The sequence below is a fragment of the Streptomyces shaanxiensis genome (assembly GCF_039537145.1).
GTDB lineage: Bacteria > Actinomycetota > Actinomycetes > Streptomycetales > Streptomycetaceae > Streptomyces > Streptomyces shaanxiensis.
The window spans coordinates 1-184,996 of sequence record NZ_BAAAZY010000013.1; the positions used below are offsets into that span (position 1 = coordinate 1).

Genomic DNA, 184,996 nt, shown 5'->3' on the forward strand with positions numbered 1-184,996 from the left:
GTGAGCAACTGCACGAACTGGTCGCGTTCGGGCGGGCTCAGCGGTGCGAGCAGTTCGTCGTGCAGGCCGTCGAGGACCTTGTCGAGGCGGCGTAGGTGGCGGCGGCCTCGGGGCGAGATGGTGATGACGTTGCGGCGCCGGTCGGCGGGATCCGGCGCCCGCTCGACGAGGTCGCGCTCGGCCAGTTCGTTGAGCACGGCGACCATGTCGCTGCGGTAGATGCCGGAGCGCCTGCTCAGCTCCGCCTGACTGCCGGGCCCGTACTCCTGCAGCGAGGCGAGTACGGCGTAGTGCCACTGGCGGGCATCGGCCCGGGCCAGCCCCTCGGTGATCAGCCGGTCCGACCGCATGGTCAGCTGCGACAACAGTCGGCTCGCCCGCCGACGCAGCCTGCCGGGGGTCTTGGGTACGCCGGCGTCGGGCCCGTCCGCGGCCTCGGCTCTGATCATGGCACCCACCCTACCGTTGCGTTAGTCCGACTAACGATATACGTTCACTCGCGCCGATAACGTTAGTGCCACTAACACAAGTTGAGTGAACCCCGAGGAAGGAAGATCTTGCCCACCAAGTCAGTGCGGATTCCCACCACGGACGGCCAGGCCGACGCCTTCGCCGCTTTCCCCGACGGCGGCGGGCGCCACCCGGGGGTGCTGATGTACGCGGACGGCTTCGGCATCCGGCCCGTACTGCGGGAGATGGCCCGCCAACTGGCCGGGCACGGGTACTACGTGCTCGTCCCCAACTTCTTCTACCGGCACGGCCCGGCACCGGTGATCGAACTTCCCGAGCACATCGGAGAAGAGGTCCGTCCTGCGGTCTTCGCCCAGCTGATGCCCTTGATCGAGGCGCACACCGCCGCACGCGTCCTGAGCGACGCCGACGCCTACCTCGGGTTCCTCACCACCCAGCCCGAGGTCGGCGCCGGACCGGTCGCGGTGACCGGCTACTGCATAGGCGGCCTCCTGGCGATGCGCACCGCCGTGGCCCACCCCGGCCAGGTGGCCGCCCTCGCCGCATTCCACGGCCCCGTGGGCGCCGACGGGCCCGACACTCTCGCCGAGCTCACCGCCCAGGTCCACTTCGGCCACGCCGAAAGCGACCTGACGCCCGAGGCCCTGGGCGAGCTCAACCAGGCCCTGGACACCGCGGGGGTCGACTACACCTCCGAGATCTACCCCGGCACCGTCCACGGCTTCACCATGTCCGACACCGACGCCTTCAACCCCGCCGCATTGCAACGCCACTGGGACCACCTGCTCCCCCTCCTCGACCGCACCCTGACCAACCCCTGAGACCCCGGCCCGCCGAGCCACTCCCGAAGCGCACGGCTCCACAGCCCGCAGTTGCACGCCCGCCGCATCACGGACGCGGCGGCCGGGACCTGGTGACCGTGGTCGGCTGGACACCTCCCCGGCCACAAGAGGCGCCGCCTGATCGCCCGCCCGGCGCCTCTGACCGGGCGTCAAGGACAGGCGCAGCACCGCCGGTGCCCCTCGCTCACGGGGCGGCTGGTGCGTGCTCGCGGTTCCCGGTGAAGGTGCTGTGTCGGTGGAAGGAGTACGCCTTGGCGGCTGCCTGGAGGATGTTGGCAAGGGTGAGAGCCGTCCACAGGGCGGCAAGGCCCCCGGCCGCTGCGACCGGGGCGGCGATGGCGGCCAGGGCTCCGTAAGCGATGAAGGTCGCCACGAAACTCGGCACCGTGCGCTTGAGGCCGATCAGGCCGAACCCGACGACCGCCTGCAGCGCGTCGGTGACGACAACGGCCGCCACCAGCGGCAGCAGGTCCGTGACCTGCGCCCGTACAACGGCATCCTCGGTGAACAGCGCACCGACCCACGACCCCAGGGCGATCAACGCTGCCACGATGAGCCCCACCACGGCCAGCGCCAGCCACGTCCCCGCCCGAACACTGCGACGGATGCTCACGCTGTCGCGCTCGTGCGCATAGCCGGCCACCAGCGGGACAGTGGCCTGGCCGACCGCCACCGCAGCCGTGAAGACAAGGTTGACCAGCGAGATCCCGACACTGTGCACCGCGGCGCTGTCCGTCCCGATCCGCGCCGCGGCGAAGGTCAGCACGCCCAGGACGGCGAACTTGACCAATACCGTGCCGGCCAGCGGAATCCCCACCGCGCCCAGCTTCCACATCTGCCTCACATCCGGCCTGCCCGGCCACAAGGAGCGGCCCGCCAGCACGGTGGAGCGGCCGAGGGCCACCTGGCTGACGCACGCGCTGATCACACTGGAGGCGAGCATGGCGACGCCCGCCCCGGCCAGGCCGTAACCCGGCAGCGGGCCAGGGCCGCCCACGAGGAGGACCGACAGCGCGGCAGAGGCGGCTGTGCCGAGCAGTCCGGCCCGCATCACCAGCTTCGAGTGGCCCAGTGCGACCAGGACGGACGTGGCCGACGAGCCGACCGCGACAGCGAGCACACTGCCGGCCAGCAACAACGGGAAAACCCCCAGCTCGTCCAGAGCGGCGCCCGGAACCCCGGCCACCCGGCCGATCACAGGAACCGACGCAACCGCCGCCGCGGCCACGGCACCCACGGTGATCGCGAGCCACATCCCGCCGCGCACCACCGGTAGCAGACCGTCAGGATCCTCGCTGCGCGGCGCAACGAACGGCATCACCCCGCGCAACGCACCCGCCACCACGGCCGCGGCCGGACTGAACACCGCCATGGTCACCGCGAACGCGGCGAGCACAGTGGTGGCGTGATTGCCCAGCAGCGCGGTATCAACCAGAGCACCCGCCGACGCGGCGATCATCGTCAGATACAGCGGAAACGCCGCCGCCGCTATCGCCCTCCATGTACTGCCCCCGGCCCGTCCACTCCCCTTGCCGATCATGCGTCCGATCATCACACCACGGAAGCCCGCACATCAGCAGAAGTGGCCAACGACCCGGGCGGCTTACGCGAAGCAGCAGGCGACCCGACCGCAGACCATCGGCTACTCGCTCGTCGACTCACCGGTCGGGCTTCTTGCCTGGATCCTCGACAAGTTCGCCGAGTGGTCAGACACCGAAGACAGCCCGTTCGAGGCGTTTTCCAGAGACAGGGTTCTCGACGACGTCACCCAGTACTGGCTGACGCGGACCGGCGCATCGTCAGCCCGCATTTACTACGAAAGCCACAACTCGCTGGACCCCGCACTTCGGGTCGACGTCCCGTCAGCAATCACTATGTATCCCCGCGACGTCGAGAAGTGTCCGCGCCCCTGGGCACAGGAGCGGTACCGACAAATCGTCCGATGGGGGTCGCCCGAAATCGGGGGACATTTCCCGTCGCTGGAGGTTCCCGAGTATTTCGTCAAAGATCTGCAAGAGGGCCTCGCGGCAGTGCTGGCCGCTAATCGATGAACGCGGCTCGGCGACCCGGGCCTCGATCACCGCCTGTTCCGGCTCAAGGCGTTGCCCAACGGCTTCCAGACCGATGTGGTCCGTCCTACTCGCCTTCGCCAGGCGGTAGTTCACGCCGCTTCGCGCAGGTCACCTCGCTGAGGAACGTCACTGGTCGGCCCACTCTTCCCAGGCGCGGCGGACGAACCGGCTAACGCGCCACGCGGTGGTGGAGGTAGACGACTTTCGAGCTGAAGGTGCGGGTCTCGACGAGTTCGAGATCCACCCGGCGCTCGTGTCGGGGAAAGAACGGAATGCCACCGCCGACCAGCACCGGGTAGACCATGGCCCGGTACTCGTCGATGAGACCCGACGCGGCCGCCTCGGCGGCGAGTGTCGCGCCGCCGATCGCGATCTCGCCCTCCCCCGGCTCGGCCCGCAACCGCTCGATCTCCTCCGCCAACCCGCCGGAGACCAGGCGGGCATTGCCCTCCACCGACGACAGCGTGGTGGAGAACACCACCTTCGGGAGCGGATTCCAGAGCGCGGCCCACTCGAGCCCAGCGTCGTCGAGCGATGGATCCTGGTCGGCGGTCTCCCAGTACAGCATCGTCTCGTACAGCCGTCGTCCCAACAAATGGACGCCGACCCCTCGAATCTCGTCGATCCAGAAGCGAAAGACCTCCTCGTCGGGCCCCGTCCAATCGAAGCTGCCGTCCGGCCCGACGATGTAGCCGTCCAGTGAGACGTTCATCGAATAGGTCACGCTGCGCATCAGAAGTCCTCCTCGGGAACGGGTTCCACAGTACGACCGCCGGGCGCCGCAGAACTCATCGCGACTCGCGGATCCCCTGGGCCGAGTCACCTCACGAGATCATTTTCGTTGGGAAAACTTCAGCGACATGGCCAAGGCTCCTGCCACCGGCTGGCACAGGGCTCGGCGCCCCGATTCAGATCTGTAATTGATCTAGCGAGTTCCGAGAGCCTATCCGCCGAGCGTGCCGTTGATAGCTGCCGTGCCGGCCTCATGCAGCCACTGACTGGTCATTGACTCTGGGGCCCTCCCCAGCGTGCCCATGACGGCGTCGTATGCACGGCGCAGTGCTGTTGGGTTCGGCTGCTGAGCCGACGCTTCATCGCGTAGCGCTGAGGCTTCTTCAACGAGCTCGGCCTCAGCACGTTCGTCAAGGCCGAGATCAGCAACCTTCGTCAGCACATCCTTCGCGAACTGCAGCAGCGCGTTCGGGTCCAGGCCCCACGTGTTGTTCATGGTGTTCTGACGTCCTACTTGCGTGCCTTGAGCTCCGGCTTGGACCGTCGTTCTCAAGCTCCAGTGGAATTCCTTCGAACGACGCGTCGAGAGATCTCATGAAGGCATTGCAGGCAGGCGTACGGTTACCGTGCTGGGACTGCTGATGCACCCAGTGCAGGAGAGCATTGCGGGTGTAGACGGCCCGGGCAGTCGCATTCTGAGCCGCGCGGGCAACACGCAGCGCCTCACGTTCTTCCGCTTCCTGGCGTTTCTCCGCAGCCCGCCTCGCCCTGTCGGCCGCAGATGGGGCAGCCGCTGTGGCCGCCGCCATCAACTTACGGCCGATTCCGTTGAGGCCCCGGCGCAGTCCGGTCGGTTGCTCGCTGGAAATATCTCGATCCAACAGGCCCGCCCTCCCCCTCCGACACACCCATACGGCTTCCGGGAACAGGACGCAACCAAGTTCCCGCAGCAAGTGCCCCGGCACCGACCAAACAAGCGATGCGGACAGAGACGGTCAGGAATCGACGCCCGCAGTCACCTATGAACAACTCCCCGAGGCCATGATGTGGTCAGGCCGCTTGGTCGTCACCGGCGAGGAGCGGTCGGCTCGTGCTCGCGCAGCATGGCCAAGTCGACGTCGGGCTTCGTCTCGTACGTTGGACTCAACTCGGCGGGGTCATGCCCGCCGCAGGAGGTCTGTTCGCGCTAGTCAGCTCCTGGTCCAGGGCCGGGCCCTTCAGCCTCGTTCGTTCCCGTATTCACCCCGTCGTCTGAACCGCCGTGGACGGATCCGGACGGTGGTGAATGAGGCGGAAACTGAAACGGAGCCAGCCTCCCTCACCACGTAGGCTCAGGGTAGACAGGTCGTAGTACAACATCGCGCTCCGGCATCCACTGATGCCGGAGCGCGATGGTTGGTCTGCGGCTTTGGCTACCACCAGTCCGTGCACTGCACCGCCTGGCCGCCCCCGCCGCCGCAGGCGCGGAACCGGTAGTTCGGGCTGTTGTCCGTCACTTTCGCGGCGCTGGTCAGCGGATGGCCGTCGCGGCTTGCCTTAAAGGGTCCGCACTGGACGTGGACATCCCTGCCGTTCAGCGTCCAGTCCATCCAGACCTCGTCTCCTGCACGCGGGACCGAGAGCGCGGCGAACCCGTGAACCTGACCGTCGATCCTGGCAGCTCGCAGACTGATGCGCCCAACGAGCCCTTGCGGGTCGGAGGGGCGCAGCATTTTGTCCTCCGGGCCGGCAGGGACACCAACCAGACTGTCGGAGATGTCGCGGAAGCCGTTGACTCCACGCTCGCAATCAGACCGGGCCGCCAGTGCCGTACCCGGCATAGCGACGGTAACTCCGCCTGCCAGCAGTACGCCGGCAGCGGCAGTGCAGGCTACTTTGGCAATTGCACGTCTGGTCATGACGATGCCTTCCCCTTGGGTGACGAACAGCGAGTACAGCTCAAGCTGCGGGCACCGCGTGCCGAACCCTGGCGGCGCCGCTGTAAGGCAACCATGGGGGACGGGAACCATGGTCCTGACACTTGTCAGGGTGTGCTGAAGCGATGGGTGTGAATGCCCTCCAGACTTGATGGGATGGTGCCTCTCGTCGTGGTGTACGGATCAACTGGCGGGCAAGTTGGTGGTGTTGGGTAGCGCCGGGGCGCCTGCGGGGAGTTCACGGTAGAGCTCGTCCCTGCTGCCTTCGGGGAAGTAGCGGCGGGGGAAGGCGATCCATTCGTCGGGCATCTCGAAGTGCACGGCTGTGACCAGCCGCAGCACCAGTGCCTCGGCGGGAAGTCCGCGAACGCGGTCAGGTCCTCCTTCGCGTCCAGCAGCATGACCCTGCCCTTGGGTAACTGGGTACCGAGCATGTGGGCGACGGTGTCCAGCTGGGTGCGCACGAGCTCCGCGGTGGGCTGGAAGTACGCGGTAGCCCCCGTGTTCAGGGAGCGGTACTCACCCGTGGAAGTGCGCCCCAGGCAGACGCCCGCGCACTCTCAGCCGCTGATCCCGTACACCACGACGAGGGACACCATCCTCGGCGGCCCCTACATGAACGAGGACCGCCTCCTCCATACGTCCTCCCGGAGACAGCCGACACAGACCGTGACATACACAACTAGCCGGGCATCGCCCGTTGCAGCCGCAACTGGCCTGTCGGCTCGCCGCCTTGAGGCTCCCGGAATCTGCGAACCCTCTGGATTCTCGAGGTCCGATGCCGATGCGTACATCGAATCCGTGACGGGCGACGAACCGCAAACGCAGGATCGCCCCCAGACGACGGCCGTCGGCGCCGTGGTCACGCAACGCGCCATCTTGGGCGGAGTTCGCTGTCTCAAAGCGGCACGTCTCGCTGGTGCAACGTCACCCGTACATGTACTGCTGACTGCCGTTGCCTCCCGTTCAGCCCGGGTCACTGTCGCCGAGGCCGATCAGGTCACTGGCCTGTGGCCCGCTTCGTCCACCAGCGCCGTCCACCGGATGTCGAGTCCTCCCATCACGGGCGCGGAGGGCAGCAGCCGATTGGTGCAGGGACAGCCAGTGCCCTCCACCAGCGGGGGCCCCTATGCGGTTCGTCAAGGAAATCGGGCTGCATCAGGGACGTGCACTCGGGCAGCATGGCGGTGTGTCTGATCTGCTGTGGGACGACGTCCAGTACTTCTTCGACCTTGACGAGATGGGGACGCTGCCGGATGTGCGCGTCCCTGATACCTCGGTGGAGGACTGGCAGGCGGTTCTCGACCTCATCAGCGCGAGTGGCTGGAAGCGCCAGTATTCCGAGGGCGAGGTCGTGATGCCGGTGCCCCGGGCGGAGGCAGTGCTGTCCCGCCCGGCTGACGCCGAGTGCCCGGACCTGCGGGTCTGGCCGACAGCAGACGTGCTGGCGATCTTCCGCTTTCACGCGCCGGAGGAGATCGACTTCGATGTTGATCTGCGTGAGCTGCAGGGCCAAGAGCGACTCGATGTGTTCTGTGGCTTCCTGCGGGCGATCGGGCGACGGCTGGGCAAGTCGGTGCTGATGGATCCAGAGGGTGACTACGGGCATCCGGTTCTCGGGTTCGATGTTGAAGCCGATCGGGTCGTTCTCCTGGCTGAGCCGCCGGTCAGCTGACCGCTGATGCCGGCTGCGGTTCGTAGAAGGTTCCGTCTCGGAGCATCGCCCAGAGCACGTCGGCCCGGCGGCGGGACCTACGGCAGGTGACCGCTTCCGACGGAAGCATCCGCGCGCGCTGCGGCCGACGCCGGCGGGATGCTTGGAAGTGAATCGGACGTGGCCGACGTGGTGTCACGGCCGGGGAATCGGCCCGCGGCATTCACCGGCTTCGTCGGCGGGCAGCGCAAGGTTCGCCGAGATCAGCGGTCTCTGCTGGGAACGGGCAGTTGGTGACGCTCACCAAAGCGGGCGCCATCGGGGGCATCGGCAAGACCCGGCTCGGCACCGAAAGTCGCCGCTGAGGTCGAGATGGCCTCCTGTCGCAGTCCTCAGCTCGTCGCCGTCGACCGCGCCGGCTCACCTCTGCCTCGATGATTCGGTCGGCACCAGGGATCGAGAGGGAGATTCGGCACCAGTCAGGCGCAGTCAGCGCGATGCCGACGCACGCCACCAGACCAACGACCCCACCATTCTCCCAACACGACCTTCTGACGGGGCCGTCAGCCGCCGCTCAGCCCTGGTGGATGCCTCGCGCGATCTGGCCGACGACCTCCGCGGCCCGATCCGGACGCTCCTCGAACCAGTTGCCGAGGTGCTCCCGGACGGCCTCCCCCACACAGGCGCGCACGTCGGCGTTGCCCAGCAGCCCGTGCGTGGCGCCGAGGAATTCGGGACGGTCAAGCTTCACCGACACTACTGCTGTGAGGCCCTCGCCGATCCGATCGAAGCCGGGATCAGGGTCCGCCGCCGCCAGCAGCCCCCTTTCCCGCGCGTACGCGGTGACCGCGGCCGCCACACCGTCGCGGAAGCCGTCCACGTGCGTGCCGCCCTGGGCAGTGGCCCGGCTGTTGACGAAGCTGCGCACCCGCTCCTCGCCGGAGCCGCTCCACAGCAGGGCCACCTCCATCGTCCCCGCCATCCGCGGATCCTCCCGCTCGAACCCGGTGACGTCCCGGTGGAGAGCCGCCCCCGCCTCCGCGTCCAAGGCGGCCACGAAGTCCCGCACCCCCTCCGGAAACCGGAACAGCACCGCCCGGGACCCTCCCGCAGGGCGTTCGTCGGTCAGCGACATCCGCAGGCCCCGGTTGAGGAAGGCCAACTGCCGGAAACGCTCCGCCAGCACAGCGAACGAGCACCGCGTCGTCTCGAAGATCTCGGTGTCGGGCCAGAAGGCGATGGAAGTACCGCTTCCGCTCGTGGGCCCCACAGCTGCGGGCGGGGCGAGAGCGACACCGCGCGCGTACTCCTGAACCCGGCGGACCTCCTCGAACCGCACCTCGGCCGTCAGCCGGCTCGACAGGGCATTGGTGACGAAGAGCCCAGCACCGAAATGGGCCACTTCCGCGATGTACCGGCTACTGGGCTCGGAGCTGGCGCAGAAGCTGGTCAGCAGCGCTTCGAGGCCCGGGCCGCCAGTGTCCCCGGCGGCCTCGAAGGGACCACCCGGCCCGTCGTCGGCGACCCTGACGCCGCCGTCGGGCGTGAGCGTGACATCGACCGAGCCGCCGTGTCCGGCCAGGACCTGGTTCACCGCCCGGCCCACCACCTCGAACACCAGATGATGCAGACCACGTTCACCGATCGAACCGACCCACATCCCGGGCCGCTTGCGAACGGCTTCGCGCCCCTCCAGGACCTCGATCCGGGCAGCGTCGTACCCCGTGCCTTCCCCACTCACAAGACCCCTCCCATGGCGTCCGGCAGACCTCCCCAGCCTAGCCAGAATGCAGGAAAACACCAGGTCAAAGCCGGTTCGCTGAGGCTGTGGACGGGCGGGTGAGGGCGTTACTGGGAAGCGGTCCGCCCAGGAGCGGGCACCGCGCCCGGAACGTGTCCCAGGGCCTGCCGAAGGCGCGTACGGCCCCGTTCCGGGCGTCCCTGAGGACCTCAATTCCGGTAGCTGGCACCGGGGTCTTCCGTTGCCGACTCTGAAGGGCGGGCAGTGCCACACTGGCGCCATGGGAAAAACCGCAGACGATCGATGAGTACATCGAGGGCTTCGCGGGGCAGGCCCGCGAGGTGCTCGAGCAGGTACGGGCGCTGGCCCTCGAGGCGGTCCCTGCAGCGAGTGAGGCGATCAAGTGGGGCCATCCCGCGTGGGTTCACCCGTCCGGGACGATCCTGTTCATGCTCAGCGGCCACGCGAAGCACGCCAACGTCGTGTTCACACCCAGCACCCGCGAGGCGTTCGACGCCAACCTCGCCGACTTCACCACCGGCAAGGGCTCGGTCCAGCTCCCGTACGGCCGGCCCGTGCCGGGCGACCTGCTGCGCCAGATGATCGCGTTCCGCGTGCGCGAGCACGAGGACGACGGCGTGCTGTGGATGTGACGGCCGCGGAGGCGAAGCGAGACCTCTGACTCAGCCCCAGGCCCAAGCCGTGGATGCGGACCCCGATTCCCGCCGGTTCTCTTGCGATGGCAAGATGCCTGATCATGGACGAGCGCGCGGGAGACCCCATGAACGATCAAGGCACCCGTGGCTCGGCAGAAGGCTTCAGCGTCTTCGCCGTCGACGCCAACTGGCCGGAATCACGGCAGGTCACGGGTCACGGCCACAACCGAGCCACCGGCGACATTCATGTGTACCTGTGGTTTGGCTCTCCGTACTTCGACCCCCAGGTCGAGCACGTCACGGTCTTCAGCGCCTCGTCCGGAAATGCAGAGGCCGGCGAGGCCCTGGAACGGGCCTTCGAGACCTACTACCACCCCGGCGAGGAACCCCCGGCCAGCCTGCCTGCCTCCGAACCCGTCACCATCACCACAGACGGGAAACCCATGACCTTCGAACTCTGGCGCAACATCAGCGACCGTTGCTGGGTCGCACGGGGATGCGTCGACAACACCGAAGTCGTCCTGTCCGGCTCCGAGATCGAACCCAGCGAGCTCCGCCTGGTCCGCGTGAGCGACCTGACCTCGTTCTCGAACCCCTTCGCGCCCCTCGGGTAACTGGACTGCGATCGGCTCATCGCAGCCTGGTTCCGAACTCATGAGCCAGCCCAGGCCGTGGCTGGCATGCTCCGCGTTGGCCCACTGCTGGGTGACAAGTCCCTCGCTGTAGTGGCAGCGGTCTCGCGTATTTCGCCGCCCCAGACGGGCTCTCGATGGGGCGACCCAGGAGTTCGCCGAGCATGGGATCGCCGGCGCGCGCGTCGAGCGGATCGTGGCCGCGGCACGCGCCAACTAGGCCCAGCTCTACGCCTACTTCGGCAGCAAGGAAGAGCTCTTCGACGTCATCTTCTTCGGCTCGCTGGAGCGGATTGTGAATGTCGCCCCGATCGACGCCACCGACCTCGCGGACTGGGCCGTACGCCTCTACGACGAGTATCTCCGCCGTCCCGACCTCATCCGGCCGGCCACATGGGCACGCCTGGAGCGACGCCCGGCCGGCCACCTGCTCGACGACCCCGAACGCATTGAAGACCACAAGCTGAGCGCCATCGCCGAATCCCAGGCCGCCGGCCAGGTACGCCGGGGAGACGCGTTCGACGTGATGGCCATGGTGATCGCCATGTCCGGGGCGTGGTCACCGGTCAGCATGTTTACGCAGCGACCCGCACAGGAGCCCCCCGAGCTGCACCAGCAGCGTCGCTCCCTGCTCCGCGAGAGCGTCCGCCGCGCTATGACAGCGGACCAGTGGAATCTCTGCCCCCTCCAGCCAAATGCGTGCCAGCCGTGCGCGTTCGCCACCGCGCGTTCCCGGCTGACCAGCCGGTTCGCTCGCTTCTCGGCCGCGGTCAGCGGCTTGCTCCGGGACACCTGCGCTACCGCGCACCCCGGTCGACCGTGCCGCCGAGGGACGGTCAGCGCGAGGTAAGAAAGGTTTCGGACTCGACACGGGTGAGCTTTTCGGGGTTGCGGACGTAGTAGAGGCCGGTGACGCGGGCGTTCTCCACGCGAGGGGCCAGCACCCCGTCGATCACGCCGTCCAGGCGTAGGACGAGTGCGGGGTTGCCGTTGACCGTCGTGGGCTCACCTGTGAGGGTGCCGCCGGCCTTGTTGATACTGCCTGCCATGTAACGGAGGGCCTTGTCGGCGCCGAAGACCGGCTGCAGGGCCGCCAGCCTGAGGCCGCCGCCGTCGCTGACGAAAACAACGTCCGGGGCGAGTACGTCGAGCAGCCCCTGCAAGTCCCCTGTCACGAGCGCGCGTTGAAACGAACTCAACGCCTCCCGGGCTTCTTCCGGGGAAGCCGGTGTGCGCGGCCGGCGGGCGTCGACGTGTTGGCGGGCGCGGTGGGCGATCTGGCGTGCGGCGGCGGGGCTCTTGTCGATCGCGGCCGCGATGTCGTCGTAGCCGAAGTCGAAGACCTCGCGCAGGACGAAGACGGCGCGTTCGGTGGGTGAGAGGGTTTCGAGGATGAACATGAGTGCCAGCGACAGGTTCTCGGACAGTTCGACGTCCTCGGCCACGTCCGGTGCGGTGAGCAGGGGCTCGGGCAGCCAGGGGCCGACGTAGGCCTCCTTGCGCCGTTTGAGGGTGCGTAGCCGGTTGAGTGCTTGCCTGGTCGTGATCCGTACCAGGTAGGCCCGCTGGTCCTGCACCTGCGCCAGGTCGACCTTGACCCACCGCAGCCAGGCCTCCTGGAGGACGTCCTCGGCGTCCGTCGCCGATCCCAGCATCTCGTAGGCGACGGTGAACAGCAGGTCGCGGTGGCCGACGAAGGCCTCCGTCGCGGGGTCGGTGACGTGGTCGTTCATGTCGTGCGCTTCGCTCTCTCGTGGCTCCGGATCGGTCCTCCGTGGGCCGGACCGGTCAGTCCGGCCCAAGAAGGGGACTTGGCGGCTGAGCGGCGCATCAGGTGCTGGACGGCGTCGTGCGGTGTTCCGGCTGAGGCGATTCCAGGCGGTCCGTGCTGTCTCCGTGGGATGCGCGGGAGCTGGCCTTGCGTGCCCCGGACACCAACTTGTTGAGGGTGAACCGGCAGGCGATCTCCTTGACGCCGGCGCCGGACCGCCCGCTGATGTGGAGCGCGTTCACCTTGTCGTTCGGGTAGGAGAACTGGGTGACGCCCTCGTTCCGGCCGAGGCTGAGGCACTGCCCGGCGAAGAACATCCGGACGGGAGCGGGTGCTTTCCCCGCGATCCGGCGCAGGATCGTGGCGGCGGCTGCCGGGCCCAGCTGCACGGCGGCCTGGCAGCTCATCCGGAACGGCCGGTCCGTCATCACCGCCGCGTCCCCAGCGGCGACGATGCGCACGTCGCCCAGACTGGTCAGTGTCGCGTCGGTGACCAGACGGCCTTCGGTGTCTGTGCGCAGCCCGCTGCGAGCGGCCAGGTCCGGGACACGGAATCCCGCGGTCCAGATCGTCACCGCGCTGGGCAGCTCGCGGCCGTCGTCGAGCCGTACGGCGCCTTGTGTCACTTCCGTCACCCGCGCACGGGGACCTTCGAGGACGGACACACCCAGCCTGGCGAGCCGGCGGGCGACCGGGCGGCGGCCCCGGGCATGCAGGGAGGAGCCGAGCACGTCGCCGCAGACCAGGGTGACCTCGCGCCCCGCTTCCGCCAGCTCGGCGGCGGTCTCCAGGCCGGTCGGGCCGGCCCCGACCACGGTCACCGGAGCCGACTCAGGCGTCGCGGCCAGCGCCGACCGCAGTCGTTCCGCGCCCTCGAGGTCCGACACCGAATGAGCGAACTCCGCCGCTCCGGGCACGCCGGGATCGGAGGCGCCGCTGCCCACCGCGTACACGAGGTAGTCGTACGAGAGCGTGCCACCGCTCGCCAGCGACACCTGGCGCTCGGCGGCGTCGATCCGGGTCGCGGTGTCGACCACCAGGCGCACGTTTCCGCCCAGAACCTCACCGAAGCCCTCGACCGCGTCATCGGAGCCGGTCACCAGCTGGTGCAGGCGGATCCGCTCGACGAAGGTGGGACGCGGATTGACCAGGGTCACCGACACGCCATCGCGTCGAGCCAGGCTGTTGGCCGCCGTCACACCCCCGTACCCGCCGCCGACGACGACCACCTCGACGTTCCCGTTCATCATGTCTCCCTCGCGTTGTGGACTCGGCATGGAGACACCTGACGCCCGCCCGGTGTGACAGCCTGCGGATGAGACGTAGCGCACATCGGACGCGGCGGAAACGCCGCCCCCTTCCGCCGCGAGTGGCATAACGCTGCCCTGACCAGGTCGGTCAAGGCCAGGGAGTCTCGTGGTAGCGGGCGAGGGGAGCCCAGTCGGCTGTGTTCGGTCTGACACGGCTCGGTGGTGGCTGCGCGGGCGAGATCCATGGAGCCGAGGGGTACGACGGGTGCCGGCGCCGTTCCTTCAGCTTGAGCCGGAAGGCGGTGCTACGGCCGTGACCGGCATCGGCATCGGCATCGGCATCGGCATCGGCCACGCTCGCCTGGCCGGCAGCCTCCCCTGCGGGGTCGTGTCAGGCAGCGTCTCATTGATCACCCGGATCACATGGATCACATGCCATTCGGGTGGTCAGGACCACTTGTTGTCGGCATTGCGATGAGTTTCGGAAGCGTGCCGGGTCTATGGGTGCGACGGTCGCCGAAGCCCACCCAGAGAAGCTCGCCAGTCTGTACCCACATCGATCAACCGCGCTCGAGGAGAACGACATGTCCGCTACCTACACCTTCGACGTCTTTTCCAGCCTCGACGGCTACGGCGCCGCCGGCGGCGACTGGACCGGCTACTGGGGCAAGCAAGGCCCCGAGCTCCTCGACCACCGCCTCGCCCTGTACCGCGAGGAGCAGCGGATGGTCTTCGGGGCCAACACCTATCGGGCGTTCGCGCGGATGCTGGCCTCGAGCACCGCGGAGTCCGAAGTGCGCGACCCCTGGGTCACACGGATGAGGAGCCTGCCGGCAACGGTGGTGTCGACCACGCTGGAAGGGCCCCTCGACTGGCCGGACGCGACCGTCGTGAGCGGGGACGCCGTCGACGTCGTCGCCCGGCTCAAGGAGGAGTCCGACGTACCGTTGCGCTCGCACGGCAGCCTGTCCATGAACCGGGCTCTGATGGCCGCGGGTCTGGTCGACCGCGTCCAGGTGACGCTCTTCCCTGTCATCACCGGTCAGACCGGGCTGGACCCGATCTTCCAGGGTGCGGCCGACTTCGACCTCGAGCTGATCGAGCACAGGACTCTCGACGGCCACATCCAAGAGCTCGTCTACCGACCCACTCTCCATTGACCTGCAGCAGTCGGACGAAGTCGTATGCGTGCCGGCGGCACGCTCGCTGGGCGGCGGGGTGAGCGGCTGGACTGATCAGGGGCCGGCCGAGGCTTACAGGGGCCAAGGCAACGAGGCGGACGGCCGGCGCGGCCCACGGCGGGTCGGGGCCATCATCGAGTGTCTTGCTCAGGTGGCCGCGGTCGTAGGACCAGGGGCATGGCGGATGGGCAGCGCCCCGTCTGTAGGGGGTGGCTGTGTCGTCTTCTTCGTTCTCCGCCTTTCCCTCGGAAGGAGCGGCTGACCATAGGCACGGTCCGCCAGCAGTGAGCGCAACTGCGTGCGCCCCCGGTGCAGTCGGGACAGCACCGTGCCGACGGGGGTCTGCATGATGTCGGCGATCTCCCGGACGGTGAAGCCCTCGACATAGGCGAGGTACACAGCGATCCGGAACGCCTCCGGAAGTGCCCGCAGCGCCGCTTCGACATCCCCGTCGGCGAGGCGGTCGAGTACCTCCGACTCCGCGGAGCGCAGACCAGTGGACGTATGCGACTCGGCGCGGGCGAGCTGCCAGTCTTCTATCTCCACCGTGCCGTCACGCTGCGGGCGGCGCTGTTGTGCGCGGCAGGAGTTGAGGAACGTGGTGGTGAGGATGCGGTAGAGCCACGCCCTGAGATTCGTGCCCTCGCGGAACTGGTGGAACGAGGCGTAGGCCCTGGCGTACGTCTCCTGCACCAGATCCTCGGCGTCGGCCGGATGGCGGGTCATCCGCAAGGCGGCCGAGTAGAGCCGGTCGAGGAGCGCCAGGGCCGGTTCGAACCGGACATGACGCTGTGCCTCGGACTCCGTTCGGTCCGGCCGCCCACTCTCGGCACTCTCCACGACTGTGCTCATAACGCCTCCTGCACGGCGGCCTGGTTTCCCCGCTCGCGGGGCGGTGGGCTCAAGCGTCGACAACCGGAGTGGCCGCCGAGGCGCTCTCGGTGAATCGCGGCAGCGCGGCGGCGCCGACCGCGAGCAGGGCGACGATGCCCATCTGCACGTACTCCACGCCGGCGAAAGCATGAGCGGCGTCGTGCGGAGCCAGGGTCAGGTAGAGGGTGCCGAGGGTGGCCACGCCGAGGGCAAGTCCGCTCTGCTGCAGGGTGATCAGTACGCCGCTGCCGATCCCGCCGAGGTGGGTGGGGACGTCGGCGAGCACGCTGCGGAACAGCCCGGCGAACAGCATCGACTGCCCGGCGCCCACCAGGGCGAGCGGCCCGGCCATGGCCCAGAGACTGACCTGCGGCCAGTTCTCGACCAGAACCGTCACCAGTGAGGCCAGGCCGACGAGTTGGACGATGGCCCCGGCGGACAGCGCGGTCCTGCCGTATCGGCCGATGACGCGAGGCGCGAGCAGGGAACCGGCGAAGAACAGCAGGGCCATGGGCAGTACGGCCAGGCCGCCGTGCAGGGCATCGGCGTGCAGGCCGTTCTGGACGGTGAGGGCGAAGACGAACATGAACGCGCCGAAGCCGATGCTGAAGGCGAACACCATCACCAGGCCGCGCGACATCGACGGCAGGCGCAGCACGGACGGCGGCAGCAGCGGCACCTCGCCACGCTGCTCGGCGCGCTTCTCGACGACGTACGTGGCGGCGCCGAGGACGACCGCGAGGGCGAGCAACAGCCAGGTCCACCAAGGCCAGCCCAGCGAGTGTCCCTCGGTCAGCGGAACCAGCAGGGCGGTCAGCGTGGCGGCGAACAGCACGGTGCCGGGCAGGTCGATGCCGACCGGATGGTGCGAGCGGGTGTCGGGCACGATCCGGGCCGCCACGATCAGCACCAGCACACCGATGGGTACGTTGACCAGGAAGATCGGCCGCCAGGAGGTGCCGGCGATGTCGGCGCTGACCAGCAGCCCACCCACCAACTGCCCGGCCACGGCGGCGATTCCTGAGGTGGCGCCGTACAACGCGACGGCGCGGGCCCTGCGTTCCCCTTCCAGGACGTGATGGAAGGTGGCCAGTACCTGCGGAATGAGCAGGGCGGCGGTGGCGCCCTGGACGATGCGGGCCCCGATCAGCACGCCCACATCCGGAGCGACACCGCAGGCCAGTGAGGCCAGGACGAAGCCCACCAATGCGCCGAGGAAGAGGCGACGGCGGCCGTAGCGGTCCCCCAACCGACCCCCGAGAACCAGCAACGTGGCGTACGCGACGCCGTACCCGGCGATCACCAGCTCAAGCGACGATGCCGAAGCATGCAGCGAGGCGTCGATGCTGGGCAGCGCCACATTGGTGATGAAGAAGTCCATGATCGGCAGGAAGGCGCCGGCCAGCAGGATGAACACCCCGGCCGGATGCAGCCCGCCTCCGCGGGCCGTGGCATGGGGCGAGAGCCTGCTCGCCCTGGCATGCCGGGAGGAAGTGATCGTCGTCATGACAGCCTCCAGAAGACAGAGAGATTATGAGGTCATAACTACATACCTCGGAATGAGTATGGGGTCATAACCACTTCCGGGCAACCCCGTACCCTGGAGCCGTGACGCAGGAGCAGACACACCCAACGGGCTCGATGACCGCGCCGAACGATGAGAAACGGTGGGCCGAGCTGGCCGACCTCATCCTGATCATCAGCCGGGAGATCCAGTTCCGCGGCTACACCGACGAGCGGGCCGTCCCCCTCTCCCCGTCCGAGGGCATGGTGATGCGCTACCTGCAGCACGAGCCCGCCGCCCCGCCCAGCCGCATCGCGACGGCGACCGGACTGCAGCGCACCAACCTCTCCACCGTCCTGCGCGGACTGGAGCAGAAGGGCCTCATCGAGCGACGCGCCGACCCGGGCGACCGCCGCGGCGTCACCGTCCACGTCACGGAACACGGACGCGCCAACTACGCCCTCGTCCGCCGAGAATGGGCCGCGGCCGTCTCAGCAGCGGCCGACCACGACTCCGCACATCTCGACGCCGCCCTCACCCTGCTCGGCGCCATGGAGACCGGCCTGGCCAAGTCACGGCCACGGCCCCGCGCCACGCATCCGGCGACGGAGTCATGACCTCCTGACGGGGCACCACACGCCGCGACACGTGCTGCGGACCTGGCTCCGGGCGAGCGGGACGCCTATGACGACGTCCGGGCGACGGCATCGGCCGGGCTCCGAGTTCGGCACCTGCAATCTTGATCAAGATCGGACCGGACCGCCGCCCCTCGATCCCGACAGCCAGGAGCAGGTTGTCGGGACCCAGGTCTGTCCGTGTCGGGTCACTTCACGAAGCGGTACTTCAGGTGGGTGGCGAGGGGCGTGTCCACCACCCTCACCGGCTCCAGGTCCCGCCGCCCGGCGCCCAGCCCCTCGAAGAGCCGCAGCCCCTCCCCGAGAAGCGCCGGCACCACGTGCAGCTGCAGCTCGTCGACGAGCCCCTCCCGGAGGTACTGCTGCACCGTGCTCGCCCCGCCCGCGACGTCGACGTTCCTGTCCCCGGCGGCGGCCCTCGCCTGGTCGAGGGCACTGTGGATCCCGTCGGTGACGAAGGTGAAGGTGGTACCGCCCTCCTTGACGAGCGTGGGCCGGGGGCGATGGGTGAGCACGAAGACCGGGGCCTTGAACGGCGGGTTGTCGCCCCAGAACTCCTCACCCGTGTCGTACATCATCCGGCCCATGACCACCGCTCCGGTGGCATCGAACCATTCGCGCATCAGCTCGGAGTCGCGGTTCTCCTCCCCGCCGGTCATGCCCTGGCGCTGCCGCCAGCTCGCCAGGTTGTGGATCCACTCGAAGAGCGGTTCGGCGCCGTCGCCTCCCGGGTTGTCGATGGTGATGCCGGTGCCGGCGATGTAGCCGTCGAGGGAGATGGCCAGGTCCGCGGTTACGGTCACTTGAGGGCTCCTGAAGTCCTGGGATGTGCTGCCTTCACTCTCACGTCGATCGGCAACCGGCCACTTCGACATTCCCAGCGAAAGACAGCTGACGTCTGCCGGGCCTGACGCCGCGAGCAGCCCACCGGTCGGCCGTTCTCCACCGGACGGCGGCGAAACAGTCCGCCCAGGTGGCCGGCGCCGGCTTCCGCATGAAGGATGAGGACGAGCCGGCGACTCCCCGTGGCTCAATCCCCATCATTCCCATGATCCCCCTAGGGACTGACGCAGAGGACCTCCCGTGGATGTCAGCGCTTCGGCGCGTCTGGCGAAGTCGAGGACTGCCCCGTGACCGATACCTCCACCGCCCAGGCGCCCGCTCCGAAGCCATCAGTCGCGCCGGAACAGCGTCATGGGTGCCTCTCCCCCGGCGTACGTCCGGTCACCGTCGACGCGAACGGCATCACGCTCTCCGGCCTGCTGAGCAAGCCCTCGCACGGCTCGCCGCGTGCGCTCGTCGTCGCCCTGCACGGCGGCGGCATGAGCGCCGGATACTTCGACGGCCAGGCCCACCCGGACGTCTCCCTGCTCTCCTTGGGGGCGCGCCTGGGCTACGCCGTGCTGGCGCTGGACCGTCCGGGCTACGGGGCGTCCGCGGTACGCCTGCCCCGGGGGCAGAGACTGACGGCTCAGGCCGCCACCGTACGAGCCGCTGTCGCGGAGTTCACCGCACGCCACACGCCAGGGGCCAGGACGATTGTGCTGGCGCACTCCCTCGGAGCCAAGGTCGCTTTGGTCGCCGCGGCGGGCTGGGACGAGACCGACCTCTTGGGGGTGGATGTCTCGGGGTGCGGAAGCAGGCTGGCCGTCAGCCCCGGCCTGGTCGGCCGTGAAGGCGGCATGGGCGGCCGGAGGCTGAACTGGGGTCCGCTGAACCTGTATCCGCCGGACACGTTCCGCCTGGCCCAGACGGTGGTGGCGCCCATGCCCGCACTCGAGGTCGGCACGGTGGCCGCCTGGGCGCGGCTGTCAGAGGCGGTTCTGCCTCGCGTCAGCGTCCCGGTCCGGATCACGTTCGCCCAGTACGAAGCCTGGTGGAGCCACGACGACGACGATCTCGCCGACCTGACCGCACGCCTGTCCTCAGCTCCACGGGTCGTCATCGACCGCCTCCCCCACGCCGGCCACAACATCAGCCTCGGCTGGGCCGCACGCGCCTACCACCTCAAAGCCCTCGCATTTGCTGAGGAATGCTTGAGTTCCAGCCCAGAACCACGGTGACCCGGTCGAGAGCGGCCCACAGGACTGAACCGCACCAGTACGTGGTCCGTCAGAACAGTCTGCGCGTCAGCCGTGTGGCCGCTGTGCCGTATGCCACGCCGAACACCAGCGAGGCCGCGAGGGCGAGTAGCGGGGAGTCGTCCCGCAGGTAGGGGTAGACGTGGAAGTGTGTCAGGTAGATGTACAGCGAGCTGCCCGCCAGGATGCCCGCGAGGCGGTTGAGCGGGTCCACGCTCGGCAGGGCCGGGATCCACAGCAGCAGGATGAGGCCGCCCACGACGATCGAGGTCCGGAGGGGCTGCCCGCCGGGGAACAGCCCCGGCACGGTCAGCAACACGACGGCGGTCAGCAGCAGCCGATGTCCCGTCGTGCGGGCCCGCGCCGCGGCCCAGCCCAGTGCGAACAGGAAGAAGACGACGGTCGGGCTGAGGTGGTGGCGGATGTGCGCGAGGCCCCAGGGGTCGTAGCGCCCGACAAGTCCCAGGGCGACCAGTGCCAGGGCGAACCCGAAGGGGCTGTGCCGCTCCGCACGGTCGAGCAACGGCATCGCCAGCAGCACCGTCAGTCCGGTCAGGAAGTAGACCAGCGCCTCGACGAACCAGTACCGCCACTCCGGGTCGGAGTTGTCCTGTGCGAAGAGGCTGTTGGCCAACACGACGTTGGCCAGGTCGTATTCACGGGTCAGCAGCAGCGCGAAGGTGATCCACACGATGCTCGGTACGGCGATGCGCGCGATGCTGCGCCGCATCCGCCGCAGGCGCTCCTGGCGCTCGTGTGCGGTGAGGTGGAAGCGGGCGAAGTTGAAGCCGGCGACACCAAGCAGTACATGGGCACCGCCCTGGACGTTGAAGACGGGGATGTGCGAACCCACGACCAGGACGATGCCCACCGCGCGCAGCGCGATGCCGGTCTCCAGGGTGCGCCGTAGCGGGCGCCTCGGACCGGTACTGCCGTCCTTGCGGCGTGCGGCGTGCGGGTCGCGGAGGTCCCTGATCGGTGTGGTGTGCCAGTCGGTGGGCAGCTCGCCCAGCGTCTCTTCCAGCCGCAGCGACATCTCGACGTAGGACAGCGAGTCGCCGCCCAGGCTCACGAAGCTGCTGTCCTCGGTGACGTCGGTGCGGTCGAGTATCTCGGCGTAGAGAGCGCAGAGGTCGTCCGTGTGGGGACCGTGCCGGGTGGGCGGTGTTTCCGGTTCGCGCGCCATCCGTCGTACGGCCTCGTAGTCGGGCTTGCCCGAGGCGAGCCGCGGGAGTTCGGGCACCGTCCGCGCCTGTATCGCGCGGGGCGGCAGACCACAGCTGTCGGCCACCAGGCGCCGGATGCGTGCCGCGTCGACGCCGTCGGCGGGGATCGTGACCACGGCCAGCGCGTCGTCGTCGCCCGCGCAGAAGGCCTGGATGCCGTGCTCCTCCAGGATGGCCTCGACGCGCTGCGGGTCTATGCGCAGCCCCAGGATCTTGGTGAACCGGGTCCGGCGTCCCACGATCTCGTACAGCCCGTCGGGGGCGCGCCGGGCGATGTCGCCGGTGCGCAGTTCCTCGACGGTGCGTCCCAGGGCGAGGTCCGCCGGGGTCTCGGCGTAGCCGAGCATGACGTTCGGGCCGGAGTAGACCAGTTCGCCGGTGTCCGGCTCGTCGATGCCGTCCACCGGTCGGAGCCGGAAGGAGCCACCGGGGATGGGAATGCCGACGGCCTGCGGTCGCTCGGCCGCACGGGCCGGAGGCAGGTACGCCATGCGGGCCGTCGCCTCGGTCTGCCCGTACATCACGAACAGCTCCCAGCCCGCGCGGCGGCCCAACTCGGCGTAGTGGCCGACCCGTTCGGGTGCCAGGCGTCCGCCGGCCTGGGTGATGTACCGCAGGTGGGGCAGTCGCATCTGCTCGAAGCCGACCCGGTCGAGCAGGTCGAAGGTGTACGGCACTCCGGCGAGCGAGGTGCCGCGGGTGGCGCGGAACTCCTCCCAGAACTCGGCGTCGGCCACCGACCGGTCGGTGAGGAGCAACCCGGCGCCGCGCAGCAGGTGGCTGTGGATGACGGACAGGCCGTAGCAGTAGTGCATGGGCAGGGTCGTGGCCGCGCGGTCGGTGTCGCGGATGCCCAGGTAGGTGGCGATGGACTCGGCGTTGGCCTGGAGGTTCTCGGCGGAGAGCCGGACCAGCTTCGGTGAGCCGGTCGAACCGGAGGTGGACAGCAGCAACGCCAGATCCGGGTGGAGGGTGTGGGCGCTCTCGGACCGCCGTTCGTCGAGCACCCAAGCGCCGTGGCCGTCCGGCCGCGCGACCACATCCGGGTCGTACGCGGCGGTCAGCGCGTCCATGGTGCCGGCGCTGTCGCCGGGGACGAGCAGGACGGGGTGCCCGGCGGCCAGGGCCGCGAGGTGGACGACCAGGGCTTCGGCGCTATTCGCCCCGGCCAGCAGGACCAGGCGGCGTGCGGGGCCGAGGCGTTCGGCGGTGGCGGCGACCCGCTCCGCCAGCGAGCGATAGCTGACCTCACCCGATGGCGTGATCAACGCGGTGCGGTCGCCGTATGCCGCGAGGTGACGTGCGAACGGCACCCCTCGCCGCCGTACGGGCGGTTGCGGGAACGCAATGGGGGCGATGCGCGGTATCGGCGCTGTGAACGAGGCCGAGAGAAGTCTGGACGGGTCTAGCACGGGCGCGCGACCTTTCTGCGGCAGCGTCCGCAATTAACACAGATCCCTTGACGGTTAGGCAAGCTTTACCTTATTCATAGCATGTTCACAGTTGGCTGGAAAGCTTCGATTCGCCGCTCGCTGACCGACGACGCGACCACGGCGTTACGGCGAGCCACGCAGGAAGGCACACCACATGCGACGCCCCTCGGCTCGCCGGATCACCGCGCTCCTCGCGGCCGGCCTGCTTCTCCCCGCCCTCGCCGCCTGCGGCTCCGACAAGGGCGGCTCGGCGGACGGCGGCGACTCCGCCCTCGTCATCTACTCCGGGCGCAACGAGAAGCTGGTCAAGCCGATCCTCGACAAGCTGGAGAAGGCCGTCGGCAGCGAGGTCGAGGTGCGCTACGGCGACAGCGCCGAACTGGCCGCGCAGATCCTGGAGGAGGGCGACCGCACCAAGGCCGGGCTGTTCTTCTCGCAGGACGCGGGCGCGCTCGGCGCCCTGTCCAAGGAGGGCATGCTGGCGAAGCTGCCGCAGTCCAGCCTCGACGCGGTGGACCCGGCCTACCGGGGCAACGCCGGCGACTGGGTGGGACTGTCGGGCCGCGTCCGCGTCATCGCCTACAACCCGGACAAGGTCGCCGAGGACAAGGTCCCGGACAGCGTCCACGATGTCGTGAAGCCCGAGTGGAAGGGCAAGGTCGGCTTCGCCCCCACCAACGCCTCCTTCCAGGCGTTCGTCACCGGCATGCGGGTCCTGGAGGGCGACGACGCCACACGCGAGTGGCTCAAGGGCCTGAAGGCCAACGGCACGACGTACACCAACAACCTGGCCACGCTCGACGCCGTCGAGGCCGGCGAGGTCGAGCTCGGCCTCGTGAACCACTACTACTGGTACGAGCGGGTCGCCGAGAAGGGCGAGGACAAGGTCAACGCCAAGCTCCACTTCCTGCCCGGTGAGGACCCCGGCGCGCTGATCAACGTGGCCGGAGTCGGCATCCTGAAGGACAGCGGCCAGACCGAGACGGCGCAGAAGGCCGTCGACTACCTGCTGTCCAAGGAGGCGCAGACCTACTTCGCCGACACGACGAAGGAGTACCCGCTGGCCGCGGGCGTCACCAGCAACGTCGAGGGGTTGCCGGCGTTCGACTCGCTCGAGTCCCCCGACATCGACCTCGGCAAGCTGGAGTCCCTCCAGGAGACGCTGGCCATGCTCCAGGACATCGGGCTGGTCTGACGATCGTGAGCCCCACGGAAACCGCGAGCACAGCGGAGTCCGCGGAGCGTCCGGCCGGGGCACCTGCTCCGGCCGGGCGCCGGCGCGTGCGTACGACCGCCCGCAGGGTCGACGCCGGCTCCGGCCGCAGACCCCCGCTGATCCTGCTCGTCCCCGCCTGTGTCGCCGCCCTGTTCGCCCTGCTGCCGCTCGGCTACCTCGCCGTCCGCGCACTCGAACGCGGGCCCGGCTACGCCTGGGACATCGTCGCCGACGAACGCACCCTCCACCTCCTGGGCCGCAGCCTCGGCCTGACGGTCGTCGTCGTGGCGGCCTGCCTGGTACTCGGCGTCTCCCTGGCCTGGCTGACCGTGCGCACCGCCCTGCCAGGGGCGCGCGCCTGGTCGGTGCTGGCCACCCTGCCGCTCGCCGTGCCCAGTTATGTGGCCGCCTTCGCCTGGCTGGCCGCCGTGCCCGAGACCGCGGGGTTCGCGGGGGCCGCGCTCGCGCTGACCCTGGTGAGCTTCCCGTACGTCCACCTGCCCGTCGCCGCGGCACTGCGCGGCATCGACCCCGCGCAGGAGGAGGCCGCCCGCTCCCTGGGCCATGGACCCGTGCGCACCTTCGTCCGGGTCACCCTCCCCCAACTCCGCCCGGCCGCCGCGGGCGGGGCGCTGCTCGTCGCCCTGTACGTGCTCTCCGACTTCGGCGCCGTCTCGCTGATGCGGTACGACACGTTCACCCGCGCCATCCACACCTCCTACCGCGCCTCCTTCGACCGCACCCCGGCCGCCGCGCTCAGCGTCGTACTGGTCGTGCTGACGGTGGCGCTGGTCGCCGCCGAGGCCCGCACCCGGGGCCGCGCGGGCCATGCCAGGACCGGCGGCGGGACGGCACGCCCGGCCATCCCGGTGCCGCTGGGGCACTGGCGGATCCCCGCCCTCGCCTGGTGCACGGCGGTGGCGGCCGCCGCGGTCGCCTTCCCCCTCGGCACCCTCGGCTACTGGCTCGCCGTCGGCACCTCCGCGACCTGGGACCTCGGCGCCCTCGCAGAGGCCGCCTCGGCCACCCTCGGTGTCGCCGCCGCCGGAGCCGCCCTCACGACCCTGCTCGCGCTGCCCGTCGGAGTGATCGCCGCACGGCACCGGGGACGCGGCGCCCGGCTGCTGGAGCAGGCCGCCTACGCGGGGCACGCACTGCCCGGCATCACGGTCGCGCTCTCCCTGGTGTTCTTCGCGGTGCGCTACGCCTATCCGCTCTACCAGCAGCTCCCGCTGCTGGTCTGCGCGTACGCGGTCCTCTTCCTGCCGGTCGCGGTGGCCGCCACCCGGGCCGCCGTCCTGCAGGCGCCGCCCGTGCTGGAGGACGTGGCCCGCTCGCTCGGCCGGTCGCCCCTACGGGTGCTGCGCGAGGTGACCGTGCCGCTGGCCGCGCCGGGCGTGGCGGCCGGTGCCGCCCTCACCTTCGTCGTCTGCATGAAGGAACTGCCCGCCACGCTGCTGCTGCGCCCGACCGGCATGGACACCCTGGCCACCCGTCTGTGGACCGAGACCGGAGCCGGGTCCTTCGCGGCCGCCGCGCCCTACGCCGCAGCCCTCATCCTGCTCGCCGCCGTCCCCTCCTACCTCCTGGGCAGGTCCCGCACATGAACGACCTCCACATCGAGCAACTCACCAAGTCCTACGGTGCCGAGGCCCCCGTCCTCCACGGGCTGGACCTCTCGGTGCCGGGCGGGTCGCTGGCCGCCGTGCTCGGGCCCTCCGGCTGCGGCAAGACCACCCTGCTGCGCATCGTCGCGGGGTTCCTGCGCGCCGACGCGGGCACGGTCACCGTCGGCGGGCGCACCCTGGCCGGCCCCGGCGTCCATCTGCCGCCGGAGCGGCGTCGTATCGGCATCGTCCCGCAGGAGGGCGCGCTCTTTCCCCATCTGAGCGTGGCGCGCAATGTGGCCTTCGGCCTGACCGGGCTCGATCGCGGGGAGCGGCGCCGCCGTATGGAGGAGATGCTCGACCTGGTCGGCCTCGCCGGGTACGGCGACCGGATGCCGCACGAGCTGTCCGGGGGACAGCAGCAGCGCATCGCCCTGGCCAGGGCGCTCGCCCCACGCCCGGCGCTCGTCCTGCTCGACGAGCCGTTCAACGCCCTCGACAGCGCGCTGCGCACCGGCGTCCGGGCTGATGTGCGGGCCGCTCTGCGTGCGACCGGGGCCACGGCGCTGCTGGTCACCCACGACCAGCAGGAGGCCCTCTCCACGGCCGACCTGGTGGCCGTCGTGCGGCAGGGCCGGATCGCCCAGTGCGACAACCCGCAGGACCTCTACCGGCGACCCGCCGACCCATGGGTCGCCGGTTTCGTGGGCGACGCCGTACTCCTCCAGGGCACGGTCGGCAACAGCGGCGCCATGGCCACCACACCGCTCGGGACTGTGGCGTTGGCCGCACGACCGACGGACCGGCCCACCGGCACGGTCGTACTGCGCCCCGAACAGCTGCGACTGACCGACGCGGACACGGCGGGGGCGGTGCGGGGCACGGTGACCGACGTGTGTTTCTACGGCCACGACGCCAAGGTGACCGTCTCCGTACAGGGCCTCGACGCCACGGTCGACGTCCGTGTGGCGGGCCCGCTGTCGGTCGGCCCCGGCCAGGAGACCGGCATCCACGTGACGGGCGAGGCCACGCTCCACGCGTAGGCAGTCAGTTCTGCAGCCCCCCGGCGAGGCGAACCAGCCGACTGTCCGCCGCCGGCCGCGGACATCACCTGACACATGGCCAGCAGTCGCACGTCATCCGTCAGCCAGTGCTGCTGGGAATCACGCAGTTCTTCGGCTGTTCCCGGCCGGTGGGCCAGCCCAGTCCGACGAACCTCAGCTTGCCGTGGCCCTCCCGGCCCGGGTCCAACTCGACGACCGCGACCGGCTTGTCGTACGCGTTCCCGCCGCTGGTCAGGCATATCAGTCCGCTCGTGCCCCGCACCCGGTGGCGGGACTGCAGCAGCGACCACTGCCTGCCCACGTCCTCAAGGCCCGGCACCGCCTGGGCGCCACCGCTCTGTGCCTGGTGCAGTGCCTTGCCGATGGTGACGAGGCCGTCGTACACGAGCATCGTCCGGGAGTCCTCCAGGTTCGGGACGGAGCCGAGCTCCGTCTCCTCGCTGCGCGTGGTCTCGATCCACTTCTTCAAGGTGTCCAGGGCCGTCTTCGGCTCGGTGAGGTACTGGGGGAGCTCCTGCGGCGTGGGCTCGCGGTCGTGGTCCGCTGCCCACTCCCTGTTCCAGCCGGCCAGCTCGGCGTCCCAGGCGTCCGGGTGCGCGGGGGCGGCGTACTGCACCGTCACCTTGGCCTTGCCGTCCTCACCGCGCAGCTGTGCCCAGTCCTTCTCCGACATGGCCTGCCGCAGCGAGGCGGCGTCGGAACCGCTGACGACGGTGTAGTGGCGGTCCTTGCAGCCCACCTGAGCCAGCTTGAGGGCGAAGATCCGCAGGTGCAGCGTGCGCCCCGCGAAGTAGACGGTGTCGGCCTCGGAGTCGCAGATGTTGTTGGCGATCTGGGTGAACTGGTTGCCGGTCGAGCCCGGCTCGTCGATGGCCGGGGACTCGAAGGACATCGCGGCGGGACCGGGCGGGCCCTTCTCCTCGATCCCGCTGAACGCCTGCGCCAGCGAGTCGGTGTAGCTGTCGACGCGCTTGTCGTAGACGAGCACCGTCTTGAGGTTCTCCCGGCCCCGTTCACCGTTGAACTTGGCCAGCGCCTGGGCCGCGTCGTGGTTGGTGGGGATGATCCGGGCCAGGCCGGGGAACTTCAGCTTCGCCATCCCGTCCGCCCCGTCCTTGTTCGCGATCCCGTCCCCACTGATCCGCGAGGCGAGCACCGGGACCTCGTGCTCCGTCAGCCGCGCGACGGCTTCCTCCGTGGCATCGAGGCTGAGGTTGAAGCCGGTCACCGCCCGCAGCCGCTCCTTGTCCGAGGCGGCCATCCGCAGCAGGGTGTCCACGACCTCGGTCTGCTGCTCGTAGTTCCGCCCGGGGTTGGCGAGCACCAGCCGGATCTTCGGCGGTTCCCCCTCGCCCTCGTTGGCCTGCCGCTGCCCCAAGTACGCGCCCTGGAGGTCGCTGCGCATCTGCCGGCGCAGCGCCGCCTTGTCCGACTGGAGCGGCAGCATCATCGCCACCGTGACATGCGGCTGGCCCTCGATCCTGGCGTTCTCCTCTGCGATGGCCCGGGCCACGTCGCGGATCTCCGGCGTGCCGAAGTCGTAGCCGTCGCCGTTGACGCCGATGCACTCGCCGTCGATCCGCTCGATCCCATCGGTGCAGGTGTCCGGTTCCCGGGCGATGGACCAGACGAGCCAGGCGCACACCGTGACCGCCCCCACGGTCAGCAGCGTGTAGAGGAACTTCTTCCACCTGGGCATCCCCGTTACCTCCTTCGCCCGAGCTGACCGGTACAGGTGCAGCGCAGCAACGGCTGCTCGTTCTCCGCCAGGCCGCTCCACTCGGTAGCCGTCTTGTCGAGCTCTCCCGCGCCGTCGAAGTCCATGATCGAGAGCCGCTCCAGCAACTTGGCGAGCGTGCCGGCCGTCTCCTTTCCGGTCGGCCTGGTCCGCTCCTCGCACAGCCACACCGCGTGCAGCAACTGGTCGACGCTGCGCCGCAGCGCCGGTCCGTCCACGGTCACCAGGCCCTGGGCACGCTCGCGCCGGGCGTCCGCCCCGCCGGGATACGGCGCCTGGGCGATCTCCAGAAGCTCCGCGCACCACTCCTCGGAGCGACCGGGCAGCGTGGCCGCCAGATGGCCGACCACGTCGTCCACGCCTCCGGAGACCAGGTGGTGGTTCATCCGGTGCGCCGTGACCGTGCGGAACGCCCCGCCGACCGGCGCCCCTTCGCCGGCCGCGCGTCCCGCGTAGTGGTCCCGCAGCAGGTGGTGGTCGGCGTACCAGGCGCCGCCGCCGGGACGCAGCCCGTACAGCCGGTGCACCAGCAGCTGACGCAGCCCGAAGTCGCCGATGAAGTGCCGTTCGCAGCCGGGCCATCCGGTGTCGATGAGCAGCTGCGATATCTGATGCGCGGTCAAGTGGTGGACCCGGCCCGACTGATGATGGCGGAGCAGGACGTTCGCGCACTCCTCGTCGTGCGCCACCGACAGATGGGTGAGCAGGTCGAGCCACTGGTCACGGTGTACGTCCGGCAGCCGAACCGGCAGCTGATCGAGGATCAGCTCCTCCAGCAGTACGTCCGCCACCGGCCGTTCGAGGCCGCCGTTGCCGGGGAGTCGTAACGGGGCATCGAGTATGTCCCGGTCATTGGAGTCCGCCGGCATGCGGAACGCGGCTGCAGCGGCCGCCAGCCGGATCACCGTATGGGGCCGACCGCCGCTCAGCCGTGCCACGGCGGCGTCGATACGGCGGCGATTCGCGCCGCCTTCCGGCTCCGCGCGCTGCTGTCTGCGCTGGGTCTCCCGGCGGAGCTGGTCGCCGGTGAGAAGAGGCATACGCAGCAAGAGCACCCCGTCGGCCAGCGGCGCCTGGTCCGCTCCCGCGCCTGTGCGCCGCGACCAATCGGGAGGGCCGCCGTCGGCGGGCCGGAACTCCGCCGGTGAGACCACCTGCTGCTGCGGCAGGCCGCCGTGCAGAAAGACTCCCCCGTCCGCCCGGCGCGCCGTACCCACGATCACCACGCGGTCGCGCTGCCCACCCCGGCGGTCGGTGAGCACAGCGCGCAGCAACCGCTCCCCCAGCGGCGACTCGGCGTGGCCCAGCAGCAGCCCCGGGCGGCCCACCCTGCGCAGCCAGCCGACCGGAGAGGCGTACGCCGCCTCGAGGTCCTCGCGCAGCGCCCGGAAGAGGAAGCTCTCCGCCAGCTCCCGGTCCTCACCACCAGCCTGGAAGTCGGCGGCGAGATTACGCAGGCCGTCGCCGGGCTGACCGGCCGCGCCGGGATACGCGCCGTAGATCCGCTCCAGTTCCGCCCTGCCCCGGGGCGCCAAGCGGTCGAAAATAGCGCCCAGCAGCGCGTTGCTCACCGCCGCCGAGTACGGGCCGAGCACTTGCCCGGACAGGGTCGCCAGCAGGTTCTGGATGGTTCCGCCGAGCACGCCCCGCCAGAAGTCACCCGCTCCCAGGCCGCGGAAACGCTGCCGCTGGGGCAGCATCTCGTACCGTTCGATCTCCGTCGCGACCGCGCTGGGGCTGCCGTCCCCGACGCCGGTCGCGATCATCGCGAGGCCCGTGAAGAGGCGGGGGAAGGCGAACGAGCCTCCCGTCCCCTGCCAGGTGGACAGCCGCCGGGCGGCCTCGACCAGGGCCTCTGTCGCGGCCGAGCGGGCGCCCGGCTCCGGCTCCGCCCGGTCCTCGTACAACGGCGAGCCGCAGTCCAGATAGATCACCGGCACCTTGGTGGCGAAACCGTCCCGCACCGCGCGCAGCAACCGCGCCTTGCCCATGCCCGGTCCACCGGTGAGCAGCACCACGGGAAGATCGGGGCCGTACAGCGGCTCCCGGCCGGCACCCGACGGTGACCGCGCGAACAGACGCGCGAAGAAGCCCTCCTCGCCGAGGAGTTTCTCGAACCCCAGGTCTTCACACACGGACCCCCCATGAAGAGCTCGCCCGCTCGGGAGCGGATGACCGGTGACCGATGTGCCGGAAAACAATCAGTGGAACACGAGTCCTTCCGTCGGACAACGATGCCTGCATGGAAAAGCAACGGAGCATACGTGGAAGGGGAGTTGAGGTGAGGTGAACGCGGGTCCCGGAAGTGACGCGGTGATGGGCTCGGGCAGGCGGGCCGGTGTCGCCGACCGGCGTTTCCTACGCCGCGGCCAAACTGCAGCTGCACTTCCTGTGGCGCGTCACTGCCGCCGAATGGCAGTAATCACCCATAGATTGGACATGGGATGTCCAGACGTACGGATAAAATGAAGGGCCATCTATGTCGCCGAGACTTCGCGTACGCCCGAGAGCCGACCTCGCCGTATGCGTCGCCATGGCGACCGCGGCAATTCTTCCCGGCCCCGCGCACGCCCTACCCGCCAAGGCCGTGCCGCAGTTCGAGCAGCGGGTCATCTTCAGAGCGTCCCAGGATCCCGGCTACGCGTGCTTCCGGATTCCGGCGATCGTGCAGACCACCCGAGGCACGCTCCTGGCGTTCGCCGAGGGCCGCGTGCGCACCTGCGGTGACGCGGGGGACATCGACATCGTGCTGAAACGCTCGACCGACGGCGGCCGCACCTGGGGACCGCTCCAGGTCGTCAGCGAGGGCGCCGGCGACACCCACGGCAACCCGGCCCCGATCGTGGACCGCAGAACCGGCCGCATCCTGCTCCCACAGACACACAACCCGGCAAGTGCGGACGGCACGAGCTGTGCCGTCCCGTGCGCCCGCCGCCCCCATCTGCAGTACAGCGACGACGACGGCAGCACCTGGACCCGGCCGCGCGACCTGAGCGCGCAGATCATGCCCCCGCACTGGAACTCCTGGTACGCCACCGGCCCCGTCCACGGCATCCAGCTCACCCGCGGCAGCCACCCGGGCCGGCTGGTCTTCGGCGTCAACACCGAGACCTGGAACGGCAGCCGGGTCACCGCCAATCACGCGGCCCTCATCAGCAGCGACGACGGCGGCAACACCTGGCAACGTCGCGCCACCGACTCCTGGCTCGTCGCCACCGACGGAACGTTCCGCCAGAAGCCGTCCGAGATCACCCTCACCGAGCACACCGACGGCACCATCCTGGTCAGCGGTCGCGAGCAGGACGGCACCGATCTGGGCCACCGCGCCCAGACCTTCAGCCGCGACGGCGGCGACACCTTCACCACCCGGTTCCGATCCCTCCCGGACCTCTACACGCCGCAGGTTCAGGGGTCCACGCTGTAGCTGGGCAACCGCATCCTGCTGTCCAGCCCCGGCGATCCCGACCGCCGCCGGACCATGATGATCCGCTCCTCCTACGATGGCGGCGCCACCTGGGAGAGCGTGGACCGCGGCACCGTCGTGACCCAAGACTGGTCGGGCTACTCCGACATGGTGCACATCGGCGACGACGTGGTGGGACTGATGTATGAAGGCGGCACCGTCGACGCCCGCGACGAGATCCGCTTCGCCCGCTTCAACGAGGAATGGCTCACGCCACGCCGCGGCCCTGACCCGACCACGGCCGACAACGCCCCGAACGCCCAGCGCGCAACCGTGCTCGGCGGGGCCTCGCCCACGGCCGGCGTATTCGGCGGGGCCCTGGCTTTCGACGGCACCGACGACGCGGTGCGCCTGCCGTTCCGCACCCAACTGCCGCTCGGCACCCAGAACTTCACCGCATCCCTGTGGTTCCGCTACACCAGTCGCACCGGCGAGCAGCCACTGCTGTGGATGGGCGGCATCGGCGGCAGCCAGCCCCAGGTCTGGCTGCGCGGCGAACCTGCGAGCAACCGGGTGCGCGCTCTGATGACGGTGCGCAGCGGCGCGACGGGCGTACGGTCGGCGTCCGTCAGCACCACGGCCGCGCACAACGACGGCCGGTGGCACCACCTCGCCCTGCGCCGCGGCGGCGGACGCTTCACCCTGTTCATCGACGGCAGCCCCATCAGCACAGCGGACGTGGCCGGATCCGTCAGTCGCAACTCGCCGTTCGGCGTGCACATCGGCCAGCGCATGGACAGCCGGGCCTTCTTCACCGGCGCCATCGACGAGGTCCGCGTCTGGAACCGGGCCCTCACCGACGCGGAGCTCACCCGCGTACGCCAGACGAACACCGGCCCGTCCTCAAACACCGTGCTGTGGCTGCCCATGAGCCAGGTGACCGCAGGCGGCTGACATCCCGGAGTCGCGCGCCAGACACCTGCTGTTTGCTCGTCGTCGAATGTGAGCAACAATGCCCGCACGGATCACAAGGGGGCGGCGTGGATCGGGATGTCACGAAGGCGTGGTGGGTAGGACTCGTAACCTCCTTGGCTGTCGCCGTGCTGGCGTCGGCCGCTCTCTCACTCCTGACCTCGATTCTTCTCATGGGTCTGCCTCACGGCTGGGAGACAGCAACGTCCTGGGCCGACATCCGGCTGCGCTTTTCATGGATCGCCGGCGTCCTTGTCCCGGTCGCCGTGGGCACATACCTCATGATCCGGCTCTCTCACCGTGGCCGGACCCCGACGCAGGGTACCGACCGACCCCGCCCCACTCCGGGTGCCGACCGACCCCGCCCCTCTCCGCGTGGAGGCCGGCATCGTTGACCCTGTCGACGAACAGGGTCAAGCGTGGACTCCCCTTCCGCTCCGCCAAATTCCCTGTCCTCGCGGCCGATCGCGTGGTCAACTGTGGCCGTACACCACCCCATTGACCGCACCGGAGCTGCCTTGCCCATCCGCATCACCGCCCTCACCGATCCCGACCGCACCGCGTCTGGCTATCGCCTCGCATGGCTGGCGAGTCAGGAGGACGGGGAACCCCTCGGGTCCGCGTTTCTACGGATGTTCACCCGGGAGGGCCAGGAACACCTGGCCGAGCTGCAGTTGAATGTGCACACGGCGGAGCGGCGCAGGCGGGTCGGGTCGCGGCTCCTCGAGACGGCGGTGGCTGCCGCGCGGGCGGAGGGTCGGCGGTCGGTGATCGCGCAGGCCGACGCGGGCACGCCCGGCGATCACTTCCTTGCCGCACGCGGCTTCCGCAGGGTGCTCACACTGACGTATGCCCGGCTTGCGCTGGACGAGTTGGACAACAGCAAAGTCGACGAGATCAACGCGATCGTCGAGCAGCCGCACCCTGGCTACCGTCTCGCGTCATGGCGCGGCCCCGTCCCCGAGGACCTGGCCAAGACCTTCGCCGACTCGCGCCGCGCGATGGACGACATGCCGATGGACGACACCGACTACGGAGTCGTGGCCTGGGACGTCGAGCGGGTCCTGGCCGCTGCCAAGGCCATCGCCGACCGCGGTGAGCTGCTCACCACGGTCGTCGCCGTCGACGAGTCGGACAGCTCGATCGCCGGCTTCTCGGAACTCGTCGTGCCAGGTGACGGCAAGGGCGAGGGGCAGCACTACGGCACCGGCGTACTCCCCGAGCACCGCGGCCACGGCCTCGGCCGCTGGATGAAGGCCGAGATGATCCGCGTCGCCCGCGCCAACCACCCCGAACTCGCCGGCCTGATCACCGATACGGCGGACAGCAACACACACATGCGGCGCATCAATGACGCACTGGGGTACGTCCCCACGCACCAGGCCCTGGAGTACCAGCTCAACCTTTGAGGCCATGCTGCCGGGGGCCTACAGCCGCGATGCCCGTAGGGCAACGGAACGGTGCCCATGAACTCACCGATCATGAGCGGGAGTTGCTCTCCTCGCTCGGTCTTGAGCGGAGCGGCCGGCCGACTCCAGGGGGCAGGAGACACTCCCGGAGCCGGCCGGCCTGACTGTCGGTGGGTCAGAACCAGCCGGTGCATTCGATGGCGCCGCCCGGACCGTTGGTGCCGCAGGCTCGCATGACGAGGCCGGCGTCGTTCCACTGGGTGGTGTACGCGTCGTTGCCCGACGTGATGGTGGTGAAGCCGAGCATCGGAGACCATGTCGTGCCCCCGTCGGCGCTGCGGTCGACCCAGATCTCGTCGCCGGGCGCGCCGCCGGTGATGCGACCCCAGGCGCACTGGGTGGTGCTGTTGTAGCGCAGTTCCACGGTGCGGCCGAAGACGGTGGTCGACTTGGCCGTCCACGCGCCCGCGGAATTGGGTTCCGTACCGTCGCCGCAGGACGTGTTGTTCTCCGCGCCTGCCAGTGTGCCGCCGATCTCCGGGAAGTCACCGCAGGACGGCACATCCTTGAGCACGGCCGGGCCCTGGACGAAGAGGTTGCTGATCCAGCTGTGGTAGTCCGGCAGGAACGACCAGACGTTGTTCACCATGCCGTCGAGCGTGGCCCGCTCGCCCACCCGCTGGCACAGCACCCGCACCTTTACGGAGATGCCGTTGCCGTTGGTGAAGTTGATGCGGCTGCTCGTGTTCGAGTCCTGCCGCAGGTTGGGCTGGCCCCAGGTCTTGTGGAAGGAGCCGCGGCCGTCCCAGGACCAGACTCCCGGCGTGACGTCGGCGTGCGGGCGGAACGCGCCCTGGTAGCGCTCCCAGCGGGCACTGATGGTGTTGACCTGGATCTTCATGCCCGACTCCGGTGCCTCGACCATCATGCCGTTGCCGAGGTAGAGCGCGACATGCGTCGGGCCGAAGCCCTCACGGCCGAAGTACATGATGTCGCCGGGCAGCAGGACGCCCGATCCCTGCGACTTCAGGAACTTGGTGTGCGCGTACCCCGGCGCCGCGAAGGTCGCCTGTGTCGTGCGCTCGGTGATGAGGTCGCGGCCGGTCGCCTTGTACCAGGCCCAGCGCACCAGACCTATGCAGTCGAAGCTCCACAGCTCCGGGTCCGCGTACGATTCGGGGGACGTGCGGTCGATCTGGCCCTGACTCGGACCGGGCACGCCCTGTGCGTGACCACCACCCCAGGCGTATTGCTGACCGACGTACCGGCACGCGACCTCGACGGCCGCCTGCGCCGCCGCGCTCGCACCGGACTGGAGCGGCGCGCATCCCGTGGCAGCGGCCGCCGGAGTGGCCGAGACGGCCGGCAGGCCGAGACTCACCACCGTCACGAGCGCGGCCACGAGCAGCCGCACCCGGCGACCCCATGACCACTCCCCCCATCCTGCTCTCCCGGACCCTGTTCTCCCGTACCCCGTTCGTCCGGCTCCTCGGATTCTGCGAACTCCGTCGATCACGGCACTCCCCCCTGGTCTCGGTGGTCTCCCGCGAACGTACGGACCCCGCCCACCCGCCGGTCCCTGACATCCGTCAGGATGCGACCCGCCCGCCCGCTCCCTACGGTTCCCAGCGACCGGACATACGCCCACAGGAGAGGGAGAAACCCATATGCGCAGCATGTTGAGGCGCGCCGCCGCACTGGCCTTCGCGACCGTCACCGCGGCCGTACTCGCAACAGGCACCGCTCAAGCCAAGCCGGCCGATGAGTGGGCCGGTTGCCCGTACGGCGCGGTCTGTGTCTACCCGCAGAACCAGAACCCGGCCGTGTCGCCGAGCCACATCTACTGGACCTACGGCGCGCACAACCTGAGCAACCAGTACGGCAACCACTGGGTGTTGAACAACCAGTACGACAGCGCGGTTGTCGAGCTGTGCCTCAGCTACAACGCGAACGACTGCACGTCCTCGATCGCGGCGGGACACGGCGAGTACCGGGACCTGGGGCCCATCAACTCGCTCCACCTGAGGCCGCATTACAACTAGGGTCCGTCTTCGGTGTGACTGACCTTACCCAACGCGGGAAAGAGGAAAGTGGGACCGCTGCTTCGCAAGAAGTGGCGGTCCTGTCGTATCCGGTGGCGATGCCGCCGGGGCAAGGAACTCCGGGAAGCACCGCTCCCTCAAACGCTACTTCGCACGCAAGGTCTGTCGAAACCAACCAGGCTGCACGTGAGCGTCAGGAATTCATGCTCGCCCGGTCGGAATCGCTGCGCAGAACGCAGAATTCGTTGCCCTCGGGATCAGCAAGGATTACCCAGCCTGAACCATCGGGATTGCGGTGATCGGTGACAAAGGCGGCACCGAGGTCCAGCAGTCGGTCCACCTCCTGATCGCGCGAGGTCTCAGGGCGCAGACACAGATGGATCCGGTTCTTGATCGTCTTGGCCTCGGGCACCTGGTTGAAGTACAGCACTGGGCCCTCCGCCAACAGCACCTGTGTCTCCCGGTCACCCGGTCTGGCCTCCGGATCGAGCGGACGGCCGGTCACACTGCTCCAGAACCGAGCCAGCTCGTAGGCATCCGCACAGTCAATCGCCACGTTCTGCAATACCGAGACCATGCGCACGAGCCTTCCTGATCTCCACGCCAAACGCCACCGAGTTGCGCCGTAGTCGGCCTCGTCGTAGCTGCCCTCGGGGACCAGGCCGTACACGGACATTCAGGAGGCATGGCGATCTCTTGTGCCGGGGATCCATAGAAGCACGTCTGGGGGAGCATACGGGGGGATATGTCATGGTGCCGGAATTCGCCGCGCCCGCGGCCACTGACGGCGGCGGTTTCTGGGAGGGTTTCTGGGAACAGAGCGGCGGCACAGCCGTGTGGGTGCTCGGCATCTTCGCGGTCATCGTGGTCATCGTCGCCGTACGCCTGGGGTCCGGGCTGCTACTGCGGCACCGGAGCAACCGGCTGCTGCCGGTGGTGGTGTGCGAGGACCGCGGTCTTCTTGGCAGTCAGGGCAACGGGCACCGGGGCAACGGCAACGGGCCTGGTGGCGCGGACCACGGCCACCAGTCCGCGCGCACCGGGGAACTGGCCGCCCACATCACGGAGCACATGGCCGCCGACGGGCTCGGCCCGCGCGTCCTGACCCCCGGAAGCGGCACCACCACCGGCCCCGACCCGGTCCCGGAGACCGCCTCCTCCCCGCACGGCTGGGTGGACGTGATGAAGCGCCTCGCCTTATTCCAGCCCCGGGCGTACCACGTGATGCTGCACTGCCTGTCGGCCGACAGGGCGCACCCCCGCTTCTCCGTACGGATTCTGTACATGCCCAAGAACATCGTGGTGGCCGCCGCCATCGTGGAAGGCGAGCCCATCAGGCGCCGGGCGACGAACGAGGAGAGGCGCCAACGCGACAAGAGGCTGTACGAGCGGATCGCCTGCTATTGCACCGTCAAGATTCTCGGCGACCCGCGCTCGCAGGACCGCATCCCCCGCTGGGAGAGCTGGGGCGACGACCTCGACTCCTACCGCTTCTACCGCATGGGCATCAAGGCCCAGGAGAAGGCGCTGGCCGCGAAGAAGCGCAACGACCCCGCTCAGGAGCGTGCCCACTACCGGCACGCCCTCAAGCACTACGACGATGCCGCGGCATTGGTCCCCGGCAACCTCACGGTTCGGCTGCAGCAGGCCGGTGTCCGGGAACTCATCGGCCAGGACCACGGCGCGCAGGAGCCCGCCGCTCACATCCAGCGCGCCATCGAGATCTACGAAGACTGCGTCCAACTGTGGCCCGAACACGTCGAGACCGCCTATCGGCTCTCCATCGCCTGCGCCGAGCAGAACCGGGACCGAGACCGGGACCGGGACCGAGACCGGGACCGGGACCGGGACCTGGGAAACCACTCGCCGGCCGACTACGAACGCGCTTCGCGCGAGCATCTGAAGCTGCTCCTGAGGCGCCTGTCCTGGCCGGTCATGGTCCGCCGCTACGCCCGCACCTGGCTTCCGGGCCGTCGCAATCTCGGCGAACGCCGGTACTGGCGACAGTGGTTCAGCTTCGAGCGGCCCCACCCCTCGCTGCGCACCCGCCGCCGTTCCTTCCTCGCCGCCGTGCGGATCGCCGAGGCGGCCGAGGAACTGCGGATGAACCGCCCGCCGGAGCCCGAGAAGTTGCGAGAGGCTTTCAACCAGGTGGCCAAGGAGGTGACCGGCGGCGTGTGGGCGCGCTGGGGTTGGCTCTGGGGCGGCCCGGACTGGGGGATACGCCGTCTGCTCCACGCCGACCACCGACGCGGCAACGGCCACGCGGGGCAAGACTCCCCCGCGCCGACGGGATGGCACCGGGGAGCGCGTGCACGTACCCACGCCGAGGCGCTGATCGCCGGGCCGGCACCGCGGCACCGCGTGCCCACCCGCGCCTCGACGGGATACCTCGTCTACTACAACGCGGCCTGCTTCCTCAGTCTGGCCCTGCGTGTGGAGCCCCCTGCGGGCTCCGTGACCTGGTCCGGCGACGAGTGGCGCGAGGACTGCGCCAGGGCCGCCGTGGCCCACCTCAACAGCAGCCTGCGGGTCACCCGCAGCCAGTTCTCCGCGGCCTGGGCCGAACGTGACACCGACCTGCGGCCGCTGTTCACCGGCCGGCTGCGTGACGAGCCTGCGGCCGACCCGCAGCGCTGGGGCCGGATCGGGCGCAACTGGGCCGGTTTCGCGGGGATCGACGGCACGAACTGACGGGTTCGGCACCCGAGCCTGCGGGGCCGGCAGTCCCTGTCCGGGAGCGGCAGCAACCGTGGCAGACCGGGCACGTGTGTGCGGTGTGAGTGCGCCGCCGCGTCGCCGTGCCGGGCGTTCGCCCCTCCCCCGGCCCGCGCCCGTAGCACGGAGGAGCCGAGCCCCGCAGGTGGCTGGATCCGCATCATTTCCGGCCCGGTGCTCGGATCCGGCCGGCAAAACAGGCAGCGAATGGGCACGTCCAGCGGACAAGCGGGCAGCGATCTTCTGCACCCCGGGGCCCTCCAGCGCATTATCCAGGGGCTCCGCATTCCGGAATACGGGCACATTCGGTCATGAACTGCTCTACGACGAACCTGGTCAGTATGCGCAATCGCCCTATAGAAATTTGGCCACCAGAGCCCGAACGGGCCGGGCTCCGGGAAAACAGCCGGCGCGGGCACGCCGCGCAGAGCCGTGAAACGGAGGTGTCGCCGTGGACGCCGAGGAACGAAGACGCGGAATTCTGGAAACGGCCCGCCGTTCCGGATCCGTGGACGTAGGAAGGCTCGCCGCCGACCTCGGGGTCTCCAAGGAGACCGTGAGGCGCGATCTGAATTTGCTGGAGGGGCACGGGCTCGTCCGACGTACCCACGGCGGTGCCCATCCCGTGGAGAGCGCCGGCTTCGAGACCACGCTCGCCTTCCGTACCACCATGCACGTCCCCGAGAAATCCCGGATCGCGGCCGCCGCGGCCGAACTGCTCGGGGACGCCGAGACCGTCTTCATCGACGAGGGCTACACCCCGCAGCTCATCGCCGCCGCCCTTCCCCGCGACCGACCACTGACCGTGGTCACCTCCTCGCTGGTCACGGCAGGTGCCCTGACCTCCGCCGAGAGCATCACCGTGCTGCTGCTCGGCGGCCGGGTGCGTGGCGGGACGCTGGCCACGGTCGACCACTGGGCGACCCGCATGCTGTCCGGCTTCGTCATCGACCTGGCGTACGTCGGCGCGAACGGCATCTCCCGCGAGTACGGACTCACCACCCCCGATCCCGCGGTCAGTGAGATCAAGTCCCAGGTACTCCGCAACGCAAGGCGCCGTGTCTTCTCCGGAGTCCACACGAAATTCGGTGCCGTGAGCTTCTGCCGCTTCGCGGACGTCACCCAGTTCGAGGCGATCGTCACCGACGCCGGGCTGCCCGCCTCCGAGGCACACCGCTATTCGCTGCTGGGCCCCGAGGTCATCCGGGTCTAGAGCCGCGGTTCGCCTCCCTTTCCACTCGCTTTCCGATCCCTTTCCAACCCTCGCAAGCCGGGGGCCTGGTTCCCCACGCCCTCGAACATCCCCTGGAGTCAGTCATGCGTACACGAAGAATGACCCATGTCCTCGTCACGGCCACGGCCGCGGGCTCGTTGTTGGTCGCCTGTAGTGGGGCAGGCGGTTCCTCGAGCTCCGGTGGCGACGGCAAGAGCATCAATGTGCTGATGGTCGGCAATCCGCAGATGGAGGACATCGCGAAACTCACCAAGGACACCTTCACCAAGGACACCGGTATCAAGGTGAACTTCACGGTCCTTCCCGAGAACGAGCTGCGCGACAAGGTGACCCAGGACGTCGCCACCCAGGCCGGCCAGTACGACGTCGCCACCATCGGTGCCTACGAGGTCCCGATCTGGGAGAAGAACGGTTGGCTGCACGAGCTCAGCTCCTACGCCGACAAGGACGCGAGCTTCGACAAGGCCGACCTGCTCAAGCCGATGGTCACGTCCCTGTCCGGCTCCGACGGCAAGCTCTACGCCCTGCCGTTCTACGGCGAGTCCTCGTTCCTCATGTACAACAAGGACGTCATGAAGGCGAAGGGCATCACGGTGCCGGAGCGCCCGACCTGGCAGCAGATAGCCGACATCGCGGCCGAGGTGGACGGCGCGGAGCCCGGAATGCGGGGCATCTGCCTGCGCGGTCTGGCGGGTTGGGGCGAGCTGGGGGCGCCGCTGACCACCATGGTCAACACCTTCGGCGGCACCTGGTTCACCAAGGACTGGAAGGCCCAGGTCAACAGCCCGGAGTTCAAGAAGGCGACGAACTTCTACGTCGACCTGGTCAGGGAGCACGGAGAGGCGGGCGCGGCGCAGGCCGGCTTCACCGAGTGCCTGAACGCCATGAGCCAGAAGAAGGTCGCGATGTGGTACGACGCGACCAGTGCGGCCGGGTCGCTGGAGGACGCCAGCTCCAGCAAGATCGCCGGTCATGTCGGGTACGCGTACGCTCCGACCGTCGAGACCAAGAGCAGCGGCTGGCTGTGGAGTTGGGCGTGGGCGATGCCCAAGACCACGAAGAACGCCGACGCCGCCTCGCAGTTCATGCTGTGGGCCTCCAGCAAGGAGTACGAGAAGCTGGTCGGAGAGAAGCTCGGCTGGTCACGTGTCCCGGCCGGTAAGCGGGCCAGCACCTACGAGCTCCCGCAGTACCAGAAGGCGGCCGCATCGTTCGGTGACATCACGCTGAAGTCCATCGAGGGCGCCGACCCGGCCAACCCCGGCACCCAGTCCAGGCCGACCGTGGGCGTTCAGTACGTGGCCGTCCCCGAGTTCCAGGACCTGGGCACCAAGGTCACCCAGGAGATCTCCGCCGCCATCGCCGGCAAGACCAGCGTGGACAAGGCCCTCGACGACGGCCAGAAGCTCGCCGAGGACGTCGCCAAGAACTACCAGTGACCGTCACCGCCCGGCCGGCCTCGGCGCCGGCCGGGCACCGCTTCCCACCCTGGCCGTCACCGGCAGAGGAAACTCCATGACCACGCTCACCGCTCCCCCCAAGACCGCATCACCGCCCAGCCGCCCGCGCCCAACCGCAGGCGCCGGCAAGTGGCGCCGCCGTATCCCGCTGCTGCCGGCGCTGGTCTTCACCATCGTCGTCACCCAACTGCCCTTCGTGGCCACGCTCATGATCTCCACGTTCCAGTGGAACATCCTGCGGCCGGGCGAGCGGCACTTCGTCGGACTGTCCAACTTCACGTTCGTCTTCACCGACGAGCGGCTGCGCACGGCGGTGCTCAACACCGTCGTGCTCACCGCCTCGGTGGTGCTCATCAGCGTGCTCCTCGGCCTCGGCCTGGCGATGCTGCTCGACCGCCGGTTCATCGGCCGAGGGCTTGCGCGGACGATGCTCATCGCCCCGTTCCTCGTGATGCCGGTCGCGGCGGCGCTGCTGTGGAAGCACGCCATCTACAACCCCGACTACGGCCTGCTCAACGGCACCCTCAACGCCGTGTACCGCTTCTTCGGCGCGGACAACGGCCCCACGATCGACTGGGTTTCCTCCTTCCCGATGCCCGCCGTCGTGGTGTCGCTGGTGTGGCAGTGGACGCCGTTCATGATGCTGATCCTGCTGGCCGGTCTGCAGGCGCAGCCCGGTGATGTCCTGGAGGCGGCCCGCATGGACGGGGCGTCGGCGATGGCGACCTTCCGCTTCATCACGCTGCCGCATCTGCGCCAGTACATCGAGCTGGGCATCCTGCTCGGCACGATCTACGTCGTGCAGACCTTCGACGCGGTCTACAGCATCACCCAGGGCGGCCCCGGCTCCCAGACCACCAACCTGCCCTACGAGATCTACCTGACCATGTTCCGCAAGTACGAGTACGGCCAGGCGGCCGCCGCCGGCGTGGTCGTCGTACTCGGCTCGATCGTGATCGCGACCTTCGCGCTGCGCACCATCGCGTCACTGTTCCGCGAGGAGGTGTCCCGATGACTCACGCAGCAGTCGCCGCGCCCGGGGCGAGACTCAAGAAGCTGATCCGCCGCAACGACGACCACGCCGGTACGCCGCGCCTGTCCCCCCTGTGGACCTTCGTCGCCTGGCTCGCCACGCTGGCGTTCTTCGCACCGGTGGCCTGGATGGTGCTCACCTCCTTCCACCAGGAGGCGGACGCGGCCACCAACCCGCCCACCCCCTTCGCGCCGGTCACTTTCGACCAGTACAAGCTGCTGTTCAGCCGGGACATCACCCCGTTCCTCCTCAACTCGGCGATGGCCAGCGTCATTTCGACGGTCCTGGTGCTCGCCCTCGCGGTGCCGACGGCCTACGCGCTGTCCATCAAGCCGGTCCAGAAGTGGACCGACGTGATGTTCTTCTTCCTGTCCACCAAGTTCCTGCCGGCCATCGCGGCCCTGCTGCCGGTGTACCTGATCGTCAAGGACGCCGGGATGCTGGACAACGTATGGACCTTGATCATCCTCTACACCGCCATGAACCTCCCGATCGCGGTGTGGATGATGCGCTCGTTCCTCGCCGAGGTGCCCAAGGAGATCCTGGAGGCGGCCGAGGTCGACGGCGCTGGCCTGCTCACCGTGCTGTGGCGGGTCGTCGCGCCGGTCGCCATGCCGGGACTCGCCGCCACCTCGCTGATCTGCTTCATCTTCAGCTGGAACGAGTTCATGTTCGCGGTCAACCTCACCGCGACCAACGCCTCGACGGCGCCGGTCTTCCTCGTCGGGTTCATCACCAGCGAGGGCCTCTTCCTAGCCCGGCTCTGCGCCGCCGCCACCTTGGTCTCCCTGCCGGTCCTCATCGCCGGTTTCGCCGCCCAGGACAAACTGGTCCGCGGCCTGTCCCTAGGAGCAGTCAAGTGAAAGCCGCTGTCATCGAAGCTCCCGGCAAGGTCACCGTCACCACGGTGCCCGACCCCACTCCCGGGCCGCGCGAGGTCGTGGTCGACGTAGCGGCCTGCGGGCTGTGCGGAACCGATCTGCACATCCTCCAGGGCGAGTTCGCCCCGAAACTGCCCATCGTCCCCGGCCACGAGTTCGCCGGGGAGGTGGTGGGCCTCGGCAGCGAGGTCACCGAACTCGCGATCGGCGACCGGGTCGCCGTGGACCCCTCGCTGTACTGCCACGAGTGCCGCTACTGCCGGACCGGACACAACAACCTCTGCGACCGGTGGCAGGCGATCGGAGTGACCGTGGCCGGTGGCGCCGCCGAATACGCCGTGGCACCCGTCGCCAACTGCGTACGGCTGCCGGACCACGTGGACGTCCAGGACGCGGCGCTGATCGAGCCGCTCTCCTGCGCCGTGCGCGGCTACGACGTCCTCAACAGCAGGCTCGGCTCCCACGTCCTCATCTACGGCAGCGGGACGATGGGCCTGATGATGCTGGAGCTGGCCAAGCGCACCGGGGCCGCCTCGGTGGATGTCGTCGACGTCAACCCGGAGCGCCTGGCGACGGCCGAGAAGCTCGGCTGCTCACAGGCGGCGCTCTCGGCCGACGAGTTGGGGCGAACGGCCGGCTGGGACGTGGTGGTCGACGCGACCGGCAACGCCGCCGCCATCCAGGACGGCCTGGACCGAGTCGCCAAGGCCGGCACCTTCCTGCAGTTCGGGGTCTCCGACTACGCGACGACGGCCACCATTTCGCCGTACCGCATCTACAACCAGGAGATCACCATCACCGGCTCCATGGCGGTGCTCCACAGCTACGAGCGCGCGGCGGAACTGTTCGCCACCGGGGTGCTCGATCCGCAGCTGTTCATCAGTCACCGGTTGCCGCTGACGGAGTACCCGCAGGCACTGGACCGGTTCGTAGCCGGCCAGGGACGCAAGATCGTCGTTCTGCCCTGATCTACATGCCGGGCGCGGTCGACGACCGCGCCCGGCCGGCCAGGTCGCAGCCCGAGGCACGCAGTCACCGGCCGCAGCGTCACCGAGATCGCCTTCGCGCACGGCTTCACCAACACCTCCCACTTCAGCCGCACCTTCGCTGATGAGCGCCATGACTCACTGACACCTCAACCGGCCATTGGACCGTCCCGGAGGATGGCGCGAACGGTGCCGGCAAAGGCGCAGATGCAAGTGTGGCCGGCAGCCGGTCGACGAAGCGTTCGACGAAGACGAACTCGCGCTTCACCCCGAGTCCCACAGCCCGCCGCCGCGGCCTACGCAGGTCCGCAAGCATCTCCTTGAGTAAGGGAGATGGTGCGCGCCGCCGGAATCACGAAGCCATCCGAGTGGTGACGTAGAACCACACCCAGACGGACAGGAGGAGCAGCTCGGCCACGCCACCGGCTCGCCGCTTGTTACCGACTTCTGGAGTGTCGCTCGGGCTGCTGCGACGTGCGGCGATGAGGTCTGTCATCATCTGCCGGCCGAGGCGCCCGACAGGCCAGCCCGCGTAGGCGTCCAGTCGGACCGTAGGACCGCTGTGCAGGGTGAGTCGGGGCCCCTGGCCAGGTAGCCACGTCACGTCGGCGATGTCGCTGAACGGGACGTGCCATCTGGAGAAGCGGTTCCTCACCGTCAGCGCGGTCGGGCTTGCCTTGAGGTGAGCGCACAGGCCGAAACGCCACACGTAGTAGACCCCCATCGCCGCAAGCGTGCAGAAGGCGACGCGGCGCCAGGCTTCCAGGTGCCAGACTCCACGGAGCAGGTCGGCGCACAACACCAGCCACAGGACCAGCACGATCACCCAGCAGACCGTCTTGCCCACCCTCCTGGACGCCACCTCCATGCGCCGGCCGCTGGCCACCACCTGCGTCATATGCCCTCCCCACAACCCCACGCGGATGAGGATCCTAGCGGGCAGCGATGTCGGCGCCCTGAGCAGCGCAACGTATCGCCGGCGTATGCAAGGAAATCTGCAACGACGTCTGCACACCGGACACGCGACTCAGCCTGCCGGTGCCGGCGCGGGGCGAGGCTGGTCCGATGGCGCTTCCGCCGTGGTGTGCCACCAGCGACGCGACGCCAGCGCGGCCAGTACGGCGCCGGCGGCGTTGACCAGTACGTCGTCCACAGAGGACACCCGGTCAAGCTGCAGGACGTACTGCGCGGTTTCGACCAGGACCGAGCAGCCCGCCCCGAGCGCCAAGATCCGCGGCGCGGACGCCAGCGCCGCGAACCGCATCGGGGCGAAGGACCCCAGCGACGCGAAGACCAGCAGGTTGCCGGCGATGCCGAGCGGGCCCATCGTGACCAGGTCCCGCAGCGGTATCAGGCTCACCCGTGCGGGGACGATGCCCGCCCCGGCGCCCGGCATCATGGTCAGCCATACGAACGGCACCGTTCCGTGGACCATGCCCACTTCGGCCAGCGACGTCCGCCACGCCGATGAACGTGTCGAAGCAGCCGTGCCACCGCCCTGCCATGCACATCGGAGCGGACATCATGAGCGGCCGCCGCAGGACGAACACGGCGCTCGCCAGGCCGAGGATCACCAGGCCGAGGAGCACGATCCCGCGCGTGCGGCGGGGCGCTGCTGACAGGGATGCGTTGTGGGTCATTACCCCATTGGAGACGGAGGGCCGTTGCGGTGACGTATGCGATTTTCGATACGCCCGCGATATACGGAGTCAGGTTCCGGAATCAAGGAACTGGCGCAATACGGCAGTGAGATGGTCCCGGCGCCGGCGATCGCGCCGGCCCAGCTCCTGCAGGTGCTGGACGACTCGTCCGTGACCATCGCACGTCGAGAGCGGCGACCGCGACCAGGGCGGGCGGGCCTTGCTCGCGAGGGTGCACGACATCAGCCCTCGTAGTCCTCCACCTCATCGTCGATGGCGAGCAGGCGGCGTAGCGCGTTCAGCGGGTCGACGATGGTCCCCCTCGCCAGCAGCAAAGCCCTCCTGTGGGGCGCCGACCGGTCAAGGCCAGGATCACGGTAGATCCCGTGCCACCAGCCGGCCGGCTACGACCTCGAAGGTCCGCGATCAGCCGTGGGTATCAAAGCCGTTGCGATCGAGTGCTGCTCGGATCTGGCTGAGCCACTCAGTGCCCAACTGGCGCCCGTTGGGGAGTTGGTCGTCTCGATCCCAGCGCCACGCTGTGATCATCGCCAGCACCAGGACCCGGCACTCGCGCAGCAAGTCTTGATTGACACCCGGATAGTGCTCGCTGACTTCTTCGGGAGCATGGGCGAGGTCGAATTCGACGGGCCCACGGCAACACGTCTCAAAGTCTATGAACAGCAACCCGTTCTTCGTGGTGAGCACGTTGCCCGGGTGCGGCTCGCCGTGCAGCAACTGCTCAGCGCCTCCGCGCTGGCCGATCACTCGCCTCAGACTTCGTAACGTGTCCCCGAGCAGCTCCCGGTCCGCGTCGGCGAGCGCCGGAGTGCGGTCGCGGTTCGTCACGAGTTGCTGAGCCTGCTCCACTCGATCCGTGAACTGCGGCGTCGGGACATCGAGCTTGCGCATGCCGGCATGCAGCCGCTCCAGCGCATTGGCGTAGTCGGCTGGTGAGACCTCTCGAGGTGTCACGGGTTCGTAGTAGGTCCATAGCGTGACCGCAAAGCCATCACGCTCATACACGCGTGGCTCGACTCGAGGCTCGAGAGCCGCCACAGGGCACCCGGATTCGGCGAGCCGCTGAGCAAGCTCGACTTCGAACTGTGCGACCTGATGCGCTACAGGTGCCACCCGGGCCAGGACGTCACAAGGCAACAGACGCAGAGTGAGCTTGTTCGAGTCATGAAGAACGATCGCGTCGTCCACTGCCAGGCCCAGTGACGAGGCGGTCGACATGGCCGCGGCCACCGCACGCGGGAACTCTGACGCCTGCATCGTCGCCTGGCCCCTCTCCTTGAGCGCTGCCACAACTCTCCAAGCGGTGAACCTGCGCAACCTACCAAGTCGTCGATGGAGAAGCCGTGGTGGCTCGACGGGCAGGGCGCGACTGAATCGGCTGTCCTGGTCTGACGGAGCTGCCCGTCAAAGGCAGTCGGCCGACACGCCGCAGTCTGGTCCAGGGTGGCCTGGCGAGCCGGGTATCGAGCCGCCGCCTCAGGAAGACTGGCTGCTCCTCTCCCAAAGCGTGGTGTACGTCAGGCGCCTGACGCAGCAGTTCGACTCACCCTGCCGACGTCGTGGTCACCCGGGCGGGATCAGAAGATTCCCTGGCCGGGACCAGAATCCCCCGTGGGTCGTATGTGCGCTTGGCCAACTCCAGTCGCGGCCAGGCCGAGCCGAAGTGGGTTCGCCAGTCCGCGCGGGTGAAGGGGATGCTGCCGACCGGATAGTGAGTGCCGTCCGCCGCCGCGGCCCTGAAGGAGGCAGGCCTCTGGTCGTACGCCCACTCCTGGCTCAACCTGCTGCTCCCCGGCCGATCCACGGCCACCGTCACACGCGAGGCACTGGACGCTCCGACCCCGAACGACGATCCCAATTCCAGTTCATTCTGGGGGAGTTGAGACCGTTCGGGAGATGTTCACCGGTGTCCTGGCACCCCGGGCGGGTCACGGCACGGCCGCCCCGTACAGCCCGGCCCTGCTGCGGGGGAAGGCGACGGTGATGTCGAGCCCGCCCTCCGGGCCTTGTTCGGTGACGATCCGGGCCCGGTGGGCGCTGGCGATCGCCGCGACGATCGACAGTCCGAGGCCGTGGCCGTCGGCGCGCGCGGAGCGGTGGCCCAGGCGTTGGAAGGGCTGGTACAGCGACGGGATGGCCTCGCGTGGGACCACCGGTCCGCTGTTGACAACGCGGACCGTGGGCGCCCCGTCCTGGAGGCCGGTGGTGACCCGGATCCAGCCACCGTGGGGGGTGTAGCGCTGGGCGTTGGCGACCAGGTTGGTCACCAGCCGTTCCACGAGGCCGGCGTTGCCCTCGGCCGCGGCGGCGGTGAGACCGACGTCCAGGGCGACGTCCTCGGGGCGGGTGGGCGCGAGGTTGTCGAGCACGTCGGTGACGATCTCGGCGAGGTCAAGCGGCTCGGTCCGGAAGACCCCGCTCTGGCTGCTCGCCAGCGTCAACAGGGCCTCGATCAGCCGCTCCTGGTCCTCGCCGACGGCCAGGGCCCGCTCGCACACCGCCCGCAGGGCCTTCACGTCCGGATCCGGTTTGCTGAGCGCGACCTCGATCACCGTACGCTGCAGGGTCAGCGGGGTGCGCAGCTCGTGCGAGGCGTTGGCGACGAAGCGTCTCTGTGCGTCGAACGCGGCGTCCAGACGGGCGAGCAGCCCGTCGAAGGTGTCGCCGAGGTTCTTCAGCTCGTCGTCGGCGGGCCCGGGCATCGCGAGCCGCTCGTGCAGATTGTGCGCCGAGATGCGCCGGGCCCGTTCCGTCATCACGCGTACGGGCCGCAGCACCCGCCCGGCCACCAGCCAGCCCAGCCCGCCGGAGACGCCGGTCATGACACCGAGCGCGATCCCGGACCGGGTGAGCAGCGTGCGCTGTGCCTCTTCGCGCTGGCGGTCGGCGACGTACGAGATCTGTGCCGAGATCTCCTGCACCGCCGGGTTGCGCGAGGCGTTCATGGTGGTGATCTTGGTGCCTTTGGAGGCCGGGCTCTGCAGGACCAGAAGGTAGGTGACGGCGAGCAGGGTGGCGCCCGAGACGAAGAACAGCGTCCCGTAGAGGAGGGTGAGCCGGAGCCGGGCCGACCAGCGGATGCGGAACCGGCCGGCCGGCTCAGATGCGGTAGCCGACATGCGGCACCGTCTCGATCACGGGCGGTTCGCCGAGCTTGCGGCGCAGCCGGCTGATGGTCACCTTCACGGTGTTGGTGAACGGGTCGGTGGCGTCGTCCCAGGCCCGTTCGAGTAGTTCCTCCGCGGACACCACCGCGCCCCGCGCGGCCAGCAGCAGCTCCAGTACGGCCATCTCCTTGGGGGACAGGTCGAGTTGGCGTCCGCCGCGCCAGGCGGTGTGCTCGGCCGGCGACAGCGACAGATCGTCGTGGGTGAGCACCGGGGGCACGGCGGGGTGCGCGCGCCGGGCGAGGGCGCGGATCCGCGCAACCAGCTCGGCGAAGGCGAACGGCTTGGTCAGATAGTCGTCGGCCCCCAGGCTCAGTCCGTCGACCCGGTCGGCGATGGTGGCGGAGGCCGTGAGCATGAGGATGCGGGCCCGGCAACCGTGCTTGATCAGCGCGCGGCAGACCTCGTCGCCGTGCATCAGCGGCAGGTCCCGGTCGAGCACGATCACGTGGTAGTCGTACACGGTGGCCTGCTCCAGCGCCTGCTGGCCGTCCAGTGCCAGGTCGATGGCCATGCCTTCCTGCCGCAGTCCGGCGGCGATCGTCTCGGCGAGCTCGAGGTGGTCGTCGACAATCAGCACTCTCATGCGGGTCAGGATGCCCTGGGACCCATAACAGGGGAATAACGCCTGGGGAGGGCGAAAGTGGCCGACGACGTTGTTCCCCGCGTGTAACCGCACCCGGCGTACAACTCCGTTCATGTTCTCAACACACCGTCGCGCCCGGATCGGGCGCATGCTTCTTCCCGTATCCCTGCTGCTCACAGGCGCGCTGATCAGCGGCTGTTCCGGCGACTCCAGCGCGGCCTCCGACGGCGAGGCGACCTCGGACTCCTCCGGCTCGGCGAACGGCGCGTTCGACCAGGCCCTGGAATTCGCCGAGTGCATGCGCGCGGAGGGCGTCCCCGAATTCCCCGACCCCCAGCAGGCCGACGGCGGTATCCGCATGGACGCGGGCGGCGTCGACACCAATTCGGCCGAGTTCCAGGGCGCCATGGAGGCCTGCCGCGACAAGGCCCCGCAGGGCCAGGGCCAGGGCGGGGGCGGCGAGCCGCTCGATCCGACCAAGGTCGCCGCCTGGGCGGAGTGCATTCGCGAGAACGGCGTGCCGAAGTTCCCGGACCCCGAGATCAACGGCGGCCAGATGGCTCTTGACTTCGCCGGCGCCGGCCTCAGCATGGCCGACCCCGCCTTCCAGAAGGCCCGGTCCGCGTGCCAGGACAAGTGGCCCGGCGGCGGCATGATGATTCAGGGCGGCGGAGGCCAGTGACCACGCAGGACGAAACGGAACACCTACCGGCCGTCGTGGAACCCGGCGGGGCCCCGGCGGTCGCGAACGAGGCGGAGCGGACACCGGCTGTCGCGGAGGATGCGGGACGGACACCGGCCGTCGCCGAGGAGACGGCGAAGCCGGCCGTGGCCGAGGAGGCCGACCGGCCGCCGAGGGACCGGCGCAAGCGCCGCACCCGCCGTACGGCCTTCATCGTGGTGATCGCGATAGCCGTGGCCGCCGCCGCGGGACTCGCCGCCACCGGCGCGTTCAGTGGTGACGACGCAACCGCGTCGCCGGCCGCCCCCGACCGGCCGGTCGCGACGACGAAGGTCCAGCGGATCACGCTGACCAGTACCGAGACCGTGGACGGCACCCTGGGCCACGGCGAACCGACCGCCGTCACCGACGCCTCCGCATCCGGCCAGAGCGGGCAGACCGGCCAGAGCGGGCAGGGCGGCGGCAGCCAGGCCGGCGCCGACGGCGAGTTCGTCACCTGGGTGCCCGGCGAGGGCGACACGCTCGAACGCGGCGACACCGTCTACCGGGTCAACGAGCGCAAGGTGCCCCTGCTGTACGGGTCGATCCCCTTCTACCGCACGCTGGAGCCCGGCAGCGAGGGCGCCGACGTGCGGATGCTGGAGCGCAACCTCGCCGATCTGGGCTACGACGGCTTCGACGTGGACGACGAGTACACCTCGGGCACCGCCCAGGCGGTCGAGGAGTGGCAGGACGACCTGGGCGCCGAGGAGACCGGGACCGTACGGCCCGGGGACGCGGTGGTCGCACCCGGGGCGCGTCGGGTCGCGGAGCTGAAGACCTCGCCCGGCGCGGTCCTCGGCGGCGAGGTGCTGACCTGGACCGGTACCGAGCGCATCGTCTCCATGGACCTGGACCCGCAGCACGAGGACCTGGTGAAGGAGGGTTCCAAGGCCACGGTCCGGCTTCCGGACGGCAGCACCGTGGTGGGCGAGGTCACCGACATCGGCACCGCGGGCAACGACGCGGCCGGTTCCGGGACCGGGGCCGGCGGCGAGGGCCAGGGCGCGGACGAGGCGACCCTTCCGGTCCAGCTGAAGATCAAGGACCAGAAGAAGCTGGGCCGCTATCAGGCCGCGTCCGTCGACGTGATCCTGGAGGCCGACAGCCGCCGGGACGTGCTCGCGGTACCGGTCAACGCGCTGATGGCACGGCCGGGCGGCGGCTACGCCCTGGAGGTCCCGACGGCCGGCGACGGCAGCGGCAGCGAGCTGGTCCCGGTGGAGCTGGGGATGTTCGCGAACGGCCTGGTCGAGGTGAAGGGCTCGGGCATCAAGGAGGGCATGAACGTGGGGGTGCCCAAGTGACGCCTCACGTCATCGAGTTGACGGGAGTCTCCCAGCAGTACGGGGAGGTCGTCGCGCTGGCCGACGCGAATCTGGTGATCGGACGCGGTGAACTGGTCGGGATCGTCGGTCCGTCCGGGTCCGGGAAGTCGACCATGCTCAACATCATGGGGACGCTGAGCCGCCCGACCTCCGGGCACGTCCGGGTCGACGGCCACGCGGTCGAGGAGCTCAGCGACCGCGAGTTGTCGGCGCTGCGTGCCGGCACGATCGGGTTCGTGTTCCAGCAGTTCCATCTCACCTCGGGCATCCCTGTGCTGGACAGCGTGGCCGACGGGCTGCTCTACAGCGGCACCCCGCGCGCCAAGAGGCGCCGACTCGCCGAGGCGGCACTGCGCCGCGTGGGGCTCGGGCACCGGCTGTACCACGAGCCCCACCAGCTCTCCGGCGGTGAGAAGCAACGCGTCGCGATCGCCCGTGCGGTGCTGGGCGATCCCCCGCTGCTGCTGGCCGACGAGCCGACCGGCGCACTCGACTCCCGGTCCGGCGCGACCGTGCTGGAGCTGCTGCACGAGCTCAACGAGGCCGGCACCACGGTCGTCGTCATCACGCACGACCGGGACGTCGCCGCGTCCCTGCCACGCGAGGTACGGCTCAAGGACGGGCGGATCGAGCATGACTCGGCCGCAGGCCGAGAGATGGCAGCCGCCGTCGGCCGTGAGATGGCGGCCGTCGCCTCCGGGGCGGAGCGGTGACGGGGTCCAGCCGGCGCGCGGCCGGCTCCCGGCCCCGTCCGGCCCGGATGAGCCCCGCCGACGTACTGCGGGTGGGCGGCTACGGGCTGCGGGCCCGGCCCATGCGGGTGTTCCTGTCCGCGCTGGGCATCGCCATCGGCATCGCGGCCATGGTGGGCGTGGTGGGCATCTCCACATCCAGCACAGAGGACCTGGACCGACGGCTCAGCGCCCTGGGCACCAATCTGCTGTCCGTCACACCGGGGCCGTCGCTCAGCGGTGACGCCTCCCATCTGCCGAGCGAGTCGGTGGAGATGGTGGGCAACATCCCGGACGTGGAGTCGGTGACGGCGCTCGGCAAGGTCGACGCCAAGGTCTACCGCAACGACCACATCCCCGAGGCGGAGACCAGCGGTATCGCCGTCTACGCGGCGAAGACCAATCTGCCCGACACGACCGGCGCGAAGCTCACCGACGGCCGCTGGCTGAACGAGGCCAACGACCGCTATCCGTCCGTCGTGCTCGGCCCACGCGCCGCCGAACAACTTGGCGTGCACCGGGCCGGATCCGACGTCCAGGTGTGGCTCGGCGACCGCTGGTTCACCGTGATCGGACTGCTCGCGCCGAACGAACTGACCCCGGAGCTGGACACCCAGGCACTGGTCGGCTGGCCCTACGCGGAGGAGAACCTCGGCTTCGACGGCTACCCGACGGTGATACACGTACGCGCCGTGGAGGAGCACGTCTCCGAGGTGCAGGGCATCCTCGGGGCCACCGCCAACCCGGAGAAGCCCGACGAAGCGGCCGTCTCCCGGCCCTCCGACGCGCTCGCCGCGAAGGAGGCCACGGACGACACCCTGAGCGGACTGCTCCTCGGGCTCGGCGCGGTGGCGCTGCTGGTCGGCGGGGTCGGGGTGGCCAACACCATGGTCATCTCCGTGCTGGAGCGCCGCTCCGAGATCGGTCTGCGCCGCTCGCTGGGGGCCACCCGCGGCCAGATCCGCAACCAGTTCCTGTGCGAGTCGCAACTGCTGTCCGCGCTCGGCGGCGTCGGCGGGGTGACCCTGGGGATCGCGGTGACCATCGGCTACGCCTCCTACCAGGGCTGGCCATCGGTCGTCCCGGCCTGGGCCATGGCCGGCGGCATCGGCTCGACGCTGCTCATCGGCGCGCTGGCGGGCTTCTATCCGGCGGTGCGCGCGGCCCGGCTGCCTCCGACGGAGGCCCTGGCTACGCCCTGATCAGCGGTGCCCCTCGACAATCCCCCGCCAGGGGCACCGCGCCCGGTCCGGAACTGAACCGGACCCGTACCCTTCCCGGCCACCAGGTCGGGAAGGGTACGGGCGTGTCGCGGGTGAAGTGGAGGTGCCGGATGCCAACGGGGGTTTGGTGAGCGGGTGTTGCGTCACACGGGGAACCCGACCAGAGCGAGCTCGGGCTCGTCCCGGACGTCGTCCTCCCGTACGTCATCCTCGTGCACGCCGTCCTCGTGGACGACGTCCCAGCCCGCCGAGGCCAGCTTCTCCGCCAGGGTGTCCGCATCGTCCGCAGCGAGCTCGAAGCGGATGACCAGCGGTCCGTCCGGGCCCTGCGGAAAGACGGGCGCGGCGACGGTGTCAGGGCCGGCGCCGCTTCCGGCGGCGATGTCGAGGAGCCGGGCGAGTTCGCCGGGGCGTTCGGCGATGGTGACGTCGACATGGGCGGTGTCGGCGGCGAGCGGGCCGGACGCCGGTGCGGGCAGTGCCTCCAGCGCGGCGATACCGCGTTCCAGCAGGCCGGTGAGGTTCCGCCGGCTCCGCGCCCGGTGCCGAGGATCCCGAACCGACAACTCCCCCACCGCCGTGAGCAGTTCGGTGAGATCGGTCTGCAGGGCGCTGAGGACGCCGGCGACCTCGGCGGCGTTGGTCTCGATGATGTCGGTCCACAGCCGGGCCTCGCCGCGGGCGATCCGGGTCGCGTCCCGGAACCCCTGGCCGACGAGGAGCGCGGTGACCGGAGACCGGCCGCCGAGCCGGGCCGCGATCAGGCTGGCCATGAGGTGCGGGGCATGGGAGGTGAGTGCCACGGTCTCGTCGTGGGCCCCGCTCTGCATGACCGTGGGCACGCCTCCGCACAGGGCGATCAGGTCCAGTGCCCGGTCGAAGGTGGGCTTGGAGGTGAGCCGGGAGGGGGTGAGCACCCAGACCCGGTCCTGAAAGAGGTCGGGGCGCGCGGCGAGCGGCCCGGAGCGCTCACGGCCTGCCAGCGGGTGGCCGCCGACGAAGTGTGTGGGCCGCGCGGCGCGGGCCAGCACCTCGCGCTCCGGGCCGGCCTTGACGCTGGCCACGTCCGTGTAGCTGCGTGCCAGGCCCCGCGCCTGCTGGTCCGAGAGCACGTCGGCGACCTTGCTCGGGGGTACGGCGAGCACCGCGAGGTCGACCGGTTCCTCGGGCGGCTTCGCGGTGCCCGCACCGAGCAGTTCGGCGGTGCGGACCGCGGACGCATTGGCGTCGAGGAGGTGCACGGTGACGCCGCGCCGGGCGGCGGCGAGCGCCACCGACGTGCCGATCAGCCCGGTGCCTACGACGGCCAGGGTGCGGATCACGAGACCGCCCCGGTGGCGGTGCCGACGGTGGCGTCGGCCGTGGTGCCGCCGGGCAGGCGTGAGGTGATGGCGGCGGCGAGCCGGTCGAGCCCCTCCTCGATGCGCTCCGGGGTCAAGGTGCTGATCGACAGCCGCAGTTGGCGGGACTCGGTTCCCGCGCCGAAGAAATGGTGCATGGGCGTGAACAGCACGCCGTGCTCGCGCGCCGCGTGCTCCAGGAAGGCGTCGTCCACGGTGAACGGCACGGTGACGACCACGAAGAACCCGCCGTCGGGTTCGTTCCAGGTCACGTCGTCGCAGTCCCGGAACCGCTTGGCGAGCCCTTCCAGCACCTGGGTCAGATTGCTCTGGTACACGGCGGTTTCCCTGGTGTTGGCGGCCACCAGGCTGAAGTCGTTGGCGATCAGCTTGCCGCCGATGACGGCCTGGGCGATCGGTGAGGTGTTCACCGTCAGCATGCTCTTGATCTTCGACAGCTCGTCGGCGAGCAGTCCGCCGCCCACCGGCTGGTCGGCTACGGCGAAGCCGACCCGCGCGCCCGCGACGCCGCTCTTGGCGAAGGAGCCGAGGTAGACGACCCGGCCGTCGGTGTCGAGGGACTTCAGCGTGGGCGGGCGTCGGTCCGGGGTGCGGTGGAAGAGTCCGTAGGGGTTGTCCTCCAGCAGCAGGAGGCCTTCCGAGGCGGCGATCTCCAGCAGCCGGTGCCGGTCGGCGACGGTCATGCTGATGCCGACGGGGTTGGCGAAGTCCGGCGTGACGTAGCAGGCGCGCACGCGGCGGCCGGCGTCGCGCGCGGCGCGCAGCAGGCGCACCAACTCCCCCAGGTCGAGCCCGTGTTTTCCGGAGGGCACCGGCAGCACTGGCAGATCGGTGAGCAGGGCGGCGCCGCTGAGACCGACGTAGGTGGGAGACGGGGCGAGCAGCGCGTCGCGGTCATCGGCGCGCAGGGCGCGCAGCACCAGGAACAGCGCTTCCTGGAAGCCGACCGTGACGACGACGGAGCGTGGGTCGGCGTCGATGCCCTCGTCCACGGCGAGGTTGCGGGCGATCAGCTCGGCGATGACGCCCTTGGTGTCGCCGTATTGGAGGAGGGTGCGGGAGACCTGCTGTTCCGTCATTCCCCGCTCACAGCGCAGATAGCCCGTGAACACCTTCAGGTATTCATGGAGCTGATCGGTGTCGAAGAATCCCTCGTAGGGCCGTCCGGCCGCGAACGACACTGCCTCGGGATAGGTCCCGGCAATATTGTTCAGCAGATTCATCGACTCCATGGACGCAGCGGTGAGCGAGGCGTGCAGCGGCTCCGAACTCAATTCCGCGAGATTTTCCCGGATCTGCATGGGGGCAGTATCACGTACTGCGCCAATGGCGACAACGCCGCTTCTTTGACACCCGCGAGACGTCCCTGACCAGCATCTTCAGGTGTCCGCCTTTGACAAGTGCGGCATTCACCAATCGAGTTGTACGGTTGCGCCGCAAATCCGATCCTTCTTCGACTCAGGGACCGTCATGAATGATCGAGCGAGCGTGCATCAGCCCATCAGTCACTACATGATCGACTACGTCGAGTTGTACGTAAAGGACCTGGAGACGGCGGCCCGCGGCTGGCAGGAAACATACGGCTTTGCAGTGGCCGGGGAGAGCACTTCCGCCGATCACCACGGCGTCGCGCTCCGGCACGGCGGGATCACCCTTGTCCTGACGACCCCGCTGAGCGACCGGCACCCCGCGTCCGCGTATCTCCCGGCCCACGGCGACGGAGTCGCCGACATCGCGCTGCGCACCCGGGACGCGGGCGCCGCGTTCGCCGCCGCCGAGGCCGCGGGGGCCCGTGCGCTGCGCAAGCCGGAGCGGCACTCCGGGGACGGACCGCGCGCGAGCGCGCTCATCGGCGGCTTCGGGGACGTCGTCCACACGCTGGTGGAGCGCGAGCCCGGGGCACCGGGCGGGCTCCCGGCCGGGTTCACGCCCGTCGCCGGTGAACAGCCGTCCTGGTCCGAGGAGGTGGGGCTGCTGGACATCGACCACTTCGCGGTCTGCCTCCCCGCGGGGGATCTCGACGCGACCGTGCGGTTCTACCGCAACGCCCTCGGCTTCAACGAGATCTTCGAGGAGCGGATCGTCGTCGGCGCGCAGGCGATGGAGTCGAAGGTGGTGCAGAGCCCGAACGGCGCGGTGACCCTCACCCTCATCGAGCCCGACACCAAGGCGGAGCCGGGGCAGATCGACGACTTCCTGAAGAACCACGACGGGGCCGGCATCCAGCACATCGCCTTCTCCAGCGACGACGCCGTGCGCTCGGTCCGCGCGCTGCGCGACCGCGGGGTCCGCTTCCTGAAGACACCGGACGCCTACTACGACCTGCTCGACGGCCGTATCGAGCCGGCGACGCACTCCATCGACACGCTGCGCGAGACGCAGCTGCTCGCGGACGAGGACCACGGCGGTCAGCTGTTCCAGATATTCACCGCCTCCGCGCACCCGAAGCGCACGCTGTTCTTCGAGATCATCGAGCGGCAGGGCGCGGGCACGTTCGGCAGCGCCAACATCAAGGCGCTGTACGAGGCGGTGGAGCTGGAGAAGGCCGGGCAGCATGGCCTGCGGTGACTCCGGCGGGGACGCGGCGGCTCCGCTCGACATGGACGACGTCGAGCGGGCCGCCGCCATGGCCCTGCCGCCCGACGTGTGGGACTTCATCGCCGGGGGCAGCGGCCGGGAGCTGTCGCTCGCGGCCAACCGAGCGGCGTTCGACGGTGTCTTCGTACGCCCCCGGATCCTCAACGACGTGTCCGCGTGCGGCGCGGAGGCGACGTTGCTGGGGCGGGCGGCGCGGATGCCGGTGGCGATCGGACCGGTGGCGTACCACCGACTGGTGTGCCCCGAGGGCGAGTTGGCGACGGCGCGGGCCGCGAAGGCGGCGGGTGTGCCGTTCACCGTGGCGACGCTGAGCAGTGTCCCGGTGGAGGAGGTCACGGCGGTCGGCGGCTCGGTGTGGTTCCAGTTGTACTGGCTGCGTGACACCGGGCGGACGCTGGATCTGGTCCGCAGGGCGGAGGACGCCGGCTGCGAGGCGATCGTGCTCACCGTCGACGTGCCGTGGATGGGCCGCCGACTGCGCGACGTCCGCAACGGGTTCGCGCTGCCGGACGACGTGCGCGCGGTACACCTGGGCGCAGGGCCCTCTACGGCGCACCGCGGCGGCGACGGCGCTTCGGCGGTGGCCGTGCACACGGCGGAGATCTTCTCCCGCTCCCTGACCTGGGCGTCCGTGGAGCGGCTGCGCGAGTCCACCCGGCTGCCTGTCGTGCTCAAGGGCGTGCTGGCCCCCGAGGACGCGCGGCGCGCGGTGGAGCACGGCGTCGACGCCCTGGTGGTCTCCAACCACGGTGGCCGCCAACTCGACGGCGCGATGACCGCCGTGGCCGCGCTGCCCGATGTGGTCGAGGCCGTCGGCGGCGCCTGCGAGATCCTCCTGGACGGCGGTGTGCGCAGCGGCACGGACGTCCTCAAGGCCCTCGCGCTCGGTGCGTCGGGCGTACTGGTGGGCCGCGCGCCGATCTGGGGCCTGGCCGCCGACGGCGAGGACGGGGTCCGACAGGTGCTGGAGCTCCTGCACGAGGAACTGACGGACGCGCTGGGGCTGGCGGGGTGCGCGGGGGTCGCCGACGCGCGACGGCTGGAGACGCTGGTGGTGTAGCGCGGGGCGAACGTGCGGGAGGGGGCCGGGTCACCCGGCCCCCTCCCCTTCCATTCCGCCTTCCGGTCAGGCCCCGTCCTCCTGTTCCTGGTCGTGGACCGTGATGGCGTGCCCCGGGCAGCGCCAGACGACCGACCGCACGGCCGCGGCAAGTTCCGCAGCCGGTGCGGCGTTGTCGACGACGCCCATGCCCTCGTCGTCCTGGTCGAAGACCTGGGGCGCGAACATCGCGCAGACGCCGCCGCTCACACACTTGTCGCGGTCGATCCGGATCTCCATCGGTCTGCCGTCTCCTTTCCGCCGGTCACCAGACGACCGGCAGCCGGTGCACTCCGTGGGCCAGCGCGCGGTTGTAGAAGCGCACCTCCTCGGCGGGCACGGCGAGCCGCAGCTCCGGGAAGCGACGCCACAACGCCTTGTAGGCGATGCGCAGTTCGGTGCGGGCCAGCGCGGCGCCCAGGCAGTGGTGGACGCCGTGTCCGAAGGCGACGTGCGCGACGGGCTCGCGGCCGAGGTCGAGGCGGTCGGGTCCGTCGGTGAGGGCCGGGTCGCGGTTGGCCATGGTGAGCGAGCAGATGACGGTCTCGCCCGACTTGATCAGGTGCTCGCCGATGCGCACGTCGTTCACGGCGGTGCGCGGGGTGGGCGCGTTCGCCACCGACATGTAGCGGATCAGCTCGTCCAGGGCGCGGTCGGAGGCGAGCCGGCCGCCGTCGCCCCGGCCCGGACCCCTGTCCGACCCCGAGCCGTTGCCCGCCCCCGAGGCCCTGCCCCGGCCGTCGCGTTCGCCGAGCAGCAGCGGCAGCTGGTCCGGGTGCTCCAGCATCGCCAGGACACCGAGGCCGATCATGCCCTCGATGTTGTCGATGCCGGCGAGGATCAGCAGGACGCACACGCCGCGCATCTCGTCGTCGGTGAAGTTCTCGCCGTGCTCGCGCACCAGCGCGCCGATGAACCCGTCGTCGGGGTCCTTGCGCTGCCGCGCCACCATCGAGACGAGATAGCGGGAGAACGCGGCGCCGTCGGCCGCCCGCACCTTGCGGCTGCGGGAGAAGTCCAGATGCCGGTGGCAGTGGCGCAGGAACTCGGGCCGGTCGTCGCGCGGCACGCCGATCAGCTCGCACAGCACCTCGCCCGGCACGGGCTGGGCGAACAGCGGCATCAGATCGGCACCCGGTCCGGCGGCCTCGACGGTGTCCAGGTGCTCCTCGACGATCGCCTCGATGTTCGGCTCCAGCCGGCGCAGCCGCCGTACCGTGAACTCGGGGGTGAGCATCTGGCGCAGTCGGGTGTGTTCCGGCGGGTCGTAGTCCATCAGATGGCCCACCAGCTCCGGCGGGCGCCAGTCGGGTCCTTCGGCGCCCCACCGGCGGCGGGTGCTGAAGTTGGTGTGGTCGCCGAGGATCTGGCGGACCTCGGTGTAGCCGGTGGCGAGCCAGACCCATTCGTCGGACTCGTTGGGGCCGATGACGTACCTGCTCAGGGGCTCCGCGGCCCGCAGGTCGTCGGCCGGGTCGAACCGGGTGCGCCGGGTGTAGAGCAGTTCGGGGTACGCCTGCTGGGCCCGCGGTGCCTGCTGCGGGGCCTGCGGCTGGGTTTGCTGCGGCATGAGCGTTGTCCTCCTACCAGGCCACCGGCAGCGCGTCCACGGAGTACACCCGCGAGGACGGCGTCCGGAACCGGATCTGCTCGTGCGGGACGGCGAGCCGCAGCTCCGGGAAGCGACGCCACAACGCCAGGTAGGCGGTGCGCAGTTGCATCCTGGCCAGCGGGGCGCCGAGACAGTGGTGAACGCCGTGCCCGAACGCCATGTGCGGGGCGGGTTCACGGGTGATGTCGAACCCGTCCTCAGGATCGCCGCCGGGGGTCGCGATCCGGTTCACCGCGAAGGCTGAGCAGATGACCCGCTCCCCCTTCGGCACCACGTGCCCGCCGAGCGGCACGTCCTCGAGCGCGGTGCGCGGCGAGAGGGTCGGGATCACCGAGACGTAGCGCAGCAGTTCCTCCACCGCGCGGTCGATCAACTCGGGGTTCTCCTTCAACTTGGCCAGCTGGTCAGGGTGTTCGAGCAGCAGAAGGGTTCCGAGCCCCAGCATGCTGGCGACGTTCTCGATGCCGGCGGAGGTCAGCGACGCGGCCAGGCCCTCCAGTTCCTCGTCGGTGATCTCGTCGCCGTACTCGCGCACCAGCATGCCCAGCAGTTCGTCGCCGGGGTCCCGGCGCTGCCGTGCGGTGAGCTGCTGGAAGTAGGCGCGGAAGGCCCGGCCGGCCGCCATCTGGCGGGTCCGGCCGCGGCCGTCGTCGCGGGTGATGTCGAGGTGGCGGGACAGCTCCGCCCGGTCGTCGCGGGGCACGCCCAGCAGTTCGCAGGCGGTCTGGCCCGGTATCTGCCAGGCGAAGTGGTGCATCAGGTCGGCGGGCGCCCCGGCCTGCTCCATCGCGTCGAGGCACTCCTCGACGACGGCCTCGATACGCGGCTGGAGCCGCCGCAGGCGCCGCATGGTGAACTCGGGGTTGAGCATCTTGCGCAGCCGGGTGTGCTCCGGCGGGTCGTAGTGCAGGAGGTTGCCGATGTTCTGCAGCCTTCGGGACTGGGCCTCGGTGTCGGCGGGCGGCAGCATGGTGAACCGGTGCTGGTCGCTGAGCACCTCGCGGGACTCCTCGATGCCGGTGACCAGCCAGCCCACGACCTGGCTGGAGGGCCCACCGTGCAGTTCGGTGCGCAGCACCGGGCACTCGGTGCGCAGCGCGACCAGCTCCGGGACCGGGTCGAACCGGTCCCGGCGGTTGTACACGGGGACGTCACGGGACGCCATTGTCGGGGCTCGCCTCCCTCAGGCGGTGGTGGACGGCAGCCAGTACAGGCCGTCCGCGGAGGAGACCAGACCGCCGGGGAACATGGGCGCCTCGGGTTCGGCGTCCTCGCCGAGCAGTGCCCGCATCTGCACCTGGCCCGCCTCCTGCATGGCGTTGCGCACGACGGAGGAGCTGAACAGGGGCACCGAGCTGCCGTCGTCGTTCGCGGCGTACTTCTCCACGGCGGTGGCGAACTCCTCGGAGTTCTCCGCGAGCCGCTCGCCGAGCGCCTCGGCGTTCATCAGGCCCTGCTCACCGGAGGAGACACCGCCGATCAGCTCGACGAACGCCTGCAGTTCCGGCTCGGTGTTGGCGGTGACCTTCTTGGCCTGCCAGAAGTAGGAGTTCTCGTCGCGGTGCATCTCGTAGAAGGAGACGAGGAACTCGTAGAAGACGCCGTACTCGCGCCGGTAGCGGGCCTCGAACTCCCGCATCGCGGCGTCCTCGTCGACCTTGCCCTCCAGGACGCTGTTGAGGGAGCGGGCGGCGAGCAGCGAGCTGTAGGTGGCCAGGTGCACGCCGGAGGAGAAGACCGGGTCGACGAAGCAGGCGGCGTCGCCCACGAGCATCATGCCGGGCCGGGTGAAGGTGGTCTGGTGGTACGAGTAGTCCTTGCGGACCCGGATCTCGCCGTACTGGCCCTCGGTGACGCGGGTGGCGTCGGAGAGGTAGTCGGCGATCATCGGGCACTCGTCGATCAGCGCCCGCAGCGCCTTCTCCGGATCGCCCTGGATCTTGTCGGCCATCTCCCGCCTGACGACGGCGCCGACGCTGGTCAGGGTGTCGCTGAGCGGGATGTACCAGAACCATCCGCTCTCGAAGGCCACGCAGAGGATGTTGAAGCGGTTGGGCTCGGGCATCCGCTTGCCGTTCTCGAAGTAGCCGAAGAGGGCGAGGCTGCGGAAGAAGTCGGAGTACTCGCGGGTCCCGCCGACCTTGTTGTAGATCCGGCTCTTGTTGCCGGAGGCGTCGACGACGTACTTCGCGCGGATCTCGCGCTCGCTTCCGTCGGCGCCTGCGTAGGTGAGCCCGCGGACCCGCTCGCCCTCCTCGATCAGCCCGCGCACCGAGCAGCCCTCGCGGACGTCCGCGCCTTGCTTGCGGGCGTTCTTCAGCAGGATGTCGTCGAACTTGGAACGCTCGACCTGGTAGGCCACCGAGGTCGGGCCCGCCATGCGGGGCGAGACGGAGAAGGCGAAGGTCCAGGGCTCGGGCCGGGCGCCCCAGCGGAAGGTGCCGCCGCGCTTGAGCGGGAAGCCCGCCTCGGCGAGGTCGTCCGCGGCGCCGGAGAGCCGGCAGACACCGTGAATGGTGGACGGCAGCAGCGATTCGCCGATCTGGTAGCGCGGGAAGTTCTCCTTTTCGAGTACGACGACCCGGTGCCCTTGTTTGGCGACGAGTGCGGCGAGGGTGGAACCGGCGGGTCCGCCGCCGACGACGGCCACGTCGAATTCTTCGGTCTTTGCTGCCACAGCCAACTCCCTGTCCGTGTCTGCGTTCCTATTGAGCCTGAATTTGTCCGGCGGGCTCGTCAACTCGTCCAATTTCCTTTTCTGGACGGTCTTTTCGCCCGATCAGGGTGAGCAGCGGGCCGGTCATGAAGGTGGTGATGAGCGCCATCAGGACCAGCACCGTGAACAGGCCGGGACCGATCACTCCGGCTTCGAGCGCCACGTTGAGCACGATGAGTTCGGTGAGCCCGCGGGTGTTCACCAGCGCGGCCACCCGTGCCGACTGATGGGGGTCGAGGCCGGTGAACCGGCAGGCCGCGTACGCCGGGCCGAGTTTGCCGACGACGGCGATGGCGAGGATCAGCGCCAGCAGCGCGAGTCCGTCGCCGTCGAGCGTGCCGACGTCGAACTTCAGCCCGGTGGTGACGAAGAACAGCGGCAGCAGCAGGCCCGCGGTCTGCTCCATGGGCTGGAGCACCTCGGCGTCCGGGACCTCGTTGCGACGCGGCATGACCAGTCCGGCGAGGAAGCCGCCGAACACCGGGTGCAGTCCGAGCATGGAGGTCACCCAGGCGCTGCCCATCGCGAGCCCGAACGCCAGCGGCACCTGCCCGAGCATCCGTGACTCCGAGCGCCGCAGCAGCCAGTCGAGCGCGGGCCTGACGAGGAGGAACATGACCGCGCTGAACAGCACGATCAGCACCAGCGCCGCCAGCCACGACGGTCCCGAGGAGTGCCCGGTGCCGGCGAACGCGGCGGCCAGCACCAGCCAGGCGACCACGTCCATGACCCCGGCCGCGGTGGTGGCGACCGTGCCGGTGGCGGTGCCCGCCAGACCGCGCTCGCGGACGATCGCCACCAGCACCGGCAGCGCGGTCACCGAGCAGGCCACGGCCATGAACATCACGAACGTCCGCCCGCCGGCGTCCGGTTCGACCGCGCTGAACATTCCCTCCAGCAGGGTCACCGCGCCGGTGCTGAGTCCCGCCGGGACCAGCAGCGCGAGCGCCGCCACGGCCAGCACGGACCGGCCGCCGCCGCGCAGTTGCCGGTAGTTGATCTCGTATCCGGCGAGGAACATGAAGATCACGACGGCGACCTGCGAGAGCACCGTCAGGAACGGCAGCACCTCCGCCGGGAACAGCGTCTTCGTGGGATCACCGGGCAGCCGGCCGAGCAGGGTGGGGCCGAGGGCGATACCGGCCACGATCTGCCCGATCACGGTGGGCTGTCCGAGCCGGCGGGCGAGCGCGCCCATCAGCCAGGAGGCGACGACTATCAGCGCGACGTCGCCGATGACCAGGGCGGTCACCTGTTCGGAGTTCACGCCTCTCCCTTCTTCTCACTGCCTCGGTTCTGCACACTGCCTCGGTTCTTCTCGCTGCCTGGTTCTTCTCGCTGCCTCGGTGGGCCGCCACTCAGGCGGTGGAGGCGCCTTCCGTGCGGGCGATGAGGCTCTTGGGCCGCATGTCGGTCCAGTGCTGCTCGACGAATTCCAGGCATTCGGCCCGGCTCGCCTCGCCGAAAGCGGTGGTCCAGCCCTGCGGAATCTCCGCGAAAACCGGCCAGAGCGAGTGCTGGCCCTCGTCGTTGACGAGCACCAGGAAAGTGCCGTTCTCGTTGTCGAAGGGGTTCGTCATGGTGTCATTCGCTTTCTGTTCGGGAGCGGTTGGCGGATTCTTCGTTCGGCCGGGAAGCGGTCAGTTTCTGGGTGAGGACGCGGCCGACCGGTGGGAGATTTCCGGGGTGGAGCATCCGGTAGTGGTCGATCGGGATCTCGTGTGCCTCGACGGCGCCGCCGGTGTACGGCGCCCAACTGGCCCTCGCCTCGGTGGCGGGCAGTTCCTCGGGGCGGTCGTGGGCGGCGATGAACAGCAGCACGTCACCGCCGAAGCGGCGCGGGGTGTGGCCGGGCGCGAACCGGGCCATGTTGCCCAGCACTTCCTGCATCCGCGACAGCACCCGGTCGCCCAGGTTGCCGCGCGCGTCGACGCCGGCCGATACCTCGATCTCCTGCTCCATCAGTGTCGACGCCTGCTCCTCGCGGGAGACCCCGCGGTCCCGCGAGATCGACTTCCCGGCGCTGCTGGGGTAGGCGTCGAGCAGCGCCAACAGCGCGACCTCCTCCCCCAGTTCCTCCAACCGGCAGGCGATCGCCTGGGCGATCATGCCACCGAAGGACCAGCCGAGCAGGTGGTAGGGGCCCTCTGGCTGCAGCGTGCGGATCTCGTCGGCGTAGTCGGCGGCCATCTCCTCGATGCTGTGCGGGAGTTCCTCGGGCCCGGCGAGCCCGCGCGCCTGCACGCCGTACACCGGGAGGTCGGCCGGCAGATACGGCAGCAGCGCCGCGTACGACCAGCTCAGGCCCATGCTCGGGTGCAGGCAGAACAGCGGCTTCCGGCTGCCCTCGGGACGCAGCGGCAGCAGCACGTCCAGTTCGCTGCCGGCGCGGCCCGCCGGCCTGGTTGTCGGCGTGACCCGCCGGTCGCGCAGCGACAGCACGCCCTCGCCGTCGCGTCGGGCCCGCTTACCGGTCCGCAGCATCCGGCCGCCGGTGCGGTACGGGTCGGCGACGAACAGCTCCGCCGTCAGGGCGGGCCGGCCCGCGTAGCCGCGCGCCAGGGTGCCGCCCGCCACGTACAGGTCCCCCTCGACGCCGGTGGGGACCGGGCGCAGCCGGTCGTCCAGGACGTAGGCGAGCGTGTGCGGGAGCGGCCGTCCGGCCGGGAGCCCGGAGACGGGCGGGTGCGTGCCGGCGCCGAGCCGCGTGTCCATCCAGGTGCCGCCGGTCTCGGGGGTGGCGTGACCGGTGACCCGGGTGGTGACGGCGGGCGTCCCGTGCGCCTCCTCGTCGGCGACGAGAATCTCCGCGTACGACGGTGCCACCGCGGTCCGTTCGGCGAGCAGGGCGCCGGTGGTGACCACGAGGTCGGCGCCCGGCCCGTCGGCTGCGGGGGTGCCGAAGCGCACGGTGCCGCCCGCGGTCAGCGTGGCGAGCAGCGGGGTGATCAGTGACTCGACCGGGACGCGTGGGTCCAGCAGGGTCACCCCGGCGACGGGCGAGGTCTGCGCGCGGTGCGCGGCGCGGGCAGCGAGGGTGCGGTGCTCGACGACTGCGTGCGCGCCGTCCCGGGCCGGGAGGAGCAGGGCGGGGTGGCCGGGGAGCGGGGGTTGCGGTGCGGTGTCCTTGGCGCTGGGAGCGACGGTGGCGGGTTCACCGGTCACCAGCTCGACCGTGGCGGGGCCGCCGGTGACGGAATCGCCCATCCCGGGGCTGCCGGTGACGGGTCCACCCGTCACGGGTCCGCCAGCCTCGCGTTCGCCCCTGGCAGGTCCGCCCACCTCAGAGCCTCCGACCTCGGGTTCACCCGTGGCAGGTCCGCCGAGGACCGGCCCACCGGTCACAGGTCCGTCCACCCCAAAGCCGCCGGTGACAGGTCCGCCGGTGTCAGTGACCAGCACCGGGATGCCTTCGACGGACGCCCAAGACCCGGCGCCCGCCGCAGTGGTGACCACGGCGGCTGGCCGGAGCTCCCCGAGGTCGGTGTCGGAGCCGGGCACCAGACGGAACGCGGCGCCGGATTTCAGGACCCCGGCCACCGCGCCGACCAGTCCGGCGCCCACGGTCTGGTCGACGGCGACGACGTCCTCGGGGCGGACGCCCCGCGCCGTGAGGCGCCGTGCCAGTGTCTTTGCCGCCGCGTCGAGTTGGGCGTACGTGAGAGACCCGGCGGCGTCCGCCACGGCGATCGCGTCGGGGCCGGCCTCCGCCTGCGCGGCCAGCGCCTCGACGATCGTGGTCTCGGGCGGTTCGGCGGCGGTGTCGTTGCCGAAGGCGAGGGCTGTCCGCCGCTCGGTGTCGTCCAGCAGCAGGTCGACGTCCGCGACCCGCAGTTCCGGGTCGTCGGCGACCTGCTCCAGGACCCGGACCAGCCGCGCGGCGAACGTGACGGCCGTGTCCCGGTCGAACAGGTCGGTGGCGTAGCGCAGTTCGCCCGTGAGGCCACCGGGGGCGCCGTCGAAGTCCTCGGTCTCGTCGAGGTGCAGGGACAGGTCGAACTCCATGGCGTCCGTACCGAGGTCGACTCGGCTGATGTTCAGGCCCGGCAGTTGCCAGGCATCCCACGGGTCCTCTCCCTCGTCGCGGACGTCGAGGGCGACCTGGAAGACGGGGTGGCGGTCGGGGGTGGGTGGCAGGTCGAGGGCCTCCAGCAGCCGGGCGAAGGGTACGTCCTGGCGCCGGCGGGCCTCACGGGCTGTCTCATGCGTCCGGCCGAGCAGTTCGCTGAACGTGGGGTCGCCGGAGAGGTCCGTGCGCAGTGCGAGGGGGCGTGCGAAGGCGCCGATCAGCCCTTCCAGCTCGACCTCGTCGTCGCTGCGCGGCAGCACGGTGCCGACGGTGACGTCGTCGGCGGCGCCGAGCCTGCCGAGCAGCAGGGCGAGGGCCGCCTGGACCACGGTGAACGCGGAGGCGCCGGAGGGTTCTGCCGCACGGGCGAGCCGGGCGTGTGCCTCGGCGGCGAGTTCGACCGGCACGGATCCGGCGCGGCGGGTGGGCAGCGCCGGGCGGGCACGGTCCGCGGGCAGGTCCAGCGCCTGCGGGGCGCCTTCGAGAGCACCACGCCAGTACTGGATCTCGTCCCAGGCGAGGGTCTCACGGTCCTGCTCGCCGCTGAGCAGCTCCCGCTCCCACAGCGCGTAGTCGGCGAACTGCAGTGGCAGCGGGGCCCGTTCGGGGGCACGGCCCCGGCGCCGCGCGCCGTAGGCCGCGGCCAGGTCGCGCATCAGCACACCGGTCGACTGCGCGTCGGCGGCCATGCGGTGCACCAGCAAGTGCAGTACGTGGTCGGTGTCGGAGAGGGCGAACAGGGTGTGGGTCCAGGGCACGTCGCGGGTGAGGTCGAAGGTGTGGGCCGTCGCCCGTTCCAGCAGCGCGGGCAGTTCTTCCTCGCGGGCCTCGGTGAGCCGCAGCGCGGGCCGTCCGGCCGCCGGTTCCAGGACCTGCTGGCGTACCGAGCGGCCGGTGCCGGGGAAGGTGGTGCGCAGGATCTCGTGCCGGTCGGCGACATCGCCCAGCGCCGCCGTCAGAGCGTCCCGGTCGAGGGCGCCGTGGATGCGCAGGGCCAGCGCGTGATGCGCGGGCGAGGCGTGGTCGTCGCCGGCGAGTCGGTCCAGCAGCCAGGTGCGCAGCTGGCCGGCGGTGACGGGCAACGGGTCCGGGCGGTTCTCGATCTGCCGGAGCACGGGCCGGACCTTGGCGGCGAGCGCCCGCGCCACGCCCGCGGGGGTGGGCGCGGAGAACAGTTGCCGGATGGGCAGGTCGACGTCGAGTTCCTCGCGGATCCGGCGCGCGAGGCGCATCCCCAGGCCGGAGTCGCCGCCGAGTTCGAAGAAGTTGTCCTCGGCGCCGACCTCGTCGAGGGCGAGGACCTCGGCGAACAGCGTGCACATCAGTTGCTCGGTCTCGCTCTGCGGGGCGCGTCCGGCGGACCGCGAGACGAAGTCGGGGGCGGGCAGCGCCTTGCGGTCGATCTTGCCGTTGGCGGTCACCGGCAGGGTGACCATGGCCATCACCATCGCCGGGACCATGTACTCCGGCAGCACCTGCGCGACCTGTTCGCGGACCCGTTCGGGGTCGAGGTCCTGTCCGTCGGCGACCACATAGCCGATCAGCCGTTTCTCTCCGGGCCCGTCGTCACGGGCGGCGACCACGGCCTGCCGGACGCCGGGCTGCGCGGCCAGCGCGGACTCCACCTCGCCGAGTTCCACCCGGAAGCCGCGGACCTTGACCTGGACGTCGGCCCGCCCCACGAAGACCAGTTCGCCGTCGTCGGTCCAGCGCACCAGGTCCCCGGTGCGGTACATCCGCCGGCCCTGTGCGTACGGTTCGGGCACGAACCGCTCGGCGGTCAGGGCGGCCCGCCCGGCGTACCCGTGAGCGACGCCCTCACCGGCGATGTACAGCTCGCCGGGGACCCCGGCCGGCACCGGCTGGAGGAAGGCGTCCAGGACGAAGACCCGGCGGCCCGCCAGCGGCCGTCCGATCGGCAGCGTGCCGGTGCCGGGTGAGCCGGGTTCGACGAGGTGCCAAGTGGCGCACAGCGTGGTCTCGGTCGGCCCGTACAGATGCCGGATCCGCAGGCCCGGGCAGACCTGCCGTACCCGCTCCACGGCCTGCGGCGGGACGACGTCGCCGCCGGTCAGGACCTCGCGCAGCCCGCTGAAGCACTCCGGTGCCTCCTCGGCGAGCACCCTGAAGGTGCCGGCGGTCAGATGCAGGACGGTCACCCCGGCGGCGACCTCCTCGCGGATCCGCAGCGCGTCGACCACGCCCGGCTCCGCGACCACCACGCGGGCCCCGGACACCAGCGGCACCCAGATCTCGAACAGCGTGGCGTCGAAGGCGTGCGGGGCGTGCAGCAGGACCGCGTCGTCGGGGCGCACGTCCCAGCCCGCGTCCCCGGCGAGCGCGGCGACGGCGCCGTGCGGCACGGCCACGCCCTTGGGCGTTCCGGTCGAGCCGGAGGTGTACATCACGTACGCGATGTCGTCGGCGGTCAGCGGTACGACCGGCGGCTCGCCCGGGTCGGCGGCGAGGTCGTCGAGGACGAGCGGCGCCACCGGGGTGTCCTCGGGCACGGAGCCGCGCGTCGAGCGGGTGCACAGCACGGCGGCCGGCGCGGAGTCCTTCAGCAGGAACGTGATCCGCTCGGCCGGGTCGGTCACGTCGACGGGCACGTACGCGGCGCCGGTCCGCCAGATCGCGAGCAGCGCGGTCGGCAGATCGGCCGAGCGTTCCATGAGGACGGCGACCCGGTCTCCGCGTCCCACGCCCCGCCGCGCCAGTGAGCTCGCCAGCCGGGCCGCGCCGGCGTCCAGCTCGGCGTAGGTCAGGGTCCGCTTGCCGTCGACGAGGGCGACGGCGTCCGGGGTGCGGGCGGCCTGCCGGGCGATCAGCTCGGGCACCGAACCGCTGGGCACGGTCGCCTCGGTGGCGTTCCACTCGCGCAGCACCCGCTCGCGCTCGGGCCCGCCGACCGCGGCGAGCCGGCCGACGGGCACGGCCGGGTCGGCGACGAGCTGTTCCAGCACACGGATCAGCCGGCCGAGCACCGACTCGGTGGTGGCGCGGTCGAACAGCTCCAGCTGGTGGTCGAGTTTGATGTGGAGTCGGTCACCGGGGGCGACGACCAGCGTGAACGGGTAGTGGGCGGTGTCGCGGGAGAGTTTCGCCGGGCGCATGGTGAGGCCCTGGGAACCGGGCTTGCCGGGCGCGTGCGGGAAGTTCTCGTAGACGACGAGGGTGTCGAAGAGGGCTCCGGGGCCGCCGAGGCGCTGCACCTCGGGCAGTCCGAGGTGCTGATGGGCGATCAGGCCGGCCTGGCGCTCCTGGAGGGCGGTGAGCATCTCGACGGCGGGCTGCCGCCCGTCCAGGGGCACCCGCACCGGCAGGGTGTTGATCAGCAGGCCCACCATGGACTCCACGCCGGGCAGTTCGGCCGGGCGGCCGGACACGGTCGCGCCGAACACCACGTCGGTACGCCCGGCGAGCTGGGCCAGCACGACCGCCCAGGCGCCCTGCACGACCGTGTTGAGCGTCAGCCCGTGACCGCGGGCCAGGCTCACCAGGCCCGCCGTCAGCTCCTCGGAGAGGTCGGTGAGCACGAAGCCGGAGTCGGGCAGCCGGGTGAGGTCGGCGGGTGCGACCAGCGTCGGGTCGTCGAGACCGGCCAGCTCGGCCCGCCACACGTCCCGTGCCCGATGCTTGTCCTGCCGGTTCAGCCAGGCGAGGTAGTCGCGGTAGGAGGCGGTGGGCGGCAGCCCGGAGGCGTCGCCGCCGGCCGCGTACAGGGCGGACAGCTCGCTCATCACGACCGGCATCGACCAGCCGTCCATCAGCACGTGGTGGCTGGTGAGGACCATCCAGTGCCGGTCCTCGGCGAGTTTCACCAGGGCGATCCGCAGCAGCGGGGCCGCCGCCAGGTCGAAGCGCCGGCCCAGTTCCTCGCCGGCCACCCGGTCGGCGACGGCGGTCGCCTCGGCCTCCGGCAGGTCGCTGACGTCCTCCTCGCGCCACGGCAGGGTCACCTCGCGGGCGATGACCTGCACCATCTGGGCGCCGCTGACATGGCGGAAGCAGGCGCGCAGGGCCGCGTGCCGGGCCACCAGCGCCTCCCAGGCGGCGCGCAGCCGGGCGCCGTCCACCGGTCCGTCGAGCGCGAGCACGGCCTGCACGGTGTAGACGTCGGGGCCGCCGCGGTCGTCCAGGGCGGCGTGGAACAGCAGACCCTCCTGGAGCGGGGACAGCGGCCACACGTCTTCGACAAGGGATCGGGGCATCGCGTTACTCCTCACAAAGGCTTGCGGTCGTCTGTCACTTGTCGTCGGCGAGTCCCGCTTCCAGCTCCTCGATCTGGCTCTGCGCGAGGTCCAGGAGGGAGAAGTCGGAGGGGGTGTGGCCGCCGGCAGCGGGGTCGTCCGTGTGGGCCGCGAGGCCGCCGAGCAGCTCGTGCCAGGCCTGGCCGAGGCGGTCGAGCGCCCCGTGGCCGAGAGCGTCGGCCCGGCCGCGCAGTTCGAGGGTCAGTTCGGGGCCGTTCGGTGTGTCCCGCAGCTCGGCGGTGGCGCGCACCGCGTGGGCCGGGGGTCGGGTGGCGACAGTCCGGCCGAGGGGCCGCCACGGCGCTGAGGTGTCCGGGGCATGGCCGTGGTAGCCGAACGCCAGCGTGGGCGGGGCGAGCGCGGCGAGCCGGGGCACGGTGTCGGGGTTGAGGTGACGCAGCAGCCCGTACCCCAGGCCGTCGCCCGGCACCGCCCGCGCCTGCTCCTTGACCGCCTTCAGCAGTTCCCCGGCCGCCGCGCCACCGGCCCGTGCCGAGCCGAGGTCGAGTCCGTCGAGATCGATGCGTACGGGAATGTGGTGGGCGAAGCGGCCGACCGTACGGGCCGGGTCCACCCCGTCGAAGGGCTGCCTGCCGGAGAGCTCCAGGTCGAACAGTGCTCCGGAGGCGGTTCCGTTCTCCACGACGGCGCCCGCGAGGGCGGCGAGGACCACTTCGGACGGTGCGCAGTGGAAGGTCTGTGTGGTGCGCTCGGTGAGTACGGCCGTGACCTCGGGTGTCAGTGACCAGGTGGCGCGGGCCTCGGCGCCGGCGGCGGCGACCCGCTCGCCGGGCGCCAACAGGGCCGCCCAGCCGTCGAGTTCCCCGATCCGTTCCTCGGCCGTGGCCTGTGCGGCGAGCAGCCGCGCCCAGTGCCGGTAGGAGGTGCCCTCCTGCTCCAGCACGGGCTCCTGCCCGGCCGCCGCGGACTCGTACGCCGTCCGCAGGTCGGTGACCAGGATCCGCCACGACTCCTCGTCCACGACCAGTTCGTGGGCGACGACCACCAGTCGGCTCTCCCGGCCCGAGTCCGCCCACACCAGCCGGACGAGCACGCCCTCGGCCGGGTCGAGCCGGGACGCGGCATGGGCGACGGCGTCGTCGAGCCGCCCGTCGGCCTCGACCCGGTCGATCAGCCGGGCCGCGTCCGGCGCTCCGGGCTCGGCGACGACCAGCTCCTCGCCGATACGGCAGCGCAGCATCGGATGGGTGTCGAGCACGGCCCGCAGCGCACGGACCAGGGCCTCCTCGTCGAGGTCTTCGGGCGTGGCGAGGGCCACCCACTGGGCGGGGCCGGTCCCGTCGGCCGGCACCGCCCGCATGGCCGGTGTCCACGGCATCTCGCCCGTGGCCGCCTCCTCGGCCGCGGCCGCCTCGACGAGCAGGGCGAGCCGTTCGGGTGTCTTCTCGGCGAAGACCTGCCGAGGGGTGAGCGCGATCCCCTCGCGGCGGGCCCGTGAGGCGAGCTGCATCGAGGTGATCGAGTCGCCGCCGAGCGCGAAGAAGTTGTCGTCGGCGCCCACTCGTTCCAGGCCCAGCACCTCCGCGAAGAGGCGGCACAGCAGCGTCTCGGCCGGGGTGCGGGGGTCGCGTCCGCCCGCACGGCCGGCGAAGTCGGGGGCGGGCAGCGCGCGCCGGTCCAGCTTGCCGTTGGGGGTGAGTGGCAGCCGGTCCATCGGAACGAAGGCGGTGGGGACCATGTAGGCGGGCAGCCGCCGTTCGAGATGCTCGCGGAGTTCGGCCAGCAGGGCGCCGGTGCCGCGGGCGGCGGCGGGGTCGTTGGTGACGGCCGAAGGCGGTACCGGGGCGGGTGTGTAGACGTCCACCACGGTCGTCGACGCGGTCAGCCCGGCGCGGACGAACACGGCGTCCACCTCGTCCGCGGCGGTCGCCGACCAAGTGACGCCCACCCAGTAGCCGAGCCGGTCGCCGAGGTCGTACAGCTCCTCGACGTCCGGTCCGGTCGCGGTCTGCTCGGGCACGGGCGGGACGCCCTCGTGGAGGGCGCGGGCCAGCGCGACCTCGTGTGCCACACGGGAGTTGGGTACGCCGGTCAGCCGCAGCCGGTCGGGCTGTGCGGACTCCAGGTGGCGGGCCAGCCCGGCGAGGCCGCCCGTCCCGGTCCAGGGCAGCAGGGGCGCGTCGGCGGCGGTCAGGGTGGCCGCGCCCGTCCTGCGCAGCACCACGTCGTAGCGGTGCCGGCTCAGCTCGTTGTGGTGGCGGGCCCGCTTGAGGCGGATGTCGGCGCCCGCCGCGTCGGGCAGTTCGGCGCCGAGCGCGGCGAAGAACTCGGGGTCGACCAGCAGTTCCTTCTCGAGGGTGAGGTTCTGCTCGACGGCCCGGCGCAGGGCGGGGACGTCCTGGCCGTCGGCGCGCGCGGACTCCACGGCGGTCGCGAACGGCCGCAGCAGCCGGTGGTTGCGGACATCGCCGACGAACACAGCGCCACCGGGCACCACCAGCCGCAGTGCCCACTCCAGCACGCCCCGCAGATAGTCCGCGTTGGGGAAGTACTGCACCACGGAGTTGAGCACCACGGTGTCGAAGTGGTCCTCGGGCAGACCGTCGGTCTCGTCCGCGGCCTGCACCCGAAGCCGCACCGTCGCGGCCAGCTCCGGATCCCGCTCGACCTGGCGGCGCAGCTCTTCGATCACGGGGGCGGAGAAGTCGGTGCCCCAGTACTCCTCGCAGTCCCCGGCCAGTTGGGACAGCAGCAGTCCGGTGCCGACGCCGATCTCCAGTACCCGGCGGGGCCGCAGCGCGCGGATCCGGTCCACGGTGCGCTCCCGCCACTCGCGCATCTCGGCGAGCGGGATGGGCCGGCCGTCGTAACTGCTGTTCCATCCGGCGAAGTTCTGGCCGAACGCTGCGTCGGTGGGCTCGGCGTGCACGGAGTCGTACAGCACCTGCCACTCGCCGACCTGGTCGCGCGCGATCCGCTCGTCACGGCCGCGGTCGGCGTCGTCGGGCACGACGTACCCGATCAGGCGCCGTTCCCCGGGTGTGTCCTCGCGGGCGACGACCGCGGCCTGTGCCACGCCGGGATGTCCGGCGAGCACGGCCTCGACCTCGCCCGGCTCGATGCGGTGGCCGCGCACCTTGACCTGGGCATCGGCACGGCCGGCGAAGACCAGCAGTCCGTCGGGGGTCCAGCGGGCCAAGTCGCCGGTGCGGTACATCCGCCCGCCGGGGGTGAACGGGGCGGCCACGAACCGGGCGGAGGTCAGCCCGGCCCGGCCCAGATAGCCGCGGGCCAGGCCGGCGCCGGCGACGTACAGCTCGCCGGTGACGCCGGGTGGGACCGGCTTCAGAAAGGCGTCGAGGAGGTAGGTGCGCCCGTTGGCGATGGGCCTGCCGATCGGGACGACGTCGGCGCCCGGTGCCAGTGGCGGGCTCATCGACGCGCAGACGGTGGTCTCGGTCGGGCCGTACGCGTTGATCATCCGGCGGCTGCCGGCCCAGCGGTCGGCCAGGGCGGGCGGGCACGCCTCGCCGGCGACCACCAGGGTCCGCAGTCCGTCGGGGAGTTCGTCGGCGGTGGCCAGCGCGCTCGGCGGCACGGTGACGTGGGTGACGTCCCAGTGGCGCAGCGCCTCGGCCAGCGACACCTGCGGGGGCAGGGTCTCGGCGGGCGCGACGATCGCGGCGGCGCCGGACAGCAGCGCCATCAGTAGTTCGGAGACCGCCGCGTCGAAGCCGAGGGAGGCCAGTTGCAGCACGCGCGCGTCCGGGCCGACGGCGAAGTGGTCGATCTGCGCGGCGGCCAGGTTGCCGAGTCCGGCGTGCGGGACCACGACGCCCTTCGGGGTGCCGGTGGAGCCAGAGGTGTAGATGACGTACGCGGCCTGTTCCGGCGGTACCGGCACCGCGTCGAGCGGCCGCGCGGGCAGGGTCACCTCGTCGAGGACGACGACGCGGCCCGGATGTCCGGCGGGTACGGCGGCCCGGGTCCCGGCGGTGCACAGGAGCAGCTGGGGTGCCGCGTCGCCGAGCAGATACGTGATGCGGTCGGTGGGGTGCGAGGGGTCTATCGGCACGAAGGTGCCGCCTGCCCGTGCGACCGCGAGCAGCGCCACGACCATCTCCACCGAGCGTGGCACCAGTAGCGCCACCCGGGTCTCGGCGGTCACGCCGAGGTCGCGCAGATGGCGGGCCAGCCGCCCTGACTCGCGTTCCAGCTCGGCGTAGGTCAGCTCACGGTCGGCCCCGACCAGGGCCGTGTTGCCGGGCGTGCGCGCGGCCTGGGCCGCGAACAGCTCCGGAAGGGCGGCCCGCGGCCGGATCGGCGTGGCGGTGTCGTCGCGGCCGTGGTCGGCCGAGCCCGTCGCCCACTCCCCCAGCACCAGCTCCCGCTGGGCGGCGCCGGTCACCTCCAGCCGCCCGACCTGGACGGACGGGTCGGCCACCAGCTGCTCCAACACCCGCACCAGATCGGCGAGCAGTTCCTCCACGTCCGCGCGCTCGAAGGCGTCCGGCCGGTAGACGAGGTCTCCGCGCACCCGCTCGTTCTCCAGGACCGCGACGAGGGTGAGCGGGTAGTGGCCGGCGTCCTCCGGTGTCCCGGCGGGCCGGATGGACAGCGCGTCGGGGTCGTCGGAACCCAGCGGCGGGCGTGGGTAGTTCTCGTAGACGACGAGGGTGTCGAAGGTGGCGGCGGGTCCGGCCAGCCGTTGGATCTCGGTGAGCCCCAGGTGCTGGTGGGACATCAGCGCGACCTGGCGTTCCTGGAGGTCGGTGAGCATCTCCAGCAGCGGCTGCGCGCCGTCGAGCCCTACCCGCACCGGCAGGGTGTTGATGAACAGGCCGATCATCGACTCGACGCCCGGCAGTTCCGTGGGGCGTCCGGCGACCGTGGTGCCGAACACCACGTCGGTGCGGCCGGTGAGCCGGGCCAGCAGGATCGCCCAGACGCCCTGGAGCAGGGTGTTGAGCGTCAGACTGCGCCCGCGGCCGAGGGCGACCAGCTTGCGGCCGAGCTCCTCGTCCAGCTCGTACGTCACCCGCTGCGGCTCGGCGGGCGCGGTGACCCGGTCCGCCGGGACCACCAGGGTCGGCTCGTCCAGCGGGGCCAGTTCCGCCCGCCAGGCGGCGCGGGCGGCCGCCTTGTCCTGCCGCGCCAGCCACTCCAGGTAGGCGCGGTAGGAGGTGGCGGGCGGCAGGGCACGGGGGTTGCCGCCCGCCTCGTAGAGCCGGGCGACCTCGCTGACCATCACGGGCAGCGACCAGCCGTCGGAGGCGATGTGATGGCTGGTGAACGCCAGCCGGTGCCGCCGCTCGGTGATCCGCACCAGCAGCACCCGCAACAGGGGTGCGCCGGCGATGTCGAAGCGGTGCTCCTGGTCCTCGGCGGCCAGCCGCTCGAACGCCGCCAGCGCCTCCGCCTCGGGCAGGCCGGAGACGTCCTCGGCGCGCCACGGGATCTCGACCTCGCGGGCGACGGTCTGCACGAACCGCCCGGACTCCAGCTGACGGAACCCGGCCCGCAGCGTGGCGTGCCGGGCCACCACGGCCTGCCAGGCGGCCCGCAGCCGTGCCACGTCCAGCGGCCCGGTCAGCTCCAGCCAGCGCTGGCCCTCGTAGACGTCGGGGCCCTGCTCGTCGTACGCGGCATGGAAGAGGAGCCCTTCCTGGAGCGGCGAGAGCGGCCATACGTCGGCGAGCGACGGCACCGCCGCGTCAATCTCGGCGACCTCCTGCTGGGTGAGGTCGAGCAGCGGGAAGTCGGACGGGGTGTGGCCGCCGGCGGCCGGGTCGGTGACGTGGGCGGCGAGACCGGTCAGCATCGCCAGCCAGGCCCGCCCGAGCGCCTCGGCGTCCGTGGCGTCGAGCACGTCGCCGGCCCAGCTCAGGCTCAGCGTCAGCTCCGGGCCGTGCGCCGTGTCCCGGACTGCGGCGCCCGCCTCGATCACGTGCTTCACCGGTGTGGCGGGGTCGACGGATCCGCCGATGCCGGCCGTGGCCTGCCAGTGCTCGACGACCGACGCGGCGGCGGGGGCGACGGACCTCCCGAGGTAGTTGAACCCGATCTGCGGGACGGGCAGCGCGGCGAGTGCGGGCGCGGTGTCCGGGTTGAGGTGCCGTAGCAGTTCGAAGCCCAGCCCGTCGCCCGGCAGGGAACGCGCCTGCTCCTTCACGGCCTTCAGCAGTTCCCCCGCCGCAGGACCGCCGGCCTGCGCGTCGGCGAGGTCGACCCCGGCGGCGTCCAGGCGTACCGGCTTGACACTGGTGAACCACCCGACCGTGCGGGACAGATCGACACCTTCGAGCGCCTCTCGGCCGTGGCCCTCGATGTCGACGAGAACGGCGGTCGCGGCCTCCTCGGCGGCCCGCTCCCGCCAGTGCGCGACGCCTCCGGCGAGGGTGGCGAGCAGCACCTCGTGGACGCCGCAGTGGAAGGCGTTGGGGGCGCGGTTGACCAGGTCCCCGGCCTGCGCGGGCGGCAGGGTCCAGGTGGCGCGGCGCACGGTGGCGGCGGTGTCGCGGGCGGGGTCGAGCGGCCTGCCGCCGATCGGGGCGTCGCCCTCGCCCAGCAGGGCGGTCCAGGCGGGCAGTTCGGCGGTCCGGGTGTCCTTGCGGGCCTCGGCGGCCAGCTTCTCGGCCCAGCGCCGGAAGGAGATCCCGGCGGGCACCGGCTCCGGCTCTCGTCCGGCGGCCGCGGCCTCGCACGCCGCGCGCAGATCGGCGAGCAGCACCGGCCAGGACACGGCGTCGACGGCCAGGTGGTGCACGGCCAGCACCAGGCGTCCGGTCTCCCGGCCGGCGTCGATCCACACGGCCTGCGTCATGACGCCGGAGGTGGGGTCGAGCCGGGCCACGGCGTCCCGGGCGACACGGTCGGCGAGCACGTCGAGGCCCTCGGCGGTGCCGGTGCTCGCGTCGGTGCGGGTGACCAGCGTGGCGGCGTCCACGGTGCCGCGCCCCGCCACGAACAGCCTTGGCTCCGCACCGGGTTCGACGCGGGCGCGCAGCATGTCGTGCGTGTCGAGCACGGCACGCAGACCGGCGGCCAGCTGCTCACCGAGGCCGGGCGGGGCCGCGACCACCGCCCACTGGGCGAGGCCCCCGGTCTCCACGGCACGCGGGGCACGGTCGCGCAGGGCCCGCATCACCGGCGTCCACGGCACCTCACCACCGGAGTCGGCCTCGGCGGTCTCCGGCCCGCTCGTGTCGTCCGCGAGCCGGGCCACGGCGGCGATGGCGGCCGGGGTCTCGTTCTCGAAGACGTCCTGGGCGCTGAAGACGATGCCCTTGCGGTTGCCGCGGGCTGCGAGCTGCATCGACATGATGGAGTCGCCGCCCAGCTCGAAGAAGCTGTCCTCCACACCGACCTGCTCCAAAGAGAGGACGTCGGCGAAGAGTTCGCACATCAGCTTCTCCGCCGCAGTGCGCGGCTCGCGGCCCCCGGGGGCGGTGAACTCCGGCGCGGGCAGCGCCTTGTGGTCCACCTTGCCATTGACGGTCAGCGGCAAGGCGTCGAGCACGACAAGCGCGGCCGGAACCATGTAGTCGGGCAGGGTCCGCGCGAGCCGCGTACGCAGCTGGTCCGGATCGGCGTGACCCCCGTCGGGGACGAGGTATCCGACGAGCCGTTTCTCGCCGGGCCGGTCCTCGCGGGCGACCACGATCGCCTGGGCGACACCGGGCAGCGCGGCCAACGCGGCCTCGACCTCGCCGAGTTCGACACGGAAGCCCCGGATCTTCACCTGCGCGTCCGCACGACCCGCGAAGACGAGGTCACCGTCGTCCGTCCAACGGGCCAGGTCGCCGGTGCGGTACATCCGCTCCCCGACGGCGAACGGCGAGGCCACGAACCGCTCCGCCGACAGAGCGGCCCGCCCCAGATAGCCGCGCGCCAGCCCGGCGCCGGCGACATACAACTCGCCCGCCACGCCTGGCGGCACCGGCTGGAGGAAGGCGTCGAGAACATACGCCTGACGGTTTGTCAGCGGATGCCCGACCGGCAGCACTCGGCCGGTGTACTGGCCCGGCTCCAGAAGGTGCCAGGTCGCGCACAGGGAGGCCTCGGTGGGACCGTACAGATGCCGGACGCGGACGCCGGGGCAGGCCGCGCGCACCCGCTCCACCGCGTCCAGGGGTACGACATCACCACCGGTGAGGACTTCCCGTGCGCCGATGAAACAGTCGGGCGCCTCCTCGGCCAGCACCCGGAACAGCCCTGCGGTGATGTGCACATGGGTCACCCCGGCGGCGATGTGCTCCCGTACGGCCGCCGCGTCCACCGCCACACCCGGCTCGGCGACCACCACCCGAGCCCCACTCGCCAACGGCACCCACACCTCGAACAACGAGATGTCGAAGGCATGCGGGGCATGGAACAGGACCGCGTCACCGGGGCCCACACCCCAGCCCGACTCCCCCACCAGCGCCGTGACGCTCCCGTGCGGCACGGCGACACCTTTCGGCGTGCCGGTCGAGCCGGACGTGTACATCACATACGCGAGATCGTCCCCGGCGACCGCAACGGCGGGAGCCTCGCCCTCGCCCTCGACGACAGCGTCGATCGTCACGGACGGGGCCGAGTCCTCCAGCACGAACGCGACGCGCTCCGCCGGATAGGCGCTGTCCACCGGAACGTAGGCGGCTCCCGTCTTCCAGACCCCCAGCAGCGCCCCGATCAGCTCGATCGACCGCTCAAGACGCACGGCCACCCGATCACCCCGGCCGACCCCACGCTCCCGCAGATGCGCCGCCACCCGATCCGAAGCCTCGTCCAACTCCCCGTACGACACCCGCCGTTCGCCGTCGACGACGGCCACCGCGTCCGGCGCCTGCGCCACCCTCGCCCGGAACATCTCCAGCACCGAGGAACCCGGCGGAACCTCCCCGGCGGTGGCGTTCCAGCCCTCCACCACCAGCCCGCGCTCCAGGGCGCCCACGACGTCGACCCGTCCGACCGGCGCGGACGGATCCGCGACGACCTGTTCAAGGACTCGTTCGACCTGCCGGGCCACGTGGAGAGCCTCGTCGCGGTCGAAGAGATCGGGCCGGTAGGTGACGTGCACCCGTATCCGGTCGCCGGGCATGACCCCGACCGCCAGCGGATAGCTGGTGCTGGCACGGGTGTTGACGCGGGCGACGGTGATCTCGTCGTCCTGGGCGGTGAGTCCGGACGGGTCACCGGGATAGTTCTCGAACATCAGCATGGTGTCGAACACGGCGCCCGCGCCGCACAGCGACTGGATCTCCGCGAGACCGACGTGCTGGTGGGCGAGCAGCGCCGACTGGCGGGCCTGGAGGCGGGTCAGCATCGCCAGCACACTCTCGTCGCCCTCGAGCCGCACCCGTGCGGGCACCGTGTTGAGGAACATCCCCACCATCGACTCCGCCCCTGCCAGCTCCGGCGGGCGGCCCGCGACCGATATGCCGAAGACGACGTCGGTACGTCGGGCGAGCCGGCTCAGCACCATCGCCCAGGCGCCTTGCGCGAGGGTGTTGAGGGTGAGGCCGTGGGCGCGGACCATGGTGGTCAGGGCGCGGGTCAGCTCTTCGGAGAGCAGCAGCGAGTCGCCTTCCGTGGCCGCCGGTTGCCGGCCCGCGGTGGTGGGCGCGATCAGGGTGGGCTCGTCGGCGTCCGCCAGTTCGGTGCGCCACGCCTCGCGGGCAGCCTCCTTGTCCTGCCGGGACAGCCAGGCCAGATGATCGCGGAAGGAGGGCGCCGGGCCGAGCCCGGAGGCGTCGCCGCCGGCGGCGTAGATACGGGACGCCTCGTCGAGGACGATCGGCGTGGACCAGCCGTCCAGCAGGATGTGGTGGGAGGTCATGACGAGGCGGTGGCGGCGCTCGCCGAGCCGGACGAGGAGCAGCCGCAGCAGCGGGGCACGCGTCAGGTCGAAGCGTTCGGTGCGCTCCGCTTCCGCCAGCGCCTCGGCCTCGGCGAGCGCCTCCGTCTCCGGTCGCCCGGAGAGGTCGACCTCGCGCCAGAGGGGCTCGGCCGCGCCGGTGACGGCCTGGACGCTGCGGCCGTCGGCCAGTTCGTGGAAGCTCACCCGAAGCATGTCGTGCCGGGCGACCAGGGCGTTCCAGGACCGGTGCAGCCGGTCGGCGTCCAGCGGGCCGGTGAGGTCGAGCACGCGCTGGGTCTCGTAGACGTCGGGGCCCCGGTCGCCGTAGGCCGTGTGGAAGAGGAGTCCTTCCTGGAGCGGGGAGAGCGGCCAGACGTCGGTCAGACCGGGGAGCGTGGACTCCAGTTCTTCCACGTCGGAGCGGGTGAGGGTGAGGAGGGGGAAGTCGGACGGGGTGTGGCCGCCGGCCGCCGGGTCCGCGAGGTGCGCGGCGAGGCCGGTGAGGAGGGCGAGCCAGGTGCTGCCGAGCTCCTCCGCGTCGGCGGCGTCCATGATGTTCCCGGCCCAGTTCAGGGTGATGGTCAGCGCCGGGCCGTCCGGGGTGTCGCGGACCACGGCTGCGGCCTCGATCATGTGCAGCAGCGGTGTGTCGGGGGCGACGGTGCCGCCGAGGGCGGACGGTCCGGCCGGCTGCCAGGCTTCCGGCTCAGGTGCGGAGGCGAGGAAGCGGCCGAGGTAGTTGAAGCCCACCTGGGGGGTGGGGAGTTGGGCCAGTACCGGTGCGGTGTCGGCGTTCAGGTGGCGCAGCAGTCCGTAGCCGAGCCCGTCGCCGGGCACGGCTCGTATCTGCTCCTTGGCCGCCTTCAGTAGGGCTCCTGCCGCCGGTCCGCCGGCCAGTGCGTCCGTGAGGTCGATGCCTGCGGTGTCCAGCCGTACGGGGTGGGTGTCCGCGAACCAGCCGACGGTGCGGGAGAGATCGACGTCGGCGAGCGGCTCGCGGCCGTGGCCCTCGACATCGACCAGGAGGACGGTGTCGGTGGCGCCGGAGCGCGCGCCGGCGACCGCGCCCGCCAGCGTGGCCAGCAGTACCTCGTGGACACCGCAGTGGAAGGCGGCGGCGACACGGGCGACGAGGTCGTGGGCCGGAGTGCCGGTCAGGGTCCAGGAGCGGTGCCGGAGGGTGGCGGCGGTGTCGCGCGCGGGGTCCAGGGCCCGCCCGCCGATCAACGCGTCACCGTCACCGAGCAGTTCGCGCCAGCGGTCCAGCTCCGCGACCCGGCTCTCGTGCCGCGCCTGGGACGCCAGCAGCCGCGCCCAGTGCCGGAACGAGGTCCCCACCGGAGCGGGTTCGGCGGGCCGCCCCGCCACGGCCGCCTCGCACGCGACCCGCAGGTCCGGCAGCAGGATCCGCCACGAAACTCCGTCGACCACCAGGTGGTGCGCGACGAGGACCAGCCTTCCCGTGCGCTCCGGCCCGGCGTCCACCCAGACCAGCCGCACCATCGCGCCGGCCGCCGGGTCCAGCCTGTCCGCGGCGTCGCGTGCCGCCCGCTCCGCGGCCCGGTCGAGGTCCTCGCCGGTGCGGGGCTCGACGCGCGCCACGAGTCGGGCGGGGTCCACGGAGCCGCGCTCCGCGACCACCAGGGCCTCGGTGCCTTCCGCCGCTCGGGCGCGCAGCATGTCGTGGGTGTCCAGCAGGGTGCCGAGGGCGGCGGCCAGAGTCCGCTCGCCCACCGCCGGCGGCGCCGCGACGACCGCCCACTGCGCGAATCCGGGACGGGCGGCGGCCGTTCCGAGGGCACGCATGACGGGGGTCCACGGCAGTGTGCCGACGGCGTCGCCGGTCACGGCCGGGGTACTCGCCTCGGCCGGGCGGGCGGCGAGGGCGAGCCGCTCGGGTGTGCGCAGATCAAAGACCTGACGTGGGGTCAGCACCAGGTCGGCCCGGCGGGCGCGGGCGACGACCTGCATCGAGGTGATCGAGTCGCCGCCCAGGTGGAAGAAGTCGTCCTCGACGCCGACGCGTTCCAGGCCCAGCACCGCCGCCACGATCTCGCACAGCGTCCGCTCGGAGTCGGTGCGGGGCGCACGGCCCGTCGCCCGGCCCGCGAAGTCGGGTGCGGGCAGCGCCTTGCGGTCGACCTTGCCGTTGACGGTCAGCGGCAGCGCGTCGAGCACAATCAGGGCGGCCGGGACCATGTACTCGGGCAGCACCTTCGCCAGGTGCTCGCGCAGCAGCTCGGCGTCCAGGTCCTCGCCGTCCGGGACGACGTACCCGATCAGCCGCTTCTCGCCGGGGCGGTCCTCGCGGGCGGTGACGACGGCCTGACCGACGCCGGGCCGCGCGGTCAGCGCGGCCTCCACCTCGCCGAGTTCCACCCGGAAGCCGCGAACCTTCACCTGGGCGTCGGCTCGCCCCACGAAGACCAGTTCGCCGTCGTCGGTCCAGCGCACCAGGTCCCCGGTGCGGTACATCCGCTCCCCGTCCGTGAACGGACAGGCCACGAACCGCTCGGCGGTCGGCGCGGCCCGGCCCGCGTAGCCACGAGCGAGCCCGGCACCGGCGATGTACAGCTCGCCCGTCACGCCGGGGGCGACGGGATGCAGAAAGGCGTCGAGGACATACACCTGACGGTTCGTCAGCGGCCGTCCGACCGGCAGCACTCGGGGAGTGTCCTCGCCCGGCTCCAGCACATGCCAGGTCGCGCACAGCGACACCTCGGTGGGCCCGTACAGATGCCGTACCCGCACCTCGGGGCAGGCCGCGCGCATCCGCTCCACGGCCCGTACGGGCACCAGGTCTCCGCCGGTGAGCACCTCCCGCGCTCCCGCGAAGCACTCCGGCGCCTCCTCGGCCAGCACGCGGAACAGCCCTGCGGTGATGTGCACATGGGTCACCCCGGCGGCGATGTGCTCCCGTACGGCCGCCGCGTCCACCGCCACACCCGGCTCGGCGACGACGACCCGAGCCCCACTCGCCAGCGGCACCCACACCTCGAACAACGAGATGTCGAAGGCATGCGGGGCATGGAACAGCACCGCGTCACAAGGCCCCACACCCCAGCCCGACTCCCCCACCAGCGCCGCGACGCTCCGGTGCGGGACGGCGACGCCCTTGGGCGTCCCGGTCGAGCCGGACGTGTACATCACGTACGCGATGTCGTCCCCGGCGACCGGGACCGACGGAGCGTCGCCCTCGGCGGCGAGGACCGAGGACTCGTCGAGCGACACCAGGCGGACCGGGACGTCGTCGGGCACGAGGGCGCGCGTCCGCCCGTCGCACACCACCGCCGCCGGGTCGCAGTCCGTCAGCAGGAACGTGATCCGCTCCGCCGGGTACGCGGTGTCCACGGGGACGTACGCGGCCCCGGACTTGCCGACCGCAAGCAGCGTGATCAGCAGCTCCGCCGAGCGCTCCAGCACCACGGCGACCCGGTCACCGGCGCGCACTCCCCGGTCGGCCAGATGGCGGGCCAGCCGGTCGGAGGAGGCGTCCAGCTGGGCGTACGTCAGCTCCCGCTCACCGTCGCGGACGGCCACGGCTTGCGGCGCCCGCTCGGTCTGCCGGGCGAACAGTTCCAGGACGGACTCGCCTGGCGGCTCGGCCGCGGTGGCGTTCCAGTGGTCGACGACGCGCGTCCGCTCGGTCGTCCGTATCGCGTCGACGCGCCCCACCGGCTGCCGCGGGTCGGCCGCCAGTTGCTCCAGCACCCGGACCAGCCGGCCGAAAATCGCCTGGGCTGCCTCGCGGTCGAAGAGGTCGGGCCGGTAGTCGAGCTTGAACAGCATCCGGTCCTTGGGGACGGCGACGAGGGTCAGCGGGTAGTGGGCCGTCTCCTGGCCGGCGGCGAAGCGCAGGGTGAAGGCGTCGGGGGCAGCGGGCTCCTCGGGCGGGCGGGGGTAGTTCTCGAAGACGACGAGGGTGTCGAAGACCGCGCCCGCGCCGCCGAGCCGCTGGATCTCGGCGAGGCCGAGGTGCTGATGGGCGATCAGCGCGGACTGGCGGGTCTGGAGTTCCTTCAGCACCTCCACCGAGGGCCGCTCGGCGTCGAGTTCCACGCGTACGGGCAGGGTGTTGATGAACATGCCGATCATCGACTCGACGCCGTCGAGACCGGCGGGGCGCCCGGCGACCGTGGCGCCGAAGACGACGTCCGTACGGCCGGCCAGCCGGGCCAGGACCATGGCCCAGGCGCCCTGGATCAGGGTGTTGACGGTGAGACCGTGCTGCCGGGCGAGGCCGACCAACTCGCCGGTCAGCCGCTCGGGGATGTCGGCGATGAGGCTCTCGGGCAGAACGGGCCCGCGACCGGGGTCGGCGGCCACGACGAGCGTGGATTCGTCGGCGCCGAGGAGTTCGGCCCGCCACGCCTCGCGGGCCGCGTCCTTGTCCTGGCGGGCCAGCCAGGCGAGGTAGTCGCGGTAGGAGCTGGGCTCGGGGAGTTTCGCGGCGTCGCCGCCGGCCGCGTACACCTCGGTCAGCTCGTGCAGCAGGACCGGCATGGACCAGCCGTCCATGATGATGTGGTGACTGGTGACGATCAGCCGGTGCCGGTTGTCGGCCAGCCGCACCAGGAGCAGGCGGAGCAGGGGCGGGGTGACCAGGTTGAAGCGCTTCGCCCGGTCCTCGGCGGCCAGTTCCGCCAACCGGGCCACCGCCGTCTCCTCGTCCAGCCCCGAGAGGTCCTCCATCCGCCACGGCAGGTCCGCCTCGCGCGCGATGACCTGCACGGCCTCGCCCGACTTGCGGCGCCTGAAGCCCGCCCGCAGCACCGGGTGCCGGGCCACCAGCGCCTCCCACGACGCCCGCAGCCGGTCGGCGTCGACGGGGCCGTCCAGGTCCAGGAGCCGCTGCCCTTGGTAGACGTCCGGCCCGTCGCTGTCGAAGGCCGCGTGGAACAGCAGGCCCTCCTGCAGCGGCGACAGCGGCCAGACGTCCTCGACCTGGGATCGGGTCATCGCGTAACTCCTCAGAGACAAGCGTGTGCCGGGCGGATGGCCGCCCGCAGGCCGGTTTGGGGGGCGGGTGACTACGGGTGCTCGTCGGCGAACTCTGCTTCGAGTTCGTCGACTTCGTCCTGATCGAGGTCGAGGAGGGAGAAGTCGGAGGCGGTGTGGCCGCCGGCCGCAGGATCCCCGGTGTGCGCGGCCAGGCCGTCCAGCAGCCGCAGCCAGATCCGGCCGAGCCGTTCGACGGAGGCGGTGTCGAGCGGGCCGGAGGGGTGGCTCAGCAGCAGGGTGAGTTCGGGGCCTTCGGCGCCGTCGCGGATCACCGCTCCCGCGCCGAGGGCGTGCTTGACGGGCATGTCCGGGTCGTTCGAGCCGCCGAGGGCGGACGGTCCGGCGGGCTGCCAGGCGGCCACGTCCGCCGTGGGGGCGGGGAAGCGGCCGAGGTAGTTGAAACCGACCTGGGGGGTGGGGAGCGCGGCCAGCAGCGGCCCCGTCTCCGGGTTGAGGTGGCGCAGCAGTCCGTGGCCGAGTCCGTCGCCGGGCACGGCCCGGACCTGGTCCTTCACCGCCTTCAGCAGCGCTCCCGCGGCCGGTCCGCCGTCGCCCGCCTCCTCGAGGTCGACGTCCGTCAGATCGATCCGGACGGGGTGGACGCTGGTGAACCAGCCGACCGTGCGGGACAGGTCCGCGCCGGACACCGCCGTACGGCCATGGCCTTCGACATCGACCAGAACGTCATGGTTCGTACCGGGGCGCCACTCTACGACGGCTGCGGCGAGCGTGGCGAGGAGCACCTCGTGGACACCGCAGTGGAAGACACCGGGGGTGCGTCCGACGATCACCCGTGCCTGCGCCGTCGGCACGGTCCAGGTATGACGTTCGAGGGTGGCGGCGGTATCCCGGGTCGGGTCGAGCGCCCGTGCGCCGATGGGCGCGTCCGAGGCGCCGAGCACCTTCCGCCAGCCGTCCAGCTCCGCGAGCCGGTCCTCGTGCCGTGCCTCGGACTCCAGCAGTGCCGCCCAACGCCGGAACGAGGTGCCCACCGCGACCGGTTCCGCCGCGCGGCCCCGCGCCGCCGCCTCGCACGCGGCCCGCAGATCCGGCAGCAGGATCCGCCAGGACACCCCGTCGACGACGAGGTGGTGCGCGACGAGGGCCAGCCGCCCCACGTGGTCGGGGCCGGCGTCCACCCAGACCAGCCGCACCATCACGCCGGCCCTCGGGTCCAGCCGCCCCACCGCAGCACGCGCGGCCCGCTCCACGGCCCCGTCCAGCTCGCCGGGGTCGGTCACCCGCAGCACGGAGATCAGCCCCGACGGTTCGACACCGCCCCGCTCCCCCACCACGAGCTGCGGCCCGTCCGCCAGCCGGGCCCGCAGCATGTCGTGCGTGTCGAGCAGGACGCCCAGCCCGGCGGCGAGCGTCTCGACGCCCAGCGCGGGCGGTGCGCCGACCACCGTCCACTGGGCGAATCCGGGACGGGCGGCGGTGGCGCCGGCGGCCACGAGGGCGGGCGTCGGCGGGACGGGCCCGGTCTCGACGTCCTGGGTGGCCTCGTCGTCGGTCTCCAGCCGGGCCACGGCGGCGATGGCGGCCGGCGTCTCGTTCTCGAAGACGTCCTGGGCGCTGAACACCACGCCGCGGCGGGTGCCGCGCGCGGCGAGCTGCATCGACATGATGGAGTCGCCGCCCAGCGCGAAGAAACTGTCCTCCACACCGACCCGCTCCCGGCCGAGCACCTCGGCGAACAGCTCGATCAGGAGCTCCTCGGCGGGGCTGCGCGGCTCCCGGCTCGCGGAGGCGGCGAACTCCGGCGCGGGCAGCGCCTTGTGGTCCACCTTGCCGTTGACGGTCAGCGGCAACGCGTCGAGCACGACCAGGGCAGCCGGGACCATGTACTCGGGCAGTCGGCCGGCCAGTTGTGCGCGGACGGCCTCGGTGTCCAGGTCCGCGCCGCTCGGCACGAGATAGCCGATGAGCCGTTTCTCGCCGGGCCGGTCCTCGCGGGCGACCACGATCGCCTGGGCGACACCGGGCAGCGCGCCCAACGCGGCCTCGACCTCGCCGAGTTCGACACGGAAACCCCGGATCTTCACCTGCGCGTCGGCCCGGCCGACGAAGACCAGCTCGACGCCGGTGGTCCAGCGCACCAGGTCGCCGGTGCGGTACATCCGCTCCCCGGCGGCGAACGGCGAGGCCACGAACCGCTCCGCCGACAGAGCGGCCCGCCCCAGATAGCCGCGCGCCAGCCCGGCACCGGCGACGTACAGCTCACCGGTCACTCCGGGCGGCACCGGCTGGAGGAAGGGGTCGAGGACATAGACCTGACGGTTGTTGAGCGGCCGGCCCAGCGGCAGGACGTCGCCCTGCTCCTCGCCGGGCTCGAACAGATGCCAGGTCGCGCACAGGGAGACCTCGGTGGGACCGTACAGATGCCGGACGCGGACGCCCGGGCAGGCCGCGCGCACCCGCTCCACCGCCTCCAGGGGTACGACATCGCCGCCGGTGAGGACTTCATGGACGCCGTCGAAGCAGTCGGGCGCCTCCTCGGCCAGCACCCGGAACAGCCCGGCGGTGACGTGCACATGAGTCACCCCGGCAGTGACGTGCCGCCGCACGGCTGCCGCGTCCACCGCCACACCCGGCTCGGCGACCACCACCCGAGCCCCACTCGCCAACGGCACCCACACCTCGAACAACGAGATGTCGAAGGCATGCGGGGCATGGAACAGGACCGCGTCACCGGGGCCCACACCCCAGCCCGACTCCCCCACCAGCGCCGCCGCACTCGCATGCGGCACGGCGACACCCTTCGGCGTCCCGGTCGAACCGGACGTGTACATCACGTACGCGATGTCCTCTTCGGCCGTCGCCACCACAGGGGGCTCGCCCTCGGAGGTGAGGGCCGAGGGGTCGTCAAGGGTCACGACGGGCGCGGAGTCCTTCACCACGAACGCGACGCGCTCCGCCGGATACGCACTGTCCACCGGGACGTACGCCGCCCCCGCCTTCCACACCCCCAGCAGCGAGCCGATCAGGTCAATCGACCGCTCAAGACGCACGGCCACCCGATCGCCCCGGCCGACCCCACGCTCCCGCAGACGCGCCGCCACCCGATCCGAAGCCTCGTCCAACTCCCCGTACGACACCAGTCGTTCACCTTCGACCACAGCCACCGCGTCCGGCGCCTGCGCCACCCGCGCGCGGAACATCTCCAGCACCGAGGAACCCGGCGGAACCTCCCCGGCGGTGGCGTTCCAGCCCTCCACCACCAGCCCGCGCTCCAACCGCCCCACCAGGCCGACCCTGCCCACCAACACGGACGGGTCGGAGACCAGCTGCTCCAGCACCCACTGCAGCCGGCCCAGCAGGTCCCGGGCCACGTCGGTGTCGATGGCGTCGGGCCGGTAGGTCACATGGACCTTCATGGGCCGTCCCGGCATCACGCCGAGGGTCAGCGCGTAGTGGGTCGCCTGGTGGCCCTCGACGTGGGTGAAGGCGAGCGCTCCGGGCGCCGACGCCGCCTCGGGCGGCAGGGGGTAGTTCTCGAACATGAGCATGGTGTCGAAGACCGCGCCCGGTCCGCCCACCCGCTGGATCTCGGGCAGGCTGAGGTGCTGGTGGGCGAGGAGCGCCGACTGGCGGGCCTGAAGCTCGGTCAGCAGCCGCAGCACGGGCTGGTCGGCGTCCAGCCGGACCCGTACGGGCACGCTGTTGATGAACAGGCCCACCATCGCCTCGACGCCGGGCAGTTCGGCGGGGCGGCCGGCGACGGTCGCGCCGAAGACGACGTCCGTGCGGCCGGTCAGCCGGGCCAGAAGCATCGCCCAGGCGCCCTGCATCACGGTGTTGACGGTCAGTCCGTGGCGGCGGGCGAGGGTGACCAGGGCGTCGGAGAGTTCGGCGGAGAGGGGCAGCTCCTGCTTCTCGGGCAGCACGGGTGCGCGGTCCGGGTCGGCGGGGGCGACCAGGGTGGGGCCGTCGGCGTCCGCGAGTTCGGTCCGCCACGCCTCGCGGGCAGCCGCCTTGTCCTGCCGGGACAGCCAGGCCAGATGATCGCGGAAGGAAGGCGCCGGGCCGAGCCCGGAGGCGTCGCCGCCGGCCGCGTAGACGGCGGCGAGTTCGGTGAGCATGACCGGCATCGACCAGCCGTCCAGCAGGATGTGATGGGAGGTCATCACGGTCCAGTGCCGTTCGGGGCTCAGCCGGACGAGCAGCAGCCGCAGCAGGGGCGCCTTGGCGAGGTCGAAACGCTCCGCCCGCTCCTCGGCGGCCAGCCGCCGCACCTCGGCGAGGGCCTCCGCCTCGGTCAGGTCCGGGTCCGACAGATCGACCTCGCGCCAGCGCAGGGCGACCTCGCGCGGGATGAGCTGCACGGTCCGGCCCGACTTGCGGCGGTGGAAGCTGGCCCGCAGGGCGGAGTGCCGGTGCAGCAGGGCGCGCCAGGAGGCGCGCAGCCGGCCGGCGTCGATGGGTCCGTTCAGCAGGTCGGTGCGCTGGATGGTGTAGAGGTCGGGACCCTGCCCGCCGTACTCGGCGTGAAAGAGCAGACCTTCCTGCAACGGGGACAGGGGCCAGACCTCGGCGAGCGCCGAGCCGTGGACCGGGGGTGTGGACGTCACCGGGAGAGTCCTCCTTCGAGGTCCGCCGCTATCGCTTCGAGTTGCTCGACCTCGTCCTGGTCCAGGTCCAGCAGGGGGAAGTCGGACGGTGTGTGGCCGCCGACCGCCGGGTGGTCGCAGTGGGCCGCCAGTCCGCGCAGCAGTGCCAGCCAGATGCGGCCGAGGGAGTGGGCGGCCTCGTCGGCGAGGACCCGGACCGGGCGGCTGAGGGTGAGGGTCAGTTCGGGGCCGTGGCGGGTGTCGCGGATGACGGCGCCCGCGTCCAGGGCGTGCGGCACGGGCATGCGCGGGTCGTCCGAGCTGTACAGGGCACGCGCGGTGGCCGGCTCCCAGGGCACGGCCGTGCGGGATCCGCCGGGGCCGCCGGCGCGGGCGTCGAACCGGCCCAGGTAGTTGAAGCCGACCTGCGGGACGGGCAGTTCGGCCAGGACCGGCGCGGTCTCGGCGTTGAGGTACCGCAGCAGCCCGTAGCCCAGCCCGTCGCGGGGCACCGCCCGGCTCTGCTCCTTGACGGTCTTCAGCAGCCGCCCCGCCGCGGCCTCGCCGGCCAGCGCCCCGTGCAGGTCGACGCCGCCGACGTCGAGTCGTACCGGGTGGGCGCTGGTGAACCAGCCGACGGTACGGGACAGGTCGGCGCCGTCCAGCGGTGTACGGCCGTGGCCCTCGACGTTCACCAGGACCGGCGCGTACGGGTCCTGCCGCCAGTGGGCGACGGCTCCCGCCAGCGTGGCCAGCAGGATGTCGTGGATGCCGCAGTGGAACAGCGCGGCCGTCCGGCCGACGAGGGTGGCGGTGTCGTTGTTGCGCAGGGTCCAGGAGTCGTGGCGTAGGGTCGCCGCCGTGTCCCGGTCCGGGTCGAGGGGCGGCACACCGGGCAGCGGGGTGGCGTCCCGCAGCAGCGCGGCCCAGGCGGGGAGTTCGGCGACGCGCCGGTCGCGGTGGGCCTCCGCCGCCAGCCGCCGGGTCCAGCTCCGGTAGGAGGTGGCGACCGGGGCGGGACGGGGGGTGCGTCCGGCGGCCGCGGCCTCGTACGCCTCCTTGAGGTCCGGCACCAGGATCCGCCACGACACCCCGTCGACGACGAGATGGTGTACGGCGACGACCAGCCGCCCGGCCCGCTCGGGTCCGGCGTCCAGCCATACGGCGCGGACCATGGCCCCGGCCGCCGGGTCGAGCCGCGCCACGGCCTCGCGGGCGGCCTGGTCGGCGGCGTCGGCGAGTTCGGCCGGGGTCGCGGTCCCGGTCGCGTCCGTGCGGGCGAGGAGACCGGCGGTGCTCGCGCGGTCTGCGGCGCCGGCGAGCAGCCGCGGCCCCGCGCCGTCGTCCGTCACGCGGGCGCGGAGCATGGCGTGGGTGTCGACCAGGGCGGCGAGGGCGGCGGCGAGGGCGTTCTGGCGCAGCCCGGGCGGTGCCGTCAGGATCGTCCACTGTGCGAAGGCGCTGCCCGCGACCCGCTCGCCGAGGAAGTGCGCCGCGGGCGTCCAGGGCACCTCGCCCACACCGTCGTCGGCGTCGGCTGCCCGGTTCCCGGTGCCGACGGGCTCGGCGACGACCGCGAGCCGCTCGGGGGTCTTCTCGTCGAAGATCTGCCGGGGCGTGACGACGAGTCCGCCCTGCCGGGCCCGGGTGACGAGTTGCAGCGAGGTGATGGAGTCGCCGCCGAGCGCGAAGAAGCTGTCGTCGGCGCCGACCCGGTCGAGCCCGAACATCTCGGCGATGGCGGTGCAGAAGACCTCCTCGGCGGGGGTCCTCGGCGCCCTGCCCACGGCTCCGGCGCCGAATTCGGGCGCGGGCAGAACCTCGCGGTCCAGCTTTCCGTTCGGGGTCAGGGGCAGCTCGTCGAGGACCATCACGGCCGCCGGGACCATGTAGTCGGGGAGCGTGCGCGAGGCATGGGCGCGTACGGCCGAGGGGTCCGGCGCGCGCCCGTCCGCGGGCACGGCGTAGCCGATCAGCCGGGCGTCGTGGATCGCCGCGACCGCCTGCTCGACGTCCGGGTGGTCGGCGAGCGCGGCCTCGACCTCGCCCAGCTCGATCCGGTGCCCGCGCAGCTTGACCTGTTCGTCGACCCGTCCGGCGAACACCAGCTCGCCGCCGGGGGTCCGGCGGACCAGGTCACCGGTGCGGTACATCCGTCCGCCGCGGGTGCGCGGGTCGGCGACGAACCGCTCGGCGGTGAGCGCCGGCCGGTGGAGATAGCCGCGGGCCAGCCCGGCGCCGGTCACATACAACTCGCCCGTCACGCCCGGCGGCACGGGACGCAGGAAGCCGTCCAGGACGTGCACGCCCGCGCGCGCGATCGGGCCGCCGATCGTCAGCGGGCCCGTCTCGTCCAGGGGGGCGGTGACGGTGGAGACGACAGCCGCCTCGGTGACGCCGTACTCGTTGTGGAGTTCGCAGCGGGTTGCCCAACGCCTGCGGGTGTCCGCCGGGAGGGCGTCGCCGCCGCTCACCAGCACGCGCAGTGCCGGCAGTTCACGGTCCGGGAGGTGGGTGAGCTGGACGGCGGGCATCACGGCGTGGGTGATGCGGTGGTCGGACAGCAGGTCGCCGAGCTCGTCGCCGGTGGTGTGCCCGCCGGGCGGGGCCAGCACCAGCCGCCCGCCCGCGCACAGCGTCGGCCAGATGTCCGCCATCGACACGTCGAAGCTGGGCGAGACCAGCTGCACGAGACGCGTGTCCGTGCCGATGGCGTACCGCTCGATCCGGTCGGCGACCAGATTCCGCAGCCCGCCCCAGGTGACGGCGGCGCCCTTGGGGGTGCCGGTGGAACCGGAGGTATGGATGACGTACGCGGTGTGGTCGGCGTCGGGGGCCACGAGGACCCGCCCGTCGGGGGCCACCGCCGGTGGTTCCTCGTCCAGGATCACCACCGGGCCCGCGAACCGCTCCGGCACCATCGCCCGGGTCCGCGCCGTGCACAGCACCGCGTCGGGCGCGGCGTCGGCGAGCACGAAGGCGATGCGGTCCGCGGGGTGGCCCGGGTCGACGGGGACGTACGCGCCGCCCGCGAGCGCGATACCCAGCAGGGCGGTGATCAGCTCCACCGAGCGGGGCGCCAGGACGGCCACGCGGGAATCGGGGCCGACGCCGTACGCGGACAGGTGGTGCGCCAGGCGCTCGGCGTCATGGGCGAGTTCGGCGTACGTCAGCTCGCGGTCGGCCGCGACGAGGGCGATGCCCTCGGGGGTGCGGGCTGCCTGGTCGGTGAAGCGGCGAGGCGGAAGCGGGGAGGCGTCCGGGTGCTCTTCGGGGGCGTCCGGCGACGGGGTGGGATCGGCGGCGACGCCGGGCACCGCCAGCCGTCCCACCGGCACCGACGGGTCGGCGACCACCTGTTCCAGCACCCGTGTCAGGGCGTGCGCCAGTCCTTCGGCGTCCGCGTCCGAGAAGCGGGCGCGACGGTGGGCGAGGCGGAGCTGGAGGCGGTCGCCGAGGACGACGCCCAGCGTCAGCGGGTAGTGGGTGCCCTCCACAGTGGAGACGTGGTCCGTCCGCAGGGCGTCGGAGGACTGCGGGGAGCCGACCGCGCGGGGGTAGTTCTCGAAGACGAGGACCGAGTCGAAGGCGGAGCGGGACCCGGTGAGCTTGTGCAGTTCCGACAGTCCCAGGTGGTGGGAGCCGATCAGCGCGGACTGGCGGCCCTGCAGCGCGGTCAGCATCTCCAGCACCGACTGGCCGCCGTCGAGCCGAACCCGGACGGGCACGGTGTTCATGAACACCCCGACCATCCCCTCGACGCCCGGGAGTTCGGTGGGACGGGCGGCGACCGGGGCGCCGAACACCACGTCGGTGCGGCCCGTGAGCCGCGACAGCACCAGCGCCCAGGCTCCTTGCAGCAGTGTGTTGACCGTCAGCCCACGGCCGCGCGCGAAGGCGACCAGCCGGGCGGTGAACTCCTCCGGGAACTCGCGGGTCGGACAGCCGGCGTCGGCCGAGTCCTTCGCCCGTTCCAGGGGATCGACGAGGGTCGGCTCGTCCACCCCGGCCAGCTCGGCCCGCCACGCCGCACGCGCGGCCTCCTTGTCCTGCCGGGCGAGCCACGCCAGATGGTCCCGGAAAGACGGTGCCGGCCCGAGCGCCGCGGCATCGCCGCCGGACGCGTACAGCGCGGAGACCTCATCGAGGACGACGGACATGGACCAGCCGTCGAAGAGGATGTGGTGCGTGACCGCGACGAGCCGGTGACGCGTGTCGGAGAGCCGGACGAGGACGAGTCGCAGCAGCGGGGGCCGGGCCGGGTCGAATCGTTCCGCCTGCTCACGCGCGGCCGTCTCGGCGAGCCGCGCCTCGGTCTCCCGCGCACCGAGCCCGCAGAGATCGACCTCCCGCCAGGGGATCCGTACGTCCCCCACGACGGCCTGGACCAGCCGCCCCGAGGCGAGCCGGTGGAAGCCGGCCCGCAGGGTCGCGTGCCGGGCCGCCACGCCCTGCCAGGCCGCCCGCAGCCGGCCGACGTCGAGCCGCCCGCTCAGTTCCAGCACCCACTGGCCCTCGTAGACATCGGGGCCCTGCTCGTCGTAGGCGGCGTGAAAGAGCAGTCCTTCCTGCAGCGGGGTGAGCGGCCAGATCTCGGCGAGGCCGGGAACCTTGGCCTCCAGCTCGGCGGACTCGTCCGCGGTGAGGTCCAGGAGGGGGACGTCGGCCTGTGCAGCCGCCGCATCGTGGGTGACTTCGAGCTGTGCCACGGCGGCGAGAGCGGCGGGCGTTTCACGCTCGAAGACGTCCTGAGCGCTGAAGACGATGCCCTTGCGGTTGCCGCGCGCGGCGAGCTGCATCGACATGATGGAGTCGCCGCCCAGCTCGAAGAAGCTGTCCTCCACGCCGACCCGCTCGTGGCCGAGGACGTCCGCGAAGAGCTCGCAGAGGAGTGTCTCCGCCGGGGTCCGCGGCTCACGGCTCGTCGTCGCCGTGAACTCCGGTGCGGGAAGGGCGTTGTGGTCGACCTTGCCGTGGACGGTCAGGGGCAGGGCGTCCAGGACGATCAGGGCGGCCGGGACCATGTAGTCGGGCAGGACCCTCGCCAGGCGGTCGCGCAGGAGGTCGGGGTCCGTGGTGTCGCCGTCGGGGACGAGGTATCCGGTGAGCCGCTTCTCGCCGGGCCGGTCCTCACGGGCGACGACGACGGCCTCGGCGACACCGGGCTGGGCGGTCAACGCGGCTTCCACCTCGCCGAGTTCGACACGGAAGCCCCGGATCTTCACCTGGGAGTCCGCGCGGCCCGCGAAGACCAACCCGCCGTCCTCCGTCCGGCGGGCCAGGTCGCCGGTGCGGTACATCCGCTCCCCGTCCGCGAACGGGGAGGGCACGAACCGCTCGGCGGTCAGCGCGGCCCTGCCCAGATACCCACGCGCCAGGCCGGCACCGGCTATGTACAGCTCGCCCGTCACGCCGGGGGCGACGCACCGGAGCGAGTCGTCGAGAACATGGACCTGACGGTTGCTGAGCGGGTGGCCTATCGGCAGTTCCCGAGCGGTGTCGTCGCCCGGCTCGATGAGGTGCCAAGTGGCGCACAGGGTCGATTCCGTGGGGCCGTACAGGTGGCGCACGCGCACCTCCGGGCAGGCTTCGCGGACCCGCTCCACGGACTCCAGCGGTACGACGTCACCACCGGTGAGGACTTCCCGTGCGCCGGTGAAGCAGTCGGGCGCCTCCGTTGCCAGCACCCGGAAGAGCCCCGCGGTGACGTGCACGTGCGTGACACCGGCGGCGATGTGACGCCGTACGGCCGCCGCGTCGACCGCCACACCGGGCTCCGCCACGACGATGCGCGCACCCGTCGCCAACGGCACCCACACCTCGAACAGCGAGATGTCGAAGGCGTGCGGGGCGTGGAACAGCACCGCGTCGCCCGGTCCCACGGCCCAGCCGTTGTCGGAGACCAGAGCCGCGACGCCGCCGTGCGGCACGGCGACACCCTTCGGCGCACCGGTCGAACCGGACGTGTACATCACGTACGCGAGATCGTCCCCGGCCACGGCCACGGCGACGGACGGAGCTTCGCCCTCGTCCGTGGCGACTTCGTCGATCGTCACGGTCGGCGCGGAGTCCTCCAGCACGAACGCGACCCGCTCCGCCGGATACGCACTGTCCACCGGCACATAGGCCGCCCCCGCCTTCCACACGCCCAGCAACGCGCCGACCAGGTCGGCGGAACGTTCCAGCCGGACCGCCACCCGGTCTCCGCGACGGACGCCGCGCCCGCGCAGATGCGCCGCCATGCGGTCGGAGGCCGCGTCAAGTTCCTCGTACGACATCACCCGCTCACCGGCGAGCACCGCCACCGCGTCCGGCGCCTGCGCCACGCGGGCACGGAACAACTCCAGCACCGAGACGGGCGCTGCCACCGACGTGCCGTTCATCTCTCCCCCTTCGACGGACGACTGCTTCTGCGGGCTGCTGGTGCCGATCAGGAGGAGCCGTCGCCCCGCACCCGTGGGCCGCGCAGACCGCCGCCGCCCATACCGGGGCCGCCCATTCCGCCGCCCGGCATGCCACCTGCCATTCCTCCGCCGGGCATTCCGCCGCCGCGCGTCCGGATCTTCGGGGCCGGCGGACCCTGCGGCGGGACGTGCTCACGGTGGCCGTTGCCGGGGGGCGGGGGCTGCGTCTCGGACTTGCGGAACTGGGTGTTGTACAGGTGGGTGTACAGGCCGCCGGCGGCGAGGAGTTCCTCGTGGGTGCCCCGTTCGCGGACCTTGCCGTCGTCGATGACGAGGATCTGGTCGGCCTCGCGGACGGTGGAGAGCCGGTGCGCGATGACCAGGGAGGTGCGGTTGCTCAGGGCCGTCTTCAGGGCGCGTTGGACGGCGGCCTCCGATGCGGAGTCCAGGTGGGCGGTGGCCTCGTCGAGCACGACGATCGCCGGTGCCTTCAACAGGAGCCGGGCCACGGCCAGTCGCTGCTTCTCGCCGCCGGAGAGCCGGAAGCCCCGGTCGCCGACGACCGTGTCGAGCCCGTCGGGCAGGGAGCCGATCAGGTCCCAGATGCGGGCCCGCACGCACGCCTCGATCAGCTCCTCCTCGGTGGCCTCGGGGCGGGCGTAGGCGAGGTTCGCGCGGATGGTGTCGTGGAAGAGATACGCGTCCTGGGCGACGACGCCGACCGTGGAGCGCAGCGAGTCGAACGTGAGGTCGCGGACGTCCTTGCCGTCGATGCGGACGGCTCCCGAGGTCACGTCGTACAGCCTGGACACCAGGTGGGTGAGTGTGGTCTTGCCGGCACCGGACGGGCCGACCAGTGCCGTGAGCGTGCCGGGGGCGACAGTGAAGTCCAGTCCGTGCAGGACCTCCGGCACTGCCCTGCCGCGCTCGTCGCCCGAGGCCGGGTGGGTCTCCAGGGAGGCCAGGGAGACCTCCTCGGGCCGGGGGTAGGCGAAGGACACCTGCTCGAAGCGGATCTCCGGGGCCGAGCCGCTGCTGGGCGCGGGGAGCGCGACGGCGTCCGGGCGCTCCTCGATGAGCGGTTTGATGTCGAGCAGTTCGAAGATCCGGTCGAAACTGACCATGACCGTCAGGGCGTTGGCCTGCATGCTGGAGAGCTGCGTGATGGGGCCGAACAACCGACCCAGCAGGGTGGCCAGGGCCACCAGGGTGCCGAGCCCGATGACCTCGTCGAGGACGAGTCCACCGCCGACGCCGTACACGAGGGCGGTGGTGAGCGCGGTGAGCAGGGCCATGAGGATGAACGCGAGGCGACTGAAGATCGTCAGCCGTACGCCGACCTCCCGCACCTTCTCCGCCTCGCCCTGGTACTTCGCCAGTTCCTCCACCGGGCGGCCGAACAGTTTGGCGAGCATGGCGCCTTGCACATTGAAACGCTCGTGAATCGTTCCGCTCAGGTTGGCGTGCAATTCCATTTGCTTCCTGGAATGCGCCTGAAGTCGCCGGCCGATGTACATCCAGGGCAGGAAGAACACCGGCAGCAGCACGAGTGCGATCAGACTGACGAGCCAGGAGAGATAGAACATCTCGGCGAGTACCAGCACCACGGTGAGGGTGCCGGTCGCCGACAGCAGCAAGGTGGTGAGGGCCTGCTGGGCCATGACCACGTCGGTGTTGAGCCGGCTGGAGAGGGCGCCGGTCTGGGTGCGGGTGAAGAAGGCCAGGGGCAAGCGCTGCACATGGCGGAACGCCTGGACCCGCAGGTCGTAGCTGACTCCCTGGCCGATACGGCCGGAAAGCGCGCTCTGCGCGAGCTGGGTCACGGAGCCGACCAGGGCGAGCCCGGCCACGAGCAGGGCCAGGCCGACGACGACGCCGGCGTCGTCCTTCAGGATCCCGCTGTCGACGATCTCCTTCAGCACCAGAGGAGTCGCGACGATGACGAGGGAATCGACGAGCGTCACGAGAATGAGGGCGAGCACCGTCCCGCGATGCGGTTGGACAAAGGCGAGTACCCGCCGCGATGTTCCCGGCCTGATCTTTGAGGGCTCCGAATCATCGCCGCCCTTCATCATCACCCCACCGGGGGTCTGAGTGACCAGCATGTCGAGGAGGACCTCCTGCTGTAGGGATTGGGCGAAGCAGCGAACGTGAATGGGCGGAGAGTCTCTCGGGTGCATTCCTGCACCGCGATCCGGGAGGCGACGATACCTGTCTGAATTCTGGCCAACCACGCACTCCCGCTGGGCTTTTGGGCGTTCCTGGCCTGCCTGAGGGACAGCCGAACACATCGTGCACATGACAGAAATGCGGGAGTGCTGCGCACGTGGAAGTACGGGAAGCACATCGGGCCGGCCATTCGGCATACCGTTCCGGCCGAGCGGCGTCAGACAATGCCGCCCGGCCGGAAGGCTTCCGCTCGCCGCGAGAGGGGTAAGCGGCGTCCGCGTCCAACTGCTCGCACAACACAGTTGGACAAGCCGGTTGGACGGGCCGGTGAAATCACACGGTCGGACAGGCCGACGAATCCGCCGGGGAAGCCGATGAATCATTGCCCTGGGCGGTATTCTTCTCGACCCGGGCGGCGACCTCTTCCCATATATGCGCGCACTCGCGGGCCAGATGGGCCACGGTGCCGCTCCAGTACGGCGGGACGGTGTCGACGATTCCCTCCCACTCGTCCGGCGGAAGCATGTGCACACTGAGGAGTCGCAGCAATTGCCGCCCCGTCTCGTTGAGCCGGAGAGCGGGGTCCGCCTTGAGCCGGTTCACCGCCGAGAGCCCTTCCGTGAAGGCGGACCCGGCGGCCGTGTCGTGCCGGTCCTCGCCGTAGCCGGTCCGCGGCACGACCTTCAGGATTTCCTCACGCGGACGGGGCCGGACGCCCCGTGGCCTTGGGGGGAGCAGCGGCTCCTCCCCTCGGCCGAGGCGATTGCGCACGTCCCGCGCGGTCTCCGGGGAAATGCCGGCGGCCCTGGCGATCTGACGTAGTGACAGATTCGGGTTCTCGGTGATCAGTTCACCCGCCCGCCTGCGCCCCTCGGCGATGTCGACGGGACGGACCCGCCCGTCCCGGCCGATCCTCGCGACGTCCCCGGGTGCGCCGACCGTCGCCGACCGGCGGACATCGGCGACCGTGCCGGGGGCGATACCCGTCACGGAGGCGATCTTCCGGTCCGACCACTGCGGATGCGTGGCGATGATCCGCGCGGCGGCCCGTTTGCGGTCCGGCAGTGACAGGGGCAGTCCATGTCGCACGTTCGACTCGACGGCGAGCACGAAAGCGTCCGCCTCGGTGCCGTCGTAGAAGGTCACCGCGATGGTGCTGTGGCCGCGCAGTTGGGCGGCACGCAGCCGGTGCAGTCCGTCGATCACCCGCATCGATGCGCGGTGCACGATGATGGGTGGCAGTGGACCGTCCAATTCCGCGAGAGCCGCCACATGGTCCGGGTCCTCGCCGTCGTTTCTCGGTGATCCTTCCGCGGATAATGATCGAATATCGATGTCGACGATCCCGTCATTGGTACTCCCCCGTCGCACCCACATCTCCGTTCGCTCGATCAACGCCTTCCCCATGCGTCGCACCTTCGGGCGACGCATTCCGGCACACCCGATTCCACTGCCACGAGTGGATCAATCGATCCTCGTCGCAATTGACCGGGGTGACGTTCACCGACATCACGCGCTCATATCGTGGCGACCGGGTCATCGATGCCGGCACTGTACGGCTGCGTCACCACTGCGCCCGCCGCAGTCAGGTCGTGGGGCACTTCGATTCTCAGACCTGTGGAGTCCGCTCGAGCGAGGAGCCGAACTGTGACGCACCCGCTTTTCGAACGAGCCTCCAGGTGAACAAGAGTCCTTTTCCCTGGCGCGTTCACTCTAACAGCAGCGCACAGTCCAGAGGGCGGGCCAGTGACGCCATCCAGCACTTGAGACGGCCTGTCAATTCCGCTGAACAGGAACCCTTACACGGCGGCACGGAAGCCGGAACGAGCCATTCTCCTTTTCGTTCCGGTAATTCCTCACCCATTCAACCACCGGCCGACCGCTCGGTCGGGCCAGGGGAAAACTCGACGCCATAAGTCGGTGGCCGTTCCAGGGCGCGCCGAAGACCCCGGAAGCGGAATTTCCTCCCTCCCGCAGAGCCGCCAATCCAGGACGCGCAACCCGACAGCCGATCAAAGCCGTTTCACCATGGATCTGCGCAGCCCTGACTTCACCGCCGGCGCCCGATGCTCTCACCGAGGGGGTTTCAGCGACGTAACAGCCGTCCGGCCTGCACCATCGCGACCGCATCGCATATCCCGGGTTGCAGCGGGGTAACGGCAGGCGTTCCGGCGCGGTAACCATCGCCGCGCTCTACTGAGCAACGGATCGCGATGACCCCCCACTCCGACCCGGGAGGCTCCATGAGCAACGCCACCAGTCTCTGCGCCACATGCGGCATCGAGCTCGTCCCGACGCCCCGTCGCCGGGACCGCCCCGACTCACGCTTCTGCACCGCCACATGCCGTGCACTCTGGGAGCGGACGCATGGCACGCGGATCGCCCCCGGCCCGCCTACGGCCGAACCGGCGGGCACGGGCGAGGCAGTTGAGGCGGTCAAGGTGCTCGGGGCGGCCGGGGCCGACGCCGGCCACTCGGTGCCGTTGCCGCCGCTGGGGACGGAACACTCCTGCCCCCACTGCGGGCACCAGCTCACGATCGTCAACTTCGTGCTACCGAGCCTGGATTCGGCCGGTGCCGTGGACGCGACCGACGAGGGGGACGTGGGCAGCCGCTACTCCGCGGGGTGAGCGGTGCCATTACGCGGCCGGCTCCGCGGCACATCCCCGGCCGGCGAGCCGGCTTGCCCGGCAGCCCGCAGAGGGCCGGCCTAGAATCGTTTCGCCCGTGCTCGCCCCGCCCGGTACGGTCGCGAGACTGTCTTCACTGCTGGGAGCCCGTGAGGTACGCGTGTGGCCCCACGGCAGTTCCCAGGCCGAGAGAGGGTTTCGTCAATGGCATGTCGTATCAGTGAGCTCGTGCTCGGTTGCCGCGACCCTGAGGTGCTCGCGCGGTTCTGGTGCGAGGTCCTGGACTTCGTGGTGCTCGATCGCGAAGGGGACGACTGCATCGAGATCGGGCCACGCGAAGGGTTCGGCGGCCCGCAGCCGACGATCATCCTCAGCCGCAGGGACGAGCCGGAGCCGGGGAAAACCCGGCTGCACATCGACGTCAACCCCACCGACCGCGATCAGGACGCCGAACTCGAACGCCTTCTGAAGCTCGGGGCGCGACCGGCCGACATCGGCCAGACCGGCGAGGAGCAGTGGCACGTCCTGGCCGACCCCGAAGGCAATGAGTTCTGCCTGCTCAAGGCCCGCCTCAACCCGCTCTGAGTCCGCTGTGACAGGCGTGTCGTGATCGTGGAGCAAGTGAGGTCTCCGGTACAGGGCTCGTCGACCAGGACGAACCTCAACACCGGAGACCTGGCAGCGTGCTCAGACGGTGCCGTCGGGGCGGCGGAGAAGCGGGCGCAGGGTTTCGATGACGCTCGGGTCGTCCACCGTGGACGGGACGGGTTCGTCGAGGCCGTCGGCGATACCGCGCATCGTCTTGCGCAGGATCTTCCCCGAGCGCGTCTTGGGCAGGGCGGCCACGACGGCGACCTCCTTGAGGGAGGCGACGGCGCCGATGCGCTCGCGTACGAGTTGGACCAGTTCGGCCTCGACCTCCCCCGGGTCGCGGGCGGTGCCCGCCTTCAGAACGACGAAGCCGCGGGGGACCTGTCCCTTGAGGTCGTCCGCGACGCCGATCACGGCGCACTCGGCGACATCGGGGTGTGCGGCCAGGGCCTCTTCCATGCTGCCGGTGGACAGCCGGTGTCCGGCGACGTTGATGACGTCGTCGGTGCGGCCCATGACGTACACGTAGCCGTCCTCGTCGAGGTGCCCGCTGTCGCCGGTGAGGTAGTAGCCGTCGTAGGCGGAGAGGTAGGAGGCGACGAAGCGGGCGTCGTCGTTCCAGAGGGTGGGCAGCGAACCGGGCGGTAGGGGCAGCTTCACGACGATCGCGCCGTCGACGCCGACCGGCACGGGCTGCCCCGAGGGGTCGAGGACGCGGACGTCCCAGCCCGGCAGTGGACGGGTGGGCGAGCCGGGTTTGACGGGGGCGGCCTCGATGCCGACCGGGTTGGCGACGATCGGCCAGCCGGTCTCCGTCTGCCACCAGTGGTCGATCACCGGGATGTCCAGGAGGGCGCTCGCCCAGTGGTAGGTCTCGGGGTCGAGGCGCTCACCGGCGAGGAAGAGGTAGCGCAGCCGGGACAGGTCGTAGTCCGCGGTGAGGGCGCCCTTCGGGTCCTCCTTCCTGATGGCGCGGAAGGCGGTGGGCGCCGTGAACATGGTCTTGACGGCGTGATCGGCGGCGACCCGCCAGAACTGGCCCGCGTCCGGGGTGCCGACCGGCTTGCCCTCGTACAGCACCGTCGTGGCGCCGGCCAGCAGCGGCCCGTAGACGATGTACGAGTGCCCGACGACCCAGCCGACATCGGACCCGGTGAACATCGTCTCGCCCGGGCCGATGTCGTACACGGCACCCATCGACCAGTGCAGCGCCACCGCGCAACCGCCGCAGTCGCGGACAACTCCCTTGGGCTTTCCGGTCGTTCCGGACGTGTACAGGATGTAGAGGGGGTCGGTCGCGGCCACGGGAACACAGGCGGCCGGCGGCGCGTCGGCGACCAGGCCGGCCCAGTCGAGGTCGTCCGGCCCCAACTCGGCCCGCTCCTGGGGCCGTTGCAGGATGATCCGCTTCTGCGGCTTGTGCCCGGCGAGTTCGATCGCGCGGTCCAGCAGCGGCTTGTACGGGATGACGCGCTTGCCCTCGATACCGCAGGAGGCGGAGACGATCACCTTGGGAGTAGCGTCGTCGATGCGGACCGCGAGTTCGGGTGGGGCGAACCCGCCGAAGACCACCGAGTGGACGGCGCCGATGCGTGCGCAGGCCAGCATCGCGATGGCGGCCTCGGGGACCATCGGCATGTAGATGACCACCCGGTCGCCGTGCCCCACACCGAGCCCGGCGAGCGCCCCGGCGAAGGCCGCCACCTCGTCCCTCAGCTGGGTGTAGGTGTAGGTGCGCCCGGTGCCGGTCACCGGGGAGTCGTAGACGAGCGCGGGCTGTTCGCCCCGGCCGGCTTCGACATGCCGGTCCACCGCGTTGAAGCAGACGTTGAGCCGGCCGTCCGGGAACCAGCGGTAGAAGGGCGCGCCCGAGGAGTCCAGGGCACGGGACGGCGCCACCTCCCAGTCGACGCCCTGCGCCGCCCGCAGCCAGAAGCTCTCCGGGTCTTCGAGGCTGGTGCGGAAGACGTCGTCGTACATTCCCATCGCGCTCTCCTTGACCAGAGTCGTGGTGGCCTGCCTGCAACCATGTCACATGTTGATCACGTGGCAGGCCAAGCTGTGGACAGCCTTCACGAGCGGTCTTCCAGGATCTCGTCGGCTTTGCGCGCCGCGTCGTCGTTCCAGCGGCGCTGTGCCTCCAATTTCGCCCGGTGCCGGGCGATGAGTTGATTCTGGATGCGTACGTCGATGGCGTGCACGGTGCGGACGTAGCCGGTCTGCTGCTTGCATCGGGCGTCGGCGGTCGCGGTCCGCTTCTCGAGGTCGGAGGGCTCGTCGGGGTCGCGGGACGCCCCGTTCAGCCTCGCCTCCAACTCCTGGTGTCGACGGTCCTCGCCGAGTTCGGCGTCCCTGGGGCTTGCGTAGTGGTAGCCCGCCTTGCGCATGCAGGCCGACCATTGCTTGTCCGCCTGCTGCCACGCCGGGGCCAGCCTGCCCTGCTGAATGCTCTTGGTCTCCAGGTCCAAGACCGGATCCTTCCGGTCCTGCGGATGCGTGCCGTAGATCGCGCGGTCCGCCTCCCCGAGACAGCCGCGCTTCGGGATGCGGTGGCCGTGCACGCTCGTCGGATCCTCCCCGACGAACTGGCCGGTGAGCGCGAGGTATTCGGACAGGGTCCAGTTCTTGCCCCGGTAGCGCCGCTCGTAGTCGGCCCGCGCCGCCTGATAGCCGTGTCGCGCGGCCTGCTCGGGGTCCTGGATGCCGTAGCGGAGGTCGTCGGAGGCGTAAAGGGAAAGCTGCACGACCCCCGTGCCCGCGGGGCGTCGGGGCCAGGCGGGGAGGGGGTCGATGTCGAGGTTCTTCAGGTCCTGGAAACCGAGGCGGACCATGCACTCCTTGGCGAGCGTCCACCGCGCCCTGCCGACCGTACGGCCGTCGTCGTCGGGCATGTCATAGGCGGCAAGCGGCTGGAAGCGCGGGTCGTTCGAGGAGGTGGGGCTCGCGTGGGATGCGGGCGGGCCGGGTCGCTGCCCGCATCCTGCGAGGGCCAGGGCCAAGGCGAGGACCGGTAAGAGGGGGGCGGCTGTGCGCATGGGGCCACCTCATCAGGGCCCGGGAAAAGCGGACCGTGGTGGAGGCCACACTTCCGGGTCACAGCCGCATCACAGGTCCGGCGCCGGTCAGCCGTTCGCGAGCAGCTCCAGCGTGTCGATCACGCGGTTGGAGAAGCCCCACTCGTTGTCGTACCAGGCGACCACCTTGACGTGGCGGCCTTCGACGCGGGTGAGGGCCGAGTCGAAGATCGACGAGGCGGGGTTGCCGGTGATGTCGGAGGAGACGAGGGGGTCGTCGGAGTACTCGAGGACGCCGGCCAACGGGCCCTCCGCCGCGGTGCGGTAGGCCGCCAGTACGTCCTCGCGGGTGACGTCCCGCGCGACAGTGGTGTTGAGCTCCACGATCGAGCCGACCGGAACCGGTACGCGGATGGAGTCGCCCGACAGCTTGCCGTCGAGGCCCGGCAGCACGAGGCCGATCGCCTTGGCGGCGCCCGTCGTGGTCGGCACGATGTTGACCCCGGCGGCACGCGCCCGGCGGGCGTCGCGGTGCGGGCCGTCCTGCAGGTTCTGCTCCTGCGTGTAGGCGTGCACCGTGGTCATGAATCCGTGCTCGATGCCGGCGAGTTCGTCGAGGACGGCGGCCAGCGGCGCGAGCGCGTTGGTCGTGCACGAGGCGTTCGAGACGATCGTGTGCAGGGCCGGGTCGTAGGCGTCGGTGTTGACTCCGTAGGCGAGCGTGACGTCCGCGCCGTCGGACGGCGCGCTGACGAGGACCTTCTTGGCGCCCGCGTCGAGGTGGGCGCGGGCGGCCTTGGCGGAGGTGAAACGGCCGGTGGCCTCCAGCACGACGTCGACGCCGAGCTCGGCCCACGGCAGCTGCGCCGGCTCCCGCTCGGCGAGGACCTTGATGCGGCGGCCGTCGACGACGAGGGTGTCTCCGTCCACGGTCACAGGGCGGCCGAGCCGGCCGGACGTGGAGTCGAAGGCGAGGAGCCGCGCGAGGGCAGTGGGCTCGGTGAGGTCGTTGACGGCGACGATCTCGAGGTCGCTGTCGCGTTCGAGCAGCGCGCGCAGCACGTTGCGCCCGATGCGGCCGAATCCGTTGATGGCGATACGAGTCATGGATGCCTCTTGGTGTCTCTTGATGTCCCTACGGTTCGTCACCACCAGCCTCCTGTGCGGGATCCGGCCGTGGCAGTGGCGAGAGCGCCATGGTTCGCAAGGATCGCGCCAAGCGACGGTACGGCGGGCTACTCGCCCCTGGTGAAGGTGCGCCGGTACTCGCTCGGCGTGGTGCCGAGGATGCGCTGGAAGTGCATGCGCAGATTCGCGCCGGTGCCCAGACCCACGTCGGCCGCGATCTGCTCGACGCTCCGCTGCGACCGCTCCAGCAACTCACGGGCCAGGTCGATACGGGCACGCATGACCCATTGCATCGGCGTGTATCCGGTGTCCTCGACGAAGCGCCGCGAGAAGGTGCGCGGTGAGACTGCCGCGTGCTCGGCGAGGGCTTCCAGGCTGAGAGGTTCGTCGAGCCGATGCAGGGCCCACTCGCGGGTTGCGGCGAACCGTTCGCCGAGCGGCTCGGGCACGCTGCGTGGTACGTACTGCGCCTGGCCGCCGCTGCGGTAGGGGGCCGCGACCAGGCGCCGGGCCGCGTGGTTGGAGGCGGCCACGCCGAGGTCACCGCGCAGGATGTGCAGGCACAGGTCGATGCCCGAGGCGGCACCGGCCGACGTCAGCACGCTGCCCTCGTCGACGAACAGGACGTTCTCGTCGACCCGGACGAGGGGGTGCTTCTCGGCCAGCGCCCGTGTGTAGTGCCAGTGCGTGGTGGCGCGCTTGCCGTCGAGCAGGCCCGTGGCGGCAAGCGCGAAGGCTCCCGTCGAGATGGCGGCGAGGCGGGCGCCCCGGCCGTGGGCGGCGGTCAGCGCGTCGACGACGGCCCGCGGCGGGTCCTCGCGGTCCGGGAACCGGTAGCCGGGCACGAAGACGATGTCGGCCCAGGCGAGCGCGTCGAGACCGTCGGCGACGTGGTACGCCAGACCGTCCCCGCCGGTCACCAGCCCGGGCGCCGCGCCGCACACCCGCACCTCGTACGGCATGCTCGCGCGCGTCGTGAACACCTGAGCCGGGATGCCGACATCGAGCGGTTTGGCACCTTCGAGCACGAGAACGGCGACACGGTGCAGGCGGGAGGGGGGCACGGGACCAGGGTACGAGCGGTCGAGGCCGCCGCGATCATCCGCACAGGCGCCGTCGGCCTGGCCGGCCTGGGCTGAACCGCGCCCATGAGGCGCACCTCGCAGCGGGCTCCCTCTTGTCCCGAACGGCACACGCCCCGTACGCTCACCCTCCGTACCGACCAGCCGGTATGGAACGTGGAGGCGTCGGTGCATGACGACGGCGGCCTCCCGGCCGTACCGGCCCGACGCGACCGTCGAAGGAGCCGCCGGAGATGAGCAGGATCAACCGCCAGGTGCGTCTGGCCGCACGTCCCGTGGGAGAGCCGCGGCCCACCGACTGGGAGCACGTCGAGGAGCCGGCCGGGCAGCCGGGCGACGGGGAGTTCCTGGTGCAGGTGCTCTGTCTGTCGATCGACCCGGCGATGCGCGGCTGGATGAACGCGGGCAGGTCCTACATCCGCCCGGTGGAGCTCGGCGAGGTGATGCGGGCCGGTGCGGTGGGAAGGGTGATCGCCTCCCGGCACTCCGGCTTCGCGGTCGGCGACCACGTGTCGGGCTCGTTCGGCGTGCAGGAGTACTGCGTGTCGGACGGGCGCGACGTGACCAAGGTCGACCCGGCGGCCGCTCCCCTGCCGACCTATCTCGGCACGCTCGGCATGTCGGGCCTGACGGCCTACTTCGGCCTGATCGACATCGGACGTCCCGAGCCGGGCCAGACCGTCGTGGTCTCCGGGGCGGCCGGGGCCGTCGGCAGCGTCGTTGGGCAGATCGCCAAGATCCTCGGCTGCCGGGTCATCGGCATCGCCGGCGGTGCGGCCAAGTGCCGGATGGTGGTGGACGAGTTCGGGTTCGACGCCGCGATCGACTACCAGAACGAGGACATCCGCAAGGCGCTGCGCGAGCACGCCCCCGACGGCGTCGACGTGTACTTCGACAACGTGGGCGGCGACGTTCTGGACGCCGTGCTGCTGCGGCTGGCGCGCGGTGCCCGCATCGTCGTCTGCGGCGCGATCTCCCAGTACAACAGCACCAAGCCGCAAGGCCCCGCCAACTACCTGTCGCTGCTGGTGAACCGCGCCTCCATGACGGGCTTGGTGGTCTTCGACTACGCCGAACGGTACGCCGAGGGCATCGCTCACATGGCCACGTGGCGGGCGGAGGGCCGACTGAAGTCCCTGGAGGACGTGGTGTCCGGCTCGGTCGCGGACTTCCCCGAAACCCTGATGCGGCTCTTCCGTGGTGACAACCACGGCAAGCTCGTGCTGAAGATCGCGGACTGACCGGCCTGAGGGGAGGGCGAAATCCGATGAAGGCACTGACCTACCACGGCCGTCACGACATCCGCTACGGCGATGTCCCCGACCCGGCCGTCACCAGCCCCACCGACGCGGTGGTGCAGGTGACCGCGGCCGGCATCTGCGGCAGCGACCTGCACATCTACGGCGGCAACCCGTTCAGCCCGGAACTCGGCTACACGCCGGGACACGAATGCGTCGGCGTGGTCGCCGAGACCGGCGGCCAGGTCACCCGCTTCAAGCCCGGCGACCGGGTTCTGGTGCCCGCCTCTGTCGGCTGTGCGCACTGCCGGTCGTGCGCGGCCGGGTTCACCGCCCGGTGCGAGCGCGCCAAGTCGAGCACGGAGCTCTGCTACGGAGTGAGCCCGCAGCTTCCGGGCAGCCAGGCCCAGGCCCTGGCGGTGCCCTACGCCGACGTCAATCTGGTGCCGTTGCCCGAGGGCGTCTCCGACGAGGCCGCCATCGTCCTGACGGACAACGCGCCCACGGCCTGGTACGGCTGCCGCCGCGCCCGGATCCAGCCCGGCGAGACCGTCCTGGTCGTCGGCCTCGGCCCGGTCGGCCTCATGGCCGCGCAGTCCGCCTTCGCGATGGGCGCCGCGCGGGTGCTGGGCGCGGACCTGGTCGCGGAGCGCCGCGCCTTCGCCGCCACCCTGGGTGTCGAGCCGGTCGAGGGCGACGATGCGCGGGCGGCCGTACGGGAGTTGACCGGCGGACGCGGGCCGGACGCCGTGGTGGAGGCCGTGGGCTCGGACGCCACCATCGAACTCGCCCTCAAGGCCGTCCGGCAGGCCGGCCGGGTGAGTGTCATCGGGGTCAGCCAGAACAAGGCGTTCCCCTTCCACATGGGCCTGGCGCAGATCAAGGAACTGGAGTTCGCCATCGGGCTGTGCTCGGTGCACTACGAACTCCCGCCCCTGATCGCCCTCACCCAGGCCGGCCGGATCAAGCCCGAGGTCGTGGTCTCCCACCGCTTCGCCCTCTCCGAGGGTCCGGCGGCGTACGAACTGTTCGCGGGCCGCGCCGACGGCGTCCGCAAGATCCTTCTCGACCCCACCCGCTGACGCTCCTCCGACGGCCGATGGACAGGGCTGCGGGCCGCCGTGCGGCGTCCGGGCGGTCCGCAGCCGCGCCCACGCAGCCCTCAGGAGGTGTCGCTGCCTGCGAGTACGCGGCGCTCGAAGGCGGCCCGGGCGGCCGGGTGGGGCTTGTCCCTGCTCAGCACGGAGCCGAGCCATCCGAGCACAAAACCCAGGGGGATGGAGACGATGCTCGGATACTTCAGGGGGAACACGGCGAAGTCCATGTCGGGGAACAACGCCGTCGGAGTTCCGGAGACGGCGGGAGAGAGCACGGCCAGGGCCACCGAGCAGATCAGGCCCCCGTAGATGCTCCACACCGCTCCGGTGGTGGTGAAGCCCCGCCAGTACAGGCCGTACAGCAGCGCCGGGAGGACGGCTGACGCGGCGACGGCGAAGGCCAGTCCGGCGGCGAAGGAGACGTTGACGCGTGAGGCCCACAGGGCGAGGGCCGTCGCCGCGGAGCCGATCAGCACCGCGGACACCCGCGCCACCAGCACTTCCTGGGACTCGGTGGCGCGCCCCTTTCGGATGACCACTCCGTAGATGTCGTGCGCCATCGAGGTCGCCGCCGCGAGGGCGACGCCCGCCACGACGGCCAGGATCGTGGCGAACGCGACACAGGACATCACGGTGAGCAGCACCGACCCGCCGAGGGAGTCACTCAGCAGGAGGGTGGCCGTGTTCCCCGAAGTGTTCCCGTTCATGACCTCCGCGGGGCCGAGCACGGCCGCTGCGCCGAACCCCAGTACCCCGGCCGTCACACAGAAGACACATGTCAGGACGGCCGTCCATTGGACGGACCTGCGGGCGGCTCGCGCGGTGGGCACCGCGCCCAGACGCAGCAGGAGGTGCGGAAGGCCTGCGGCTCCGAGCACCGCTGCCAGTTGCAGGCTCAGCCCGTCCAGCTTGTCGGCGGTGCCGCCCTGGGACCGTGCTCCGGGCGCCAGGAAGCGCTCGCCCACGCCGCTGCGGTCGGCCGCGGCGCCGAGCAGGTCACTGGGGTTCCAACCGAACCTCGCCAGCACGAGCAGGGCGAGGAACGCGCTGGCGACGAGCAGGAAGGCGGCCTTGAAGCACTGCACCAGCGTCGCGCCGTGCATACCGCTGATGGCGACGTAGATGATCATCAGGACGCCGAGGAACAGCATCAGGAAGTTCTGGGCGACGACCCCGGAAATGCCGAGCAACGGGGCAGCGAGGGCACCGGCCCCGACCAGTTGGGCCGTCAGATAGAGCAGGGAGATCACCAACGTGGCGAGCCCCAGGGCCATGTGGACGGGACGTGGGCGCAGGTGGTGCGCAAGCACATCGCCGACCGTGTAACGGCCCGTGTTGTGAAACGGCTCGGCGATCAGCAGGAGGATCACTGCCCAGGCGACTATGGGGCCCAGCAGGTAGGGGATGCCGTCGAACCCGGCCAGGGCGATCAGCCCGGGGGTGCCCAGCAGCGTCGCGGCGGAGATGAAGTCGCCGAACAGGGCGATGCCGTTGCGCGCGGAGGACAGTCGGCGACCGCTGACGAAGAAGCGGCGGGGTGTGTCCGTCTCGGAGGCGTCCAGCAGGGAGATGAGCAGCAGACCTACGACGAAGACCGCGAAGAAGGTGATGACGACTCCGGCGTGGTTCCCCTGTGCGAGGACGGAGGCGGCGTTCAACGCTGCTCCCCTCGGGCCCCGAGGCCCGCACGGGCCCTCTCGGCAAGCGGATCCAGGGTGGTGCTCGCATAGCGCGCGTACCACCGGCAGACCGCCAGCGTGGTGCCGCACTGCAACAGCGCCAACCCCAGCCCGACATTCAGATGGCCGACCACTCTGATCGCCATCACGTCCCGCGCCGTGCTCACGAGGAGGGCGTTGAGCAGGTACAGGCCGAGCACGGCGGTGGCGACGGGAAAGACCCGGGAACGACGCGCGGCGCGCAGCTCCACGAGGGCGGTCATCGCCTCGGGCGTGGCGCTCCCTTCCGCGGGATGCCGGCCGGCGTACGCCGCCGGTCTGCTGCGTGGCGGAGGGAACCCATGGGGCGGTTCGTGGAACCCGAGGGGCGGCTCGTGCGACCCGTACACGACATCAACTCCTGAGTGCGAGCGATGGCGTCAGGCTGTACCAGTGCCGAGATCACCCGGCGGGGACTAACCGAACGCCGTTCGGTTCGGGGAGCTTAGGGTGGACCACGGCGCGGGACAAGGCGTCGGCGGCAAGTCGGCGCACGGGAAGGCACCCGGCGGCAGCGGGCGCGCCGGAGTCGCGGTTCGGCGCTTCGGATGCGGATCAGCGGCTTCGGCTCGGCCGCGGATCAGTTGCCCTGATGTGGAGTCCGCTCCTGGTCGTCGCGGGACGCGACGCGCTCGTGGAGGCGGCCGAGGCCGTCGAGGAACATCTCCAGGGCCAGTTCGAAGCTGTCCCGGTCGATGGTGTCGGCGTGGTCGGGCAGGCGGTGGGCATCCGCCAGGGACGCATACCGCTCGACGTAGACCTGTACGTCGTCGTCGAACCCGCGGGCGAAGGAGGTCATCGCCGATCCGATGACCAGGTACTTGGTCGAGGCCCCGATCATCGTGGCGTAGCGCGGGGGCCATCCGGCCGCGACCAGGCCGCCGTGCACGGCGTCGGCTCGCCGCAGCGAGGCCTCTCGGCGGGCCGGACCGTAGGCGAGGAACGGCACGATGTGGGGGTGGGCGGCGAGTGCCGCGCGGTAGGACCGGGCCCAGGAGGCCACGCCGTGCCGCCAGTCGCCGGCCTCGAAGCCGGAGACGTCCACGCCCTCCATGATCGCGTTGGCGACTTCATGGAGGACGTCGTCCTTGGTCTTGACGTGCTCGTAGAGCGAGGAGACCTGGACGCCGAGCTCCCGGGCGAGCTTGCGCATCGACAACTCGTCGAGCCCGTCACGGTCCACGATGTCCAGCGCCGTGGCGCAGATGCGCGCCCGACTGAGGATCGGTCTGGTCGGTCGGGCCATTGCTCCACCCCCGTATCGCTGCGCGCTCCGCCCTTGGTAGCGCCGTGACTCCGGCACTTACGGTACCCGTAGTCCGATAAACCGAACGACGTTCGGAAGGGGAGGCAATCGATCCGTCGAGGAGTTCGCTTGCTAAGCGTTCAGCCAGTCTCCTAGGGTGAGCCTCCGGACGTTGGAGGTCGCCATGTCACAGCGCCACGAAGCCGCCCAACAGGCCCGCCCGCGGCTGATGCCGCTCCCCGAAGAGCAGTGGGACGCACGGACCCGGAAACTGCTGGCCACCGCGGCCCTCGACCCCGGGGGCCGGATCCCGAACATCTTCACCACGCTCGTGCGCCATCCCGACCTCTACGAGCAGTTCCTGCCCTTCGGAGGCCAGTTGCTCCGCAGGGGGCGACTGCCTGAGCGGCACCGCGAGCTGCTGATCCTGCGCACCGCCTGGAACACCGGCGCCCGGTACGAGTGGGGACGGCACCTCCCCCTGGCCAAGGCCGCGGGCGTCACGGACACGGACATCGACCGCATCACCGAGGGACCGGACGCGCCCGGCTGGACGGACCTGCAGAGGCACTTGATCCTTGCGGCGGACGAGTTGAACCGCGATGCACGGATGTCCGACGCCACCTGGGAGGGCCTGGCCGAGCACTTCGGCGACGCCGAACTCATCGAGATCACCATGCTCGTGGGGCAGTACCACATGGTGGCCTTCTTCCTGAACTCCACCGGTGTGGAACTGGACCCCGGTTTCGACGGCACCGGCTTCGCGGAGGGGGACCGGACCCATGGGTGAGGGACACCTGGAGGAACCGGCCCGTCGCCTGACCGGCCGCAAAGTACTCGTGGTCGGCGCGGGCACCCGCCCCGACGACGACCCACGCGCACCTGTCGGCAACGGCCGGGCGATCGCCGTCCTCGCCGCCCGGGAGGGCGCCGACGTGGCCTGCGCCGACGTGGCCGCACCGGCCGCGGCGGCGACCGCCGAACTCGTCGGCCTCGAGGGGAGGTTGGGCGTCACCGTGGTGGGTGACGCCACGCAGGCCGAGCAGTCGGCCGCCATGGTCGCCGAGGCGGTTCACGGGCTGGGCGGGCTGGATGCGCTCGTGGTCAACGTGGGCGTGGGTCTCGGCACCGGGCTGGAGGGCTCGTCACCGGATGACTGGGACCAGGTGCTCTCCCTGAATCTGCGCGCCCCCTTTCTGGCCGCCAAGCACGCTCTTCCGGCGTTGGCCGACGGGGGCGCCGTCGTCTTCGTCGGGTCCGTCGCAGGATTGCGCGCCGCCACGAATTCGCCGGCCTACGACAGTTCCAAGGCCGGCCTGTTCGGACTCACCCGCCATGTCGCCAAGGAGGGAGGGGCTCGCCGCATCCGCGCCAACCTGGTCGTGCCCGGCCTGATCGACACACCCATGGGACGGCAGGCCTCGGCCGGGCGGGCGTCCCGGACGGCATCGTTCGAGCGGATCCCCCTGGGCCGCCAGGGCACCGCATGGGAGGTCGCGGAGGCCGTCACGTTTCTGCTCTCCGACCGCGCCTCCTACATCACCGGCCAGAGCCTGGTGGTGGACGGCGGGCTCACTGCCGTATGACGCGAGGCATCCCGGTCCCCGATCGGCCCCAGGGCCGAAAGCGGGCGGCGGCGGGCGCCGCCGGGTGACCGGAAGCTCAGGCGCCGCCCCGCGTCGAGGTGAGCCCGAGCACCAGCATCTCGTGGGCGGCCCGGCCGATGTCCGCCAGGCGGGTGCGGGCGGAGTCCAGTTGATACTGCAGGAGCACACCGCGCGCGATGCTCTCCACCAGGAACGCCTGCGCGACCGTATCCAGGTCCGGGCGGATGCTTCCGTCCGCGATCCCGCGCCGGATGTCCTCCTCGACGCCGGTCCGCACCAGACTGAGATGCTCGGCCATCAAGCCCTTGATCCCGTCGGCACTGCCGATCGCCTCGACGAGGAGCACCAACAACGCGCGCGCCCGTAGCCCCGGTTCAGGCTCTGCCAGCCGGGCGAAGAACTGGTCGAGCTTGGCCAGTACCGCTTCCAGCCCGCTCATCCGCGCGTAGCCGGGGCGCGCCCGCAGCACGTCGATGAACGTCTCGCGGATATCGGCGACCACGGCTTCGACGAGCCCGGCTTTGGAGGTGAAGTGGTAGTTCACCATGCCTCGGCTGACTCCGGCACGCTCGCCGACCTTCTTCACCGTCAGCCCGAGGTAGCCCTCCTCCGCGAGGATCTCCACCGCCGCGTTCAAGAGCCTGCGCCGGGAGGCCTCTCGCTGCTCATCGCGCTTGGTCGTGGGGCGTCCGGCTGCCGCGGTTGGTTCGCTCATCGGACCAGAAGTATGCCATCGACGGTGCGGCTCCCCGGCCCTGTGGCGGCCACCCGCCTCGACGTGCCCCGCCGACGCCTCCGCAGGCCGCAAGCGCCTCAGCCTCTCGTCGCGACCAACACCCATGGCGCTCAAGCGGCTCCTTCTCCCTCGGGTCACGACATCCCCATTCAGCCATTCCGTCGTCCGCCGATGGACGCAGGACAGTCTGAATGGAACGCTCGCTACAGACTGGGCGGTATGGAGGCGCGGCCCCGTGGCTGCGCCGACGCCATTCCCCGTACGAGCCGCCGCGCATCGCTCACCGGCACGAAGTCCTCGCAGCAGCCGAGTCCTGCCACGCCCGGATTCCTGACCCGAGAGGGGTTCACCGCATGAAGTCCTTGGCCGTCACGGCCGCAACTGCCGCCGTCCTCCTTGCCACCGGGGTGCAGCCCGTCGCCCACGCCGCCGCTCCTCCGGCCGCCGACCCTGCGGAGTTCACCGTGGACACCACGTCCGACGCGGTCGACGCCGACGCCTCGGACGGCCGGTGTCTCACCGACTCAGGCGCGTGCAGCCTGCGTGCCGCGGTGATGGCCGCCAACGCCCGGCCGGGCAGCACGATCACGCTGCCTCCCGGCCGCTACCGGTTGACGATCCCGCCCGACCCGCGGCTGATCAACGGCGACAATCCCGACCCCACCACGGGCGACCTGAACGTCGCCGCCCCCATCACGATCAAGGGCGCCGGGGCACGGACCACTGTCGTCGATGCCAACCGCCTGGACCGAGCCTTCCGTATGCAGGCGGACTCCCGGCTGTCCGATCTGACGATCACCGGAGGGGTGACCAGGCAACGCGAACTGCCCATCACCGACACCGGCGGTGGCGCGATCGCCAACGGACATCACATGACGCTGCGCCGGGTCACCGTGAGCGGCAACTCCGCCGGTTACGGCGGCGGCATCTTCAACGTCCCGGACTCCCACCTCGATCTGATCGACAGCACCGTCAGCGGGAACGTCGCGGGAGAGGCCGGAGGCATCAGGTTCGACGACACCGGCACCGTGACCAACTCGACGATCGCGGACAACCGGGTGACGAACCCCGGCGACCGCCCCGGCAGCCTCGCCGGTTACGGCGGAGGCATCGACATCCGCGGGAGGGGACCCGTGGAGATCCTCAACTCGACCATCACCGGGAACCGTTCCAGCGATGGCGGCGGTGGGATCAACATCGCCCCCGCCTACCTCGACAGCCTGCCCTCCCCGATCCCCGACATCATCGACCTGCCCCTGGGGCGCATGATGCTGCGCAACTCCATCATCGCGGGCAACACCGTCGACGGCGCACCAGCCGACTGCAAGAAGGCTTTCGCCACCATCGCGTCGCAGGGCAACAACCTCGACGGCGACGGCAGTTGCCGACTCACCGGGGCAGGCGATCTGCCCAGCCGCGCCCCGCTGATCGGACCGCTCGCGGACAACGGCGGCCCCACCGACACCGTGGCGCTGCTGCCCGGCAGCCCCGCTCTGGACGCGGCCGACGGCTGCCCGGCCACCGATCAGCGCGGCGTCGCGCGCCCCCAGGGCGCCGCCTGCGACATCGGCGCCTACGAGCGAACGCCATGACGCTCACCCCCGCCCCCACACACCGGCACCTGGAGCGACGGATGAGACCCCTGAGCCTGCGGCACCCCACGCTTGCCCGCGCCACAGCCGCCTTCGCGGCCCTGCTCCTGTCACTGACCGTTCTCCCGCTAACCGCCCGCGCCCATTCCGGCGCCGACTCCTTGCTCGTGCGCACCGACCGGGGCTGGGTGCGCGGCACGGCCGCCCGCGACGGCGGGCGGGTCTTCCACGGGATCCCGTTCGCCGCCCCGCCGACCGGTGAGCTGCGCTGGCGTCCGCCGCGATCCGCGCCGCGGTGGTCCGGCGTACGGGACACCACCGCACCGGCCCACCCCTGCCCCCAGTTACCGCTGACGCTGCTCCCCGACGGCGGCCCCGTCCTGCCCGGCGAGTCCAACCGCACCGGCAGCACGGTGGAGGACTGCCTGTACCTCAATGTCCGGACACCCGCCCGCACCGACGGCCGGCCTCTCCCGGTGCTGGTGTGGCTGCACGGCGGAGGCAACACGTACGGCGCGGGCAGCGACTACGACAGTGCCGCGCTGGCCGCGCGGGGTGTGGTCGTGGTGACGGTCAACTACCGCCTCGGCGCACTGGGGTTCATGGCCCACCCCGCCCTGTCGGCCGAGAGCACGGAGCACGCCTCCGGCGACTACGGCCTGATGGACCAGCAGGCCGCGCTGCACTGGGTACGGCGCAACATCGGCGCCTTCGGCGGCGACCGGAACCGGGTGACGCTCGGCGGCCAGTCCGCCGGATCGGCGGACACCTGCCTCCACATCGCCTCGCCGACCGCGAAAGGCCTGTTCCACCGGGCGATCCAGCAGAGCGGATCCTGCGCCGCGGACGGCGCTCTGACGCCGCTCACACTCGCCGCGGCCGAGCGGAAGGGAAGCGACTTCGCGACCTCGGTCGGCTGCACCGACCCGACGACCGCGGCGAGCTGCCTGCGCGCCGTCCCCACCACCGACCTCATCCGCGCCACGGGGACAGGGACCGCCTCCCTGTGGACCCCGAACACCGGTCCCCGTGTCCTCCCCCGCCCTCCGCGCACGGCCTGGGCCGAGGGACGAGTGAACGCGGTCCCGACGCTGAGCGGCAGCACTCATGACGAATACCGCTACTTCACCGCGCTGTACGTGGATCTGCTCGGCGGCGGCCCACTGACCCCCGAGTCGTACGCCGCCCTCATCAGGCTCCAGCACGGCAACCGAGCGGCCGCGGTCCTGGACACGTACCCTGCCTCGGCGTATCCGTCCCCCAACCTGGCCTACTCCGCCGTCGGCACCGACCAGCGGTTCGCCTGCCCGGCACGGGCCGACAGCCGGCTCTACGACAGCCGGGTGCCCGTCTACGCCTACGAGTTCCACGACGCCCAGGCACCCCCGTTCATCCCGGCACCGCACACACCGCAGGGCGCCTTCCACGCCTCCGAACTGGCCTATCTCTTCCCCACGAACGCGCTGGCGCCCCTGACGCCCGCCCAGCGGCGGCTGTCCGCCACGATGACCGCCTACTGGGCCCGCTTCGTGGCCACCGGCGACCCCAACACGCCTGGGGCTCCGCCCTGGCCGCGCTACACGGCCGCCGGGGACCGTATCCAAGTGCTGGCACCGGACCAGGTCGGACCCACCACCGGGTTCGCAGCCGACCACCACTGCCCGTTCTGGCAGCCCGCCCCGGATTTCCGAGGAGCCGTGCGATGAGGCCGCGCGGCGGCTACCGGGGCGTCATTCCCCGGTCGTGACGGGGTCGGAGGGGGCGTCCTCGCCAGGGACGCCCCGCACCGGAACACCGTGGTGGGTCGCCAGCGCCAGCAACGCCACGCGCAACGGTCCGGTCTCCAGGACGGTGTCCGGATCGAACCAACGGGCCACCGCGGTTCCGCTCGCCATCCTCAGGGTGAAGCGTGCCAACTCGTCCGCCACCTCGGGGCGGTCACGCAGTGCGAAGACGGAACTCACCGAATCCCGGGCCCAGGCCAGCAGCGCGTCGCGGTACTGATACACCTCGGCCGCGGCCGCCGCACTGGCGTCCTGCTGCACCATGCCCAGCCCCAACAGCAGCTTCACACCTCGCGGATGGCGCCGGAACGCGTCCTCGACCTGAGTGAGAAAGGTGTCCAGACGCTGCGCGACGCCGGCGCCGGGCACCTCGGCCGGGGGCAGGGCCGCCAGCAGCGCGGTCCTGGCGCGTTCCAGCACCGCGACGTAGATCCCGTCCTTGCTGCGGAAGTGCCAGTAGATGGAGCTGACCGGCAGACCGCATGCGGCGGAGATCATCGAGATGGAGGTGGCGGCGTAGCCGTGACGCGACATCAGGTCGCCGGCGGTGTCGAGTATCGCGTCGCGGGACCGCGCGCCGCGGTCCAGGGCCGGTGCCTCCGTCATGGGGCCGACTCTAAGGGAAGCCCAGGCCTACGGTGCCTCGGACCCATGGGTCAGAAGGCGGAGTTGGCGAACCAGTCGGCCAGCAGGTGCTCGTCCCCGTCGTGAGCGAAGGCTTCTGCCGCGTAGGGCAGGCGGCCGTAAACGAGCAGGAGCAGGTCGGCCGCGGTTCCCCGGACGGTGGCATCAGCGGTGTCCGTGGCCGGGTGGGCGGTGTCCAGTCCGAAGCCGTCGGGCCGCAGGCGAACGAGCCAGGCGTCGTCTCCGTCGGTCGTGTGGAAGCGGATGGTCTTGTCGGGGCCGCACAGGTTGGCCACCTTGGGGGCGAAGAAGGTGGCGAAGGGCAGGTTGACGAGGAACTCGTCGATCCCGTCGACGGCGAGCGGGCGGTCGATGACGGGCCGCAGGCCCAGTGCGAGCTCGGCGTCGGCCCGGTGCAGCAGGGTCTCGAAGAGCATGCGGCGTGCCCAGAAGCGGGCGTGCTGGTCGACGCCCCACGCCCACATCGGCAGGTCGGGATCGGTGGCTGCGAAGGCGTCGGCGGCCACGGTCGCGCTCTCGGCCAGCCAGTCGGCGTATCCGTCCTCCTGCCCCGGCAGCCGCAGATCCACCTCCCGCTTGCGCGGGGGTTCCTGGATGCGCGCCCGCAGCAGGGACGAGAACCAGCGCTGGACACTGCCCGTGTGCTTGACCAGGTCGGCGAGCGTCCAGTCGGGGCAGCTGGGCACCGCGGTGGCCAGGTCGGCGTCCTTGACCACTGCGACGAACCGGGCCGTCTCCGACGCGACGGCCGTGCGGTGGTCGACCGGCGTGAGAACGGATGCGTGGCCGGTGTGGTCGTACGTGTTCATCGTGACGGGCCTTTCGGAGAAGCTGCGGGGTCAGCCGGACGGACGGGCCATACGAGGCGCATCCGCCGGCGAGTGAGCCCTCGACGAACTACTTGCGAACGTCGAAGCTTGATAACTTCAAGCAACGGCGAGACCGTAGCCTCCGATATTTGAGGTAGTCAAGTTTTCGGGCGCCGGGTGACGTGCATGGCGCTCCCCAGCGTTCAGGGGCGGGGGCGGTTCCAGGGGACTGGGCATCGACCGGGACCGCCCCCGCCGGCTCACTTGGTCGGCGCGCCGAACTCCTTGCGGGTGTCCACCGGCTCGCCGAACAGCTGCCACCGCTCGCCCTTGAACTGCATGAGCTGCATCGTCTCGAGCGGGAAGGCGTCGTCGGACCCCGTGGAGAGGGTGACTCCGGGCAGCAGCATGTCCACCTTGACGTCCTTCAGGTTGCGCACCGCGTCCCGCAACCCTTCCCTGGTCGGGCACCTCATCGCGTCCAGGGCCTTGTGCAGGCTGGAGGCGACGGCCCAGCCGTAGGCGTTGAGCTGGTTGGCCGGGTCGGAGTCGGGCGCGTACTTGTGCAGCGCTTCCTTGTACGTCTTCATCTCGGCGTCCTCGGCCCACTGCGGGTCGGCGGGGTCCTTGAAGTAGGTCGCCGAGACCACGTCCTGGACGTTCTTGAACCCGACGGGCTTGAGCACGGTGGTGGACGCGGACACGGCGTTGACGATGTGCAGCGGGTTCCACTTGGTGTTCTTGGCGTCGGCGGCGAGGGCCTGGCTGCCGAACTTCGGCGTGGTGATGTCGAGCAGTACATTCGCCTTGGAGCGGGCGAGACTTGTCATCTGGGCCGAGACGGAGGGGTCCGTGACCTCGTAGCTCTCCTCGGCCACCACCTTGATGCCGCTGTCGGCGACGGCCTCCTTGAACCCGCCGAGCAGGTCCTTGCCGAAGTCGTCGTTCTGGTACAGGACGGCGACCTTGGCCTTCGGCTTCTCCTCCTTCAGGTACTTCGCGTAGACCCGCGCCTCGGCCACGTAGTTGGGCTGCCAGCCGGTGGTCCAGGGGTGCTTGTCGTCCGTACCCCAGACGGAGGCGCCGGTGGCGACGAAGGGCTGGGGCACCTTCCGCTTGTTGAGGTAGTCCCACACCGCTGCCGTGGAGGGGGTGCCCAGGGTCTGGAAGACGGCGAAGACCTTCTCCTGCTCGACGAGTCTGCGCGCCTCCTCGACCGCCTTGGGCGGCTGGTAGCCGTCGTCGCGGACGACGAACTCCACGGTGCGGCCGTCGATGCCGCCCTTGCCGTTGACGTGCTTGAAGTAGGTGCTCACGCCGTCGCTGATCGCACCGTACGCGGAGGCCGGTCCCGAGAGCGGGTAGATGCCGCCCAGCTTGATGGTCTTGTCGGTGATGCCGGTGGTCTGCTGGCCCCGGCAGGCGCCGTCGGCGGCGGCTTCCTTGTCGTCCTGCCCGCGCTGGCTGTTGCAGGCGGTGGCGAGGAGCAGGGCGGCGGACGCGGCCGCGGTCGCCCGCAGAACGGTCGTCTTGCGCATGTGAATCATTCCTTTTCCGTGCGGGGCGGTGCGCCCACGGGTTCGGCATCGACAGGTGCGGGATCCGCCGGGGTGGGGGGCGCGGAGGAAGGGTCGGATTCGGAGGTCCGCACGGCGGCGGGGGGTCTGGTGCGGGTGAGGAGACGGGTGACCACGCCCCGGACGCGGCGGCCCACCAGACCGGCCAGTCCCGTCGGGGCCACGAACATCACCGCGATGATCAGCAGGCCGAACACCACACCGGGCGCCGCGTCACTGATGTCCTGGGCCACGCTCGGCACGTACATCACGAACGCCGCCCCGAGCAGCGGTCCGTACAGCGAGGCGAGTCCTCCGACCACCAGGCCGGCCAGCAGCGTGATCGACAGGACGAAACTGAAGGAGTCGGGCGAGACGAAGCCGATCACCCAGGTGTACACGCACCCGGCGACACCCGCGAACATCGCGCTCCAGGCGAAGGCGAGGGTCTTGTGCAGGGACAGCCGCACGCCCATGACCTCGGCGGCGCTCTCGTTGTCCCGCACGGCGAGCAGTGCCCGGCCGACCCGGGAGCGCAGCAGGTTGCGGGCGAGCAGCAGCGCCACCGCGGTGACGGCGAGGACGACGAAGTACATCCACTGGTCCTCGGCCAGCCCGCTCCACGCGGGTGGCTGCAGCTTGTCCACGGTCAGGCCCATGGAGCCGCCGGTGACCGGTTCGAGCCGCTTGAGCAGCGGCGGCAGGAACACCGCGAACGAGAGGGTGACCAGAGCCAGGTACAGCCCGCGCAGCCGCAGAGCGGGCACACCGAACCCGAGGCCCAGAAGGAAGCATCCGGCGGCCGCGACGGGCAGCGTGGTCAGGTGGCCGGTGTCGTACCGGTCGAGCATGACCGCCGCCGTGTAGGCGCCCGCCGCGAAGAAGGCGCCGTGCCCGAGCGAGATCTGCCCGCCGAAGCCGACCAGCAGGTTCAGTCCGGCCAGCGCCACGGCGTACAGCAGCACCATGGTGAGCTGGAAGACCTGGAAGGGGGCGAAGTAGAACGGTGCGCCGACGACGGCGGCCGCCGCGAGCAGCGCGGTGAGCGCGGCCCGCAGGCGCCGGGCGCGGTCGGTGCCGAGTGTTGCGACGATCGTGCTCATGCGCGCTCCACCGCCGCCCGTCCGAACAGACCCTGGGGCCGCACCAGCAGCACCGCCAGGATGATCACCAGAGGTACGCCCACCTTGAGATCGGCCCCGATCACATCCACGTAAGCCCCGGCCAGCGTCTCGGCGACGCCCACGAGCAGGCCGCCGACAACGGCGCCGACCGGGCTGTCGAAGCCTCCGAGGGTGGCCGCGGCGAACGCGTAGATCAGCACTCCGCCCATCATGTTGGGCTCCAGGAACAGCACCGGGGCGACGAGCACGCCCGACACCGCGCCGACCGTCGCGGCCAGCCCCCAGCCGAGCATCAGCACCCGGCCCACCCGGATGCCCGACAGCCGGGCGGAGGCGGGGTTGCAGGCGACCGCCCGCATCACCAGGCCGATGGAGGTGTGCTGGAACAGCAGGTACAGCAGGCCCATCACGACGGCCACCACCCCGATGATCCCGAGCGTCGACCAGTCCACCCGCACCCCGGCCAGGTCGATCCCGCCGTCGGGGAACTGCTGCGGGAAGTCCTTCACGGTGAACGACCAGATCAGACCGGCCGTCGCGTTGACGAAGATGAACAGTCCGACCGTGACGATGACCGTCGTCAGCTCTGGGGCGGCCTGCACGGGACGGATGACGATCCGTTCGATGAGCATGCCGCCGGCGAACGACACCGCCAGGGTGACCGGCAGCGCCAGCCAGAACGGCATCCCGGACGCCACGAGCTGCCAGGCCACATAGGTGGAGATCATGGCGAGCTCGCCCTGGGCGAAGTTCACGATCCCGGTGAACCGGTGGATCAGCACCAGGGCCAGCGCCAGGCTGGCGTAGACGGCGCCGGAGCCGACCCCTTCCACCACTTGCTGGAGCACTTCGATCACGGCGCTCACCCGCCCGTCCCCGCGCGGACGGAGACACCGAGGTACACCTCGGCGACCTGACCGTCCTCGCGGATCTGTGCGGCAGGCCCGGACAGCACCAGGCGGCCCGCCTCCAGGACGTGGGCCCGGTGCGCGACATCCAGCGCGAGTTGGGCGTTCTGCTCGACGACGATCACGGTGGTGCGTTCCTCCTCGTTCACGGCACGGACGATCTCGAACAGCTCGCGCGTGACCAGCGGAGCGAGCCCCAGCGACGGCTCGTCGAGAAGGAGCAGCGAGGGCCGCAGCATCAGCGCCCTGCCGATGGCGAGCATCTGCTGCTCGCCGCCGCTGAGACTGCCGGCGGCCTGACGGGACCGGTCGCGCAGCTTGGGGAAGTAGCCGTAGATGCGTTCCAGGTCGGCCGCCACGGCCGCGCGCTCGGCGCGGCCCCGCCGCCAGTGGCTGGTATGCAGGTGGGCGCCGATGCGCAGGTTCTCCTCGACGGTCAGGTCGTTGAAGGTGCCCCGGCCCTCGGGCACGTGCGCCACGCCGAGCCGGGCGGCCTGCTCGGGTGACCGGCCCAGGAGCTCCGTACCGTTGAAGGTCACCGAGCCGCGCCCGCGGACCATGCCGCACAGGGCCCGCAGGGTTGTCGTCTTGCCCGCGCCGTTGGGTCCGAGGACCGCACACACTTCGCCGCGTGCCACGGTGAAGTCCAGGCCCTGCAGCACGCGGGCCTGGCCGTAGCCGGCGTGCAGGTCGGACACCTTCAGGAAGTCCGGCTCCGCCGGCGTTTCCCCGGCCTCGGTGGGGTCGGTGGTCGGCTGCTCGCTCATGCGGCCACCCCCAGGTACGCCTCGATGACCGCAGGGTCGCGCTGGATCTCCTCCGGCGGTCCCTCGGCGATCTTGCGCCCGAAGTCGAGGCACACCACCTTGTCGCACAGGCCCATCACGAACCCCATGTGGTGTTCGACCACGACGAGCGTCAGATCGAAGTCCTCGCGCACCGCCCGGACCAGATCCGCGAATTCGTCGACCTCGCCGTGGCTGAGACCGTTGACGGGTTCGTCGAGCAGCAGCAGCCGGGGGCGTACCGCGAGCGCCCGGGCGAGTTCGACGCGTTTGAGGGTCCCGAACGGCAGCCCCGAGGCGGGGTGGTCGGCGACGTCCGCCAGGCCGAGCCGCCGCAGGATGTCGTCCGCCTGGTCACGCAGTTCCCTCTCCTCCCGCCGGACGTGGGGCAGCCGGAGCGCCGCGGCGAAGTGTCCGGCGCGCCCCCGGTGGTGGGCGCCGACCATGACGTTCTCCCGGACCGTGAGCCGCGGGAACAGACCCAGGTTCTGGAAGGTGCGGGCGATGCCACGCCCGGCCACGGAGTGCGGCGCGAGGGCGAGCAGATCCTTGTCCTCGAACCGGACCGTCCCCGCATCGGGGGTGCAGCGCCTGGTGAGGCAGTTGAACAACGTGGTCTTGCCGGCTCCGTTCGGTCCGATGAGCCCCACGGCGGTGCCCGGCTCGACGGTGAACGCGACACCGTCCAGTGCCGTGATCCCGCCGAAACGCACGCTGATACCGTCGACCGCGAGCATGAGTGACGCCCCTTCCGATGTGCTGGGGGGTGAGCGAGCGTCACAGTAGGTGGGGGCCTTCCAGGCGCACATTGGGTGCGAGCACCCAACTTCACGGCCACTGACTTGTGCGCCGCGCCCAATGCCCCGGACATCTCCCCCGCCGGACCTGTTGACGTGACACGAGGCGGCGAGCGACGATCTGCGCCATGCCTGACGGTCCCGCCCTGGGCGCCTCCGCACTCTCCGAACCGCTCAGCCGGGAGCGGCACCGGATCCTGCACGCCGTGCAGGACCGGCTCGAGGAGATCGCGAAGACCACCGTCGCGGTGATGCGCACGGAGATCCCGTCGTACGCCCTGCAGGACGAGCGGTTCTTCGACGACGTACGGGACCAGGTGCTCACGCACTACCGGATGCAGCTGGCGGCGCTGGCCGGCGACCGCGACATCGCCCCCGAGGACCTGGTCTTCAGCCGCGCCGCGGCCATGCGCAGGGCACGCGCGGGGTTCGCCCTGGAGGACTGGATCAGCGCCTTCCGGGTGGGCCGCCAGGTGCTGTGGGACGCGCTGCTGGACTGCGCGGGCCCGTCCGCCGAGGCACAACAGGCCGCGCTGTCACTCGTCACACCGCTGATGCGGTACGTCGACTACGCCAGCACCCATGCCGCGCAGGCCTATGTCGAGTACAAACAGCACGTGGTCGCGGACGCCGACCGCGAGCGCCGGGACCTTTTGGACCAGCTCCTGTCCGGCGGGGCACCGACGCACGGCCCCCTCTTCGCCGCGGCACAGGCGTACGGCATCGGGCCGCACTCGCCGATGATGGCGGTCGTGGCCGTGTGCGTCGACGACACCCTCAGCGGCGACCCCACCTCCGCCGAGCACGGCTACGCGACCAGCGCCTCCATCAGCATCGCCGGGCCCTGGGCCGGCCGAACCCTGGTCGTCGTCCGCCACGGCGAGGTGGTGGCCGTACCCGTGGTCCGCACCGGCATGGACGCGGACGACATCTGCGCTCACTTCGAGGCCGTGCAGCGGCGGCTCGCACGAGAGGGAACCAAGCTCGCCATGGGCATCAGCACCGTGGCCCAGGGCGCCGGTGAACTGCCGCGCGCCTACGAGGAGGCCCGGGCCGCCCTCGACCTGGTGTCGCACGAAGGCGGGGTGGCGGCGCTGCCACGTCTGTCTCCCTTCGACTACCTGGCGCTGCGCGCCGACGACCTCGCCCGCCAGCTGGTCGATCACCGAGTGCGTGCACTGCTCGAAGAGGACCGAAGACGGGGCGACCCGCTGGCGGCCACCATCCGGGCCTTCGCCGAAGCGGATCTCAACCTGCGGCTGGCCGCCGACCGGCTGCGGGTGCACCACAACACGGCGCACTACCGGTTGCGCCGGATCGAGGAACGCACCGGGCGCAATCCGCGCCGGATCGCCGACCTCCTGGAACTGCTGGTCGCCCTCGCCATCCGCGACGGCGCCGGGGAAGACGGAGATCACCAGTGAGCGGAATCCTGGAGCCGGCCGAGGCGCAGACGCCGCATCAGCAGCATGACGGGAAGGCGAGGACGCGCCCGCCGGAAGCGCCCGCCGGTCGGGACGGCACCGTCCGGCATGCCCTGCTGAACGCCGCGCTGGAGGTGTTCATCGAGCGCGGTTACACCGAGGCCGGCCTCAACGAGATCGCGACCCGCTCCCGCATCCCGCTGGGCAGCCTCTTCCAGCACTACGGCGGAAAGCGCGGCCTGTACCTCGCCCTCTGGGAGGAGTTCCGGGAGGAGCAGGAGCGCCGGACCGCGGCCACGCTGGCCGCCGAGCGTGACCGTGGCGTGGACGATCCCATCGCCCTCTTCGTCGCGGGAGCCAGGGCCTACCTGGAGGGTGCCTGGGACAACCGGCGCCTCGCCGTGCTCCTCGTGGAGGACGACGGCCCCGCCGGCATCGATGCGCTTCGCCGCCAGTGGGACCGCGCGTGGGTACGGCGCAACGCCCGGCTCCTGGAGGTGGACGAGAAGCGACGTGTCGGCCGGGTTCGGGTGAGAGTGCTGACCACCGTGATCGGCGGGGCGGCGCGCGAGCTGGGCGACTGCGAGGACGAGCGGGAGGCCCGGGAGATCGTGGACGAGGTGTGCGGCATCCTCACCCACCTGTCGGCTCCGCCCGACGCACGCCCCGCCACCTCGCCATAGACCACCACCGTGATGGCCGGAGGCGGTCGGGCCGACAAGGCCCGCGGCGAAGTGATCGGCCTGGTGACCCTCCTGGAGGGAGGAGGTGGCAGCCCGGCTGTACCTAAACCCACGCACTGTCGACCATCACCTGCGTCGCGTCTTCGAGCGCCTGGGCATCACTTCGCGTGCCGACCTGATCCGCCGGTGCGCAGCCGACAGCGGTTCCGGCACGTGAGCGTCTGGTGCCGCAGGTCGGCTCGGCGAAATCGCCTGCAGCGTCCGTCTTCCGGAGCGCGGCGGCGCACTAGCGTCGCGTCTCATCGGGAAGGCGATAGGCGGCGAGAGCGGCGATGTCGTCATCGAGGCTCCCGCCGCTGTAGGCGAGCAGGTCCTGGTGCAGGTGGTCGAGGAGCTCGCGGGGAGGGAGGGTGGCCCACGAGCGGATGCGCTCGGTGAGTGGGTAGAAGCATCCGGCGCCGTCGCGTGTCTCGGTCACGCCGTCGGTGTAGAGCAGCAGCTGGTCGCCGGGGTGGAAGGCCTCGACATCCACGCGATAGTCGGCGCCGAGCAGAACACCGAGGTTGATGGGGAGTGCCGGATCGGCCGAGTCCAGCTCTGTGATCCCGTCGGGGCCCAACCGCAGGGGTGGCGGGTGGCCGCAGTTGACGATGCGGACCACGGGTTCGTGGTCGGGAACCTCGGCGAACACCGCGGTGACGAAGCGCTCCGCCACTTCGCTGCCCGGCAGCTCGGCGGCTCTGCGGCTCATGCTCCTCTCGACGCGGTGCGCGACACCGGCCAGATCGGGCTCGTCGTGGGCAGCCTCACGGAAGGCGCCGAGCATCGTCGCGGCCGTTTCCACCGCCTGCAGGCCCTTGCCCCGGACATCACCGATCAGCAACCGGATTCCGTGTGCGGTGGGCACCGCCTCGTACAGATCACCACCGATGCGTGCCTCGGCGGCGGCGGACAGATAGAGGGCTTCCATCGAGACGTGGCCGAGGCGGCGGGGCACCGGGCGCAGCAGCACACGCTGCGCTGTCTCGGCCACCGAGCGCACGGTCGCGAGGGTACGCTCCCGGCGCGTTCGGTGGGCAGCGAGCAGCGTGCCGAGGACGCCGACCAGGGCGGTGCAGACGTAGGCGCCCACATAGTGGCGGTCCCACAGGTAACCCACCATGCGCCCCGCGCAACACGGAGTGCCGGCCAGGACCCCTTCCAACACGACGGCGAACACCGCGACGGCCGCGACACCGGCAGGACGGTGGGCGTAGGCGGCGACCACCGGGAGCGCGATGAGCAGGAAGCTCACCGGCCACTGCACCGGGGTGATCGGCTCGAGCAGCAGGACGCCCGCGACGTAGAAGGCCGGCAGCCAGCGCATCCATGCGGGCGGGGCAGGCACCTGCGGGCCGGTATCGCTTGCCCGCGCCGCACGGCGGCCCTCGGCTCTACGACGGCCGGGCCACCTCACGGCTCACTCCGGTCGCCGCGGATCCACCCACGCGTGCTGTGCAAGAGAACTCCCGGCAGGGCTTGATCACCATCAACAGGATCTTCATCGTAATTGCATGACATTCCCTACTTGTGATGAATACGGGCCTCCGTCGGCCACGGTTGGCTTTCGGACGTGGTCAGCGACGAGGTATCCGACCCTTGCTCCACATCGCCGTACGCACCCGTTGCTCGGCCAGGGCGCGGCCGGCCGCATGTGGGGTGGCAGCTCGGCGCTCGGCTTCTTCGAGGACGGTGATCGTGTTGGCGCGCAGTCTGGTCGAGATGGTCTCGAAGATGGCGGTGGTGTCGGGGCGGAAACCGGAGTAGCGGGCCTCCATCGCGAAGGCGGCGGCGACGACGCCTCCCGCGTTGGCGACGAAGTCGGGGAGCACGGTGATGCCGCGCCGGGCGAGGACGGCCTGGGCGTCCACGGACGTGGGCAGGTTGGCGCCCTCCACGACGAGCTTGGCCTTGATCTCGTGCGCGGTGGCGTGGTCGATGACGTCAAGGCGTGGCATCCGGGCGGCCAGGCGGGACGTCGAGGAGGCCCTTGCAGCCACCCTCGAGGCGTTCCTCACCTGGCGCACCACACCGGCTCCCCGACGCGGCGAACTCATCCGCCGCCTGGGTGAGTTGCTGCGCGAGAACAAGAGGGACCTCGCCGACCTCATCACCATCTAGGCGGGCAAGATCCGCTCGGAGGCGCTCGGCGAGGTCCAGGAGATGATCGACATCTGCGACTTCGCGGTCGGCCTGTCCCGCCAGCTCTACGGGCGCACCATCGCCTCCGAGCGCCCCGGCCACCGCCTCGCCGAGACCTGGCACCCGCTCGGGGTCGTCGGCGTCGTCTCCGCGTTCAACTTCCCCGCCGCCGTGTGGTCGTGGAACACGGCCGTGGCCCTGGCCTGCGGCGACACGGTGATCTGGAAGCCGTCGGAACTCACCCCGCTGATCTCCCAGGCCTGCGACCGGCTGCTGGACCGGGCCGCCGAAGAGGTGGGCGCCCCCCGTGACGTACATCGTCTCCTCCTCGGCGACCGCGCCATCGGCGAGCGGCTCGTGGACGACCCGCGCGTCGCGCTCGTCACTGCCACCGGCTCCACCCGCATGGGCCGCGAGGTCGGCCCCCGGGTCGCAGCGCGTTTCGGGCGCAGTCTGCTGGAGCTCGGCGGCAACAACGCCGCCGTCGTCGCCCCCTCGGCCGACCTCGACCTCGCCGTCCAGGGCATCGTCTTCGCCGCCGCCGGTACGGCAGGCCAGCGATGCACCACCCTGCGGCGCCTCATCGTCCACCGCGACATCGCGGACACGCTTGTCGCCCGTCTGACGTCCGCGTACGCCAAACTCCCCATCGGCGACCCGTTCGACGAGGGCACCCTGGTCGGCCCTCTCATCTCCACCACCGCTCTCGACACCATGCGGGACGCGGTCGCCCGCGCGCAGGCGCAGGGCGGCAAGGTTCTCGTGGGCGGCGGCCGCCGCCTGACCGACACGGCGCCCCGGGCCGCCTACGCCGAGCCGGTCATCGTCCGCGTCGACGAGCAGACCGACGTCGTACGGGAGGAGACCTTCGCCCCCATCCTCTATGTCCTCACCTACGACACCTTCGAGGAAGCCATCGCGTTGCACAACGACGTCCCGCAGGGCCTGTCCTCCAGCATCTTCACCCGCGACCAGCAGGAGGCCGAGCGCTTCCTCTCCTCCGAGGGCTCCGACTGCGGCATCGCCAACGTCAACATCGGCACCTCCGGAGCGGAGATCGGCGGCGCCTTCGGCGGTGAGAAGGAGACCGGCGGCGGCCGCGAGTCCGGCTCCGACGCCTGGCGCGCGTACATGCGCCCGGCGACCAACACCATCAACTACTCCAGCCGCCTCGCTCTCGCCCGGAACGTCAGCTTCCTGTAGCCGACGCCGCACGAACGAAGAGCGCCCACAGGCCGGTTCGGCCCGGCTTGCGCGGCAGGTCGAGATCCTCCCTCAGTGGTCGGTGTCAGCGTCCGTCCCGACGGTGTACAGGTCCTTGACCTTCACCTCGGTGACGCCGCGGCCCTCGGCGAACACCGCCCGCCAGTCGCCGATCACGTGCAGCTCGTCGGTGCCCATCGCACGGACGACCATCAGGCCCTGGTCGTAGGCGCGGTAGGCCTTGAGCCACAGGTTCACGAAGGCCTGGCTGCGGATGAGGTGCATCCAGTCGGTGCGGTAGATCTCGCGGTTGTAGTTGGACTCGCCCAGAGTGGAGACGAACTTGGAGTACATCGCCTTCACATACGCGAGTGTCACCTCGTCGTCCTCGGCGATCGCCTTGTCCCGGGCGTCCTTCATCGCCACGCGGAACTTCTCCAGCAGGCCCTCCGTGGCTCCGGAGGTCCACGACTCGTGGATCTCCGGCGGGTCGCACAGGCCGTACTTCGGTCCGGACAGGCGCAGCAGCAGGCGCAGGGTGGGTTCGGTGACCCACAGGGGGCCCGGCTCGTCGCGGCTGCCGATCGGGTTGGGCAGTACGGCGTCGTGGTCCCACTCGGGTGGGGTGATCAGGTGGACGCCGGCGCGGCGGCGGTCGTGGTGGTTGCCGGTGGAGTGGTTCAGCTGGCCGAGCGGCAGCCACGTCTTGAGCGCGCTCAGGTAGGCGCCGTTGGTGTCGAGCGCGGCCACCTCGTGCTCGCCCGGGGGTAGTTCGGGCCTCGTCCACTTGGGGCGCGCCTCCCAGATCTGGTCGGCCCCGCGGGCGCTCTGCTTGCGCAGGATGTCGGGCAGCCACGGGTGGGCGACGATCTCGTACCGCCCGCCGATGCGGGTGGTGTCCAGCAGCGCCATCGCGTCCGGGATCGCCCGCTTGACCAGCGCCGCTGTGGCCTTCTCGACGTCACCGGCGTGCTTGGCGAGCGCCTCGGACACGGCCTGACCGATCAGGTCGGGCATGGCGTCGGCCGACTGTGCCCGGCGCCCGACCGGCATGATCTTGACACCCGGGCCGGTGTCGGCGGGGCGCGGCCTGGTCGGGGGCGCCTGTCGTTGTTCCCGGCCCGCAGGCTGGGCCTCTGGTTCCGGTGCGATGGCGGCGGATTCGGCAGGGGTACCGGCAGCAGCCGCGCATTCTGCTGGGTCGAGGTGCTGGGGAAACCCCGCGACCTGGTGGCGAGCAAGTGCCCCGCACAGCACACACGGCTGAGCTACCGGAAGGGCCTCGACCTCGTCCGCTCCGACGTCCCCGTCCGGGACCTCGGCCTGTGTCTCGTCGCCGTCGGATGGGACGTCCGTGTCCTCGGCGTCGGGGGCTGCATCCTGTGCCTGGGCCTGCAGTTTGGCGTGTGCCTTGTCGAGGAAGTACGCGTATTTCTCCCGGAGTTCGCCGCTCGGGTCCCGGCCGGACTCCCAGCCGCCGACCGTGGACGTGCTCACCCCTAGGGCGTGTGCCACCTGGGCCCGGGACACGTTCAGGCCCTCGCGCAGGCGGCGCCTTTCGTCTGCGGGAGGCAGCGGGACCTGCTGGCGGGCGCCGTCCACGAGTGCGTCGATGGAGTCGAAGTCAGTCACGCGTTCTCCCGGACGGCGGGGTCGGCTTTCAGATAGGCGATCGGGCCGCCCGAGACGGCGGTGTGCACGCGGGCGCCGAGCAGTCGGCGCGTCAGGTCCGCCACCGCCCTGTCCGTGGCCAGGACCCGGAAAGTCTCGGAGCTGTCGAGGGCTCCGACCCGGCCGGCGACGGTGGCGGCGAAGGAGTGCCGCACCTCACCGTGCCCCAGATGCCATGTGTCGTCTCTCCCATGGACAGCGAGTACGCCGGTCACCCACCCGCCAACGGCCACCGGCAGCACCCCCGCCCGCACGATCGCCTCCGGCTCGCATCGCCACCACCGGCGCGAGGCCTCGCAAAACTGCTCGTCCGTCAGGTCGGGCGAGTCGCCGATGAAGTCGCGGTCGTCATCCTGGTGGGCGGGAGGCGCGGCCGCCGCGGTGCGCAGCACCGGGAGTATGCCCTCGACGACGCTCACGTGCGGCGCACGGGCCAGGGCAAGCACCCGAGTCGCCTGCAGATCCCGAAGGAACTTGCTGTCGAGCAGCTTGGTGACGGTGTTGGGCGACACGCCCAGGGCGTTCGCCGCCTGACTGCGGGTGAGCACCTCGTCGGTGGAGTCCTCGGATTCCACAAGTTCGATGGACGGCAGCAACGATCGACCTCACTTGGCGGGTGGCGCTTCCGCTTCTGTGGGAGCACGGCAACGACTGCATTGCATCAATACACAGTGCGTTGCGTCAACGCATGATCGACTGAGGTCGGCTGACCCACGCCGACCCCGGCGGCGGGGCTGATGCCGGGGCCCGTGGCCGGGGCCGCCTGCAGTGCGCCTCAGATGCGGAGCGTCCCGGGGGAACGCCCCGTGGCCGACGCCCGGCTCGGTGAGGGCCAGCCAGCCGTGGCCGCGTACCTCGGTGTCCGGGCCGACCTCGCCGGGGTCGACCGAGAGGTACCCGCAGGCGGACCGGGCGCCCGTGGTCCCCGCGTTGGACGGGGCCTCGTCGTATTCGGGGTCGAAGTCCGGGTCGTCGGCCGCGAGGGTCTCCCACGGCAGCGGGTCGCCCTCCCATTCGGGGTCGCTCTCGGCGGCGTACCGACGGATCACCCGGCCGTTCTCGGCGACCATCCACACGTCGGAGCCGCCGGCGTCGTCCAGGAAGAAGAGCTGGGCCTGGCCGCAGTGGACGCTGACCCGCTCGACCGTCTCGATCATCCCGTCCCAGGGGTCGCCGACGACCAGCAGGTCGAAGGGACCGAAGACCAGGCGCCAGCCGTCCAACTCCGGGGTGACGAAGGCCCGCCCCACGGTGCGGCCACCGCCGTCCGGCCCGGGTACCCGGATCTCCCGGCCCTCCGCCGCCTGAATGCCGGCGGCGACCGTGACGGGCCGCCGGTCATGCAGGCCCAGGGCCTCGAAGACCCCCTCGTACGACGCCCCGGGCACGGCCATCCACCACCCGCTGAGGGTCGACGACGGAAGGCTCGGGATCTCGTCGAGGATCTTCACCCGTATCAGCCGCTCGACCGCCGCCCGGTCGCGATCGTCCAGTGCGTCGGCACCGCCGCCCGCCACCAGCGCCGCCATCGCGCCCCGCCGGGTCCTCGGGGACTCGGCCGGGTCGCGGCGCAGGGAGCGCAGCCGGGGTCGGAAGGAGTCGTGGAGCAGGCGGGCGTAGTCCGATGCCTTGTAGGGGACGAGGCCGCCTCGGGCGAAGCAGCCCACCAGGGCCCGCAGTCCGGCCTCGGAGTCCGTCCGCAGCCTGACGAGCCCCCGGAAGCCGTTGCCCGACTTCCCATAGTTCGGATCGGCTGCCAGGGCCGCGTACTGGCCGGCGGAGCGCTCGTCGAACACCCCGAGGAACTGGCCCACCTGCCAGTCCGCCACCTCCTTCCGGCGCCAGGCCGCCAGGAGGGCGTCGAAGGCCGGCGGCCCGATGCGCCTCAACACCCGCATGACCGGCTCCAGTTCAGCGGACCGCCGCACATCGGCCAGCCCCTGCAGCAGCGTCGGCACCACGCTGTCGGCCTGCTCCGCCAACCGTGCGGCGGCGACCTCCACACGCGCGGCGTCGTCGCTGTCCAGGTCCTCGAGAAGGGATTCGATCTTCATATGGCAGCACAGTAGCTGCGGCCACCGACCGCGCCCTGCGGGGGCCGTGCAGCCGGGGCGGCTCACGTCGTGAACGGGGGAAGCACTCCGCGGCTGCGCCTGGCTCAGACCCCAGGGGGCCTCGGGCATTCCGTTCGCCCCTCGATGCCGGCGACGGGCTGCGGGCTCTTCACTTGCGGGCGTCCAGGAAGGCGGGGACGTCATCGCGGGTCGGGTAGTTCGGCACTGGTGCCGGCCCGGCCTGAAGGAACGCGTCGATGACGGCGGCTGCTCGGTCGTTGTTGTCGTCCAGACCGTTCCACATACGGTGGCCGACGCCGGGCATGTACTGCGTGCGCTGAATGGCGGGGTCGTCGGCAAGGATTGCGGTCGCCCATTGACGGACCTGGGAGGAGCACTCAGCGATCATCAGCATCGCGGGGGTCCGGGAGCGTCCCAGTTCCGGGGAGATGGAAGGCGAGTCCTTCACCGTCTGCTGCACGCGGAGGCTGGCGGCAGGGCTGAAGGAGAAGTTCTGTGCGGTGTCCTCGGTCGGAATGCGGTGTGCGTCGCGCGCGCAGTAGGCGGATGCGGTGTCACTGCCGAGGTCTGCGGCGGTGAATGCGTTGTCGCCCTCGGCCTGTCCGATCAGCCCGGTGTCGGGGGTGAGGAGCCCGAGCCGCATGAGGCCGAACGCGACGGCGTAGCGGGGGACGTGCGTCGAGCGCGGCCCTGTCATCGCCGGCGCGAGGCCGCGCGCGGACGGCCGGCCCTTGTGCCCGGCGATCCGTGCGGTCGGGCCGTCCATCGGGCCGGGCTCGGCGATGATCGCCCGATGCAGGCGTGCGGCGACGCGCGTGTCTGCGAGGGCTCGCGTGAGTACGACCCCGCCTCCGGAGAATCCGAGGATGTCGACCCGGCCCTTGTCCAGACGGTCGACGAAGGCCGCGAGGTCGCGGACCGACCTGGAGATCGTGTACTGGTCCATGGGAAGCAGGTCGCTTCGTCCGCCGCCGGCCTGCTCATAGGTGTAGACGTCGTAGCCCTGTCGTGCCAGGAGTTGCAGGAACCGGTGGTCGAGCATCGAGATGCCGCGAACCGGTCCGCCGTTGAGGTACACGAGCGGAACGGGGCGTCGGGCGCCGGTGTTCGCGGGCGGGTAGTGATACACCGCGACCCGGCTGCCTGTGGCCAGGCTCCAGTGCTGCGTGGCCACGAACGGCAGGTCAGGCGGGTACTGGCGGGCCGTGGGCGCGGTCGGGACGCAGACCGACGCCGTCAACGCCGCCGCGACGACCACGGGCAGGAACGGCACGAGCCGCGCCGCCCGGATACGACGCCGGCCCCGCCACAGTGCGGCGACAGTCCCGATTCCAAGGGCCGTCAACCATGCGGCGAGTCCCGAGCCTGCCCCGTCCGTGAGGACGATCGCAGCGAGGAAGACGACGATCAGCGTCGCGACGGCGGCCGGCGTCAGCAGTAAGCGTCCGGTGAGGCAAGCGAGGCGTATGGCGAATGTGGGCATGCGAACGAAACCTCCGAAGTTGCATAACGCTGTTTCAGAACAGTGTTTCAAAACGACGTTATCAAAGGAGGTAGGCTCCTTGTCATGGGTAGGCCGAGAACGAACGACGCGACCGTCAAGGAGCGACTCGTGGACTGCGCGACCGAGCTGCTCGCCACCCGTCCTCAGGAGTCGGTCACAGTCCGCGCCGTGGCCACGGCCGCTGAGACGTCAACAGCGGCCGTGTACTCCCTGTTCGGCGACAAGGAAGGACTGATCGCAGCGGTACGCGACAGAGCCGTCGCCAGCTTGTTCCAGGCCGTGACGGCGGTGCCGACCTCCGAGGATCCTCTCGCCGACCTCTACGCACTGGCCGTCGCCTACCGACGATGGGGACGCGAACACAGTCATCTGTACTCGGTGTTGTTCGGTGGGGTGCAGTCCTTCAAGCCGTCAGGGGCGACGGTCGGTACCAGTGACCCGGTCCGGCCGCTCGTCATGGCGATCGATCGCGCCGTGACGGAGTCCGTCCTCGACGGCGAAGAGACGGCGATCGCTGTCTCACTCTGGGTGACCCTGCATGGGCTGGTGACCCTCGAACTCGCCGGGGCCTTCGACACCTCCACGGCGGAAGCCGCCTTCCGATCGACGATCCACGCCACGCTGCGTGGCTGGACGACGCCCGCGGTGTTCCGCAGCCTGCGGCACGACGAACCCGCCTCCTGACGGAGAGCACGACCCATTCCGCTCAAGCCAGTTGAGAGGCGGTGCGTGCGGGAGGCGCGTCGGCAATGCCGCCCGCCGAAGGCTCAGCACCGCCGGTTCCGCTGTGTCAAGTCCCGACATGCAGTGCCATGACGCGCATCGATGACCAGGGCGCAATGGAGTCATGGATTCGCACGGAACTGTGGCATCCGCTGAGGTTGGGAGTGAGTCAGATGCCGAAACGTCCTGAGCAACCCTCGACAGAGGGCTCGGTACCAGTCCCCCGGTATCGACCGAAAGGCTTCCGTGCCGCGCTGCGGTGGCAGATCATCGCCCTGGCAGCCTTCGCGATCTGCTTCTGCACGCTCGCGGTGGGGTGGCACATCACTGACAGACCCACCGCAGGTATTTACGGCGGCAGCAGTGCAGGTACTGATGGTGGAGGGGATCCCCGTACCGACAGCACGGATCCAGGTACCGGCGCCGGCACGGATCCAGGTACCGGCGCCGGCACGGATCCAGGTGCCGGCGGAGGCGCCGAGGAGGGTACCGGCGGAGGTACTGAACCAGCCCCCGAGCCAACCCTCGAGGAGCCGGCCGCCGAGGAGCCGGCCGCTGAGGACCAAGCTGTCGCGGAGCAAACCCCCGGCCCTGGCACCAGAGCCGACATTGGCGCCATTAACGAGGGAGGGCCGGCCCCAGCCCATCCCGCCAGCGTGCTGGCACTCGTGATCGCCGGGGTGTCAGGCGTCGGAGGCTTCCTCAGCGGTGCCGCAGCGATGATCACCGCGAGGCAAGGCGCCCGCCAGGGGCGGAGGCAGCAGACCGTGCACACCAGGCACGCGTGGCACCCCTCGGAGCGCCATCGCCTTCGCCTTCGCCGGCCTCGCGGCCATTGACGCTATCCGTACAACGCCGGATGTCTCACAGGTGCGCACACCCTCGCGGGCGCCGTGCGATTGACTGGGCCGACAATGACCGAACCACACCGAATTCATGGGGGCCACGCAGTGCAGAGCAACGACACGCCGTTGATACCGGACGCGGCGTGGCTGGAGGAACGGCTGGGCGAAGGCTCGCTCTGGCGACCGGACGAGGCCGACCTGCCGGCTGAGCTCACCCACGCAGGATCGCGAGAGTTCCTGCTCAACGTCGGCTTTCCCGCCGTCGAGCTCGAAGTGGTGGGGATCGACACGCGGCACCTGCGGGACGAGGACGGCATGGAACCGTTCGATGCCGACGAGATCTACGGCGAGCGCTACCCCGACGACGACTCCCCGCCCAAGAACTTCGCCTTCACCGTGGCCACCTGGTCCGACCAGCACCTGATGCTCGGCGCGGCGGACGGCGGGATCACCCACTACGACCCCAACGGCTGGGACCACGGGGCAGGATGGAAGGGACTGGCCGCCGATGACCTCCCACGGCTGGCCGTGCTCCTGGGGCTGATCGCCGAGTCGAGCAAGGCCCTGGAATCGGCCGACGACGCCGTACGCGCGGCCGCGGTCACCGATCTGCGCGAGCGCATGATCGACCAGGAGCCGTATGTGGACGACTCCGCGTTCTGGGACGAGATCTTCGAGCATCTGGAGTGAGGACGGGGCCGGTCAGCGTAGGCGGACCACCCCTGCTGCACCACGCCCATCGGTGGACGCGTTCGCAACGTGCTCATGCCTCGACTGTATGCGCGGCGCCCTCGAGCAGGAACAGCAGGCCAGGGGTGGTGACGGCATGAAAACGCACGGCCTCTGCAGGGGAATCGAACCCCTCGTGGCACCGGAGGCGGTTGATCCTGGCCGGCCCGGACCTGTTCGGGCAAGCCGATTCCGCAGTGCGCGACGCAAGGGCCTCTCGGCCTCCATGATCCGCGGCCTCCTCCGTATGGAAGGCCCCGCCGTGAAGTCCCAATTCCCGCAGCTCGACGACCGCCGATCCCACCTGATCATCGCCCTCGCGATCGGTGCCCTCGTGCTCGGCCTGGTCGTGCTGGTCGCGCTCCTGGTCGCCAACACCGATCGTGACAGCACGTCCCGCCGCTGCCCTGAGCAAGTCGTCTGCACCGTCGCCCCCGTAACGTGCCTGCCCTACGTCGGATCCGGCGGCGCGGCCACGGGTACCAACGATTCCCGGAGCAGCGCCCGGAAGCCCGCCCAGCAGCCGCGGCAGAAGGCGCCCGCCGTCAAGGTGCCGGCAGTGCCGAAGGCTCCGGCCGCGCCGCCCCGCATCTCCCTGCGGAAGTAGCCACCCTCGAGCAGCACACGACACAAGCCACCCGCGTCGGAGACCTTCCACTCCCGTAGCGAAGGACTCCGATGCGACTCTCCCCGTCCACGCGACGCACTCTGGCGACGATCGCCGCGTTCTTGATGCTCCTGGTTGGCCTGCTGCTCGCCGCGTCCAAGGTCGATGACGACTCCTCCGGCGACCCGAACCCCGCGCCGTCCAGCTCCCCGTCGGCGCCGGCCTCGACCGCGCCCGCCGACCCGTCGCCCAGCACCCCGCTTACGAGCGAACCGACGACGTCCGAACCGATACCGAGCCCGACTGACACGGCCTACAACATCACCGCACACGCCGCGCCCCGGATGGCATTCCGCCGCCCGGGGCGCGGCCGTTACGGTGGCCGCCTCAAGCAGCACGAGACGACGAGCGTGAGGGTTCGCCGTCCCACGATGGCCGAGGTGATGCCCGTCGCGCGGGCCCTGGTCACTGCGAGCGCGGAGGACGATACGGAGGACAGACCGGCAGATCGCGGCCGCGTGGCTCCTCGGTGGAGGCACCCGCGAGGGCCAGACACACGTGAACCTGCTCCTCGCCCATGCACTTGCGGACATCCTCGAGGAGGAGTGCCTGGCCACGTGGCCCACGATGTGGGGCGTGCCGGACGTGGTGAAGCTGAACACGATCGACGAGCAGCAGAATCTCGTCGCGCGCTACGCCCGGTGGAAGGCAGCCCAGGGAAGGCGAACCAACTGCACAACGTCCCGTGCGGCGTAGCCGTTGATGAACTTGAGGGTGGCCGCCAGACGGGCCCACTCACCCAGATCGGCCCACTCGTCGTTCTCCTGCACGTACTCCCCCTCGGTTGGCTTTCTGACGCCTCGCCAGATCACCGACAACAATCACAGTTGTTGTCGGCTACTCACTAGTAATCACGTAGAGCCTTCTGGCGACCGAGACGTAGAGGGCCCGTTGCGATGGCTCCGGAGTCAGCCGTTCGTGTGCTTCGGCGGCCGAGCCTGCGGCGCTAGGCTCAAGGTATGCCGAACGCGCGCGACCTCGACGGACGAATGGTCCTCCCCCGCCAGCGACTTGATGCGTTGGGCGAGGTACTGCGTCTTCGGGCGGAGACCATGGAGGCCGGCAAGTTGCCGTACCCCGAGGACTGGCCGCTTCCGTTGTGCCCAGAGTGCCGCGGTGCCGTGCAGGAGTGGGTTTCCGGCAGTGGCGACGGCTTGCCAACCAGCTACTGGTTCTCACCGTGCGGCCACGGCATTGCCGCCGACCAACCGTAGGGCCCTCATAGCAGTACGACAGCGGCTGGCCCTGAAGGCGGCAGCCACTCAATGCGCGGCGCAGCAGCAGAACGAGCCGCGGCACGTGTAGCAGCGTGGACGCCCGACGCACCGGCACGACTGCCCGCAATTCACCGGCTCGGTGTGCAACTTGACCTCGTCCGGGTTGCCCGGTTCGTACGCGACGTGGCAGTCCCGGCAGGCAACCCACCCAGGTGGGAAGTCTTCAGCGCATGGCGTCGGGGGCGGCTCCGTGTCCGGCGATGGCCTGAGGTCCCGCCGCATGTCCGGGTCCTCATCCTCGCAGAGGCGAAGCACCTCGATGGGGCTCCAATGGTCGGGCATGGCCGCATCCTCCCAGACGGCCGCCATCTTCGACGCCGCTCCGCCGGCAGGCCGCCGCAGAGCCACACAGCTGGTCTCACCCCCTCCGGGGCGCTCAGTACTCCATGTGCTGCCGCATCTCGGCGTAGTACTCGGCTTGGTTCTCCGCGTACGCGTCGAGGACACCGGAGCAGCCGCCGTACAACATCCACGCGGCATCGTGAAGACGCCGGATGTCCGCGTCGAAGTCGACCCTCTCCTGGTTCGGCCGCGCCCGCACCAACCCCTGTCCCTTGCCACCCTTCACGGTGCTGTACCGGAACGTCTGGCCCTTCTCGTCGAGTTGGTGCAGCCAGTCCAGGGTGTCCTGAGTCGCCAGGGGGATCCGATCGTTCGGGGGCCCCATCAGCCGGCCGAGGTATTGATCAACCGGTCCGCCAGGTGCGCGATCGCATGGGATGCAGTGAAGAAGCTGTCGATGTCATCGGGCAGGATAGACGCGCGCCGTCTCGGCGTAGACAGGCCGCGGCCAACCGGATGTTCCACTTCAAGGCGAGTTCCGGTGGCCGCACCCGTCTCCACAGCGCGTCAGGCTCGCGCAGCGTCTGTCTGCCGTCCTGTGTCTGGAGGACTTGTGCAACGTGGCGAAGTCTGGTGGGTCCAGTTCGACGAGCGGAGGTTGGTCGTACTGCTGTCGGGAGACGACGCGTCCGGGATCCGGGTGATGCAGGTCGTCGCTCCGGCGGGCGTCGACATCAGCGGTCTGGGCATCGAAGTGATGGTGGGCGCCGGTGAAGGAGTGCCGTTCGAAGGCGTGCTGCGGCTCGCGTTCCCGCGTCCAGGCTTCACCCCTTGCACGTGGCTGACCACTGTGTCACGGGACGACCTGATAGAGCGGGCGGCCGTCCTGTCCTCGGCGAAGCTCAGCGAGATTGACGATGCCCTCCGACTCGCTGAACAAGCGACGGAGCAGACCCCGGCAACGACCGCGAAGCTCAGCGAGATAAGGGACGCCCTCCGTCTCGGTGAACTCGGGTAGAGCGAGAAGGAGCCGACGGCGTGGGCGGTCTCGGCCAGATGGTCGACGCTGTCCGACTGTCGCCTCGGCGCCCCTCACCATCGAGATCACGATCTACGGCTGGAGTACTAGTACTACAACCGCAGTTGTGGATCCTGGTGGGCTGCCAACGACAAGTAGCCGAGTACGGGAGAGTGAGCGGAGTGAGGACTCACTCATTGACGGAGTGAGTACTCACTCCGTACTCTCGAGGTCATGACTGCACCTAGGGAGAACCAGCCCACGCGCCGCCGCGCCCCCGGCATGTCGCCGGAGCAGCGGCGCGCAATGATCATCCAGACCGCGATCCCGCTGATCGCCGAGTACGGCGCCGCGGTGACGACCGCGAAGATCGCCCGCGCCGCGGGCATCGGCGAGGGCACGATCTTCCGGGTCTTCGCCGACAAGGACGAGCTGCTGCAGGCCTGCATGGCCGAGGCGCTCTCCCCCGAGCACGCGATCCGCGAGCTCGACGCGATCGACGTATCCCAGCCGCTGCCCGACCGGCTCGCGGAGGCAGCCGAGGCACTGCAGGCGCACATGTCCAGGATGGGCGCGATCCTCGGCTCGCTGGGGCATAGCGGCGGCAAGCACCCCGGCACGGTGCGCGGCGCGGGCCGCAACGAGTCGACAACCCGTATCCGCGCGGCCCTCGCGGAGCTGCTGGAGCCCGACAAGGCCGCCCTGCGCCGACCGCCGGAGCAGATCGCGGCCCTCTTCTTCGGGCTGCTCTTCACCCAGCCACGTACGGAGGACGAGCCCGACCTGACCCCGCAGGAGCTGGTGGAGGTCTTCCTGCACGGGGCGCTCTCGGGCGGCGCCACGTGAGCGCGCGGAGAAGGCGCCTGGGGGTTACGGCCCTGGCGGTCCTGGCCCCCGTCCTGGTGTGGCTGGTCGCGGACCCACTGCTGGGACACCGGCTGCGGATCGCCGACGGAGAGCAGACACTCGACATCGGCGCTGTGCCCGTGGCGGTCGTCGCACTGCTCGCGTCGCTCTCCGGCTGGGGACTGCTGGCCGCCCTGGAGCGGTTCGGGGCGCGGCGCGCCCGCGCCATCTGGACCGGGGTGGCCGGCGCCGTGCTGGCCGTTTCCTTCCTGCCGTTCATCGGCGACGGCATGGACGGCGGCACCCGGGTCTCCCTCGCTCTGATGCACCTGGCGGTGGCGGCGGTGCTGATCCCGGGGCTGGGCGGCAGGTCCCCCCGGGCGGGAGCCGCTGCCGCCAAGGGGTGACCGCCAGCACCAAGTACGCCGCAAGCAGCACCACATGGAGGCAGCCCCGCTGGAGCGTCGCGCAGCCGGGGAAGACCGTCAGAGGACCCACCACGATCGAGATGAAGAGCGATACCTGGTGGGTCGGGCCGAGGCCCAGCAAGAGCGGACCCTCGTTCCAGATCGCTGCGACGGCCACCGCCTGGATGGTCAGGCCGATGCTGGCGATGTCGGAGCCGTAGGCGAGGTCGGGGGGATGTCTGGGGTGGGGTCGGAGACAGCTGCGGCCACCGGTGATCATCGGTGTGCGAAGACTGAAGATCAGGTGGTGGCCGCTGCTCACAGCGAGACCGGGCCGTTGGGACGATGACTTCGCAGGGCTGCTGCGGCGCATAGCCCAAAGGTTCGCGCGTGCCGAACCCCGCCGTCGGGTAGGGAAGTTCATCCAAGGGCTGCTGGCGGACCTGCCGCGGAAGAACTGCTGGACGATCGCGGAGTGGGCCGGTGAGGCCACAGCGGATGGGATGCAGCACCTGCTGGAGCGGGCGAAGTGGAACGCGGACGAAGTCCGTGACGATCTGCGTGAGTACGTCGTCGACCACCTAGCGCCGAGCAGGTGGTGCAATTCGTCGACGAGACGGGCGATGTGAAGAAGGGACAGGCGACGGTCGGGGTTCAGCGTCAGTACACCGGCACGGCGGGCAGGATCGAAAATGCGGGTGGCGGTCTACCTGGCGTATGCCACCGAGCGTGGACACGCCGCTGTGGACCGGGAGTTGTACCTGCCCCGCATCTGGGCCGAGGACCCTCAGCGATGCCGAGCGGCCGGACTGGAGCCCGCCACCACACGCTTTGCGACCAGGACGCAGCTGGCCGCAGCGATGATCGAGCAGTTCTGCGAAGCCGGGCACACGGTCGGCTGGGTGACCGGGGACGAGGTCTACGGAGGCAACCCCGCTCCGGCCCAGATGCTGGCCCAGCGCCCGATCGGGTCTGTCATGGCCGTCTCGTGCGGCATCGAAGTCCGCACGGCCGGTGGGAAGTTCCGTGTCGATTCACTGGTACGCAAAGTGCCGCGCTCCGCCTGGCAGCAAATGGGCCTACCACCGCTGCCTCAACCCCATCCGGTGCCGATCGGCACGCTGGTACGCGTCGCCGGGATGCGCCGGAGGATCGAGGAGACCTTCCAAGCCGGCAAAGGACTCGCCGGCCTGGACGAACACCAAGTCTGCCACTACACCCCCCTGGCTGCGCTGGGTCACCCTGGCCATGATCGCGGATTCCTTCCTCGCCATCGTCCGCGACCGCGAGCACCGCGACCACCCCGTCCCCGACGGGCTGATCGCACTCACCTGCAACGAGATCCAGCGACTGTTCTCTCCCCCCTCCACACACAACGCCGCCCGACAACCACGCATATGCCAGGGCTTCCGCACACCCCACCGCCCGTCCCGTCGAGTGAGCTTTGCGGAGCAGCAAGGGCGCTCTCCCTATCTGGGGCCAGCCTGCTCATGCTGACGCCTTCTCCGAACCAAGCCTTGGGAGTGCGCCGACCGATGCATCGAGGGGGTCCGGCGCCGCAATCTATGATGATCGGATGCTGACGTTCACCGATGTCATCCTCGACTGCCCCGACCCCTGGAAGCTGGCCGAGTTCTACGCCGAGCTGCTGAGCTGGGAGATCAACACCGACATCAGCACCAAGGACTGGGTCAACCTGCGCAACGACGGCGTCGAGCTGTCGTTTCAGCGGGTGGAGAACTATCAGCGGCCCAGCTGGCCGGGCCAGGAGCATCCGCAGCAGTTCCACCTCGACTTCGAAGTGGACGAGTTCGAGCCCGAGCAGCGCCGGGTGGTCAAGCTGGGCGCCACCCTCCAAAAGAGCTTCGTCGGCGAGTCCGGCTACGGCTGGCAGGTCTACATCGATCCGGCCGGGCATCCGTTCTGCCTGTGCCGCAACCCTCCCAAGTCCTGACCGCACGCGACGAGAAAACGCCCCGACTCCAATTGGAGCAGGTCGGCCGGGCGGTTGGAGATGTCGGCAGGAGCCGGGCCCGGGTTGGCACCCAGGTACAGTACCGCGACACCCCCGCCGTGCGGGGAACCAACGAGGTACCGGCTATGGTCGCCTCACTGCCGCCGGGGGCCGGGGGCCGGGGGCCGGAGACACGATGTCGATACCAGGCACGTAGTTGTCCACCCATCCCCCGTCCCTTCTCCGAACTGCTGGATCAGTATCGGTGCCCTTGCATGTCGAGTCTGGAGTGAAAACGGCAGCCTTCTGCTTACGGGCAATCTGCGCGTCGGGTTGGGCGAACTTCTCCGCCTGACTCGCGGCAGGACGAGGTCCCTGAGATCCCTTCCCGGGACGTTGTTCATCTGGCACGTCGGGATGTCATCCGTGCCGTCGACCTGAACATCGCGCCTGGTGTCGCCAGCGACGCCGGTGGCGGCGACGCATGGCCGATCGTGCATGACAAGCTCCTCCACTCGGAGATATTGATCATCGCGTCTCCCACTTTGCTTGGGCGTCCTCCATCCGTGACGCAACGTGTCCTCGAACGGATGGACGCGATGATGTCGGAAACCGACGACGAGGATCGGCCCGTGGCCTACAACCGGGTGGCAGGAGTGGTCGTCACCGGCAACGAGGACTGCGCCCACCACGTAATCAGCGAGATCACCGGCGCCCTGGCGGACATTGGCTACACCATCCCCGGCCAGGCATGGACGTACTGGCACCTGGGGCCCGGGCCGGGGCCCGAGTACCTGGAGAGCAGCGCGGACGTGAGAGGGCTCACCGCACCGGCGGGATCATCGCCGACAAACTCCATGGCGTCGCTCAGGCGTTGACGGCCCGGCCTCTGTCGGCGCCCGCGTGACGATTGCCGATGCGCATGCGCAGGCCGACACGTAGGCCTGTCCGTGAGTGGCAGGAGATGCCGTGGGTGCTCGCTCTCCCCGGGTACTGCAGTGCCGAAAGCGACCGTCTCCGTGCCGTGGTCGGCGGCGTTAGCGCTGGGCGAGTTGATCGGCCAGGCGATGCGCCTGGGCCGGCAGCGTTCCGTAGATCACCAGTGCGTCGGGGTCGTCAGGCACGGCTTCCGGCAGCTGTCGGCGGAACTCGTCGAGCGTGCGGTGGAGTTCGCCGACTGACTCTCGTAGCTGCTCCGCGGCGCAGTCGTCGCGGCCGCTCGGGGCGAAGCGGGTCTGACCGTACAGCCGGACGGCACACGCCGTATGGCGCAGGAATTCCGCGTAGGCACGGGTGAGTCGCGCGGCTGGTGGGGCCGCCCTCCCCCTGTCGGCGATCTCCCGTACGGTCCGGGTCATACCTGCCGTATGAACCGCGACGTAGTCGAGCACGGCCAGCACGTCGGCGTGCGCCGGACTGTGCGGAGGAGGAGTCCTCTCGCGACGCCCGCGCGGATTGGCGCGCATGCTCTCGCGGCTCCAGCCGATCGCCGACCGAGCACGGTCGACCAGGCGGCCCAGACGCAGTGCGCGCTCGTGCCATTCCCCGGCCGCCCGGCCGTCCCACTTGCCGGTGGCCAGGCCGTCGGCCACCGCGGCCAGGATCTCCTGCGCCTCACGGGCCGCGTCCTCCAGCGCGGTGCGGGCGTCGCGCAGGTACACGGGAGGCCGGATCAGCGCGTTGACCACCACACCAACCACCGCGCCGAAGACCGCCTCCGCGATACGGGCGGCCGACGAAGTGACGGTCACCGTCCACCGGTCAGCACAAAGAGCGCACCGGTCGCGGCGCAGATGCCCTGGCTGCCCAGGCGCTGCCACTGTCCCAGGAGCAGCACCGCCGGAAGCACGAGGGCCATCGTGACCATGGTGCTGCCCAGCAGCAATGCCACGACCGTCGCGATCACCGTACCCACCGCGATCGCCACGAGCTGCTGCAGCCCGTGCGCGACCGACCGGTACGCCGTCGACTCCACCAGCAGAACCGCGACCCACGGTGCCACGAACGCCATCGGAGCCTGGAGCCACCAGCCCACGACCGCCCACGGCACCCAGGCGGCCAGCGCCGCCTTGCCCGCCTGCACCACCAGAACCCGCTCAGGCCCCGGACCGTCCCACACCCGCCGCACCGCCGATATGGCAGCCCCGGCCCAGCGCCGGAACGCCAGTGTCGCGCTACGCATCCACTCCATGGCACAGCAAGTGCCACACCAAGGGCCAGGACCAAGGGCCAGGACGCACCCACTGAGAGCGACTTCACTCTGTCTAGGAGCCTCCAAGATCCCCTGGGTGCAAGTGGGATGTTCGCCATCGTTAAGTGTGCTGCCAAGAGCCGCGCGTACGCCCTGATGTTCCCGTGCCGCGTCAAAACGGTCCGGGGCACGCGAGCGGGCTTGATCAGGCGATGCCCCACGCTGCCCCCCCCTTCCGAGGGGCCCAGAGGCACGGTGCCTGTTTCGAGCTGCTCCCCCGCTCCGCCTACGCCCCGGAGCGTGTCCGCCAACAGCGTCGCAGTTCCTCGGCGTACGGCAGACCATGCCCAGCCCGATCACTCCGGCCAGCCCACGAAGTACGCGGCCGGCAGCGGCCGTTCCTTCGGCTGCAGACGCCAGTCCTGCGGATGCGTGCCGCTGCGCAGTACCGAGCGGACCTGGTCGGGGTGTAGGCAGGTGGTCAACACCAGAGCCGTGAGCGGGAGCAACCTCGAGGAAGCTGTGGGTGTGGGGATGCACGTCCGGATCACCGCGGTCCTCGGATCCCCTGGGCTGCGGCCGTCGGGCTCCCGGGTTCAGGAGCAGCAGCCTGAACCGCCCGTGCTGGGCTGTCCGCTGTGGAGGTCGTCGTCGTGGCCGACGATGATCCGTGCCCATTGCGCGGTCGGCCGTCCGTCCCTGCGGAACTGCTGGCCGAGGGGCTCGTACGGCTGTGGCCAGCCTGGCGGGGAGTCCTCCCAGGTCTCCTGCCGACCGTGGACGGTCATGTCGAGGATGCCGTAGGACGGCGCCATGGGTTCGACGCCGCGGCCGGTGGTCCAGTACGTCTCGTAGACACGGTTCCGGTCGCGGAGGTAGCACGCCTTCATCCCAAAGTGGCGGCCGGCGACGAGCCGTTCGTGAGACTCGGTGGGTACGGAGTACCAGGGCATGTCCCAGCCCATGAAGCGGCGGTAGCGGTCGGACTCGTCGTAGGGGCCCTCGCAGAAGACGGCGAAGGTGACGTCACGCTGGTGCAGATAGGACAGTTCACGGACCTGACCGGTGAAGAACGTGCAGCCCTCACACTGGTCCGCTGCGGGGCGGCCGTCGTGCCACATGTGATACGACACGAACAGCTGGGTGCGGCCCTCGAAGACGTCGATCAGGGGGACTTTTCCGTTACCTCCGACGATCGGCGTCGATGAGTCCACTTCGGTCATCGGCAGCCGTCGCCTGGCGGCGGCGATCGCGTCGCCCTCGCGGGTGTGCGCCTTTTCCCGGGCACGCAGGTCGTCGAGTTCGGCCAGCCACTCCGAGCGGGAGACGACCGGCGGCGTGTTCATTGCAGTCATGCCCGTACTGACCCGGCAGCCTGCCAGAACTCATCGCTCGACTGATCTAGACCGCCGAACGGACTGCGGATGCCTTCTGAGCCTCCGGCTCCGGGGTTTCGGTGAGGGCATCGTCGATCGCTTTTGCGGGTGCGGACCGCAAGACAGCGCGACGAAATAGCGGATTGCAGGTCACTACCCGGGACTGAAGTCCCGGGTAGTTGACCGGTCCACCGTGCGGACCACGGCCGATGTGGCGGACGGCGCCGCCTCCACCCACACCTCGCCGCCCGAGCCACCGGCCACGCGCTGCGAGCGGCGAACTTCACCGGCTGACCGGCGAGTTGCAGCAGCACCTCGCGTAGCCGTCCGCGAGCCGCCCCCAGACGTACAACCCGATGGTGGCGGTGGCGACGCAACCCGCTGCGCCGCCCAAGCGACCTGCTCCAGGGATGGATCGGCCTCATCCTCGCCGTCGCGATGGTCATCACCGCTCCTCTGGCCGCGTGGGCCGTCGGCGCCACCGTGCACGACAGGTTCACCGCCACCGCCTCTGAGCAGGCCCGCAGCGGACGCCACACCACGGCCGTACTCCTCAAGGGCGCACCCGCAGCCACAGCCCGGCTCAGCGGAGGCCAGAGAAACCCCGAATGGCAGCAGACCGCTCGCCGGTGGACCCCCTCCCCGTGAACCGATCAGCAGGCAGGCACCGCAGCAACCCCAGGGCGCCGGTCAGGCGGCCGGCTGCAGACGGACGCAGCACCGTCCCGGCGTCGGCGCCAGGCACGCCACAAGGTCACTCTCGCCCAATGCCTTGAGCACCCCGCGCAGCAGATGCAGGTTCATCCCGCACACCGTCTCGGTGTGCTCACGCGCCAGCACGTGGAAGGGGCAGTTGCCCAGCACGATCGCGTCGCCGTCGCGGCGCGGCTCGAAACCGTGCCGCTCGAGCAGGTCCGTCACGCCGGTGGCTTCCTGCGCGCCGAGCTGCTCGCCCAGCTCCGTCGCTTTGCGGTGGAGCACCCCACGGACCGGTTCGCCTGTCGCGTCGGACTCCTCGACCGCCTGCGCCAGCAGCCTCCCCGCCAGCTCGTACCGCCGCTCGGGCAGGCTGACGCTTACCTGCCTGTCCGAGCGGCGGTACAGCTTCGCGGGCCGGCCCGCGCCCGGGCCGCTGCGTCCGCTGCGTCGCTCGTACACCACTTCCAGCAGCCCTTGATCGGCCAGCCGGTCCAGATGGAAGGCCGCCGTCTGCCGCGCCAGCCCGAGGACCTGGGCCGCGTCGTCCCGTCCCACCGGATCGGACTGGCGCACCACATGCTCGTACAGCCGCCTGCGCGTCGGCTCGTCCAGAGCCGCGACGGCCGAGACGTCACCGACGGGTGCTTCCTTCGAGGGGTCCACGAACACCAGTGTAAAACCAACAGCCATTGACTAAAGAATCGGGACGAGCTTCTATTGATAGTGAAAGTTGTAGATAGAAGGAGGAGTCATGTCGCCCACCACCACCGCGCCGGTCACACCCCGGCGCAGCCTGGCTGCCGACCCCGGCTACCAGGCGTTCTGGATCCTGCGGACGGGATTCACCGTGGCCCCGATCCTGTTCGGCCTGGACAAGTTCGCCAATCTGCTCGTGGACTGGCCGATCTACCTCGCCCCGTGGATCAACGACGTGGTTCCGGGCAGCGGCCAGGCCGCCATGTACGCCGTCGGCGTCATCGAGATCGTCGCCGGCATCGCCGTCGCCGTGGCCCCTCGGTTCGGGGGCTGGCTGGTCGCCGGCTGGCTCGCCGGCATCATCGTCAATCTGCTGACCATTCCCGACCACTACGACATCGCCCTGCGCGACTTCGGGCTCCTGCTCGGCGCCGTCGCCCTGGCCCGACTCGCCGAGCACTACCACTCCGCGCGGCAGCCGAGCTGACCTGGCGCCCCACGCGTGAGCAGGGCGGGTGAGCGACCATGTCGCCGTCACCGGCCTCGACCGCGAAGCCCGACCCCTCCTCGCCGTTCACGCCGTCTGCGGCCGGTGAATGACCCCAGCCGCAGTGTCGGCCGGTATCGGAGGGAGAGGAGAGGGAGACCAGTGCGCCCCGTCTGCGGCATGCAGGTCCGGGGACGGGTGCCGCCCTGGCGCGGCGGGCGTATGGTCCCCCTATGGGTGACGTGCGGTGCGACTCGTACGGTGCGTGGCTCTCCGGGACGGCGGCTCGTGAGCGCTTCGGGCGCACACGCGACGCTCCGCGAGCCGGCCGGAGCGGGTGACGGCCATGCAGCACCCCGTTCCCCATTCCCCCTTTGCCACCGGTGCGGCCGTGCCGGACTCTGTTCTGGCCGACCTGGTGCGGGACACCGGCGCATCGACGGGGCTGGTGTACCTGCTCCCTCCTGGGGAGCAGGTACTGCGGCTGGTGCTGGCCTCCGGCGTGTCCGAGCAGATCTCCGCCCCGTGGGCCCGCATCCCCCTGAACGCGGCGATCCCCGTGGCGGACGCCGTACGCCAACGGCACATGGTCTGGCTGGGCAGTCAGGAGGAAATCGCCCGCCGCTACCCCCGCCTCGGGATCGTCCTGCCGTACGACTTCCAGCTTGCCGCGGCCCCGATCACGAGCGCCACCACCGTGTGGGGCGGCATTGTGCTGCTGTGGCCCGCGTGGCATCCACCGCAGCTCAGCGCGGCCGAACAGGAGAGCGTCAGCACCTGCTGTCGGCGCACCGCAGGGATCCTGCAACAGGCCGCCGACAGCGGCCGTCCGCTGCAGCCCGTCGAAAAACCACGCTTGCTCCCGGCGCCCCAACCCCGCGAATCCGACCCGGCCCAGGCCACCGCCGCCCTGGTCTTCACCGAGCGCCTGCCCGTGGGCTGCTGCGCCCTCGACCTGGACGGCCGGCTCACTTTCATCAACCCCGCCGGCGCCAAGCTGCTGGGTGCCGGTGCTGCCTCGCTGCTGGGCAACCGCCCGTGGGAGGTACTGGTGTGGTTGCAGGATCCTGTGTTCGAAGAGCGGTACCGGGCAGCCGTGGTCACGCGCCAGCCGATCTCCTTCACCGCGCGGCGCCCACCGGACAGGTGGCTGTTCTTCCAGCTCTACCCGAGTGACAGCGGCATCAGCGTCCACATCACCCCCGTCACCGGACACCCGCCTGACACCGCGCAAGGACATCGGCCCCGGTCCACGGCCGAGCCGGTGAGCGCGGCGGGCCTGTATCACCTGACGCACTTCGCCACCGCCCTCACCGAGGCCGTCGGCGTCCAGGACGTGGTCGAGCTGGCCGCCGACCAGATCGTGCCCGCCTTCGGCCCCAAAGCCCTGGCGCTCATGACTGTGTATGAGGGCCGGCTGCGGATCACCGGTTTCCGCGGCTACTCCCCCGAGCTGATGGCCCGCTTCGACGCAGCGCCCCAAACGTCCGACACCCCCGCGGCGCGTGTCATCACCACAGGCGTGGCCGCGTTCTTCCCCAGCTTCGCCGATCTCAAGAGGGCCTACCCTCCAGCGGTACACCAGGACGAAATGGCGGCCTGGGCGTTCCTCCCCCTGGTCGTGTCGGGTCGGCCGGTGGGCTCTCTCGTACTCGGCTACGACGTCCCTCGCCCGTTCCCGCCCGCCGAACGGGCCATCCTCACCTCTGTGGCCGGACTGCTCGCCCAAGCCCTGGACCGCGCCCGCCTCTACGATGCCAAGCACGCCCTTGCCCACACCCTGCAGACCGGCCTGCTGCCCCGCGCCCTGCCGCGCATCCCCGGCCTGGACGTGGCCGCCTGCTACCGGCCCGCCGGCCACGGCATGGAGATCGGCGGCGACTTCTACGACCTCATCCACAGCGCACCAGATACAGCCACCGTGGCGATCGGCGACGTCCAGGGCCACAACACCACCGCTGCCGCCCTCATGGGGCAGATCCGCACAGCCGTCCGCGCCCACGCCACCGTCTGCTCCTCACCCGGCGAGATCCTCGCCCGCACCAACCGCCTCCTGACGGACCTCGACCCCGGCCTGTTCGCCAGCTGCCTCGTCGTCCACCTCGACCTGACACATCACCGCGCACGACTGGCCACCGCCGGACATCCTCCTGCCCTGCTGCGCCACCCCGGCGGCGGAACCGACATCCTCCGGGTGTCTCCCGGACTGCTGCTGGGCATCGAACCGAACGCCGACTACCCCACTGCCGAGATCGCCCTCCCGCCCGGCGCCGTCCTCGCCCTGTACACCGACGGACTCGTCGAAAGCCCCGGCATCGACATCGACGACGCGACCATCGCCCTCGCCGGGCAACTGGCAGCGTCGCAACGGGAAAACCTGGACGCTCTGGCTGATGACCTCCTCCACCACGCCGAACGCTCCGCGCCCCGACACGACGACATCGCCCTTCTCCTCATCCGCCCGCGCAACTGACCATGACCGCGGGGCCACACACGCAGGTGTCTGAGATCAGCCGGGCAACCTACCGGACACCGGATGCTTACGGCCGGCTGCGAACGGCAGAACTGGTACATCCTCAACCTCGACCAGCCGCTCCGGCACACCAAGGAGCGGCCACTGCATCGGTTGACCACCCCGAGCCGCTCGTCCGCACCGAAATCAAGATCGGATACGCCCGGGTCTCGACCGGCGGACAGATGCTCGAACGGCAGCTCGACGCGCTCACCGCCGCCGGATGCCCGAAGATCTTCGCGGACAAGAAGTCCGGCAAGAACACGCTCCGCCCGGAGCTGAAGGCATGCCACACCTTCCTCGACCCGGGCGACACCCTCGTGGTCCCCTCACTCGACCGCTACGGTCGCAGCCTCCAGGACCTCATCAACATGGTCGCTGAGCTCCGCGACCGAGGGATCGGCTTCACCTCGCTCCACGAGAACCTGGACACCACCACCCCCGGCGGCCGACTCGTCTTCCACGTCTTCGCCGCCCTCGCGGAGTTCATCCGCGAACTCATCGTCATCGGCACCAACGAGGGCCTGGCCGCGGCCCGCGCCCGTGGCCGCGTCGGCGGGCGCCCCAGCGTCGCCACCGAGGAAGTCATCAAGGCCGCCCGCGACCTGCTGCCCGACCCCGGCCGTTCCATCACGTCGATCGCCAAGCTCCTCGGCGTCTCCCCGAGCACCCTCTACAACCACATCCCTGACCTGCGCGAACTGCGCGCCGGCGCCGTCCCCCGTCAGCTTGAAGCTCGCACGAAGTAAACGAACCCCAGCAAGACCGTTCTCACCGGGGTTTCCTTTACCTCAACTACTCACCCGGAGTCTCCCACTGCCCCCTGGCCACCCCGTCCGTGTCCGGTACGACGGCGCACCAGTCGCCCAGCGCCGCATCGGCCAGCATGAGGGAGAAACCGTCATCCGTGAGCTCGGAGAGTGTGTCGGCTCCACCAGGGTAGTTCCGGTGGGCCAGTTCGCCGTACGGCAGCGGGGCCACGAAAGCGGTGAAGTCGTCTTGCAGCAGCTCCGCTCTGGGGTTCAGCTCCGGCTCGATGGCCACGCAAACCAGCGAGCGTGGCCGCAGTAGTCGGGCCACTTCGGCTGTGCTCTCCGGCGTCACGCGAAACCATCTGCACCCCTGAGCGCCGTACGCCCAGCGCTCGCAGACCAGGGTCAGGCGCTCGGACACCTCCGCCACCCTCGCCCAGAAACCCGCGTCCGCGACGGCGTCGACGGGGTCCGAGACCTCTATGGGTCCAGGAGCCGCGTCTCGCCACAGGAACGTCACGCTCTCACCATGGAATCCCGCCAGATCGGCGGCCACCGCTGGTGTGGTGTAGAGGTGTACCGCTCCGTCCCATCCCGACTCGATCTGAAGTCTCCCGGGTGCAGCGAGCTGACAATACGGCCCGCGCCCGGCTGCCATTCCCTCGGCGAGACCTATCGCTTGCGGCGGCCGGACCGCCGCACCATTGCGCAGGCCGCGGTGCTCTTCGGGAAGGGGCTCGCTCACCAGCAGCCCGCCCACCTCCAGGAGGTCTGCGCCACTCTTCTCAATCGCGGCTCTGAGCACCTTGCGAAGCTCCGCCGCGTACGCGCTCCAGGCAGCGGCTTCCGCCAGCTTCTCTCGCACGCGCTCGCTGCGGGGGCTGATGATCAGCTCTTTGCTCATTTCGCCAGCCACTTGAGTCCTCGCAGCTCTCCGTTCGGCCCGATGCCCCATCGTACGTTTCGTCTCGGGCGGAGCCTCCCGACGACGGCCGGGCAGCGAAGACGAGTTTCCGTGGCCGCCGCTACCTTGCACCCTAGGTCAGGGATAGGAGACCAGGGCCGGTACGGGAAGTCCTTGGCTCCGTTCAAGGGGCATGATCCTGGACGCTCGCAGCCCCCTCACCGTGGCCGCATCGGCCGGCGAACCTGCACTGGCGCCCCACGTGACCTGGCGCAACGACGCCGCCAAGCCGTCCCGCGACCACCTCGCGTGCCCGCTGCAACGCCAGCCGCCAGGCGCTGAACAGGACGAATCCACGAGTCCGGGGTGGCCTTCTAGCCACCGTGCGGAGTCTTGTCAATACCCGACACGCCAGCAGAAGTGTGAAGGAGCGTCAGCCCGTCCCCCGGGCGGCTCAACTGTGCCACCAAGTCACTTTCGCCTCCGCTTTTCTGACGGAGCATCACAAACGTGGCCGCGAGCCTTCGAACCCCCGATCGGCCCCACCTTATCGCCCGTCAGACATTTCTGAGGTGGCGACAGAATTAGCTATGAGTATGTTCATTCATAGTCGGCCGGGTCAGCCGACACACCGAGAGATGGAGAAAAAGCGGAATGCCTGTAAGAAGGAAAAATGGAATGCGTACGCGTACCGTTGTCGCGATCGCATTGTCGGTGGGTGTCACCGTCCTTGCTGCAACCGGGGTGAACTACGCCTCGGCTACCAGTTCCGTCCCGAAGTCCGCCCCGTCGCTGCAGGACGCGGACGCCGCTTTCCCTCAGGGTCAGGGAGGCGACGGCCAGACGGACTACAACTACCGGAACGACGCTCATGGACGGAACGACGATCGCGGACGGATCCACGTCAACGAGCGAACGTTCGCAGCCGAGCCGGGTGTGTGCACCGCTGTGATCAGTAGTCCCGCGACCAGCTTCAACGTCCTCAACGAGAGTGACAGGACCATCGAATTCTTCCGCGGAATTACCTGCGACAACGGCTCTGCAATTGCGAAAATCGGGCCCCGAAACTCCAGCAGCGCAATCGAGGGCACGCCGGTCCTCGACGGGGCCACAGTGCCATTCGCGCTTGTCGGCAGCTTCCGAGCAATCGACAAGCGTCACCACTGACCCCCACGCGGACAAGGTCAGCGACAAGCTGCCGCTGTGGCACGTGAACCCGGCCCGCCGCAATGGGGCCGGGCCGTGCCCACCAAGCCGTGGCCAGCGGTGGACGTGACCCTTGGGACGCCAGCCGGACTTCTGCATCTCTCCTGGTCAACGGCTTGGCGGTGGCTGTGTAGCGGGGGGTGACATACGCGGAGCGGTCTTGGACAGGCAATCCCACCACCGGGTGCCCGCGCCGCCTGTAATGAGCTTGACTCTGTCAGGGATGCCAAGGTCCGAGCCTATTTTCCGGCTCGCTGTCCCGCTTGCGGGCACCCAGAGCGTCATGACGAACGGTCGACCTCAAAGTTGTGCCAGAACCGCTGGCCTGTGACGTTCTGTGAGGTGGAGGGCGTCTCAATGGGCTCGTCGCCTACCGCCCGGCGTCGGATGACGTGAGGACGACGCTGGTGAGTGGTGCGTGTGTGGTCCAGCCAAGCGACTCGTACAGGCCCTGCCCCTCAACCGTTGCGGCGAGCACCCCAGCCCGGGCGCCCGAGGCGATCGCCGCGTTGGCCAGGGTGTGCATGACTGCCCGTCCCAGGCCCTGGCGACGGTGCGCAGGCGCTGTCTCTATCTGGTCGAACACGACGGAGCCGGCGTGGCAAGAGCCGGCGACCTGGCCGTGGGCGGCAAAGGCGCCGTCCCTGTCACAGACGAGGGCGCGGGTGACCTCGCCTCGGCTCCACGTGCGCAGTTGGTAGCCGACAGGGAGGTCCGTGGCGGACGGGTGCAGGGTTGCCGACATCAGGAAACCCGGGTCGTCAAACGTCCATGCGGGTGTGAGCCAGGGGGATATGACCTCCGGGGCCGTGAGTACCTTGAGCCAGGTGCCAGGCGCTGTGGTCGTCTCCATGAGCTCGCGGATGAGCGTCTCGTCAGCGTTGGGCAAGACATGCCGGGTTACCTGCCCGGGCAGTCCGACGTCGACTGTGAATCCCCAGGGCTCTTCCACCGCAGGGGCGGCCCCGCGCGAGGCGGCCCAGCCCTCGACCCAGACCCGCACGATCTCGGTATCCACACACCCTCCACATGTAACAGGCGTCAGCAGTCAAGGCACATTACATACTGGGAGGCGCCAGCCGACGCTCGCGTCCGGCTCCCCAGCCGGTCCATCAAGCACAGAACGTCACTGACCACTGGTTCCGACACCGCTTCACACTGGCGACAAACCACACCCCGGACACGAAGATCACGCTCTGCAGCAGTTGTACGGACGACCGCCGACTGTCAGAGCGATGTGGCATGATCCGCTGCCATGTCGTCGTTACGCGCACCCGCATGGTGCTCAAGGGCCGCTCGCCGTCTACTCGTTGTCCCGCTCGCCCTGCTCGTGGCAGCGGGCGCCACCGCTGCTGATGCCGTCACAGCACCGGCAGCGGCACCGGCTTCCAAGGCCGCGGCCGCGACGCCCGACCGGCTTCGCTACGACGTGTCCCTGCGCGGCGACGCCGACGGCTCGCGCTGGACGGGCCGACAGCGGGTGTCGTTCCGCAATGCATCCGATAGGCCCCTGCATGAGGTGTACGTACGTCTGTGGGGCAACGGCAACGACAAGTGCGGCACGCCCAGCAAACCGTCACCCGTCAAAATAACCAAGGTGCGCGGTGGCACTGCGGGCCGCCTCACCGTGAACTGCACCGCACTGCGCATCACCCTGCCCAGGCCGCTCGCGCGCGGAGAGCGGACGGCCGTCTCCTTCGACGTCTCCATCACGGTGCCCCAGCGCAACGACCGCTTCGGCCGCGAGGGCGCTTTCCGCTTCCTGGGCAATGCGCTGCCGGTGCTCGCCGTGCACGACGCGAAGGGATGGCACCTCGATCCGTATGTGTCGACCGGTGAGAGCTTCTACGCCCTGGCGAGCGACTTCCGCGTGCGCATCGACCACCCGTCAGCGCTCAAGGTCCCCGCAACCGGCCGTACCTGGACCCGCCACGGCACGCAGGGGCGTACGGTCACGCACAGCGTCGCGCACCGGGTGCGGGACTTCGCGTGGGCGGCGGGCCCGTTCCGCACCGCGACCGAGACCTCGCCCGGTGGTGTGCGCGTGAAGTCGTACTGGGCGCCGAACACGCCCGCGGCGGGAGTGAGCCTCAACCGCAAGGACGGCGTCGCCGCCGTCGACCGGTTCGGCAAGGAGTTCGGCCACTACCCGTACGGCGAGATCGACTTCGTGATGACCAAAGACTTCGGCGGCGGTATGGAGTACCCCGGCCTGGTCATCCTCGGCACCACCGAGGAAGGCAGCGCCGTCGTCCACGAGGTGGCCCACCAGTGGTGGTACGGCATCGTCGGCAACGACGAATACGGCGCGCCCTGGCTGGACGAGAGCTTCGCCCAGTACGCCAACGCGCGCTTCTACGGCTGGGACACACGCGAGTGCTGGTCGGACGACGAATGGCCGAGCCAGGACACCGCGCTCACCAACTCGATGGCCTACTGGGCCAAGCACCCGGGCGAGTACCACCTCATCTACACGGCCGGCTCCTGCGCCCTGGCACGCCTGGAACGCACCATCGGCGCCGACACGATGGCACGACTGCTCAAGCGGTATGCCCGCGACCACTGGTACGGCCTGTCCACCACCGCCGACTTCAAGAAGGCCGCACAGGCCGTGACCGACAACGACCTGGAACCCTTCTGGAAGCAACACCGCATCCGCTGAAAACCGCCGGGCACCGTCCATCGAAACCACCCACGTGGACCAGGTGCGGGCCCCGGCCTGTCGCCGCGGCGGCGAAGGCGCGCCCCGGAGACAGCCGGATTGGCACGATGAGCGCGCTCCCGCCCGCGACCGCCACGACGACCATGCCCGTCTCCGCTGCCCCGGCATTTGCCCGGCGTGGCCCCAGGCTTGTGCGGAAGGATGAGAGTTGTGCTGACCTACGTGTACCGCGTGACCAAGTACGACCCCGCTGACCGCGACGGACATGGCCACTACACCGGTCCTGAGGACACTGTCAGCGACCACGGCGAGATCGAGGCGTCCTACCTTCGGGCTGTTGCTGCCTTCGCCGCGGACACTGGTATCGATCACCTGGTCGTACGCGAGCCACAGGTTCCCTCCCTGGCGCATCTCGGTGTCGAACCTCCGGTGGACGGTTTCGGGCTGGAAGGGCTCTTCCCGTCCGGCCAGGCCGGTTTCCACGACGGGGCACAGGTGCTGCTCGATATCGCGCTGGAGCTGGTGCGGGTCATGCTGCGCGACAACGGTGCCTGGTGCCGGCTGGAGGCGGACGACACGTTCGCGGTCCACGTGGGGTGGGACCAGTACCTCTACATCAGTAGCAGCCGGCCTTGCGAGGAAGCGCTGGCCCGCACCCGCGAGCTGGGGTTGTTCCCAGAACGCCTGGACGCCTCCCCGTACGCCTTCGACGAGGATGAAGAGCAGGACATCCAGCGGCCCGGGGATGACGACTTCTGGGCCGACCTGCGCAGGGCAGTCGTCAGCGGCCATGCAGGAGTCCTGGAAGAGATGCATCTCGAGGGAGCCTCACGATGGCACCACCTCGACCGCGACACCATCGGCCCGGATCGTGTTGGACTGGCGCCCCGGGCCCGTCTCGCTGTCTGGCCACCCCTGTCCACCGACATCGCCGCCGTCCTGAGAGCCCTCCCCACCGACGGCCTCATAGAAGGCGTGTGGCAGGACGACGACGGCCTCATCCACAGCGCCATCGCCGACGAGGACGGGCACGCGGAATTGACCGCCCGGATTACCAGTGCACGCGCTGCCGCACTCCTGTCTGTATATGCGGGTGAACGTGCGCCTCTGTTCACCGCTGTCATGACTGACAACGACGGAGTCCTACGGGCTCGTTGGCGGACCGAACCGACACCGAGCGACCGCGATTGGGCACTCCGTCAGCCCAAGGGGTGAGCCCTCCGACCAGGTCGATATGACGGGAGGCCGCGAGATTGTGCAGCCGAAATTGAGATCCCACGCTGTTGTCAGGCTGCGAATCCGATGCTGGTCACGTACTCGTACTCGCCCCACTGGCTGCCCAGGTCCACGGTCGCGTCGTTGACCCAGGCATCATCGAGCGCGGCGTCGTCGTCCTCGGCCCAGGCCTGCACGATGCGGTCCCAGTGGCGGACGTTGAGGGTGCGGTACTCGATCACACGCTGGCGCGGCCGTGGCACCTGGCTCTGGTTGAGCGGGTGGAACTCCACGCGGGTACCGCGCCCTTCGCGGTTCAGTCGGGCGAGCAGATACCGGGCGACATTGTGCCGACGCACCGTGCGGTAAGCGACCTCGATGGCCTGCAGATTCTTCGCGGACGGGCTGCGCTTGCCGTCCAGCCACGCCTTCATCGTGCGGCCGGTGACCGTGAGGCCGGCCGCACGGGCCGCCTGACGGGCGTGATCGGTACGGGTGAGGTAATGCAGGCGGGCCACCAGACCGCGGTGTTGAGTGACCGGGGTCGCGATGAAATGGGCAAGCGCATCAAGCCGACGGGCCACCGCCTCATGTCCTTTGATACCGCGAGCCCCGTACTTACCGAACTCGAGATTCCTCTCCGGCACTCTCTTCTCCTCGCCCCGAGGTCAATCGGCGCACCCTTGCGGCCTCATTCTACCAACGCAGGCCAATACTACAGGATTTGGAGCAGCCGAAATACCCCTCCCCTACCATTCAGTCGCGGAATTCGGGCCGAATTTCACGGGCGGCGGCACACATACCTTTTACCATCGGGTTTCCATGACCTTCTGCGCAGAGCGGGACACGAGGTAGGCGCCCAGACGGGTGCGTGCCGCGACGGGGCGATCGCGAGCATCATGGGCCTGTCTGATCTGGAGCCGGTCGGGTTCTGCGCAGAAGCCCCGGCTGGCGGGCGCTGCCGTGTTCAGTCCCTTCCGCGTTGGATACGTTGTTGTTGCCATTGAGGCGGCGCTGGCCGACGAGTGATTCGCGCCCGGCACGGATACGTTCAAACTGCCAGAGCAGCGCGAAGTAGTCGTCCAGGACGCGCCTCGTGTCGTCAGCAGTACGGCTTTCGGCCAGACGGCAGAAGGTGAGGGTGCTGCGAAGTGCCGCGGTGTCCTTGGACGTGAGCTCTGTGTAGAGGCTGCGGGCGAGTTCGTAGGCGGCGCGGACGCTGTTGCCCCGGGCTGCGTGCAGGGCGACGAATGCGGCTCCAAGGGCGATCGCGGCGGAAACGACGGCGGCCACGGATTCGGACTTCATGCCGCGCATCCTGGCCCGCAGCAAGCCGCGTTATGCCTTCGGCGATGCCAAAAGGGGGCGACGTGACTGCAACGCGAGCACTTGGAGGTCGGCCCGTCGCAGTGCCCTCACGGCACCCACGAGAGGGTGGCCAGAGCGGTCGTCAGCGGACCCATCGAGGCAAGCCAAAACTCACGTCGAAACGACATCCACGGTGAGGTTCTGGCTCACTTTCCGTAGCGCGAGCACGCCCGGTGACGATGCACGTTTCTGCAGGCTCGTGAGATGCGCGGCAGGCGTGCCAGGCAGGTGCTGGTATCAGGTACTCGCCGGTGCGGGCCACGAGCAGGGCTGGAAGTAGCCTGTCTCCCTGGGCATCCGCCACCCGGGGTCTGCGAACCCCGCGTCGGCCACGAGGCCGGGTCAGCCGATCCCGGCCGAGCGCCCAGCAGGATGCCACCCACCGCATGGGCTCCCCCCAGCATTCAGGGCATGGGCAAGCTCCGCTACGTCGCCGAGCAGACTTTCACCCGGCTCCACCAGTTCAAACGCCTCGCGGTCCGCTGGGAAAGACGTCTCGAACTCCACGGCTCCTTCCTCTTGTTGGCTTGGAGCCTCATCTGCTGGAGACACCTCAAGAAGACCGGATCGCGATCGCGTTACGAGCTCATAGGAAATGGTTTGAGCAAGGCGGCGCCCCGTTGCTACTTTCGTGGTGGACCGTGAAGTCGTCGTATGGAGGTGAGCCCCGTGAACACAGTTACCCGTGGGTGCTCCCTCAACCCGTCACGGTCCGGCGGCTGACGTTCGGTGTCGCCAGGAGCGCCTGAGATCGAGGCTCTCCTGGAAGGGGACTCCGATGGACACGAAGCCTTTCACATCTGGCCTGAGCGAGAACGCGGTGATGATCACGCGCGTCGCGGACAGACAATGGCATGCACTGGATGACGACCTGGTCGTCGGCCGCGGGCATGCGGAACACCGGCCCGACGGACGCTTGTTCGTCAGCATCGACGCCTGGCACGACGCCACCTTCGACCTGCTCGCCGAGGCGATTCTGGCGGAACTACCGGCGCCGCTGTACACAGTGGTCGACGAAGCCGACGTCGAGCTGACGGCCGGCTGGCGGCGGGCCGGTTTCACTGTCCGGCGCCGCGAGTGGGAGTACGCCGTGCCGACCGACCCGCGGGTCACCGGGCTCGAGGCAGTCCTGCCGCCTTCGGGCGTGACGATCGTGCCCGCCGGTCAGGCGGACGAGAGTCTGCTGCGGGCGGTGGACCGCGCGATCCGTGACGACGTCGAGGCGAGCGTCGGGTGGCAGTCGATGCCCGCGGAGGTGATTCCCCGCCTCGAAGGCGACACCATCGTCGACCCGTCGAAGTACGCGGTGGCCGCGGCGCCGGACCGCTACCTGGGCCTGATCCGGGTGGTGCCGGTGAACCGGCCGCGCATCGGGCTGGTCGCGGTCCGGGCCGGCGAACAGCGCCGCGGCATCGCGCGGGCGCTGCTGGCCCACGCGCTGGAGACGGTGCACCGCTCCGGGTTCGCCGCGGCCTGGACCGAAGTACACGAGTCCAACCAAGCGGCCTCGGCGCTGTTCGAGGGCATCGGCGCCCGGCCGATGAGCAGCAACCTGGAGCTGGTGCGATGACGAAGAACAAGAACGTCATCGAAGTCGAGGGCAAGGTTGTCGAGTGCCTGCGCAGCGCCATGTTCACCGTGCAGCTCGAGAACGGCCACCAGGTGCTCGCGCACATCAGCGGGAAGATCCGCAAGAACTACATCAAGATCATGCTGGAGGACCGGGTGCTGGTGGAGCTCCCGCCGTACGACCTGACGCGCGGCCGGATCGTGTTCCGGTACCGGAACTAGCGGCGGTCGGCACCTTCCCCGGTAGCTGATCCTGGGGCCCGGTCACGGCGCTTCCGTGACCGGGCCCCGTGGACGGCTCGCACGGCCGCGGCGGCCACCGCTGCAGCGGCCGCGGGCGCTTCGTAGCCACCTGGATTCGCCCGGTCACGCGCGGAATGCGTCGCCGAGCAGCCGGCCCGGTCCCTCAGACCTGGTCGTCGAAGTTGTAGTCCTCGAAGACCCTTTGCCAGCCCTGTGTCCGGAAGGCCTGGGGGTCGATCCGGTTCAGCCAGTGACGTACATCCGTTTCCGTGTCCTCGACCGACCAGTCGGAGGCGAACCACCAGTAGTAGAGGCGGATCATGGCGACGAATTGACCGAGACTGCTTCCGGCCGGCGCGTCGTCGATCCCCGACGCACCGTCCTGCAGAACGCTCCCGTCGCGGCCGTCGAGGAGGAGTCGCGCACCTTGCCAGCTGCCTAGGGAGAAGTACGTGGACTCCGCCTGGGTCGGCTTGCCGACGGGCTCGGCAACGGGGCGCAGGCCCGTGTCCGCCAGGCCGGTGGTGTCGAGTTCGAGGAAGCCGGTGACACAGGGGAAGCCGACTGTGGAGAGGAATCCGCGCGCGCCGATGTCGGAGAGGGCGGCCGGCAGGGTCTCCTGCGGGAAACGGTTGACCGCCGCAGCTCCCCAGACGTCCGTCAGCCAATCGGACGTGGGGTTCAGGGCCACAGCCGGCAAGTCCGCCCGAGCGAGCTTCGTGCCGGTGCCTACCAGACTCTTGAGGAGGCGGCCTGGTGTGGTTTCGTGTCCGACGCTCTGATTGATCTCGACAACGCACACACCGTCGGTGGAGGCCAGAGCGATGAGACGGCCCGAGCGTACGCCTCGGCGGATGTACTCGGGCATGCGAGGCAGATCCACTTCGCCGCCGGCGGCTCCGGCGGGGCGCCATCCTTGAGGCCCCTGATCCGCCTGCGTCGTGCCGGACGCGTCCGTGGGCTCGTCGGGCTCGGGTCGGGGCGCGCCCGTGGCCAGGTCCCATGTACCGATGTGGTCGCGGCGGGTGCGGGCTGTGACCAGGTCGCCGGTCGGCGTGTGCACGATGTGGAGCGTCCGGACGACGGTGCGCCTGACCAGCGCGTCCGTGCTGAACACGCCGGCACCGACGCCTTCGGCCCAGAGCGTCCTCCAGGGCAGGGCCAGGGGCCCGGCCGTCGTCAGGAGCCGATCGGCGGCTGCTTCCTCCGTCGGCCCGGCCTGCATCAGGGTCAGGTGCAACAGCGCCAGCCACTCCCCCTGGGACGAAGGCCGAACACCACGGCGCGCAAGGTAATGGAGGCGGGCCGCGGCACTTCCCTGCGGGATGGGCAGTCCATGGAACGCGGCTTCGAACGCCTCGAAGAGCGACTCGTGGCCGACCGCGGCGACTGCAGCGGCGTCCTCGAGGAATGCGTCGAACCGGCCCGCTGCCGCCGCGTGGCCGGCCAGGGCGTGACCGGCGTACCAGTGCGTCGCCTCGGCGGCGTCTGCGGCCGACAGAGCGGTGAGTGCGCGCGCGTGACAGGACCTGGCCTCCTTGGCGGACATCTCCGTACGCAGTTGCCGGGCCACTGCCTCCTGCTTGAAGGCGACGTGGGGAGCGCCCGCCTCGTCGTCCGTCCGATGGATCCAGTTCCCGGCCGCCGCGTCGCTGAGCAGCGACTCGAGTCGGGACTGCGGGAGGTCTCGGCCGAGGGCCGAACAGAGCAGGGACCACACGGATATGGGAACGAGGCGATGCTCGGCTAACGCCAGCGCACGGAGGGCGGACGACAAGGCCGCATCGTCGTCCAGCTCCGCCGATGCGGGCATGCCCTCGAAGCCCCCCTGCAGCGTCAGATACCGTCCGCCCAACTCGGCGGCTCTGCCCGGAGCATCGTCGACTTCGATCAGCAAGCGCATCCGCAGCCCGCGCCGATGGTGCTCGATCAGCGCCCGTGCCACCTGATCGAGCACACGCTCCGGTTCGCGCGAGGTGCGCAACCGGCCCGCCCACTGCGTGTTCGCGAGTACGACCACGGGGTCGTCGCTGATGCGGCCGGCCACGGTGGCGAAGTTGCCCTTGAATGAGTCCGTGGCGGCGATGCCCAGGGCCGTCGCCACGTGCCGGGCCACCTCCTCCGCGGACCTGCCGGCGCAGTCGACGTGGGTCGCGGCCGGATGGCGGGCAACGACCTCGCGCAACAGCGCTGTTCTGCCGCTGCCCGCGCGCCCTCCGATCCACAGCCAGGCGCTGGTGTCGCGAGGCCGGTCGATCCACCGCAGCGCACGGTTCAGCGCGAGTTCTGCCGTGACCTCGTCCAGGTTCGGGGTGGTACTCATGCGTCGGGTCTTTCCTACCGTCAGGTCTTTTCTACGCAGGGCTTTTTGGCGTCGGCATGGCGTAAAACGTGAGGGTATCGGAGACCTTGTTCAAGTGATCCTGGAAATGCGCTTCCATGGCCTGTGCCGCATTGTTTGTGCCCTTGCGCGGATCGCTTTGGGGACCTTGCAGAAGGTTGTTGTGGCACGGCGGAAGCCGTGGGGAGGGATTGCGGGCGACGGACCGCCTGGACTTCTCCCCCCGTCAAGGTGGATGCCTCGCAAATGCAGGCCAAGCGGGAGCGAAGCAGCTCAAGAGTCCGTCCGAGCCCGGTTGAGCGCAGGCGGCTGCGCTCGAAGCCCCACGGGCTGACCGACGCGCATGGCATTGCGCTGCAGGTGCCGCACGCTGGCGGGCACCGCAACGACGGTCACGCGGCTTTCTACCATTGGTCGACGACGTGCCGCCGGTGCGGGGCAAGCGGGGCTGACCCCGGCGCAGGCCACGGGCGTTGTATGCCGATCGCGGGTACGACCGCGACAATTACCGCCGCCGTCTGCGCGGGCGGTGCATCGTCCCGAGGATCGCCCGGCGCGGTCAGCCGCACGGCTCGGGTCTTGGGCCGCCGTGGACAGCGGAGCCACCCTGCTGTTCACCCTGGAACTCCAGCGCCGCCTCACCGCCGCCGGCTCCCCCGTGCGTGCCATGGCTGCACACCCCGGATGGGCCAAGACCACCTGACCAGCAATGACCCCAGCCCGGTGCGCCGCTTCGCCGTGAACGCGGCATCCGCGTTCATCTCGCAGGACAGCACGGCAGGCGCGCCACCGACCCTGTACGCGGCGACGCAGGACCTGCCCCGCGCCAGCTACGTCGGCCCTGACGGCAACGGCGAGCGCACCGGCGCCCCCACGCCCATCGTTCTCGACAGGACGGCCAGCGACCCGGAATCCGCCCGCCGCCTGTGGACCCTTTCCGAGGAACTGACCGGCGTCACGTTCCCCGACCGACTGGAGCACTCACAGCAGTCGGCGCCGGCAGCCTCACAGCCGGGATCTCAGCACGTCGACCTCACAACCCGGCGCGAACGGGTCGAAGCCGTGCTCGCTCAGCCAGCGAACCACCAGCAGGCTTCGCAATGACCACCACGCGTGGATCACGTCGAGGTCGACGTCGGTGCCATAGCCGGCGACGACGTCGTCGAGGTGCTCCTCGTGTCCGAGCGTGAAGGTGGCGAGGTCGTACAGGGCATCACCCTGGCCGGCCTCGGACCAGTCGATGATGCCGGTGATCTCGTCGCCGTCGACGAAGACGTGCGCGATCTGCAGGTCGCCGTGTGTGAACGCCGGAGTCCACGGCCGGAGCGCGGCCTCGGCGACCTGGCGGTTGCGGGTGACCAGGTCAGCGGGCAGGACACCGTTCGTCACGAGCAACTCGCACTCCTCGTCGAGTTCCGCCGCCAGCGCGACGATGCTCCTGCCGGCCCGGCCCGGCAGGGGCGGCAGCGGCGCGTCGTGCAGCTTCCGGATGGCGGCGCCCGCCGCGGCCCACGCCGCCGGCGACCCGGTCGACGGCCCGCCGAGGCGCCCAAGCGTCGTCCCCGGGACCGCGGCGATCGCAAACACGGGCGGCTTGCGCCACAGGACCTCCGGGGTCGGGACCGGCGCCAAGGCCATCGCCTCGACCTCGACGTCGATGCGCGCCTGATCGGCATCCACCTTCAGGAAGACATCGCCGACGCGCAGGGTCGCGCGCTCGGAATGGGCGACGACGACCTTGACCTCATCCATGGGCGACCAGTATCCCGGGGATGACCGTCGCCGTCGCGGGTTTATCGCGTGCGATTACGCGGCTGCCCACGTCCCGCTACCCGACGACCTAATGCGCGACACCGACCGGTGCTATGCGTGCGTCCTTCTCGAAGGTCGGTGCGACTCTTGGAGACAGGTGACACCTGATCTTGGTGGTTGGCACCACCCTGGGAACGCCGAAGCCGTACCGGATTTCTGCTGTGCCCGTTCTCGCGGCCGCACAGCGCTAGCATCGGGTCCCGTGATCGTATGGCTCAACGGCACCCACGGCGCGGGCAAGACGACGACCGGTGCAGTCCTGCAGCAACTGATCCCGGATTCACGGGTGTTCGACGCCGAGAAGGTCGGCGAGGTGCTCATGGACATCACGCCCTGGCTGCCTGGGCCCGGGGCGGACAACTTCCAGCACTGGCCGCCGTGGCGGCCGCTCGTCGTCGAGACCGCCCGCCGCGTACTCGAGTACACCGGCGGCACCCTGGTAATGCCCATGACGGTCCTGGTCGAGCAGTACTGGCGCGAGATCAGCACAGGTCTTGCCCAACATGCCATTCCGGTACGGCACTTTCTTCTCCACGCCGACCAGGACACCCTCCGCGGGCGTATCGAGGGGACACGCTTCTTGGCCCCTCCCCGTTCCGCCTCAAATACCTCGAGCTCTACGCCGAGGCGGCCCGCACGTGGCTGCACGACGAGGCCGAGGTCGTCGACACCACACACCTCACGCCCGACCAGGCCGCCCTGCAGATCGCAGAGGCCGTCAAGAGCTGAAGTCCAACCGACACGCGAATCAGGCGCAGGTGGGCGGCCAACCCGTACAAGCTCCGCGTCCAGGCCCTGGGACTTCGTCGAAGGTCGCGATCGCCAAGTACGCCTGGTCAGGGCGTGAACGGCTGGGCCTACCGCGGGTGAACGACGTGATCGTGCTGCACGCCATGCGCTGTGCACCAGGGCATGTCCTGTCGATCTTGACCGCCCAACGGTCACACTTCGATGAAGCTGACTGTTTCTGTCATGTCCGCCCGCCCGGTACGCAGCCGTGGCACGCCCTCTTTCTCGAATCCCACCGAGACGCCGCAGAACAGCACGAGCCCCTCATCAGCTCCGACTGTCTGGCTGACAGTCCTGCGATACATGGTCCACATGACCTGGGGGCAACTGTGCAACCCTTCCGCCCTCAACAACAGCATGACCGTCTGCAAGTACATCCCCGCGTCAGCCCACTGTCCGGGCCCCATCGTCCGGTCGACGTAGCAGAACAGGACGACCGGCGCCCCGAACGCCTCCGAGTTCAAGGCGGCGATCTTCTTGGGCCTGTCGGGGTCGTCGCGCTCGATTCCCAGGGCTTTGTACCGCTGGGCGGCCGCGGCGGAAAAACGGTCCAGATACGGCGAGGTCAGTTCGGCCGGGTACATCGGATACTCCCGGTCATCACCCGGGTCTCCCGCCAGTGCCCTGGCCGTCGCGCGCCTCTTCAGTTCGGCCAAGGGCTCGCCGGTCACGACATACACATGCCACGGCTGGAGGTTCCCGCTCGACGGAGCCCGCGTCGCTGCGGTCAGCACTCGTTCGAGTATCTCTTTGGATACCGGCTCATCGCTGAACGCCCGCACAGCCCTGCGACTGTCCACTGCCTCATACACATCCACGTCTTCGCGTCCTCTCGCTCGGCCGGGCCCCTCTACCGTATTCAGCGGTCAGTGCCACGGACCGCCAGGCCCTGGGCAACGCCCTGACGATCAGTCCAGCCGTTGGTGGGACTGTGGGAGACAGAGGTGACCTGACGGACGCTCAGTGGGAGCGGCTCGGCCGCTCCTGCCGGTGAGTAACGGGCGTTGCGGCAGGTGGAGGGATCACCGGTGGCCCAGCACCTCCGCCAGGCAGGTGAGCTGCGGCAGTTCCGGATCCGGGCAGGTGGAATCGATGTCTGCGCTGTCGCGCCGCAGGACACCGATCAGTGAGGATGACACGCGTACGCGACCCCTGTTCATGATCAAAGGCTTCGACAACCTTGCTCATCAGGAGTCGCGTTCACTGCTTCCGGTCGGGCCATTCGGTCGCTCAGAGCGCATCCGTCCTGGCTGCTCACGCCGCGGTGAACCGTTCGGCGACATCCCAGAGTTCGCCTTCGCGCCGTGGGTCGTAGGACTCCTCCGACGAGCGGTCCACACGGTTGCGGTCGACGTAGGAGCCGGTCGGCGCCTGGAGCGTGCCGAGGACGACGTCAGCGAGGTAGCGGCCCGCGGCGGTGCGGCTGGTGGCGAACGGGGTGAGGGTCATCAGCGGCAGGATGCGCCGCATCGCGAACCGCGAGACGGGGTCGGCGTTGCGGGCGAGGCCGGTGCCGGGGACGAAGCCCGGGTTGTAGGCGACGGCGTCGATCCCGGCCGGCAGGCGGCGCGCGTACTCGTGCACGAGGTAGATGGCGGCCAGCTTGCTCGTCGAGTACGCGGTGCGCCCGGCAGCCGTGGTGTCCGGCTTGGGGAAGGCGCCGGTGCGGGCCAGGACGTCCGGGGACTTCCAGGCCGGGCCGGGCACCATGCCCAGGTTGTGCTTGAAGTCACCGAAGTGGGTGTCGCTGGCGGTGATCACGATCCGGGCGGGAGGGGCGAATCGGTCCTGGAGCAGACGGACGAACAGATGGTTGGCGAGCACGTTGATCGTGAAGGTGGACTCGAACCCGTCGGGTCCCTCGGTGAGCGCGTTCGCGTACTGCATGCCCGCGTTGCCCACGAAGCCGCGCAGCGGCGGCAGGTCACCGCGATCGAGCCGGTCACGGATCTCGGTGGCGGCCGAGCGGACACTGTCCAGCGAGCCGAGGTCCGCCGAGACGTGCGAGACCGTGTGCCCGCCCGTAGCGAGTTCCGCAGCGAGCTGTGCGCCGGAGGATCCGCGGGCGACGACGAGGAGGTGCACGTCCGGCGACCGGCGCAGGATGCGCTCTGCGGCGACGCGGCCGATCCCGCGGCTCGCGCCCGTCATCACGATGGTGTGCTTCATGGAAGGCTCCTTCACTGGTCAGCCGATGGCACCCCGGCTGTGCGCAGCCCCACGTTCGCCGCTCGCGCCACCGCCAACCAGTGCCGTCCCCGTCACTAGGACTGGCAGTACCCAGGCTCATCCTGGGCCGCGCGGCGAGAATGAACCCATGGCTTCCTCCCGCTCCGCTTTCGGCGCTTTCGTGCGCGCCTGGCGAGACCGCCTCGCTCCGGCCGACGCCGGCTTCGCCATGACGGACGGCCGCCGGGCCCCGGGACTGCGCCGCGAGGAGCTCGCACAACTGGCCGGGCTGTCCGTCGACTACGTGCTGCGCCTGGAACAGGGACGCGCGAAGAACCCCTCGGCCCAGGTCGTCGGCGCCCTCGCACGGGCCCTTCAGCTCTCCCGCGCCGAGCGCGACCAGCTGTACCGAAGCGCCGGGCTCCTGCCGCCGCAGGACGGGACGGTCAGCACCCATGTGCCCGCGGGCATCCAACGGCTCGCCGCGCGTCTGGGCGACGTCCCGATCGGCGTGTTCAGCGCAGACTGGACCCTGGTGTGGTGGAACACCATGTGGAGCGCCGTGTTCGGCGACGCCGCCGTCGTCGCGCCCGCCGAACGCAACCTCGCCCGTGCGCTGTTCGGCAACGGCGTCGCACACGCCTCCATGCTGCCCGTCCAGTCCGAGCGCGGACCAGACGTCTTCGAGGCGTCGATCGTGGCCGACCTCAAGGACGCGGTGTCCCGCTATCCCGGGGACGCCCAGCTCGATCGCCTCGTGCAGGAACTGCGAGGCGCGTCCGACGCCTTCGCTCATCACTGGGCCACGCAGACGACCGCAGCCCAACACACCACCGACCGCAAGACGATCCGGCATCCGGAGATCGGCGACATCCAGCTCGACTGCGACGTCCTCATCGTCCCCGGCGCCGACCTGCGCATGGTTACCTACACGGCAGCGACCGGAAGCAGCGACGCGGGGAAACTGGACCTTCTTCGCGTCACCGGTGGCCATACCGCCATCGCCCTCCCCTGACCGGCGACTGCTGGGCGCCACCAAATCGACCGGGGCGAACCTCACCGCTGCCGCCAACCACTATCGGTCACGGCCCAAGCACACGCACGACCTGCTTCATCTCGCAGCTCGAGAATGCATCAGCCCTGGTGTAAGGGTCTGTTCCTGAACCTGACAACGGGCGATGTAGTGAGGAGTACCGCACTGCCGCCGCACACAGCTCGTGGGCTTGATCTTCGTGCCAGTGGGTTGTGCCCGGCGGAGATGCGGGAGGCACATAATTCCGTTGCTGAAGCAGCGGTATCTTCGATCGAATGCGTCCATGACTGCTCATGAGGGCCGCCGTGTGAACCATGTGGAGCAGAACCGACGCTATTGGGATGACGAGGCGGCTGCGTGGCACGGGCCGCTCGCCCGCGATCATTGGTCGCAGATGGAACCGCGCTGGGGATTGTGGGCCACTCCTGAATCGCAGGTCTCCGTGCTTCCCGACGGCTTGGCCGGGATGCCCACCATTGAGCTGGGGTGCGGTACTGGCTACGTTTCCGCTTGGCTGGCCAGAGCAGGGGCCCACCCGGTCGGGATCGACCTCTCGGAGAAGCAGCTCGCCACTGCTCGCGCGATGCAGACAGAGTTCGGCATCGACTTCCCGCTCGTCTTGGGCAAGGCTGAGGCGGTGCCCTACGACGACAACACGTTCGGCCTGGCGATCAGCGAGTACGGCGCCTCGTTGTGGTGCGACCCCTACCAGTGGATCCCGGAGGCGGCCCGGCTTCTCGTACCTGGCGGCCGGCTGGTGTTCATGCGCTACTCACCGCTGTACGCACTGTGTGTACCACCCGAGGGTCCGGCATCCACTGCCCTGTTCCGCTCGCAATTTGGCCTGACCCAGCTGGACTGGGGGAATCACGTGCAGTTCGTCTTGCCGCATGGCGAGATGCTTCGTCTGCTTCGGTCCTGCGGTTTCGTAGTCGAAGACCTGATTGAAATTCAGGCACCTCAGGGCGGACACCGGGACTACGCAGAAGTTTCCGCCGACTGGGCCCGGCAATGGCCCAGCGAGGAGATCTGGAAGGCTCGGCTGGCAGGCTGAGTGACCATGGAGTCCCCTGAGAGCGTGGGCTCTGGCCACGTCTTCGGTGCGGTCCGGGCCAAGGGGCCGACTGTGCTGGCTTTCAACGGATTGAGTCGGCTCCGCTTCTCCAACCCGAGCCGGCCAGATCCGGCCCCAGAGAGTGATCGGGTGCTGGCGTTCTCCGGCTTGGTATGCCCCCGAGTTCCGACTAGGGCCTGTTTCAGAAGTGGATCAAGGTTTGTCGTGATCCACTCGTGGGACGTGGAGATCTGACGGGCGAGCAATGGGCCAGGCTGGAGCCGCTGTTACCGGTAGGCAAGAAGCCGGGTCGGCCTCCGGTCTGGTCGAAGCGGCAGCTGATCAACGGCGTACGGTGGCGGACGCGGACCGGTGCGCCCTGGCGTGACGTCCCTGCCCGCTACGGCGAGTGGGAGACCGTCTACGGACTCTTCCGGCGCTGGCAGCGCGACGGCACCTGGAGCCGGATCCTCACCCAGCTGCAGGCCGAGGCTGACGCGAAAGGCCTGATCATCTGGGACGTGAGCGTGGATTCCACGGTCGCGCAGCGCATCAGCATGCTGCTGGTGCCCGCAAAAGGGGGATCTGCAGCGGGACAAACCAGGCGGAGTCACAGACGACACCGCCGACCACGGGCTCGGACGCTCACGCGGTGGACTGACCACGAAGGTGCACCTCGCGGTCGAGCACGGACAGAAGCCGCTGTCCTTCCTGGTCACCGCCGGTCAGCGGCACGACAGCCCCCAGTTCCAGCCCGTCCTGGAGCGCATCCGAGTGCCCCGCATGGGCGTCGGCAGGCCGCGCTGCCGACCGGACCGGGTGCGGGCCGACAGAGCCTACGGGTCCCGAACCAACCGCGACTACCTGCGCAACGCGGGATCCGCTGCACGATTCCGCTCGCCGTCCGCTATGAGGCCACCGTCACGATCGCCGTCATCAACGAGTGGCTCTGATCTGGCTCGCCAGGCGCGGTCACAGAGAAACCCGGTATCGCTGCAGGAAGTCAGGCATTTAGCCTATGGCGCATGCATCAGCCCCGAAGGCGCGACCGGCGCCTGGCTCGTCGCGTGCCGTCGGAGCCGGTCCAGCGCCGGGCGTTCCGACTTCCGGCCGTGGGCGCCGATGTGGTTCTGGTTGGCTACTTCTCTGCGAAGCAGAAGGACTTCGAAACGGTCATGGCGTCGGCCGCCACAGACCTGGCAGCGCGCGGCGCCCGGGTCGTCGCGCAGATCGTGCAACGACGAGGCGTCTCGGACGGCGGGGTCCAGAAGATGGGCCTGCCCTACTCCTCGCGGACTCTGCTGACCTACGGGAAAGTCCGCGAAGTGGCTCACGCATGTGACCAGACCAACGCTGACGCAGTGATCTTCGTTGCCTCCTTGACCGAGCGCCAGCAGCGCACGCTGACAGACATGCTTGGCCGCCCCGCTGTGAGTCTCTCCGACATCTTCACTGCCGACTGACAGCTCACTCGAGGCGTGCTTTTGAAGCACGCCCTAGCGATGGCCCCTTCGACGTCGCCTTCAACCAGCCCTGGGTCGGGTCAAACGGGGAGGAACTTCCGGTCGGCGTTGAGGATGTGATCTTCCAGGAGAGCTCGGTTGTGGAAGGCAGCGTGCAGGACGCTGCCCAGCCGCTGCAGGGCCCCACGGTCGTCGCTGCTGACGACGAATGTGCCGGCCTCGGAGGAGAAGTGGAGGCGGTCGGTGATTTCCGGCGTGCGGGACCGGGCAAGCAAGTCGGCGAGTGCCTCCCAGCCGTGCCCATCGCCCTCGGATCCGGCTGCTGGCCTACGTCATCTTCGACGGCACGCTGATCCCGATCGACCGCGTGCACGATCAGAAGCCGTACTACTCCGGAAAGCACCGACGGCACGAAATGAACGTGCAGGTAATCGCGGATTCGGCCGGACGCCTCGTCTGGGCGTCGGCGGCACTTCCCGGCTCGGCACACGACCTGACTGGTGCGCGAACCCATGGCATCGTCGCCGCGTTCACCAACGCTGACGTGATGACCTTCGCGGACAAGGCGTATCAAGGCGCAGGCGGTTCCGTGCGTAACCCGTTCAAGCGGCGCTCCTGCCGGCCGAAGCTGTCGCGCCGGCAGAAGGCCGTGAACAAGGCCCACGCCCGGATCCGCTGCCGCGGCGAACGCGCCATCGCCACCCGCAAGACCTGGAAATCCTGACCAAGCTGCGCTGCAGCCACTCCCGGACGACCGCAATGGTGCAGGCCATCCTCGTTCTCCACCACGGCGAAAACCCGGCCTACCAAGGATGAGAAGCGCTCAGCCATGCCGAACCGGCCATGGTGATGAGTTTTCGCGCCCGCACCCGTCACACCTACGACGGGACACGACGAAGCGGAAGGATGACGTGATGAGTGCGGACACGCGGCTGAAGGAGCTGGGCGTGAGCGATCTGGGCGAGGTCGACGAGTCGGCGTTCTCGGGGCTGGCGGAGCGGCACCGGCGGGAGCTGCATGTGCACTGCTACCGCATGCTCGGGTCGTTCGAGGACGCCGAGGACACCGTGCAGGAGACGTTCCTCCGCGCCTGGCGGCGTCGGGAGACCTTCGAGGGGCGGTCGACGTTCCGGGCCTGGCTGTACGGGATCGCCACCAACGCCTGCCTGGACCTGCTCGCCAAACGCCGCCCGGAGCCTGCGACCGGCGGCGAGGTGCTGTGGCTGCAGCCCTACCCGGACCGGCTGCTCGACGAGCTGCCCGCGGGCGACGCGGACGAGCCGGAGACCGTCGCCGTCGCGCGGGAGACGATCGAGCTGGCGTACCTGGTCGCAGTCCAGCACCTCGCGCCGCGCCCGCGGGCCGTGCTGATCCTGCGGGACGTGCTCGGCTGGCCGGCGAAGAACGTCGCGGAGTTCCTCGGGGACTCCGTCAATTCCGTGAACAGCGCGCTGCAGAGAGCCCGCGCCGGCATGCGGGAGCACCTGCCCGCCGAGCGGCAGGACTGGACCGGCGGCGAACAGGACGCCGGGACGCGCGAGCTGGTACGCCGCTACACCGACGCCAGCGTGGCCACGGACGTCCCGGCGCTCGCCTCGATGCTGCGGGACGACGTCCGCTGCTCGATGCCGCCCACGCCAGGCCTGTACGTCGGCCGCGACACGGTGGTGAAGTACTGGGTCGAGAGCGGCTTCGAGGGCATGAAGGGCCTGCGCGCCCTCCTCACCTCCGTGAACCGGCAGCCCGCCGTCGCCTTCTACCACTGGCGGAAGCCGGAGAGCGCGTACCTGCCGCTGACGATCGACGTCCTGCGCCTCACCGGCGGGGCGATCACCGAGATCGTCACGTTTCACGACGACCAGTTCCCGCGGCTCGGGCTGCCGGAGCGCCTGCCGGCGGACGGCTCGGAGTAGTCCCGGTGCGGACGCTCACGCTGCGCGGTGGCGCGCGTGTCGCGGTGGTCGCGGCGGAGTGGTACGACGCGTTCGGCGTCGTCACCCGCGGGCGGGTGCAGCTGGAACTGCGCGACGGAGAGCCCGGGCCGGTCCTGGGACGCGATGCGGGGTTCTGGCTCCGCGGCACCGGCGTCCGCGCCCTGCGGAACCCCGGCCGTCGCACGGCGAGGGTGCGCATCGTCACCCCCAGGGCCAGGACCGTCACATGCAGGCAACACCCCGTACGCCCGTTGCCGAATGATGGAGGAACGACATGAACAGCATGAATGACACCGGGGTCGTCCCAGGCCCGGCATCGGGCCGGACCAGCCACACCCACCGACTCCGCAGGCTCGCCGGCACCGGCTTCATTGCCACGCTCGCGGCGATGGTGGCCACCACCCTCGCCGCTGCGCTTGCCCAGGCCGGTGGCGTCGACTTCGAGGTCCCCGATGGTGGCGAGACGATCCCGTTGTCCGGGTTCGCCGTGGTGACCGGCTTCTTCTCGGTCGTGGGCATCGTCATTGCCGTCGCTCTTCTTCGTTGGAGCGCTCGCCCCGCCGAGCGATTCGTGTGGACGGCAGTGTTGCTAACCGCGATCTCGTTGGTCCCGCCCCTCCTCTCCGGGGCAAACACCGCCACCACCACCGCCCTCCTCGGGCTTCACCTTGTCCCTGCGACGGTGATGATCCCCACCCTGGCGCGGAGCCTCCGCACCCGGACCGATTGACGATCCCGCAACGGGACAATGCGCGGCGCAAGGGCATGCTCGAGCGCACTAACTCACGTGGCCCCCGGTGCTGCCACCCTCCACTCCAGGTTCCTTTTCTCGGTCAATTCGGAAGCAGAGTCGCGTGTGCGAAGAGGCACAGGGCACCTTGCTGGATGAAGACGAAACGCCACCCGCTTCTGTCGGGGCGCACCGGTACCCCGGTGGCGTTTCACCCTGGCCGACCCCGCCGTCGCGCGCCTCCCACGTGCACTCGGCTAACCGGTGGGCAGTGCAACTCTTTTCCCCTGGCCCCCGGCCACTGGCACTCATGCGCTGACATCGCCGGCGAGGCGTCAGTCGGGTCCAGAACGGGCCGTACATGAAACCCTACGGCGCGGCACTGACACAGGGTGGGGCTCGTCGTGACGGTGGCGTCAGCACGCTCTCGGGGTCGGCTACGCAATGCCGACGGGGGTTACAGAGTGGTGTCCTCCCACTCTCCGGGCTGGTCGTAGATCCGCTGCAGCAATTCGGCGAAGGCATCGCCCTCCAGGAGGATGGCGCCGTACTGCAGCGGGATCCGCTTGTCGTTGATCACCGCGGTGGGTGTGCCGGGGCCTTCGGGTTCCTTTGTTCCCCCGGCCTTCTCGTAGGCCTTCTGGGAGGCGGTAACAAAGGCGCGGTACTTCATGGATCTCACGGCCGCGTCGAACTTCGGGCTGCGCAGACCCTTGACCTTGCCGGCCAGTTGAAGCAGGTAGGCGTCGGTGTAGCCGTCGACGCTCTCCTCGGGCTGGTTGGCGTAAAGCACCTCGTGGTACTCCACGAACTTGTCTTCCTCCAGCGCGGCGCGCAGCGCGTTGACGGCCTTCTTCGACCCGGTGCCGCCGACCCGGTCGTCCAGGAAGGAGGCGAGGGTGTACTCGGCTCTGGCCCAACGGTCCAGCATCGCCTTCCGCAGTTGCGGACCGCCGCCGCCGATGGTCTCGAACTCCTCGCAGTACGGACAGCGGGGATCCTCATACAGGTGCACCTTCACCGGCGCTTCGGGGTCGCCGACCGAGATGGTGATGCCGTCCGCGCCGAGCCTTTCAGGCAGCTCCCCAGCGCTCGCGAAATCAGCCTCGTGCTCCGCCGCTCGCTGCCCGCACCCCGCCACCACCAGCACTACGGCCGCGCACACCACAGCCCACCGGCCCCCACGCACCATGCGTCATCCCCTCCCCTGAGAACAGCGCGACCTTAGATCATCTGTACGAAAAGCGCACCATCAAAAGCCCTTCACCCGGCTCGCCCGCAGGTTCTCTGTTGACGCAGTCTCCCCAGGTGGGCGCCTCCCACAGGCTTTGGCGGCCGGCGCGCCGCCCTGTCTCTGGGGGGCTTTGCGCCGCGCCCCCTCTGGTCGGCCGAACGACCGAGCCGAGGGAGTGGGGGCAGTCCTCGCCGAATGTCCTACGGATCGTTGAGGACACCCCCTGAGTTGTTCAGGCTCTCCGGGGCGCGGGCGCAGCGAGGGTCGGCACACGCAGTTCCAGCAGTGCTTAAGGGCTGCCCCCTAACTGATCTTTGGCATGAGGATGGTGCGGCTCAGGGTCAGCAGGCTTCCGTCGAGTAACGCGGCGAGAGCCGTAGCCGCGGTCTGGTCCGGAACGGCGGGCAACGCCTTGGAGGCATCGACATCGGTTCCTCCCTGTGACCGCACGCCACCGCAGCGGCCAGCAGTGGCTGTCCTCCCGACAACATGCGTATTCACGCCGGGAGATGAGCAACAAAGCGCCCTGCTATGGTGCGCCGATGTCATCGATCAAGCAGTTCCAAGTCACCTTCGACTGCGCAGAACCTGCGCGCCTCGCCGGCTTTTGGTGCGAGGTGTTGGGGTACGTCGTACCGCCAATCCCGAAGGGGTTTGCCACTTGGGAGGACTACCATCACTCGCTGCCGCCTGAGGATCAGGTCACCTACTTCGCGTGCAGCGATCCCTCGGGTACAGGCCCGCGCCTGCTCTTCCAGCGCGTTCCCGAAGGGAAGATCGTCAAGAATCGGGTGCATCTCGACGTGCGGGCCGGCACCGGACTCGTGGGTGAAGAGCGCCTCGCCACACTGGAGGCCGAATGCGCACGACTGGTCGCGCTCGGTGCGGTACACGTGCGAACGCTGCTTGCGGATGACGACAACGAGTCGTGCATCGTGATGCAGGACATCGAGGGCAACGAGTTCTGTCTCGACTGAGCATTCTCCTCGACGGCGAGACTGGGGGGCCGTCTCCCTCGGGCTTCTCTTCAAGGCGGTCTCGTGTGGGACGGGAGTCATCCCGTGAAGGCAAGGTTGTGAAGTCGGGCGATGCCGAGCATCGCGGTGTGAATGCCCTCGCCCTTCAGGCGGCAGTCACGAAGGATCTTCAAGGTCTTCACCCGCGCGAAGACGTGCTCTACGCGAGCCCGGACCTTGCGGTGGGACGTGTTGTGCTCCTCCTTCGATGCAGGCAGTTCGGTCTGGCCGCGTTCGCTGCGGTGCGGGATGACCAGGCTGGTGCCCCGGTAGCCGCCGTCCGCGATGACCGTGGTCCGTCCGACGGCGGCCTTCGCACCGGATAGTTCCCACGCCTTGCAGTCGTTGCGGTTGCCGTCGGCCGGCCGGCCGCCCGACGGCGACGACGAGTCGGGGGTCGGCGTCGATGACGACCTGGTGGTTGGTCGAGTAGCCGTAGTTCTTCGACTGCTTGGCCACCGTGTGATCCCGCGTGGGGACCAGGGTGCCGTCGACGATCAGCACGGTGTCCTTGCGGAACCGCTTGCGTGGCTGGAGCTCGCGAGCATCGGCCCCGTTGTGGTTAATGGCACGGTTCGCCGCGGACTTCGAAATGCCGAATACCGGGGCCAGTTGGCGCAGTGGCAGGTTGGTGCGCCAATTTGTGGTCATGAGTTGCACTCGGTCTTCCAGAGGAAATTCCACACCGCTCCCGCACGGGCGCAGTCGCGTTCTCGCGGAGCACTGCAGCCACCAGACGAGTGAAGAGCCGTGGGCTGAGTCCTGTGAACGGGGCTGTCCAGGACGTCGCTGATGCTGTGATCACACCTGCCACGATCGGGATCGTGACACATCAAGATCGGTCGTGGGGCGCCTTCTGAGGACCGGACAGTAGGCCAAGAGGCCGAGGCGTCGCGGCCGCCTTCTCTGCGCTTTCGTGTGCCAGGCTCACGGGAGGGCTTCGAGACGCTCTATGTGGTCCTCACCCCACTGGCCGAGTGGGGTGAGAGCGGCAAGGAGCGAGTGACCGAACTCGGTCAGTGAGTACTCCACCTTCGGTGGCACCTGGTCATGGACCTCACGGTGCACCAGGCCACTGGCCTCCAGCTCCCGAAGTTGCAGGATCAGCATCCGCTCACTGATGCCCACCACCGTCCGGCGCAACTCGCCGAAGCGCAGTGGCCCCTCGCCGAGCCAGAACAGGATCAATCCCTTCCATTTTCCTCCCATGACGTCGATGGCAGCGTCCAGGCCGCAGGTATAGCTCCGCTTCCGCACCAGCACTCCCCCTAACAAAACTGTGGGTACCCGACAGAATTGTAGGTACTTGTAGAAATGTTGGCGCCATCGCAGCATGGATCAGGCGTCGCACCGAAAGGGCAGCAACTTCGTGCGATACCGGCTACTCGACCCGTTTCACGCTTCAGATGCATCGGCATCAGGCAGGAGCAAACGTATGACCGGGCACCATCGCACTCCCGTGACCGTCATAGGGCTGGGCTCGATGGGCAGCGCATTAGCTGAAGCATTCATTGACGCCGGACACCGGACCACCGTCTGGAACAGGACACCATCGAAGGCCGAACTACTCGTGTCCAAGGGCGCCGTTCACGCGCAGACTGTGGACGAGGCAGTCGCGGCGAGTCCGCTGATCATCGCCTGCCTGACCACGTACGAGAACACCATCGAGGCCCTGGAACCGGGCGTTGCCACGCTCAAGGGGCGGGCCCTTGTGAGCCTGAACAGCGGTTCGCCAGCCGGTGCCCGTCAGATGGCCGAATGGACGCTCGGGCACGGCGCGCGTTACCTCGACGGGGCGATCAAGAACGTGCCGTCCGCCGTCGGAGCTGAGGACACTCTCCTGTATTACGGCGGCGACAACACCGTCTTCGACGAGTTCGCGTCGACGCTGCGGGTGTTGGGCGGCGACACCGTCTACCTCGGTACCGATGCCGATCTCGCTGCCCTGTACGAGATGGCGGTGGGCGGCACCCTGCTGCCCGCGCTCGTCGGCTTCTTCCAGGGCGCGGCAGCAGTGCAGGCGCGTGGCATTGAGGTGGCCTCAATGGTGCGGTTCAGCATCAAATGGTTCGAGATGATCAACTCGGTGCTGCCGGTCTTCGCTGAGGAGATTGACCGCGGCGACTACAGCAGGCCCGCGTCCTCGGTAAATCTGTTCCTGGCTGGAGCCGCCCATGACGAGGAACTCGGCAAGGAGGCAAACCTCGACATGGAGTGGCACAAACCCTTCCATGACTTGCTGAAGCGAGCCGTCGAGGCCGGCTACGGCGACCACAGCATCTCCGCCCTGACAGAGATACTCAAGAACCCGGCGCCGAACGCATGACCTGCTACCCGCACACAGCTTAGGCACGGTTCATCCGGCCGTTCGCCGAGTGGAGCGTAGTGCGCAAAGCACGTCACCGCGCGGCCCAGGCCCCCCCGGGGCAGCCTTTGGTGATCGCAACGACATCCGCGTCGCCATCGAGTTCCTGGCCTGGCTCGATGCCCAAGATCTCGATCTGGGCGCTCGGCAGCCTCTGGCTAAGGTGCGGGCCTACTGCCGCGCAGCGCTGGCCTCTCCCCCAGCCCATGAGCCGACCGGGCTCCCCGGCCAGGCGCCCGGCGCACAGGAGCCTCTCTTCGACGTCGGCGTGTAACGAACATCGGCCACGGGCCCCGCCCCCTTCTCCACGCACCGGCGGCGGGCTGGTGGGCCCGGCAGACGGTGGAGTCGATGCTGAGACCCCAGGTGATCAGGTCCTTCGCGTCGGCTCATGCCTGCGGGGCCGTGAAGATCCGCCAGGTGCCGTCCCGCTGCCAGCGGCGGAACAGGTCGTACACCCGACCCCACGGACCGTCGTTCTCTGCGGGTATGTCCCGCCACGGGATACCAGTGCGGACCCGGAACCGTATGCCGCCGATCGGCTGCCGTCGGCTCCAACCGGTGTCCGGCCTGGCTTCCTGGCCTTCGGAAACAGCACCTCCAGCACCACCCACTGTGCCTCCGTCAGATTTCCACCTGCCACCGGGTGACCATCACAAGCCATGATGTACTGCTGGACATGGTGCCGATCAATGAAGAGTCGAGGTCATGACCAACCACTGCTGCGAGGCGCTGGCCAGCCGCGTAAACGTGCGCTGCGACCAGCACGACACCCTCTTCGCCTGCCCGGACGCACTGGTTGGCTTCAGCCCCAAATTCCAGGAATACGGGCTGATCATCCATGACGGCGGCACCTCGAGCATCACGATCGACTTCTGTCCCTGGTGCGGTCAACGCCTCCCCGAGTCGCAGCGGGACCGGTGGTTTGACGAGCTGGAACGCCGCGGGATCGATCCATGGGATGACGAGGTCCCTGCCGAGTTCCAGGACGAACGCTGGCTCGCCTCTCTGCGCCAGGAGTAGCGAACCGGCAGCACCTCGGGCACTTCTGAAAGCGCCCCAGCTTGATCTTTAACCTGTGCGCCGTGGGCGAGGGGTGTTGACGCCTTCTTCTTCCGTTTCGGAGTGTCCGTGTTGCGGACCGTGTGGAGGATGTGGCACGGGGTGGGGCGAGCTTCTGGCGGCCGCCGCGGTCCTGGGCTGATGAACAGCTGCTGCCCGCCGCCCGTCGAGGCCCGCGCCAACTGGCACGGGGCCCGGCCCGCAGCGCATCTGGCAGCTCATCACCAGCCCGCACAGGTCGTCGCGGTCGACGCCTCACCAGCCCAGTGCGCAATGGCCACCGACCTGTACGGCCACCTCGCATCCCGCCTCCACATCGCGTCCTGCGACGCCGTATCCCACCTGCAGACGATGACCCATGCATACGACGTGCTCTACAGCGCGTTCGACGCCGCCGACTTCACCGGCTCGCGCGAACTGCGGCCGACGGCTGCCGCCGCGCTGCGACCGGGCGGGCGGCTGGTGTTCTCCACCCTCGCCCACCACCTGACCGGCTCCCCCGCCCAGCCGGCGTCGTGACTGCCGATATCCCAGCGAAAACGCCCACCGGCGAAGCGGCGACCATGCGTCGCTGTGTGCTGCAGGAGCATGTGTGAACCGAGCTGCTCGGCGAGGCCGGGTTCGTCCACATCACCACCGAAGTGCTGCCCGCCGCCACCCTTGAGCCCCGCGCGGCCGACACTCTACTGGTGGACGCGCACCGCCCGTCCTGACCACTGGACGCCGCCCGGGCAGTACGCGTACGTGCACAAGGTGGGCGAGACCACCGATGGTCAACAGGCCAGCCAAGAACAACAAGCCAGACACGGCCAACAGAGGCTCATTCTGTCCGGGCACTGGAGACCGTAAATCGATCCAGGCGAAGAACTCGCACCTACGAGGAGCCCACTGGGCGCGCGGCTCGCGTCCTCAGCGCACCAATGGCTCGGACGCGGTGAAGCGCTCGAAACCCGCGTGGAAGGCCGTGCCCTGCGGGTCGGTCGCGCTGTAGTGGAAGGCGGCCACTCCGCAGCCCCGCTCGTCGAAAGCGGCTCCGGTGTACGTGGCGACCCGGGTGCCGTCGACGGCGAGCTCCACCTTGATCCGGCCCTCGCCGGCCGCGGAACAGTTCATCGACATCTCGACCTGCTGCTGACTGTCCACCTTCAGGCCCACGTCCGCGAGGTCGACCTCGACAACGCGGTCATGCTGGAAAGTTCCCTCGAACCGGAACTCGCGCACGATCAGGGCCTCCTGGCCCGTGGTCAGGTAGGTCGCCCAGCGGGAACCCTTCCGGTAGTCCCCTGAGCCGTTGCACCAGAGTCCGACCCCGCCCTCGCCCCCGTACCAGGCCGTCTGGGTGCTCAGCCGTACCGCGAACGAGGACGGCTCGAAGGGCGCCTGCGGCCACACCTCCAGCTGGGTCCTGGGACTCACCAGCATGGTTCCGCCCTTGTGCGTGATCTTCCCCAGGGTCGGATCCTTGTGCGACCAGTCGCCCGAGTCGGTCAAATCATCGGTATAGGAGAGGGGTTGGGAGATCGCGGAGCCCTTGGTTCTTCCGGACGACGCGGACGAGGACGCGGAGGCCGAGCCATGGGCCTGCGGGCCTCCTCGCGTCGGCGATCCGCCCGAGGTGGTGCTGAGCACGATGGCAAGCAGCACTGCCACCGCGGCACTACCGGCCGCGAACCCCCACAGCCGCAGCTGCTTGACGCCCGTACCGGGGCTGGCGCCGGCGCTCCCGCGTCCTGCCGGTTGCGGTGGCTGCGGCTGCGGCTGCGGCGTACGCGACTCTGTCTGCGCCCTCTCCGTCGCCTCCACGGCGCCCGCAAGCCGGGTGACGAGCTGGGCAGCGGTGGGACGTTCCGCCGGCTCCTTGCGCAGACAGTCGGCGATGACCGAGCGGACCGGCTCCGGCACCGCCGAGAGATCCGCATCGCGCTCGCACACGGCGACGAGCACTTCGTAATCGCTCTCCCCGTCGAAGGGATGCCGACCCGTCGCGGCGAAGTACAGCGTGCCACCGAGGGAGAACACATCGGAGGCGCCGCTGACCCGGAGCGACTGGACCTGCTCGGGCGACATGTACGCGGGCGAGCCGAGCACACTGCCGGGTGTGGTGAGCGCCGACTCGAGCAATCGGTCGTCACGGGCGATACCGAAGTCGATGATCCGCGGTCCGTCCGGGGAAAGCAGGATGTTGGACGGCTTGATGTCCCGGTGCACGACACTCACCCGGTGCACCTGTGCCAACGCGTGTGCGACCGCCAGCGCCACGGACTGGAGCCGCCCGGAGGTCAGCGGGCCGTTGGCGGCCACATGCTGGTGGATCGTGGGACCCGGGACGAACTCGCTGACGATGTACGGATGTCGCCCGGACAGATCGGCGTCAAGGACCCGCGCGGTGGCCAACTCACCGACCCGGCTCGCCGCGCCGAACTCCCGGCGTACACGAGCGAGCGCGACCTCGTCGTACTCCTTGCCCGGCAGCAGGAACTTCACCACGACCTGCCGCCCCGCCCTGTCCCGGGCGAGCCACACCACACCTTGCCCGCCCCGGCCGAGCTCGCGCTCGCAGACGTACCCGCCCACCGACAACTGCATCCGCGGATCCATGCCCCCGCCCCCCAGCCCCGCCCCCGGCTCACGGCCGCCCTCCAGCGTATCGGCTCCCCGGGCCGCGGCAGGCCTCTTGGCCGGGTCTTCTGCAGGCAGGAGTCTTACAACGGCTCACACAGTGAGCTCTTTCAGCGTTGGCGCTCCAGGGTGAGGACGGCGGCGGCGATTGACGTCATTCGATTCGGGCTGCACCGGGCTCTGCGGAAGATGCGCCATGACTTCAGGCGTGCGATGCCGCGCTCGACCGGTGCCCGTGCCGCAGACAGCGCACGGTTAACGGTCTGTTGGGTGGGTGTGAGGTCACGGCCCGGCGGGCGTCTGAGGGCTGTCGTCACCCATGGGCCGGCTCCCATATAGGCGCGGTCGGCGAGCACCGGGATGCCCTGGCGCTCGCAGATCCGGATGATCCGGTGGGTGCGGGCCGCGGTGAGGTCGTGCGCACGGCCGGGCAGTGCG

General features: G+C 70.2%; 139 protein-coding genes and 17 pseudogenes. 77 read left to right on the top strand and 79 right to left on the bottom strand.

What is annotated here, in order from left to right; translation table 11 throughout:
- Positions 1-449, bottom strand: a 449-nt coding sequence (locus ABD932_RS27670; protein WP_345016446.1) for a MarR family winged helix-turn-helix transcriptional regulator, incomplete at its 3' end; no start/stop codon positions are given.
- 108 nt (positions 450-557) lie between these two features.
- On the opposite strand from ABD932_RS27670, the gene ABD932_RS27675 reads away from it, so the two are divergent.
- Positions 558-1,292 carry a dienelactone hydrolase family protein gene (locus tag ABD932_RS27675; protein ID WP_345016448.1) on the top strand — a complete coding sequence of 245 codons (735 nt, stop codon included), beginning with the start codon at positions 558-560 and terminating at the stop codon, positions 1,290-1,292.
- A 205-nt stretch (positions 1,293-1,497) separates the two neighbouring features.
- Here the strand turns inward: ABD932_RS27675 and ABD932_RS27680 are convergent, their stop codons facing one another.
- Complete coding sequence (locus ABD932_RS27680) at positions 1,498-2,865, bottom strand: MATE family efflux transporter (protein WP_345016450.1); 1,368 nt, start codon at positions 2,863-2,865, stop codon at positions 1,498-1,500.
- A 43-nt stretch (positions 2,866-2,908) separates the two neighbouring features.
- Here ABD932_RS27680 and ABD932_RS27685 point away from each other — a divergent pair.
- A pseudogene (locus ABD932_RS27685) lies at positions 2,909-3,364 on the top strand (epoxide hydrolase); the annotation flags it as partial.
- A gap of 190 nt (positions 3,365-3,554) precedes the next feature.
- Here ABD932_RS27685 and ABD932_RS27690 read toward each other — a convergent pair.
- From ABD932_RS27690 to ABD932_RS27705, 4 genes and pseudogenes are all read right to left on the bottom strand, one after another.
- The gene (locus ABD932_RS27690; protein ID WP_345016451.1) at positions 3,555-4,118 is read right to left on the bottom strand and encodes a dihydrofolate reductase family protein; all 564 of its coding nucleotides are present in this window, start codon (positions 4,116-4,118) and stop codon (positions 3,555-3,557) included.
- Positions 4,119-4,328: 210 nt separating this feature from the next.
- Entirely contained in the window at positions 4,329-4,613 is a 285-nt protein-coding gene (locus ABD932_RS27695; RefSeq protein WP_345016453.1) for a hypothetical protein, read from the bottom strand.
- A 916-nt stretch (positions 4,614-5,529) separates the two neighbouring features.
- On the bottom strand, positions 5,530-6,015 hold the full coding sequence (locus ABD932_RS27700; RefSeq protein WP_345016455.1) for a hypothetical protein: 486 nt from the start codon (positions 6,013-6,015) through the stop codon (positions 5,530-5,532).
- Between the two features lie 201 nt (positions 6,016-6,216).
- Positions 6,217-6,527 (bottom strand): annotated as a pseudogene (locus ABD932_RS27705) (IS256 family transposase); the annotation flags it as partial.
- A 695-nt stretch (positions 6,528-7,222) separates the two neighbouring features.
- Between ABD932_RS27705 and ABD932_RS27710 the strand changes: the two are divergent.
- Entirely contained in the window at positions 7,223-7,708 is a 486-nt protein-coding gene (locus ABD932_RS27710; protein ID WP_345016716.1) for a hypothetical protein, read from the top strand.
- Between the two features lie 553 nt (positions 7,709-8,261).
- Here ABD932_RS27710 and ABD932_RS27715 read toward each other — a convergent pair.
- Positions 8,262-9,428: a DNA gyrase subunit B gene (locus ABD932_RS27715; protein ID WP_345016457.1), complete on the bottom strand. Its 1,167-nt coding sequence runs from the start codon at positions 9,426-9,428 to the stop codon at positions 8,262-8,264.
- A 341-nt stretch (positions 9,429-9,769) separates the two neighbouring features.
- On the opposite strand from ABD932_RS27715, the gene ABD932_RS27720 reads away from it, so the two are divergent.
- The 3 genes and pseudogenes from ABD932_RS27720 to ABD932_RS27730 all read left to right on the top strand — a co-directional run.
- A complete protein-coding gene (locus ABD932_RS27720) occupies positions 9,770-10,081 on the top strand; it encodes an iron chaperone (RefSeq protein ID WP_345016459.1) in 312 nt (103 codons plus the stop codon).
- Positions 10,082-10,134: 53 nt separating this feature from the next.
- Positions 10,135-10,698: a hypothetical protein gene (locus ABD932_RS27725; RefSeq protein WP_345016461.1), complete on the top strand. Its 564-nt coding sequence runs from the start codon at positions 10,135-10,137 to the stop codon at positions 10,696-10,698.
- 142 nt (positions 10,699-10,840) lie between these two features.
- Positions 10,841-11,383 (top strand): annotated as a pseudogene (locus ABD932_RS27730) (TetR/AcrR family transcriptional regulator); the annotation flags it as partial.
- A 169-nt stretch (positions 11,384-11,552) separates the two neighbouring features.
- On the opposite strand, the gene ABD932_RS27735 reads toward ABD932_RS27730, so the two are convergent.
- Positions 11,553-12,449 (bottom strand): RNA polymerase sigma-70 factor, encoded by an 897-nt coding sequence (locus tag ABD932_RS27735; RefSeq protein ID WP_345016463.1) that lies wholly within the window; start codon positions 12,447-12,449, stop codon positions 11,553-11,555.
- A gap of 97 nt (positions 12,450-12,546) precedes the next feature.
- Complete coding sequence (locus ABD932_RS27740) at positions 12,547-13,734, bottom strand: NAD(P)/FAD-dependent oxidoreductase (RefSeq protein WP_345016718.1); 1,188 nt, start codon at positions 13,732-13,734, stop codon at positions 12,547-12,549.
- Between the two features lie 316 nt (positions 13,735-14,050).
- Here ABD932_RS27740 and ABD932_RS27745 point away from each other — a divergent pair, with 316 nt between their 5' ends.
- A complete protein-coding gene (locus tag ABD932_RS27745; protein ID WP_345016465.1) occupies positions 14,051-14,215 on the top strand; it encodes a hypothetical protein in 165 nt (54 codons plus the stop codon).
- Positions 14,216-14,321: 106 nt separating this feature from the next.
- On the top strand, positions 14,322-14,897 hold the full coding sequence (locus tag ABD932_RS27750) for a dihydrofolate reductase family protein (protein ID WP_345016467.1): 576 nt from the start codon (positions 14,322-14,324) through the stop codon (positions 14,895-14,897).
- 168 nt (positions 14,898-15,065) lie between these two features.
- Here the strand turns inward: ABD932_RS27750 and ABD932_RS27755 are convergent, their stop codons facing one another.
- Both ABD932_RS27755 and ABD932_RS27760 read right to left on the bottom strand, forming a co-directional pair.
- On the bottom strand, positions 15,066-15,770 hold the full coding sequence (locus ABD932_RS27755; RefSeq protein WP_345016469.1) for a sigma-70 family RNA polymerase sigma factor: 705 nt from the start codon (positions 15,768-15,770) through the stop codon (positions 15,066-15,068).
- Positions 15,771-15,819: 49 nt separating this feature from the next.
- Entirely contained in the window at positions 15,820-17,298 is a 1,479-nt protein-coding gene (locus ABD932_RS27760; protein WP_345016471.1) for an MFS transporter, read from the bottom strand.
- A 101-nt stretch (positions 17,299-17,399) separates the two neighbouring features.
- Here ABD932_RS27760 and ABD932_RS27765 point away from each other — a divergent pair, with 101 nt between their 5' ends.
- A complete protein-coding gene (locus ABD932_RS27765; protein ID WP_345016473.1) occupies positions 17,400-17,912 on the top strand; it encodes a MarR family winged helix-turn-helix transcriptional regulator in 513 nt (170 codons plus the stop codon).
- Between the two features lie 206 nt (positions 17,913-18,118).
- Here the strand turns inward: ABD932_RS27765 and ABD932_RS27770 are convergent, their stop codons facing one another.
- Positions 18,119-18,733: a dihydrofolate reductase family protein gene (locus tag ABD932_RS27770; RefSeq protein ID WP_345016475.1), complete on the bottom strand. Its 615-nt coding sequence runs from the start codon at positions 18,731-18,733 to the stop codon at positions 18,119-18,121.
- A gap of 327 nt (positions 18,734-19,060) precedes the next feature.
- On the opposite strand from ABD932_RS27770, the gene ABD932_RS27775 reads away from it, so the two are divergent.
- On the top strand, positions 19,061-19,993 hold the full coding sequence (locus tag ABD932_RS27775; RefSeq protein ID WP_345016477.1) for an alpha/beta hydrolase: 933 nt from the start codon (positions 19,061-19,063) through the stop codon (positions 19,991-19,993).
- A gap of 49 nt (positions 19,994-20,042) precedes the next feature.
- On the opposite strand, the gene ABD932_RS27780 is transcribed toward ABD932_RS27775, so the two are convergent.
- Positions 20,043-22,550, bottom strand: coding sequence for an AMP-binding protein (locus ABD932_RS27780; RefSeq protein ID WP_345016479.1), 2,508 nt, complete (start codon positions 22,548-22,550; stop codon positions 20,043-20,045).
- Between the two features lie 274 nt (positions 22,551-22,824).
- On the opposite strand from ABD932_RS27780, the gene ABD932_RS27785 reads away from it, so the two are divergent.
- The 3 genes from ABD932_RS27785 to ABD932_RS27795 are packed head-to-tail and all read left to right on the top strand — an operon-like array spanning position 22,825 to position 26,536.
- Positions 22,825-23,865: an iron ABC transporter substrate-binding protein gene (locus tag ABD932_RS27785; RefSeq protein WP_345016481.1), complete on the top strand. Its 1,041-nt coding sequence runs from the start codon at positions 22,825-22,827 to the stop codon at positions 23,863-23,865.
- Positions 23,866-23,870: 5 nt separating this feature from the next.
- Positions 23,871-25,493: an ABC transporter permease gene (locus ABD932_RS27790; RefSeq protein ID WP_345016483.1), complete on the top strand. Its 1,623-nt coding sequence runs from the start codon at positions 23,871-23,873 to the stop codon at positions 25,491-25,493.
- The gene (locus ABD932_RS27795; RefSeq protein ID WP_345016485.1) at positions 25,490-26,536 is read left to right on the top strand and encodes an ABC transporter ATP-binding protein; all 1,047 of its coding nucleotides are present in this window, start codon (positions 25,490-25,492) and stop codon (positions 26,534-26,536) included. Before ABD932_RS27790 ends, ABD932_RS27795 begins: the two co-directional genes overlap by 4 nt.
- 100 nt (positions 26,537-26,636) lie before the next feature.
- On the opposite strand, the gene ABD932_RS27800 is transcribed toward ABD932_RS27795, so the two are convergent.
- Both ABD932_RS27800 and ABD932_RS27805 read right to left on the bottom strand, forming a co-directional pair.
- The gene (locus ABD932_RS27800) at positions 26,637-28,256 is read right to left on the bottom strand and encodes a type 1 periplasmic-binding domain-containing protein (protein WP_345016487.1); all 1,620 of its coding nucleotides are present in this window, start codon (positions 28,254-28,256) and stop codon (positions 26,637-26,639) included.
- A 5-nt stretch (positions 28,257-28,261) separates the two neighbouring features.
- On the bottom strand, positions 28,262-30,430 hold the full coding sequence (locus ABD932_RS27805; RefSeq protein ID WP_345016489.1) for a hypothetical protein: 2,169 nt from the start codon (positions 30,428-30,430) through the stop codon (positions 28,262-28,264).
- Positions 30,431-30,774: 344 nt separating this feature from the next.
- On the opposite strand from ABD932_RS27805, the pseudogene ABD932_RS27810 reads away from it, so the two are divergent.
- Positions 30,775-32,652: pseudogene (locus tag ABD932_RS27810) on the top strand (LamG-like jellyroll fold domain-containing protein).
- A 536-nt stretch (positions 32,653-33,188) separates the two neighbouring features.
- Complete coding sequence (locus tag ABD932_RS27815) at positions 33,189-34,079, top strand: GNAT family N-acetyltransferase (RefSeq protein WP_345016491.1); 891 nt, start codon at positions 33,189-33,191, stop codon at positions 34,077-34,079.
- Positions 34,080-34,254: 175 nt separating this feature from the next.
- Here ABD932_RS27815 and ABD932_RS27820 read toward each other — a convergent pair whose 3' ends face one another.
- Entirely contained in the window at positions 34,255-35,493 is a 1,239-nt protein-coding gene (locus ABD932_RS27820; protein WP_345016493.1) for an NlpC/P60 family protein, read from the bottom strand.
- Between the two features lie 253 nt (positions 35,494-35,746).
- Between ABD932_RS27820 and ABD932_RS27825 the strand changes: the two genes are divergently transcribed.
- Positions 35,747-36,121: a hypothetical protein gene (locus ABD932_RS27825; RefSeq protein WP_345016496.1), complete on the top strand. Its 375-nt coding sequence runs from the start codon at positions 35,747-35,749 to the stop codon at positions 36,119-36,121.
- A 193-nt stretch (positions 36,122-36,314) separates the two neighbouring features.
- On the opposite strand, the gene ABD932_RS27830 is transcribed toward ABD932_RS27825, so the two are convergent.
- Entirely contained in the window at positions 36,315-36,698 is a 384-nt protein-coding gene (locus ABD932_RS27830; RefSeq protein ID WP_345016720.1) for a VOC family protein, read from the bottom strand.
- Positions 36,699-36,871: 173 nt separating this feature from the next.
- Between ABD932_RS27830 and ABD932_RS27835 the strand changes: the two genes are divergently transcribed.
- From ABD932_RS27835 to ABD932_RS27860, 6 genes are all read left to right on the top strand, one after another.
- Positions 36,872-38,815 carry a tetratricopeptide repeat protein gene (locus ABD932_RS27835; RefSeq protein ID WP_345016499.1) on the top strand — a complete coding sequence of 648 codons (1,944 nt, stop codon included), beginning with the start codon at positions 36,872-36,874 and terminating at the stop codon, positions 38,813-38,815.
- Positions 38,816-39,290: 475 nt separating this feature from the next.
- Positions 39,291-40,052 carry a DeoR/GlpR family DNA-binding transcription regulator gene (locus ABD932_RS27840; RefSeq protein WP_345016501.1) on the top strand — a complete coding sequence of 254 codons (762 nt, stop codon included), beginning with the start codon at positions 39,291-39,293 and terminating at the stop codon, positions 40,050-40,052.
- A gap of 104 nt (positions 40,053-40,156) precedes the next feature.
- On the top strand, positions 40,157-41,512 hold the full coding sequence (locus ABD932_RS27845) for an ABC transporter substrate-binding protein (RefSeq protein ID WP_345016503.1): 1,356 nt from the start codon (positions 40,157-40,159) through the stop codon (positions 41,510-41,512).
- A gap of 76 nt (positions 41,513-41,588) precedes the next feature.
- Positions 41,589-42,548, top strand: a complete 960-nt coding sequence (locus tag ABD932_RS27850) for a carbohydrate ABC transporter permease (RefSeq protein WP_345016505.1) — start codon at positions 41,589-41,591, stop codon at positions 42,546-42,548.
- Positions 42,545-43,429: a carbohydrate ABC transporter permease gene (locus tag ABD932_RS27855; protein ID WP_345016507.1), complete on the top strand. Its 885-nt coding sequence runs from the start codon at positions 42,545-42,547 to the stop codon at positions 43,427-43,429. Before ABD932_RS27850 ends, ABD932_RS27855 begins: the two co-directional genes overlap by 4 nt.
- On the top strand, positions 43,426-44,415 hold the full coding sequence (locus ABD932_RS27860) for a zinc-dependent alcohol dehydrogenase family protein (protein WP_345016509.1): 990 nt from the start codon (positions 43,426-43,428) through the stop codon (positions 44,413-44,415). Before ABD932_RS27855 ends, ABD932_RS27860 begins: the two co-directional genes overlap by 4 nt.
- 370 nt (positions 44,416-44,785) lie before the next feature.
- On the opposite strand, the gene ABD932_RS27865 is transcribed toward ABD932_RS27860, so the two are convergent.
- From ABD932_RS27865 to ABD932_RS27890, 6 genes and pseudogenes are all read right to left on the bottom strand, one after another.
- Complete coding sequence (locus tag ABD932_RS27865) at positions 44,786-45,331, bottom strand: hypothetical protein (RefSeq protein ID WP_345016511.1); 546 nt, start codon at positions 45,329-45,331, stop codon at positions 44,786-44,788.
- A gap of 129 nt (positions 45,332-45,460) precedes the next feature.
- Positions 45,461-46,073 (bottom strand): annotated as a pseudogene (locus ABD932_RS27870) (VanZ family protein).
- A gap of 426 nt (positions 46,074-46,499) precedes the next feature.
- Positions 46,500-47,351, bottom strand: a complete 852-nt coding sequence (locus ABD932_RS27875; RefSeq protein ID WP_345016723.1) for a phosphotransferase enzyme family protein — start codon at positions 47,349-47,351, stop codon at positions 46,500-46,502.
- Positions 47,352-47,637: 286 nt separating this feature from the next.
- Positions 47,638-47,910, bottom strand: coding sequence for a hypothetical protein (locus ABD932_RS27880; protein WP_345016513.1), 273 nt, complete (start codon positions 47,908-47,910; stop codon positions 47,638-47,640).
- Between the two features lie 112 nt (positions 47,911-48,022).
- A complete protein-coding gene (locus ABD932_RS27885) occupies positions 48,023-49,213 on the bottom strand; it encodes a sensor histidine kinase (protein ID WP_345016515.1) in 1,191 nt (396 codons plus the stop codon).
- Positions 49,194-49,847, bottom strand: a complete 654-nt coding sequence (locus ABD932_RS27890; RefSeq protein ID WP_126387887.1) for a response regulator transcription factor — start codon at positions 49,845-49,847, stop codon at positions 49,194-49,196. Before ABD932_RS27890 ends, ABD932_RS27885 begins: the two co-directional genes overlap by 20 nt.
- Positions 49,848-49,995: 148 nt before the next feature.
- Here ABD932_RS27890 and ABD932_RS27895 point away from each other — a divergent pair, with 148 nt between their 5' ends.
- Genes ABD932_RS27895 through ABD932_RS27910 form a run of 4 tightly spaced genes read left to right on the top strand, consistent with a single transcriptional unit; the run spans position 49,996 to position 53,829 of the window.
- Positions 49,996-50,529 (top strand): hypothetical protein, encoded by a 534-nt coding sequence (locus tag ABD932_RS27895; RefSeq protein ID WP_345016523.1) that lies wholly within the window; start codon positions 49,996-49,998, stop codon positions 50,527-50,529.
- Complete coding sequence (locus ABD932_RS27900; protein WP_345016525.1) at positions 50,526-51,875, top strand: peptidoglycan-binding protein; 1,350 nt, start codon at positions 50,526-50,528, stop codon at positions 51,873-51,875. Before ABD932_RS27895 ends, ABD932_RS27900 begins: the two co-directional genes overlap by 4 nt.
- Positions 51,872-52,609: an ABC transporter ATP-binding protein gene (locus ABD932_RS27905; protein WP_345016527.1), complete on the top strand. Its 738-nt coding sequence runs from the start codon at positions 51,872-51,874 to the stop codon at positions 52,607-52,609. The genes ABD932_RS27900 and ABD932_RS27905 overlap by 4 nt, the downstream gene beginning before the upstream one ends.
- Before the next feature lie 47 nt (positions 52,610-52,656).
- Entirely contained in the window at positions 52,657-53,829 is a 1,173-nt protein-coding gene (locus ABD932_RS27910) for an ABC transporter permease (protein WP_345016725.1), read from the top strand.
- A gap of 164 nt (positions 53,830-53,993) precedes the next feature.
- Here ABD932_RS27910 and ABD932_RS27915 read toward each other — a convergent pair whose 3' ends face one another.
- Positions 53,994-55,172: a prephenate dehydrogenase gene (locus ABD932_RS27915; protein ID WP_345016529.1), complete on the bottom strand. Its 1,179-nt coding sequence runs from the start codon at positions 55,170-55,172 to the stop codon at positions 53,994-53,996.
- Positions 55,169-56,512 carry an aminotransferase-like domain-containing protein gene (locus ABD932_RS27920; RefSeq protein ID WP_345016531.1) on the bottom strand — a complete coding sequence of 448 codons (1,344 nt, stop codon included), beginning with the start codon at positions 56,510-56,512 and terminating at the stop codon, positions 55,169-55,171. The genes ABD932_RS27915 and ABD932_RS27920 overlap by 4 nt, the downstream gene beginning before the upstream one ends.
- A gap of 187 nt (positions 56,513-56,699) precedes the next feature.
- Here ABD932_RS27920 and hppD point away from each other — a divergent pair, with 187 nt between their 5' ends.
- Positions 56,700-57,779: a 4-hydroxyphenylpyruvate dioxygenase gene (gene hppD, locus ABD932_RS27925; RefSeq protein ID WP_345016533.1), complete on the top strand. Its 1,080-nt coding sequence runs from the start codon at positions 56,700-56,702 to the stop codon at positions 57,777-57,779.
- Positions 57,766-58,869, top strand: a complete 1,104-nt coding sequence (locus ABD932_RS27930) for an alpha-hydroxy acid oxidase (protein WP_345016535.1) — start codon at positions 57,766-57,768, stop codon at positions 58,867-58,869. The genes hppD and ABD932_RS27930 overlap by 14 nt, the downstream gene beginning before the upstream one ends.
- Positions 58,870-58,935: 66 nt before the next feature.
- On the opposite strand, the gene ABD932_RS27935 is transcribed toward ABD932_RS27930, so the two are convergent.
- The 12 genes from ABD932_RS27935 to ABD932_RS27990 form a co-directional block, all read right to left on the bottom strand.
- Positions 58,936-59,148 carry a ferredoxin gene (locus ABD932_RS27935; protein WP_345016537.1) on the bottom strand — a complete coding sequence of 71 codons (213 nt, stop codon included), beginning with the start codon at positions 59,146-59,148 and terminating at the stop codon, positions 58,936-58,938.
- Between the two features lie 25 nt (positions 59,149-59,173).
- Positions 59,174-60,478 carry a cytochrome P450 gene (locus ABD932_RS27940; protein ID WP_345016539.1) on the bottom strand — a complete coding sequence of 435 codons (1,305 nt, stop codon included), beginning with the start codon at positions 60,476-60,478 and terminating at the stop codon, positions 59,174-59,176.
- Positions 60,479-60,491: 13 nt separating this feature from the next.
- On the bottom strand, positions 60,492-61,685 hold the full coding sequence (locus ABD932_RS27945) for a cytochrome P450 (protein WP_345016541.1): 1,194 nt from the start codon (positions 61,683-61,685) through the stop codon (positions 60,492-60,494).
- Between the two features lie 18 nt (positions 61,686-61,703).
- Positions 61,704-63,197, bottom strand: coding sequence for a tryptophan 7-halogenase (locus ABD932_RS27950; RefSeq protein WP_345016542.1), 1,494 nt, complete (start codon positions 63,195-63,197; stop codon positions 61,704-61,706).
- A 28-nt stretch (positions 63,198-63,225) separates the two neighbouring features.
- Positions 63,226-64,503: a cation:proton antiporter gene (locus ABD932_RS27955; protein WP_345016543.1), complete on the bottom strand. Its 1,278-nt coding sequence runs from the start codon at positions 64,501-64,503 to the stop codon at positions 63,226-63,228.
- A gap of 91 nt (positions 64,504-64,594) precedes the next feature.
- A complete protein-coding gene (locus tag ABD932_RS27960) occupies positions 64,595-64,816 on the bottom strand; it encodes an MbtH family protein (RefSeq protein WP_345016545.1) in 222 nt (73 codons plus the stop codon).
- 4 nt (positions 64,817-64,820) lie between these two features.
- Positions 64,821-71,516, bottom strand: coding sequence for an amino acid adenylation domain-containing protein (locus tag ABD932_RS27965; protein ID WP_345016548.1), 6,696 nt, complete (start codon positions 71,514-71,516; stop codon positions 64,821-64,823).
- A 34-nt stretch (positions 71,517-71,550) separates the two neighbouring features.
- On the bottom strand, positions 71,551-86,316 hold the full coding sequence (locus ABD932_RS27970) for a non-ribosomal peptide synthetase (RefSeq protein WP_345016550.1): 14,766 nt from the start codon (positions 86,314-86,316) through the stop codon (positions 71,551-71,553).
- Positions 86,317-86,387: 71 nt separating this feature from the next.
- Entirely contained in the window at positions 86,388-90,929 is a 4,542-nt protein-coding gene (locus ABD932_RS27975) for an amino acid adenylation domain-containing protein (protein WP_345016552.1), read from the bottom strand.
- Complete coding sequence (locus ABD932_RS27980) at positions 90,926-97,291, bottom strand: amino acid adenylation domain-containing protein (RefSeq protein WP_345016554.1); 6,366 nt, start codon at positions 97,289-97,291, stop codon at positions 90,926-90,928. The genes ABD932_RS27975 and ABD932_RS27980 overlap by 4 nt, the downstream gene beginning before the upstream one ends.
- A gap of 47 nt (positions 97,292-97,338) precedes the next feature.
- A complete protein-coding gene (locus tag ABD932_RS27985) occupies positions 97,339-99,417 on the bottom strand; it encodes an ABC transporter ATP-binding protein (RefSeq protein ID WP_345016556.1) in 2,079 nt (692 codons plus the stop codon).
- Positions 99,418-99,814: 397 nt separating this feature from the next.
- The gene (locus tag ABD932_RS27990; protein ID WP_345016558.1) at positions 99,815-100,888 is read right to left on the bottom strand and encodes a ParB/RepB/Spo0J family partition protein; all 1,074 of its coding nucleotides are present in this window, start codon (positions 100,886-100,888) and stop codon (positions 99,815-99,817) included.
- 836 nt (positions 100,889-101,724) lie between these two features.
- On the opposite strand from ABD932_RS27990, the gene ABD932_RS27995 reads away from it, so the two are divergent.
- Together ABD932_RS27995 and ABD932_RS28000 are read left to right on the top strand one after the other, a co-directional pair.
- Positions 101,725-102,111 carry a hypothetical protein gene (locus tag ABD932_RS27995; RefSeq protein ID WP_345016560.1) on the top strand — a complete coding sequence of 129 codons (387 nt, stop codon included), beginning with the start codon at positions 101,725-101,727 and terminating at the stop codon, positions 102,109-102,111.
- Positions 102,112-102,315: 204 nt separating this feature from the next.
- Complete coding sequence (locus ABD932_RS28000; RefSeq protein ID WP_069572944.1) at positions 102,316-102,696, top strand: VOC family protein; 381 nt, start codon at positions 102,316-102,318, stop codon at positions 102,694-102,696.
- Positions 102,697-102,798: 102 nt separating this feature from the next.
- Here ABD932_RS28000 and ABD932_RS28005 read toward each other — a convergent pair whose 3' ends face one another.
- The 4 genes from ABD932_RS28005 to ABD932_RS28020 form a co-directional block, all read right to left on the bottom strand.
- Entirely contained in the window at positions 102,799-104,688 is a 1,890-nt protein-coding gene (locus tag ABD932_RS28005) for an AMP-binding protein (RefSeq protein ID WP_345016566.1), read from the bottom strand.
- 86 nt (positions 104,689-104,774) lie between these two features.
- Positions 104,775-105,737 (bottom strand): hypothetical protein, encoded by a 963-nt coding sequence (locus ABD932_RS28010; protein WP_345016568.1) that lies wholly within the window; start codon positions 105,735-105,737, stop codon positions 104,775-104,777.
- 87 nt (positions 105,738-105,824) lie between these two features.
- Complete coding sequence (gap, locus tag ABD932_RS28015) at positions 105,825-106,823, bottom strand: type I glyceraldehyde-3-phosphate dehydrogenase (protein ID WP_345016570.1); 999 nt, start codon at positions 106,821-106,823, stop codon at positions 105,825-105,827.
- A gap of 128 nt (positions 106,824-106,951) precedes the next feature.
- Positions 106,952-107,908 (bottom strand): GlxA family transcriptional regulator, encoded by a 957-nt coding sequence (locus ABD932_RS28020; RefSeq protein WP_345016572.1) that lies wholly within the window; start codon positions 107,906-107,908, stop codon positions 106,952-106,954.
- Positions 107,909-108,159: 251 nt separating this feature from the next.
- Here ABD932_RS28020 and ABD932_RS28025 point away from each other — a divergent pair, with 251 nt between their 5' ends.
- Positions 108,160-109,167, top strand: a complete 1,008-nt coding sequence (locus ABD932_RS28025) for an NADP-dependent oxidoreductase (RefSeq protein ID WP_345016574.1) — start codon at positions 108,160-108,162, stop codon at positions 109,165-109,167.
- 26 nt (positions 109,168-109,193) lie between these two features.
- Positions 109,194-110,246: an alcohol dehydrogenase catalytic domain-containing protein gene (locus ABD932_RS28030; protein WP_345016576.1), complete on the top strand. Its 1,053-nt coding sequence runs from the start codon at positions 109,194-109,196 to the stop codon at positions 110,244-110,246.
- 80 nt (positions 110,247-110,326) lie between these two features.
- Here ABD932_RS28030 and ABD932_RS28035 read toward each other — a convergent pair whose 3' ends face one another.
- The 3 genes from ABD932_RS28035 to ABD932_RS28045 form a co-directional block, all read right to left on the bottom strand.
- Positions 110,327-111,919, bottom strand: coding sequence for a solute symporter family protein (locus ABD932_RS28035; RefSeq protein WP_345016578.1), 1,593 nt, complete (start codon positions 111,917-111,919; stop codon positions 110,327-110,329).
- A complete protein-coding gene (locus ABD932_RS28040; RefSeq protein ID WP_345016580.1) occupies positions 111,916-112,203 on the bottom strand; it encodes a DUF485 domain-containing protein in 288 nt (95 codons plus the stop codon). The genes ABD932_RS28035 and ABD932_RS28040 overlap by 4 nt, the downstream gene beginning before the upstream one ends.
- Positions 112,204-112,559: 356 nt before the next feature.
- On the bottom strand, positions 112,560-113,225 hold the full coding sequence (locus ABD932_RS28045; RefSeq protein ID WP_345016582.1) for a TetR/AcrR family transcriptional regulator: 666 nt from the start codon (positions 113,223-113,225) through the stop codon (positions 112,560-112,562).
- A gap of 184 nt (positions 113,226-113,409) precedes the next feature.
- Between ABD932_RS28045 and ABD932_RS28050 the strand changes: the two genes are divergently transcribed.
- Together ABD932_RS28050 and ABD932_RS28055 are read left to right on the top strand one after the other, a co-directional pair.
- Positions 113,410-114,015, top strand: coding sequence for a carboxymuconolactone decarboxylase family protein (locus tag ABD932_RS28050; RefSeq protein ID WP_345016584.1), 606 nt, complete (start codon positions 113,410-113,412; stop codon positions 114,013-114,015).
- Entirely contained in the window at positions 114,008-114,811 is an 804-nt protein-coding gene (locus ABD932_RS28055) for an SDR family NAD(P)-dependent oxidoreductase (RefSeq protein ID WP_345016586.1), read from the top strand. Before ABD932_RS28050 ends, ABD932_RS28055 begins: the two co-directional genes overlap by 8 nt.
- 76 nt (positions 114,812-114,887) lie before the next feature.
- Here the strand turns inward: ABD932_RS28055 and ABD932_RS28060 are convergent, their stop codons facing one another.
- Entirely contained in the window at positions 114,888-115,547 is a 660-nt protein-coding gene (locus ABD932_RS28060) for a TetR/AcrR family transcriptional regulator (RefSeq protein WP_345016588.1), read from the bottom strand.
- A gap of 374 nt (positions 115,548-115,921) precedes the next feature.
- Between ABD932_RS28060 and ABD932_RS28065 the strand changes: the two genes are divergently transcribed.
- Positions 115,922-117,160, top strand: a complete 1,239-nt coding sequence (locus ABD932_RS28065; protein WP_345016590.1) for a choice-of-anchor Q domain-containing protein — start codon at positions 115,922-115,924, stop codon at positions 117,158-117,160.
- A 41-nt stretch (positions 117,161-117,201) separates the two neighbouring features.
- Positions 117,202-118,866: a carboxylesterase/lipase family protein gene (locus ABD932_RS28070; protein WP_345016592.1), complete on the top strand. Its 1,665-nt coding sequence runs from the start codon at positions 117,202-117,204 to the stop codon at positions 118,864-118,866.
- A 24-nt stretch (positions 118,867-118,890) separates the two neighbouring features.
- Here ABD932_RS28070 and ABD932_RS28075 read toward each other — a convergent pair whose 3' ends face one another.
- From ABD932_RS28075 to ABD932_RS28105, 7 genes are all read right to left on the bottom strand, one after another.
- A complete protein-coding gene (locus tag ABD932_RS28075) occupies positions 118,891-119,550 on the bottom strand; it encodes a TetR/AcrR family transcriptional regulator (RefSeq protein WP_345016594.1) in 660 nt (219 codons plus the stop codon).
- A gap of 50 nt (positions 119,551-119,600) precedes the next feature.
- Positions 119,601-120,398 carry a maleylpyruvate isomerase family mycothiol-dependent enzyme gene (locus ABD932_RS28080; RefSeq protein WP_345016596.1) on the bottom strand — a complete coding sequence of 266 codons (798 nt, stop codon included), beginning with the start codon at positions 120,396-120,398 and terminating at the stop codon, positions 119,601-119,603.
- A gap of 260 nt (positions 120,399-120,658) precedes the next feature.
- Positions 120,659-121,936, bottom strand: coding sequence for an ABC transporter substrate-binding protein (locus tag ABD932_RS28085; RefSeq protein WP_345016598.1), 1,278 nt, complete (start codon positions 121,934-121,936; stop codon positions 120,659-120,661).
- Positions 121,937-121,941: 5 nt separating this feature from the next.
- The gene (locus ABD932_RS28090) at positions 121,942-123,057 is read right to left on the bottom strand and encodes a branched-chain amino acid ABC transporter permease (protein WP_345016600.1); all 1,116 of its coding nucleotides are present in this window, start codon (positions 123,055-123,057) and stop codon (positions 121,942-121,944) included.
- Positions 123,054-123,944 (bottom strand): branched-chain amino acid ABC transporter permease, encoded by an 891-nt coding sequence (locus ABD932_RS28095; RefSeq protein WP_345016601.1) that lies wholly within the window; start codon positions 123,942-123,944, stop codon positions 123,054-123,056. Before ABD932_RS28095 ends, ABD932_RS28090 begins: the two co-directional genes overlap by 4 nt.
- Positions 123,941-124,753: an ABC transporter ATP-binding protein gene (locus tag ABD932_RS28100; RefSeq protein ID WP_345016602.1), complete on the bottom strand. Its 813-nt coding sequence runs from the start codon at positions 124,751-124,753 to the stop codon at positions 123,941-123,943. Before ABD932_RS28100 ends, ABD932_RS28095 begins: the two co-directional genes overlap by 4 nt.
- The gene (locus ABD932_RS28105; protein ID WP_345016604.1) at positions 124,750-125,508 is read right to left on the bottom strand and encodes an ABC transporter ATP-binding protein; all 759 of its coding nucleotides are present in this window, start codon (positions 125,506-125,508) and stop codon (positions 124,750-124,752) included. Before ABD932_RS28105 ends, ABD932_RS28100 begins: the two co-directional genes overlap by 4 nt.
- A gap of 188 nt (positions 125,509-125,696) precedes the next feature.
- Between ABD932_RS28105 and ABD932_RS28110 the strand changes: the two genes are divergently transcribed.
- From ABD932_RS28110 to ABD932_RS28120, 3 genes are all read left to right on the top strand, one after another.
- Positions 125,697-126,992 carry a PucR family transcriptional regulator gene (locus tag ABD932_RS28110; protein WP_345016606.1) on the top strand — a complete coding sequence of 432 codons (1,296 nt, stop codon included), beginning with the start codon at positions 125,697-125,699 and terminating at the stop codon, positions 126,990-126,992.
- Entirely contained in the window at positions 126,989-127,675 is a 687-nt protein-coding gene (locus ABD932_RS28115; RefSeq protein ID WP_345016608.1) for a TetR/AcrR family transcriptional regulator, read from the top strand. Before ABD932_RS28110 ends, ABD932_RS28115 begins: the two co-directional genes overlap by 4 nt.
- A gap of 85 nt (positions 127,676-127,760) precedes the next feature.
- The gene (locus ABD932_RS28120; RefSeq protein ID WP_345016610.1) at positions 127,761-127,892 is read left to right on the top strand and encodes a LuxR C-terminal-related transcriptional regulator; all 132 of its coding nucleotides are present in this window, start codon (positions 127,761-127,763) and stop codon (positions 127,890-127,892) included.
- A gap of 69 nt (positions 127,893-127,961) precedes the next feature.
- Here ABD932_RS28120 and ABD932_RS28125 read toward each other — a convergent pair whose 3' ends face one another.
- Positions 127,962-129,062: a PP2C family protein-serine/threonine phosphatase gene (locus ABD932_RS28125; RefSeq protein WP_345016612.1), complete on the bottom strand. Its 1,101-nt coding sequence runs from the start codon at positions 129,060-129,062 to the stop codon at positions 127,962-127,964.
- A 229-nt stretch (positions 129,063-129,291) separates the two neighbouring features.
- The gene (locus ABD932_RS28130) at positions 129,292-129,672 is read right to left on the bottom strand and encodes a Rossmann-fold NAD(P)-binding domain-containing protein (protein WP_425587525.1); all 381 of its coding nucleotides are present in this window, start codon (positions 129,670-129,672) and stop codon (positions 129,292-129,294) included.
- Here ABD932_RS28130 and amaB point away from each other — a divergent pair.
- A pseudogene (amaB, locus tag ABD932_RS28135) lies at positions 129,590-131,059 on the top strand (L-piperidine-6-carboxylate dehydrogenase). The gene ABD932_RS28130 and the pseudogene amaB overlap by 83 nt on opposite strands.
- Positions 131,060-131,131: 72 nt before the next feature.
- Here amaB and ABD932_RS28140 read toward each other — a convergent pair.
- The 4 genes from ABD932_RS28140 to ABD932_RS28155 form a co-directional block, all read right to left on the bottom strand.
- Positions 131,132-132,691, bottom strand: coding sequence for a helix-turn-helix domain-containing protein (locus ABD932_RS28140; protein WP_345016616.1), 1,560 nt, complete (start codon positions 132,689-132,691; stop codon positions 131,132-131,134).
- The gene (locus ABD932_RS28145; RefSeq protein ID WP_345016618.1) at positions 132,688-133,326 is read right to left on the bottom strand and encodes a hypothetical protein; all 639 of its coding nucleotides are present in this window, start codon (positions 133,324-133,326) and stop codon (positions 132,688-132,690) included. The genes ABD932_RS28140 and ABD932_RS28145 overlap by 4 nt, the downstream gene beginning before the upstream one ends.
- A 9-nt stretch (positions 133,327-133,335) precedes the next feature.
- Positions 133,336-134,784 (bottom strand): hypothetical protein, encoded by a 1,449-nt coding sequence (locus ABD932_RS28150; protein ID WP_345016620.1) that lies wholly within the window; start codon positions 134,782-134,784, stop codon positions 133,336-133,338.
- A gap of 169 nt (positions 134,785-134,953) precedes the next feature.
- A complete protein-coding gene (locus tag ABD932_RS28155) occupies positions 134,954-136,288 on the bottom strand; it encodes an alpha/beta fold hydrolase (protein WP_345016622.1) in 1,335 nt (444 codons plus the stop codon).
- A gap of 84 nt (positions 136,289-136,372) precedes the next feature.
- Between ABD932_RS28155 and ABD932_RS28160 the strand changes: the two genes are divergently transcribed.
- The 4 genes from ABD932_RS28160 (at position 136,373) to ABD932_RS28175 (ending at position 139,969) form a co-directional block, all read left to right on the top strand.
- On the top strand, positions 136,373-136,993 hold the full coding sequence (locus tag ABD932_RS28160) for a TetR-like C-terminal domain-containing protein (protein ID WP_345016624.1): 621 nt from the start codon (positions 136,373-136,375) through the stop codon (positions 136,991-136,993).
- 989 nt (positions 136,994-137,982) lie between these two features.
- On the top strand, positions 137,983-138,567 hold the full coding sequence (locus ABD932_RS28165) for an SUKH-4 family immunity protein (RefSeq protein WP_345016626.1): 585 nt from the start codon (positions 137,983-137,985) through the stop codon (positions 138,565-138,567).
- A gap of 301 nt (positions 138,568-138,868) precedes the next feature.
- Positions 138,869-139,213 carry a hypothetical protein gene (locus ABD932_RS28170; protein WP_345016628.1) on the top strand — a complete coding sequence of 115 codons (345 nt, stop codon included), beginning with the start codon at positions 138,869-138,871 and terminating at the stop codon, positions 139,211-139,213.
- A gap of 558 nt (positions 139,214-139,771) precedes the next feature.
- Positions 139,772-139,969, top strand: coding sequence for a hypothetical protein (locus ABD932_RS28175; RefSeq protein ID WP_345016629.1), 198 nt, complete (start codon positions 139,772-139,774; stop codon positions 139,967-139,969).
- A gap of 957 nt (positions 139,970-140,926) precedes the next feature.
- Here the strand turns inward: ABD932_RS28175 and ABD932_RS28180 are convergent.
- Positions 140,927-141,217 (bottom strand): hypothetical protein, encoded by a 291-nt coding sequence (locus tag ABD932_RS28180; protein WP_345016631.1) that lies wholly within the window; start codon positions 141,215-141,217, stop codon positions 140,927-140,929.
- A 228-nt stretch (positions 141,218-141,445) separates the two neighbouring features.
- Here ABD932_RS28180 and ABD932_RS28185 point away from each other — a divergent pair, with 228 nt between their 5' ends.
- The 7 genes and pseudogenes from ABD932_RS28185 to ABD932_RS28215 all read left to right on the top strand — a co-directional run bounded on the left by ABD932_RS28185 (position 141,446) and on the right by ABD932_RS28215 (position 145,964).
- Positions 141,446-141,850 (top strand): type II toxin-antitoxin system PemK/MazF family toxin, encoded by a 405-nt coding sequence (locus ABD932_RS28185; RefSeq protein ID WP_345016633.1) that lies wholly within the window; start codon positions 141,446-141,448, stop codon positions 141,848-141,850.
- 234 nt (positions 141,851-142,084) lie between these two features.
- Positions 142,085-142,696: a TetR/AcrR family transcriptional regulator gene (locus tag ABD932_RS28190; RefSeq protein ID WP_345016635.1), complete on the top strand. Its 612-nt coding sequence runs from the start codon at positions 142,085-142,087 to the stop codon at positions 142,694-142,696.
- Positions 142,693-143,103 (top strand): DUF6069 family protein, encoded by a 411-nt coding sequence (locus ABD932_RS28195; RefSeq protein ID WP_345016637.1) that lies wholly within the window; start codon positions 142,693-142,695, stop codon positions 143,101-143,103. Before ABD932_RS28190 ends, ABD932_RS28195 begins: the two co-directional genes overlap by 4 nt.
- A gap of 284 nt (positions 143,104-143,387) precedes the next feature.
- Positions 143,388-144,056, top strand: a pseudogene (locus tag ABD932_RS44035) (IS701 family transposase); the annotation flags it as partial.
- Positions 144,057-144,200: 144 nt separating this feature from the next.
- Positions 144,201-144,600, top strand: a pseudogene (locus ABD932_RS44040) (IS701 family transposase); the annotation flags it as partial.
- 79 nt (positions 144,601-144,679) lie between these two features.
- Entirely contained in the window at positions 144,680-145,057 is a 378-nt protein-coding gene (locus ABD932_RS28210) for a VOC family protein (protein ID WP_345016639.1), read from the top strand.
- Between the two features lie 380 nt (positions 145,058-145,437).
- Positions 145,438-145,964: pseudogene (locus ABD932_RS28215) on the top strand (flavodoxin family protein).
- Between the two features lie 130 nt (positions 145,965-146,094).
- Here ABD932_RS28215 and ABD932_RS28220 read toward each other — a convergent pair.
- The 4 genes from ABD932_RS28220 to ABD932_RS28235 form a co-directional block, all read right to left on the bottom strand.
- A complete protein-coding gene (locus ABD932_RS28220; protein ID WP_345016641.1) occupies positions 146,095-146,808 on the bottom strand; it encodes a hypothetical protein in 714 nt (237 codons plus the stop codon).
- Positions 146,805-147,239 carry an aromatic acid exporter family protein gene (locus tag ABD932_RS28225; RefSeq protein ID WP_345016643.1) on the bottom strand — a complete coding sequence of 145 codons (435 nt, stop codon included), beginning with the start codon at positions 147,237-147,239 and terminating at the stop codon, positions 146,805-146,807. Before ABD932_RS28225 ends, ABD932_RS28220 begins: the two co-directional genes overlap by 4 nt.
- Positions 147,240-147,604: 365 nt before the next feature.
- Entirely contained in the window at positions 147,605-147,733 is a 129-nt protein-coding gene (locus tag ABD932_RS28230; protein ID WP_345016645.1) for a hypothetical protein, read from the bottom strand.
- A gap of 111 nt (positions 147,734-147,844) precedes the next feature.
- Positions 147,845-148,603 (bottom strand): DUF899 family protein, encoded by a 759-nt coding sequence (locus ABD932_RS28235; RefSeq protein WP_345016647.1) that lies wholly within the window; start codon positions 148,601-148,603, stop codon positions 147,845-147,847.
- Between the two features lie 459 nt (positions 148,604-149,062).
- Between ABD932_RS28235 and ABD932_RS28240 the strand changes: the two genes are divergently transcribed.
- Entirely contained in the window at positions 149,063-149,272 is a 210-nt protein-coding gene (locus tag ABD932_RS28240) for a hypothetical protein (RefSeq protein ID WP_345016649.1), read from the top strand.
- 42 nt (positions 149,273-149,314) lie between these two features.
- Here ABD932_RS28240 and ABD932_RS28245 read toward each other — a convergent pair whose 3' ends face one another.
- Positions 149,315-149,992 (bottom strand): helix-turn-helix transcriptional regulator, encoded by a 678-nt coding sequence (locus ABD932_RS28245; protein ID WP_345016727.1) that lies wholly within the window; start codon positions 149,990-149,992, stop codon positions 149,315-149,317.
- Between the two features lie 82 nt (positions 149,993-150,074).
- Here ABD932_RS28245 and ABD932_RS28250 point away from each other — a divergent pair, with 82 nt between their 5' ends.
- From ABD932_RS28250 to ABD932_RS28260, 3 genes are all read left to right on the top strand, one after another.
- Positions 150,075-150,506, top strand: coding sequence for a hypothetical protein (locus tag ABD932_RS28250; RefSeq protein ID WP_345016651.1), 432 nt, complete (start codon positions 150,075-150,077; stop codon positions 150,504-150,506).
- Between the two features lie 346 nt (positions 150,507-150,852).
- Positions 150,853-152,979, top strand: coding sequence for a SpoIIE family protein phosphatase (locus ABD932_RS28255; protein ID WP_345016653.1), 2,127 nt, complete (start codon positions 150,853-150,855; stop codon positions 152,977-152,979).
- A 224-nt stretch (positions 152,980-153,203) separates the two neighbouring features.
- A complete protein-coding gene (locus tag ABD932_RS28260) occupies positions 153,204-153,767 on the top strand; it encodes a recombinase family protein (RefSeq protein ID WP_425587526.1) in 564 nt (187 codons plus the stop codon).
- A gap of 46 nt (positions 153,768-153,813) precedes the next feature.
- Here the strand turns inward: ABD932_RS28260 and ABD932_RS28265 are convergent, their stop codons facing one another.
- Entirely contained in the window at positions 153,814-154,674 is an 861-nt protein-coding gene (locus ABD932_RS28265) for a hypothetical protein (protein WP_345016655.1), read from the bottom strand.
- Positions 154,675-155,352: 678 nt separating this feature from the next.
- Between ABD932_RS28265 and ABD932_RS28270 the strand changes: the two genes are divergently transcribed.
- Positions 155,353-155,841 carry a hypothetical protein gene (locus tag ABD932_RS28270; RefSeq protein WP_345016657.1) on the top strand — a complete coding sequence of 163 codons (489 nt, stop codon included), beginning with the start codon at positions 155,353-155,355 and terminating at the stop codon, positions 155,839-155,841.
- A 409-nt stretch (positions 155,842-156,250) separates the two neighbouring features.
- Here ABD932_RS28270 and ABD932_RS28275 read toward each other — a convergent pair whose 3' ends face one another.
- Entirely contained in the window at positions 156,251-156,898 is a 648-nt protein-coding gene (locus ABD932_RS28275; RefSeq protein WP_345016659.1) for a GNAT family N-acetyltransferase, read from the bottom strand.
- A gap of 237 nt (positions 156,899-157,135) precedes the next feature.
- On the opposite strand from ABD932_RS28275, the gene ABD932_RS28280 reads away from it, so the two are divergent.
- Entirely contained in the window at positions 157,136-158,542 is a 1,407-nt protein-coding gene (locus tag ABD932_RS28280; protein ID WP_345016661.1) for a M1 family metallopeptidase, read from the top strand.
- 210 nt (positions 158,543-158,752) lie between these two features.
- On the top strand, positions 158,753-159,757 hold the full coding sequence (locus ABD932_RS28285) for an RNA-binding protein (protein WP_425587527.1): 1,005 nt from the start codon (positions 158,753-158,755) through the stop codon (positions 159,755-159,757).
- A 71-nt stretch (positions 159,758-159,828) separates the two neighbouring features.
- Here the strand turns inward: ABD932_RS28285 and ABD932_RS28290 are convergent, their stop codons facing one another.
- Together ABD932_RS28290 and ABD932_RS28295 are read right to left on the bottom strand one after the other, a co-directional pair.
- Positions 159,829-160,404: a transcriptional regulator gene (locus ABD932_RS28290; protein WP_126398751.1), complete on the bottom strand. Its 576-nt coding sequence runs from the start codon at positions 160,402-160,404 to the stop codon at positions 159,829-159,831.
- A 250-nt stretch (positions 160,405-160,654) separates the two neighbouring features.
- The gene (locus tag ABD932_RS28295) at positions 160,655-161,065 is read right to left on the bottom strand and encodes a hypothetical protein (RefSeq protein WP_345016666.1); all 411 of its coding nucleotides are present in this window, start codon (positions 161,063-161,065) and stop codon (positions 160,655-160,657) included.
- Between the two features lie 838 nt (positions 161,066-161,903).
- On the opposite strand from ABD932_RS28295, the gene ABD932_RS28300 reads away from it, so the two are divergent.
- Together ABD932_RS28300 and infA are read left to right on the top strand one after the other, a co-directional pair.
- The gene (locus ABD932_RS28300; protein ID WP_345016668.1) at positions 161,904-162,695 is read left to right on the top strand and encodes a GNAT family N-acetyltransferase; all 792 of its coding nucleotides are present in this window, start codon (positions 161,904-161,906) and stop codon (positions 162,693-162,695) included.
- A complete protein-coding gene (gene infA / locus ABD932_RS28305) occupies positions 162,692-162,916 on the top strand; it encodes a translation initiation factor IF-1 (protein WP_327714856.1) in 225 nt (74 codons plus the stop codon). Before ABD932_RS28300 ends, infA begins: the two co-directional genes overlap by 4 nt.
- Positions 162,917-163,100: 184 nt before the next feature.
- Here the strand turns inward: infA and ABD932_RS28310 are convergent, their stop codons facing one another.
- Positions 163,101-165,260 (bottom strand): SUKH-4 family immunity protein, encoded by a 2,160-nt coding sequence (locus tag ABD932_RS28310; protein ID WP_345016674.1) that lies wholly within the window; start codon positions 165,258-165,260, stop codon positions 163,101-163,103.
- Between the two features lie 203 nt (positions 165,261-165,463).
- On the opposite strand from ABD932_RS28310, the pseudogene ABD932_RS28315 reads away from it, so the two are divergent.
- Together ABD932_RS28315 and ABD932_RS28320 are read left to right on the top strand one after the other, a co-directional pair.
- Positions 165,464-165,880, top strand: a pseudogene (locus ABD932_RS28315) (transposase); the annotation flags it as partial.
- Positions 165,880-166,244, top strand: a pseudogene (locus tag ABD932_RS28320) (SDR family NAD(P)-dependent oxidoreductase); the annotation flags it as partial. The pseudogenes ABD932_RS28315 and ABD932_RS28320, both read left to right, overlap by 1 nt.
- Positions 166,245-166,283: 39 nt before the next feature.
- On the opposite strand, the gene ABD932_RS28325 reads toward ABD932_RS28320, so the two are convergent.
- On the bottom strand, positions 166,284-167,030 hold the full coding sequence (locus tag ABD932_RS28325; RefSeq protein WP_345016676.1) for a phosphotransferase family protein: 747 nt from the start codon (positions 167,028-167,030) through the stop codon (positions 166,284-166,286).
- A 262-nt stretch (positions 167,031-167,292) separates the two neighbouring features.
- On the opposite strand from ABD932_RS28325, the pseudogene ABD932_RS28330 reads away from it, so the two are divergent.
- Positions 167,293-167,819: pseudogene (locus tag ABD932_RS28330) on the top strand (ATP-binding protein).
- Between the two features lie 71 nt (positions 167,820-167,890).
- A pseudogene (locus ABD932_RS28335) lies at positions 167,891-167,989 on the top strand (Ku protein); the annotation flags it as partial.
- A 42-nt stretch (positions 167,990-168,031) separates the two neighbouring features.
- On the opposite strand, the gene ABD932_RS28340 reads toward ABD932_RS28335, so the two are convergent.
- Together ABD932_RS28340 and ABD932_RS28345 are read right to left on the bottom strand one after the other, a co-directional pair.
- The gene (locus ABD932_RS28340; RefSeq protein WP_345016678.1) at positions 168,032-168,697 is read right to left on the bottom strand and encodes a nitroreductase; all 666 of its coding nucleotides are present in this window, start codon (positions 168,695-168,697) and stop codon (positions 168,032-168,034) included.
- Between the two features lie 436 nt (positions 168,698-169,133).
- The gene (locus ABD932_RS28345; RefSeq protein WP_345016680.1) at positions 169,134-170,048 is read right to left on the bottom strand and encodes an SDR family NAD(P)-dependent oxidoreductase; all 915 of its coding nucleotides are present in this window, start codon (positions 170,046-170,048) and stop codon (positions 169,134-169,136) included.
- Positions 170,049-170,196: 148 nt separating this feature from the next.
- Here ABD932_RS28345 and ABD932_RS28350 point away from each other — a divergent pair, with 148 nt between their 5' ends.
- The 5 genes and pseudogenes from ABD932_RS28350 (at position 170,197) to ABD932_RS28370 (ending at position 173,598) form a co-directional block, all read left to right on the top strand.
- Positions 170,197-171,063 (top strand): helix-turn-helix transcriptional regulator, encoded by an 867-nt coding sequence (locus ABD932_RS28350; protein ID WP_345016682.1) that lies wholly within the window; start codon positions 170,197-170,199, stop codon positions 171,061-171,063.
- 301 nt (positions 171,064-171,364) lie between these two features.
- Entirely contained in the window at positions 171,365-172,135 is a 771-nt protein-coding gene (locus ABD932_RS28355; RefSeq protein ID WP_345016684.1) for a class I SAM-dependent methyltransferase, read from the top strand.
- Positions 172,136-172,371: 236 nt separating this feature from the next.
- Positions 172,372-172,593 (top strand): annotated as a pseudogene (locus ABD932_RS28360) (transposase); the annotation flags it as partial.
- A 211-nt stretch (positions 172,594-172,804) separates the two neighbouring features.
- Positions 172,805-172,954: pseudogene (locus ABD932_RS28365) on the top strand (IS5 family transposase); the annotation flags it as partial.
- 206 nt (positions 172,955-173,160) lie between these two features.
- Positions 173,161-173,598: an HflX-like GTP-binding protein gene (locus ABD932_RS28370; protein ID WP_345016686.1), complete on the top strand. Its 438-nt coding sequence runs from the start codon at positions 173,161-173,163 to the stop codon at positions 173,596-173,598.
- Between the two features lie 80 nt (positions 173,599-173,678).
- Here the strand turns inward: ABD932_RS28370 and ABD932_RS28375 are convergent, their stop codons facing one another.
- Positions 173,679-173,873 carry an Imm51 family immunity protein gene (locus ABD932_RS28375; protein WP_345016688.1) on the bottom strand — a complete coding sequence of 65 codons (195 nt, stop codon included), beginning with the start codon at positions 173,871-173,873 and terminating at the stop codon, positions 173,679-173,681.
- 35 nt (positions 173,874-173,908) lie between these two features.
- Between ABD932_RS28375 and ABD932_RS28380 the strand changes: the two are divergent.
- The 4 genes and pseudogenes from ABD932_RS28380 to ABD932_RS28395 form a co-directional block, all read left to right on the top strand.
- A pseudogene (locus ABD932_RS28380) lies at positions 173,909-174,414 on the top strand (transposase family protein); the annotation flags it as partial.
- 98 nt (positions 174,415-174,512) lie between these two features.
- Positions 174,513-175,511, top strand: coding sequence for an RNA polymerase subunit sigma-70 (locus ABD932_RS28385; RefSeq protein WP_345016690.1), 999 nt, complete (start codon positions 174,513-174,515; stop codon positions 175,509-175,511).
- Between the two features lie 5 nt (positions 175,512-175,516).
- Complete coding sequence (locus ABD932_RS28390; RefSeq protein ID WP_345016692.1) at positions 175,517-175,810, top strand: hypothetical protein; 294 nt, start codon at positions 175,517-175,519, stop codon at positions 175,808-175,810.
- On the top strand, positions 175,807-176,262 hold the full coding sequence (locus ABD932_RS28395) for a DUF6069 family protein (RefSeq protein WP_345016694.1): 456 nt from the start codon (positions 175,807-175,809) through the stop codon (positions 176,260-176,262). Before ABD932_RS28390 ends, ABD932_RS28395 begins: the two co-directional genes overlap by 4 nt.
- A 457-nt stretch (positions 176,263-176,719) precedes the next feature.
- On the opposite strand, the gene ABD932_RS28400 is transcribed toward ABD932_RS28395, so the two are convergent.
- The gene (locus tag ABD932_RS28400) at positions 176,720-177,454 is read right to left on the bottom strand and encodes a DsbA family protein (RefSeq protein WP_345016696.1); all 735 of its coding nucleotides are present in this window, start codon (positions 177,452-177,454) and stop codon (positions 176,720-176,722) included.
- A 584-nt stretch (positions 177,455-178,038) separates the two neighbouring features.
- On the opposite strand from ABD932_RS28400, the gene ABD932_RS28405 reads away from it, so the two are divergent.
- On the top strand, positions 178,039-178,473 hold the full coding sequence (locus ABD932_RS28405) for a VOC family protein (RefSeq protein ID WP_345016699.1): 435 nt from the start codon (positions 178,039-178,041) through the stop codon (positions 178,471-178,473).
- Positions 178,474-178,550: 77 nt separating this feature from the next.
- Here ABD932_RS28405 and ABD932_RS28410 read toward each other — a convergent pair.
- Together ABD932_RS28410 and ABD932_RS28415 are read right to left on the bottom strand one after the other, a co-directional pair.
- Positions 178,551-179,326: pseudogene (locus ABD932_RS28410) on the bottom strand (transposase).
- 113 nt (positions 179,327-179,439) lie between these two features.
- A complete protein-coding gene (locus ABD932_RS28415; RefSeq protein ID WP_228472827.1) occupies positions 179,440-179,721 on the bottom strand; it encodes a winged helix-turn-helix transcriptional regulator in 282 nt (93 codons plus the stop codon).
- A 226-nt stretch (positions 179,722-179,947) separates the two neighbouring features.
- Between ABD932_RS28415 and ABD932_RS28420 the strand changes: the two genes are divergently transcribed.
- A complete protein-coding gene (locus tag ABD932_RS28420; protein ID WP_345016703.1) occupies positions 179,948-180,838 on the top strand; it encodes an NAD(P)-dependent oxidoreductase in 891 nt (296 codons plus the stop codon).
- A 428-nt stretch (positions 180,839-181,266) separates the two neighbouring features.
- Here ABD932_RS28420 and ABD932_RS28425 read toward each other — a convergent pair whose 3' ends face one another.
- On the bottom strand, positions 181,267-181,491 hold the full coding sequence (locus ABD932_RS28425; protein WP_345016705.1) for a transposase: 225 nt from the start codon (positions 181,489-181,491) through the stop codon (positions 181,267-181,269).
- A gap of 94 nt (positions 181,492-181,585) precedes the next feature.
- Between ABD932_RS28425 and ABD932_RS28430 the strand changes: the two genes are divergently transcribed.
- The gene (locus ABD932_RS28430; protein ID WP_345016707.1) at positions 181,586-181,900 is read left to right on the top strand and encodes a DUF6980 family protein; all 315 of its coding nucleotides are present in this window, start codon (positions 181,586-181,588) and stop codon (positions 181,898-181,900) included.
- Positions 181,901-182,080: 180 nt separating this feature from the next.
- Positions 182,081-182,458 carry a methyltransferase domain-containing protein gene (locus ABD932_RS28435; protein WP_345016710.1) on the top strand — a complete coding sequence of 126 codons (378 nt, stop codon included), beginning with the start codon at positions 182,081-182,083 and terminating at the stop codon, positions 182,456-182,458.
- Between the two features lie 390 nt (positions 182,459-182,848).
- On the opposite strand, the gene ABD932_RS28440 is transcribed toward ABD932_RS28435, so the two are convergent.
- Both ABD932_RS28440 and ABD932_RS28445 read right to left on the bottom strand, forming a co-directional pair.
- The gene (locus tag ABD932_RS28440) at positions 182,849-184,525 is read right to left on the bottom strand and encodes a serine/threonine-protein kinase (RefSeq protein WP_345016712.1); all 1,677 of its coding nucleotides are present in this window, start codon (positions 184,523-184,525) and stop codon (positions 182,849-182,851) included.
- Between the two features lie 143 nt (positions 184,526-184,668).
- Positions 184,669-184,996, bottom strand: a 328-nt coding sequence (locus ABD932_RS28445; protein WP_345016714.1) for a transposase family protein, incomplete at its 5' end; no start/stop codon positions are given.

Coding starts and splice junctions, on each gene's coding strand:
- ABD932_RS27680 (WP_345016450.1), bottom strand. CDS start 2,865: ATGATCGGACGCATGATCGGCAAGGGGAGTGGACGGGCCGGGGGCAGT.
- ABD932_RS27690 (WP_345016451.1), bottom strand. CDS start 4,118: ATGCGCAGCGTGACCTATTCGATGAACGTCTCACTGGACGGCTACATC.
- ABD932_RS27695 (WP_345016453.1), bottom strand. CDS start 4,613: ATGAACAACACGTGGGGCCTGGACCCGAACGCGCTGCTGCAGTTCGCG.
- ABD932_RS27700 (WP_345016455.1), bottom strand. CDS start 6,015: ATGACCAGACGTGCAATTGCCAAAGTAGCCTGCACTGCCGCTGCCGGC.
- ABD932_RS27725 (WP_345016461.1), top strand. CDS start 10,135: ATGCGGACCCCGATTCCCGCCGGTTCTCTTGCGATGGCAAGATGCCTG.
- ABD932_RS27735 (WP_345016463.1), bottom strand. CDS start 12,449: ATGAACGACCACGTCACCGACCCCGCGACGGAGGCCTTCGTCGGCCAC.
- ABD932_RS27740 (WP_345016718.1), bottom strand. CDS start 13,734: ATGAACGGGAACGTCGAGGTGGTCGTCGTCGGCGGCGGGTACGGGGGT.
- ABD932_RS27750 (WP_345016467.1), top strand. CDS start 14,322: ATGTCCGCTACCTACACCTTCGACGTCTTTTCCAGCCTCGACGGCTAC.
- ABD932_RS27755 (WP_345016469.1), bottom strand. CDS start 15,770: ATGAGCACAGTCGTGGAGAGTGCCGAGAGTGGGCGGCCGGACCGAACG.
- ABD932_RS27760 (WP_345016471.1), bottom strand. CDS start 17,298: ATGACGACGATCACTTCCTCCCGGCATGCCAGGGCGAGCAGGCTCTCG.
- ABD932_RS27785 (WP_345016481.1), top strand. CDS start 22,825: ATGCGACGCCCCTCGGCTCGCCGGATCACCGCGCTCCTCGCGGCCGGC.
- ABD932_RS27795 (WP_345016485.1), top strand. CDS start 25,490: ATGAACGACCTCCACATCGAGCAACTCACCAAGTCCTACGGTGCCGAG.
- ABD932_RS27800 (WP_345016487.1), bottom strand. CDS start 28,256: ATGCCCAGGTGGAAGAAGTTCCTCTACACGCTGCTGACCGTGGGGGCG.
- ABD932_RS27825 (WP_345016496.1), top strand. CDS start 35,747: ATGCGCAGCATGTTGAGGCGCGCCGCCGCACTGGCCTTCGCGACCGTC.
- ABD932_RS27830 (WP_345016720.1), bottom strand. CDS start 36,698: ATGGTCTCGGTATTGCAGAACGTGGCGATTGACTGTGCGGATGCCTAC.
- ABD932_RS27835 (WP_345016499.1), top strand. CDS start 36,872: ATGGTGCCGGAATTCGCCGCGCCCGCGGCCACTGACGGCGGCGGTTTC.
- ABD932_RS27845 (WP_345016503.1), top strand. CDS start 40,157: ATGCGTACACGAAGAATGACCCATGTCCTCGTCACGGCCACGGCCGCG.
- ABD932_RS27850 (WP_345016505.1), top strand. CDS start 41,589: ATGACCACGCTCACCGCTCCCCCCAAGACCGCATCACCGCCCAGCCGC.
- ABD932_RS27855 (WP_345016507.1), top strand. CDS start 42,545: ATGACTCACGCAGCAGTCGCCGCGCCCGGGGCGAGACTCAAGAAGCTG.
- ABD932_RS27865 (WP_345016511.1), bottom strand. CDS start 45,331: ATGACGCAGGTGGTGGCCAGCGGCCGGCGCATGGAGGTGGCGTCCAGG.
- ABD932_RS27875 (WP_345016723.1), bottom strand. CDS start 47,351: ATGCAGGCGTCAGAGTTCCCGCGTGCGGTGGCCGCGGCCATGTCGACC.
- ABD932_RS27885 (WP_345016515.1), bottom strand. CDS start 49,213: ATGTCGGCTACCGCATCTGAGCCGGCCGGCCGGTTCCGCATCCGCTGG.
- ABD932_RS27890 (WP_126387887.1), bottom strand. CDS start 49,847: ATGAGAGTGCTGATTGTCGACGACCACCTCGAGCTCGCCGAGACGATC.
- ABD932_RS27895 (WP_345016523.1), top strand. CDS start 49,996: ATGCTTCTTCCCGTATCCCTGCTGCTCACAGGCGCGCTGATCAGCGGC.
- ABD932_RS27910 (WP_345016725.1), top strand. CDS start 52,657: ATGAGCCCCGCCGACGTACTGCGGGTGGGCGGCTACGGGCTGCGGGCC.
- ABD932_RS27920 (WP_345016531.1), bottom strand. CDS start 56,512: ATGCAGATCCGGGAAAATCTCGCGGAATTGAGTTCGGAGCCGCTGCAC.
- ABD932_RS27930 (WP_345016535.1), top strand. CDS start 57,766: ATGGCCTGCGGTGACTCCGGCGGGGACGCGGCGGCTCCGCTCGACATG.
- ABD932_RS27935 (WP_345016537.1), bottom strand. CDS start 59,148: ATGGAGATCCGGATCGACCGCGACAAGTGTGTGAGCGGCGGCGTCTGC.
- ABD932_RS27940 (WP_345016539.1), bottom strand. CDS start 60,478: ATGCCGCAGCAAACCCAGCCGCAGGCCCCGCAGCAGGCACCGCGGGCC.
- ABD932_RS27945 (WP_345016541.1), bottom strand. CDS start 61,685: ATGGCGTCCCGTGACGTCCCCGTGTACAACCGCCGGGACCGGTTCGAC.
- ABD932_RS27960 (WP_345016545.1), bottom strand. CDS start 64,816: ATGACGAACCCCTTCGACAACGAGAACGGCACTTTCCTGGTGCTCGTC.
- ABD932_RS27965 (WP_345016548.1), bottom strand. CDS start 71,516: ATGCCCCGATCCCTTGTCGAAGACGTGTGGCCGCTGTCCCCGCTCCAG.
- ABD932_RS27970 (WP_345016550.1), bottom strand. CDS start 86,316: ATGACCCGATCCCAGGTCGAGGACGTCTGGCCGCTGTCGCCGCTGCAG.
- ABD932_RS27980 (WP_345016554.1), bottom strand. CDS start 97,291: ATGAACGGCACGTCGGTGGCAGCGCCCGTCTCGGTGCTGGAGTTGTTC.
- ABD932_RS27985 (WP_345016556.1), bottom strand. CDS start 99,417: ATGCTGGTCACTCAGACCCCCGGTGGGGTGATGATGAAGGGCGGCGAT.
- ABD932_RS27990 (WP_345016558.1), bottom strand. CDS start 100,888: ATGGGGAAGGCGTTGATCGAGCGAACGGAGATGTGGGTGCGACGGGGG.
- ABD932_RS27995 (WP_345016560.1), top strand. CDS start 101,725: ATGAGCAACGCCACCAGTCTCTGCGCCACATGCGGCATCGAGCTCGTC.
- ABD932_RS28000 (WP_069572944.1), top strand. CDS start 102,316: ATGGCATGTCGTATCAGTGAGCTCGTGCTCGGTTGCCGCGACCCTGAG.
- ABD932_RS28005 (WP_345016566.1), bottom strand. CDS start 104,688: ATGGGAATGTACGACGACGTCTTCCGCACCAGCCTCGAAGACCCGGAG.
- ABD932_RS28010 (WP_345016568.1), bottom strand. CDS start 105,737: ATGCGCACAGCCGCCCCCCTCTTACCGGTCCTCGCCTTGGCCCTGGCC.
- gap (WP_345016570.1), bottom strand. CDS start 106,823: ATGACTCGTATCGCCATCAACGGATTCGGCCGCATCGGGCGCAACGTG.
- ABD932_RS28025 (WP_345016574.1), top strand. CDS start 108,160: ATGAGCAGGATCAACCGCCAGGTGCGTCTGGCCGCACGTCCCGTGGGA.
- ABD932_RS28030 (WP_345016576.1), top strand. CDS start 109,194: ATGAAGGCACTGACCTACCACGGCCGTCACGACATCCGCTACGGCGAT.
- ABD932_RS28040 (WP_345016580.1), bottom strand. CDS start 112,203: ATGACCGCCCTCGTGGAGCTGCGCGCCGCGCGTCGTTCCCGGGTCTTT.
- ABD932_RS28045 (WP_345016582.1), bottom strand. CDS start 113,225: ATGGCCCGACCGACCAGACCGATCCTCAGTCGGGCGCGCATCTGCGCC.
- ABD932_RS28050 (WP_345016584.1), top strand. CDS start 113,410: ATGTCACAGCGCCACGAAGCCGCCCAACAGGCCCGCCCGCGGCTGATG.
- ABD932_RS28055 (WP_345016586.1), top strand. CDS start 114,008: ATGGGTGAGGGACACCTGGAGGAACCGGCCCGTCGCCTGACCGGCCGC.
- ABD932_RS28060 (WP_345016588.1), bottom strand. CDS start 115,547: ATGAGCGAACCAACCGCGGCAGCCGGACGCCCCACGACCAAGCGCGAT.
- ABD932_RS28065 (WP_345016590.1), top strand. CDS start 115,922: ATGAAGTCCTTGGCCGTCACGGCCGCAACTGCCGCCGTCCTCCTTGCC.
- ABD932_RS28070 (WP_345016592.1), top strand. CDS start 117,202: ATGAGACCCCTGAGCCTGCGGCACCCCACGCTTGCCCGCGCCACAGCC.
- ABD932_RS28075 (WP_345016594.1), bottom strand. CDS start 119,550: ATGACGGAGGCACCGGCCCTGGACCGCGGCGCGCGGTCCCGCGACGCG.
- ABD932_RS28080 (WP_345016596.1), bottom strand. CDS start 120,398: ATGAACACGTACGACCACACCGGCCACGCATCCGTTCTCACGCCGGTC.
- ABD932_RS28085 (WP_345016598.1), bottom strand. CDS start 121,936: ATGCGCAAGACGACCGTTCTGCGGGCGACCGCGGCCGCGTCCGCCGCC.
- ABD932_RS28090 (WP_345016600.1), bottom strand. CDS start 123,057: ATGAGCACGATCGTCGCAACACTCGGCACCGACCGCGCCCGGCGCCTG.
- ABD932_RS28100 (WP_345016602.1), bottom strand. CDS start 124,753: ATGAGCGAGCAGCCGACCACCGACCCCACCGAGGCCGGGGAAACGCCG.
- ABD932_RS28105 (WP_345016604.1), bottom strand. CDS start 125,508: ATGCTCGCGGTCGACGGTATCAGCGTGCGTTTCGGCGGGATCACGGCA.
- ABD932_RS28110 (WP_345016606.1), top strand. CDS start 125,697: ATGCCTGACGGTCCCGCCCTGGGCGCCTCCGCACTCTCCGAACCGCTC.
- ABD932_RS28130 (WP_425587525.1), bottom strand. CDS start 129,672: ATGCCACGCCTTGACGTCATCGACCACGCCACCGCGCACGAGATCAAG.
- ABD932_RS28150 (WP_345016620.1), bottom strand. CDS start 134,784: ATGAAGATCGAATCCCTTCTCGAGGACCTGGACAGCGACGACGCCGCG.
- ABD932_RS28155 (WP_345016622.1), bottom strand. CDS start 136,288: ATGCCCACATTCGCCATACGCCTCGCTTGCCTCACCGGACGCTTACTG.
- ABD932_RS28160 (WP_345016624.1), top strand. CDS start 136,373: ATGGGTAGGCCGAGAACGAACGACGCGACCGTCAAGGAGCGACTCGTG.
- ABD932_RS28180 (WP_345016631.1), bottom strand. CDS start 141,217: ATGGGGCCCCCGAACGATCGGATCCCCCTGGCGACTCAGGACACCCTG.
- ABD932_RS28190 (WP_345016635.1), top strand. CDS start 142,085: ATGACTGCACCTAGGGAGAACCAGCCCACGCGCCGCCGCGCCCCCGGC.
- ABD932_RS28210 (WP_345016639.1), top strand. CDS start 144,680: ATGCTGACGTTCACCGATGTCATCCTCGACTGCCCCGACCCCTGGAAG.
- ABD932_RS28225 (WP_345016643.1), bottom strand. CDS start 147,239: ATGCGTAGCGCGACACTGGCGTTCCGGCGCTGGGCCGGGGCTGCCATA.
- ABD932_RS28235 (WP_345016647.1), bottom strand. CDS start 148,603: ATGACTGCAATGAACACGCCGCCGGTCGTCTCCCGCTCGGAGTGGCTG.
- ABD932_RS28240 (WP_345016649.1), top strand. CDS start 149,063: ATGGTCATCACCGCTCCTCTGGCCGCGTGGGCCGTCGGCGCCACCGTG.
- ABD932_RS28250 (WP_345016651.1), top strand. CDS start 150,075: ATGTCGCCCACCACCACCGCGCCGGTCACACCCCGGCGCAGCCTGGCT.
- ABD932_RS28255 (WP_345016653.1), top strand. CDS start 150,853: ATGCAGCACCCCGTTCCCCATTCCCCCTTTGCCACCGGTGCGGCCGTG.
- ABD932_RS28260 (WP_425587526.1), top strand. CDS start 153,204: ATGCTCGAACGGCAGCTCGACGCGCTCACCGCCGCCGGATGCCCGAAG.
- ABD932_RS28265 (WP_345016655.1), bottom strand. CDS start 154,674: ATGAGCAAAGAGCTGATCATCAGCCCCCGCAGCGAGCGCGTGCGAGAG.
- ABD932_RS28270 (WP_345016657.1), top strand. CDS start 155,353: ATGCGTACGCGTACCGTTGTCGCGATCGCATTGTCGGTGGGTGTCACC.
- ABD932_RS28280 (WP_345016661.1), top strand. CDS start 157,136: ATGTCGTCGTTACGCGCACCCGCATGGTGCTCAAGGGCCGCTCGCCGT.
- ABD932_RS28295 (WP_345016666.1), bottom strand. CDS start 161,065: ATGAAGTCCGAATCCGTGGCCGCCGTCGTTTCCGCCGCGATCGCCCTT.
- ABD932_RS28300 (WP_345016668.1), top strand. CDS start 161,904: ATGGACACGAAGCCTTTCACATCTGGCCTGAGCGAGAACGCGGTGATG.
- infA (WP_327714856.1), top strand. CDS start 162,692: ATGACGAAGAACAAGAACGTCATCGAAGTCGAGGGCAAGGTTGTCGAG.
- ABD932_RS28310 (WP_345016674.1), bottom strand. CDS start 165,260: ATGAGTACCACCCCGAACCTGGACGAGGTCACGGCAGAACTCGCGCTG.
- ABD932_RS28325 (WP_345016676.1), bottom strand. CDS start 167,030: ATGGATGAGGTCAAGGTCGTCGTCGCCCATTCCGAGCGCGCGACCCTG.
- ABD932_RS28345 (WP_345016680.1), bottom strand. CDS start 170,048: ATGAAGCACACCATCGTGATGACGGGCGCGAGCCGCGGGATCGGCCGC.
- ABD932_RS28350 (WP_345016682.1), top strand. CDS start 170,197: ATGGCTTCCTCCCGCTCCGCTTTCGGCGCTTTCGTGCGCGCCTGGCGA.
- ABD932_RS28355 (WP_345016684.1), top strand. CDS start 171,365: ATGACTGCTCATGAGGGCCGCCGTGTGAACCATGTGGAGCAGAACCGA.
- ABD932_RS28370 (WP_345016686.1), top strand. CDS start 173,161: ATGCATCAGCCCCGAAGGCGCGACCGGCGCCTGGCTCGTCGCGTGCCG.
- ABD932_RS28385 (WP_345016690.1), top strand. CDS start 174,513: ATGAGTGCGGACACGCGGCTGAAGGAGCTGGGCGTGAGCGATCTGGGC.
- ABD932_RS28395 (WP_345016694.1), top strand. CDS start 175,807: ATGAACAGCATGAATGACACCGGGGTCGTCCCAGGCCCGGCATCGGGC.
- ABD932_RS28400 (WP_345016696.1), bottom strand. CDS start 177,454: ATGGTGCGTGGGGGCCGGTGGGCTGTGGTGTGCGCGGCCGTAGTGCTG.
- ABD932_RS28405 (WP_345016699.1), top strand. CDS start 178,039: ATGTCATCGATCAAGCAGTTCCAAGTCACCTTCGACTGCGCAGAACCT.
- ABD932_RS28415 (WP_228472827.1), bottom strand. CDS start 179,721: ATGGGAGGAAAATGGAAGGGATTGATCCTGTTCTGGCTCGGCGAGGGG.
- ABD932_RS28420 (WP_345016703.1), top strand. CDS start 179,948: ATGACCGGGCACCATCGCACTCCCGTGACCGTCATAGGGCTGGGCTCG.
- ABD932_RS28430 (WP_345016707.1), top strand. CDS start 181,586: ATGACCAACCACTGCTGCGAGGCGCTGGCCAGCCGCGTAAACGTGCGC.
- ABD932_RS28435 (WP_345016710.1), top strand. CDS start 182,081: ATGAACAGCTGCTGCCCGCCGCCCGTCGAGGCCCGCGCCAACTGGCAC.
- ABD932_RS28440 (WP_345016712.1), bottom strand. CDS start 184,525: ATGCAGTTGTCGGTGGGCGGGTACGTCTGCGAGCGCGAGCTCGGCCGG.